Origin of the sequence: Streptomyces sp. NPDC018019 (assembly GCF_044327805.1) — a bacterium.
GTDB lineage: Bacteria > Actinomycetota > Actinomycetes > Streptomycetales > Streptomycetaceae > Streptomyces.
Map to the genome: position 1 here is coordinate 57672 of NZ_JBIRGD010000008.1, position 230686 is coordinate 288357.

The 230686-nt window shown below is 72.7% G+C and carries 198 protein-coding genes, 1 tRNA gene, 1 pseudogene and 1 riboswitch (2 of these 201 only partly in view); of the genes and pseudogenes, 115 read left to right on the forward strand and 85 right to left on the reverse strand.

Annotation, left to right across the window (positions count from 1 at the left end; translation table 11 throughout):
* Both ACH4FX_RS15625 and ACH4FX_RS15630 read left to right on the forward strand, forming a co-directional pair.
* Positions 1 to 2428: the 3' portion of a right-handed parallel beta-helix repeat-containing protein gene (locus ACH4FX_RS15625; protein ID WP_398479096.1), read on the forward strand. It extends 389 nt beyond the left edge of the window; only the last 2428 of its 2817 coding nucleotides appear in the window; its start codon lies off the left edge, out of view; its stop codon occupies positions 2426 to 2428.
* 36 nt (positions 2429 to 2464) lie between these two features.
* On the forward strand, positions 2465 to 3442 hold the full coding sequence (locus ACH4FX_RS15630) for a hypothetical protein (protein WP_398479098.1): 978 nt from the start codon (positions 2465 to 2467) through the stop codon (positions 3440 to 3442).
* Positions 3443 to 3457: 15 nt separating this feature from the next.
* Here ACH4FX_RS15630 and ACH4FX_RS15635 read toward each other — a convergent pair whose 3' ends face one another.
* Positions 3458 to 4381: a hypothetical protein gene (locus tag ACH4FX_RS15635; protein ID WP_398479100.1), complete on the reverse strand. Its 924-nt coding sequence runs from the start codon at positions 4379 to 4381 to the stop codon at positions 3458 to 3460.
* A 265-nt stretch (positions 4382 to 4646) separates the two neighbouring features.
* On the opposite strand from ACH4FX_RS15635, the gene ACH4FX_RS15640 reads away from it, so the two are divergent.
* The 4 genes from ACH4FX_RS15640 to ACH4FX_RS15655 all read left to right on the forward strand — a co-directional run bounded on the left by ACH4FX_RS15640 (position 4647) and on the right by ACH4FX_RS15655 (position 8005).
* The gene (locus ACH4FX_RS15640) at positions 4647 to 5456 is read left to right on the forward strand and encodes a S1 family peptidase (protein ID WP_398479101.1); all 810 of its coding nucleotides are present in this window, start codon (positions 4647 to 4649) and stop codon (positions 5454 to 5456) included.
* A 214-nt stretch (positions 5457 to 5670) separates the two neighbouring features.
* Positions 5671 to 5994 (forward strand): hypothetical protein, encoded by a 324-nt coding sequence (locus tag ACH4FX_RS15645; RefSeq protein WP_398479103.1) that lies wholly within the window; start codon positions 5671 to 5673, stop codon positions 5992 to 5994.
* Between the two features lie 113 nt (positions 5995 to 6107).
* Positions 6108 to 6806: a response regulator gene (locus ACH4FX_RS15650; RefSeq protein ID WP_398479480.1), complete on the forward strand. Its 699-nt coding sequence runs from the start codon at positions 6108 to 6110 to the stop codon at positions 6804 to 6806.
* A gap of 5 nt (positions 6807 to 6811) precedes the next feature.
* A complete protein-coding gene (locus ACH4FX_RS15655) occupies positions 6812 to 8005 on the forward strand; it encodes a sensor histidine kinase (RefSeq protein WP_398479105.1) in 1194 nt (397 codons plus the stop codon).
* A 68-nt stretch (positions 8006 to 8073) separates the two neighbouring features.
* Here ACH4FX_RS15655 and ACH4FX_RS15660 read toward each other — a convergent pair whose 3' ends face one another.
* Both ACH4FX_RS15660 and ACH4FX_RS15665 read right to left on the reverse strand, forming a co-directional pair.
* Positions 8074 to 8856 (reverse strand): polysaccharide deacetylase family protein, encoded by a 783-nt coding sequence (locus tag ACH4FX_RS15660; protein WP_398479107.1) that lies wholly within the window; start codon positions 8854 to 8856, stop codon positions 8074 to 8076.
* A gap of 183 nt (positions 8857 to 9039) precedes the next feature.
* Entirely contained in the window at positions 9040 to 10335 is a 1296-nt protein-coding gene (locus tag ACH4FX_RS15665) for a glycosyltransferase (RefSeq protein ID WP_398479109.1), read from the reverse strand.
* A gap of 287 nt (positions 10336 to 10622) precedes the next feature.
* Between ACH4FX_RS15665 and ACH4FX_RS15670 the strand changes: the two genes are divergently transcribed.
* From ACH4FX_RS15670 to ACH4FX_RS15680, 3 genes are all read left to right on the forward strand, one after another.
* Positions 10623 to 11840 (forward strand): sensor histidine kinase, encoded by a 1218-nt coding sequence (locus ACH4FX_RS15670; RefSeq protein WP_398479111.1) that lies wholly within the window; start codon positions 10623 to 10625, stop codon positions 11838 to 11840.
* On the forward strand, positions 11837 to 12535 hold the full coding sequence (locus ACH4FX_RS15675) for a response regulator (RefSeq protein WP_398479113.1): 699 nt from the start codon (positions 11837 to 11839) through the stop codon (positions 12533 to 12535). Before ACH4FX_RS15670 ends, ACH4FX_RS15675 begins: the two co-directional genes overlap by 4 nt.
* Before the next feature lie 221 nt (positions 12536 to 12756).
* Positions 12757 to 15939 (forward strand): endo-alpha-N-acetylgalactosaminidase family protein, encoded by a 3183-nt coding sequence (locus ACH4FX_RS15680; protein WP_398479115.1) that lies wholly within the window; start codon positions 12757 to 12759, stop codon positions 15937 to 15939.
* Positions 15940 to 15983: 44 nt separating this feature from the next.
* Here ACH4FX_RS15680 and ACH4FX_RS15685 read toward each other — a convergent pair whose 3' ends face one another.
* The gene (locus ACH4FX_RS15685) at positions 15984 to 17762 is read right to left on the reverse strand and encodes a beta-galactosidase (protein WP_398479117.1); all 1779 of its coding nucleotides are present in this window, start codon (positions 17760 to 17762) and stop codon (positions 15984 to 15986) included.
* A gap of 251 nt (positions 17763 to 18013) precedes the next feature.
* On the opposite strand from ACH4FX_RS15685, the gene ACH4FX_RS15690 reads away from it, so the two are divergent.
* The 4 genes from ACH4FX_RS15690 to ACH4FX_RS15705 all read left to right on the forward strand — a co-directional run bounded on the left by ACH4FX_RS15690 (position 18014) and on the right by ACH4FX_RS15705 (position 25253).
* Complete coding sequence (locus tag ACH4FX_RS15690) at positions 18014 to 18889, forward strand: helix-turn-helix domain-containing protein (protein ID WP_398479119.1); 876 nt, start codon at positions 18014 to 18016, stop codon at positions 18887 to 18889.
* 118 nt (positions 18890 to 19007) lie between these two features.
* The gene (pepN, locus tag ACH4FX_RS15695) at positions 19008 to 21620 is read left to right on the forward strand and encodes an aminopeptidase N (protein ID WP_398479121.1); all 2613 of its coding nucleotides are present in this window, start codon (positions 19008 to 19010) and stop codon (positions 21618 to 21620) included.
* A 604-nt stretch (positions 21621 to 22224) separates the two neighbouring features.
* Positions 22225 to 23742: a pyridoxal phosphate-dependent decarboxylase family protein gene (locus ACH4FX_RS15700; protein ID WP_398479123.1), complete on the forward strand. Its 1518-nt coding sequence runs from the start codon at positions 22225 to 22227 to the stop codon at positions 23740 to 23742.
* The gene (locus tag ACH4FX_RS15705) at positions 23739 to 25253 is read left to right on the forward strand and encodes a lysine N(6)-hydroxylase/L-ornithine N(5)-oxygenase family protein (RefSeq protein ID WP_398479125.1); all 1515 of its coding nucleotides are present in this window, start codon (positions 23739 to 23741) and stop codon (positions 25251 to 25253) included. The genes ACH4FX_RS15700 and ACH4FX_RS15705 overlap by 4 nt, the downstream gene beginning before the upstream one ends.
* Positions 25254 to 25305: 52 nt before the next feature.
* Here the strand turns inward: ACH4FX_RS15705 and ACH4FX_RS15710 are convergent, their stop codons facing one another.
* A complete protein-coding gene (locus ACH4FX_RS15710) occupies positions 25306 to 27108 on the reverse strand; it encodes a bifunctional metallophosphatase/5'-nucleotidase (protein WP_398479126.1) in 1803 nt (600 codons plus the stop codon).
* A 231-nt stretch (positions 27109 to 27339) separates the two neighbouring features.
* Between ACH4FX_RS15710 and ACH4FX_RS15715 the strand changes: the two genes are divergently transcribed.
* Both ACH4FX_RS15715 and pyk read left to right on the forward strand, forming a co-directional pair.
* Complete coding sequence (locus ACH4FX_RS15715; RefSeq protein WP_398479128.1) at positions 27340 to 28044, forward strand: SIMPL domain-containing protein; 705 nt, start codon at positions 27340 to 27342, stop codon at positions 28042 to 28044.
* Positions 28045 to 28207: 163 nt separating this feature from the next.
* Positions 28208 to 29638, forward strand: coding sequence for a pyruvate kinase (pyk, locus tag ACH4FX_RS15720; RefSeq protein ID WP_398479130.1), 1431 nt, complete (start codon positions 28208 to 28210; stop codon positions 29636 to 29638).
* A 133-nt stretch (positions 29639 to 29771) separates the two neighbouring features.
* Here pyk and ACH4FX_RS15725 read toward each other — a convergent pair whose 3' ends face one another.
* Positions 29772 to 30560 carry a helix-turn-helix domain-containing protein gene (locus ACH4FX_RS15725; RefSeq protein WP_398479132.1) on the reverse strand — a complete coding sequence of 263 codons (789 nt, stop codon included), beginning with the start codon at positions 30558 to 30560 and terminating at the stop codon, positions 29772 to 29774.
* 86 nt (positions 30561 to 30646) lie between these two features.
* A tRNA-Leu gene (locus ACH4FX_RS15730) sits at positions 30647 to 30729 on the reverse strand.
* A gap of 92 nt (positions 30730 to 30821) precedes the next feature.
* Between ACH4FX_RS15730 and ACH4FX_RS15735 the strand changes: the two genes are divergently transcribed.
* Positions 30822 to 31487 (forward strand): ANTAR domain-containing response regulator, encoded by a 666-nt coding sequence (locus tag ACH4FX_RS15735; RefSeq protein ID WP_398479134.1) that lies wholly within the window; start codon positions 30822 to 30824, stop codon positions 31485 to 31487.
* A 103-nt stretch (positions 31488 to 31590) separates the two neighbouring features.
* Here the strand turns inward: ACH4FX_RS15735 and ACH4FX_RS15740 are convergent, their stop codons facing one another.
* The 7 genes from ACH4FX_RS15740 to ACH4FX_RS15770 all read right to left on the reverse strand — a co-directional run bounded on the left by ACH4FX_RS15740 (position 31591) and on the right by ACH4FX_RS15770 (position 41052).
* Positions 31591 to 32313: an ABC transporter ATP-binding protein gene (locus ACH4FX_RS15740; RefSeq protein WP_398479136.1), complete on the reverse strand. Its 723-nt coding sequence runs from the start codon at positions 32311 to 32313 to the stop codon at positions 31591 to 31593.
* Positions 32310 to 33410 carry an ATP-binding cassette domain-containing protein gene (locus tag ACH4FX_RS15745; RefSeq protein WP_398479138.1) on the reverse strand — a complete coding sequence of 367 codons (1101 nt, stop codon included), beginning with the start codon at positions 33408 to 33410 and terminating at the stop codon, positions 32310 to 32312. Before ACH4FX_RS15745 ends, ACH4FX_RS15740 begins: the two co-directional genes overlap by 4 nt.
* A 7-nt stretch (positions 33411 to 33417) precedes the next feature.
* On the reverse strand, positions 33418 to 35244 hold the full coding sequence (locus ACH4FX_RS15750; protein ID WP_398479140.1) for a branched-chain amino acid ABC transporter permease: 1827 nt from the start codon (positions 35242 to 35244) through the stop codon (positions 33418 to 33420).
* Between the two features lie 5 nt (positions 35245 to 35249).
* Positions 35250 to 36179 (reverse strand): branched-chain amino acid ABC transporter permease, encoded by a 930-nt coding sequence (locus ACH4FX_RS15755; protein ID WP_398479142.1) that lies wholly within the window; start codon positions 36177 to 36179, stop codon positions 35250 to 35252.
* Positions 36180 to 36377: 198 nt separating this feature from the next.
* On the reverse strand, positions 36378 to 37610 hold the full coding sequence (locus ACH4FX_RS15760; RefSeq protein WP_398479482.1) for a branched-chain amino acid ABC transporter substrate-binding protein: 1233 nt from the start codon (positions 37608 to 37610) through the stop codon (positions 36378 to 36380).
* Between the two features lie 519 nt (positions 37611 to 38129).
* On the reverse strand, positions 38130 to 38603 hold the full coding sequence (locus ACH4FX_RS15765) for a PaaI family thioesterase (protein WP_398479144.1): 474 nt from the start codon (positions 38601 to 38603) through the stop codon (positions 38130 to 38132).
* Between the two features lie 160 nt (positions 38604 to 38763).
* On the reverse strand, positions 38764 to 41052 hold the full coding sequence (locus tag ACH4FX_RS15770) for an FdhF/YdeP family oxidoreductase (protein WP_398479146.1): 2289 nt from the start codon (positions 41050 to 41052) through the stop codon (positions 38764 to 38766).
* Positions 41053 to 41283: 231 nt separating this feature from the next.
* Here ACH4FX_RS15770 and polA point away from each other — a divergent pair, with 231 nt between their 5' ends.
* Positions 41284 to 43944: a DNA polymerase I gene (gene polA, locus ACH4FX_RS15775; protein WP_398479484.1), complete on the forward strand. Its 2661-nt coding sequence runs from the start codon at positions 41284 to 41286 to the stop codon at positions 43942 to 43944.
* A gap of 19 nt (positions 43945 to 43963) precedes the next feature.
* On the opposite strand, the gene ACH4FX_RS15780 is transcribed toward polA, so the two are convergent.
* Positions 43964 to 44827 (reverse strand): DUF4184 family protein, encoded by an 864-nt coding sequence (locus tag ACH4FX_RS15780; protein ID WP_398479148.1) that lies wholly within the window; start codon positions 44825 to 44827, stop codon positions 43964 to 43966.
* Positions 44828 to 44982: 155 nt separating this feature from the next.
* Between ACH4FX_RS15780 and ACH4FX_RS15785 the strand changes: the two genes are divergently transcribed.
* From ACH4FX_RS15785 to ACH4FX_RS15795, 3 genes are all read left to right on the forward strand, one after another.
* Positions 44983 to 46788, forward strand: a complete 1806-nt coding sequence (locus tag ACH4FX_RS15785; protein ID WP_398479150.1) for a lytic transglycosylase — start codon at positions 44983 to 44985, stop codon at positions 46786 to 46788.
* Between the two features lie 222 nt (positions 46789 to 47010).
* Positions 47011 to 47145, forward strand: a complete 135-nt coding sequence (locus ACH4FX_RS15790; protein WP_398479152.1) for an SPW_0924 family protein — start codon at positions 47011 to 47013, stop codon at positions 47143 to 47145.
* Positions 47146 to 47163: 18 nt separating this feature from the next.
* A complete protein-coding gene (locus tag ACH4FX_RS15795; RefSeq protein ID WP_398479154.1) occupies positions 47164 to 48156 on the forward strand; it encodes a DUF3068 domain-containing protein in 993 nt (330 codons plus the stop codon).
* Here the strand turns inward: ACH4FX_RS15795 and hrpB are convergent.
* Both hrpB and ACH4FX_RS15805 read right to left on the reverse strand, forming a co-directional pair.
* Entirely contained in the window at positions 48143 to 50785 is a 2643-nt protein-coding gene (hrpB, locus tag ACH4FX_RS15800) for an ATP-dependent helicase HrpB (protein ID WP_398479156.1), read from the reverse strand. The genes ACH4FX_RS15795 and hrpB overlap by 14 nt on opposite strands.
* Before the next feature lie 75 nt (positions 50786 to 50860).
* On the reverse strand, positions 50861 to 51703 hold the full coding sequence (locus ACH4FX_RS15805) for a class I SAM-dependent methyltransferase (RefSeq protein ID WP_398479158.1): 843 nt from the start codon (positions 51701 to 51703) through the stop codon (positions 50861 to 50863).
* Between the two features lie 372 nt (positions 51704 to 52075).
* On the opposite strand from ACH4FX_RS15805, the gene rpsA reads away from it, so the two are divergent.
* Positions 52076 to 53587, forward strand: a complete 1512-nt coding sequence (gene rpsA, locus ACH4FX_RS15810) for a 30S ribosomal protein S1 (protein WP_003983922.1) — start codon at positions 52076 to 52078, stop codon at positions 53585 to 53587.
* Between the two features lie 219 nt (positions 53588 to 53806).
* On the opposite strand, the gene ACH4FX_RS15815 is transcribed toward rpsA, so the two are convergent.
* Entirely contained in the window at positions 53807 to 54811 is a 1005-nt protein-coding gene (locus ACH4FX_RS15815) for a nitrous oxide reductase family maturation protein NosD (RefSeq protein ID WP_398479160.1), read from the reverse strand.
* 289 nt (positions 54812 to 55100) lie between these two features.
* Here ACH4FX_RS15815 and ACH4FX_RS15820 point away from each other — a divergent pair, with 289 nt between their 5' ends.
* The 5 genes from ACH4FX_RS15820 (at position 55101) to ACH4FX_RS15840 (ending at position 59761) form a co-directional block, all read left to right on the forward strand.
* A complete protein-coding gene (locus ACH4FX_RS15820) occupies positions 55101 to 56651 on the forward strand; it encodes a flavin monoamine oxidase family protein (protein WP_398479486.1) in 1551 nt (516 codons plus the stop codon).
* A gap of 159 nt (positions 56652 to 56810) precedes the next feature.
* Complete coding sequence (locus ACH4FX_RS15825) at positions 56811 to 57758, forward strand: proteasome assembly chaperone family protein (RefSeq protein WP_398479162.1); 948 nt, start codon at positions 56811 to 56813, stop codon at positions 57756 to 57758.
* Between the two features lie 105 nt (positions 57759 to 57863).
* Positions 57864 to 58466 (forward strand): dephospho-CoA kinase, encoded by a 603-nt coding sequence (gene coaE / locus ACH4FX_RS15830; RefSeq protein WP_398479164.1) that lies wholly within the window; start codon positions 57864 to 57866, stop codon positions 58464 to 58466.
* 188 nt (positions 58467 to 58654) lie between these two features.
* Positions 58655 to 59080, forward strand: a complete 426-nt coding sequence (locus ACH4FX_RS15835; protein WP_398479166.1) for a cupin domain-containing protein — start codon at positions 58655 to 58657, stop codon at positions 59078 to 59080.
* Positions 59081 to 59347: 267 nt separating this feature from the next.
* Positions 59348 to 59761 (forward strand): tetratricopeptide repeat protein, encoded by a 414-nt coding sequence (locus ACH4FX_RS15840; RefSeq protein ID WP_398479168.1) that lies wholly within the window; start codon positions 59348 to 59350, stop codon positions 59759 to 59761.
* Between the two features lie 190 nt (positions 59762 to 59951).
* Here ACH4FX_RS15840 and ACH4FX_RS15845 read toward each other — a convergent pair whose 3' ends face one another.
* Both ACH4FX_RS15845 and ACH4FX_RS15850 read right to left on the reverse strand, forming a co-directional pair.
* Positions 59952 to 60359: a DUF6343 family protein gene (locus tag ACH4FX_RS15845; protein WP_398479170.1), complete on the reverse strand. Its 408-nt coding sequence runs from the start codon at positions 60357 to 60359 to the stop codon at positions 59952 to 59954.
* A 225-nt stretch (positions 60360 to 60584) separates the two neighbouring features.
* Positions 60585 to 62192, reverse strand: a complete 1608-nt coding sequence (locus ACH4FX_RS15850; protein WP_398479172.1) for a UvrD-helicase domain-containing protein — start codon at positions 62190 to 62192, stop codon at positions 60585 to 60587.
* Positions 62193 to 62638: 446 nt separating this feature from the next.
* Here ACH4FX_RS15850 and ACH4FX_RS15855 point away from each other — a divergent pair, with 446 nt between their 5' ends.
* The 5 genes from ACH4FX_RS15855 to ACH4FX_RS15875 all read left to right on the forward strand — a co-directional run bounded on the left by ACH4FX_RS15855 (position 62639) and on the right by ACH4FX_RS15875 (position 72355).
* Positions 62639 to 65668, forward strand: a complete 3030-nt coding sequence (locus ACH4FX_RS15855; RefSeq protein ID WP_398479488.1) for an SNF2-related protein — start codon at positions 62639 to 62641, stop codon at positions 65666 to 65668.
* On the forward strand, positions 65665 to 67395 hold the full coding sequence (locus ACH4FX_RS15860) for an SWIM zinc finger family protein (protein WP_398479173.1): 1731 nt from the start codon (positions 65665 to 65667) through the stop codon (positions 67393 to 67395). Before ACH4FX_RS15855 ends, ACH4FX_RS15860 begins: the two co-directional genes overlap by 4 nt.
* Before the next feature lie 15 nt (positions 67396 to 67410).
* Entirely contained in the window at positions 67411 to 69264 is a 1854-nt protein-coding gene (locus ACH4FX_RS15865; RefSeq protein WP_398479175.1) for a helicase-associated domain-containing protein, read from the forward strand.
* A gap of 288 nt (positions 69265 to 69552) precedes the next feature.
* Positions 69553 to 70011 (forward strand): hypothetical protein, encoded by a 459-nt coding sequence (locus tag ACH4FX_RS15870; RefSeq protein WP_398479176.1) that lies wholly within the window; start codon positions 69553 to 69555, stop codon positions 70009 to 70011.
* Positions 70004 to 72355 (forward strand): tetratricopeptide repeat protein, encoded by a 2352-nt coding sequence (locus ACH4FX_RS15875; protein ID WP_398479177.1) that lies wholly within the window; start codon positions 70004 to 70006, stop codon positions 72353 to 72355. The genes ACH4FX_RS15870 and ACH4FX_RS15875 overlap by 8 nt, the downstream gene beginning before the upstream one ends.
* On the opposite strand, the gene ACH4FX_RS15880 is transcribed toward ACH4FX_RS15875, so the two are convergent.
* Positions 72339 to 73625, reverse strand: coding sequence for a hypothetical protein (locus ACH4FX_RS15880; protein WP_398479179.1), 1287 nt, complete (start codon positions 73623 to 73625; stop codon positions 72339 to 72341). The two genes, ACH4FX_RS15875 and ACH4FX_RS15880, sit on opposite strands and share 17 nt — an antisense overlap.
* Positions 73626 to 73710: 85 nt before the next feature.
* Positions 73711 to 74238: a hypothetical protein gene (locus ACH4FX_RS15885; RefSeq protein ID WP_398479181.1), complete on the reverse strand. Its 528-nt coding sequence runs from the start codon at positions 74236 to 74238 to the stop codon at positions 73711 to 73713.
* A 121-nt stretch (positions 74239 to 74359) separates the two neighbouring features.
* Between ACH4FX_RS15885 and ACH4FX_RS15890 the strand changes: the two genes are divergently transcribed.
* Together ACH4FX_RS15890 and ACH4FX_RS15895 are read left to right on the forward strand one after the other, a co-directional pair.
* Positions 74360 to 74998 (forward strand): uridine kinase, encoded by a 639-nt coding sequence (locus ACH4FX_RS15890; RefSeq protein ID WP_398479183.1) that lies wholly within the window; start codon positions 74360 to 74362, stop codon positions 74996 to 74998.
* 433 nt (positions 74999 to 75431) lie between these two features.
* A complete protein-coding gene (locus tag ACH4FX_RS15895) occupies positions 75432 to 76028 on the forward strand; it encodes a DUF1349 domain-containing protein (RefSeq protein ID WP_398479490.1) in 597 nt (198 codons plus the stop codon).
* A 30-nt stretch (positions 76029 to 76058) separates the two neighbouring features.
* Here ACH4FX_RS15895 and ACH4FX_RS15900 read toward each other — a convergent pair whose 3' ends face one another.
* From ACH4FX_RS15900 to ACH4FX_RS15910, 3 genes are all read right to left on the reverse strand, one after another.
* Entirely contained in the window at positions 76059 to 76601 is a 543-nt protein-coding gene (locus ACH4FX_RS15900; RefSeq protein ID WP_398479185.1) for a DUF1697 domain-containing protein, read from the reverse strand.
* Positions 76602 to 76668: 67 nt separating this feature from the next.
* Entirely contained in the window at positions 76669 to 77301 is a 633-nt protein-coding gene (locus ACH4FX_RS15905) for a methylated-DNA--[protein]-cysteine S-methyltransferase (RefSeq protein WP_398479187.1), read from the reverse strand.
* 150 nt (positions 77302 to 77451) lie between these two features.
* Complete coding sequence (locus tag ACH4FX_RS15910) at positions 77452 to 78336, reverse strand: glycerophosphodiester phosphodiesterase family protein (protein ID WP_398479189.1); 885 nt, start codon at positions 78334 to 78336, stop codon at positions 77452 to 77454.
* A gap of 519 nt (positions 78337 to 78855) precedes the next feature.
* Here ACH4FX_RS15910 and uvrB point away from each other — a divergent pair.
* The 4 genes from uvrB (at position 78856) to ACH4FX_RS15930 (ending at position 85523) form a co-directional block, all read left to right on the forward strand.
* Entirely contained in the window at positions 78856 to 80988 is a 2133-nt protein-coding gene (uvrB, locus tag ACH4FX_RS15915; protein ID WP_398479191.1) for an excinuclease ABC subunit UvrB, read from the forward strand.
* A 494-nt stretch (positions 80989 to 81482) separates the two neighbouring features.
* Positions 81483 to 82061 (forward strand): TerD family protein, encoded by a 579-nt coding sequence (locus ACH4FX_RS15920; protein ID WP_398479192.1) that lies wholly within the window; start codon positions 81483 to 81485, stop codon positions 82059 to 82061.
* A gap of 56 nt (positions 82062 to 82117) precedes the next feature.
* Positions 82118 to 84196: a TerD family protein gene (locus ACH4FX_RS15925; protein ID WP_398479194.1), complete on the forward strand. Its 2079-nt coding sequence runs from the start codon at positions 82118 to 82120 to the stop codon at positions 84194 to 84196.
* A gap of 322 nt (positions 84197 to 84518) precedes the next feature.
* Positions 84519 to 85523, forward strand: a complete 1005-nt coding sequence (locus ACH4FX_RS15930; RefSeq protein WP_398479196.1) for a TerC family protein — start codon at positions 84519 to 84521, stop codon at positions 85521 to 85523.
* 147 nt (positions 85524 to 85670) lie between these two features.
* Here ACH4FX_RS15930 and ACH4FX_RS15935 read toward each other — a convergent pair whose 3' ends face one another.
* From ACH4FX_RS15935 to ACH4FX_RS15945, 3 genes are all read right to left on the reverse strand, one after another.
* Entirely contained in the window at positions 85671 to 86327 is a 657-nt protein-coding gene (locus tag ACH4FX_RS15935; RefSeq protein ID WP_398479198.1) for an MBL fold metallo-hydrolase, read from the reverse strand.
* A gap of 9 nt (positions 86328 to 86336) precedes the next feature.
* Entirely contained in the window at positions 86337 to 87107 is a 771-nt protein-coding gene (locus tag ACH4FX_RS15940; protein ID WP_398479200.1) for a maleylpyruvate isomerase family mycothiol-dependent enzyme, read from the reverse strand.
* Between the two features lie 132 nt (positions 87108 to 87239).
* Entirely contained in the window at positions 87240 to 88970 is a 1731-nt protein-coding gene (locus tag ACH4FX_RS15945) for an FAD-dependent oxidoreductase (RefSeq protein WP_398479202.1), read from the reverse strand.
* Between the two features lie 47 nt (positions 88971 to 89017).
* On the opposite strand from ACH4FX_RS15945, the gene ACH4FX_RS15950 reads away from it, so the two are divergent.
* Both ACH4FX_RS15950 and uvrA read left to right on the forward strand, forming a co-directional pair.
* A complete protein-coding gene (locus tag ACH4FX_RS15950; RefSeq protein WP_398479204.1) occupies positions 89018 to 89692 on the forward strand; it encodes a TetR/AcrR family transcriptional regulator in 675 nt (224 codons plus the stop codon).
* A 556-nt stretch (positions 89693 to 90248) separates the two neighbouring features.
* Complete coding sequence (uvrA, locus tag ACH4FX_RS15955; protein WP_398479206.1) at positions 90249 to 93338, forward strand: excinuclease ABC subunit UvrA; 3090 nt, start codon at positions 90249 to 90251, stop codon at positions 93336 to 93338.
* 110 nt (positions 93339 to 93448) lie between these two features.
* On the opposite strand, the gene ACH4FX_RS15960 is transcribed toward uvrA, so the two are convergent.
* Both ACH4FX_RS15960 and ACH4FX_RS15965 read right to left on the reverse strand, forming a co-directional pair.
* Positions 93449 to 94396 (reverse strand): carbohydrate kinase, encoded by a 948-nt coding sequence (locus ACH4FX_RS15960; RefSeq protein ID WP_398479208.1) that lies wholly within the window; start codon positions 94394 to 94396, stop codon positions 93449 to 93451.
* A 34-nt stretch (positions 94397 to 94430) separates the two neighbouring features.
* Positions 94431 to 95438 carry a LacI family DNA-binding transcriptional regulator gene (locus ACH4FX_RS15965; RefSeq protein ID WP_398479210.1) on the reverse strand — a complete coding sequence of 336 codons (1008 nt, stop codon included), beginning with the start codon at positions 95436 to 95438 and terminating at the stop codon, positions 94431 to 94433.
* 186 nt (positions 95439 to 95624) lie between these two features.
* Here ACH4FX_RS15965 and ACH4FX_RS15970 point away from each other — a divergent pair, with 186 nt between their 5' ends.
* The 6 genes from ACH4FX_RS15970 (at position 95625) to ACH4FX_RS15995 (ending at position 100940) form a co-directional block, all read left to right on the forward strand.
* Entirely contained in the window at positions 95625 to 96650 is a 1026-nt protein-coding gene (locus ACH4FX_RS15970) for a zinc-dependent alcohol dehydrogenase family protein (RefSeq protein ID WP_398479212.1), read from the forward strand.
* Positions 96651 to 96656: 6 nt separating this feature from the next.
* Complete coding sequence (locus tag ACH4FX_RS15975; protein WP_398479214.1) at positions 96657 to 98105, forward strand: sugar porter family MFS transporter; 1449 nt, start codon at positions 96657 to 96659, stop codon at positions 98103 to 98105.
* Between the two features lie 35 nt (positions 98106 to 98140).
* Positions 98141 to 98551: a Rieske 2Fe-2S domain-containing protein gene (locus ACH4FX_RS15980; protein WP_398479216.1), complete on the forward strand. Its 411-nt coding sequence runs from the start codon at positions 98141 to 98143 to the stop codon at positions 98549 to 98551.
* 267 nt (positions 98552 to 98818) lie between these two features.
* Complete coding sequence (locus ACH4FX_RS15985) at positions 98819 to 99352, forward strand: hypothetical protein (protein ID WP_398479218.1); 534 nt, start codon at positions 98819 to 98821, stop codon at positions 99350 to 99352.
* On the forward strand, positions 99337 to 100494 hold the full coding sequence (locus ACH4FX_RS15990; RefSeq protein ID WP_398479220.1) for an MAB_1171c family putative transporter: 1158 nt from the start codon (positions 99337 to 99339) through the stop codon (positions 100492 to 100494). Before ACH4FX_RS15985 ends, ACH4FX_RS15990 begins: the two co-directional genes overlap by 16 nt.
* A gap of 62 nt (positions 100495 to 100556) precedes the next feature.
* Positions 100557 to 100940, forward strand: a complete 384-nt coding sequence (locus ACH4FX_RS15995) for an MTH1187 family thiamine-binding protein (protein ID WP_398479222.1) — start codon at positions 100557 to 100559, stop codon at positions 100938 to 100940.
* Positions 100941 to 101004: 64 nt separating this feature from the next.
* On the opposite strand, the gene ACH4FX_RS16000 is transcribed toward ACH4FX_RS15995, so the two are convergent.
* Positions 101005 to 101925: a hypothetical protein gene (locus ACH4FX_RS16000; RefSeq protein WP_398479492.1), complete on the reverse strand. Its 921-nt coding sequence runs from the start codon at positions 101923 to 101925 to the stop codon at positions 101005 to 101007.
* 382 nt (positions 101926 to 102307) lie between these two features.
* Between ACH4FX_RS16000 and ACH4FX_RS16005 the strand changes: the two genes are divergently transcribed.
* The 15 genes from ACH4FX_RS16005 to ACH4FX_RS16075 all read left to right on the forward strand — a co-directional run bounded on the left by ACH4FX_RS16005 (position 102308) and on the right by ACH4FX_RS16075 (position 120088).
* Entirely contained in the window at positions 102308 to 102958 is a 651-nt protein-coding gene (locus ACH4FX_RS16005; RefSeq protein ID WP_398479224.1) for a papain-like cysteine protease family protein, read from the forward strand.
* A 4-nt stretch (positions 102959 to 102962) separates the two neighbouring features.
* Complete coding sequence (locus tag ACH4FX_RS16010) at positions 102963 to 103853, forward strand: hypothetical protein (RefSeq protein WP_398479226.1); 891 nt, start codon at positions 102963 to 102965, stop codon at positions 103851 to 103853.
* Positions 103854 to 104030: 177 nt separating this feature from the next.
* Complete coding sequence (gene uvrC, locus ACH4FX_RS16015; protein ID WP_398479228.1) at positions 104031 to 106085, forward strand: excinuclease ABC subunit UvrC; 2055 nt, start codon at positions 104031 to 104033, stop codon at positions 106083 to 106085.
* Between the two features lie 29 nt (positions 106086 to 106114).
* Complete coding sequence (gene rapZ / locus ACH4FX_RS16020; protein WP_398479494.1) at positions 106115 to 107077, forward strand: RNase adapter RapZ; 963 nt, start codon at positions 106115 to 106117, stop codon at positions 107075 to 107077.
* A complete protein-coding gene (yvcK, locus tag ACH4FX_RS16025; RefSeq protein WP_398479230.1) occupies positions 107074 to 108138 on the forward strand; it encodes a uridine diphosphate-N-acetylglucosamine-binding protein YvcK in 1065 nt (354 codons plus the stop codon). Before rapZ ends, yvcK begins: the two co-directional genes overlap by 4 nt.
* Entirely contained in the window at positions 108129 to 109118 is a 990-nt protein-coding gene (gene whiA / locus ACH4FX_RS16030; RefSeq protein ID WP_003987139.1) for a DNA-binding protein WhiA, read from the forward strand. Before yvcK ends, whiA begins: the two co-directional genes overlap by 10 nt.
* A gap of 831 nt (positions 109119 to 109949) precedes the next feature.
* A complete protein-coding gene (locus tag ACH4FX_RS16035) occupies positions 109950 to 110690 on the forward strand; it encodes a GNAT family N-acetyltransferase (RefSeq protein WP_398479232.1) in 741 nt (246 codons plus the stop codon).
* A gap of 122 nt (positions 110691 to 110812) precedes the next feature.
* On the forward strand, positions 110813 to 113770 hold the full coding sequence (locus tag ACH4FX_RS16040; RefSeq protein WP_398479234.1) for a M14 family zinc carboxypeptidase: 2958 nt from the start codon (positions 110813 to 110815) through the stop codon (positions 113768 to 113770).
* 171 nt (positions 113771 to 113941) lie between these two features.
* Positions 113942 to 114946, forward strand: coding sequence for a type I glyceraldehyde-3-phosphate dehydrogenase (gene gap, locus ACH4FX_RS16045; protein WP_398479236.1), 1005 nt, complete (start codon positions 113942 to 113944; stop codon positions 114944 to 114946).
* Positions 114947 to 115060: 114 nt separating this feature from the next.
* A complete protein-coding gene (locus ACH4FX_RS16050; RefSeq protein WP_398479238.1) occupies positions 115061 to 116272 on the forward strand; it encodes a phosphoglycerate kinase in 1212 nt (403 codons plus the stop codon).
* Between the two features lie 6 nt (positions 116273 to 116278).
* On the forward strand, positions 116279 to 117055 hold the full coding sequence (tpiA, locus tag ACH4FX_RS16055; RefSeq protein ID WP_398479240.1) for a triose-phosphate isomerase: 777 nt from the start codon (positions 116279 to 116281) through the stop codon (positions 117053 to 117055).
* Positions 117056 to 117188: 133 nt separating this feature from the next.
* Entirely contained in the window at positions 117189 to 117425 is a 237-nt protein-coding gene (gene secG / locus ACH4FX_RS16060) for a preprotein translocase subunit SecG (RefSeq protein ID WP_398479242.1), read from the forward strand.
* Positions 117426 to 117582: 157 nt separating this feature from the next.
* The gene (locus ACH4FX_RS16065) at positions 117583 to 117918 is read left to right on the forward strand and encodes an RNA polymerase-binding protein RbpA (RefSeq protein WP_003986538.1); all 336 of its coding nucleotides are present in this window, start codon (positions 117583 to 117585) and stop codon (positions 117916 to 117918) included.
* A 254-nt stretch (positions 117919 to 118172) separates the two neighbouring features.
* Complete coding sequence (pgi, locus tag ACH4FX_RS16070) at positions 118173 to 119825, forward strand: glucose-6-phosphate isomerase (protein ID WP_398479496.1); 1653 nt, start codon at positions 118173 to 118175, stop codon at positions 119823 to 119825.
* Positions 119825 to 120088: a hypothetical protein gene (locus ACH4FX_RS16075; protein WP_398479244.1), complete on the forward strand. Its 264-nt coding sequence runs from the start codon at positions 119825 to 119827 to the stop codon at positions 120086 to 120088. Before pgi ends, ACH4FX_RS16075 begins: the two co-directional genes overlap by 1 nt.
* A 333-nt stretch (positions 120089 to 120421) precedes the next feature.
* On the opposite strand, the gene pgl is transcribed toward ACH4FX_RS16075, so the two are convergent.
* From pgl to tkt, 5 genes are read right to left on the reverse strand one after another with little or no spacing between them, the layout of a single operon-like run.
* A complete protein-coding gene (gene pgl, locus ACH4FX_RS16080; protein WP_398479246.1) occupies positions 120422 to 121204 on the reverse strand; it encodes a 6-phosphogluconolactonase in 783 nt (260 codons plus the stop codon).
* Positions 121201 to 122304, reverse strand: a complete 1104-nt coding sequence (gene opcA / locus ACH4FX_RS16085; RefSeq protein WP_398479248.1) for a glucose-6-phosphate dehydrogenase assembly protein OpcA — start codon at positions 122302 to 122304, stop codon at positions 121201 to 121203. The genes pgl and opcA overlap by 4 nt, the downstream gene beginning before the upstream one ends.
* Entirely contained in the window at positions 122301 to 123824 is a 1524-nt protein-coding gene (zwf, locus tag ACH4FX_RS16090; protein ID WP_398479250.1) for a glucose-6-phosphate dehydrogenase, read from the reverse strand. Before zwf ends, opcA begins: the two co-directional genes overlap by 4 nt.
* A gap of 6 nt (positions 123825 to 123830) precedes the next feature.
* On the reverse strand, positions 123831 to 124949 hold the full coding sequence (gene tal, locus ACH4FX_RS16095) for a transaldolase (protein WP_398479252.1): 1119 nt from the start codon (positions 124947 to 124949) through the stop codon (positions 123831 to 123833).
* A 35-nt stretch (positions 124950 to 124984) separates the two neighbouring features.
* Entirely contained in the window at positions 124985 to 127063 is a 2079-nt protein-coding gene (gene tkt / locus ACH4FX_RS16100) for a transketolase (protein WP_398479254.1), read from the reverse strand.
* 551 nt (positions 127064 to 127614) lie between these two features.
* Here tkt and ACH4FX_RS16105 point away from each other — a divergent pair.
* The 3 genes from ACH4FX_RS16105 (at position 127615) to ACH4FX_RS16115 (ending at position 130346) form a co-directional block, all read left to right on the forward strand.
* Entirely contained in the window at positions 127615 to 128598 is a 984-nt protein-coding gene (locus ACH4FX_RS16105; protein WP_398479255.1) for a heme o synthase, read from the forward strand.
* 146 nt (positions 128599 to 128744) lie between these two features.
* Positions 128745 to 129116 carry a hypothetical protein gene (locus ACH4FX_RS16110; RefSeq protein WP_398479257.1) on the forward strand — a complete coding sequence of 124 codons (372 nt, stop codon included), beginning with the start codon at positions 128745 to 128747 and terminating at the stop codon, positions 129114 to 129116.
* A 174-nt stretch (positions 129117 to 129290) separates the two neighbouring features.
* A complete protein-coding gene (locus tag ACH4FX_RS16115; RefSeq protein WP_398479259.1) occupies positions 129291 to 130346 on the forward strand; it encodes an amidohydrolase in 1056 nt (351 codons plus the stop codon).
* Here the strand turns inward: ACH4FX_RS16115 and ACH4FX_RS16120 are convergent.
* The 3 genes from ACH4FX_RS16120 to ACH4FX_RS16130 form a co-directional block, all read right to left on the reverse strand.
* Positions 130310 to 131368, reverse strand: a complete 1059-nt coding sequence (locus ACH4FX_RS16120; RefSeq protein ID WP_398479261.1) for a heme A synthase — start codon at positions 131366 to 131368, stop codon at positions 130310 to 130312. The genes ACH4FX_RS16115 and ACH4FX_RS16120 overlap by 37 nt on opposite strands.
* Before the next feature lie 83 nt (positions 131369 to 131451).
* On the reverse strand, positions 131452 to 132258 hold the full coding sequence (locus tag ACH4FX_RS16125) for an ABC transporter permease (RefSeq protein ID WP_398479262.1): 807 nt from the start codon (positions 132256 to 132258) through the stop codon (positions 131452 to 131454).
* The gene (locus ACH4FX_RS16130; protein WP_398479264.1) at positions 132255 to 133217 is read right to left on the reverse strand and encodes an ABC transporter ATP-binding protein; all 963 of its coding nucleotides are present in this window, start codon (positions 133215 to 133217) and stop codon (positions 132255 to 132257) included. The genes ACH4FX_RS16125 and ACH4FX_RS16130 overlap by 4 nt, the downstream gene beginning before the upstream one ends.
* A gap of 317 nt (positions 133218 to 133534) precedes the next feature.
* Between ACH4FX_RS16130 and ACH4FX_RS16135 the strand changes: the two genes are divergently transcribed.
* The 13 genes from ACH4FX_RS16135 to ACH4FX_RS16195 all read left to right on the forward strand — a co-directional run bounded on the left by ACH4FX_RS16135 (position 133535) and on the right by ACH4FX_RS16195 (position 144113).
* Positions 133535 to 134386: a helix-turn-helix transcriptional regulator gene (locus ACH4FX_RS16135; RefSeq protein WP_398479266.1), complete on the forward strand. Its 852-nt coding sequence runs from the start codon at positions 133535 to 133537 to the stop codon at positions 134384 to 134386.
* On the forward strand, positions 134383 to 135804 hold the full coding sequence (sufB, locus tag ACH4FX_RS16140) for a Fe-S cluster assembly protein SufB (protein ID WP_030670413.1): 1422 nt from the start codon (positions 134383 to 134385) through the stop codon (positions 135802 to 135804). The genes ACH4FX_RS16135 and sufB overlap by 4 nt, the downstream gene beginning before the upstream one ends.
* Before the next feature lie 55 nt (positions 135805 to 135859).
* Positions 135860 to 137044, forward strand: coding sequence for a Fe-S cluster assembly protein SufD (gene sufD / locus ACH4FX_RS16145; RefSeq protein ID WP_398479269.1), 1185 nt, complete (start codon positions 135860 to 135862; stop codon positions 137042 to 137044).
* The gene (locus ACH4FX_RS16150; protein ID WP_398479271.1) at positions 137041 to 137376 is read left to right on the forward strand and encodes a non-heme iron oxygenase ferredoxin subunit; all 336 of its coding nucleotides are present in this window, start codon (positions 137041 to 137043) and stop codon (positions 137374 to 137376) included. The genes sufD and ACH4FX_RS16150 overlap by 4 nt, the downstream gene beginning before the upstream one ends.
* Before the next feature lie 6 nt (positions 137377 to 137382).
* Positions 137383 to 138147 (forward strand): Fe-S cluster assembly ATPase SufC, encoded by a 765-nt coding sequence (gene sufC / locus ACH4FX_RS16155; RefSeq protein WP_398479273.1) that lies wholly within the window; start codon positions 137383 to 137385, stop codon positions 138145 to 138147.
* Positions 138144 to 139400 carry a cysteine desulfurase gene (locus ACH4FX_RS16160; protein WP_398479275.1) on the forward strand — a complete coding sequence of 419 codons (1257 nt, stop codon included), beginning with the start codon at positions 138144 to 138146 and terminating at the stop codon, positions 139398 to 139400. The genes sufC and ACH4FX_RS16160 overlap by 4 nt, the downstream gene beginning before the upstream one ends.
* A 20-nt stretch (positions 139401 to 139420) precedes the next feature.
* The gene (gene sufU / locus ACH4FX_RS16165) at positions 139421 to 139879 is read left to right on the forward strand and encodes a Fe-S cluster assembly sulfur transfer protein SufU (RefSeq protein ID WP_003983960.1); all 459 of its coding nucleotides are present in this window, start codon (positions 139421 to 139423) and stop codon (positions 139877 to 139879) included.
* On the forward strand, positions 139876 to 140211 hold the full coding sequence (locus ACH4FX_RS16170; RefSeq protein ID WP_030021265.1) for a metal-sulfur cluster assembly factor: 336 nt from the start codon (positions 139876 to 139878) through the stop codon (positions 140209 to 140211). The genes sufU and ACH4FX_RS16170 overlap by 4 nt, the downstream gene beginning before the upstream one ends.
* Positions 140212 to 140255: 44 nt before the next feature.
* The gene (locus ACH4FX_RS16175) at positions 140256 to 140621 is read left to right on the forward strand and encodes a VOC family protein (protein ID WP_398479277.1); all 366 of its coding nucleotides are present in this window, start codon (positions 140256 to 140258) and stop codon (positions 140619 to 140621) included.
* Positions 140622 to 140690: 69 nt separating this feature from the next.
* On the forward strand, positions 140691 to 141011 hold the full coding sequence (locus ACH4FX_RS16180) for a DMT family transporter (protein ID WP_398479278.1): 321 nt from the start codon (positions 140691 to 140693) through the stop codon (positions 141009 to 141011).
* Positions 141011 to 141550 carry a TetR/AcrR family transcriptional regulator gene (locus ACH4FX_RS16185; RefSeq protein ID WP_398479280.1) on the forward strand — a complete coding sequence of 180 codons (540 nt, stop codon included), beginning with the start codon at positions 141011 to 141013 and terminating at the stop codon, positions 141548 to 141550. The genes ACH4FX_RS16180 and ACH4FX_RS16185 overlap by 1 nt, the downstream gene beginning before the upstream one ends.
* A gap of 337 nt (positions 141551 to 141887) precedes the next feature.
* Entirely contained in the window at positions 141888 to 142877 is a 990-nt protein-coding gene (gene dapD / locus ACH4FX_RS16190) for a 2,3,4,5-tetrahydropyridine-2,6-dicarboxylate N-succinyltransferase (protein ID WP_398479282.1), read from the forward strand.
* Positions 142878 to 143279: 402 nt separating this feature from the next.
* Positions 143280 to 144113 carry an EI24 domain-containing protein gene (locus ACH4FX_RS16195; protein WP_398479284.1) on the forward strand — a complete coding sequence of 278 codons (834 nt, stop codon included), beginning with the start codon at positions 143280 to 143282 and terminating at the stop codon, positions 144111 to 144113.
* Here the strand turns inward: ACH4FX_RS16195 and dapA are convergent.
* Both dapA and ACH4FX_RS16205 read right to left on the reverse strand, forming a co-directional pair.
* Complete coding sequence (gene dapA / locus ACH4FX_RS16200; protein ID WP_398479286.1) at positions 144070 to 144975, reverse strand: 4-hydroxy-tetrahydrodipicolinate synthase; 906 nt, start codon at positions 144973 to 144975, stop codon at positions 144070 to 144072. The genes ACH4FX_RS16195 and dapA overlap by 44 nt on opposite strands.
* Positions 144976 to 145044: 69 nt before the next feature.
* Positions 145045 to 146910: an endonuclease/exonuclease/phosphatase family protein gene (locus ACH4FX_RS16205; protein ID WP_398479288.1), complete on the reverse strand. Its 1866-nt coding sequence runs from the start codon at positions 146908 to 146910 to the stop codon at positions 145045 to 145047.
* 242 nt (positions 146911 to 147152) lie between these two features.
* Between ACH4FX_RS16205 and ACH4FX_RS16210 the strand changes: the two genes are divergently transcribed.
* Positions 147153 to 148652: a hypothetical protein gene (locus ACH4FX_RS16210; RefSeq protein WP_398479290.1), complete on the forward strand. Its 1500-nt coding sequence runs from the start codon at positions 147153 to 147155 to the stop codon at positions 148650 to 148652.
* Between the two features lie 94 nt (positions 148653 to 148746).
* Here ACH4FX_RS16210 and ACH4FX_RS16215 read toward each other — a convergent pair whose 3' ends face one another.
* Together ACH4FX_RS16215 and ACH4FX_RS16220 are read right to left on the reverse strand one after the other, a co-directional pair.
* The gene (locus ACH4FX_RS16215) at positions 148747 to 149187 is read right to left on the reverse strand and encodes a hypothetical protein (protein WP_398479292.1); all 441 of its coding nucleotides are present in this window, start codon (positions 149185 to 149187) and stop codon (positions 148747 to 148749) included.
* A 26-nt stretch (positions 149188 to 149213) separates the two neighbouring features.
* Positions 149214 to 150380, reverse strand: a complete 1167-nt coding sequence (locus tag ACH4FX_RS16220; protein ID WP_398479294.1) for a hypothetical protein — start codon at positions 150378 to 150380, stop codon at positions 149214 to 149216.
* 472 nt (positions 150381 to 150852) lie between these two features.
* Here ACH4FX_RS16220 and ACH4FX_RS16225 point away from each other — a divergent pair, with 472 nt between their 5' ends.
* From ACH4FX_RS16225 to ACH4FX_RS16245, 5 genes are all read left to right on the forward strand, one after another.
* The gene (locus ACH4FX_RS16225) at positions 150853 to 152304 is read left to right on the forward strand and encodes an alkaline phosphatase PhoX (protein WP_398479296.1); all 1452 of its coding nucleotides are present in this window, start codon (positions 150853 to 150855) and stop codon (positions 152302 to 152304) included.
* 107 nt (positions 152305 to 152411) lie between these two features.
* Positions 152412 to 153530 (forward strand): LLM class flavin-dependent oxidoreductase, encoded by a 1119-nt coding sequence (locus ACH4FX_RS16230; RefSeq protein WP_398479298.1) that lies wholly within the window; start codon positions 152412 to 152414, stop codon positions 153528 to 153530.
* Between the two features lie 107 nt (positions 153531 to 153637).
* Positions 153638 to 154276, forward strand: coding sequence for an HAD family hydrolase (locus ACH4FX_RS16235; RefSeq protein WP_398479300.1), 639 nt, complete (start codon positions 153638 to 153640; stop codon positions 154274 to 154276).
* A gap of 103 nt (positions 154277 to 154379) precedes the next feature.
* On the forward strand, positions 154380 to 155579 hold the full coding sequence (locus ACH4FX_RS16240) for a helix-turn-helix domain-containing protein (protein ID WP_398479302.1): 1200 nt from the start codon (positions 154380 to 154382) through the stop codon (positions 155577 to 155579).
* 210 nt (positions 155580 to 155789) lie between these two features.
* Positions 155790 to 156095, forward strand: coding sequence for a hypothetical protein (locus ACH4FX_RS16245; RefSeq protein ID WP_398479304.1), 306 nt, complete (start codon positions 155790 to 155792; stop codon positions 156093 to 156095).
* 168 nt (positions 156096 to 156263) lie between these two features.
* On the opposite strand, the gene ACH4FX_RS16250 is transcribed toward ACH4FX_RS16245, so the two are convergent.
* The 3 genes from ACH4FX_RS16250 to ACH4FX_RS16260 form a co-directional block, all read right to left on the reverse strand.
* The gene (locus ACH4FX_RS16250; protein ID WP_398479306.1) at positions 156264 to 157532 is read right to left on the reverse strand and encodes a TerD family protein; all 1269 of its coding nucleotides are present in this window, start codon (positions 157530 to 157532) and stop codon (positions 156264 to 156266) included.
* An 82-nt stretch (positions 157533 to 157614) separates the two neighbouring features.
* Positions 157615 to 157887 carry a GlsB/YeaQ/YmgE family stress response membrane protein gene (locus tag ACH4FX_RS16255; RefSeq protein ID WP_398479308.1) on the reverse strand — a complete coding sequence of 91 codons (273 nt, stop codon included), beginning with the start codon at positions 157885 to 157887 and terminating at the stop codon, positions 157615 to 157617.
* A 169-nt stretch (positions 157888 to 158056) separates the two neighbouring features.
* Positions 158057 to 158866: an NAD-dependent epimerase/dehydratase family protein gene (locus ACH4FX_RS16260; protein ID WP_398479310.1), complete on the reverse strand. Its 810-nt coding sequence runs from the start codon at positions 158864 to 158866 to the stop codon at positions 158057 to 158059.
* A gap of 392 nt (positions 158867 to 159258) precedes the next feature.
* On the opposite strand from ACH4FX_RS16260, the gene ACH4FX_RS16265 reads away from it, so the two are divergent.
* The 3 genes from ACH4FX_RS16265 to ACH4FX_RS16275 all read left to right on the forward strand — a co-directional run bounded on the left by ACH4FX_RS16265 (position 159259) and on the right by ACH4FX_RS16275 (position 162928).
* Positions 159259 to 160206 (forward strand): 5-dehydro-4-deoxyglucarate dehydratase, encoded by a 948-nt coding sequence (locus ACH4FX_RS16265; protein ID WP_398479312.1) that lies wholly within the window; start codon positions 159259 to 159261, stop codon positions 160204 to 160206.
* Complete coding sequence (locus tag ACH4FX_RS16270; protein WP_398479314.1) at positions 160206 to 161591, forward strand: hypothetical protein; 1386 nt, start codon at positions 160206 to 160208, stop codon at positions 161589 to 161591. Before ACH4FX_RS16265 ends, ACH4FX_RS16270 begins: the two co-directional genes overlap by 1 nt.
* A gap of 428 nt (positions 161592 to 162019) precedes the next feature.
* Positions 162020 to 162928, forward strand: coding sequence for a hypothetical protein (locus tag ACH4FX_RS16275; RefSeq protein WP_398479316.1), 909 nt, complete (start codon positions 162020 to 162022; stop codon positions 162926 to 162928).
* A 48-nt stretch (positions 162929 to 162976) separates the two neighbouring features.
* Here ACH4FX_RS16275 and ACH4FX_RS16280 read toward each other — a convergent pair whose 3' ends face one another.
* The 6 genes from ACH4FX_RS16280 to ACH4FX_RS16305 all read right to left on the reverse strand — a co-directional run bounded on the left by ACH4FX_RS16280 (position 162977) and on the right by ACH4FX_RS16305 (position 168576).
* Positions 162977 to 163738, reverse strand: a complete 762-nt coding sequence (locus ACH4FX_RS16280; protein ID WP_398479317.1) for a class F sortase — start codon at positions 163736 to 163738, stop codon at positions 162977 to 162979.
* A gap of 244 nt (positions 163739 to 163982) precedes the next feature.
* Complete coding sequence (locus ACH4FX_RS16285; protein WP_398479319.1) at positions 163983 to 164486, reverse strand: hypothetical protein; 504 nt, start codon at positions 164484 to 164486, stop codon at positions 163983 to 163985.
* Between the two features lie 338 nt (positions 164487 to 164824).
* Positions 164825 to 165532: a response regulator gene (locus tag ACH4FX_RS16290; RefSeq protein ID WP_398479321.1), complete on the reverse strand. Its 708-nt coding sequence runs from the start codon at positions 165530 to 165532 to the stop codon at positions 164825 to 164827.
* Positions 165529 to 166761 carry a sensor histidine kinase gene (locus tag ACH4FX_RS16295; protein WP_398479498.1) on the reverse strand — a complete coding sequence of 411 codons (1233 nt, stop codon included), beginning with the start codon at positions 166759 to 166761 and terminating at the stop codon, positions 165529 to 165531. The genes ACH4FX_RS16290 and ACH4FX_RS16295 overlap by 4 nt, the downstream gene beginning before the upstream one ends.
* A gap of 167 nt (positions 166762 to 166928) precedes the next feature.
* Complete coding sequence (locus ACH4FX_RS16300; RefSeq protein ID WP_398479323.1) at positions 166929 to 167264, reverse strand: hypothetical protein; 336 nt, start codon at positions 167262 to 167264, stop codon at positions 166929 to 166931.
* Positions 167265 to 167805: 541 nt separating this feature from the next.
* Positions 167806 to 168576 (reverse strand): IclR family transcriptional regulator, encoded by a 771-nt coding sequence (locus ACH4FX_RS16305; protein WP_398479325.1) that lies wholly within the window; start codon positions 168574 to 168576, stop codon positions 167806 to 167808.
* A gap of 128 nt (positions 168577 to 168704) precedes the next feature.
* Here ACH4FX_RS16305 and ACH4FX_RS16310 point away from each other — a divergent pair, with 128 nt between their 5' ends.
* On the forward strand, positions 168705 to 170267 hold the full coding sequence (locus tag ACH4FX_RS16310; RefSeq protein ID WP_398479327.1) for an aldehyde dehydrogenase (NADP(+)): 1563 nt from the start codon (positions 168705 to 168707) through the stop codon (positions 170265 to 170267).
* Between the two features lie 11 nt (positions 170268 to 170278).
* Positions 170279 to 170716: pseudogene (locus ACH4FX_RS16315) on the forward strand (GNAT family N-acetyltransferase); the annotation flags it as partial.
* Between the two features lie 23 nt (positions 170717 to 170739).
* Here the strand turns inward: ACH4FX_RS16315 and ACH4FX_RS16320 are convergent.
* On the reverse strand, positions 170740 to 171486 hold the full coding sequence (locus tag ACH4FX_RS16320; protein ID WP_398479329.1) for a class I SAM-dependent methyltransferase: 747 nt from the start codon (positions 171484 to 171486) through the stop codon (positions 170740 to 170742).
* A 98-nt stretch (positions 171487 to 171584) separates the two neighbouring features.
* On the opposite strand from ACH4FX_RS16320, the gene ACH4FX_RS16325 reads away from it, so the two are divergent.
* Positions 171585 to 172295: a DsbA family oxidoreductase gene (locus ACH4FX_RS16325; protein ID WP_398479330.1), complete on the forward strand. Its 711-nt coding sequence runs from the start codon at positions 171585 to 171587 to the stop codon at positions 172293 to 172295.
* A 116-nt stretch (positions 172296 to 172411) separates the two neighbouring features.
* Positions 172412 to 173470 carry an aminotransferase class V-fold PLP-dependent enzyme gene (locus tag ACH4FX_RS16330; protein ID WP_398479332.1) on the forward strand — a complete coding sequence of 353 codons (1059 nt, stop codon included), beginning with the start codon at positions 172412 to 172414 and terminating at the stop codon, positions 173468 to 173470.
* A gap of 24 nt (positions 173471 to 173494) precedes the next feature.
* Here ACH4FX_RS16330 and ACH4FX_RS16335 read toward each other — a convergent pair whose 3' ends face one another.
* Positions 173495 to 174808: an alpha/beta fold hydrolase gene (locus ACH4FX_RS16335; protein WP_398479334.1), complete on the reverse strand. Its 1314-nt coding sequence runs from the start codon at positions 174806 to 174808 to the stop codon at positions 173495 to 173497.
* A gap of 154 nt (positions 174809 to 174962) precedes the next feature.
* Between ACH4FX_RS16335 and ACH4FX_RS16340 the strand changes: the two genes are divergently transcribed.
* Both ACH4FX_RS16340 and ACH4FX_RS16345 read left to right on the forward strand, forming a co-directional pair.
* Positions 174963 to 175577: an RNA polymerase sigma factor gene (locus tag ACH4FX_RS16340; protein WP_398479336.1), complete on the forward strand. Its 615-nt coding sequence runs from the start codon at positions 174963 to 174965 to the stop codon at positions 175575 to 175577.
* Positions 175578 to 175688: 111 nt separating this feature from the next.
* The gene (locus tag ACH4FX_RS16345; RefSeq protein ID WP_398479338.1) at positions 175689 to 176921 is read left to right on the forward strand and encodes a hypothetical protein; all 1233 of its coding nucleotides are present in this window, start codon (positions 175689 to 175691) and stop codon (positions 176919 to 176921) included.
* A 42-nt stretch (positions 176922 to 176963) separates the two neighbouring features.
* On the opposite strand, the gene thpD is transcribed toward ACH4FX_RS16345, so the two are convergent.
* The 4 genes from thpD to ectA all read right to left on the reverse strand — a co-directional run bounded on the left by thpD (position 176964) and on the right by ectA (position 180276).
* Positions 176964 to 177863 carry an ectoine hydroxylase gene (thpD, locus tag ACH4FX_RS16350; protein WP_398479340.1) on the reverse strand — a complete coding sequence of 300 codons (900 nt, stop codon included), beginning with the start codon at positions 177861 to 177863 and terminating at the stop codon, positions 176964 to 176966.
* An 86-nt stretch (positions 177864 to 177949) separates the two neighbouring features.
* The gene (locus tag ACH4FX_RS16355; protein ID WP_398479342.1) at positions 177950 to 178372 is read right to left on the reverse strand and encodes an ectoine synthase; all 423 of its coding nucleotides are present in this window, start codon (positions 178370 to 178372) and stop codon (positions 177950 to 177952) included.
* 57 nt (positions 178373 to 178429) lie between these two features.
* Entirely contained in the window at positions 178430 to 179698 is a 1269-nt protein-coding gene (gene ectB / locus ACH4FX_RS16360; RefSeq protein ID WP_398479344.1) for a diaminobutyrate--2-oxoglutarate transaminase, read from the reverse strand.
* Positions 179699 to 179760: 62 nt separating this feature from the next.
* Entirely contained in the window at positions 179761 to 180276 is a 516-nt protein-coding gene (gene ectA / locus ACH4FX_RS16365; protein ID WP_398479346.1) for a diaminobutyrate acetyltransferase, read from the reverse strand.
* Between the two features lie 560 nt (positions 180277 to 180836).
* Between ectA and ACH4FX_RS16370 the strand changes: the two genes are divergently transcribed.
* On the forward strand, positions 180837 to 181928 hold the full coding sequence (locus ACH4FX_RS16370; protein ID WP_398479348.1) for an amidohydrolase family protein: 1092 nt from the start codon (positions 180837 to 180839) through the stop codon (positions 181926 to 181928).
* Between the two features lie 414 nt (positions 181929 to 182342).
* Here ACH4FX_RS16370 and ACH4FX_RS16375 read toward each other — a convergent pair whose 3' ends face one another.
* A complete protein-coding gene (locus ACH4FX_RS16375) occupies positions 182343 to 183332 on the reverse strand; it encodes a bile acid:sodium symporter family protein (protein WP_398479349.1) in 990 nt (329 codons plus the stop codon).
* 81 nt (positions 183333 to 183413) lie between these two features.
* On the reverse strand, positions 183414 to 183779 hold the full coding sequence (locus ACH4FX_RS16380; protein ID WP_398479351.1) for an ArsR/SmtB family transcription factor: 366 nt from the start codon (positions 183777 to 183779) through the stop codon (positions 183414 to 183416).
* Positions 183780 to 183911: 132 nt separating this feature from the next.
* Between ACH4FX_RS16380 and ACH4FX_RS16385 the strand changes: the two genes are divergently transcribed.
* Positions 183912 to 184292: a hypothetical protein gene (locus ACH4FX_RS16385; protein WP_398479353.1), complete on the forward strand. Its 381-nt coding sequence runs from the start codon at positions 183912 to 183914 to the stop codon at positions 184290 to 184292.
* Between the two features lie 31 nt (positions 184293 to 184323).
* Positions 184324 to 185070 carry an SDR family NAD(P)-dependent oxidoreductase gene (locus tag ACH4FX_RS16390; protein WP_398479355.1) on the forward strand — a complete coding sequence of 249 codons (747 nt, stop codon included), beginning with the start codon at positions 184324 to 184326 and terminating at the stop codon, positions 185068 to 185070.
* A gap of 30 nt (positions 185071 to 185100) precedes the next feature.
* Here ACH4FX_RS16390 and cobC read toward each other — a convergent pair whose 3' ends face one another.
* Together cobC and ACH4FX_RS16400 are read right to left on the reverse strand one after the other, a co-directional pair.
* The gene (gene cobC, locus ACH4FX_RS16395; RefSeq protein WP_398479500.1) at positions 185101 to 186171 is read right to left on the reverse strand and encodes an Rv2231c family pyridoxal phosphate-dependent protein CobC; all 1071 of its coding nucleotides are present in this window, start codon (positions 186169 to 186171) and stop codon (positions 185101 to 185103) included.
* A 32-nt stretch (positions 186172 to 186203) separates the two neighbouring features.
* Positions 186204 to 186659 carry a cobalamin biosynthesis protein gene (locus ACH4FX_RS16400; RefSeq protein WP_398479357.1) on the reverse strand — a complete coding sequence of 152 codons (456 nt, stop codon included), beginning with the start codon at positions 186657 to 186659 and terminating at the stop codon, positions 186204 to 186206.
* Between the two features lie 92 nt (positions 186660 to 186751).
* Between ACH4FX_RS16400 and ACH4FX_RS16405 the strand changes: the two genes are divergently transcribed.
* Positions 186752 to 187477, forward strand: coding sequence for a ZIP family metal transporter (locus tag ACH4FX_RS16405; protein WP_398479358.1), 726 nt, complete (start codon positions 186752 to 186754; stop codon positions 187475 to 187477).
* Positions 187478 to 187515: 38 nt separating this feature from the next.
* Here ACH4FX_RS16405 and ACH4FX_RS16410 read toward each other — a convergent pair whose 3' ends face one another.
* The 9 genes from ACH4FX_RS16410 to ACH4FX_RS16450 all read right to left on the reverse strand — a co-directional run bounded on the left by ACH4FX_RS16410 (position 187516) and on the right by ACH4FX_RS16450 (position 198176).
* Positions 187516 to 188160 carry a VOC family protein gene (locus tag ACH4FX_RS16410; protein ID WP_398479360.1) on the reverse strand — a complete coding sequence of 215 codons (645 nt, stop codon included), beginning with the start codon at positions 188158 to 188160 and terminating at the stop codon, positions 187516 to 187518.
* Positions 188153 to 189553: a cobyrinate a,c-diamide synthase gene (locus tag ACH4FX_RS16415; RefSeq protein WP_398479362.1), complete on the reverse strand. Its 1401-nt coding sequence runs from the start codon at positions 189551 to 189553 to the stop codon at positions 188153 to 188155. The genes ACH4FX_RS16410 and ACH4FX_RS16415 overlap by 8 nt, the downstream gene beginning before the upstream one ends.
* 55 nt (positions 189554 to 189608) lie before the next feature.
* A complete protein-coding gene (gene cobO / locus ACH4FX_RS16420) occupies positions 189609 to 190208 on the reverse strand; it encodes a cob(I)yrinic acid a,c-diamide adenosyltransferase (protein WP_398479364.1) in 600 nt (199 codons plus the stop codon).
* Complete coding sequence (locus ACH4FX_RS16425; protein ID WP_398479366.1) at positions 190208 to 192340, reverse strand: putative cobaltochelatase; 2133 nt, start codon at positions 192338 to 192340, stop codon at positions 190208 to 190210. The genes cobO and ACH4FX_RS16425 overlap by 1 nt, the downstream gene beginning before the upstream one ends.
* Positions 192340 to 193959 (reverse strand): cobyric acid synthase, encoded by a 1620-nt coding sequence (locus ACH4FX_RS16430; RefSeq protein ID WP_398479367.1) that lies wholly within the window; start codon positions 193957 to 193959, stop codon positions 192340 to 192342. The genes ACH4FX_RS16425 and ACH4FX_RS16430 overlap by 1 nt, the downstream gene beginning before the upstream one ends.
* Before the next feature lie 31 nt (positions 193960 to 193990).
* Positions 193991 to 194989, reverse strand: a complete 999-nt coding sequence (locus ACH4FX_RS16435) for a cobalamin biosynthesis protein (RefSeq protein WP_398479369.1) — start codon at positions 194987 to 194989, stop codon at positions 193991 to 193993.
* Positions 194990 to 195119: 130 nt separating this feature from the next.
* Positions 195120 to 195267: riboswitch (cobalamin riboswitch) on the reverse strand.
* Between the two features lie 196 nt (positions 195268 to 195463).
* Complete coding sequence (locus ACH4FX_RS16440; protein ID WP_398479371.1) at positions 195464 to 195700, reverse strand: hypothetical protein; 237 nt, start codon at positions 195698 to 195700, stop codon at positions 195464 to 195466.
* A gap of 43 nt (positions 195701 to 195743) precedes the next feature.
* Entirely contained in the window at positions 195744 to 197090 is a 1347-nt protein-coding gene (locus tag ACH4FX_RS16445; RefSeq protein WP_398479372.1) for an anion permease, read from the reverse strand.
* A gap of 276 nt (positions 197091 to 197366) precedes the next feature.
* The gene (locus tag ACH4FX_RS16450; RefSeq protein ID WP_398479502.1) at positions 197367 to 198176 is read right to left on the reverse strand and encodes a lysozyme; all 810 of its coding nucleotides are present in this window, start codon (positions 198174 to 198176) and stop codon (positions 197367 to 197369) included.
* Between the two features lie 269 nt (positions 198177 to 198445).
* Here ACH4FX_RS16450 and ACH4FX_RS16455 point away from each other — a divergent pair, with 269 nt between their 5' ends.
* From ACH4FX_RS16455 to ACH4FX_RS16465, 3 genes are all read left to right on the forward strand, one after another.
* Positions 198446 to 199099: a class II aldolase/adducin family protein gene (locus tag ACH4FX_RS16455; RefSeq protein WP_398479374.1), complete on the forward strand. Its 654-nt coding sequence runs from the start codon at positions 198446 to 198448 to the stop codon at positions 199097 to 199099.
* Positions 199100 to 199540: 441 nt separating this feature from the next.
* Positions 199541 to 200668, forward strand: a complete 1128-nt coding sequence (locus tag ACH4FX_RS16460) for an alpha/beta hydrolase (protein WP_398479376.1) — start codon at positions 199541 to 199543, stop codon at positions 200666 to 200668.
* 687 nt (positions 200669 to 201355) lie between these two features.
* Positions 201356 to 202936 (forward strand): hypothetical protein, encoded by a 1581-nt coding sequence (locus ACH4FX_RS16465; RefSeq protein ID WP_398479378.1) that lies wholly within the window; start codon positions 201356 to 201358, stop codon positions 202934 to 202936.
* 300 nt (positions 202937 to 203236) lie between these two features.
* Here the strand turns inward: ACH4FX_RS16465 and ACH4FX_RS16470 are convergent, their stop codons facing one another.
* Complete coding sequence (locus ACH4FX_RS16470) at positions 203237 to 203659, reverse strand: VOC family protein (RefSeq protein ID WP_398479379.1); 423 nt, start codon at positions 203657 to 203659, stop codon at positions 203237 to 203239.
* 469 nt (positions 203660 to 204128) lie between these two features.
* On the opposite strand from ACH4FX_RS16470, the gene ACH4FX_RS16475 reads away from it, so the two are divergent.
* The 5 genes from ACH4FX_RS16475 (at position 204129) to ACH4FX_RS16495 (ending at position 208946) form a co-directional block, all read left to right on the forward strand.
* Entirely contained in the window at positions 204129 to 204521 is a 393-nt protein-coding gene (locus ACH4FX_RS16475; protein WP_398479380.1) for a nuclear transport factor 2 family protein, read from the forward strand.
* Positions 204518 to 205429, forward strand: coding sequence for a proline iminopeptidase-family hydrolase (locus tag ACH4FX_RS16480; RefSeq protein ID WP_398479382.1), 912 nt, complete (start codon positions 204518 to 204520; stop codon positions 205427 to 205429). The genes ACH4FX_RS16475 and ACH4FX_RS16480 overlap by 4 nt, the downstream gene beginning before the upstream one ends.
* 371 nt (positions 205430 to 205800) lie before the next feature.
* Positions 205801 to 207399: an ABC-F family ATP-binding cassette domain-containing protein gene (locus ACH4FX_RS16485; protein WP_398479384.1), complete on the forward strand. Its 1599-nt coding sequence runs from the start codon at positions 205801 to 205803 to the stop codon at positions 207397 to 207399.
* A 428-nt stretch (positions 207400 to 207827) separates the two neighbouring features.
* Positions 207828 to 208049 carry a helix-turn-helix domain-containing protein gene (locus ACH4FX_RS16490; protein ID WP_030021347.1) on the forward strand — a complete coding sequence of 74 codons (222 nt, stop codon included), beginning with the start codon at positions 207828 to 207830 and terminating at the stop codon, positions 208047 to 208049.
* Between the two features lie 117 nt (positions 208050 to 208166).
* Entirely contained in the window at positions 208167 to 208946 is a 780-nt protein-coding gene (locus ACH4FX_RS16495) for an enoyl-CoA hydratase/isomerase family protein (protein WP_398479386.1), read from the forward strand.
* A 42-nt stretch (positions 208947 to 208988) separates the two neighbouring features.
* Here the strand turns inward: ACH4FX_RS16495 and ACH4FX_RS16500 are convergent, their stop codons facing one another.
* Positions 208989 to 209726: a hypothetical protein gene (locus ACH4FX_RS16500; protein WP_398479388.1), complete on the reverse strand. Its 738-nt coding sequence runs from the start codon at positions 209724 to 209726 to the stop codon at positions 208989 to 208991.
* Positions 209727 to 209918: 192 nt separating this feature from the next.
* Here ACH4FX_RS16500 and ACH4FX_RS16505 point away from each other — a divergent pair, with 192 nt between their 5' ends.
* The 5 genes from ACH4FX_RS16505 (at position 209919) to amaP (ending at position 212406) form a co-directional block, all read left to right on the forward strand.
* Positions 209919 to 210401, forward strand: a complete 483-nt coding sequence (locus ACH4FX_RS16505) for an Asp23/Gls24 family envelope stress response protein (protein ID WP_398479390.1) — start codon at positions 209919 to 209921, stop codon at positions 210399 to 210401.
* 72 nt (positions 210402 to 210473) lie between these two features.
* Positions 210474 to 210671: a hypothetical protein gene (locus ACH4FX_RS16510; protein ID WP_385243768.1), complete on the forward strand. Its 198-nt coding sequence runs from the start codon at positions 210474 to 210476 to the stop codon at positions 210669 to 210671.
* 6 nt (positions 210672 to 210677) lie between these two features.
* The gene (locus tag ACH4FX_RS16515) at positions 210678 to 211082 is read left to right on the forward strand and encodes an Asp23/Gls24 family envelope stress response protein (RefSeq protein ID WP_398479392.1); all 405 of its coding nucleotides are present in this window, start codon (positions 210678 to 210680) and stop codon (positions 211080 to 211082) included.
* A complete protein-coding gene (locus ACH4FX_RS16520) occupies positions 211079 to 211792 on the forward strand; it encodes a DUF6286 domain-containing protein (protein WP_398479394.1) in 714 nt (237 codons plus the stop codon). Before ACH4FX_RS16515 ends, ACH4FX_RS16520 begins: the two co-directional genes overlap by 4 nt.
* Positions 211793 to 211800: 8 nt before the next feature.
* A complete protein-coding gene (gene amaP, locus ACH4FX_RS16525; protein WP_398479396.1) occupies positions 211801 to 212406 on the forward strand; it encodes an alkaline shock response membrane anchor protein AmaP in 606 nt (201 codons plus the stop codon).
* Positions 212407 to 212482: 76 nt separating this feature from the next.
* On the opposite strand, the gene ACH4FX_RS16530 is transcribed toward amaP, so the two are convergent.
* The 5 genes from ACH4FX_RS16530 to ACH4FX_RS16550 all read right to left on the reverse strand — a co-directional run bounded on the left by ACH4FX_RS16530 (position 212483) and on the right by ACH4FX_RS16550 (position 217332).
* Positions 212483 to 213238, reverse strand: a complete 756-nt coding sequence (locus ACH4FX_RS16530; RefSeq protein WP_398479398.1) for an SDR family oxidoreductase — start codon at positions 213236 to 213238, stop codon at positions 212483 to 212485.
* Positions 213239 to 213243: 5 nt separating this feature from the next.
* Entirely contained in the window at positions 213244 to 215028 is a 1785-nt protein-coding gene (locus tag ACH4FX_RS16535) for a glycoside hydrolase family 15 protein (protein WP_398479400.1), read from the reverse strand.
* A 22-nt stretch (positions 215029 to 215050) separates the two neighbouring features.
* Positions 215051 to 215896 carry an SURF1 family protein gene (locus ACH4FX_RS16540; RefSeq protein ID WP_398479402.1) on the reverse strand — a complete coding sequence of 282 codons (846 nt, stop codon included), beginning with the start codon at positions 215894 to 215896 and terminating at the stop codon, positions 215051 to 215053.
* 107 nt (positions 215897 to 216003) lie between these two features.
* The gene (locus ACH4FX_RS16545) at positions 216004 to 216237 is read right to left on the reverse strand and encodes a hypothetical protein (protein WP_003984909.1); all 234 of its coding nucleotides are present in this window, start codon (positions 216235 to 216237) and stop codon (positions 216004 to 216006) included.
* A 63-nt stretch (positions 216238 to 216300) separates the two neighbouring features.
* A complete protein-coding gene (locus tag ACH4FX_RS16550; RefSeq protein ID WP_398479404.1) occupies positions 216301 to 217332 on the reverse strand; it encodes a DEDDh family exonuclease in 1032 nt (343 codons plus the stop codon).
* Between the two features lie 343 nt (positions 217333 to 217675).
* Here ACH4FX_RS16550 and ACH4FX_RS16555 point away from each other — a divergent pair, with 343 nt between their 5' ends.
* The 3 genes from ACH4FX_RS16555 to ACH4FX_RS16565 are packed head-to-tail and all read left to right on the forward strand — an operon-like array spanning position 217676 to position 220437.
* Positions 217676 to 218668, forward strand: coding sequence for a sterol desaturase family protein (locus ACH4FX_RS16555; RefSeq protein WP_398479406.1), 993 nt, complete (start codon positions 217676 to 217678; stop codon positions 218666 to 218668).
* Positions 218665 to 219372: a lysoplasmalogenase family protein gene (locus tag ACH4FX_RS16560; RefSeq protein WP_398479408.1), complete on the forward strand. Its 708-nt coding sequence runs from the start codon at positions 218665 to 218667 to the stop codon at positions 219370 to 219372. The genes ACH4FX_RS16555 and ACH4FX_RS16560 overlap by 4 nt, the downstream gene beginning before the upstream one ends.
* Positions 219373 to 219390: 18 nt before the next feature.
* Entirely contained in the window at positions 219391 to 220437 is a 1047-nt protein-coding gene (locus tag ACH4FX_RS16565; protein ID WP_398479410.1) for a zinc-dependent alcohol dehydrogenase family protein, read from the forward strand.
* A 79-nt stretch (positions 220438 to 220516) separates the two neighbouring features.
* Here the strand turns inward: ACH4FX_RS16565 and ACH4FX_RS16570 are convergent, their stop codons facing one another.
* On the reverse strand, positions 220517 to 222037 hold the full coding sequence (locus tag ACH4FX_RS16570; RefSeq protein ID WP_398479412.1) for a S8 family peptidase: 1521 nt from the start codon (positions 222035 to 222037) through the stop codon (positions 220517 to 220519).
* A gap of 234 nt (positions 222038 to 222271) precedes the next feature.
* On the reverse strand, positions 222272 to 222457 hold the full coding sequence (locus ACH4FX_RS16575; RefSeq protein ID WP_398479414.1) for a hypothetical protein: 186 nt from the start codon (positions 222455 to 222457) through the stop codon (positions 222272 to 222274).
* A gap of 164 nt (positions 222458 to 222621) precedes the next feature.
* On the opposite strand from ACH4FX_RS16575, the gene ACH4FX_RS16580 reads away from it, so the two are divergent.
* From ACH4FX_RS16580 to moaA, 3 genes are all read left to right on the forward strand, one after another.
* Positions 222622 to 222987, forward strand: a complete 366-nt coding sequence (locus ACH4FX_RS16580; RefSeq protein WP_398479416.1) for a DUF485 domain-containing protein — start codon at positions 222622 to 222624, stop codon at positions 222985 to 222987.
* Positions 222984 to 224648 (forward strand): cation acetate symporter, encoded by a 1665-nt coding sequence (locus ACH4FX_RS16585; RefSeq protein ID WP_398479418.1) that lies wholly within the window; start codon positions 222984 to 222986, stop codon positions 224646 to 224648. Before ACH4FX_RS16580 ends, ACH4FX_RS16585 begins: the two co-directional genes overlap by 4 nt.
* A gap of 159 nt (positions 224649 to 224807) precedes the next feature.
* Positions 224808 to 225797 carry a GTP 3',8-cyclase MoaA gene (gene moaA, locus ACH4FX_RS16590; protein ID WP_398479504.1) on the forward strand — a complete coding sequence of 330 codons (990 nt, stop codon included), beginning with the start codon at positions 224808 to 224810 and terminating at the stop codon, positions 225795 to 225797.
* 34 nt (positions 225798 to 225831) lie between these two features.
* Here moaA and ACH4FX_RS16595 read toward each other — a convergent pair whose 3' ends face one another.
* The 3 genes from ACH4FX_RS16595 to ACH4FX_RS16605 form a co-directional block, all read right to left on the reverse strand.
* Positions 225832 to 227037, reverse strand: a complete 1206-nt coding sequence (locus ACH4FX_RS16595) for an erythromycin esterase family protein (RefSeq protein ID WP_398479420.1) — start codon at positions 227035 to 227037, stop codon at positions 225832 to 225834.
* A gap of 260 nt (positions 227038 to 227297) precedes the next feature.
* On the reverse strand, positions 227298 to 227579 hold the full coding sequence (locus tag ACH4FX_RS16600; RefSeq protein WP_398479506.1) for a hypothetical protein: 282 nt from the start codon (positions 227577 to 227579) through the stop codon (positions 227298 to 227300).
* A gap of 282 nt (positions 227580 to 227861) precedes the next feature.
* Positions 227862 to 228224 carry a DUF3099 domain-containing protein gene (locus ACH4FX_RS16605; protein ID WP_398479422.1) on the reverse strand — a complete coding sequence of 121 codons (363 nt, stop codon included), beginning with the start codon at positions 228222 to 228224 and terminating at the stop codon, positions 227862 to 227864.
* Positions 228225 to 228442: 218 nt separating this feature from the next.
* Here ACH4FX_RS16605 and ACH4FX_RS16610 point away from each other — a divergent pair, with 218 nt between their 5' ends.
* Complete coding sequence (locus ACH4FX_RS16610; RefSeq protein WP_398479424.1) at positions 228443 to 228721, forward strand: GlsB/YeaQ/YmgE family stress response membrane protein; 279 nt, start codon at positions 228443 to 228445, stop codon at positions 228719 to 228721.
* A 173-nt stretch (positions 228722 to 228894) separates the two neighbouring features.
* Here ACH4FX_RS16610 and tyrS read toward each other — a convergent pair whose 3' ends face one another.
* Positions 228895 to 230298: a tyrosine--tRNA ligase gene (gene tyrS / locus ACH4FX_RS16615; protein WP_398479425.1), complete on the reverse strand. Its 1404-nt coding sequence runs from the start codon at positions 230296 to 230298 to the stop codon at positions 228895 to 228897.
* 127 nt (positions 230299 to 230425) lie between these two features.
* On the reverse strand, positions 230426 to 230686 hold the 3' portion of the coding sequence (locus tag ACH4FX_RS16620) for a metallopeptidase TldD-related protein (RefSeq protein WP_398479427.1). It continues 1143 nt past the right edge of the window; the window shows 261 of its 1404 coding nt (coding positions 1144-1404); its start codon lies off the right edge, out of view; the stop codon is at positions 230426 to 230428.

Genomic DNA, 230686 nt, shown 5'->3' on the forward strand with positions numbered 1-230686 from the left:
CACCATGACCGGCGCCCGCCTGACGGGCGCGGCCCTGGCCGGCGCGCTGGTCCGCACCACCGGCGCGGTCCGGCTGACGGACTGCGCCCTGGAAGGGGCCCAGGGCACCGGCGTCGTGGTCGGCGGCGACTCCCGGCTGGAGATGACCGGCAGCCGGATCAGGGGCGCCACCGGTTCGGGCGTGCGGGTCCGCGAGGACGCGCACATCGTGCTGCGCGACTGCCTGATCGACGGCGCCGGCCGCAGCGGGCTGCTGTTCGAGGACCGGGCGGCGGCCCTGCTCGTGGACTGCCGGGTACGGGACTGCGGCGGCGAGGCCGTACGGGTGCTGGACTCCTCGCCGGTGCCGCGGGACGGCGACCCGTACGAGGCGGCGGACACCGCGGCGCCCGCGGAGGCCCGCGGCGGACTGCTGCTGTACGGCTGCGAACTGGCCGGCGCGGGCGCCGACGCGCTGCACGTCGCCGGGTCCGGCGACGCCGTGCTGGCCGGCTGCGTCCTGCGGGACGGCGGCGGCTCCGGCGCCACGGCGGGGGAGCGGGCCCGGGTACGGCTGGCCGACACCCGGATCGTACGGACCACCGCGGCGGCCCTGACGGCCCACGGCACCGCCCGGCTGGAGGCGCGCGGCACGACCGTACGCGGCTCGGCCGCCAACGGCCTGCTGGCCACCGGCTCCGCCACCGTCCGGCTCACCGACGGCGAGGTGACCGACTGCCGGTTCAGCGCCGTGCACGCCGGGGGCACCGCCGAGGTGACGCTGACCCGGATGCGCGCCGGCCGCACCCCCGAACACGGGCTGCACGCCGTCGCCGACAGCCGGCTCACCCTGTCCGAGGTGCACCTGACCGACTGCGGCATGTCCGGCCTCGACCTGTCCGGCACGGCGGGCGCCGAGGCCGCCGAACTGTCCGCCGTCCGCTGCCGCAACGGCGTCGTCGCCGGCTCCGGCGGCCCGGTCCGGCTGACCGGGTGCACGGTCACCGACGCCCGACGCGCCGGGTTCAGCTTCGGCCCCGGCGGCGAGGCGGAACTGACCGGCGGCCGGGTGCTGCGCGCGGGCACCGCCGGGCTGGTCGTCCAGGACGGCGCCACCGTGCGGGCCCGGGACGTGGAGATCACCGAGGCGGCCGGGTCCGGGATGGTGGTCGCGGCCGGCGCCGCCCCGCACGCGAGCCGGATCCGTGTCGTCCGGCCCGGCAAGAACGGGCTGATCGTGGACGCCAAGGGCACCGGTGTCTTCGAGGACTGCGAGATCACCGGGCCCGGCTACCCCGCCGTCCACCTGGGTGACGCGGCCACCCCCGTACTGACCCGCATCCGCGTCCAGGACGCCGACGCCGACCTGAGCACCGGGGACGGCGCCGAGCCGGAGGTGCGCGACTGCGTCTCCTGGCAGGTTAAGGACGCCCGGTGGCCCGCGCCGCTCGCACCCGTACCGGCCACCGCGGCCGGCACCGCCGGCGCCACCGGCACGGCGGCGGCCGGCGGCGCCCCGGCCGGAGACACCGCCACGACGGAGCCGGCCACCGAGGAGGACCTGGACGAACTGCTCGGCGAACTGCACCAGTTGATCGGCCTGGAGCGGGTCAAGCAGGACGTGGCCTCGCTCGTGAAGCTGATGCGGATGGTGCAGCGCCGGGAGGCGGCCGGGCTCGCGGCGCCGCCGCTCAGCCGCCACCTGGTCTTCGCGGGCAACCCCGGCACCGGCAAGACCACGGTGGCCCGGCTCTACGGGCGCATCCTGGCCGCCGTCGGCCTGCTGGAGCGCGGCCATCTCGTGGAGGCCGACCGCTCCGCGCTCGTCGGCGAGTACGTCGGCCACACCGGGCCCAAGACCCAGCGGGTCTTCCAGGAGGCGATGGGCGGCGTGCTGTTCATCGACGAGGCGTACTCCCTGGCGCCCGCGCACGGTTCGGGCGGCAACGACTTCGCGCAGGAGGCCATCGCCACCCTCGTGAAGCTGATGGAGGACCACCGCGACGCCGTGGTGGTCATCGTGGCCGGCTACCCGGCGGAGATGGAGCACTTCATCGACTCCAACCCCGGCCTCGCCTCCCGCTTCAACCGCACGCTGCTGTTCGAGGACTACGGCACCGAGGACCTGGTGCGCATCGTGGAACAGCACGCGGCGGTCCACCAGTACGAACTGACCGACGCGGCGCGCGCCACGCTCGCCGGCTACTTCGACCACGTCCCCCGGGACGGCCGGTTCGGCAACGGGCGCTCGGCCCGGCAGACGTTCCAGGCGATGACCGAACGGCAGGCGTACCGCGTCGCGGAGAACGACTCCCCGTCCGAGGCGGACCTGCGGACGCTGTCCGAACTGGACGTACCGGAACTGGACCTGCCGGCGACGGATGCGTCCGGCCCGGGCGGGCCGCAACCGCTCCCGTCCGGCCCCGGCGGGCCCGTCCGCCCGGCCTGACCCGCCTCCCCCGACCACTTCCAGGAGGAACCCCCGTTGTCACAGCCGAACAAGAACACCGGTCCGGACGGCCCGTCCCGGTCCGGTTTCGCGGAGACCTTCGCCAAGGGGGCGCGGACGCCGCTGCGCGGCCTGGCGCCCGGCCGGCGGGTGTGGAAGACCGCGGTCGGCCTGCCCGTGCTGGCCGGGGTCGGCATCGGTGCGGTGGCGCTGGCCACCCTCGGTGCCTCCCAGGTGCGCTTCGGTGACGGCCAGGAGCAGGCCGTCGCCGCCGCGAAGCAGCCGCAGCCGACCAAGACGGGCTCTCCCGCGCCGGCCGTCAAGCCCAGCAAGTCCGGGGCACCGGCATCCCCCACGCCCGGTGCCCCGGCCGCACCGGGTGGCGGGGCGGGCGCGCCCGCCGGCACCCCCAAGGCGCCGGAGAAGAAGAACAGCCCGGAGCCCGAGGCGAAGAAGCCCGACGGTCCGCCGCGTGCCGCCGGCGCCAACGCCAAGGTGACCTACACGGGCCTGGCGGGCCCCGGCTGCCCGACCCCGCCCGGCGGCGGCTACCAGGAGCAGGGCGCCTACAACGACGGGGGCAAGGGCTGGTACGGGCTCACCGGCGGCAGCACCCGCGAGGGCGGCTGCAGCGGCCAGTTCACGTCCGTGCCGATGTCCGGCGACGCGAACAAGGACGCCAAGGGCCGCGTGATGTGGTGGTTCGCGCCGGGCCCGGAGTCCCGCTCCTGCCAGATCTCGGTCTACGTGCCCCAGGGCCCCAGCGATCCCGACGTGGACGGCCAGCCGACCACGTACCACGTGCTGACCGACGCCTTCAACCGGGACTCGAAGTACGGCAGCTTCACCGTGGACCAGGTCGGTCACCGCGGCAGCTGGCAGCCGGGCGGCACCTTCGAGGTCCGCCAGGGCAAGATCGCCGTGAAGCTGCTGGACCGCGGCATCGACCACGGGCCGGGCCGCGAGCGCGCCCACCACGCGGCGGCGCCCATCAAGGTCACCTGCCACGGCTGAGCACCGCCGCGGCCCTTACGTGTCGCAGTCCAGTTCCGTACGGCACAGCGCGCAGCGGGCCCGCAGCCGGCCCCGCACCGGCACGCGGATGCGCTGGTGGCAGGTCGGGCAGGGGAACGACACCCGCAGCGGGGCGCGCCCCTCGAAGGCGTAATCGCCGGCCGGCGCCGGACCACCGGGCCGGCCGGCGCGCCGCGGGTCCTGGGCCGCGCGCCGGTCCCTGGCGTACCGGCGGCGGTCTGACCAGCCGGCCGCGGCCAGCGGCGGCTGCCGCCCGTCCCGGCGGGCCAGCGCCAGCCCCTTCGTGTAGGCGTCGTACGCCTGCGGGCTGGTGAACCACGGCGCCGGGTCCTCGCCGAAGAACAGCGCGCGCTTGGCGAGGACGTAACCGAACTCCTCCGGCGTCAGATAGCCCAGCTTCTGGGAGAACGGGCCGTGTTCGCGGTAGGCGTCCAGCAGCAGCCAGCCCGCGCCCAGATAGGCGGTGGCGGTGTCGGTGAGGATCTCGTTGGCGCGGGTGCCGGGGAAGGACAGGTCGAGGCGGTGCAGGTAGACGTGCATCACCTCGTGGGCGAGCGCGGCGCCGATGTCCCGCCGGTGGGTCTTGAAGCGCGCGTTCAGCTCGACGAAGTACTCGGGGCCCGCGGCCAGTTCGACATTGGCCGCCAGGTTCATGTCGCGGAAGGCGACGATCACCCGTGCGTCCGGCAGCCGCAGGTGCTGCACCATGGCCCGGGCCACCCGCTGCGCGCCCGCGTACAGCTCCTCCTCGTCGTCGAAGGCGACTTCGGCGGGCAGCACGCTGGTGTCGAAGGTGCGCACGGTGTCGTGGGAGAGGCGCTTGTAGAGCGCGGTGACGGCCGCGCGCACCGTGTCCAGGTGCGGATAGCCGTGCTCGATCTCGCCGCCGGAACCGCCCGGACTCCCCGTCGCCGCCACCCGTCCACTGTACGGCTCGCCGGGAACGCCCGGTATGGGGTGTACGCGCCGTGGGTAGAACAGGAGTTGGCCGGATGTACACCCTTGCCACTGTGATCGCCGACTCCACATAATCCAAGGGCGCTTTGCGGGCTCACCCCACTGGGTCCGGACGCCTTGTGGCGTGCTGCCGACTTCCGCGCACGGGCTTTCGGCGGTTCCTTCCGGTTCTCGCGCTTGGCATGGGCCTGACATTGCGTGCAAACCCCCCACGAGAGGAAGCCCGTTGCAGAGCTACCTGAAGCACCTCCGCAGAGCCACCGCGGCCGGCGCCGTCGCCCTCGCCGCCGTCAGCCTCCAGCCCGCGGCCGCCACCGCCGCCACCCCCACGCCCGAGCCCGGCTCCGTCCAGACCAAGATCGTCGGTGGCACCAAGGCGGACCAGGGCGAATTCCCCTTCATGGTCCGGCTGTCGATGGGCTGCGGCGGCGCCCTGTACGCGAAGGACATCGTGCTGACCGCCGCCCACTGCGTGGACGGCAGCGGCCCCAACACCTCCATCACCGCCACCGCCGGCGTGGTCGACCTCCAGGACTCCAAGGCCGTCAGCGTGAAGTCCACCGAGGTCCTCCAGGCCCCCGGCTACAACGGCAAGGGCAAGGACTGGGCGCTGATCAAGCTCGCCAAGCCCATCGACCTGCCGACGCTGAAGATAGCGGAGAACGACAAGCTCACCAGCGGCGAGTTCGACATAGCCGGCTGGGGCGCCGACAAGGAAGGCGGCCAGCAGCAGCGCTACCTGCTCAAGGCCAAGGTGCCCTTCGTCGACGACGCCACCTGCAAGAAGGCCTACGGCGACCAGCTCACCCCCGGCGAGGAGATCTGCGCCGGCAAGCTGGACACCGGCGGCATCGACACCTGCCAGGGCGACTCCGGCGGCCCGCTGTTCCGCAAGGACGAGGCCGGCCAGTGGCTCCAGGTCGGCATCGTCAGCTGGGGCGAGGGCTGCGCCCGGCCCGGCAAGCCCGGCGTCTACACCGAGGTGAGCACCTTCGCCGCGGACATCAAGAAGGCGGCCGACGGCCTGGCCGGCTGACCCGCCCGCAGCAGCGCACCCGCCGCGCCCCGGACGCCGTACGGCACCGGGGCGCGGTCGCGCGGCAGGGACCTCCGCCGGGCGGACGGCGCGGTACCGGGACCTTCGTCCCGGACCGCCGGGACCCCGCTCCTCCTTTCGGCCGGGTGCGCGGTGCCACGGATGACCGTCCGGCCGATGCCCGCCCGTCCGGCCCCTTCCTAGCGTGGGTCCCGTGACCACCGAACCCCGCCGCGCGCCGCGGTCCCCGGCACCCGGCGCCGAGCGCCCCGGCGACCACCGGGCGACCGTCCTCGCCGCCCTGCTCCTCGCCGCCTCCGCCGCGGCCGTCACCTGGCTCCTCCTCGGCGGCCGTGGCCACCCCCTCCAGGCCGTTCCCACCCCGGCCGGCGTCCACCTCACGAGCGACCGGACGACCACCCCCGTCCGTGCCGCGGGCGGCTGCGGCCCCGGGACCCGCGGGTGCGCCGACGGCTGGCGCCCGGCGCTGCCCCCGCGCTGCTGCTGCGGGCCGTGTCACCCCGCCGTCCGCCGGTGACCGGTCCCGGGGCCGCCCAGCGGTTGCGGGGCGCGATCACCGCAGGTCAGATGGAGAGCGGCGGGCGCCCGTGCCCGCTGCCGGACACGGCGCGCGAACAGGGCGAAGGACACATGGCGATCAGCGTGGTCATCGCGGACGACCAGGAGATGGTCCGGATGGGCTTCCGGATGATCCTGGAGAGCCGGCCGGACATCAAGGTCCTCGCCGACGTCGTGGACGGCGCGGCGGCCCTGTCCGCGGTGGAGCGGCTGCGCCCCGACGTACTGCTGCTCGACATCCGCATGCCCAAGGTGGACGGCCTGGAGGTCACCCGCAGGCTCGCCGAGCGCTCCGCCGCCCACCCCGAGTACGAGGGCAGGCCGCGCATCGTCATCGTCACCACCTTCGACCTCGACGCCTACGTGTATGCCGCGCTGCACGGCGGCGCCTCCGGCTTCCTGCTGAAGGACGCCAGCCCCGCCATGCTCGTGGAGGCGGTGCGCGCCGCAGCCGCCGGCGACGCACTGATCTCGCCCGCCATCACCGTACGGCTGCTGCGCGAACTGGCCCCCGCGACGGCCGGCGGCGGCACCCGCACCCCCACCGAACCGCTGACCGACCGCGAACAGGACGTCGTACGGGCCCTGGCCCGCGGCCGGACCAATGCCGAGATCGCCGCCGAACTCTACGTCTCGCTGTCCACCGTCAAGACCCACCTCGCCAACATCCAGGCCAAACTGGACGCCCGCAACCGGGTCGAGATCGCCGCCTGGGCGTGGGAGAGCGGGCTGGTCGCGAGCGGCCCCGCCGGCGGCCCGGCCGGGCCGTGAGCCCGATGTCCGGGTGGGCGCGCGCCCACCCGCGCAAGGCCGTCGCCGCGAAGACCGCCCTGGCCGCGGTGCTGCTCTTCCTCGTCGGCTTCGAGACCGTCGCACTCGCCCGCCAGCCCACCCGCCCGCACGCGACCGTCGTCGCCGCCGCCGTGGTCGTCTGCCTGTGCGCCGTACCCAACGCGCGCACCCCGCTGCGCGTCCGCGCCTGGGCCGCCGCCTGCGTCTCCCTCGCCGCCTCGGTGGTCCTGATCGCCGGACAGCACGCCCTCGTGGTGTGGGGCCTCGGCGAAGGCATCGCCCTGCTGGTGCTGCTCACCGGCGTGGTGCACCGCGCCCCCGGCCGCACCGCCGCGGTCCTCGGGCCCATGCTGGGCCTGGCCTGCGTCCTCGCCCCGATGCGCGACATCCGGCTGGGCCTGTGGACCGTCGTCTACGGCGTGCTCACCGTCGTCGTCAGCGCCTACTCCATGATCCTGCGCTGGCAGGACGCCCAGCGGATGCGGGACCTGGCCGCCGTACGCACCGCCGAACGCCTGGAACTCGCCCGTGAGCTGCACGACGTGGTGGCCCACCACGTCACCGGCATCGTCGTCCAGGCCCGCGCCGCCCGCTTCACCTCGCTCAGCGGCCCGCAGGCGGGCGCCGCCTTCGAACGGATCGAGACCTCCGGCGGCGAGGCGCTGAGCGCGATGCGCCGCCTGGTCCACGTCCTGCGGGAGGGCGCCGCGCGCAACCGGCCGCTCGCCGGGCTGGCCGAAGTCCGCACCCTCACCGACGCCTTCGCCCGCACCGGCCCGCCCGTCGCCCTGCACATCGACAAGGGCCTCGACGAGACGGTCCCCGCCGAGGTCGCCGCCGCCGTCTACCGCATCGTCCGCGAAGCCCTCACCAACGTCCGCAAGCACGCCGCGGACGCCACCGCCGTCCGCATCGGCGTCCGTGCCGTACCGTCCGGCCTCGAACTGCGCGTCGCCGACGACGGCAAGCACCCCGCCCACCTCTCCGAACAGGCCCGCGGCGGCAGCTTCGGCCTGGCCGGGCTGACCGAACGGGCCGAGGCGATGGGCGGCCGGCTGACGGCGGGGCCCGCGCCCGAGGGCGGCTGGGAGGTACGGGCCGTCCTGCCGCTGGGGGCGGGGGACGACGACACGCGCGGGGCCGCGGGCCCGCCCGGCTCCGGCTCCGGCCCGGCATGATCCCCGCGCCGGCGCTCTGCTCCCGCTGGACGCCGGTCAGGACCGCGGTGGCGGTGACGGCGGGGTGTTCACGGGCGGTAGACCGTGCCGGGCTGCGGGCGGGCCGGCGCCATCAGCTGCGGGACCGTGACGAAGGTGTAGCCCCGGTGGCGGAGTTCGGTGATGATGCCGGGCACGGCGGGGATGGTGCCCGCGTACCGCTCGTGCAGCAGGATGATCCCGTCGCGCTCGGTCTGGCCGAGGACCCGCTTCTTGATCAAAGCGGTGTCCGTGGTCCGGTAGTCCTTGGCGGTGACGCTCCACAGGATCTGCGACAGGCCCAGTTTCTCCAGGACCCCGGACACGCGGTCGTCGGTGGCACCGCCCGGCGGGCGCATCAGGGTGGGGGAGTGGCCCGTTATCTTCCTGACGTCCTCCTGGACCGGGGCGATCTCGTCGCGGATCTGGTCGGGGGTGAGCTCGGTGAGGTCTTCGTGCGACCAGGTGTGGTTGGCTATCTCGTGGCCCTCGTCGGCCATCCGGCGCACGGTGTCCGGGTAGGTATCGGTATGGCCCTTCCCCTGGAGGAAGAAGGTGGCCGGCACCTTTTCCCGCTTCAGGATGTCCAGCAGTTTCGGGGTCGGCTCGCTGGGACCGCCGTCGAAGGTGAGCGCAACGCACTTGGCGATGCGGCAGTCGACCGGCCGGCTGTGGCCGGCATCCTGCTTCGCCCCTTCCCGGGCTTCCGCGGGGGAGACGACACCGGTCAAGGTGCTACAGCCGGCAAGGATCATGACGGCGATGGCGGCGAGCAGGGGCGCGCCCGCCCTTCTGGCGAATCGGACAGCGGTGGAATTCCCGGAACAGAACATGGCGGCAACGGTAAAGAACGGAAAGCCGCTGCGACTTCGTCGGAAAGTCGGTAATGAGCGGGTGGCGAAAGGACGAGCCGCGGCAGCGGAATGTACTTCGGTAGGGGAATTCCCCTTGGTGGTGCAAAGCGGTTCGTCGAGCGATAGGCGTCGGTGGTGGGCACCGGGCAGTGGGACGTGACCTCACGGGCGTTGTGTACGGCCGAGCGCGGTGCGGCGCAGCCGGCGCACCGCTCCACGGGCGAGCAGCGCACCGGTGGCCCGGTACAGCGCCGCCGGGCCCAGCACCGGATCGCTTCTGCGGGGCCCCGGCACGCCTGCTGAGGCACGAGCGTCGTGGCGGGCGCGCAAGGCGGTGAGCAGGCCGTCGTAACGGCCGGCGGCTCTCATGGGAGCGAACGCCCGGGCGACGCGTTCGCGGGCGGCTGCTCCCATACGGGTACGCAGCTGCGCGTCGTCCATGAGTCGCAGCAGGGCGGCGCTGTAGGCGCGGACGTCGTCGCGCGGGACCAGCAGGCCGTCGATGCCGTCGCGCAGGATCTCGCGCGGGCCGTGCGGGCAGTCCGTGCTGATCACCGGCAGGCCGCAGCGCATCGCCTCCACGATGGTCATGCCGAAGGACTCCTGCGCCGAGGTGACCGCCGCTATGGAGCCCTTGGCCCACTCCGGGTCCAGCGGGGTCACGGGCCCCATGAGGCGCACCCGGCCGCGCAGGCCGCGGCGTTCGATGTCGGCGGCCAGCCGGCCCTCCTCCGGGCCCTCGCCGTAGATGCGCAGGGACCAGTCGGGGCGCTGGGCGCTGACCCGGGCGAAGGCGTCGATGAGCATGTCGTAGCGCTTGACCCGGGTCAGCCGGCCGGCCGCCACGACGACCTTGGCGGCGCCGTCGGCCGGCGGTGCCGTGGTGGTGGGCACGCTGTTGGGGATGGCTTCGACCATGGCGTGCGGGAGGCGCAGACCGGTGCGGTGGGCCCGGGCGTCGGCCCGGGTCATCGTCACCAGCGCGTCGAGGTGCGGATACCAGAGCCGCAGCTGGCGGCGGAGCCGGTGCGGGTGACTGTCATGCGTGAGGTGCTCCTGGCCGATGCGCAGGACTCCCGGCGGCCCGAAGCGGGCGAGCAGCACATTGAGCCCGGTACGGGCGCTGATCACGGCGTCCGCGTCGGTCCGGGCCAGCCAGTCGATGATCCGCTGCTCGGCCAGCCGGTGGTACTGGCCGGCGCGGCTCTCGCCCGCGGGGAAATGGATGCCGGGCTGCCGGGCGCGTGGATCCGCCATGTCCGCCGCGGACCCGCGACGGTCCACCAGGGCGGTCAGGGGCACGCCCGGCGGCGGCTCCAGCAGCGGCTGCGCCCGGTGCCGGAAGACGGACACCAGGCGCACGTCGTGCAGCTCGGCGAGCGACCCGGCCAGATTGAAGGTCGTACGGGTCGTGCCACCGATGGCATAGGCGTTGTGCAGCAAGAACGCGATGCGCATGACGACGCAATCTCCTGTTTTCTCCGTGGTCGGGCGTTCCGGTGAACGGAAAACGAACGCTTCCGGGGCCGGGGGAAATCGAGCGGCGACAGGAGTCCCGGCACAGCTCACCGAGGAACGCTAAAGCGGAGAAAACGCCGGCGCATCGGCACAAGGTCGGCAAGACCGATGACGAAAGGATGAGTCAAGACAGCGGCCCATACTTAGGTATAGGAATAGCCGCGCAAGCAAACCCGCCGCCGTCTTGAGCGGATGCCGGGCCGGGCAAAGACGTATGCTTTGCTGCTGTGAGCTGGAAAGAAATGGACCCCGCCCGGCGCGCCCGAATCATCGACGCACTGGCCGTCATCGGGGCCGCCGCCCTTTCGGTGGCCGCGGGCTACGCGAATTCCGCGGTCGCGGGCGACCCGAAGGGCGTATGGCTGCACCCGGGGCTCACGTCGTTCGTGCCCCTGTCGGTGGACCACGTCCTTCCGCCGCCGCTCAAGGGCCACGCGGATCTGCTGGTTCCGCTGGTGGGCAGCGTGCTGTTGTGGTGGCGCCGCCGGTGGCCGGTGCCCATCGCCGTGGTGCTGATGTTCCTGTCGATCAGCTGGCCGCTGCTTCCCGCGGCCCTCGTCGCCCTGTTCACCGTCGCCGCCACCCGTTCCTCCCGGACCACCATCGGCGTCACGGCGTTCTCCCTGCTGCCCTTCGCGCTGTACTTCGCCCTGCACCCCTACCTCACCGACGTGAAGCTCTCCATCACGGCGCGCACGGGAGGCGCGCTGGTGGCCGTGCTGGTGGGCGCGGCCGTCGGCTGGGGCCTGTTCCTGCGCGTCCTGCACGAGAGCACCGAGCACGCCCGTACGGAGGCCGTCCTGCGCGCCGACCAGGTCCGCCAGCGCGAACGCGAATCGCTGGCACGCGAAATGCACGACGTGCTCGCGCACCGCCTGTCCCTGCTGAGCGTGCACGCCGGCGCTCTGGAGGTGAACCCCGGCGCGCCCGCCGAGCAGGTCGAGCAGGCTGCGGCCGTCATCCGCTCCAGCGCCCACCAGGCACTGGACGACCTTCAGGAGGTCCTCGGCGTGCTGCGCGCCCCCCTGACCGACGGCACCCGCTCCGAACCGCCCCAGCCGGTGCTCGCCGACCTGGCCCACCTGGTGCAGGAGTCACGTACCGCCGGAATGCGGATCGACCTGGACGAGTCCGTCCCGGACAAGGAGGCGGTCCCCGAGGCGACCGGGCGGACCGCCTACCGGATCGTGCAGGAAGCCCTGACCAACGCCCGCAAACACGCACCCGGCCAGCCCGTGACCATCACGGTGCACGGAACAGCGGGCAGGGGACTGGACCTGGAGGTGAGCAACCCGGTGCCCGAGGACGCCCGGCCCCGCGTACCCGGAAGCGAACTGGGACTCATCGGCCTTCAGGAGCGCGCGGCCCTGGTCGGCGGCGCCCTCACCTACGGCCTGCACGACAGCACCCACCGGATTCAGGCACGGCTGCCGTGGCCCGCGTGATCCGCGTACTGCTCGTCGACGACGACGCCCTCGTCCGCGCGGGGCTGCGCATGATGCTCGCCTCCGCCGCCGACATCGAGGTCGTCGCCGAGGCCGCCGACGGCAGCGAGGTCGAGGCGCTGGCGGACCGGCACGCTCCCGACCTCGTCCTCATGGACATCCGGATGCCCACCGTCGACGGCCTGGACGCCACCCGCCGCCTGCGGGCCCGGCCCGGCGCCCCCGAGGTCGTGGTGCTGACCACCTTCACCACCGACGGGTACGTCCTGCGGGCCCTCCAGGCGGGAGCCGCCGGCTTCCTCCTCAAGCACACCCACCCCGACCGGATCATCGACGCCGTCCGCCGGGCCGCGGCCGGCGAGCCGGTCATGTCACCCGAAGCCCTCCGCCACCTGATCGGCACGGTCACGGCCGGCCCTCCTGAGTCCTCCGCTCCGGCCCAGGCGCCCGCCCCCGCGGCCACACCGGCACCGGGCCCGGACGCCGAGGCCCGGCAGCTGCTCGACCTCCTCGGGGACCGTGAGCTGGAGGTCGCCGTCGCCATCGGCCAAGGCAAGACCAACGCCCAGATCTCGTCCGAGCTCCACATGAGCGTTCCCACCGTCAAGTCCCACGTCTCGCACATCCTGGCCAAACTCGACCTGAACAACCGCGTACAGATCGCCCTGCTGGTCTACCGCTCCGGCAGAGCCTGAGACCGTACGCCTGCCGCTGGGACCGCCATGGGGCCGGTCATCGCCCGCGTGGCACCGGTCATGGCTCCGGGCCGGGGACCGAGCGACGGGCCGTCGTGCCGGCGATTCCCAGGAGCCCTTAGTCCAACACCCGCCGCGTCTTTGTCCATGGTGCCGCCCGCCGCGCACCGAGCACCCTGTCCCGCGACGGACAGTGCCGGGGCGAGGAACGGAGAGCGCACGTGAACGGACGGACAGGCGCGGCGGCACCCACCGGTGCGGGAGAACCGGCCAACGCGGGAGAACCGGCGGACCCGGAGCACGGGCCCAGCCGCAGGAAGGTCGTCGGCACCGCGCTCGCCGGAATCGCCACCGCGCTCCCGCTCGGCGCCGGCAGCGCGCACGCCGACGGGCCGCGCACCGCGCCGGGAGAAGCCGTGCTGCGCTCCGACGCGCTGGAGGTCCGCGTCGACACCGCCTTCCCCCGCATCGTCTCCTACACCGACCGCGGCACCGGAGCCGTCCTGTACGGCCAGTCCGAGCCGGTCATTCAGATCCTCGTGGACGGCACCGCCCGCACTCCACGGGTCACCTCCCGCCCGGCCGCCGGCCGCATCCGCTACACCCTCGCCCTCGACGGCGGCATCGAGATCGACGCCGAGATCACCGTCCGCGGATGGCGCGTCGACTGGCGCGTCACCAGGATCGCCGACACCCCGGCCCTGCGCGTGGGCACCCTCCAGATCCCCGGGCTCGCCCTGCTCAGCGTCCGCAGCGACCAGCCGGACGCCGCCCTCCTCGCCGCCCGTATCGACCTGGACAAGGCCAGGAGCGGCGACACCCTGATCCGGATCACCCCCGCCACCCCCGTGGACGCCGCGCCCGTCGGCTGTGCGTACGCGGTCGTCGCCACCGGCCGGCTCGCCGCCGCCATCGAGACCAACACCGTGTACGACACGCCCACCAAGGCCACCACCTGGGAGAACGGGCGGCTGTGGCGGCAGACCGGTACCAGCGGCGGGCACCGCTCGGCCCGCCTCGGCTGCGGCCAGTGGACCCACCGCGCCGCCACCGCGCCCGTGGACGACACCGAGCCGCTGCCGTACGCCACCGTCATCCTCACCCGCGACCGCAACGGCGACGGCACCGCCGACTGGCAGGACGCCGCCATCGCGCTGCGCGACATCATGGTCAGCCCGCTCGGCGCGGACACCCAGCACCTGCGCGTCGTCGCCCACATCCCCTTCAACTTCGCCAGCCAGGCCACCAACCCCTTCCTGGCCACCCTCGACAACGTCAAACGGATCGCGCTGGCCACCGACGGGCTGCGGCAGTTCACGCTCCTGAAGGGCTACCAGTCCGAGGGCCACGACTCCGCCCACCCCGACTACGGCGGCAACCACAACACCCGCGCCGGCGGGCTCGCCGACCTCAACACCCTGCTGCGCGCCGGGAAGAAGTGGCACAGCGACTTCGCCGTGCACGTCAACACCACCGAGTCCTACCCCGTCGCGCACGCCTTCTCCGAAACGCTCGTCGACAAGAACGACGAGCAGTGGGACTGGCTCGACCAGTCCTACCGGATCGACCCCCGCCGCGACCTCGTCTCCGGCGACATCGTCCGGCGCTTCCGGCAGCTGCGCACGGAGACCGACCCGGCCCTGAACACCCTCTACATCGACGTGTTCCGCGAATCCGGCTGGCACTCCGACCGCCTCCAGCGCCATCTGCGCGAACAGGGCTGGCAGGTGACCACCGAATGGGGCCACGGCCTGGAACGCTCCGCCCTGTGGGCGCACTGGGCCAACGAGACCGACTACGGCGGCGACGGCTCCCGCGGCATCAACTCCCGGCTCATCCGCTTCGTGCGCAACCACCAGAAGGACGTGTTCGCGAACAAGTGGCCGACGCTGCTGGGCGGCGCCCGGATGGGCAACTTCGAGGGCTGGGTCGGCAAGACCGACTGGCACGCCTTCTACCGGATCATCTGGGTGGACGCGCTGCCCGCCAAATACCTCCAGGCGTACCCGATCCGCACCTGGCGCGACCACGAGATCACGTTCGAAGGGCCGACCGCCACCGCCGTCACGGACACCGGCGGCACCCGCCGGATCACCACCGACGGACGGCTCGTGTACGACGGCGGCAGCTACCTGCTGCCCTGGGAACCCCGCCGGGCCACCGACCCCGAGAAGCTCTACCACTACAACCCGGCGGGCGGCACGACCACCTGGACGCTGCCGCGCGGCTGGTCCGGGAGCCGGAGCGTGTACGCGTACCGGCTCACCGACCAGGGCCGGAGCGAGGTGCGGCAGCTGCCCGTACACGGCGGGAAGATCACCGTCACCGCCGCGGCCGGGCAGCCGTATGTGCTCTACCGACGGCCCGCGCCGGCGCAGGGCGGGCCCGGCTGGGGACCGCACAGCGGCCGGGGCGGGCGCCGGGGGCCGGGCTGGGGCGAGGGCACGCCGCTCGCCGACCCCGGCTTCCACTCCGGCACCCTCGACGCCTGGCAGGTCAGCGGGCCCGCCACGGTCGAGCCGAGCCCGCTGGGCGACTACGAACTCGTCATCGGCGCGGGCGGCGCGGCGGCCGTCGCCCAGCGGCTCACCCGCCTCGCGCCCGGCACCTACGCGGCCTCCGTGCAGGTGGAGGTGGGCGCGCGGCCGGGGGAGCGGCGCCGCGCCACGCTGGAGGTACGCACCGGCGACGGCCGCACGGCCGCCAACTGGGCCGAGACCTCCACCGCCGGGAACCACGTCGCCGCCGACCGCAAGCACGGCACCCGCTTCCAGCGGATGTTCACCCGCTTCACCGTCCCCGAGGGCGGCGGCCCGGTCACCCTCACCCTCGGAGCCGCGGCCGGCACCGCGCGCGTCCGCTTCGACAACGTGCGGGTCGTGCCCGCGGTGCCCACGCACCGGCCGGGCACCGTCGTGTACGAGGACTTCGAGCACGTACCGCAGGGCTGGGGCCCCTTCGTCAAGGGCGACGCGGGCCAGGTCACCGACCCGCGGACGCACATCGCGCAGCGGCACGCGCCCTTCACCCAGCGCGGCTGGAACGGCAAGGCCGTCGATGACGTCATCGACGGCGGCCAGTCCCTCAAGTCCCGTGGCGAGAACCAGGGCCTGGTGTACCGCACGGTGCCGCACACCGTGCGCTTCGTCCCCGGGCACCGCTACCGGGTCACCTTCCGGTACGAGAACGAGAAGGCCGGGCAGTACGCCTGGATCACGGCCGCCGACACACCGGGCACCCGCGAACTGAGCCGCACCCCGCTGCCCGTCGCCACCGCCCCCGCCACCCACACGTACGAGTTCACCGCCCCGGAGAGCGGCGAGGCGTGGGTGGGGCTGCGCAAGACGGGCGGCGACGGGAAGGCGGAGTTCGTGCTGGACGCCTTCGAGGTGCGCGAGGTGTGAGGCACCGGAGCCCGGCCTGCCCGGACGGGCCGGAAGGCCGTGGCTCAGGGCACCAGACCGGGCGCCCCCGCCCCGCCCCCCTCAGGGGCCGGGGCGCCCTCCAGCTCCAGCAGGAGCAGCTCGTTGACGCCCGCGCGCAGCACCGGGCCGGGGACGTACAGGGTGCGCTGCGGGCCCGCCGCCCAGTAGCGCCCCAGGCAGAAACCGTTGATCCAGGCGAAGCCGCGGGCCCAGCCGGGCAGTTCGAGGGCGGCGTCACCGGGGGAGGGCACGGACAGCGTGGCCCGGTAGAGGCCCGGCTGCCCACCCAGAAGGGACCCTTCGACGCACCTGAAGGGCACCCGCCCCACCGCCGCCGCGTCCTCCAGCGCGTCCAGCCGCAGCCCGCGCGCCCGTACCCCGTGCAGATACTGCCGCTCATGCAGCACCCCGCCCGTGATGCCCTTCGGCTCCCCGAGCCGCGGCCCGTAGTTGACCCGCCCCAGCGACTCCACCCACAGCTCCACGGTGGCGGGGCCGGACACCGCCGCACCGGTCTCCGCCTCCTCCTCAGCCAGGGTCGGCCCGCGCACCCCGTCCACGTACGTCACCGCCAGGTCGCGCAAACCCGTCACCCGCAGCGGGAACGGGCCGCGCGGGCCGGGCACCTCGAAGCGGTAGCGCACCACACCCCGGTCCACGTCCAGCTCCTCGAACGTCGGAGGGACACCCGATGCGACCTCCGGGCCGCCCAGCACCTCCAGGACGTCCGCCGGCGGCGCCCAGCCGTCGAACACAGCCTTCACGGGCGCGGCGAGCACCGGCGGCGGTTCGGGAACCTCCGGCAGCGGCCCCGGCGCGTAGGCCGCCAGCACCTCGCGGAAGAGCCGGAACTTCTCCGTGGGGCGCCCGCGTTCATCGATGGGCGCGTCGTAGTCGTACGACGTCACGGTCGGCTCCAGCGCACCGCCGTGCAGCTCGCCGGAACGGTTCGCCCCCGCCCAGCCGCCGAAGTTCGTCCCACCGTGCGCCATGTAGACGTTGACCGACGCACCGCACTCCAGGATCTCCCGCAGTGCGTCCGCCGCCTCCTCCGGAGGGCGCGCCACCGGCGCGTCACCCCAGTGCGAGAACCAGCCGCACCAGAACTCCATACACACCAGCGGGCCGCGCGGCTGGTGGCGGCGCAGCGCCGCGAACGCCTCCCGCGCCCCGGAACCGAAGTTGGCGGTGGCCAGGACGCCGGACACGGAACCACCGGTGAGCATGTGGTCCTCGGGACCGTCCGACGTGAACAGCGGCACGGTCACGCCGAGGCCGCGCAACAGGCCCACCAGGTGCGCCAGATACTCCCCGTCGCTGCCGTACGACCCGTACTCGTTCTCCGCCTGCACCATCACCACCGGCCCGCCGCGGTCGTACTGCCGCGCCACCACCTGCGGCAGCAGCTGTCCGAACCACGCGTCCACAGCCCGCAGGAACGCCGGGTCACGGGTCCGCACGCGCCGTCCCAGCGCGCCGGTCAGCCAGTGCGGCAGCCCGCCGTTCTCCCACTCCGCGCAGATGTACGGGCCGGGCCGGACCAGCGCCAGCAGACCCGCCGCCGACGCCGCGTCCAGGAAGCGGCCCAGCGCCTCCGGATCGCGGTAGCCGCCCGGCCGCGGCTCGTGCAGGTTCCAGGGCACGTACGTCTCCACACAGTTCAGGCCCATGGCCCGCAGCATCGCCAGCCGGTGGCCCCACTGCGCCTCGTGCACCCGGAAGTAGTGCAGGGCGCCCGACAGCAGCCGCACCGGCCGCCCGTCCCGCTCGAAGTCCCGCTCACCCACCACGAACCCGCCCACGGTGTCCGTCCCTCCGTCCGCCTGGTCCTCCGCCCACCCTCACCTCTGGCGGCACGGGGGTCCATGGACAAAGATCGGCGTTGATTGGACGGAACCGGACCTCACCGGACAGGAAACGGCAGCAACCGGTCGGGTACGGGCGCTGCGGCCCGCCCGCGTACGGACCGGCGATCCGCCGCGGACACACCCGGCGCCGCCCGTCCGGACACGGCCCGCCGCGATCCGCTACGAGGAGACGGGAGGACGCCCGCATGTACCACACCTGGATGCGGTACTTCACACCGAGCCCGGTCCACCACCGGCTCGGCCTGGTGTGCCTCGGCGTCGGACTCCAGCACGGCACCCTGCCGCCCGTCGGACCACGCGTCCTCGACCACCACGTCGCCGTCGTCATCGGCGCCGGCCGCGGCTGGTTCACCGGCCCCGACGGCACCCGCGCACCCGTCACCGCCCCCGCCCTGCTGTGGCTCGTCCCCGGCGTCCCCCACCACTACGGCGCCGACCCGCACACCGGCTGGGACGAGAGCTTCGTCGACTTCACCGGCCCCGCCACCGCCACCTACACCGAACTCGGCTACATCGAACCCGACCGCCCCCTGGTCCCGCTCGCCGACACCGCCGCCGCCCGCGCCGCCGTTGGCCGCATCACCCGCGCCGCCCGCCGCGGCAACCCCCTCCTGGAGGTGGAGACCGCGGCCGCCGTCCACGAACTCCTCGTCGCGCTGCGCCGCGCCCGCGCCGACACCGACGCGGACGGCGACCCCGTACTCCAGGCCCTCGCCCGCGACGCGTTCCTGCCGCTGACCGTCGCCGAACACGCCGCCCGCCACGGCATGACCCCGGCCGCCCTGCGCACCGCCGTACGCCGCGGCGCCGGGTGCAGCCCCAAGGACTACCTCCTGGCCATCCGCCTCGGCCGCGCCAAGGAACTGCTCGCCGCCACCGAACTCCCCGTCGCCGCCGTCGCCCGCCGCGTCGGCTACACCGACCCGGCCTACTTCAGCCGCCTGTTCACCCGCCGCGTCGGCACCGCACCCGTCCGCTTCCGCGCCCGCCAGGGCCACAGCGTCCCCGGCGGCTGGTCCACCCGCGTACCCGACCCCGACGACCCGCCGCGGATCGGCTGAACCGGCCCCCTGCTCCGGCCGCGGGCGGCGGGGCGTGCGGCGCACGCGCGGGGCGCGCCCGGCCCGGAAAATCACCGGGCGAGTGCGCGGTGTCAGTGCCGTACGGCAGCATGTGGACATGCCCGCACTGACGCGCGACGAGGCGCAGACCCGAGCCCGACTCCTCGACGTCCACCGCTACGCGATCGACCTCGACCTGACCCACGGCCCCGACCACTTCGTGTCCCGCACGGCCGTCCGCTTCAGTGCGCGCATACCGGGCGACACCCACATCGACGTCAAACCCACCGAGCTGCGCTCCGTCACCCTGGACGGCCGCCCCGTCGACCCGGCCACCCTCGACGGCAACCGCCTGCCGCTCACCGGCCTCACCCCGGGCGAGCACGAACTGCGCCTCGAAGCCACCATGTCCTACTCCCGCACCGGCGAGGGCATGCACCGCTTCACCGACCCCGCCGACGGCGAGACCTACGTCTACAGCCAGATGTTCATGGAAGACGTCCAGCGCGTCTTCGCCGCCTTCGACCAGCCCGACCTGAAGGCCGTCTTCGAGCTGACCGTCACCGCGCCGCCCGGCTGGACCGTCCTCGGCAACAGCACCGCCGCCCACCAGGACCCCACCGCCAACCGCTGGACGCTCGCCCCCACCCCGCCCATCAGCACCTACCTCGTCGCCGTCGCCGCCGGCCCCTGGCACTCCGTGCGCACCGAACACGCCGGCCTGCCCTTCGGCATCCACTGCCGCCGCTCCCTGGCCCCGTACCTGAACGCGGACGCCGAGGAGATCCTCGACATCACCCGCCGCTGCTTCGACCGCTACCACACCCTCTTCGACGAGCCCTACCCCTTCGACTCCTACGACCAGGCCTTCGTCCCCGAGTTCAACCTCGGTGCCATGGAGAACCCGGGCCTGGTCACCCTCCGCGACGAATTCGTGCACCGCTCCGCCGTCACCGACACCGAGCGCCAGAGCCGCGGCATGGTCATCGCCCACGAAATGGCCCACATGTGGTTCGGCGACCTGGTCACCCTCCGGTGGTGGGACGACATCTGGCTCAACGAGTCCTTCGCCGAGTACATGGGCTACCAGGTGCTGTCCGAAGCCACCCGCTTCACCGACACCTGGACCGACTTCGGCATCACCCGCAAGGGCTGGGGCTACGACGCCGACCAGCGCCCCTCCACCCACCCCGTCGCCCCCCTCCCCGAGGAGGTGCCCGACACCGACTCCGCCCAGCTCAACTTCGACGGCATCTCCTACGCCAAGGGCGCCTCCGCGCTGCGCCAGCTCGTCGCCTGGCTGGGCGAGAAGGACTTCCTCAGCGGCATCAACGACCACATCCGCCGCCACCGCTTCGGCAACGCCACCCTCGCCGACTTCATCGACTCCCTCGCCCGCGCCACCGACCGGGACGTGCCCGCCTGGGCCGAAAGCTGGCTGCGCACCACCGGCGTCGACACCCTCACCCCCGTCGTCGGCACGGCCCCCGACGGCGGCTGGACGCTCCGCGTCGACCGGGACGGCAGCCGCCCGCACCACCTCACCGCCGGGCTGTACGACCGCGACCCCACCGACCCGGCCCGCCTCGTCGCCCGCGACCGGCTCGCCTGGGACCTCCCCGCACCGGCCGCGGGGGGCGCCACCGCGCCGGACCACGCGGGGCAGGGCACGCCACCGGCCGCCCGGACCGGCCGTACCGGCACCGGCGGCACCGCCCCGCGGCGCCTGCACACCGCGCCGGGCCCGCGCCCTGCCCTGATCCTCCTGAACGACGGCGACCTCACCTACGCCAAGGTCCGCCTCGACCCGGCCTCCTGGGACACCGTCCGCGCGGCGCTCTCCGGCCTGCCCGCCCCCCTCAGCCGCGCCGTCGTCTGGAACGCCGCCCGCGACATGGTCCGCGACGGCGAACTCGCGCCCACCGCCTACCTGGACGCCGCCCGCGCCCACCTCCCGTACGAGACCGACATCGCCATCGTCTCCGGCACCCTCGCCTTCGCCCGCACCCAGATCGCCGACCGCTACCTCCCCGCCGACGGCCGGCCCGCCGCCCTGAACACCCTCAGCACCATCGCCCGCGACATACTGCGCCGCACCGAGGGCTCCGAGAACGGCGACGGCCAGGGCCTGCGCCTGGCCGCCGTCCGCACCTTCATCGACAGCGCCACCACCCCCGACGGCATACAGGACTGGCTCTCCGGCGGCAGCGTCCCCGGCGGCCCCGTCCTCGACCCCGAACTGCGCTGGCGCATCCTCGGCCGGCTCGCCGTCCTCGGCGCCACCACCCCCGCCGCCATCGAGGAGGAACTGGCCCGCGACCCCAGCGCCACCGGCCGCCAGGGCGCCGCGACCTGCCGGGCCGCCCTCCCCGACCCGGCCGCCAAGGAGGCCGCCTGGGAAGCCCTGTTCGCCACCGACGAGCGCACCGACCTGTCCAACTACCTCTTCAACGCCACCGCCGCCGGCTTCTGGGCGCCCGAACAGCTCGACCTGGTCCGCCCGTACGCCGCCCGCTACTTCCCCGCCGCGGTGGCCCTCGCCGCCCGCCGCGGCCCGGCCCTCGCCGACTCCGCGGGCCGCTACGCCTTCCCCACACCGCTCGTCGACACCACCACCCTCCGCCTCGGCGAGGAGTGCCTGCGCACCGCCGACCCGTCCCCGGCCCTGCGCCGCAAACTCATCGACCAGCTCGACGACCTCCGCAGGGCGTTGCGGGTGAGGGAGGCGTAACGAGAAGCGGGGGCGGCCCGGCGGGGAGCTGGGGCTGTTCGGGTGCGTGCGGGCGTGCGGGGTTCGGTTGGGTGTGCGAAGCGCGCGGGCGGACTCGGGCGGGCTGAGGCTTGGGTTTGAGTGCGCGGGTGCGGGGCGGCGCTGGCCCGCGTCTCGCGCGCGGGCTTGACCTCGGGCTTCGTCCCCTGACATTGATCTCGGGCCCCGCCCCGCGCCCTCGAAGCCCACCCGTACTCGCCCCTGTTCCGGCGCGCCGCACGCCCCACAGCCCCGCAGCCCTGCGTGCCGAAGCCGGACTCCAGGCGGAGCCCGGCTGGCGCACGCTGCGAGGCGAAAGGTTCCGCCACCGCTCGCGCGCCACTGCTCGCGCGCTGCCGCCCGCCACCGGCCCTCGCCCGTACTCCCCGTACGCCCCGGCCCCCACGCCGCACCCCCGGCCCCGCCCGCGCCAAGCCCCCCGCATACCAGGCGGGCCGATCACAACCGCCCCGCCCTCCGCACCGGTACCCCTTTCGGGTTGAGCTCGTCCACCTCGGCAGGTACGCCACCCGGCCCCGGCCAGTCTGTGGTGTGCCCGCTGTCGTGCACCCGAAGGACCCGCCCCATGAACACCCCGCCCCTCGCCGGCGGAGCCGCAGGCCCCGACGCCCTGCGCCCGCTCCTCGGCACCGTTCTCGACGCGTTGCGCGACGGCGCGGCCGCCCGGGGCGGGCCGCTGCCCGCGGGCGGCCCCGGGCGCGTCGCCGCGCGGCTGCGGGAGGCCGCCGGCCCGGTCCTCCCGGAGACCGGCAGCGGGCCCCACGAAGCGCTGCGCGCCCTGGTGTACGCCCTGGCCGAAGGCGCGGCCGACCCCGCCGACCCGCACTGCGCCGCCCACCTGCACTGCCCGCCGCTGGCCCTCGCCGCCGCGGCCGACCTGGCCGCCGCCGCCCTGAACCCGTCGATGGACTCCTGGGACCAGGCCCCCGCCGCCTCCGCCCTCGAAGCCCGTACGGCCCGCGAACTGGCCGCCCTGGTCTACCCGTACGCCCCCGGTCGTACGTACGCCCCCCACGCGTTCCCGCCCCCCGGCCCTCCGTACGAGGCCGGCACCCCCGCCCACCGGCACGGCACCGCCCCACCCCCAGCCGCCGCCCGCCCGCAGGAGGACGACCGGCCGGACGCCCTCGTCACCACCGGTGGCACCGAGTCCAACCAGCTCGGCCTGCTCCTCGCCCGCGAGCACGCCCGCGCCCGGCACACCGAGCCGCTCCGCGTCGTCTGCGGCGCCAACGCGCACCACAGCATCCACCGCGCCGCCTGGCTCCTCGGCCTCCCCGAACCCCTCACCCTCCCCACCCCCAACGGCACCCTCGCCCCCCACACCCTCCACACCGCCCTCACCGACCTCTGCACCCCCGGCCCGCCGGTCCTCGTCTGCGCCACCGCCGGCACCACCGACACCGGCGCCATCGACCCGCTGCCCGCCCTCGCCGACCTCGCGGACACCCACGGCGCCCGCCTCCACATCGACGCCGCCTACGGCGGGCCCCTCCTCTTCAGCGCCACCCACCGCCCGCTCCTCACCGGCCTGCACCGCGCCCACACCGTCACCCTCGACCTGCACAAACTCGGCTGGCAGCCGGTCGCGGCGGGCCTGCTCGCCGTCCCGGCCACGGCCCACCTCGCCCCGCTCGCCCACCGCGCCGCCTACCTCAACGCCGACGACGACACCGAAGCCGGCCTCCCCGATCTGCTCGGCCGCTCCCTGCGCACCACCCGCCGCCCCGACATCCTCAAGATGGCCGTCACCCTCAAGGCCCTCGGCCGTACCGGACTCGCCGACCTCGTCGACCGGACCCTCGCCGCCGCCCGCACCCTCGCCGACCTCATCGACGCCCACCCCGCCCACGAACTCCACTCCCACCCCACCCTGAGCACCGTCCTCTTCCGCCCCGCCGGCGCCGACGACAACACCGTCGCCACCATCCGCCGCCGCCTCCTGCACCGCGGCCGCGCCGTCCTCGGCCGCGCCGCCACCCCCACCGGGCTCTGGCTCAAGGCCACCCTCCTCAACCCCCACACCACCACCGACGACCTCACCTCCCTCCTGAAACTCGTGGAAGGCCACACCCCCCGATGAGCACCCCCCACCCCGACGCCGCCACCGTCCAACTGCCCTCGCCCCACCCGGGTTCCGACACCCCCGCCCGGACCCGCACCGCCGGTACCGAGCCCGAACCCGCCGGCGCCGGGTCCGCCGGCACCCCGGACGCACCGCTGGACCTCGTCGGCATCGGCATCGGCCCCTTCAACCTCTCCCTCGCCGCCCTCGCCCAGCCCCTCACCCACCTGCGCACCGCCTTCTACGACCAGCGCCCCGCCTTCCACTGGCACCCGGGCCTCCTCATCGAGGACGCCACCCTCCAGGTCCCCTTCCTCGCCGACCTGGTCACCCTCGCCGACCCCACCAGCCCCTGGAGCTTCCTGAACTACCTCAAGTACCGGGAACGCCTCTTCCCCTTCTACTTCGCCGAGCGCTTCCACATCCACCGCGCCGAGTACGACGCCTACTGCCGCTGGGTCAGCGACAGCCTCCCCGCCCTGCACTTCCGCCACCAGGTCGACGCCGTCCGCTGGAACGCCGACCGCGCCGCCTTCGAGGTCGACTACACCCAGCTCGGCGAGGACGGCGAAGCCGAGGCCCTCGGCCGCGCCTACGCCCGCAACCTCGCCCTCGGCATCGGCAGCGCCCCGCACGTACCCGAAGCCCTCAGGCCGCTCGTCGACGCCCCCGCCGTCCCCGTCATCCACGCCGCCGACTACCTCGGCCACCGCGAACGCCTGCTGGCCGCCGAGCACATCACCGTCATCGGCGCCGGCCAGTCCGGCGCCGAGGTCTTCCTCGACCTGCTGCGCGCCCGCCCGGCCGGCCGCGAAGGGCTGCACTGGCTCGCCCGTACCGCCGCGTTCGCGCCCATGGAGTACAGCAAACTCGGCCTCGAACACTTCACCCCCGACTACACCCGCTACTTCCACGCCCTCCCCGAGCCCGTCCGCGACGAACTGCTGCCCGGCCAGTGGCAGCTCCACAAGGGCATCGACCACGGCACCCTCGCCGCCATCCACGACGAGCTGTACCGGCGCACCCTCCACGGCGGCTGGCCCGACGCCACCCTCACCCCCGGCGTCACCGTCCGCACCGCCGGGCGCGTCGGCACCACCAAGGTCGAACTCCACCTCGAACACTCCCACCAGGCCGTCCGCAGCCGCCTGACCACCGACGCCGTCGTCCTCGCCACCGGCTACCGGACCTCCCGCACCGACACCCTCCTCGCCGCCCTCGACCCCTACATGCGCCGCGACGCCGCCGTCCGCCCCCGCATCGACACCGACCAGCGGCTCGTCCTCGACCCCTGCGTCACCGGCTCCGTCTTCGTCCAGAACGCCGAACACCACACCCACGGCGTCGGCACCCCCGACCTCGGCCTCGCCGCCTGGCGCAGCGCCACCATCCTCAACACCCTCACCGACGGCCCCGCCTACCCCCTGCCGTCCCGCACCGCCTTCACCACCTTCGGCCTGCGCCCTTCCCCGCCCCGCTCCGCCGCCGACCTGCCCCGCCCCAACTCCACCCTCATCGACAACCCCTGACCCGCCCGGCCCAGGCTCCACGCGGACACCTGGGCCGTACGTGCACCGGACCTCAGAACACCGGCACCCCGTCGCGCGTCAGCCGCCAGTCCACCGAAGCGAACCGCGCGCCGTCGATCTCACCGGTCTCCTTCACCCAGTTGATGATCACGTTGCGGATCTCCTCCGACGTCGACCACACCTGCGGCGCCTTCGCCACGTGCGGGAAATTCCCGCCACCGCTCGCCCGGTAGTTGTTCACCGCCAGCACGAACCGCGCGTCGTCCGCCACCGGCTTCCCCTCGAACGTCAGCTTCCCGATCCGCCGCCCCGGCTCCCGCGCGATATCGATCTCGTACGAAACGCCGCTCACCGCGTCGTAGTTGTAATCGGGAACACCGTCCGCGTTGGTGAGCTTCGCCGGATCGACCGGACCGCCCGCCGGCGTCCGCACGTAATACCGCGCGGAGAACTCCAGATAATCCCGCAGCTGCTTGCCGGTGATGATCCGCGCCTCCAGCGTGTTGTCGAACGGGTACAGCGCGGCCATCGACCGGATCGTCACCGCACCCGCCGGCACCGCCGCCGTACGCGAGAAACACGACGCCTGCGACAGCACCGGCAACGCCGCGTGCTCGCCACCCGCCAGTGCCTTCCGCACCGCCTCCGCCTGCACGTACGCGATGAAATCCAGCACCGGAGTGTCCTTGTACGGCGCTTCCGCCGCGGTCATCTCCGCCTTCGACCGGCCGATGACCTGATTGACGTACGCCACCACCTTCCGCTGCTCCGTACGCAGCAGACGCGTGATCCGCGGATCCTCCGGCGCCGTATTGGAATTCAGCACCTTCGCCGACACCGACTCCACGGACCAGCGCTCCCGCGCACGCACCAGCTGGAAATCGAAGAGCGTCAGCCGCTGGCCCCACTTGAGCGGCTCCGACAGCACCACCTCACGCCCCGTGGCCCGGTTCACCACCCGCCGCTCCGGCACCTCCACATGCGCGTGCCCCACCAGGATCGCGTCGATCCCCGGCACCTGCTCCGCCACCAGCGCCGCCGCGTTCTCCACGTACGGCAGCTGATCCCCGTACGACGACGTGCCGCTCGCCCCCGAATGCGCCGACACGATCACCACGTCCGCGCCCATCGAGCGGAGTTTCGGCACCCATTTCGCGGCCTGTTCCTCCAGCCCCGGAAACGCCAGCTTCCCCTGCACATGCGCCTTGTCCCAGATAGCGATACCGGGATTCGTCAGCCCCAGCACGGCCACCTTCACGTCCCGGCCGCACGGCGTACGCAGCCGCTTCATCCAGTACGGCGGAAACGCCGGCCGCAGCGACTTCGCGTCCACCGCGTTCGCCCCCAGCAGCGGGAAATCGCAGCTCTCCTGGAATTTCCGCAGCACCGGCAACCCGTAATTGAACTCATGGTTGCCGAGCGCCGCCGCGTCGTACCCGATGGCGTTCATCGCCTTCGCCATCGGATGGACCGGACCGTTCGGGCCGGTGATCGGCTCGACCTTCGCGTAGTAATACGCCAGCTGTGTGCCCTGAATCGTGTCACCCGCGTCGATCAGCAGCGTGTTGTGCGCGCCCTTCTCCGCCCGGACCCGCCGCACCAGCGTCGAGATCTTCGCCAGCCCCACATCGTTGTGGTCCTTGTCGTCGAACTCCGCATCCGTGGCGTAATCCCAGTTGAAGACATTGCCGTGCAGATCCGTGGTCCCCATGACCGTGAACGCGTAACGCCGCGCGGGCCGCCCCCCGCCGCCGGACACCGGCACGGCCGCCGTCGGCCCCGCCGTACCGATGAGCGCGGCCCCCGCGCCCGTGGCGACCGAACTCCCCAGGAACTTCCTACGGCCGAGCGGCATGAACATCTCCTTTGACGTATGACGGAAAACGCCGGAAAACGGCGGCGGGCTGTGGCGCTACAGGTACGCCGGATACGAGCGCGTACGACGAAGAGCCGCAACATCCATGGACAACGCGCGTAGATTCTGGCTCAGCAACCTCATCCGCAACACCCCTCACAGGTTGCGATCAGATGACCGCGCCGCCGGACGCCGCCTGACAAACCCCTCACCCCGTGCCAGGCTGCCCCCATGACCGACCCCGACACCCGGCCCGACGGCCTCCCGTACGGCACCCCCGACGCCCCCCGGCTCGCCGTCCGCGGCGAAGCCCGCATCGAGGCCGACCCCGAGATCGCCCGTATCGACATCACCGTCCAGGCCCGCGGCACCGACCGCAACGCCACCCTCAAGGACCTCACCCGCCGCAACGACCAGGCCCTCGCCCTCGTCAAGAGCTACGGTGACGCGGTGGAAAAGGTCGACACCGGCGCCTTCTCCGTCAGCCCCGAAGTCTCCGCCAAGGGCCGCCACGAACGGGTACGCGCCTACCACGGACGCGTCCGCATCACCGCAACGCTCACCGACTTCACCGCACTCGGCGAACTCACCACCCGCCTCGCCGACCTCGACCTCACCCGTGTCGAAGGCCCCTGGTGGGCCCTGCGCCCCGACTCGCCCGCACACCGCGAAGCCCGCCGGCAGGCCGTACAGGAAGCCGTCCAGCGCGCCCGCGAATACGCCGAAGCGCTCGGCGCCCGGCTCGACGCCGTCCTTGAAATCGCCGACACCGGAGCGGAGAACGCCACACCGATGCCCGTCCCCGGCGGCGCGTTCCGCTCCGTCGCCTACGGGGGCGCGGCAGAGAGCGCACCCGCCCTCGACCTGGAGCCCGCACGCCAAGAGGTGTACGCACAGGTCAACGCCCGCTTCACCATGACGCGCCCCGTTCTGTGACCCCCTCCACCCCTCGGGCCACCGCTCCCGTGGGCCCGTTCATCCGCTCATAGGAGCGTGACTGCGCGCATTCAACTACTTGTCAAGAGCCTTTCACGCAAAGGCCGTTGGGCAGTCGCTTTCCCACAGTTCCCTACCTATGAGTAGGTCGTAGGGTCGGACCATGCGCCGAGCAAAGATCGTCTGCACACTGGGACCCGCCACCGACTCGTACGAGCAGATCAAGGCACTCGTCGAAGCCGGTATGGACGTGGCCCGCTTCAACCTCAGCCACGGCACCTACGCCGACCACGAGGCGCGGTACGAGCGGGTACGCAAGGCATCCGAGGAGACCGGCCGCAGCGTCGGCGTCCTCGCCGATCTTCAAGGTCCGAAGATCCGGCTCGGCCGGTTCCGCGAAGGCCCGGTACTTCTCGAACGCGACGACACCTTCACCATCACCGTCCGGCCCGGCGTCGAAGGCGACCGCCACAGCTGCGGCACCACCTACGAAGGGCTCGCCGACGACGTCACCCCCGGCGAACGCGTCCTCGTCGACGACGGCAAGGTGACCCTCCAGGTGACCGGCGTCCGCGGCACCGAGGTGCACACCAAGGTCGTCGAAGGCGGCATGGTCTCCGACCACAAGGGTCTCAACCTGCCCGGCGTGGCCGTCTCCGTCCCCGCCCTCTCCGAGAAGGACTGCGAGGACCTCCGCTGGGCCCTGCGCATCGGCGCCGACATCATCGCCCTCTCCTTCGTCCGCAGCGGCGCCGACATCGACGACGTGCACCGCATCATGCGCGAGGAGAACCGCTTCCGGCCCGTGATCGCCAAGGTCGAGAAGCCGCAGGCCGTCGAGGCGATCGCCGACATCGTGGCCGCCTTCGACGGCATCATGGTCGCCCGCGGCGACCTCGGCGTCGAAATGCCGCTGGAAACGGTCCCGGTCGTACAGAAGCGCGCCATCAAACTGGCCAAACGCAATGCCAAGCCGGTCATCGTCGCCACCCAGATGCTCGACTCGATGATCGAGAACTCCCGGCCCACCCGCGCCGAAGCCTCCGACGTGGCCAACGCCGTCATCGACGGCACCGACGCCGTGATGCTCTCCGGCGAGACCAGCGTCGGCAAGTACGCCACCGAGACCGTACGCACCATGGCCCGCATCGTCGCGGCGGCCGAGGAGGACCTCCTCACCAAGGGCCTGCCTCCGCTGACCGACCGCAACAAGCCCCGCACCCAGGGCGGCGCCGTCGCCCGGGCCGCCGCCGAGATGGGCGACTTCCTCGGCGCCAAATTCCTCGTCGCCTTCACCCAGTCCGGCGACACGGTCCGCCGCCTGTCCCGCTACCGCTCGCCCATCCCCCTCCTCGCCTTCACCCCCGAACCGGCCACCCGCTCCCAGCTCAACCTCACCTGGGGCGTGGAGACCTTCCTCGGCCCGAAGGTCGACTCCACCGACGAAATGGTCGCCCAGGTCGACGAGGAACTCCTGCGCATCGGCCGCTGCGAACCCGGCGACGTCGTCATCATCACCGCCGGCTCACCCCCCGGCATCGCCGGCACCACCAACCTCGTCCGCGTCCACCACATCGGCGAAGCCCCCAAGTAACGCGCCCCCCGCCCACTTCCTCAATACTTGGGCCCGACGTGCACATCCATCAACACAACGGAAGCCCGCCGGGCCACGGAAACGTTCAGCGCGCGACGGGTGTGGCGGGCCGTGCCGACGGACTTTCGGGCGGTCAGTACTTCGGGCCGACGTGGGTATCCATTAGAGCCACGGAGGCCCGTTTCGCCACGGAGATGTTGAACGGGTCGCTGCCGCGCGCGAGTGTCGTCCATTCGACGCCCACCTTGGTGAGTGTGTCCGTATACAGCTTGCGGATGTCGTCGGACTTGTTGGTGAAGAAGTAGCGCGGATATGCGTAGCGCTTCTTCTGGCCGCCGACTGTGCGTGTCGTCCAGTTCGTGATGCGGCAGCCGTCGGAGTGGACCAATCCCCTGATGAACGGCCAGGGGTGGGCGTCCAGGATGCGCTGCTGCCACGGCTCCAGGACGATCGGCCGGTCGTGCTTCTTGCCGGCGCCGTGCTGGGGGAAGAGGCACCAGAGGTGCTTGGAGTACACCTTTACGTTGTGGCAGCCGGTCCGGCGGACGCGGCATACGGAGTTGTCCGGGAGGACCGCGCGCATCGCGGCTTCGCACTCGTCCATGAGGCCGGGCCAGACGTCACCGCACGCGATCATGAGGCTGGGCACGCGGTGCTGGGAGCACTGGATGATGTGGCCGTCGCCCAGGTAGAGGGCCAGAAGATAGGAGTAGGCGGCCTCGTCGAGCGGGCGCCCGTCGCACCGGGGGCACCGCGGATCGTGGGAGCCCGGACACGCTCCGCGTTTGGCGCGGTCCATATGCAGCCAGTAGCTGATGGTGCCGAGAGGCACGTTCAGCGCACGGGCGACTTCCGCGTTCTTCCGGCCGGAGTGGAGCAGCGAAAGGGCTTTGATGCGTACGGCAGAGCTGTGTGCGCGCATACGGTAACTCTGCGTGACCATCGAATGATGCGCGGGATAACGTGAGAATTTCACGAGAACGTGCGCGTCCGCTTCACGCGGCAGAGTGCCGGGTGCGGGATTCGAACCCGCAAGCCCTTTCGGGCAGATGTGTTTGAGACATCCGTGTATGCCATTCCACCAACCCGGCCGGGTGGGTCCGCCAGCAGCATACCGTGTACGTGTCAGAGGTCGCCGCTAGGTAGGCTTCAATGGCACCACCTGCCTGGAACGAGGAGACCCGTGAGCGCCGCCGAGCCCGAGCAGCCCGTCGCCGACGATGACCAGTCGCATGTCCCGCCGCAGACGACCCGTGTGGTCATCGCCGAGGACGAGGCCCTCATCCGTCTCGATCTCAAGGAGATGCTGGAGGAAGAGGGCTACACCGTCGTCGGTGAGGCCGGGGACGGTGAGAAAGCCGTGGAGCTGGCGCGGGAGCACCGGCCGGACCTGGTGATCCTGGATGTGAAGATGCCGATCCTCGACGGGATCTCCGCCGCGGAGCGGATCGCCGAGGAGAGCATCGCCCCGGTCCTGATGCTCACCGCGTTCTCGCAGCGCGAACTGGTGGAGCGGGCGCGGGACGCGGGCGCCATGGCGTACCTCGTCAAGCCGTTCAGCAAGAGCGACGTGGTGCCGGCCATCGAGATGGCCGTGAGCCGCTTCACGGAGCTGAAGACGCTGGAGAAGGAGGTCGCCGACCTCACCCAGCGCCTGGAGACCCGCAAGCTGGTGGACCGCGCGAAGAGCATCCTGCAGACCCAGTACGGGCTGACCGAGCCCGCCGCGTTCCGCTGGATCCAGAAGACGTCGATGGACCGCCGGCTGTCCATGCAGCAGGTCGCCGAGGCGGTCATCGAGGACGCCGCTGAGAAGAAGCAGAAGAAGGAGAGCGAGGGGAAGGAGTAGGAGCAGGGACTCCCGCCCTCCGCTTTCAGGGGCTGTGCCGGTCGGCTGACCGGCACAGCCCCTTTGCGTGTGGCGGGCGAGGCGGGGCCCACGTACGGCCCGCTCAGTCCTCGCCCAGATACGCCTTCCGTACGGACTCGTCGTGCAGGAGTTCCTGACCGGTGCCGGACAGGACGACGGTGCCGGTCTCCATGACGTGGCCGTGGTCGGCGAGGGAGAGGGCGGCCTGGGCGTTCTGTTCGACCAGGAGGATGGTGGTGCCCCGGTCGCGCAGTTCGCGGATGGTGTCCATGATCTTCTGCATCATGATGGGGGACAGGCCCATGGAAGGCTCGTCCAGCATGAGCAGTTTGGGGCGGGACATCAGGGCGCGGCCCATGGCGAGCATCTGCTGTTCGCCGCCGGAGAGGGTGCCGGAGGCCTGGCGGCTGCGTTCGCCGAGGATGGGGAAGAGGTCGTAGACGCGCCGGATGTCGGCCTCGATGCCGGCCTGGTCCTTGCGCAGGAACGCGCCGAGCTTGAGGTTCTCGGCGATGGTCAGGCGGGGGAAGAGGCGGCGGCCTTCGGGGGAGTGGGCGAGACCGCGTTCGACGATCTTGTGGGCGGGCACCCCGGTGAGCGGCGCGCCGTCGAAGGTGATCTTCCCGCTGAGAGGTTTGAGCAGGCCGGAGAGGGTGCGCAGGGTGGTGGTCTTGCCGGCGCCGTTGGTGCCGATGAGGGTGACGACCTGGCCGGCCGGGACGGAGAACGAGATGCCCTTGACGGCTTCGATCTTGCCGTAGGCGACGCGCAGGTCCTCGACCTGGAGGAGCGGGGGCGGGGTCATCGGGCGTCTCCTTCGGGGCCGGGGTTCCCGGGAGCGGAGTCGCCCGGCGGGCGGGCTTCGGGCGGGGAAGTCGTGGGTCCTCCCTCGGGCGGGGAAGCCGTGTGTCCTTCCTCAGGTGGGGAGTCCGCGCGCCGGTCCCCGGGTGGGGAGTCCGTGCGTCGTCCCCCGGGTGCGGAGTCTGCGCGTCTTCCCTCAGATGGCGAATCCGTGCGCGAGGCCTCCCCCCGGGCGCCGTGGCCGGCGACGCGGGCCTGTTCCTCCGCGGCCCGTACCTCCGCCGCCTCCTCGGCGCCGGGCGCGTCCTCGAAGGGCGTGCCGAGGTAGGCGGCGATGACGCGTTCGTCGGCCTGGACGACCTCGGAGGTGCCCTCGACGAGTTTCTCGCCCTGGACGAGGACGGCGACGCGGTCGCAGAGGTTGAAGATGAAGCGCATGTCGTGCTCGATCACGAGGACCGCGGTGCCCTGGTCGCGGATGGCGAGGACGAGGTCCCGGGTGGCGCGGGTCTCCTGGGGATTCATGCCGGCGGTGGGTTCGTCGAGCAGGAGCAGGCCGGGGTCGCTGGCGAGGGCGCGGGCGATCTCCAGTTTGCGCTGTTCGCCGTACGGGAGGTTGCGGGCGAGGTGGTCGCGCTTGGCGGCGAGGCCGGTGAACTCCAGGAGCTGCATGGCGAGTTCCTCGGAGGAGCGTTCCGCTTTGCGGAATCCGGGGCCGCGCAGGAGGGCGGACCAGAGCCCTTCCTTGGTGCGGGTGTGGCGTCCGACGAGGGTGTTTTCGAGGACGGTCATGTTGGCGAAGAGGCGGATGTTCTGGAAGGTGCGGGCGATGCCGGCCTTGGTGACGAGGTGGGGTTTGCGGGAGAGGCGGGTGCCCCGGTAGCTGACGGTGCCTTCGGTGGGGGTGTAGAGGCCGGTGAGGCAGTTGAAGAAGGTGGTCTTCCCGGCGCCGTTGGGGCCGATGAGGCCGACGATCTCGCCGGTCCGTACGGTGAGGTCCACGCCGCGTACGGCGGTCAGGCCGCCGAAGCGCATGGTGACGCCGGCGGCTTCGAGGACGGTGTCCGTGGTGGGGCCGGCGGTGCTGGTGGATGTGGTCATGATCGCGTCACGCCTTCGCCTGGGTGCCGCCGATGGACTGGTCCCCGTCGGGCAGGCGGGTATCGGGGACGTCGAGCTGCCCGGTCTCGTGGAATTCGAGCTGCTTCCTGCGGTCCGGGATCAGGCCCTCGGGCCGGAAGCGCATGAGCAGGACGAGGGCGAGGCCGAACAGGAACAGCTGGTAGTCCTGGAGGAAGTCGAGTTTGGCGGGGATGAGGAAGAGCAGGGCCGCGCCGACCAGGGGGCCGCTGAGGGTGCCCATGCCGCCGAGGATGACGGCGGCGAGCAGGAAGGCGGAGTTGGGCGGGGTGGGGCCGGCGAACTGGAACTGTTCGGGGGTGGCGGTGGTGACGATGTGGGCGTGGACGGTGCCGGCGAGCCCGGCGAGTGCGGCGCCGAGGGCGAAGGCGAGCAGGCGCAGCCGGAAGCTGTTGATGCCCATGGCGACGGCGGCGGTCTCGTCCTCGCGGATGGCGATCCAGGCGCGGCCGATGCGGGAGGCGGCGGCGCGGCGGAAGACCAGGACGACGAAGGCGGTGACGAGGATCATCAGGAGGTAGTAGTTGCCGTAGGTGGCGATGGGGAGGCCGAGGATGTCGTGCGGCTCGCCGAAGTTGAAGCCGAAGATCTCCAGGTTGGGGATGTTGGGGATGCCCATGGCGCCGTTGGTGACGTCGGGGCCGGTGGTGCCGTTGAGGTTGAGCATGGCGATACGGAAGATCTCGCCGAAGCCGAGGGTGACGATGGCGAGGTAGTCGCCGCGCAGCCGCAGGGTGGGGGCGCCGATCAGGACGCCGAAGACGAGCGAGGCGGCGGCGCCGGTGAGCAGCGCGGCCCAGAACGGGAAGTGCAGGCCGAGGGCGGATTCGGGGCTGCCGGAGACCAGGGCGGCGGCGTAGGCGCCGACGCCGAGGAAGGCCACGTACCCGAGGTCGAGGAGCCCGGCGAGGCCGACCACGACGTTCAGGCCGAGGGCGACGGTGGCGAAGACGAGGATGTTGGCGCCGATGATCGTGTACTGGTCGGTGTCCTGGGTGAAGGGGAAGCAGGCGGCGGCGACGAAGGCGGCGGCCAGCGCGACGCCGCGGTGCCGGGCGGTGATCCCGGTGAGGCGGCCGGTGAGCCCGGCGCGCTGCAGGGCGGGGACGGCGAGCGCGACGAAGATCAGGTAGCCGACGAAAGGCGGTCCGTCGTCCGCGTCGATGCCGTACGTGAAGACGTACAGCCCGGCACCGAACGCGGCGGCGATCACGAGGATCTCGGCCCAGGAGGGCAGCGGCCGGGCGGGTGTGCGCGGCGGTACGGGGGCGAGGGCGCCGGTGAAGCGCTGCCAGGCGCCGGGTGCCGGGCCGGTCTCGCGGTCCGCGGGGACGGTGCGGTCGGCGGGCAGGCCGAGGGCGCCGAGGAGCGCGGCGAGGGCGGCGGCGCCCGCGACGAACCCGCCGGGTTCGAGGTTGACCAGGCCGCCGAGCTCGACGGCGATGGCGCCGAGGGTGAACCAGGTGGCGGCGAAGGTGGCGACGGCGGCGAGCAGGACGGGGGCGTGGCGGCCGGCGGGGGTGAGCCGTCCGAGGCCGCGGACGCCGAGGCCGGCGAGGGCGAACAGCAGGGTGAGGACGCCGCCGGCGAGGGTGATCAGCTGGAGGCCGGCGGGGGAGCCGTAGTAGGTGAGGTCGCCGGGGAACGCGCTGCTCCAGGTCCAGGCGAGGCCGGTGGAGGCGACGGTGGCGAGGGCGGCGGCCGCGGTGGTGCGGAGGGCGCCGCGGGCGGGCAGGGGCAGGACGCCGGGGCGGTGCTGCGGCGTGGCGCCGGTGGTGGTGGGTGGGGTGGTCATCGCTATCACGCCCGATCCGCGACGCGTTCGCCGAGCAGGCCCTGTGGCCTCAGCAGGAGTACGAGGATGAGGAGGACGAAGGCCCAGACGTCCTTCCAGGCGCCGCCGCCGAACTGCTGCATGCCGGGTATCTCCTCGACGTAGCCGGTGGCGAGCGCTTCGGCGACGCCGAGGACGACGCCGCCGAGCATGGCGCCGTAGATGTTGCCGATGCCGCCGAGCACGGCCGCGGTGAACGCCTTGAGGCCGAGGATGAAGCCCATGCGGAACTGCACCTCGCCGGTGCGCAGGCCGTACGCGACGGCCGCGACGCCCGCGAAGGCGGCGCCGATGGCGAAGGCCAGCACGATGATCCGGTCGGTGTTGATGCCCATGAGCCGGGCGGTGTCCGGGTCCTGGGCGGTGGCCTGCATGGCGCGTCCGCTGCGGGTGCGGGAGACGAAGAAGCCGAGGGCGATCATGCAGGCGGGGGCGGCGACGAGGACGAAGAGGTCGCCGCGCTGGACGGTGGCGCCCAGGATGTCGATGGCGTCGCCCTTGAACTGGGGGAAGACGCGGGCCTTGTTGCCCTCGGGGTACCACTTCCAGACGGCTTGCTGGAGGGCGATGGACAGGCCGATGGCGGTGATGAGGGGGGCGAGGCGGGGCGCGCCGCGCAGCGGCCGGTAGGCGAAACGTTCCGCTGCCACGCCGACGAGGACGGCGACGAGCACGGCCCCGATCAGCATCAGCGGCAGCGCGTAGAGGAGGGAGACGCCGGAGGGCAGCGCGAGGAAGACGGTCAGCGCGCCGAAGCCGCCGACCATGAAGATCTCGCCGTGGGCGAAGTTGATGAGCTGGACGATGCCGTAGACCATCGTGTAGCCGATCGCGATGAGTCCGTACATCGCGCCGAGGATGAGTCCGTTGGCCAGCTGTTGCGGCAGTTCGTTCACCGCAGGGCCTCCGTGGGGTGGGAAGACGGTACGGGCGGTGGCGGCAGCCCGTGTGCCGCGGGCGGCGCCGGGGGGCGTTCGTGGCGTCCTGGCGCGGGCCGGGGGCACTGGCCGGTGGGGTGGTGCGGCGGCCCGGCGGGCCCGGTGCCGCGTGTCGGTCCGGGCCCGCCGGCCTCGGCGGGCGGTCAGCTCAGGGGCTCAGCCCTTGCCGGCCTTGTCGAACTTCTTGAACTCGGCGCTGAAGCGGGCGACCCACTTGCCCTGGTCCACCTGGTACGCGGTGATCATGGTGTTGGTGGTGTCGCCGTACTTGTCGAAGGAGACATGGCCGGTGACGCCCTCGAAGGAGACCTTGTTCAGCGCGTCGACGACCTTCTTGCGGGCGTCGCCGGGCAGCTTGCCGCCGTTGTCCGCGGCGACCTGCTTGACGGCCTGGATGACGGCCCAGGTGGCGTCGTAGGCGGAGCCGCCGTACGCCTCGTAGCGGTCCTTGTAGCCGGCGGCCTTGTAGTCGGCGATGAACTTCTTGGCGGATTCCAGCTGTTCGACGGGCTTGCCGACGGAGGAGGCGTAGTCGCCCTGCGCCTTCTTGTTGAGCTTGATGTAGTCGGCGCTGTACATGCCGTCCCCGCCCATCAGGGGTACGGTGACGCCGCCGTCCTTGAGCTGCTGGCTCAGCGGCCCGGACGCGGGGTACTCGCCGCCGTAGAAGACGACGTCCGGCTTGGCCGCCTTGACCTTGGCGACGACGGCCTTGAAGTCGCGGTCCTCCGGGTTGACGTGCTCGGAGCCGACGACCTTGCCGCCCAGCTTGGTGAACTGGGCCTTGAAGGAGGCGGCGAGGCCCGCGCCGTAGGTCTTCTGGTCGTCGATGACGTAGGCGTTCTTGAACTTGGCCTTCTCCCAGGCGAACTGGCCGTCGAAGGCGCCCTGCACCTCGTCGGTGGTGGCGGTGCGGAAGTAGGTGGAGAACTGCCGTACGCGCTTGTTCTGCTTCCAGTCCTTGCCCTGGGTGAGGTCGGGCGTGGTGTTGGCCGGGGAGATCAGAGCCACCCCGTTCTGCTGGGCGACCTGCTGCATGGACTGGGCGACGCTGGAGTTCAGCGGGCCGACGATGCCCAGGACGTCCTTGTCGCCGGCGAGTTTGGTGGCGTTCTGCTGGCCGACGTTGGCCTGGGCCTTGTCGTCGAGCGCTTCGAGCTTGAAGGTGACGCCCTTGACCTCGCCGGCCTTGTTGGCGTTGTCGACGGCGAGCTGGGCGGAGTTGCGGATGCCCAGGCCCAGGGCGGAGAGCTCGCCGGTGATCGGGGCGTTGAGCCCGATGGTCACGGACGTCTTCGAGCTCTCGCCGCCCTTCGAGCCGTCGCCGCGGGAGCCGCATGCGGAGAGGGTGAGGGCGCCTGCGGTGACCGCGGTGGTGAGTATGAGCAAGGAACGGTGATGCACGATCAGTCCTTTCCCTGGCGCGGCCGATGCGCGTCGCACGACCGGTTCGCGCGCCGGGCCGTGCGGGGATGGTGGCGGTTCCGTGCTGGGGTGCGCCCGGCGGCGCGGTGACTGGCGGTGACTCTAGAGCGGTGCCGCGTGCCCTGACAGCGCCGCTGACCAGGATGTGACGCTCTTGTTATGACCGTCGATGAGCGTTTTGCCCTCATGCTCCTTACATCCGGCGCGGACGCCGGGCGGAGCGTGAACTCGCACTTTGCGCTGGGGATTTGGAGATGATCACGGTGCGGGCGTCCGCATAGCGGATGTGACGTGCGGGGCGGGTGCGCAACCGGTGGAGAAGGGGAGCCCGGCGGCGGGCGTGCCGGCGGCGCGGACTACGGAGCGTTATGGCGGGCGAAGGCGTACGGGGCGGGGTGCGCGCCGGGTGACCACGGCGGCGGCCCCGCTCCCTGGTACGGGAACGGGGCCGCCGTGTGGTGCCGGGTGGTGTGCGGGGCGGGCTCAGCCGCGGTACGCCGACGCGTCCACGTCGCGCAGCATGCAGGTCAGCCGGGCGCTGCACACCCGCTTGCCGTTCTCGTCGGTGATGGCGATCTCGTACGTGGCGGCGGTGCGCCCGCGGTGCACGGGGGTGGCGACACCGGTGACCAGGCCGGAGCGGGCGGCGCGGTGGTGGGTGCAGTTCAGGTCGACGCCGACCGCCTGCTTGGCGGGGCCGCCGTGCAGCATCGCGCCGACCGATCCGAGGGTCTCGGCGAGCACCGCGGAGGCGCCGCCGTGCAGCAGCCCGTACGGCTGGGTGTTGCCCTCGACGGGCATGGTGCCGACCACCCGCTCCGGCGACGCCTCCAGGACCTGCACACTCATGCGCGTACCGAGGTGACCGGCGGAGAACAGCGTGCCGAGGTCCAGGCCGGGCTCGGCCCACTGGTCGATGATCTCCTGCGGAAACTTGGTCGCGCTCTGCTCGCCCATGTCCTGCGGCTCCGTTCGTGTGCCCGTGGTGTCGGTGCGGCGTACCGGTGCGACCGGCACCCGGTGCCGGTCGTTGAGTCCTGCACGTTCTTATCAGGCCCGGGGACGGCCGTCCGGCCCGGGGCCGTGCTTCCGGGCCGGGCGGCCGTGCGCGCCGGGGTCAGGTCCCGGACGCCGTCGGCTCCAGGCGGACCACCAGCGACTTGGAGGCGGGGGTGTTGCTGGTGTCGGCGGTGTGGTCGAGCGGCACCAGGACGTTGGTCTCCGGGTAGTACGCCGCCGCGCAGCCGCGCGCGGTCGGGTAGTGGACGACGCGGAAGCCGGGGGCGCGCCGCTCCGTGCCGTCGGTCCACTCGCTGACCAGGTCCGTGTACGTGCCGTCGGCGAGGCCCAGCGCGCGGGCGTCCTCGGGGTTGACCAGGACGACGCGGCGCCCGTTCTTGATGCCGCGGTAGCGGTCGTCGAGGCCATAGATGGTGGTGTTGTACTGGTCGTGCGAGCGCAGCGTCTGGAGGAGCAGCCGGCCCTCGGGCAGATGCGGGTACTCGACGGGCGCGGCCGTGAAGTTGGCCTTGCCGGTGGCCGTGGGGAAGCTGCGCCGGTCGCGCGGGGCGTGCGGCAGGGCGAAGCCGCCGGGCCGGGCGACCTTGGCGTTGAAGTCCTCGAAGCCGGGGATGACGCGGGCGATCCGGTCGCGGACCGTGCCGTAGTCCTTCTCGAACTCCTCCCAGGGCGTGCGGCTGTCCGGGCCGAGGACGCGGCGCGCGAGGCGGGCCACGATGGCCGGCTCGGAGAGCAGGTGCGGACTCGCGGGCGCCAGCCGTCCGCGCGAGGCGTGCACCATGCCCATGGAGTCCTCGACGGTCACGAACTGCTCGCCGCCCGCCTGCACGTCGCGCTCCGTACGGCCCAGGGTGGGCAGGATCAGGGCGCGGGCGCCGGTGACCACGTGCGAGCGGTTGAGCTTGGTGGAGACGTGCACGGTCAGCCGGGCGCGGCGGACGGCGGCCTCGGTGACGTCGGTGTCGGGGGTGGCGGAGACGAAGTTGCCGCCCATCGCGAAGAAGACCTTGGCGTCGCCGTCGCGCAGGGCGCGGATGGCCCGTACGACGTCCAGGCCGTGCTCGCGGGGCGGCGCGAAGCCGAACTCCTTCTCCAGGGCGTCCAGGAAGGCGGGCGCGGGGCGCTCGAAGATGCCCATCGTACGGTCGCCCTGCACGTTGCTGTGGCCGCGTACGGGGCAGACGCCGGCGCCGGGGCGGCCGATGTTGCCGCGCAGCAGGAGGAAGTTGACGACTTCCTGGATGGTGGGGACGGAGTGCTTGTGCTGGGTCAGGCCCATGGCCCAGCAGACGATCGTGCGACGCGACTTCAGCACCATGTCCAGCGCGCGCTCGATCTCCTCGCGGGTCAGGCCCGTGGCGGCGAGCGTCGCGTCCCAGTCGGTGTCCGCGCGGGCCGCCGCGGCGAACTCCTCGAAGCCGTGGGTGTGCTTATCGATGAACTCGGTGTCGACGGCGCCCTCGGTCTCCAGGAGGAGCCGGTTCAGCGTACGGAAGAGGGCCTGGTCGCCGCCGATGCGCACCTGGAGGAAGAGGTCGGTCAGCGCGGTGCCGCGTCCGGCCAGGCCGCGCGGGGTCTGCGGGTTCTTGAAGCGCTCCAGGCCCGCCTCGGGAAGCGGGTTGATCGAGATGATCTTCGCGCCGCCGGCCTTGGCCTGCTCCAGCGCGGAGAGCATCCGGGGGTGGTTGGTGCCCGGGTTCTGCCCGGCGACGATGATCAGGTCGGCCTTGTACAGGTCCTCCAGCAGGACACTGCCCTTGCCGATGCCGATGGTCTCCGTGAGCGCGGAGCCGGAGGACTCGTGGCACATGTTGGAGCAGTCGGGCAGGTTGTTGGTGCCGAATTCGCGGGCGAAGAGCTGGTAGAGGAAGGCGGCCTCGTTGCTCGTCCGGCCGGAGGTGTAGAAGACGGCCTCGTCGGGGGAGTCGAGGGTGGTCAGCTCCTCGGCGATGATGTCGAAGGCCCGCTCCCAGGACACCGGCTCGTACCGGTCGGCGCCCTCGGGAAGGTGGACGGGGTGGGTGAGCCGGCCCTGCTGGCCGAGCCAGTAGCCGCTGCGCCCGGCGAGGTCGGAGACCGGGTGGGCGGCGAAGAACTCCGGGGTGACGCGGCGCAGGGTGGCCTCCTCGGCCACCGCCTTGGCGCCGTTCTCGCAGAACTCGGCCGCGTGCCGGTGCTCGGGCTCGGGCCAGGCGCAGCCGGGACAGTCGAAGCCGTCCTTCTGGTTGACCCGGAGCAGTGTGAGGGCGGTGCGGCGCACGCCCATCTGCTGCTGGGACACGCGCAGCGCGTGGCCGATGGCCGGCAGGCCGACGGCGTAGTGCTCGGGTGCGGTGACCTCGGGCGAGTCCTGGATCGGGTCCGAAGCGGGCGGCTTGCCTGCCATGGCGCTCTCCCTTGAGCCGAGTGCTGTGCGGTTGGGGTACGGCGCCGCGCGGCGATCGGTGCCGTATACAGAATCCTGTCACGGACGGCTGACGGTGGCGCCGCCGCGGTCGTCGCGGCGGGGATTGTCAGTGGGGCGTGGCAGGATCGGGGTGTGGCAGCAAAGGCAGCGAAGAAGAGCGAAGCGACCGGCACCGAAGCGGTGGAGGGCGGCCGTCCCCGGCTGCTCCTGATGGACGGGCATTCCATGGCATACCGGGCGTTCTTCGCCCTGCCCGTGGAGAACTTCACCACCGCCACCGGGCAACCGACCAATGCGATCTACGGCTTCGCGTCGATGCTCGCGAACACCCTGCGTGACGAGGCCCCCACGCACTTCGCGGTGGCCTTCGACGTCTCGCGCAAGACCTGGCGCTCGGCGGAGTTCCCCGACTACAAGGCGAACCGCTCCAAGACCCCCGACGAGTTCAAGGGCCAGGTCGAGCTGATCGGCGAGATGCTGGACGCGATGAACGTCAAGCGCTTCGCCGTGGAGGGCTACGAGGCCGACGACGTCATCGCCACGCTCGCCACCCAGGCCGCCGCCCAGGGCTTCGAGGTCTCCGTCGTCACCGGCGACCGCGACTCCTTCCAGCTGATCACCGACGACGTCACGGTCCTGTACCCGACCAAGGGCGTCTCCGAGCTGACCCGGTTCACCCCGGAGAAGGTCCAGGAGAAGTACGGCCTGACCCCGGCCCAGTACCCGGACTTCGCGGCGCTGCGCGGCGACCCGTCCGACAACCTGCCCGGCATCCCCGGCGTCGGCGAGAAGACCGCCGCGAAGTGGATCAACCAGTTCGGCTCGTTCGCGGAGCTGGTGGAGCGCGCCGAGGAGGTCAAGGGCAAGGCCGGACAGAATTTCCGCGATCACCTGGAGGCGGTCAAGCTCAACCGCGTCCTGACCGAGATGGTGCGCGACGTGGAGCTGCCCTGCGGCCCCGCCGAGCTGGTGCGCGAGGCGTACGACCGCAAGGCGCTGACCGTCTTCCTGGAGGCGCTGGAGATCCGTAACCAGGGGCTGCGCGAGCGGCTGCTGGCCGCCGACCCGGGTGCGGCCGAGGCCGAGGACGCCGGGCCCGCGCCCGCCGAGGTCGAGATCGACGGCACGGTCGCCGGTGCCGGCGAGCTGGCCCCGTGGCTGGCCGAGCACGGCCGCAAGCTGCTCGGCGTCTCCACGGTCGACACCTGGACGGTGGGCAGCGGCCGCGTCGCCGAGGTGGCCCTGGCCACCGCCGAGGGCCCGGCCGTCTGGTTCGACCCCACCGAGCTGGACGAGGCCGACGAGCGGGCCTTCGCCGCCTGGAGCGCCGACCCGGCGAGCCACAAGGTCATGCACAACGTCAAGGGCCTCATGCGGGTCTTCGGCGAGCACGGCTGGAGCATCGACGGCGTCACGATGGACACCGCCCTCGCCGCCTACCTGGTCAAGCCCGGCCGCCGCTCGTTCGCCCTGGACGCCCTGTCCGTCGAGTACCTGGGCCGCGACCTGGCCCCGGCCGCCGAGGGCAACGGGCAGCTGGCCTTCGGCGCCGACGACCGGGCCCAGGCGGACGCCCTGATGAACCAGGCCCGTACGGTCCTGGACCTGGGCGCCGCCATGACCACCAAGCTCGACGAGGTCGGCGCGGCCGGGCTGCTGCGCGACCTGGAGCTGCCCACCAGTGTGCTGCTGGCCCGGATGGAGCGGGCCGGTATCGCGGCCGACCGCGGCTGGCTGGAGCGCATCGAGCAGCAGTTCGCCGCCGCCGTCCAGCAGGCCGTGCAGGAGGCGCACGCCGCGGCGGGCCACGAGTTCAACCTCGGTTCGCCCAAGCAGCTCCAGGAGGTCCTCTTCGGCGAGCTGGGCCTGCCCAGGACGAAGAAGACCAAGACCGGTTACACGACCGACGCCGACGCCCTGGCCTGGCTGGCCGCGCAGACCGAGAACGAGCTCCCGGTGATCATGCTGCGCCACCGGGAGCAGTCCAAACTGCGCACCACGGTCGAGGGCCTGATCAAGACGATCGCGGCGGACGGCCGGATCCACACCACCTTCAACCAGACCGTCGCCGCCACCGGCCGGCTCTCCTCCACCGAGCCGAACCTGCAGAACATCCCGGTCCGCACGGACGAGGGCCGCGCGATCCGCCGCGGCTTCGTGGTCGGCGAGGGGTACGAGTCCCTGCTCACCGCCGACTACAGCCAGATCGAGCTGCGCGTGATGGCGCACCTCTCCGAGGACGAGGGCCTGATCGAGGCGTTCACCTCCGGCGAGGACCTGCACACCACCGTCGCCTCCCAGGTCTTCTCGGTCGCCAAGTCCGAGGTCGACCCGGAGATGCGCCGCAAGATCAAGGCGATGTCCTACGGCCTGGCGTACGGCCTGTCCGCCTTCGGCCTCTCCCAGCAGCTCGGCATCCAGCCCGACGAGGCCCGCCGCCTGATGGACACCTTCTTCGAGCGGTTCGGGGGGGTGCGCGACTACCTCCAGGACGTCGTCGACAAGGCCCGCGCCACCGGCTACACCGAGACGATCATGGGTCGCCGCCGCTACCTCCCCGACCTGAACAGCGACAACCGCCAGCGCCGCGAGATGGCCGAGCGGATGGCGCTGAACGCCCCGATCCAGGGCACCGCCGCCGACATCGTCAAGGTGGCGATGCTGCGGGTGGACGAGGCGCTGCGGGCGGCGGACCTCAGCTCCCGGATGCTGCTCCAGGTGCACGACGAGATCGTGGTGGAGGTGGCGCCCGGCGAGCGGGGGCAGGTCGACGAGCTGGTGCGCCGCGAGATGGCGGGCGCCGTCCAGCTGCGTGCCCCGCTGGACGTGTCGGTCGGCTACGGCGGCGACTGGGAGTCGGCGGCACACTGACCCGGGCGCGTACGACCGCTCACGGCTGCGCGCCGGAGCGGTCGTACGCGGCCGTGCGGTCGGCCCGGGGTGAGCTGCCGCGGCGGTGCAGCAGCCGCGCCGCCACCGCGTACACCGGCAGCCCGAGGGCGAGCCCCGCTCCCGCGCCGAAGAGCACGGTCGGTACGTAGTCGAACCAGGTCACCGCCATGTCCCCGTACGCGGCGCGGGCCCGCAGCGTACGGTGCACGGCGCCGGCCGTCAGGCAGAGCGCGAGCAGGGCCACGGCGAGCAGCCGCCGCCCGCCGGCCGGCGCGGGCAGCCCGGCCGGCGCCATCGGTTCCGGTGCCCGTCGCCACGCCGTCCACAGGAACCAGCCGATCACCCCGAGGGCCAGCGCCGACGTCCCGTACTGGACATACGTACACAGCGGGAAGCCCCCGACGACCTCGTTCAGCACGGGGATCAGCCGGGTGCCCCAGCGGCCCGGATGTGTGAAGGCGTCCCACACGGTGTGCGTGAGGGCGCCCAGCACCGCGGAGACGTAGAACCAGGCGAGGTACGCCGCGAGCGGCTTGCCGCCCGTGCCGGGACGGCCGCGCACCACCGCGTACACCCGGCCGCGCCAGGCCGTCGGCAGCAGGCCCACCAGCGGCTCGCGCAGCAGCAGCCAGCCGCCGACGAGGGCGGCGGTGATCAGCACGTCCACGGTGTGCACGCCCGGTATCCCGTGCGTGAAGTCGCCGAAGAGCATGGCACCGGGCAGCACGGTGTCCGCGAAGTACGTGACGTCCGGGGCGAACGACCCGGCGACGAGAGCCGAGGCGACCAGCGGCCCGCGCGCCGTCCCGCTCCGGCGCACCACCGGCAGTACCGCGGCCGCATGGCTGAGTGTGAACGGCATGACTCTCTCCCTGATCGTTTAGGATCAGTATGTCTGGCGTTGGGAGCAGTAGATGCCCGCCAGAAGTTGTCGTAGTGTCACGTGAGTTGGGAGCGCCGGGGAGCGCGCTACGGCGCCGTGCGCGCGGTGGATCAACGCTGAGGGGACGGGCACAGATGGCAGCCACATTCGGGCGGCGGCTTCGCAAGGGAGCGGCCTCGACGGCGGTGGCGGCGCTCGCGCTGGCCGCCCTGACCGCTTCCCAGGCCCCGGGAGCGGCCGAGAGCAGGACCGGCGGCGACGCCGGGGACCCCGCACCGGCCGGCAACACCCCCATCGACGGCGGCTCGCCGTACTACACCGACCTGCCGCCCCTCAACAGCCCGGTGCCGCCCGGCGGTTCGCACGGCACCGGCGGCGGCCCGGTCGCCACCGGCCCGGCCGAGGCGGGCATACCCGCCACCGTCCTGGACGCGTACAAGAAGGCCGAGGCCCGGGTCGCCCGGACACAGCCCGGATGCCGGCTGCCCTGGCAACTGCTCGCCGCCATCGGCAAGGTGGAATCCGGCCACGCCCGCGGCGGAGCCGTGGACGCCGAGGGCACCACCCTCCAGCGGATCACCGGCCCCCAGCTCAACGGCAAGGGCTTCGCGATGATCGCCGACACCGACGGCGGCGCCTTCGACGGCGACACCACGCACGACCGCGCGGTCGGCCCGATGCAGTTCATCCCCTCGACCTGGTCCAAGGGCGGCCCCGATGGCAAGGGCTGGGGCGCCGACGGCAACGGCGACGGCATCAAGGACCCCAACAACATCTACGACGCGGCCCTCGGCGCCGGGCGCTACCTGTGCGCCAACGGCCGCGATCTCGGCACCCAGAGCGATCTGGACAAGGCCGTCCTCGGCTACAACCCCTCGCAGACGTACCTGAACACGGTGCTGTCCTGGCTCGCGTTCTACCGCAAGGGCACCCACGAGGTCCCCGACGGCAAGGGGCCGCTGCCGGTCCACCGCGGCGGCGTGAGCACCGGGCAGGGCACCAAGCCCACCCCGGGCGCCGGGTCCACGTCAGGTCGTACGACCGGTCCGGGCACGGGACACGGTGGCGGCAGGACCACCGAGCCCGGCGGCAACTCCGGGCACAAGCCGGGCAGCGGCAAGCCGTCGCCCAAGCCCACGACCCCGCCCACCGGCCCCGGCACCCCCGCGCCCGAGCCCACCCACCCGACCCAGCCGCCCACCACACCGCCCACCAAGCCCCCGGCCAAGCCCGCGCCCGCCACCGCGCTGGAGCGGGTCGGCGCCGAGGAGCTGACGGCCACCGTCGGCGAGGACTTCGGGCAGATCGTGCGCGTCCGGGCGAAGGACGCCGCGAGCAAGCCGGTCGCCGGCGTCCCCGTCGATTTCCGCATCGTCGGCGAGACCGGCGCCCGCTTCCCGGGCAAGGCCGAGCACGTCACGGTACGGACCGGCGCCGACGGCATCGCCACGGCGCCCCGGCTCAACGCGGGCGACCGTCCGGGCACCTTCACCGTCCGGGCGACCGCGGTGGACCGCCACCTGCCCGCGACCGAGGTCGGCGCCACCGTCAAGGCCAGGCCCGCGCCCGCGCCCCAGGCCGACGCGCTGGCCCGTACGTCCGACGCCGAGCTGACCGCCAAGGCCGGCACCGCCTTCGCCGAGGGCGCCGTCGAGGTCAAGGCCACCTACCGGGGCAAGCTCGCGGCGGGCGTCGCGGTGACCGCGACGATGGTCACCGACGACCCGAAGAAGCCCGTCGAGAACGACAAGGGCCCCTACTTCGCGGGCACCGGCGCGGACCGGGACAAGCAGCTCCGCAGCCTGACGTTCAAGACCGGGGCGGACGGCCTGCTCAAGCTGCCGGAGATCCGCACCGACCAGCACGCGGGCACCTTCCTGCTGCGCCTGACCACCGCCGACGGCGCCGTTCTGACCGTCGAGCTGACCGTCACGCCGTAGCCGCCGCGCACCGCGCCACCGCCCACCGCCGTCCCGCTCCCGCCCGAGCCGGACGGCGGTGCGGTGTCCCGCCGGTGCAACGTGTTCTCATCTGCGCCGCCCGTTGCTACGGTGCCCCCGCACCCGACGCCCCAGCAGCTCACCGGAGCCCGCGGCACGGCACCCGGCACGGCCCGCGCCCGCCCCGGGCGTCCCGTACCGCGGCTCCCCGGGAGGCCGAGCATGCGCGCACTGACAGCCGCCGCGATCGGACTGGCCGCGGCCTTCGCCCTCGTCCTCGCCGTCACCGCGGCCGGCGCGCCCAGCGGCGGGACCTCCCCCGAACCGCTGCGCACCACCGTCCCCGCGCACCCCTGAGGGAGGGACGCCGCCGCCATGCGACGCAAAGCCAGTCTGGTCCTGCTCGCGTTCGCCGTCTTCTTCGCCGCGCTGTCCCCGCTGCTGCGCTGGTACGCCTTCCCGCGGCTCGCCAAGGTCCCGGCGAACCAGTACCAGGACATGGTGCTGGAGGCGAAGCCCGCCACCCTCCTCGACTACGGCACGATGCGGGCCCGGCAGGTCCCGAAGGTCTCCATCGTCCAGACGCTCAAAGGCAACGTCGAGGAGTCCGAACGCATCGAGCGGACCGCCGGCCGCGACGTCGTGGTCTGGGACGCGCTCTCCCACGTCGCCGGCCCCGACGGCAAGATGGTCTCCCAGATCCCCGAGCGCTACATCTTCGACGCCCACACCCAGGAGCCCGTGCACGCCACCGGCGAAATGGTCGACGGCGATCCCGTACGGCGCACCGGCATCGAGTACAAATGGCCGTTCCTCACGGAGCGGCGGGACTACGACTACTTCGACGCGCAGACCCGCACCAGCGCCCCCATCCACTACAAGGGGACCCGCACCTTCCGCGGCCTGGACGTCTACTACTTCGAGCAGACCATCCCCTGGACGAAGGTGCCCTTCCCGAAGAAGCTGCCGGTCCAGGGCATCACCGCGGAGACCGTCGCGAAATCCGGCACCACCCGCTGGTACAGCACCAAGCGGATGTTCTGGGTCGAGCCGGTCACCGGCGCGCCCGTCAACGGGGAGGAGATCCACCGGGAGGAGCTGCGCGGCGGCAGCCTCGTCCCCGGCGGCGGCAAGGTCACCGCCTTCTCCGGGCACGTGAAGATGCGGCCGGACTACGTGGCCGCCACGGTCGACCTCGTGACGTCCCAGCGCCGGCTCGTCCTGCTCCTGACCAGCCACCTCCCGTGGGGCTTTCTCGCGCTCGGGGCCGCGCTCCTCACCCTCGGCCTGGTCCTGGAGGCCCGCGGGCGCCGCCCGGAGGGGAACCGCCCGGAGCCGGAGCGCCCCGCGCGGGTCAGCTCCGCCTGAGGCGCGCGGTCGTGTGCCGGGTCGGCTGCGCGCCGGCCGGGTCCTCCGGCCAGGGGTGCTTGGGGTAACGGCCGCGCAGCTCGGCCCGTACGGACCGGTAACCGTCCCGCCAGAAGGACGCCAGGTCGGCGGTGACGGCGGCCGGCCGCCCGGCAGGCGACAGCAGGTGGACGAGCACGGGCACCCGCCCGTCCGCCACCCGGGGGGACTCCTGCCAGCCGAACAGCTCCTGGAGCTTGACGGCCAGCACGGGCTGCTCGCCGCTGTAGTCCACCCGCACCCGTGACCCGCTCGGCACCTCGATGCGCTCCGGCGCCAGCTCGTCGAACCGGACCGCCGCCCCGCTCGCCCACGGCAGCAGCCGGGCCAGCGCCTGGCCCGCGTCGGCCCGCTCCAGGTCGGCGCGCCGCCGCGCCCGGCCCAGCTCCACGCCCAGCCAGGTGTCGAGCCGGTCCAGCAGTGCCGCGTCCGACACGTCGGGCCACTCGCCGCCCAACTCCCGGTGCAGAAAAGCCATCCGGTCCCGCAGCGCCCGTGCGCCGTCGGACCAGCGCAGCAGTCCGAGGCCCGCCCGGCGCAGCCCGTCCGCCAGCGCCTCCTGGACGAGGCCGGGGTCGGGGGAGCGCAGCGGGCGGGCGACCAGTTCGATCGCGCCGAGCCGTTCCACGGAGCGGGCCACCACGTCCCCGTCCGCCCAGCGGACCTCCTCGCCCGCCGCGTACAGGGCCCCGGCCGCCGTACGCGCGGTGTCCTCGTCGATCTCCGCCGCCAGCCGCACCCGCGCGGACGCCGCCGCCACGGGCCGGTCGGCGACCGCCACCGCCAGCCACGGCGCGCTGCGCAGCCGCGACCCGTCCCCCAGCTCGGCGCCGGTCCCGGACGCCATCAGGAACGCACCCGCGCCCCGGGCCCGCGCCACCCGCTCGGGGAACGCCAGGGCGGCCACCAGACCGGCTGCCGCGTCGTCCGAGCCGTGCGCCGCCCCGGCCGCGGGCTCCGTCCCCGTGCCGTCGGCCGCTTCCCGGGCCCCCGCCACCGCCGACGTGAGCCGGCGGGCCTCCCGGCGCCAACGGGAGCCGTACGCGTCCTGCCCGCGCCGGGCCGTACGCCAGGCGGCGGCCAGATCGTCCCCGTACTCCCGCGGCGGCTCCTCGCTCAGCAGCGCGACCACCTCGGCGGCGCGGCGGTCACCGATCCGGCGCGCGCCGTCCAGCAGGGCGCGCGCCAGGCGCGGGTGCAGGCCGAGCCGCGACATCCGTACGCCGCGGTCGGTGACCCGGCCGTCCGCGCCGACCGCGCCGATCGCGGCCAGCACCTCGCGCGCGGCGGCCAGCGCGCCCGCGGGCGGCGCGTCGAGCAGGGCCAGGCCCGCGGCGTCCGGATCACCCCAGCAGGCCGCCTGCAACGCGAACGCCGTGAGGTCCGCGACTTTGATCTCGGGCGCCGGGAAGCGCGGCAGGCGCGCGTCCTCGCCCTGCGACCAGCAGCGGTACACCGTCCCCGGCGCCTCGCGCCCGGCCCGCCCCGCGCGCTGCCGCGCCGACGCCTGGGAGGCCCGTACGGTCGTCAGCGCGCTCAGCCCGCGCGCGTGATCGGTACGGGGCTCCCGCGCCAGCCCGCAGTCCACGACCACCCGCACACCCGGCACCGTCAGACTCGACTCGGCCACCGAGGTCGCCAGCACCACCCGCCGCCGGCCGGAGCCACCGGACAGCACCGCGTCCTGTACGGCGGCCGGCGCCCGACCGTGCACCTGCAACACCTCGGTGCCGTCGGCCGCGACATCGTCCAACTGTCCGGCCACCCGCGCGATCTCCCCCACACCGGGCAGGAAACAGAGCACATCGCCCGACCGCTCGCGCAGCGCGCGCCGTACCGTCGCTGCGACGTGCCCCAGCAGCACCGGATCGACCCGCATACCGTGCGGGGGCATGGGGGCCCCTCCCGCTCGAGCGAAGCCGAGAGTGGGGGACGAACGCTCCGGCGGCGCCCAGACGACCTCCACCGGGTGGGAGACCCCCGCGGCCTCCACGACTGGCGCAGCGCTGCTGTCCGCCCCGTGGTCCGCGCCCCCGCCCAGCAGCCGGGCCCAGCCCTCGGCGTCCGTCGTCGCCGACGCCGCGAGCAGCCGCAGTTCCGGCCGCAGCGTCGCGCGGACGTCGAGCAGGAAGGCGGCGGCGGTGTCGGCGTCCAGATGCCGCTCGTGGCACTCGTCCAGCACGACGGCATCGACACCCGCCAGCTCAGGGTCACGCTGCAACCGTTGCAGCAGCACACCGGTCGTCACCACCTCGACGGCCGTACGGGGGCCGGCCCGGCGCTCGCCGCGCACGGTGAAGCCCACCCGGTCGCCCACCTGCTCACCCAGCAGCCAGGCCATCCGCCGCGCGGCGGCACGGGCCGCGATCCGGCGCGGCTCGGCGACGATCACCCGGCGCGGAGAGGGGCCGGACCGCCCCGCCGGGCCTTCCGGGCCGGTCAGACCGGCCAGGGCCAGCGGCACCAGCGTCGTCTTGCCGGTGCCCGGAGGCGCGCAGAGCACCGCGGCGCCGTGCCGGTCCAGCGCTTCCTCCAGCGCGGGCAGGACGGTCCGTACGGGCAGCTGGGCGAGGGCGTCGTGGCGGATCACGCCACCAGTTTCCCGGACGGGCCGGAGCACGGGCCGGGGCGGGCCCGCGGACGCCGCCCCGCGCCGGCCGTCCGGTCAGTCCGCCACGCAGACGAAGATCGCCGTACCGGGGATGAGGTTCCCGCGCAGCGGCGACCAGCCACCCCACTCCTGGTAGTTCCACTCCGGCCACTCCGGCTCGACCAGGTCCACCAGCCGGAAGCCCGCCGCGGCCACGTCCCGCACCCGGTCGCCCAGCGTCCGGTGGTGCTCCACGTACACCGCGCGGCCCGCCCCGTCCTGCTCCACGTAGGGCGTGCGGTCGAAATACGACGAGCCCACACTCAGGCCCTCCGGGCCCGGCTCGTCGGGGAAGGCCCAGCGGATGGGGTGGGTCACCGAGAACACCCAGCGCCCGCCCGGCCGCAGCACCCGCCGCACCTCCCGCATCACGCGTACCGGGTCGGCGACGAAGGGCACCGCCCCGTACGCGGAGCACGCGAGGTCGAAGGAGGCGTCGCGGAAGGGAAGGGCCCCGGCGTCCGCCTCGACCAGTTCGACCTGCGCCGACACGCCCGGCACCGGTCCGCCGGGCTCCGCACCCGTACCGATCCGCAGGGCGTGCTGGAGCTGGCGGTGCGAGAGGTCGAGCGCCACCGGACGGGCGCCCTGCGCCGCCAGCCAGCGCGAGCACTGCGCCGCGCCCGCCCCGATCTCCAGGACCCGCCGCCCCTTCAGCTCCGCCGCCGGCCCGAGCAGCCCGGCCTCCGCCTCGTCCAGCCCCTCGGGACCCCACACGAAACGGTCGTCCCCCAGGAACGCGCCGTGCTCGTTCTGGTACTCGTCCGCGTTTCGGTCCCACCAGCCACGGCTGGCCCGGCTGCTTTCCGTGTCCGAGGCGGCACGCCGTGTCGCCTCCGGCTCGTACTCTTGGATCATCGCGCCCGTCGTCGTACTCTTCGCTGAGCTTGTGGCTGCCGGTCGCCGCAGGGCCCCGTTGGCCTCGCGGAACATGGCGTGTGCCGGTTATGGGGCGTTCCGCCCCGGGTGTGCGCCTTCGCGCATTGACCGTGTCCGGCTGCCCCCGTATGCTACAAGTTGCGCTGCGGGCCTGCGCACCTCAGACGGAGCAGGTCGCGCTCGCATCTGTATGTATGTCCCCTCGGTTTTCGGGGCGCTGCCGGGGCTTCGGTTGGTTCGGAGTTCCTGTTCACGCGTCTCTGACGCTGTCCGGTCTTATGCAGAAGCGATACAGGCTCCCGGCGTAGCAGTACCTACGACTTCAATGTCCGTACCGGAGCCCTTTCCCACATGACGAGCAGCACCGAGACCACCGCCACCACCCCGCAGGTTGCGGTCAACGACATCGGTAACGAGGAAGCCTTCCTCGCCGCGATCGACGAGACGATCAAGTACTTCAACGACGGCGACATCGTCGACGGCGTCATCGTGAAGGTCGACCGGGACGAGGTCCTGCTCGACATCGGTTACAAGACCGAAGGCGTTATCCCGAGCCGCGAGCTCTCGATCAAGCACGACGTCGACCCCAACGAGGTCGTCGCCGTCGGTGACGAGATCGAGGCCCTGGTCCTCCAGAAGGAGGACAAGGAAGGCCGCCTGATCCTCTCGAAGAAGCGCGCCCAGTACGAGCGTGCCTGGGGCACCATCGAGAAGATCAAGGAAGAGGACGGGATCGTCACCGGTACCGTCATCGAGGTCGTCAAGGGTGGTCTCATCCTCGACATCGGCCTCCGTGGCTTCCTGCCGGCCTCCCTGGTCGAGATGCGCCGCGTGCGCGACCTGCAGCCCTACGTGGGCAAGGAGCTCGAGGCCAAGATCATCGAGCTGGACAAGAACCGCAACAACGTGGTCCTGTCCCGCCGTGCCTGGCTGGAGCAGACCCAGAGCGAGGTCCGCCAGACCTTCCTCACCACCCTCCAGAAGGGCCAGGTGCGCTCCGGCGTCGTCTCCTCCATCGTCAACTTCGGTGCCTTCGTGGACCTGGGTGGCGTCGACGGCCTGGTGCACGTCTCCGAGCTGTCCTGGAAGCACATCGACCACCCGTCCGAGGTCGTCGAGGTCGGCCAGGAGGTCACGGTCGAGGTCCTGGACGTCGACATGGACCGCGAGCGCGTGTCCCTGTCGCTCAAGGCGACCCAGGAAGACCCGTGGCAGCAGTTCGCCCGGACCCACCAGATCGGTCAGGTCGTCCCGGGCAAGGTCACCAAGCTGGTGCCGTTCGGTGCGTTCGTCCGCGTGGACGAGGGCATCGAGGGCCTGGTCCACATCTCCGAGCTGGCCGAGCGCCACGTGGAGATCCCGGAGCAGGTCGTCCAGGTCAACGACGAGATCTTCGTCAAGGTCATCGACATCGACCTGGAGCGTCGCCGGATCTCGCTGTCGCTGAAGCAGGCCAACGAGTCCTTCGGCGCCGACCCGACGGCGGTCGAGTTCGACCCGACCCTGTACGGCATGGCCGCGTCCTACGACGACCAGGGCAACTACATCTACCCCGAGGGCTTCGACCCGGAGACCAACGACTGGCTGCCGGGCTACGAGGCCCAGCGCGAGGCGTGGGAGACCCAGTACGCCGAGGCGCAGCAGCGCTTCGAGCAGCACCAGGCCCAGGTCATCAAGTCCCGCGAGGCCGACGAGCAGGCTGCGGCCGAGGGCGCGGCGGCCCCGGCGGCCGGCGGCAACGCCGGTGGCGGCAACGTCTCCGGTGGCTCGTACTCCTCGGAGTCGACGGACAACTCCGGCGCCCTGGCGTCGGACGAGGCCCTGGCCGCGCTGCGCGAGAAGCTGGCCGGCGGCCAGAGCTGAACGCGTCGCCGGTAGGCGCCCACCGGTAGCCCGGTAAGCGCCCCGGCGTACCAGCCGGTAGGACAAGGAAGGCCCGCTCCCCTCGGGGGGCGGGCCTTCGTCGTGTGCGGGGGTGGGGACGGACTGGGGATGGGGAGGAGGGCCGGGGCGGCCGGCTGGCCGGGACGCTCGGAGTGGCTGTGGCTGTGGCTGGGGCTGTGGCTGGGGTGGCTGGCGTGGCTATCCGACCGGGACGCCCGGGGTGGCGATGCCGCGGCCGCCGGTGACCTTGTTGTCGCCGGTGATCGTCACCGGGCAGTCGGCCGCCTGGTAATTGGTGATGTGGAAGCCGTACCGGTTCGGACCGTTCGCGCCACTGAGGTCGGACCGATTGTCGCGGAAGACCGTGCCGCAGCCCCAGCCCGGCTGCTGGCTGTGCGTCTCGTAACCGTTGTTGCGGGTGTGCTTGCCGGTGTTGCCCTCCACCAGGACCTTGTTGCCCTTGATGTCGGCCCATGAGTCGTCGTAGTGGGCGCCGGTCAGCCCGCTGCCGTCGAAGGTGTTGCCGATGATCTTCGCGCCGGTGGTGCCCTCCTTGATGTCGATGTTCTCGCCGCCGACGCCGGGCCCGATCGTATTGCGCAGGATCTGTACGTTGTCGCTCCTGTCCCCGGTGCCGCCCGCGCTGCCCACGTACACCCCCTCGCCCATGCCCCGGCCGTCCCGCCCGGTGTCGTAGATCCTCGAATTCTCGATGACGCCGTCCTTGCTGGATTTCCGGAAGTGCACGCCCTCCATGTCCAGGCCGTGCACGGTGACGGTGTCGAGGACGACGCCCCGCGCCGCGTCCGTCACGATGCCCTTCTGGCCGCCGGTGACGGTGAGGCCCCGGACCGTCCAGTACGAGGCGCCGTCCAGGTGGAGCCCGTAGCCGCCGCTCGCCTTCAGGACGGCTCTGGCGGAGCCGGTGAGGGTGATCCGCGAGGACGCGCCGGCCGCGGTGGCGGCCCGGAAGTTGCCCTGGTACGTGCCGTCCGCGAGCCGGATGGTGTCGCCCGGCTCGGCGGCCGACAGAGCGCTCTTGAGCTGGGCCGCGGTGGAGACATCGATGGTGCGGGCGACGGCCGGGGCGGATATGGGGACGGAACCGGGAGTGCTTCCGTGTGCCGTGACGGAGGTGGCGAGCAGGGCGCCGACGCCCAGCAGGGCCGCGGCGGACACTGGCAGCAGGGATCGCGTACGCATCCGTATCCTTCCTGTACGTGAACGGAGGACGTCGACATGAACAGGGAATGGAGGTGAAGGTAGCACCTGCCGCGAGGTGGTCAACCTCCCGAGATGCACGGGCCGTTGGAGTCCCGGGGCGCCGGAGTGACGGGCCGCCGAAGGCATCCCGCGGCCGGAGATTCGCGTCTTATCGGGTGACAAGGTCGCAAGATGCACGAACGTTCATTCACACGGGGGTGTGACCATGTCGGATTTCAATCGACGGGATTTCCTGCGCGCCGTCGGCGTCACCGGCGGCGCCGGCGCGATGTTCGCCACGATGGGCGCGCTGGGACTGGCGCCCACCGCCGAGGCCGCGGCGGCCGAACCGGCCTTCACCGCGCCGCGGGCGAGCGACTTCACACTGACCGGGAAGGCCGCCGCCAAGGTCGTGGTCGTCGGCGGCGGCATCGCGGGCCTCACGGCGGCGTACGAACTGGGCAAGGCCGGATACGACTGCACCGTCCTGGAGGCCGCGGACCGGACCGGCGGCCGCAACCTGACCGTACGGGGCGGGGACACGGTCGTCGACACGCACGGCGTCAGGCAGACCGCGCGGTTCTCGGACGGCCACTACATGAACACGGGCCCGGCCCGTATCCCACAGTGGATGATCACGCTCGACTACTGCCGTGAACTCGGCGTACCGCTGGAGGCGTTCACCAACGTGAACGCGAGTGCCTATGTGCACACCTCGCGCACGGCATCGGACGGTCCGGTCCGCTTCCGTACCGCCAAGGCCGACGTGTACGGCTATGTCTCCGAACTCCTGGCCAAGGCGACCGACAAGGGCGCCCTGGACAAGGAACTGACCGCCGCCGACCGCGAGCGACTGCTGGAATTCCTGCGAGGCTTCGGCGACATCGGCGGACGGGTGGCCGGCGACCCGGCCAAGAGCTGGCGCTACACGGGCAGCACCCGGCGCGGCTACCGCCGGGACCCCGGCGCCGCCGGCACGCCCGGCACGGTCCTCGGCCCGGTGCCGTCCGTGTCCGACGTCCTCGCCAGCGGCGTCGGCCGCGCCTTCGCCTTCGAATTCGGCTACGACCAGGCGATGATGATGTACCAGCCGGTCGGCGGCATGGACCGCATCCCGCGGGCGCTCACGCGGGCGGTGGGCGAGCGGCGGGTCCGTACGGGCGCGGTGGTCACCCGTATCACCGACAAGGCCGACCGGGTCACCGTCACCTACACCCACCAGGGCAGCACCCGAACGCTCGACGCGGACTACTGCATCGCCGCGCTGCCGCCCAACATCCTCGCCCGCGTCCCGCACAACCTGGGCGGCGCGGTGCAGAGCGCGCTGGAGGCGTGCGCGCCCGATTCGGCGGCGAAGCTCGGCCTCGAATACCGGAGCCGGTGGTGGGAGGACGACCACCGGATCTACGGCGGCATCACCAACACCGACCTGGACGTCGGCGTCATCTGGTACCCGTCGTACGCCTTCCACGCGGACCGCGGCGTCGTCATCGGCTACTACAACTTCGGCCGGGACGCCGACGCCTACGGGAAGCTCGCACCGAAGGAGCGCGAACGGCGCGCCGTCGCCCAGGGTGTCAAGATCCACGGGGCCAAGTACCGCACCGAACTGAGCTCCTCCTTCTCCCAGCACTGGCGCCTGATGCCGCACGTCGAAGCCGCCTGGCACAGCCTGGAGGGCGGCCCGGACGCCGCCCGCTACGCCGCACTCAACCAGGCCGCCGGCCGGGTGTACTTCGCCGGCGACTACCTCAGCCACACGATCGCCTGGCAGCACGGGGCGTTCTCGTCGGCGCGGAAGGTGGTGGGGGAGGTGCATCGGAGGGTTTTGCGGGGGTGAGGCGGGGGTCCAGGACGGGGGGCGGGGGCCGATGGTGGGAATGGTGGGGGAGCGGTCCGGTGGTGGGAAGGGTGGGAGCGGGGGAGCGATGGCCGGTGAGGGAATGCCGGCGGCACGTAGGACGTTCTGGGGGACGGACATCGAGGAGGAGCGGACACTGTGTTGGATCCCCAGGGTTTGTACGAATGGGAGCCGAGCGGGCTCGCGGCGGTGGAGGCGATCACCGCACGGGACTCCGCGGGGTTGGTGCTGCTGTACCACTTCGACGGCTACATCGATGCCGGTGAGACCGGCGACCAGATCGTGGACCGGCTGCTGAGCGGCCTCTCCCACCGGGTCGTCGCCCGCTTCGACCACGACCGGCTCGTCGACTACCGCGCCCGCAGGCCACTGCTCACCTTCCAGCGCCACCGCTGGACCGCGTACGAGACCCCGAGCATCGAACTGCGGCTCGTCGAGGACGCCACCGGCGCGCCGTTCCTGCTGCTGTCCGGCCCGGAGCCGGACGTGGAGTGGGAGCGCTTCGCCGCCGCGGTGCGGCAGATGGTGGAGCGGCTCGGCGTACGGCTGGCGGTGAACTTCCACGGTATTCCGATGGGCGTCCCCCACACTCGCCCCGTGGGCCTCACGCCGCACGGCAACCGCATCGACCTCATGCCCGGCCACAGCAGCGTCTTCGACGAGGCCCAGGTGCCCGGCAGCGCGGAGTCGCTGATCGAGTTCCGGCTCGCCGAGGCCGGACACGACGTGCTGGGCGTGGCCGCGCACGTACCGCACTACGTGGCCCGCTCCCCGTACCCGGACGCGGCGCTGACGGCCCTGGAAGCGGTCACTGCGGCCACCGGGCTGGTCCTGCCGACTGCGGCACACGCGCTGCGCACGGAGGCGCTGCGTACCCAGGAGGAGATCGAGCGGCAGATCTCCGAGGGGGACGAGGAACTGGTCGCGCTGGTGAACGGCCTTGAGCACCAGTACGACGCCGTGGCGGGCGCGGAAAGCCGCGGGAACCTGGTGGCCGAGCCGATGGAACTGCCCTCGGCCGACGAGATCGGCCGCGAACTGGAACGCTTCCTGGCGGAGCGCGAGGGGGAGCAGGGCCTGGGCTGAGACGCCCCGGGGCCTGGCTGATGTGGCCCGAGGCTTGGTCGAGGCGCCCTTTCCGGGCGCCTCGACCGTCCCGGGCGTCGTCTGCCGCGATGTAGCGTGGGCCCCATGGTGAAGGTGGGGCTTACGGGCGGTATCGGCGCAGGTAAGAGCGAGGTGTCGCGGCTGCTGGCGTCGTACGGCGCGGTGATCGTGGACGCCGACAAGATCGCGCGCGAGGTGGTCGAGCCGGGTACGCCCGGGCTCGCCGCCGTGGTCGAGGAGTTCGGGTCGGAGGTGCTGTCCGAGGACGGCACTCTCGACCGGCCCAAGCTGGGCGCGATCGTCTTCAACGACCCGCAGAGACTCCAGGCGCTGAACGCGATCGTGCACCCGCTGGTGGGAGCGCGGTCTGCCGAACTGGAAGCCGCGGCGGGACCGGACGCGGTGGTCGTCCACGACGTACCGCTGCTCACGGAGAACGGCCTGGCCCCTCTCTACGACCTGGTCGTCGTGGTCGACGCCCCGCCCCGCACCCAACTCGACCGCCTGGTACGGCTGCGCGGCATGGCCGAGAGCGAGGCCAAGGCCCGCATGGAAGCCCAGGCGACCCGCGAACAGCGCCTCGCCGTCGCGGACCTGGTCATCGACAACGACGGGCCGTTGGAGGCCCTGGAACCCCAGGTACGCACGGTATGGGAGCGGTTGCGGGGGTGGGGGCGGGAAAGGTGAGGGCAGGGGCAGGGCCAAGGGCGGGTACCTCCGGGACGGGGCACGCCTCGGGCGGGCAGGGCGCAGCGTCTGAGTTCTTGACGCGTGCTGACCGCTCGTGGGGGCGAGGCCCGCGTGGGAAGGTCACCGTACTCGTCGCTCCGGCACGCGGCGGGGCGCGTCTTGACACTCCAGCTATCGTCGCGGCCATGAACCAGTCTGTTGATCATGTCCCCACCCCGCCCTCCCAGCCTGTTCCCGTTCCTCCTTCCGCCGGCTCCGCCACCGGTTCCTTCGTCGTCAACATCGCCGGCGTACCCGACGCCGACCTGGAGCCCGAGCCGCTGGACGCCGCGCAGATCGTCTCGGGCGATCCCATGGTGACCGGCAAGGTCCTGTGGGAATCCCCGGACGGCAAGCAGATACGGGGAATCTGGCAGATCACCCCGGGTGTCGTCACGGACACCGAGGCGAACGAACTGTTCGTGGTCGCCAGCGGCCGGGCAACCATCGAGGTCGAGAACGGCCCCGTTCTGGAAGTGGGCCCGGGCGACGCCTGCATTCTGCGCGAAGGCGACCGTACGCGATGGACTGTGCACGAAACGTTGCGCAAGGCGTACCACATCACTCTGTGAAGATGACCGCATCGCCCTGTGAAGGTAACCGGCGGCGAAAAGCCATGGCGTCCGGATCCACGGCGGTCCGGTGGGCCCGCACCCGCCCGTGAACCGTCTGAGCCCTCAACGTCATGATTGTGGGACGAGCCGAGTGGGGAATGCGACGGGTGACGGGCTTGTTGAGCCGCACGTAGCGCCCGCGCACCGGGCGACGCACGCGCTTGCCCACACCGAGCCGGCGAGCGGCATGCGACTGGTGGCCCGTAGTACGGGAGAGGAGACGCCGTGGCCGAACGCAGCCCCGAGACGAACGTCATCGACTTCCGGGCCGCCGAGCAGTTGCTGGCGGCCCGCGACCCGCGCGGCGCCGTGCAGCTCCTGGACGCGGTCATCGCGGCCCACCCTGAGAACACCGCGGCCCGCCTGCTGCGCGCCCGCGCCTTCTTCCTCGCCGCCCAACTCCGCCCGGCCGAACTCGAATTCCAGATCGTCCTGGAACGCGAGCCGGACAATGCCTTCGCCCACTTCGCCCTGGCCCGCACCCTTCAGCGCGCCAACCGCCCCGACGAGGCCCAGCGCCACTTCCGCCTCGCCGCAGCCCTGGACCCCCGTCCGGACTTCCTGGAAGCCGCCCGCTTCGAGCCCCCCAACGGGTCCGGCCGACCCAGCCGACCCAGCCGATCCAGCCGGTCCGGCTGATCCGACCGATGGTCCGACCGGTCCGCCCGGTCCGGCCGATTCGACCGGTCCCGGAAGCGCGTAACCCGGTCGGCGGGGGCCCTGGGTGGTCGGAGCCCTGGGCGGGTTGAGCTCTGAGGCCCCTGGGCGGGTTGAGTTCTGGGGGTGTCCCCTGGGCGGGTGAGCGTGCGTCCAGTGCCGACTTGCGGCCTCATCTCTCCTCTCCGCGGCCCTCCTCTCGTCCGTCCGCTCCAGGCGTGTCTGGTCCCGACCCCCGTATCTCGCCATTCGGGCCATGGCCGCCCGGTCCACCACCGTCCCGGCCCAGGTCGGCTGGGCGGCGGGGCGGCGACCCTCGGGCCGAGCCGTGGCCCGGCTCGTACGGTGGTATGTCCTTGCCCGGCTGGTAGTGCGGGCCTTGGTGGATGTGCCGCACCACTATGGCCAGGTCCGTAGCGGCGAGTACCGCCACCACGGCACAGGCCGCTGCCCACCCCGGCCGACCGGCCACCACGAAGGCGACCGTGCCCATCGCGGCCCAGAGCATCCCCCACAGCGCCAGCCCACAGCGCATCTTCAGCGGACTGCGTGCCTGAAGAGGTTCATTACCGGTTCGCATCACCACTCACCACTCACCACTCACACTCGCCGCTTGCCACTCACCGCACATGGCCCGGCCTGCATTGCTGACTGCCCGCTCGCATCTTGCTGAGCTTCATCGCCGTGGTCCTGCGCCTCGCATGCAGTTCGCAACCGGTCGAAGGCCGTCCTAGCCAAGACCGCTCACCCGGCTCGTCCGCGTCACCTTCCCCCTCTCCCAGGGTCCTCCCATTCCGTGGGGGCGTCATGTGGCCCGACAAACACCCGCGCCCCGCAAACCGTCATCTGATGAGCCACTCCCGCCACCACCCGGTGCGGCGCGGGACGATGCGCCGCACGGTGATCCCCGAGCCCGCTCCGGTCGGGGATCACCGGCGGGGTGGGAGTTGATCCAGTTCAGGCCGCCGATGTCGAGCTGTGTCCGGGCCCGGGTCACGGCCACGTAGGCCAGGCGCGCTTCCGCGAGATCGATCGGCCCGGGGACCGGTTCCCCGTCCGCGTCCAGTTCGTCCAGGTCATCCGGGGCGGTGAAGTCGTCCGCGATCCGGACCGCCGGCCACTCCCGCCCCTTCGCCCGGTGCGCCGTCGAAACCGTGACCTCGGCCGCGTCCTCCGGTGTGAGCCGGGCCAGGGCTTGGAGGACGGCCTCCGTACCGTGTTCGTCGACCAGCTCGACCAGGGGCAGGAGATCCCGGCCGGACGGGTCGCACTCCGCGTACTCCCGCAGCTCTTCCCAGGACGCGAAGAGCATCAGTTCAGGGTGCGACGGCCGGCGCCCCGATCTGAGATCGTGCGCGGACCGTGCCAGCGCGGCCAGCGTTCCCCCGCCACCGGCCAAGGCGACTCTGCGGCCTTGTTCGAGCTGCCGTATCACCTCCACCATCGCGCCCACATTGGTCCGGCACAGGACCGCGTCCGGTCTCGCGATCTTCGTCAGCTCCGTGGCCGGCGACGGCGATCCGTCGAGCCGGATCGGCGCGTCGACGATGGCCAGCCAGCGGTTGGCCTCCTCGGCCAGCGCGGGACCGAAGCGGAAGGACCGCGAAAGGGACAGCTGTCTGCCGTCGAAGGTGCTCATCACGTCGCGTGCTCCGCGCCAGCCGTAGATGGCCTGCGCGGAATCCCCGACCATGACCAGCTGCGCATGTCCGCGCTGGGCGGTGAAGACCTGCTCGACCACGGGGTTGGTGTCCTGCGCCTCGTCCAGCAGAAGGAAGTCCGCCGCGATCTTCGGCTCGCTCAGAGCCCACATCTTCAGATAGTGGTCGTGCTCGAAACGGACGGTGCCCTGCTCGGGATGCTGGATATCCGCCCACGCCTTGCGGGCGAAAGGAAGGACGATCTCCGAGAGCTGCTCATGCGCTGCGTCTGCCTCGGCCCCGCGCAACCGTGGCACGTGCTGAGCTGTGAGGCGGGGGTCAGCGGACCGGCAGAACTGGGTCACGGTGCGCAGCGCCGAGTAGGACAGTGCCTTGTTGCTGATCCGGCGGGCACCGATGCGTACGCTCATCCCGGCGTCGATGCCCAGGGCCGCGCCGATCCGCCAGCCTGCCTGACGCGGGGCGTTCAGCCGGGTCTGATAGTTCTTGCCGACCGAGGCGTAGGCGAGTGCGTGTGCGGTGCTGCACGTGACGTGCTCGGGGAATCGGCGGGTGGCGTCCCGCGCGATCGCCTTGTTGAACGCGATATAGCGGCCTTGCCGGCAGGGCGGCCGTCCGCGCGGGGGTGCGCAACGGGCGAGCATGGCGAGCGTCGTGGTCTTGCCGGTGCCTGCTCCGGCCTGGATCACGAGGTGATCTCCGGCGCGGAAGGCGTCCGCGGCGGCGGTCTGCTCGGTTGTCGGACTGTTCATGGTGGCTCCTCGCATCGGAATCGGCTTCGTCACTGTCCGTGACGATGTAATGACGGTAGCCCATCGCGAGCCGGCCGTGGGATTTCTTTCCGGGCCTGTGGATAACTTCGGCCGGGACGGGCGTCGGCAGGTGCGTTGTCAGTGCCGTCTGCTTCCATCGATCTCACGCGGTCGAAGCGATATCGGCTTCGCGCGCTGTGCCGATGGCCGGGGCCGACTCCGGTGCGTCACCGGCACCGGTGGGCAGCAGAAGGGAGGGGAGCGGCGTGGACGACCGTAAACTCGCAGGTCGGGGTGAGGGACAGGCGAGGGGTGCGCACCGGGTGGCAGTGTCCGGGACCGGGCAGTCGCAAAGGGGCCACAGGGCACCAGAGGCAGCAGAGGGGCGAGGGGCGCAGGGAAAGGGCAATGGCATGGCGGAGAACAGGGAGGCGGCGAGCCGGTCGATGCCCGCCGCCGGACCGTCTGCCGCTGCGAGCGCTGCGTTCCGCACCCGCGGTGGTCGGGGAGAGAGGGAAGAGAGAGGGAGGGAGGACGATGCCGTGTTCGCCCGCTGCGCCGCGGTCTTCCTGCCTGCCGAGCCGCCCCGGGCCGGCGGATTCGCCTTCTGGCGGCCGGACGGTGGTCCTCTCCCGATCGTTTCCCCAGCTGTAGGTGTTGGGGGAGGGGCTGTAGGTGTTGGGGGCGGGGAACCGGGCGATGGACTGGCGGCGCCGGGATTCCCCGGTGCGGCGGAGACTGCCGAGCTGACGGTTGCACGTCGGCACGGCAACGGCGCCCGCCGCCGTACGGTCCCCGCCGTGCTGCTGCCACTTGCCGATGCCGTGCCGCTGTTGGCCGGTGCCCGGCACGACCCGGCCGCTCACCCTGCCGCGGCATGCTGGGGCGCGGCCGTCCTGCACGCACTCAACCTCGCCGCCCGCGGCAGACTCCTTCCCGGGCTGACCACCCAGGACACCGATGCGTGGCGCGCCGGCCCGCTGGACCCCGAGGACGTGGCGCACCTCCGGGCCGTCGCCGCAGCCATGCCGCCCGAGGCGTACGCCGTGCCGCTTCCCGGCAGCGGTCCCTTGCAGGTCCACGACCCGGAGCTGCTGGTGAGGGCCCTCGTGGACGCGGTGATGGACGCCCTGCCCCGTACGCCCGCGGCAGCTCACATGATCGGTGCCCCGTTCGCGGCGTCGGCGCCGCAGTACCTGCCCGGCGCGCGTGACTGGGCCGCCGAAGTGGCAGCGGGCGTGGATGCCGGGGTACGGCTGTCGCTGCGGCTCGACCTGGCCGCCCATGGACTTTTCGACCTGCGGGACGAGCCTGGGGCCGGCCTGGGTGGCGCTTCCGAAACGCCTGCCGAGGCCGACTCCGCACCGGCCCATGCCGCTGAAGAGCGCAGTGCCGCGGCCGCCATCCTTCAGGTGCACAGCCTCACGGATCCCACCCTTGTCACCGACGCCGTGCAACTGTGGGAAGGAGAGGGATCCGACCACTTCGGTCCGCGTGCCCGGGTGGACACTCTGCTCGCGCTACGCCGGGCGGCCCGTGTCTGGCCCCCGCTGGCCCGCTTCCTGGAGCGGCCGGTTCCCGACGTCCTCCCCCTGGCCGAGGAGGAGTTGTACGAACTGCTGGGTGAAGCGGCGCCCCGCCTGACGGCCGCCGGGGTCGCCGTGCACTGGCCGAAGGAGCTGGTCCGCGGGCTGACGGCAGCCGCCGTCATCCGCCCGGCACCCGGCTCCGCGGCCGACGGTTTCGGCTTCTTCGACACCGAGAAGCTGTTGCAGTTCCGCTGGCAGGTGGCCCTCGACGGCCTGCCGCTCTCCGAAGCGGAGATGGACACCCTCGCAGAGGCCCACCGGCCCGTGGTGCGGCTGCGTGACCAGTGGGTACTGGTCGATCCGGCGCTCGTCCGCAAGGCGCGCAAACGGGAACTGGGCTACCTGGACCCGGTCGACGCCCTCGCGGTGACGCTGAACGGCACGGCCGAGGTGGACGGCGAAGAGGTCGAGGTGGTGCCGGAGGGCGCCCTCTCCGCCCTGCGCTCCCGCCTGAGTCAGGACGCGCCGGTCCCGCCGCAGCCGGCCGGTCTGCGCGCGACCCTGCGCGACTACCAGCTCCGCGGCCTGGCCTGGCTGGACCGGATGACCTCCCTCGGGCTCGGTGGTTGCCTCGCCGACGACATGGGCCTCGGCAAGACCATCACGGTCATCGCCCTCCATCTCCACCAACGCCCCGCCGACCCGGTCCTCGTGGTCTGCCCGGCCTCCCTCCTCGGCAACTGGCAGCGGGAGATCGAGCGCTTCGCGCCCGGCGTTCCCGTACGCCGCTTCCACGGCACCGGGCGCAGCCTCGAAGATGTCGAGGGCGGTTTCGTCCTGACCACGTACGGCACGATGCGGTCGAGCGCCACCGCACTGGCCGCCCGCGCCTGGGCCTGGGTCGTCGCGGACGAGGCACAGCACGTGAAGAATCCGCGCTCCTCCACGGGCAAGGCCCTGCGCGGGATCAAGGCCCCGTCCCGTATCGCCCTCACCGGAACGCCCGTCGAGAACAACCTGTCCGAGCTGTGGGCCCTCCTCGACTGGACCACGCCCGGCCTGCTCGGCTCCCTGAAATCCTTCCGCGCCCTGTACGCACGCGAGGTCGAGGGCGGTGAGGACCCGGAGGCCGCCGCGCGCCTCGCCAGACTGGTCCGGCCGTTCATCCTCCGCCGCAAGAAGTCCGACCCCGGCATCGCTCCCGAACTGCCGCCCAAGACCGAGACGGACCACCCGGTGGCACTGGGCCGCGAGCAGGCCGCGCTGTACGAGGCCGTCGTCCGCGAAACGCTGGCCAGGATCGAAGCGGCCGAGGGCATCGCCCGGCGCGGCCTGGTGATGAAACTGCTGACGGCCCTCAAACAGATCTGCAACCACCCCGCGCAGTACCTGAAGGAAGCGGCGCCCGGCCTGACGGCCCGCTCCGGCAAACTCGAACTGCTCGACGAACTGCTCGACACGATCCTCGCCGAGGGCGGCGCCACACTGATCTTCACCCAGTACGTCGAAATGGCGCGGCTGCTCGAAAAGCACCTCACCGCCCGCGGCATCGGCAACCAGCTCCTGCACGGCGGCACCCCCGTCAAGCAGCGCGAGGAGATGGTCGACCGCTTCCAGTCGGGCCATACCCCGGTCTTCCTGCTCTCCCTGAAGGCCGCCGGCACCGGACTCAACCTCACCCGGGCCGGCCACGTGATCCACTACGACCGGTGGTGGAACCCGGCCGTCGAGGAACAGGCCACCGACCGGGCGTACCGCATCGGCCAGACCCAGCCGGTCCAGGTCCACCGGCTCATCGCCGAAGGCACGGTCGAGGACAACATCGCCGAACTGCTCACCGCCAAACGGGCCCTTGCGGACGCGGTCCTCTCCGGCGGCGAGACCGCCCTCACCGAACTGACCGACGCCCAGCTCGCCGATCTCGTCTCCCTGAGGAGGGCCGCATGAGCCGCCGCCCCCGCCCCCTTCCCGGAGACGGTGCCGACCGCTTCGCCCACGGCCGTGCCCCGGCTTCCGGCGCGCACACGCCCCTGTCCGCCCGTCCGGGCCGCGGCGCCGCACCGGACCGCCCGGCGCGCATGGACCGCTCCGACCGCTCGCGTACGTTCCCGCCCCTCCCGCGGCACTCCGGCGCCCGAGGACAGTTCGCCGCATCGTGGTGGGGGAGCGCCTGGCTGGACGCACTGGAGGCCACGGCCCTGGACAGCGCTCGCCTCGCCCGCGGCCGTACGTACGCGAGCGACGGCAACGTCGACACGATCAACATCACCCCCGGACGCATCGCCGCCACCGTACGGGGCAGCAGGCCGCGCCCGTACAACGTGGTGATCCGCCTACAGGAACTTTCCGCCGGTGAGTGGGCCGATCTGCTGGACACCATCGCCGCCGAACCGGCCCAGCTCACCGCGCTTCTGGCCAAGGAACTGCCACGCGCCGCAGCCGAGGCGGGCGTACGCCTGCTGCCCGGTCCGGACGACCTCGTACCGCGCTGCTCCTGCCCTGATTACGGCAACCCCTGCAAGCACGCTGCCGCCGTCTGCTTCCAGGTGGCGCGGCTGCTGGACGCCGACCCGTTCGTCCTCCTCCTCATGCGCGGCCGCGGCGAACGCGAACTTCTCGACGAACTGTCCCGCCGCAACGCGACGCTCACGGCGCGCGAATCCCGCAGCGCCCGGCCGGTGTCGCCGCAGGCTACCGAGCCGCTGTCCGGGGCCCGGGCCGACGCACGCGCGGCGGCTGCCGCCGCGGCCAATGCCGCGAGGGGCGCGATTGCTCCGGAGGACGGTGAGAAGGCCCAGTTCAGGGCCGGTTCGGAAGCCGTTACGGACACCACGTACCGTGAGGCTTCGGCGCCGGTGGCTGCGGCTGAGGGGGCGCGTCCGTCGCGCGGCGTGCTCGCCCGTGCTGCTCTGGCCGACCGGCTGCTGCCGCCCCTTCCGCCGCCCTTGCCCCTTCCGTCACATCCTGGACAGGTTCATGCCCTTCCGGATGCCGACGGCCTTCCGCTGGACGCGGCAGCCCTGGAATTCCTGGCCACCGATGCCACGGCCCGCGCACACGCCTACCTGACCGCCCTACAGGCCGACGTTCCGACAGCGCCGGACGGTGCCACGGCCCCCAGGCCCACGCTTGCGGCCGGAACGGCACCTGCGGCCAGATCGGCACCTGCGGCCAGGCCGATACCTGCGGCCGGACCGGATCTTCCACCGGCGACCGGCCTGACCGGACCGTCCCCCTTCCCTGCCCTCACGCCCTGGCAGGACGGCATCCGGCTGGCCGCCACCGCCCACCCCACCGCCGGCCTGACCTCGGCCACCCGGGCGCTCTACCGTGACCTCGCCGCCGCCACCGGCCGCACCGTGACGGACGTGGCGCGCGCCGTAGCCGCCTGGCGCCAGGGCGGCCTCGAAGGACTGGCCCTGCTCGACACCACCTGGAATCCGCCGGCCGGTGACTTCGACCGTGCCCGCAGTGCCCTGACAGCCGCCGACCTTCCAGCCCTCCGCCCCCGGCACAACCACCTCACCGACCCCGTCCGCGGCATCCAGCTCCGCTTCGGCCACGACAACCGCTGGTATCCCTATGAATCCGACCCCGGTACCGAGGACTGGTGGCCCACCGGCCGCGCCGACGCCGACCCCGTAGGGGCCCTCACCGCGCTGCTCGGCCAGTGACCTAACCTCGGGGCCGTGGAAGGTCTCGACACACTCACCCGCTCCCTCGCACAGCGCACCCCCGGAGAGCTGGCCGCCCTGCTCACCTGCCACGCGGAACCCCTGTCCCGCCGGCCCGCGCCCACCCGGCTCCGGGAACTGGCCACCGCCCTGTGGTCGTACGAAACCCTCCACCACACCGTCCTCCACCTCGACCATCCCCGTCTCCAGCTCCTCGCCGCCACCGCCCGCATCAGCCAGGACCTGGCCCGGCGCGCCGCCCCCGTGCCCGCGGCCCCCACCGCCGGAGCCGACTACCAGTCGCTGATGGCCCACCGGCTGTCGTTCCCGGACCTCGCCGCCGAACCGGTCCCGGCGGACGAGGTGTACCGGGCCCTCGGCGCCACCGTTCCCGGCCCGGCCCGCGACGCCGTGACCGTCGCCCTGGATCTCCTCTACGAGGACGGACTCGCCGCCCCCACCGAAGACGGCGCGATCGTGGTCCCGCCCCGCATCCCGCAGCTCCTGGCCGCCCACGACCTGGGCCCTTTCGCCCCCGTCGCTCCGGAACCGCCCGCCGCTGAGGCCGCCTCCCGGCAGACCGGTGCCGTCACCGCCTCCGTCCAGGCCGAAACCCAGGCCGCCGCCTCCGCCCTCGCCGCCACTCTGGACCGCCTGCTCGCCTCACTCGCCACCCAGCCCGCGGCCCTCCGCAAGACCGGCGGACTGGCGCTGCGAGAGATCAAACGCCTGGCCAAGGCGGCCGGTACAACCGAAGCCCGGGCCCGTCTCCTGCTCGACCTCGTCCTCGCCGCCGATCTCATCGCGCTGACCCGCACCCCCGCCGGCATCACGGCGGTGCCTACAGACGCGTACGACGACTGGCTGGCGATGTCCCCTGGTGAGCGACTCGCTCCGGTTCTGACCGCTTGGACGACGCTCTGGTCCATTCCGACGTACACCCCCTTCGGCGAAACGCCCACGGCCCTGGTGCGCGGCGAAGACCGGCACGCCCCGGCTCTGCGCCATGCCCTCCTCGCAGCGCTGTCCACCGCACCGGCCGACACCCCGGGCCACCAGCCGGACCTGTCCGCTCTCCTCGATGCCGCGGCCTGGCACCGCCCGCTGGCCGTCAGCGACGAACCACTGGCCGAGGACCGCGCCACCCACATCCTCGACGAGGCCGCCTTCCTCGCCCTCACCGCACACGGCGCGCTCACTCCCCTGGGACACGCCCTCCTCGCGACATCCCCCGGAGAACCAGAACCCCTTGACGACGCCCTCCGCAACCTCCTGCCGCCACCCCTCCAGCAGGCCCACTTCCAGGCGGACTTGACCGCTGTCGTGCCGGGCCCGCCGTCCGCGGCGCTCGCCGGGCTGCTGAACTCGGCCGCCGACCGGGAATCCGAAGGGCACGCCGTGACCTGGAGATTCACCCCCGCTTCCGTACGCCGCGCCCTCGACTCGGGCCACGAGGCCACGGCCCTCCTCGACGCCCTCAGCGAGGCGTCGGCCGCCGGTCCCCTGCCGCAGCCCCTGACCTACCTCGTCCAGGACGCCGCTCGCGCCCACGGCCGGATGCGGGTGCTGCCGGCGGGCTGCTGCATCCGCTCCGACGACGAAGCACTGCTCCGCGAACTCGCCGCCCACCGCGCCCTTCAGGCCCTCGACCTGCGCGCCATCGCCCCCACCGTCCTCGTCAGCGCACAACCACCTGCCGCGACCCTCGGAGCGCTCCGCGGCGCCGGTTACGCCCCCGCACTCGAATCCGAAACCGGCACGGCATCCGTCGAACGCGTCCCCCGCCAGCGCGCCGCCCGCGCCGGTGTCGGCTCGTCCGGCCAGGTCAGCAAGCACCTCGCACTTGCCCGGCGACTTCTGGCGGGGTGACCGACGGTGCGGGAACCGTCGACTGTCAGTGGGGTCAAGTAGCTTTGGTGAGCAGGAAGTCGAAGAGGGGAAGAAGACGAGAACGAGGAAGCGACGGGCGCCGTGCGGACGCGATCGGTACGGGGCTGCTGTGTGAGGCGCCTGGAATGAGCCGGCAAGGGCGGTGAAGGCTTCACCACCGCTCGACCACGGCCCGGTCTGGGCAAAAAGCGGAACTTCTCCTTACCGTCTTACCGTGGCAACGACGCACGACCGTACGTCTCGTACGGCTGAAACAAGGGGGGGCCGATGGACGCGGAGTTGACAGCACTCGCCACGGCGGGGGCGACAGCGCTGGTGCAGCAGATGGTGACGGAGGGATGGACGCAGGCCCGGCAGCGCATGGCGGCGTTCTTCTCGCGGCGCCGGGACGGCGGCGAGGAAGAAGCTCTCGAAGGGGAGCTGGAGGTGTCGCGCTCGGAGCTGGTGGCGGCGCAGCGCAGCGGTGACGAGGAAGGCGCGGCCGACGTGGCGGCCGAGTGGCGGGTGCGGCTGCGGCGCGCGTTGCGGGACGACCCGGCCGCGGCCGAGGAACTACGGCGGCTGCTGGCCGAGCTGCGGCCCGACGCGGGTCCCCGGGCCGAGGTGGGAGAGGTGCACAACATCATGAGTGGCGTGGTGACGCACGGGACGGTCATCCAGGCCGGGGTGATCTCCGAACTCGACCAGCGGAACGTCGGGACCACGGAGAGGCCCGCTCGTGGCTGACACGGGGCCCGGCGGCCCGCCCGCGCCCGGCCCCATGGCGAGGGCCCGGGAGGCCGTCAGTACGCGCAACGACATCAGCGGGACGGTGTACGGAGCCGCCGTACAGGCGCACAGCATCGGCATGCTGACGATCCAGGAGGCCGCGCCGGCGATCGTGCCGGGCGCCCCGGTGCCCCGGACACTGCCCCCGGGCACCCGCCACTTCGTCGACCGGGACTCCGTACTGGCCGAGGTGGCGGGGTTATTGGACGAGGCGCTGCCCGCCGGCGGAACCGAAGCCACGGAGGGCGGCGGTGCGCCTCTCGTCGTCGTCCTCTGGGGCCCGGGCGGCGTGGGCAAGACGGCCACCGCACTGCGCCTGGCCGCCGCGCTGCGGAGCCGCTTCGAGGAAGGCCAGTTGTACGCCAATCTGCGCGGCGCCTCCGCGGCCACGGCGGTCACGCCGTCCGAAGTGCTGCTGCGCTTCCTGCGCGACCTCGGCGTGCACCCGGAATACGTACCGGCGGACCAGGACGCACAAGAGAGCGTCTTCCGCACCGTCACGGCGGAACGACGCCTGCTCACCGTGCTGGACGACGCCCATTCGGCCGCCCAGGTAAGGCCGTTGCTGGCTGCCTCCCCGTCCTCCCTGGCCATCGTGACCAGCCGTACGGACCTCGGCCGCTTGGTCGTCGAGTACGGCGCTCATGTCATACGGCTCGGACCGCTCGGCACGCCCGACGCGGTGGGACTGCTCGCCCGCCTGGGCGGTACGGGCCCCGGAGTCGAGGCGGTCGCGCGACGGTGCGGCGGGATGCCCCTCGCGCTGTGCGCGATCGGGGCGCGGGCCGCCGGAGCGCCACAACCGGACTGGGAGCTGCTGGAGCGCGAGATGGCTATGAGTGGAGGAGCCGACGACACACGCGGAGGCGAGTCGTCCATGCGTGACAGGGCCGGTGAGCAGGAGGCGTCGGCTGACGCGGCGGACGAGCCGATGCGCGGCGCGATGGACGTCTCGTACGGGAACCTGTCGCAGGCCGCGGCCAAGCTGTTCCGGCTGGCGAGCCTGCGGCCGTGGCGGCATGTGACACCCGGCGCCGCCGCAGCCGCCGCCGGCATCTCCCAGGACGAAGCGAGCACCCTGCTCGCCGAACTGGCCGCTGCCCGGCTGCTGGAGGAAATCCCTGGCCAGGCGCACTACCGGTGCCACGACCTGTGGCGGCAGTACGCGGAACGGCACGCGCTGGCGGAGGACGGAATAGCCGGCGCGGCGGCAGCGGTCCGCCGGACGCTGCTCTGGTACCTGCGCTCCGCAGCGGCAGCCGACGCGTGTGTACTGCCCGGCCGCTGGCATCTCTCACCGGCTTACGCGCGGCTGGTGGGACGGCCCGCCGCGTACGAGAACGGCCGCAGCGCCCTGGCCTGGCTGCGGGACGAGCGGGAGAACCTCGCGGAAGCGGTGCGGGCCGCGGCCGACCACGGGCTCGACGAACTGACGTGGCAACTGTGCGAGGCCATGTGGGGGCTGCACCTGCGGCTCGGCTTCCACCAGCAATGGATCTCCACCCACCGGCTCGGTGTGCAGGCCGCGGCGCGCTGTGCGGAGGAATGCCCCGAAGCCGAAGGACGGATGCGCACCCAGCTCGGCTTCGCCTACCTGGGCCTCGCGGAGTACGGGCAGGCACAGGTTCAGTTCGAGGAGGCTGCCGCCGCCGACCGGTGTGCCGGGCACATACGGGGCGAGGCCACCGCGGTCGAATCGCTGGGGCTGCTGCATCTCAAGCAGGAGCGGTGGGCCGACGCCGCCGAGTGCTTCCGGACGGCCCGCGGGCTGGCCCGGCAGGTCGGAGACCCACGGGCGCTGGCCCTGCTCGAACACCATCTGGGGCGGTCACTTCAGGGCATGGGCCGCCACGAAGAGGCGATCGGGCAGCTGGGCCATGCCCTGGAGCTGATGCGTGCGCTGCCCGATCCGTACAACGAGGCGCGTGTGCTGATGAGCCTCGGGCGGACGCTGATCGACGCCGGGCGTGCGGAGGCGGCCGACGAGCCGCTCGGCCGGGCCGCGACGGTCATGGCGTCGGAAGGCTCGGTGGTCCAGCAGGCCGACCTCGCGGAGCTGCGCGCCGACCGGGCCCACCGGACCGGGGACACCGAGGCGGAGATCCGGTGCCTGGAGGAGGCGCTGGCCCTCCATGAGAGGACGGGAGCGCCCAGGACCGGTGCCGTACGGGCCCGGCTGGAGGGGTTGGAGCGGTTGGAGCGGAGAGAAGCTGCCGGGAAGGAAACCGGCCGGAGGGAAGCCGGTGGGCTCGGCCAGGAGAGGGCTGAGGAGGTGCCGGAAGAGGTCAGCGGGGAGGAGTGATCGTCACCTGGAGGTGATGGAGGGCGTCGCCCGTCACCACGGTCAAGCCGTCGAGGAGGTCTTCGAGGGGCCTGCCTCGCTCGTACCAGGCGTAGAGGGCCGAGGCGTACACGGCCGGATCGCACCGGTCGTGGTGCCCGTCCGGGCCGGGTGCCGCCGTGAGCGTCACGAGGCGGCCATCCGGTATCCGTACGAGACAGGTGTCCGGTGCGGTGACGCACGCGGCCATCGCGCAGTGCCGGTTGCGGTGCATGGCGTCCTGTGTCCATGCCGCGGGCTCGGGCTGGGAGTCGTGGAGCACCAGGTCGGCCAGGGACAGCCGGGTGGCGTCCGGCACGTCTTCGTGGACGGCTGTATGGGATGCGACCGGGTGTGCGGGCTGGGGCGCGGTCTGTCCGGCGAACAGGGGCCCGGGCGCCGCCGCGGACGGTTCCGGGTGCGCGTGCGGGCCAGGGCCGTCCGCGTAACGGGTGACCGTTACCTCGGGCGGGGCGGTAGGACGGCGGTCGTACACGCGGGTCAGGACCCGGAGGGGAGTGAGGAGTGGTGTGGCGGGTGGGACAACGGTGGGCCCGTCCCCGTAGGCAGGGGCGGGGAGACGCGGCAAGTAGGCGGGAGGGCTGGGTTCGGGCAGGCCCATGAGGCCGTAGAAGGTACGGCGGAGCAGGGCGGCCGAGGCGCCGGGGGAGGAACTGGCCAGGGCGGCGAGCTGGGCGTACCGGTCCGGGTGGTGTTCCTTGAGCAACTCGTCGAGCTGGGGGAGCAGCGGCTCGTACGGGCGTAGCCGAGGGGCCGTGCGGCCCAGTTCGGCGACGGGCGAGGCCGGGTCGAGGTCCTGCTCCGGGAACGCGCCGAGAAGGACGGGCGTGCCGATGGCGGCCGCGTAGTACGTCACGCTGCCGTGGTCGCCGATGACGGCGTCGGCCGCGGCCAGGGCCTGCCGCCAGGGGCCCAGCGGAGGTACGACGGTCAGCCCGGCGTGCTCGGCGTGCCGCAGCCAGGCACGTACCTGGCCGGGGCCGTGTCCGTGCCAGATATTCGGATGCAGGACGGCGCAGCGGCGGTAGCCGTCGACGGGCAGTTCGCGGGCGAGGCCGTCCAGGAGCCAGGGGAGGATGTCGTTGGCGTCACCGAACAGGGAGCGCGGCCCCCAGGTGGAGTTGATGACGACGAGGCGCTGACCTGCGGCCACGCCGAGTGCGCGGCGGAAGGTGTCGCGGTGGGGGAGTGCGGCCAGCAGGCGGTCGAAGCACGGGTCGCCGGCGAGCACGGCGGTACGGGCAGCAGGCGGACAGGCGCGGCGGAGGCGGGTGAGCTGCTCGGGGTGGGAGAGGACGGTCGCCGTCGCGAGGGGCTCACCGTCCCGCAGCAGCCACTCCGGCGAGAGCCCAAAGACCGGCGCCTGCCCAGAAACCGGGTCCGGTGTCCGGTGTCCGGTGTCCGGTGTCCGGTGTCCGGTGTCCGGTGTCCGGTGTCCGGTGTCCGGTGTCCGGTGTCGAAAGTCTCTTATTGTAGCCAATGCCGTGTGAGAGGATGGCCAACTTCCCCTGAATCTTGTGGAGTTCGCCACCGTAACTGGCGCTGATCGCCAGTGCAACCGGAGTTTCGGCAGCCTGATCCCACGGCAGGACGGGCAGCCCGGCATCCGCCAGCAGTTCCGGTACGCCATGCAGATAGGGCGACGAACCCGTACAGGTGGCCAGGCATTGAACGCGTGGATCGGCGTCGAACAGGGGGAGGACGTCCAGCAGGCGAGTGGCGGACGTGACGTTGTGGACCACGAACAGGACCCGTGCCGCATCGGCCCGGGTAGACCACTTCGGCCCTTCCGGACCGACCGGCACCCGCAGCCACCGCTGCCCGTCCGCTACCGCTTCCCCCACGCGCCTCACCCTTCAGCCCTGGCTCGACCGGCCACCCTAGTTCCTTGTCGACAGCCCAGGTCCAGCCGGTCGGCTCTGACCGGTGTGCTCGTCCGGCCGGCCTGCCCGGCAGAATGAAGGAGTGCGGCTCGAAGCAATCACCTGGGACCGGCTGACCGACGCGCTGGCCGAGCGCATCGGATCGACGGCGGCGGCGGACGGCGGGCCCTGGCTGCGCGTCGCGATCGACGGGCCGCCGGCCGCCCGGACGGCGGAGGCCACCGAGCGGCTGGCGGAAGCACTACGGCTGCGCGGCAGACCCGTACACGTCGTCGCGGCCGATGGCTTCCTGCGCCCCGCCTCCCTGCGCCTGGAGTACGGGAAGGAGGACCCCGACGCTTATTACGACGAGTGGTTCGACCGGCAGGCGCTCTGGCGGGAGGTGTTCACCCCGCTCGACCCGGGCGGTACGGGCCGGGTGCTGCCGGACCTGTGGGACCCGCGGACGGACCGGGCCACCCGCAGCCCGTACACCGAGCTGCCGCCGGGCGGTGTGCTGTTGTTGCACGGTCCGCTGCTGTTCGGCCACTGGTTCCCCTTCGACCTGTCGGTCCACCTGAAGCTGTCGGCCGCCGCGCTGGCCCGCCGCACGCCGAAGGAGCAGCGGTGGACGCTGCCGGCCTTTGCGCGGTACGAGGACGAGGTGCGGCCCGAGGAGGCCGCCGACATCGTCGTGAAGGCGGATGATCCGAACCGGCCGGCGTGGAACGGGAACGGATGAGCGGGCGGCTACGGACGGCTACGGGTGACTACGGGCGGCCGCGGTCGGCTCTGTTGCCGTCGAGAAGTGCTGTTCTACTGGAGGGCTGCTGTTGAGTGGTGTCCCTCCAGGACAGCATCTGATGGTCCCCCTTTCTGAAGACCCTACGGCCTGGCACTGACAACTGGATGCGGCAGCCGCCTGTCGGCAGACAGCAGACAGCAGACAGCAGACGGCAGACAGCAGACAGCAGACGGCAGACGGCAGACAGCAGACGGCAGACGGCAGGCCGCGGGCGGCGGGGGCGGGCGGCGGGCTTTGGTCCGGCCGGGGCATGGTGGTCGTCGGGTATGAGGGGTGATTGGGGAAGTGGGCGCGGGGGTGGGGAGCGGGGGCTAGCGTGATTCCGGACGTTCCGTGTGGGAAGCCGGGAGGGGCGCTGCGCGTGGAGGACATCGGCTGGGACGCGGGCGTGGCGGAGTGGCTGAATCCGCCGCCGGAAGTGCTGCGGGAGGGCGGGCCGTCCGGTGGTGGGCCACTGGTCGTCACGGCCGCCGAGGGGAGCGACTTCTGGCGGCGGACCGGTTACGGCTTCGTCCGGGACACCGGCCATGCCCTGCTGAGGCCGTTCCCCGTGGACTCGGCCGTCGAGGTGTCCTTCATCGCCGCTTTCGACGAGCTGTACGACCAGGCCGGGGCGATGGTGCGGGTGGACGCCCGCACCTGGGTCAAGGCCGGGGTGGAAATGAGCGACGGCGCCGCGCAGTTGGGCGCGGTGGTCACCCGCGAGTGGTCGGACTGGTCGCCGGCGCCCGTACCGGCGTGGGCGGGGCGCGAGGTCACGGTGCGCGTCAGCCGAAGCGGCGACGCGCTGACCGTACGGGCGCGGCGCGAGCAGGAGCCGTGGCGCCTGGTGCGGCTGGCGCCGCTCGCCCCGGACGCCCGGGCGTCCGCCGGGCCGTTCTGCTGCTCGCCGCAGCGGGCGGGCCTGACCGTGCGGTTCACGCGCTTCGCCGCGGGACCGGCCGACGCGTCACTGCACTACCCGTAAGGGCCAGGGGCGCGCGGGGCCGTGGCCGCGTCAGGCATCCGCCAGGGCGAGCAGCTTCGTCACCGTGTTCCAGTTGCGGGCCGTGGCCGTCACGCCGAGCCGGGCGCGGGAGACGGCGTCCGCGAGCTTGGAGCGTCCCATGCCGTCCGGGCACCACAGGTACAGCTCGCGGCCGATCAGCCGGAGCCGGTCCGGGGCGTACGCGCCGGAGTCCAGCGCTTCCAGCGGGGACGGGTCGGCGGGGGCATCGGACAGGAACGTCACGTGGAGGGTCTTGGGTTCCGCCACGGCCTGCGGGAAGGGGTTGGCCGCGACGGCGGCGGCCAGCTCGTCGCGCGTCCGGACCACCGCGGGGACCGGGAATCCCAACTCTTCGGCGATCCGGGTCTCGATACGGCGGGCGGTCTCCTCGGGCGGAGTGCCGGGGTCGGCGAAGACGATGTTGCCGGTCTGGAGGAGGACCGTCACGTCCCGGTGGCCCAGGGACGCGAACAGCTCGCGCTGCTGCGCCATGGGGAACCTGTTGTGACCTCCGACGTTGATGCCGCGGAGGAGGGCGATCTGGCGGGACATGACGGGCGGGCGCCTTTCGTGCGGAGGGACGGGCGGAGGGCGGGGCCGGTGAGGAGGCCGCCCGCCTTCAGAAGAGGGGCTGCGGAAGGACGCCTTCCAGGGCCAGCAGCCGGCGTTTGGTCTCCAGGCCGCCGCCGAAACCGCCGATGCCGCCGTCGCTCGCCACCACCCGGTGACAGGGCACGACGACCGGCAGCGGATTGGAGCCCATGGCCGCGCCCACCGCGCGGGCGGCGCCCGGCTCCCCGACCCGGTCGGCCAGGTCCTGGTAGCCGACCACCGCGCCGTACGGGACGTGGGCGGCCAGCTCGCGCAGCACCCGCTCGTTGAAGCCGCCGGACAGCGACCAGTCCAGGGGGACGGTGAAAGACCGCAGGCCGCCGCCGAAATACCGGGTCAGCTCGTCGGCCGCGGTGGTCAAGTGGGGTATCTCCGGCAGCGGTTCACGGCCGAACGCCTGCCGCAGGCGGCTCAGTGACCGGCGGACGACCCGCTCGTCGGAGTGGAAGGCGACCAGCGCCAGCCCGGTGCGGGTCGCCGCGAGCAGCAGCGGGCCGATGGGGGTGTCCAGCACGCGCCAGGCCCAGTCGCGCGGCTCCCGCTCCCCGCGCGGCGCTTCCTGTTCGGGCAGCTCCGCGGGGCCCGGGCCCTCCTGCTGCCCGGCCCGGCCACCCTGCCGATCCCGCTCTGTGTTCGTCACGGAATCAGCCTATGGCCCGCCACTGACAACGCCCCCGGAACCGGCTCCCGGGGGCACTGTCAGCGGCGGCCATGGGCCGTAGGGCCATAGTCAGGGGCCGGTCAAGGGGGCGGGGGGGGCTCCCCGCGCCGCGCCGCGGGGAGCGCCGCACTACCGGCGGGCGGTCTTCTCCAGGGCGTCGCGGACGACGTCCGGCTTGTTGCTGATGATGCCGTTCACGCCGTTCGCGGCGGCCTTGACCGCGTTGGCGGCGTCGTCGACGGTCCAGGTGAAGACCTCCAGCGGGCGGCCGTGCGGGCCCTTCACCTTGTGCACGGACGCGACGTACCGGGCGTCGATCGACTTGTACTGCGGGTTGATCTGGTCGGCGAACGCCGCGTACTTGGGCAGTTCGGCGACGGCGGGTGTGCCGAGGAAGCCCGTCTTGACGTCGGGACGCAGACTGTGCACCTTCTTCACCGAGTCGGCGCTGAAGCTCTGCACGATCAGCCGGTGCTTGACGTGATGGCGGTCCAGCCAGCCGTCCTCGCGCAGCTCCTTGAGGATCTGCCGCTCGATGCCGGGGTACAGCTCGGGTGCCTTGATCTCCAGCAGGAGGTTCTGGTCATTGTCCTCGACCGTCTCCATGTAGTCCTCCAGCGTCGGAATGCGCTCGCCGGAGAACTTCGGGCCGAACCAGCTGCCGGCGTCCAGCTTCTCGATCTCGTCGAGGGTGAAGTCGGCGACGCTCCAGGGGGCACGGTCCGGGAAGACCTGCTCGACATCGGTGGTCCGGGCGAGCGAGGTGTCGTGGAGGATGACCAGTTCGCCGTCCTTGGTGCGCTGGACGTCGTTCTCCACCCACGCGAAACCGAGGTCGGCCGCCGCGTCGACGGCGGCAAGCGTGTTCTCGGGCGCGTAGGCGGAAGCACCCCGGTGGGCAACGGTCACCACTCTGCGGTGACCGTCCGCGGTCTGGGCGCCCGCGGCGGGAAGCAGGGACACGGTCAGGCCCACGAGCACACCGGCGACAGTGGCGACGGAGCGGAAACGCATGCGGACTCCTTGTGACGACGGGGAGGCGGGCGCGTACGGGCCGGGCCCGGCATGGGCCCGCACCGGAGCGAGGAGGAGCCGCGGCCCCGGCCGGAGCGGGCCGGGAACGGAGCCGGGACCCCCACGGTGAACGAGGTGGATTCGGGGTGGGACGCGCAGAGGGTCGCAGTCGGGACGTACCGGAAGACAGGCGCCGGATGGACAGAAACTGAACGAGAAGTGTCCTGTGACCCGTGTTTGAACGCCTGGATCGCGTGATCTCCTCAAAAAGCACGCAACATACGCACGCGCCGGACCCGTCCCAGGGCGTGGAGCCCCGGCCTCCGCGCCCACCGGCCGGGATATCGGCCCGCCCGGCCCCGTCGGCCGGTTCTGGTCTTGCGCCCGCCGCGCCACGGCCCCCGGCCACCCCCGCGCGGGCCCGCCGCCGGCCGCCGCACCCCGCCGTTCCCGCCGGCGGAACCGCTGGTCGGAGCGTTTTCCGGCCGGTTGTCAGTGGGGAGTCGTACGGTTGATGACATGCGGCCCGTTTCCAAGATCGAACGCACGGTGGCGCCCTTCGAGGTCGTCAGCCCCTATCAGCCCAGCGGCGACCAGCCGGCGGCCATCGCCGAGCTCGCGCAGCGCGTCAGCGGTGGTGAGAAGGACGTCGTCCTGCTCGGCGCGACCGGTACCGGCAAGTCGGCGACCACCGCGTGGATGATCGAGAAGCTGCAGCGCCCCACCCTCGTCATGGCGCCCAACAAGACCCTCGCGGCGCAGCTCGCCAACGAGTTCCGCGAGCTGCTGCCCAACAACGCCGTCGAGTACTTCGTCTCCTACTACGACTACTACCAGCCCGAGGCGTACGTCCCGCAGTCGGACACCTACATCGAGAAGGACTCCTCGATCAACGAGGAGGTCGAGCGGCTGCGCCACTCCGCGACGAACTCCCTGCTCACACGGCGGGACGTGGTCGTGGTCGCCTCGGTGTCCTGCATCTACGGCCTGGGCACGCCCCAGGAGTACGTGGACCGCATGGTGCCGCTCAAGGTCGGCGACGAGATCGACCGCGACCAGCTGCTGCGCCGCTTCGTCGACATCCAGTACACCCGCAACGACCTGGCCTTCACCCGCGGCACGTTCCGCGTCCGCGGCGACACCATCGAGATCTTCCCGGTCTACGAGGAGCTGGCCGTCCGCATCGAGATGTTCGGCGACGAGATCGAGGCGCTGTCCACCCTCCACCCGCTCACCGGCGAGGTGATCAGCGAGGACCAGCAGCTGTACGTCTTCCCGGCCAGCCACTACGTCGCCGGACCCGAGCGCATGGAGAAGGCCATCGCCGGGATCGAGGCGGAGCTGGCCGAGACCCTGGCCACGATGGAGAAGCAGGGCAAGCACCTGGAGGCCCAGCGGCTGCGCATGCGCACGACCTACGACATCGAGATGATGCGCCAGGTCGGCTCCTGCTCCGGCATCGAGAACTACTCGATGCACATGGACGACCGGGCGCCCGGCACCGCCCCCAACACCCTCCTGGACTACTTCCCCGACGACTTCCTCCTGGTCATCGACGAGTCGCACGTCACCGTCCCGCAGATCGGCGCGATGTACGAGGGTGACGCCTCCCGCAAGCGCACCCTGGTCGAGCACGGCTTCCGGCTGCCGTCCGCCCTCGACAACCGGCCGCTGAAGTGGGAGGAGTTCCTGGAGCGCGTCGGCCAGACCGTCTACCTTTCGGCGACGCCCGGCTCGTACGAGCTCGCGCGCTCCGACGGCTATGTCGAACAGATCATCCGTCCGACCGGCCTGGTCGACCCCGAGGTGATCGTCAAGTCCACCGAGGGCCAGATCGACGACCTGGTCCACGAGATCCGTACGCGCACGGAGAAGGACGAACGCGTCCTGGTCACCACCCTCACCAAGAAGATGGCCGAGGACCTGACCGACTACTTCGTCGAGCTGGGCATCCAGGTCCGCTACCTGCACAGCGACGTGGACACCCTGCGCCGCGTCGAGCTGCTGCGGGAGCTGCGGGCCGGTGAGTACGACGTCCTGGTGGGCATCAACCTGCTGCGGGAGGGCCTCGACCTGCCCGAGGTGTCGCTGGTGGCGATCCTGGACGCCGACAAGGAGGGCTTCCTGCGCTCGGGCACGTCCCTGATCCAGACCATCGGCCGGGCCGCCCGTAACGTCTCCGGCCAGGTCCACATGTACGCGGACAAGATCACCCCGGCGATGCGCAAGGCCATCGACGAGACCAACCGCCGCCGGGAGAAGCAGCTCGCGTACAACAAGGAGAACGGCATCGACCCGCAGCCGCTCCGGAAGAAGATCGGCGACATCGTCGCGACCCTCGCGCGCGAGGAGATCGACACCCAGGAGCTGCTGGGCACGGGCTACCGCAAGACGGCCGACGCCAAGGACGCCAAGGGCAAGGCGCCGGTGCCCGCCCTGGGCGGGAAGGCGGCCAAGGGCAAGGCCGCGAAGGGCGGCGCCGCGCCCACCGACCGGCCCGCCGCCGAACTGGCCGAGCTGATCGAGGAGATGACCAACCGGATGCGGGCCGCCGCGGCGGAGTTGCAGTTCGAGGTGGCCGCCCGGCTGCGCGACGAGGTCGGCGAACTGAAGAAGGAACTGCGGCAGATGAAGGAGGCAGGGTTGCGCTGAGGGGGCGCGGGGGACGGGGGACGGGACAGACGAAGGGCGCCGAGGCGTACGGCGACGGGGCGCCGAGGTGAGGGAAGCCGCCTCGGCGGACCGGGGTGAGGCGCTGCGCTTGGGTCTCGCCTCGGCGTACTGCGGCGAGAAAAGCCGTCTCGGCATACCGCACCGAGGCGACTTCCTGCTCCTCGGTGCGGCAGGTCCTGCTGCTCAGCGAGGTCGAGGGGCTCAAGAGAGACGGGAGGATCAAGAGGTCGAGGGACTCAAGAGGCCGAGGGGGCAGGAAGTCGGCCGGTGCGGTCGTCTGCGACCTGCTCCTCGGCGAGGCGCTGCCCCGTATCGCGTGCCGTACCGCCTGCCGTATCGCGTCGGGCGTGGCTGTGTTGCAGGAACGCCACAAAGCGTGGGGTAGGTGCGTGCCGGAGGCGGGCCGTGCGTAGGGTCGGGGCAGGCCGTCGGGGAGGCGGCAACGGGGAGCACGGAACGAGAGGGGACAGCACGTGTCGGTCAACTTGTCCAAGGGACAGGGCATCAGTCTGGCGAAGTCGGACGGGGGGACGCTGACCGCGGTGCGGATGGGGCTGGGCTGGCGTTCGGCGCCCCGTCGCGGCCTGTTCGGGTCGCGCACCCGGGAGATCGACCTCGACGCCTCGGCCGTGCTGTTCGCCGACAAGCAGCCGCTGGACGTCGTCTTCTTCCAGCACCTGATCAGCGACGACGGATCGGTGCGGCACACCGGCGACAACGTGGTCGGTGGCGCGGGGCAGGGCGGTGACGACGAGGCGATCCTCGTGGACCTGGCGCGGGTGCCGGTGCACATCGACCAGATCGTGTTCACGGTGAACTCCTTCACCGGCCAGACCTTCGCCCAGGTGCAGGACGCTTTCTGCCGTCTGGTCGACGAGACCACCGGCCAGGAACTGGCCCGCTACACCCTCACCGGCGGCGGTGACTACACCGCGCAGATCATGAGCAAGGTGCACCGCTCCGGCAACGGCTGGCAGATGACCGCGATCGGCGAACCGGCCCACGGCCGTACGTTCAAGGACGTCGTCCCGGCGATACTGCCGTACCTGTAAGCACGCACCAGGCCCCGCCGGCGGGCGGGCGCACGGAACAACACGGGGGAACGACGATGACGGCCGAGCTTGTCCGCGGGCAGAACCACCCACTGGACCGGTCCCGTTTGGAGATCAGGATCGCGGCGGGCGGGCCCGTCGTCGCGGGCGTGACGCTCGCCGGCGGACAGGGCACGCTCGCGGGCGCCGAGGCGGTCGCCCACCCGGGCGCGCCGCGGCGTACCGGCATCGAAGTTCCCCGGCAGGCCGCCGCCGAGCACCGGATAGCGGTGGATCTCGACGCGCTGCCCGCCGAGGTGCACCGGGTCAGCGTGCTGCTCGCGCTGCCCGTCGGCATCGGCGGCCCGGTGGCCTTCGGAGCCGCGGCGGCGCCGTTCGTCGCCGTCACGGGCCTCGACGGAGCGGGCATCGTCAGTTACACCCTCACCGGCCTCGGTGCCGAATCGGCCGTCGTCGCGCTGGAGTTGTACCGCAGGCAGGGTGCCTGGAAGGTGCGGGCCGTGGGGCAGGGGTACGCGGGCGGGCTCGCGGCGTTGCTCCAGGACCAGGGGCTGCCGCAGGCCGCCGAACTGGCCGCGGAGATCCATGAAGCGGTACGCGACGGCCAAGCGCGCTCGGTACCGGCACCCACCACAGCCCGGAACGCCGACCGCCCCGACGCCTCCCACGCGGACGCCACCCACCTGGACGCCACCCACCCGGACGTCAACCGCCCCGACGCCCCCCACTCGGACACCGTCGGCCCCGACACCGATCCCGACACCCGTACCACCTCCAGCACCGGCCCCATCGACTACCGGCACCCCAAGCGCCGTTCCACGCACCCGCAGCCGCACCAGGACGCCCCCGCGACGCCTGCATCCGCCCCCGTACCCGCCGTGTCCGCACCCGGCGAGGCGCGGCCCGCCTCCGCCCCCGCTCCCATCGCCGGTGACGCCCCCGGGCGGACCGCCGACGAGCGGCTCTACAACCAGATCTGGGGCATGTTCGAGGATCTGGCGCGGACGGTCGCCGCCTACCGCAGCGCCATGGACTTCGCCCAGTCCCGCCTCGCGAAGGAACTCGACGCCGTCAACGCCGACCCGCGCAACCGTGTCGGGCCCGCCGCCGACGCCGCGCGGGCCGCCGCGCACGACAAGCACGCCCGCCTCGCCGCCCAGGCCCGCGAGGTGCTCGACCGGGACGTGGCCCAGCTCACCGCCGAGGCCGAGGTCGTCGAGCCCGCGCTGCCGCCCGCCCTCGCCTCCTGGGGCAGCCCCGCCTGGCACGGCTACCAGGTGCCGGGCGAGTACCCGGCCGCGGTCCGGCTCGGCGACCTGCGCCTGCCGGAGTGCCCGGACCTGCGCATCCCCATGCTCGTACGGCTGCCGATGAACCGCGGCCTGTGGATCGACAGCGGACAGCCGGAGACGTTCCGGCACGCGGGCGCGTCCGACGACGCGTTCGCGGGTTTCGCGCCGGACGACTTCGGCGACGCCCCGGAGAGCGGCGAGCCGCTGGACGCGGCGGAGGTACGGCGCCGGGCGATGGACACCGCCGTCACGCTCGCCGCCCGGCTGCTGGCCGCCCACCCGGCCGGTGAACTCACCCTCCAGGTCATCGACCCGGCCGGCGCGGCGGCGCCCGCGCTGGCACCGCTGGTGGCGACGGGCGCGCTCCGTGAGCCCCCGGCCACCGGCGCGCAGGGCGTGGCCGCGGTGCTCGGTGAACTGACCCGGCGCGTGGACCTCGTACAGATGGCGGTCCGCAACCAGGCCGCCGAGTCGCTGCCGCCGGACCTGGACACGGCGGAACAGCTGGTGATCATCCACGACTTCCCGCACGGCTTCGACGACCGCGCGGTCAACCAGCTCCGCTACCTGGCGGACGAGGGCCCGTCGGTCGGCGTGCACCTGATGATGGTCGCCGACCGGACGGAGGCACGGGAGTACGGGCCGGTGCTGGACCCGCTGTGGCGTTCTCTGCTGCGCATCACGCCGGTGCCGGACACCCACCTCGCCGACCCCTGGGTCGGGCACGCCTGGACGTACGAGCCGTCGCGCGTACCGGAGGGCAGCCAGGTGCTGCGGCGGGTCCTGGGCGATCTGGCCGATGCCCGGCGGGCGCGCGGCCACACCCGTACGCGGGAGCGCTGACTGCCCGGGGTCCGCGGGGCGTGCCTCGCCGCCGGGCCACGCTCCGGCCCGCTCCACCCCCGACCCGCCCCCGCTTCCTCCCGCCCTTACCTCGCCCTGACCAGCTCATTTACCCAAACCTTTACTATCCCTTGCCTTTCCTTTACCCTTCAAGTGCGGAGGGGAGTATTCCTGCGCGACGTTCCCGTCATCACGGATCGGACCACTGACAAGATCCCGGGGCGTCGGCCCGATCTCGGGGAGCGCCACCAACGCTCCCGGGTGGAAGAGACCTCCGGCAGCGACGACGCTGTGAGTGCCGTACGACTCTGCCGGAGGAGAAGTGACCGTTTCCCTGACCCTGTGGGTGCTGACCATTGTCGGTCTGTGCGCCCTGATCACCGCCGACTTCTTCATCGGCGGCCGCAAACCGCACGAGGTCTCCATCAAGGAGGCCGGTGTCTGGACGGCCGTCTGGATCACCCTCGCCGCGCTCTTCGGGCTCGGACTGCTCGTCTTCGGCGGCGGGCAGCCGGCCGGTGAGTTCTTCGCCGGCTTCATCACCGAGAAATCGCTGAGCGTCGACAACCTCTTCGTCTTCGTCCTGATCATGGCGAAGTTCGCGGTGCCGACGATCTACCAGCAGCGGGTGCTGATGATCGGTGTGCTGATAGCGCTCGTGCTGCGCGCCGGATTCATCGGCGCGGGCGCCGCGATCATCGCCAACTTCTCGTGGGTCTTCTACATCTTCGGCGCGTTCCTCATCTGGACGGCCTGGAAGCTCATCCAGGAGGCCCGCGCCGAGGAGCAGGACGAGGACTACGAGGAGAACCGCTTCCTGAAGATGGTCGAGAAGCGGTTCCCGTCGACCGACCGGTACCACGGCACCAAGCTGTTCATCACCGAGAACGGCAAGCGCCTGATGACGCCGATGCTGATCGTCATGCTGGCGATCGGCACCACCGACGTGCTGTTCGCGCTGGACTCGATCCCCGCGATCTTCGGCCTCACCCAGGACCCGTACATCGTCTTCACCGCCAACGCCTTCGCCCTGATGGGGCTGCGGCAGCTGTACTTCCTCATCGGCGGCCTGCTGAAGAAGCTGGTGCACCTCTCGTACGGCCTGTCGATCATCCTCGGGTTCATCGGCGTGAAGCTGGTGCTGCACGCCCTGCACGAGTCGGGCGTGAGCGTTCCGGAGATCAGCATTCCGGTCTCGCTCGGTGTCATCTGCGCCGTCCTCGTCGTCACGACGATCACGAGCCTGCGGGCCTCGAAGAAGCAGGCACGCGCGGAGGCGGCGGCTGCCGGAGCCGAGGAAGACACCAAGGACGCCATAGACGCCTGACCGCCGGCCGCCTGACCGGACCCCGGCGGCTGCACCATCGCCAGCGCGTACACACGCACACACAGAAAGGCCCCGCGGACTCGCCGCGGGGCCTTTTCCGTCGGGTGGGGGAGGCACCGGCCGGACCCGGCCCGGCCGCCCCGCAGGTCACCAGCCGCGTTCGCGCCATTCCGCGAGGTGCGGGCGCTCCGCGCCGAGCGTGGTGTCCGCGCCGTGGCCCGGGTAGACCCAGGTCTCGTCGGGCAGCCGGTCGAAGAGCTTGGCCGAGACGTCGTCGAGGAGGCTCCGGAACTGCTCCGGGTCGCCCCACGTGTTGCCGACGCCGCCCGGGAAGAGGCAGTCGCCGGTGAAGACGTGCGGGTGCCCGTGCGGGTCGTCGTAGATCAGGGCGATGCTGCCCGGGGTGTGGCCGACGAGGTGGCGGGCGGTCAGCCGGACCTGTCCGACGGTGATGGTGTCACCGTCCTCGACGGGTACGTCGGTCGGTACGGGAATGCCCTCGGCGTCGTACCGGCCCGCGTACGTACGGGCGCCCGTCGCGTCCACGACCTCGCGCAGCGCGCCCCAGTGGTCACCGTGCTGATGGGTGGTCACCACGGAGGCGATGCCGCCGTCCCCGATCAGGCCGAGGAGGGTGTGCGGCTCGGCGGCCGCGTCGATCAGCAGCTGCTCGTCGGTCGCGCGGCAGCGCAGCAGATAGGCGTTGTTGTCCATCGGGCCGACCGCGACCTTGGAGATCATCAGGTCGGCCAACTCGTGCACGTCGGCCGGTCCGCCGACCTTCACTGCTCCCGTGTAGCTCATGCGCCCACCCTAAAGCGGAGGGAGGGCCGGCAGGGGGCCGCCCCGGGTGTCGAGTCCAATGCCTTTGGCCCGTCCGGTGAGCCAGCCGACCAGGTCGGCGGGCGGCCCGGACACCACCAGGTACGGGACGTCTCCGAGGTCCTCGGTGACCGCGCCGGTGTGCTCCGTACGGCCGGTGCGCCACCGCCGCCCGTCGGGGGCGCGCAGTTCCACGGCCGGTACGTCGACGTGGCCGGCGAACTTCACCCCCGTCAGGAACGCCAGCTCGGCATCGAGGAAAGCGGCCGGCAGCTGCTCGATGCCGTAGCCGACGCCGAGGTCGATACGGTGCAGCTCGACCTCGGCCAGGCGGCGGAACGGCAGCCGGGCGGCACGTTCGATGACGCCGTTGCGCATCTCCAGCTCGTACTGGTGGCGGGCGGGCGGCAGCGCCGCGGCTGCCGCGTCGAAGCGGTCGGCGCTGGAGCGCAAGTCGTCCAAGTGCACGGCGAGCGGCCGGTCGGCGCCGGCGGCGATGTCGGCGTCGCGGGCCTCGGCACTGGCGTACATCGGGGTACGGACGCCGGTCCGCGCCCAGGTCAGCAGGTTGACCAGGGCATCGGCGTTGCGTGCCACGTGGGCGAGCAGGTGGCCGCGGGTCCAGTCGGGCAGCAGTGACGGTTCGCCGATCGCCGCGTCGTCCAACTTGCCCGCGGAGACGAGCAGTCGGTCGGTCGCTTCGCGGACGGCGGCGGTGTCCCGCGCGAAACCCGGCGTGGTGGCGGGCGCGTTGTCGGTCATGGTCCGAAGCTAGCGCCGCGGTGGCGTCTGCGGGAGTCGGTCCGCACGGATCCGGGAGTACGCGGGTGGCGCGGGCGGCGCGGGAGGGCCCCGGCCGGCCCGTGCGCAGCGGACCGGCCGGAACCGCGGCCGTTACGCGGCCGTCCTGCCGGGAGCGCCGAACCACCGGCGCAACGCGTCGTCGAGAGCGGCCGGTTCGTCCGCCGTGCGGGGGGTGGGTACGGGAGCTGCCGTACGGGTGGCGGGTACGGGAGCTGCCGTACGGGTGGCGGTCGCCTCCGCCCCGTCCGCCTCTTCTGTCCCGTCCACCCTGTCTGTCCCCTCCGTCCCGGCGGCCCACGCCACGATGCCGTCCGGGCGCACCAGCAGCCCGGTCAGTCCGGGGCGGTCCGGGCAGCGGGCGGCCACCACGCGCAGCCGGTCCTCGTACCCGGCGGCGTGCTCCGCGGCCCGTCCGGCCGCCTCCGGGTCCCCGGACAGGACGAGCAGCAGCCCCCGCCCGTCCTCCAGGTGGGCGGCGAGCCGGGTACCGTCCGTGAACTCCAGGTCGGGGGCGCTGCGGCCGGTCAGCGGGTGGTCGCCGGGCAGGTCGTAGCGCTGCCACACACCGGAGATCTTCTTGGCGAAGAACGTCGTGCCGGTGACCGTGCCGGTCAGCTCGGTGATCACCTTGCGCAGTGCGCGGGAGTGCCGCTCCGGCCGCATCAGTGCGATCTGGGCACGGGTCCACTCCAGCACCCACGCGCCGATCGGGTGCCGCTCGGCGGTGTAGGTGTCCAGCAGCCCGTCCGGGGCGTGGCCGTGCACCGTCGCGGCCAGCTTCCAGCCCAGGTTCACCGCGTCCCCGATGCCCAGGTTGAGCCCCTGGCCGCCGAACGGCGAGTGCACGTGCGCCGCGTCACCGGCCAGCAGGACGCGCCCGGAGCGGTAGCCGGGGACCTGGCGGGCGTTGTCGGTGAATCGGGTGGCGGTGTGCACCTCGGTGATCGTGACGTCGGCCCCCGAGACCCTGCGCAGGCTGGCTTGGAGTTCGTCCAGGGTGACGGGGGCGTCGCGGTCCGCGGGCGGGCCGTCGAACTCGACGGTGAGGATGCGGCCGGGCAGCGGGCCGTGGGTGTAGATCCCGTTCTCCGTCTCGTTCCAGCCCATGCCGAGCTTCTCGGCACCGGTCATCTCGACCAGCGCCTGGCGGCCGGTGATCTCCGGTGCGGTGCCGGGGAAGGGGAACCCGGCGAGCCTGCGGACCGTGCTGCGTCCGCCGTCGCAGCCCACCAGCCAGCCGGCCCGCAGCGTCTCCCCGGCCGCGGCACCGGTCCCCGCGACCTCGCGGAGGTGCACCGTCACCCCGTCCGCCGCCGCGTCGAAACCGGTCAGCTCCACGCCGCGGCGCAGCACGACGCCCAGCTCGGCGGCGCGCTCGGCGAGCAGCCGTTCCAGCGCCTGCTGCGACACGAACCCGACCTCACCGGCCGGCCCGGCGTGCCGGAAGTCGGGATCGGACGCGTCCAGGGCCTCGCCGCGCAGCATGATGCCCGCGAAGTGCCCGGCGAACTTCGGTGCCGGGCGTATCGCGGTCGCCCCGGCCGCCTGCCGCTGCCGCATGAAGGAGTGGAACCGGTCGAACGCCTCCTTCTGTATGCCGGCGAGCACGGGCAGCAGGCCGCGGCGGTAGAACGCCTCCGAACTGGGCGTGTTGATGCCGCCCGCCTTGATCGTCTCGTCCACTTCGGTCAGCCGCTCCAGTACGACGACCCGTACCCCGCGCAGGGCGAGTTCGCAGGCGAGCATCAGCCCCACGGGTCCGGCGCCCGCGATCACGACGTCCGTCCGGGGAGGGGTGCTCCCGGTGTTCTCCATGTCCATGCACTGATTGTAGTCACTAAAAATTTGTTTCCGCTAAAATTCGGGCCATGGCTGATGGTGTGGACGGGGCGGGGCGGAACGGCGGTGGCCGGACGCCCGCGGACGGCGACGGGCTCTCCCTGCGCGAGCTGAAGAAGATCCGCACCCGTGAGCGGATCTCCGGCGAGGCCACCCGTCTCTTCGTCGCGCGCGGCTTCGAGCAGGTCACCGTCGCCGAGATCGCCCGCGCCGCCGAGGTCTCGACGATGACGGTCTTCAACTACTTCCCGCGCAAGGAGGACCTGTTCCTCGACCGCGTTCCCGAGGCCGTGGAGCTGGCCACGCGGGCCGTACGGGAGCGGGGCGAAGGCGTCGCGCCGCTGGAGGCGCTGCACCGCCTCGCGCTCGACCTGCTGGAACAGGGGCACCCGCTGGCCGGGGTGGGGTCGTGGGACGGCCACTGGTGGCGGGTGCTGGTGGAGTCGCCGGCGCTGCTGGCCCGCGGGCGCGAGGCCCTGCAGGAGTTCGAGGCCACACTCGCCGGGCTGTTCGCGGAGGCCGGGGGCGCCGGGCCCGACGAGCACGGGCCGAGACTCGCCGCGGCGCTGACCGTGGCCGCGTACCGCTCCGTGTACGCGACGGTCATCCGGCGGCAGCTCGCGGGCGACCCCGTCGAGGAGATCGCCGCGGAGGAGGGGGCGCTGCTGCGGCACACGTACGACGTGCTGTCGCGGGTGGTGTAGGCGGCGGTACGCGGGGGATGGGCGGTGCGGATCGGTGGGCGGGCCGAGGGCGGGCGTGCGGGTCGGCGGTCGGGGAGGTGGCGTGCGGGCCGGACGGTCCGGGGTGCGGCGTGGGTGCCGGGCGGCGGTCCCGAAATCGAACAGCGGCTGCCCCGGCCGTGACTTCGGACACCTTCGCCCCGGGGCCGGTTCCCGCCCCGGCGGCCCCGTGCCGGAGGGAACCGGGCCGGTACGAGGGGCGTGGGTGAAGGCAGGGGCGGCCTGTCGGTGATCGGCAGGAAGAGGGACGGGCCGCCGGGTGTTGTGCAGGAGCGGCCACACGTTCGGGTGAACCGCTTCGCCGGACACCGTAATTCGAATGCGCGTGCTATAGGCTCGTGTGTGGCATCAGTAAGACATCGCCGCGGCGGCCCCCATACCCTGGGGCGGGGGCTGAGCCCAGCTACCGTGCCCACCGGCCCGGCGACCGGACGACCGGGTCGCCCGGCCGCCGTCGTCAGGGCCGTACGAGCTGGGCCGCGGCCTCCCGCCCCTCTCCAGAAAGGTGCCGACCGGCGTGGCCGACCGTCTCATCGTCCGTGGCGCTCGCGAGCACAACCTGCGCAACGTCTCGCTCGACCTCCCCCGGGACTCCCTCATCGTCTTCACGGGGCTCTCCGGGTCGGGCAAGTCCTCGCTCGCCTTCGACACGATCTTCGCCGAGGGGCAGCGCCGCTATGTCGAGTCGCTCTCCTCGTACGCCCGGCAGTTCCTCGGGCAGATGGACAAGCCCGATGTGGACTTCATCGAGGGCCTGTCCCCCGCGGTCTCGATCGACCAGAAGTCGACCTCGCGCAACCCGCGCTCGACGGTCGGCACGATCACCGAGGTCTACGACTACCTCCGTCTGCTCTTCGCCCGCATCGGCAAGCCGCACTGCCCCGAGTGCGGCGACCCGATCGCCCGGCAGTCGCCGCAGGCCATCGTGGACAAGGTCCTGGAGCTGCCGGAGGGCAGCCGCTTCCAGGTGCTGGCCCCGCTGGCGCGCGAGCGCAAGGGCGAGTTCGTGGACCTGTTCTCCGACCTCCAGACCAAGGGCTACAGCCGCGCCCGCGTCGACGGCGCCACGATCCAGCTCTCCGACCCGCCCAAGCTCAAGAAGCAGGAGAAGCACACGATCGAGGTGGTCGTGGACCGCCTGACCGTCAAGGACAGCGCCAAGCGCCGGCTGACGGACTCCGTCGAGACCGCGCTCGGCCTGTCGGGCGGCATGGTCATCCTCGACTTCGTCGACCTCGACGAGGACGACCCGCAGCGCGAGCGGATGTATTCGGAGCACCTGTACTGCCCGCGCGACGACCTGTCCTTCGAGGAGCTGGAGCCCCGCTCCTTCTCCTTCAACTCGCCCTTCGGCGCCTGCCCCGACTGCACCGGCATCGGTACGCGCATGGAGGTCGACCCCGAGCTGATCATCCCGGACGAGGACAAGTCCCTGGACGAGGGCGCCGTCCACCCCTGGTCGCACGGCCACACCAAGGAGTACTTCGGCCGCCTGATCGGCGCCCTGGCCGACGCCCTCGGATTCCGTACGGACATCCCCTGGGCCGGGCTGCCGCAGCGCGCCAAGAAGGCCATCCTCAACGGCCACCGCACCCAGATCGACGTGCGCTACCGCAACCGCTACGGCCGCGAGCGCTCGTACACCACCGCGTTCGAGGGCGCCGTGCCGTTCGTCAAGCGGCGTCATCAGGAGGCGGAGAGCGACAGCAGCCGCGAGCGCTTCGAGGGCTACATGCGCGAGGTGCCCTGCCCGACCTGTGAGGGCACGCGCCTGAAGCCGATCGTCCTCGCGGTCACGGTCAAGGGCCGCTCGATCGCCGAGGTCTCGGCCATGTCGATCAGCGACTGCGCCGACTTCCTGCGCGAGATGAAGCTCGACGCCCGCGAGAAGAAGATCGCCGAGCGGGTCCTCAAGGAGGTCAACGAGCGGCTGAAGTTCCTGGTCGACGTCGGCCTGGACTACCTCTCGCTGAACCGCGCCGCGGGCACCCTCTCCGGCGGCGAGGCGCAGCGCATCCGGCTCGCCACCCAGATCGGCTCCGGCCTGGTCGGCGTGCTCTACGTCCTGGACGAGCCGTCCATCGGCCTGCACCAGCGCGACAACCACCGCCTCATCGAGACCCTGGTGCGGCTGCGCGACATGGGCAACACGCTCATCGTCGTGGAGCACGACGAGGACACGATCAAGGTCGCCGACTGGGTCGTGGACATCGGCCCGGGCGCCGGCGAGCACGGCGGCAAGGTCGTGCACAGCGGCCCGATGAAGGAGCTGCTGGCCAACAAGGACTCGGTCACCGGGCAGTACCTGTCCGGCCGCAAGGCCATCGTGACGCCCGAGGTGCGGCGGCCCGCCGACCCGGCGCGGCAGCTGACGGTGCACGGCGCGAAGGAGAACAACCTCCGCGACATCACCGTCTCCTTCCCGCTCGGTGTGCTCACCGCGGTCACCGGCGTCTCCGGCTCCGGCAAGTCCACCCTCGTCAACGACATCCTCTACACCCACCTGGCCCGCGAGCTGAACGGCGCCAAGTCGGTGCCCGGCCGCCATGTGCGCGTCTCCGGCGACGACCAGGTGGACAAGGTCGTGCACGTCGACCAGTCGCCCATCGGCCGGACGCCGCGCTCCAACCCCGCGACGTACACCGGCGTCTTCGACAACATCCGCAAGCTGTTCGCGGAGACGATGGAGGCCAAGGTCCGCGGTTACCTGCCCGGGCGCTTCTCCTTCAACGTCAAGGGCGGCCGCTGCGAGAACTGCGCGGGCGACGGCACGATCAAGATCGAGATGAACTTCCTGCCGGACGTGTACGTGCCGTGCGAGGTCTGCCACGGCGCGCGCTACAACCGGGAGACCCTGGAGGTCCACTACAAGGGCAAGTCCATCGCCGAGGTGCTGGACATGCCGATCGAGGAGGCGCTGAGCTTCTTCGAGGCCGTACCGAGCATCGCCCGGCATCTGAAGACGCTCACCGAGGTCGGGCTGGGCTACGTCCGGCTCGGGCAGTCCGCGCCGACCCTCTCCGGCGGTGAGGCCCAGCGCGTCAAGCTCGCCTCCGAGCTGCAGAAGCGTTCCACCGGCCGGACGGTCTACGTCCTGGACGAGCCGACCACCGGTCTGCACTTCGACGACATCAGCAAGCTGATCAAGGTGCTGTCCGGCCTGGTCGACAAGGGCAACTCGGTCATCGTCATCGAGCACAACCTCGACGTGATCAAGACCGCCGACTGGATCGTGGACATGGGCCCCGAGGGTGGCAACGGCGGCGGCCTGGTCGTCGCCGAGGGCACGCCGGAGCAGGTCGCGGCGGTCCCCGCCAGCCACACGGGCAAGTTCCTGCGCGACATCCTGGGCGACCGGGTCAGCGACGCGGAGCCGGCCGCGGCGGGCGGGGCGAAGAAGCGCGCGGCGAAGAAGACCGTCGCCGCGACGAAGGCCCCGGCCAAGAAGACCGTCTCGGCGAAGACGGGCGCCAAGACGGCCGCTTCGAAGACGACGGCCACGAAGGCGACCGCGAAGAAGGCGACGGCGAAGAAGGCCGCCACCACGACGGCGACGGCCGCGAAGTCTTCGACCGCCAAGAAGGCGACCCGGGCCCGCCGGGCCTGATCGCCGCCGGACGGCCGACGGGCCGCCGCCCCACCCGTACGAGGGAGGGACGGCGGCCCGTCGCCGTACCGGGACCCGGCCGCGCCGGGCGGCCTCTCAGGGCGCCACCGTCACTCCGGCCCCACCAGCTCCGTCACATACGGCGGCTGCGCGCCCGGCCGGGAGCAGGTCACCGCCGCGGCGCGGGCCGCGAAGCCCAGGATGTCGCGCCAGGCGTCGGGGGAGAGGGCGGCGAGCGCGGCGGGGGACAGGGCACCGTGGGCGTCGAGACGGTGCAGCAGCGCCGCGTTGACCGTGTCGCCCGCGCCGATCGTGTCGGCGACCTCGATCCGCTCGCCCGGCACCGTGATCTCGGCGCCGCCCGGCGTCCGCACGGTCATCCCCTCGCCGCCGCGCGTGAGCACGACCGCCGCCGGACCGGCCGTCAGCCAGTCCTCGACCGCCGGGCCCACGCCCCGGTGCCCGGCCAGCCAGCCCGCGTCCTCCTCGGAGAGCTTGAGCAGCGTGACGTGCGGCAGCCAGGAGCGGAAGCGGGCGCGGTAGGCGTCCGGGTCCGCGATCAGCCCGGCGCGGATGTTGGGGTCGAGCGCCGTGAAGATCTCGCGCCGCGCCGAGCGGCGCAGCAGCTCCTCGTACGCGCTCGCGCCCGGCTCCAGTACCAGCGAGCAGGTGCCGAACGACACCGCCCGGGTCGCTTCGGGCAGTTCGGCCGGGAGGGTGAACAGCCGGTCGGCGGTCCCGTCGGCGTAGAAGCCGTAACCCGCCGAACCGTCCGGGCTGATGTCCGCGACGGCCAGCGTGGTGGGCTCGGCGCCGCGCTGGACGAGCGAGGTGTCCACGCCGTCCGCCCGCAGCCCGCGCAGCAGTTCCTCGCCGAAGGTGTCGGTGGACACCCGCGAACAGAACGCGGCGGGCGAGCCGAGCCGCCCCAGTGCGAGAGCGGTGTTGTACGGGCCGCCGCCGCGGCGCGGCAGCAGCGCGGGCAACGGCCCGTCCCCGGAGGGCGGTTGCGAGCTGGGCACGAGGTCGATCAGGGCCTCGCCGGCGACGACGATCACGACAGTCCTGGCCTTTCTGGGGGGAGGGGGCGGGTCAGTGGCCGGCACCGGTGCAGCCGCAGGATTCGCGGTGCACGTACGTACAGGGCAGCCGGAGGGTGCGCGGCGGGCGGTCCGGGTCCTCCAGCCGCTCCAGGAGCAGCCGGACCGCGGCGGCCCCGATCTCCTTGCTGGGCTGGGAGATCGCCGTCAGGCGCGGGGCGAACAGATCGGCCCACGAGAAGTCGTCGAAGCAGGCCAGGGCGATGTCGCGGGGCACGTCGAGACCGAGGTCGCGCAGCGCGCGCAGGGTGCCGATCGTCATCGCGTTGTTGGCGGTGATGATCGCGGTGGGCGGTTCGGGGGCGGCGAGCAGATGCCGGGTGGCGTCCTGGGCGCCCTCGGCCTCGGAGTTGCCGCCCGCCAGCAGTTCGGGGGCGAAGGGCAGGCCGCGGGCGCGCAGGCCCTCGCGGTAGCCCTGGACGCGCTCGGTGGTGGTGCTCAGGCCGGGCAGACCGGCCACCAGCCCGATGCGGGTGTGGCCCAGGCCGGCGAGGTGTTCGACGAGCTGCCGTACGGGGGCGGTGTTCTCCGCGCACACCTGGTCGTACGCGTCGCCGACCAGCCGGTCCAGGAAGACGGCCGGGACCTTGCGCCGGGTGAGGTAGTCGGCCATGCCGGCGGGCTCGGCGGACGGCGCGACGATCATGCCGTCCACCCGGCGCTCGTGCAGCAGCCGGACGACCTTCTGCTCGTGCCGCGGGTCGTCGTGCGGGTCGGCGATCAGCAGGCTGTAACCGGCCTCCAGGGCGCCGGCCTCGACGCCCTGGAGAATCTCGGTGAAGTACGGGTTGCTGATCGCGGAGACCGCGAGGCCGATGGAGCGGGTGCGCGCGGTGACCAGCGAACGGGCCAGCGTGTTGTGGGTGTAGCCCAGCTCGTCGATGGCCGCCAGGACGGCGGCGCGGGTGTCGGGGCGTACCGGCCGGGTCTCGTTGAGCACATGCGAGACCGTGGCCACGGAGACCCCCGCCCGCCGCGCCACGTCGACCATCGTCGTCATCCGGTCCGTCTCCCCGAGTCCGTCGCCCCAATGTCGCCGGCAGGTGGTCCCGCTGCCGGTACGTAGTCCATCACAGCCTAGACGTAAACGCTTGCGCAAACGTTTACCACCGGGTTACGTTCACGCCGCCCCACCCCGCAACACCCGCAACCCCCGCAACACCGCACGAAGACGTGAGGAGGCGCCATGCGCGCTGTCGTGGTCACCGAGCCGGGCCGTACCGCCCTGACCGAAGTCCCCGATCCCCGGCCGGCGCCCGCGGAGGTCGTCGTGCGCGTCTCCTCCTGCGGGCTGTGCGGGACCGACATGCACATCCTCGGCGGGGAGCTGCCCGCCGTGACCTACCCGCTGATCCCCGGGCACGAGCTGACCGGCGAAGTGGTGGCCGTGGGCGAGGGGGTGACGAGCCCCGCCGTCGGCGACCGCGTCGCGGTCGACCCGAACATGCCGTGCGGCGCCTGCCACTACTGCCGCATCGGCCGCGGCAACCTGTGCGAGGACTACCGGGCCATCGGCGTCACCCAGGCGGGCGGCTTCGCCGAACTGGTCGCGGTGCCCGCGCGCTGCTGCCACCTCGTACCGGAGTCCTTCTCCGAAGCCGCCGCGGGCCTGATCGAGCCGCTGTCCTGCGCGGTGCACGGCCTGAACCGGCTGCCCCGCCGCCCCGGCGAGCACTACCTCATCTACGGCGCCGGCACGATGGGCCTGATGATGGCCGCGCTGGTGCGTACCGCCGGCGCCGCCTCGGTGTCCGTGGTGGACCTCAACGAGGACCGGCTGGCCTTCGCCGAGAGCTTCGGCCTGGACGCGGCCGTCACCAGCGCCGACCGGCTCGGCCGGAAGCCCGGTTTCGAGGTGGTCATCGACGCGACCGGCGCCGTCCCGGCCATCGAGGACGGTCTGGGCCGGGTCCGCAAGGGCGGTACCTTCCTCCAGTTCGGCGTCACCGACCCGGCCCGCACCGCGAAGTTCTCGCCGTACCTCGTCTACCACCACGAGATCGACATCATCGGCTCCATGGCCGTGCACAACAGCTTCCAGCCCGCCATCGACGTGCTGGCGGCGGGACTCGACCTCGACCCGCTGGTCAGCGACGTCTTCGGCCTGGAGGACTTCGACGAGGCGGTGGCCCGCTTCCGGGCCGGCACCGGCCGCAAGATCCACATCGCGCCGCGGCGGCCCACCGGCCCGCAGTCCGCGCGGAAGGGGTGACGAGCCGTGCCCGCACGCATGAAGAACGCCCTGATCTGGGTCTTCGGCGCCCTCGGCGGCATCCTCTGGGGCTATGACACCGGCGTCATCTCGGGCGCCATGCTCTTCATCAAGAACGACATCGCGCTGACGCCCCTCCTGGAGGGCATGGTCGTCTCGGGTCTGCTGGTCGGCGCGATGCTCGGCGCGGGCCTGTCGGGACGGCTGTCCGACTCCTGGGGGCGCCGCCGGCTGATCCTCGCCGCCTCCGCCGTCTTCATCCTCGGCACCCTCGGCGCCTCCCTGGCCACCGGCCCCTGGACGCTGATCGCCTTCCGCTTCGTGCTCGGCACCGGCGTGGGCATCGCCTCCGTCGTCGTACCGCTGTACCTGACGGAGCTGGCTCCCAAGCACCTGCGCGGCGGGCTGACCTCGCTGATGCAGCTGCTGGTCACGGTCGGCATCTTCCTCGCGTACGTCACCGACTACCTGCTCGCCGACGCCGAGGCGTGGCGCTGGATGATCGGCCTCGGCGTGGTGCCGGCCGCGATCCTCGCGCTCGGCATCGTCACCCAGCCCGAAAGCCCCCGCTGGCTGGTCGGCAAGGGCCGCGCCGACGAGGCCCGGCGGGTGCTGGCGCGGCTGCGCGGGCCGGGCGACGCGGCCGACGCCGAACTGGCCGAGATCGAGGAGACCGAGCGCATCGAGCGGGCCGGGAGCCGGCCGCTGACCCTCAAGGACCTCGCCTCGCCCCGGCTGCGGCCGGTCCTCCTGGTCGGGATGCTGCTGGTCTTCTTCCAGAACTTCGTCGGCATCAACACGATCATCTACTACGCGCCGACGCTGCTCACCGACATCGGCTTCGGCTCCGACGGCGCGATCCTGGCCAATGTCGGCATAGGGCTGCTCAACATGCTGATGACGCTGCCCGCCATGCGGCTGATCGACCGCAAGGGCCGCAAGCCGCTGCTCCTGTATGGCGCGCTCGGCATGTGCGCGGCCATGCTCGTCCTGGCCGTCACCAACCTGTCCGGCCTCGGGTACGGCGCGCCGCTGTCCGCCCTCACCCTCTTCGGCATCGCGCTGTACATCGCGTCCTTCGCGGTCTCCTGGGGCCCGGTGCAGTGGGTGATGCTGCCGGAGCTGTTCCCGATGCGGATCCGGGCCGCCGCGGTGAGCCTGTGCGTCATGGGCAACTGGCTGTTCAACATGGTCGTCTCGCTGGTCTTCCCGACCCTGCTGCGCGCCTGGGGAGCGGGCGTCAACTTCCTGTTCTTCGCCGTGACGACGTTCGCCGCGTTCGTCTTCGTACGGAAGCTGCTGCCGGAGACCAAGGGCCGCAGCCTGGAGGAGATCGAACGGGACCTGCTCAAGGGCCGTCCGGGCCCTCCGGACGACCGGGCCGCGGGCCGGTCGGGGCAGCCCGAAGCGGACGGATCGGTACCGGTATCGTCGGGAGCCGACGCCGCACCGTGACGCCGCGTCCCGCACCGAGTACCTGGGAGTACGACATGAGCCAGCCCCCCGCCCGCCGGACCGTGCTGCGAGGGGCCGCGCTCGTGGGCGCCGCGGGCTTCGGCGTGGCGGCCTGCTCCTCCGGCGGCTCGGACGGCGCGTCCGCGACGCCCGCCGAGCCCGTCACGCTGGGCGCCGCCGCCGAGGTGCCGGTCGGCGGCGCCAAGCTGTACCGCGAGAGCCGGCTGCTGGTCTCGCAGCCCGTCAAGGGCGAGTTCAAGTGCTTCAGCGCCAAGTGCACCCACGCGGGCTGCGTCCTGGACAAGATCGAGCGCAATCAGGGCAACTGCCCCTGCCACGGCAGCCGCTTCGACGTGACGACCGGCAAGGTCGTCCAGGGGCCGGCCTCGAAGCCGCTGCCGGAGGTGCCGGTCAAGGCCGAGGGCGGCAAGCTGATCGCCGGCTGACGCGCGGGGGCGCGGTGGGTGCCGCGGGGCGCGGCCGGGGCCGGTGACACTGCGCGACTGGCCGGAAACGGACTGCTCGGAGGCGGGGGCCTGACAGCGGGCCGGGTGAAGATCTACGATCGCACGACGCGTCGCGCCGATGACGCGTGAGGGGGGTCTCGTCGTGCCGGATTCCTCGGGCCGCGGCTCCGCGGGGGCGGCATGACCGAGCGACGCTACCGGGTCATGTGCCCCCCTGTACCCACAAGGCATGGAGTACCGCCCGCGATGCACTGGAGGCGACTGCGCCGCCGCTGCCGGCGCGTGATCGACGGGATACCGCTGCCCGAGCCGTTCTCCGCGCAGGAGCTGTGCGCCCGGCTCGCCGCCGACCGGGACCGCCCGCTGCGGCTGCTGACCCTGCCCACCCCGACCGGGCTGGGCATGCCGACCGGCATGTGGCTGGCCACCGAGGAGGGCGACTACGTCTTCTACGACGACCGGACCAGCCCGCTCCACCAGGAGCACATCATCCTCCACGAGATCGGCCACCTGGTGTGCGACCACCGCACGGCCGTCGAGGACCAGCGGCTGTTCCGGCACATCGACATCGAGGACCCCCGGTCCATCCGGCAGGCGCTGGGCCGCACCCGCTACTCCGACCGGCAGGAGCAGGAGGCGGAGATGATCGCCAGCCTGATCCTGGAGGGCGCCGGCCGGGTGCCCGCGCCGACGCTGCTGTCCGGCACGCTCGGCGGTCTGGCGTCCGGCATGGGCCTGCGGGACGCCCGGCACCCGGGAGCGCCGTGTTCACCTGGCTGACCGGTCTCGCCTGGCTGGAGAACGCCGGCATCGTCGCCCTGTGGGCCGTGGTGCTCGCCCGTGCCCCGCGCGGCCTGACGGACCGGGCGCAGCGGCCCCTGTGGTTCGCCATCGTGATGATCGCGCTGGCCATGTCGATGCACCTGGAGCCGGTCACCGCCGTCCTGGCGCGGCTGGTGCCCGGCGCGCACTGGGTCGATCTGAGCACCCACCTGTTCAGCATCGTCGACGCCGCCGCCGTGCTGTGGTTCATCTTCCAGGCCGCGGGGCGGCAGCGCCGTACCGCCCTGGTGTTCGGCGTCGCCCTCGCGGTCATGGCGGCGCTCGTCGTCCTGGATGTGACCGGGCCGCCGCACGCGCGCAACCAGATCACCCCGTCACCGGACATCCCCAGCGTGCCGGACGCCTACTGGTGGGTCTTCTTCGCCTTCCACCTGACGGCCGACACCACCTGCGGCTTCGTCTGCTGGACCCAGGGCCGTACCGGCGCGCCCCGGCTGCTGCGGTACGGGCTGCGGCTGTTCGGCACCGGCATCCTGCTGGCGTCCCTGCTGTGGGTGCTCAAGCTCGGCTACCTGTTCACCCGTTCGCCGGTCTTCAGCCCGCTGTTCTCGCCGGTCACCGGTGTGGAGGCGCTGTTCATCGCGGCGGGCGTGGCGCTGCCGCTGGTGGCCGGGGCCCGGCAGCTGTGGCAGGACCGTACGTCCTACCGGGGGCTGGCCGTGCTGTGGCGGGAGCTGACGGCGGTGACGCCGGACGTGGTGCTCGGGCCGGGCGGCCGGCTGCGCAACGCCGTGCTGCCGTTGCAACTGCGCCTGTACCGGCGGGTCATCGAGATCCGCGACGCGATGATCGTGCTGCGCGACTACGTCGGCCCGGCCACCCTCGACGGGGTCCGCCGGCACGTGGCCGAGCAGGCCGTCCCCGCGCACCTGGCCGACGCGCACGTCACCGCCTGCTGGCTGGCCGCCGCCCTGCACGCCCGGCGCAACGGGGCGGCGCCGCGGGCCCAGACGGTCAACCTCGCGGGCCCCGGCGCGGGTGATCTCGGCGCGGAGGTCCGGCATCTGCTGCGGATCGCGGATGCCTACGGGTCTCCCGTGGTACGCGCCTACCGGACAGCACACGTCGGCACCGGGTGACGGTGCCGCGCCGCGGCCCGCCGCCGACGGGCCGCCGGTTCCCGTACGAGGAGAGGAAGACCGTGCTCATCGCCTTCGCCCTGACGCCCATGGGCGTGGAGGAGAACGGCGCGGCGTACGTCGCCGACGCCATCAAGATCATCCGGGAGTCCGGGCTGCCGAACCGCTCGGACTCCATGTACACGATGATCGAGGGGGACTGGGACGAGGTCATGGACGTCGTCAAGCGCGCGACCGAGGCCGTCGCCGCCCGGGTGCCGCGCGTCCAGGTCAGCATCAAGGCCGACGTGTGGCCGGGGATGGACCGCCCGCTCGACGGGAAGATCGCCATGCTGGAACGGCGCGTCGCGGACAACGCGGCGGCGGCGGACGCCCTGGACGGCGGCACGGCCGCAGCGGACGCCGCGTCGGGCGTCCCGGCCACCGGGGCGGGGCCCACCGGCTAGCGGGCGGGCCCACCGGCTGACGGCGCGGGGCCCACCGGCCGGGGCCCCGTACGGCGGCCCCGGCTCACCCCCAGTCCCAGCCGATCCCCACGATCCCGGGCCGTACGCCCTGCTCCACCAGGTGTACGGCCCGGTGCTGCCCGCTCAGCGTCAGTTCCTGCTGTCCCGCGCGCGGCGCGCCCGCCCTGGTCCGGGTGAAGCGGCGGCAGCGCACCGGCAGCGCCGCCTCGTCGAAGCACACCTGGAGGACGTACTGGCCGCCGGCGAAGCGGAAGCCGCGTACGTACTCCGCGCTCTGGCCGCCGCTGCCGTCCTCGAAGGCGTAACCGAAGACGTGGGTGTCGCCGGTGCGCAGCCGCACGTCGAAGAGCAGCTCGGCGACGACCATCGCGTGCGCCGCGTTCCAGCGCACCCGCCCCAGCCGGCAGTTCTCCCCGGCCGTGACGACCACCCGCGACGGGTCGCAGCCCGCGTCGCCCTGGTGTATGGCGATGTACCGGTCCACGCCGTCCCGGTGGGCGCGCACCACCTGGAGGGAGTGGCGGCCGCTCAGCTCGCGGCCGGCTCCGATGTGCACCCATTCGTGGTGGCCGACCGTGTGCAGCCCGCCGTCCATGGGGGCCTCCAGCTCGGCGAGGAGCTGGTGCAGGGCGTCGGACGGGTCGAAGAGCGAACGGTAGGAGCGGGCGGCGGGGCGCTCCGCGGTCTCGGCCCGCGGGCCGCCCTCGGGGACCAGCAGCCGGTGCAGGGAGTGCGCGGGCAGGTCGAGGACTTCTTCCAAGGCCCGTACGGCCCGCAGCGACTCGGGGCGCTGCGGGCGCCGCGCCCCCTGCTGCCAGTAACTCAGGCTCGTCACCCCGACCTTGATCCCGCGCTGGGCCAGCTTGTGCTGGACCCGGTGCAGGGCCAGTCCCCGGGCGGCCAGGGCGGCCCGGAGCGCCAGGTGGAACGGACCGGTCCGGAGGATCTGGGCGAGTTCGGTCAGTTGCGGCGAAACCGGGACGGGTTCCGGACGGGCCCGGGATGCCGGATACGCGGTTTTTCCATGCGCCGTCTGGTGTTCACGAGCTGTGTCACGAGGCGTATCACGAGGTGTGTGAGGTGCCTGTTGTGTTGTGTGCTGTGTCATCGCCCAACCCTCCGGCGCGCGTGGTGAACGTTCACAACCCGTCTTCACGCCGCGCGCTGCCCCTGCCTGTCCGCTGCAGTACGCCGGGCACGGGCTGTTCACACCCGGCACCGGACGTCCACACCCCCATGTCATCCCGCATTGAAGCGTGTTGACCTGCTCCGGACAACACCCGATGCTCCTGACCAGCATCCGGATGCGCTCCTCCGCACCAACCCCCTCGTTCGGGAGGAACGCCATGACCCGCGCAGCACACAGACGCGGCTCGCGCCGCAGATGGCTGTCGGCCGCGGCCCTGTCGGCCGCCGCACTGACCGCCGTACCCGCCGCCCCGGCCACCGCCGCGCCCGCCCCCACCGGCACGGCGACCCACGCGGCGGCCACCGCGTCCGCCCCACGCGGCGTGCTGGCCGCCAACCGGCTCGACATCACCATGCAGGCCCAGGAGAAGAGCAACTGGTGCTGGGCCGCGTCCGGCAACACCATCGCCACCTTCTACGGCAAGCGCTACAGCCAGAACCAGTTCTGCAACGCGGCCTTCAACCGCCAGCAGGGCACCACCTGCCCCAACAACCAGGCCACGCTCGGCAACGTGCAGAACGCGTTCGACTGGATGGGCATCAACCCGGGCTCGTACGTCACGGGCTACCTGCGCTACGGCACCGTGCAGAACGAGATCAACGCGGGGCGCCCGGTCGAGACCCGCATCCAGTGGTCCTCGGGCGGCGGGCACATGCACGTGATCTACGGTTTCGACACCGCGAAGAACTGGGTGTACTGGGGAGACCCGTGGGGCTCCAACAGCCGCTACAACTGGGGCGACTACAACTACTACGTCAACGGCAACTCCTTCTCCTGGACCCACTCCCTCTACCGGATCGGAGCCTGAGGCCATGACCGAGCACAGAGCTCCGGCCGCATCCGCCGCCGGGCGGGGCACGCCGGCCCGCCGCACCGCCATACGGGCCGCCGCCACCGGGACACTCGCCGCCGCCCTCCTCGGCCTCGCGCCGCAGAGCGCGCTGGCCGCCGCCCCCGCACCGCCGCCCGCACCCGCCGCCTCGGCCGTCACCGCGGCACGCGCGGCGGCCACCGCGCCGGACACCCTCGCGACGCTCTCCCGGTTCTTCGCCCGCGACGGTGCGGTCGCCGCGGCGAAGGCGCAGCCGCGGATCGAGGGCCGGACGGTGCCGGTGTACGTGCTCTCGCCCGACTTCGTACGGGGCAAGGCCGGGGCGCCGGTCTCCCGGCTGGAGTTCCTGGCCAGCACGGCGGTCTCCGCCGACGGGCGGAAGGCGTCCGTGTGGACCGCGCCGACCGGTGGTGCCTGGAAGGTCGTCAACATCGCGACCGGCGACGACGAGGCCCGTTTCAGCGCGGCGGGGGACGGCGGCACGGTCTTCCAGGAGCCGCAGATCAACGCCTGGTACGAGCAGCGCGGCGACCGCGTCCGGCCGCTGGACGCCGAGGCGCGCAAGGCCGTCGGCGCGGGCGGCACCACCGTCGCCGCCTACCAGAAGCGCGTCGCGAAGGCGTACGGCGACAAGCTGCCCGGCTCCGCGTACGACCGGCGCGGCGAAGCCGGCGGATACGGCCCGGAGGCGGCCGGCGCGGGCGACGTGGCCGCCCGGGCGGCCACGGACGGGCAGCCCGTCGCGGCCGGTGCCACGACGGGGGACAGCAGCGGCCCGGTGACCGCCGCCTCGGCCGTGGCGGGCACCGCCGCGCTGCTCGCCCTCGGCCTGTCCGGAGCCGCGGCGCTGCGCCGGCGCCACAGCCGCTGAGACCCGCCCCGGGAGCCCGCCGGGCCCCGGGACCGCACCGGCCCCGACGGGCCCGCCCGTCCGGGCCGGTGCCCCGTGTCCGCGCCGCGCACCCGGCGGCGCGGACACCCGCGCCGCGCCACGGGCGCACGCGCCCGCCGCCGCCCGCTGTCACCGCCCCCAAGTAGGGTGGGCAGCATGGCAGACCCCAGCAGTTACCGACCCAAGCCGGGACAGATCCCCGACTCGCCCGGGGTCTACAGGTTCCGTGACGAGCACCGCCGCGTCATCTACGTCGGCAAGGCCAAGAGCCTGCGCCAGCGCCTGTCCAGCTACTTCCAGGACCTGGCCAACCTCCACCCGCGTACGCGCACGATGGTCACCACCGCGGCCTCCGTCGAGTGGACCGTCGTCAGCACCGAGGTTGAGGCCCTCCAGCTCGAATACACCTGGATCAAGGAGTACGACCCGCGGTTCAACGTCAAGTACCGCGACGACAAGAGCTATCCGTACCTGGCCGTCACCCTCAACGAGGAGTATCCGAGGGTCCGGGTCATGCGCGGCGCCAAGAAGAAGGGCGTGCGCTACTTCGGCCCGTACGGCCAGGCGTGGGCCATCCGCGAGACCGTCGACCTGATGCTGCGCGTCTTTCCCGTACGGACCTGCTCCGCCGGGGTCTTCAAGCGCTCCGCGCAGATCGGCCGCCCCTGCCTGCTCGGCTACATCGGCAAGTGCTCGGCCCCCTGCGTCGGCCGCGTCACCCCCGAGGAGCACCGCGAACTGGCCGAGGAGTTCTGCGACTTCATGGCCGGCCGCACCGGCGCCTATCTCCGCCGCCTGGAGAAGTCCATGCAGGAGGCGGCCGAGGAGATGGAGTACGAGCGGGCCGCCCGGCTGCGCGACGACATAGACGCGCTGCGGCGGGCGATGGAGAAGAGCGCCGTGGTGCTCGCCGACGCCACCGACGCCGACCTGATCGCGCTCGCCGAGGACGAGCTGGAAGCGGCCGTGCAGATCTTCCACGTCCGCGGCGGCCGGATCCGCGGCCAGCGCGGCTGGGTCACCGACAAGGTCGAGAACGTGGACAGCGCCGCCCTCGTCGAGCACGCCCTCCAGCAGCTCTACGGCGAGGAGAGCGGCGACGCCGTACCGAAGGAAGTCCTGGTCCCGGCGCTGCCCGACCCCGTCGAACCGGTCCAGCAGTGGCTCACGGAGCGCCGCGGCTCCGGCGTCTCGCTGCGCATCCCGCAGCGCGGCGACAAGAAGGACCTGATGGCCACCGTCCAGCGCAACGCCCAGCAGGCGCTGGCCCTGCACAAGACCAAGCGCGCCTCCGACCTGACCACCCGCTCCCGCGCCCTGGAGGAGATCGCCCAGGCCCTCGGCCTGGACTCGGTGCCGCTGCGCATCGAGTGCTTCGACATCTCCCACCTCCAGGGCGACGACGTGGTGGCCTCCATGGTCGTCTTCGAGGACGGCCTGGCCCGCAAGAGCGAGTACCGCCGCTTCCAGATCAAGTCCTTCGAGGGCCAGGACGACGTCCGCGCCATGCACGAGGTCATCGGGCGCCGCTTCCGGCGCTACCTCCAGGAGAAGCAGCAGACGGGGGAGTGGGAGGAGGAGACGCCCGCCGGGGGCGGGGGCCCGGCGTCCGACGGGGAGGACGCGCCCGTGGCCACCGGCCCCACCGACGAGGACGGCCGGCCCAAGCGCTTCGCCTACCCGCCCCAGCTGGTGGTCGTGGACGGCGGGCAGCCGCAGGTCGCCGCCGCCCGGCGGGCCCTGTCCGAGCTGGGCGTCGACGACGTGGCCGTATGCGGCCTGGCCAAGCGCCTGGAAGAGGTCTGGCTGCCGGACGAGGACGACCCGGTCGTGCTGCCCCGCAGCAGCGAGGGCCTCTACCTGCTCCAGCGCGTCCGTGACGAGGCCCACCGCTTCGCCATCGCCTACCAGCGCAACAAACGGGGCAAGCGCCTCAGGACCGGGCCCCTGGACAGCATCCCCGGGCTCGGCGAGAGTCGCCGCCAGGCACTGCTGAAGCACTTCGGATCGGTCAAGCGGCTGCGGGCCGCCCGGGTCGAGGACATCTGCGAGGTGCCGGGCATCGGCCGCAAGACGGCCGAGACCATCGCGGCGGCGCTGGCCGGAGCGGCCCCGGCCGCCCCGGCGGTGAACACCGCCACGGGAGAGATCATTGAGGATGACGGGGCCGCACCGGCCGCGTTGTCATCGGAACGGGGGCTGGAACGATGAGCGGCAGCACAGAGCAGCACAGGCACGACATGCGGGACGCACAGGACACGCGGCACCCCCGCACGACCGAGGAAGACGGTGCACAGGTGAGTACGGGCACGATGCGCGAGGCCGCCCAGGGCGAGAGCGCGGCCATCCCCGAGCTGGTGATCATCTCGGGCATGTCCGGAGCCGGCCGGAGCACGGCCGCCAAGTGCCTGGAGGACCTCGGCTGGTTCGTCGTCGACAACATCCCGCCCGAGCTGATCCCGCCCATGGTCGAGCTGGGCGCCCGCTCGCAGGGCAACGTCGCACGCATCGCCGTCGTCGTGGACGTCCGCGGCCGGCGCTTCTTCGACAACCTCAAGGAGTCCCTGGCCACGCTCGACGCGCAGAACGTCAAGCGCCGCATCGTCTTCCTGGAGTCCTCCGACGAGGCCCTGGTGCGCCGCTTCGAGTCGGTGCGCCGCCCGCACCCCCTCCAGGGCGACGGCCGCATCGTGGACGGCATCGCCGCCGAGCGCGACCTGCTGCGCGAGCTGCGCGGCGACGCCGACCTGGTCATCGACACCTCCAGCCTGAACGTCCACGAGCTGCGCGCCAAGATGGACGCCCAGTTCGCCGGCGAGGAGGTGCCCGAGCTGCGGGCCACGGTCATGTCCTTCGGCTTCAAGTACGGCCTGCCGGTCGACGCCGACATGGTCATCGACTGCCGCTTCATCCCCAACCCGCACTGGGTCCCGGAGCTTCGCCCGTACACCGGCCTGAACGACGAGGTCTCCGGCTACGTCTTCGGCCAGCCCGGCGCCAAGGAGTTCCTGGACGGCTACGCGGAGCTGCTGCGCATCGTCGCCGAGGGCTACCGCCGCGAGGGCAAGCGGTACGTGACCATCGCGGTCGGCTGTACGGGCGGCAAGCACCGCAGCGTCGCCATGTCCGAGAAGCTCGCCCACCGCCTGGTCTCCGAAGGCGTCGAGACCGTCGTCGTCCACCGGGACATGGGGCGCGAATGACCGCCCGTCCCCTGCGGCTGCGCCGGGTCCGCAAGCTGGTCCCGGGCAGCCGCTCCGGCAGGGGCGCCACGCCCAAGGTCGTGGCGCTCGGCGGCGGCATGGGCCTGTCCGCCTCGCTGGCCGCGCTGCGCCGTATCACCGGCGACCTGACCGCCGTCGTCACGGTCGCCGACGACGGCGGCTCCAGCGGGCGGCTGCGCGACGAGCTGGGCGTACTGCCGCCCGGCGACCTGCGCAAGGCGCTGGCCGCGCTGTGCGGGGACGACGACTGGGGCCAGACCTGGTCCCGGGTGATCCAGCACCGCTTCACCAGCGAGGGCGAACTGCACGACCACGCGGTCGGCAACCTGCTCATCGTCGCCCTGTGGGAACAGCTCGGCGACCACGTCCAGGCCCTGGACCTGGTCGGCAAGCTGCTCGGCGCGCACGGCCGGGTGCTGCCCATGTCCGCCGTACCGCTGGAGCTCCAGGCCCTGGTCAAGGGGCACCACGAGGACCGGCCGGAGGAGATCAGCACGGTCCGCGGCCAGGCCACGGTCGCGCTCACCCGCGGCGAGGTGCAGTCCGTGCACGTCGTCCCCGAGGACCCGCCGGCCGTGCCCGAGGCCGTCGCCGCGGTGCGCGACGCCGACTGGGTGGTGCTCGGCCCCGGCTCCTGGTTCTCCTCCGTCATCCCGCACCTGCTCGTGCCCGAGCTGCGCGAGGCGCTGGAGGAGACCCAGGCCCGGAAGGTCCTCTCGCTGAACCTGGCGCCGCAGCCGGGCGAAACCGATGGCTTTTCCCCGCAGCGTCATTTGGAGGTTTTGGCCCGACACGCCCCTAAACTCGCCTTCGACGTGGTGCTGGCCGACCGGGCCGCCGTGCCCGACATCGAGAGCCTGACCGTCGCTGCCAAGCAGCTCGTCGGCAGCGAGGTCGAGCTGGCGGCGGTCGCCGCGCCCGGCAGCCCCTGCGGCACGGCGGAGACCCACAAGGGTGCCGCCCGGCACGACCCGGAGCTGCTGGCCGCCGCGTACGACCGTATTTTTCGGATGCATGGAAGGATCGGCCCATGGCGATGACGGCAGCGGTGAAGGATGAAATCTCCCGGCTCCCCGTCACCCGGACCTGCTGCCGGAAGTCGGAGGTCTCGTCGATCCTGCGGTTCGCGGGCGGTCTGCACCTGGTCAGCGGGCGCATCGTGATCGAGGCGGAGCTGGACACGGGCATCGCCGCCCGGCGGCTGCGCAAGGACATCCTGGAGATCTTCGGCCACTCCTCCGACCTGGTGGTGATGGCCCCCGGCGGCCTGCGGCGCGGCAGCCGCTACGTCGTACGGGTCGTCGCCGGCGGCGACCAGCTCGCCCGCCAGACCGGCCTGGTCGACGGCCGCGGCCGGCCCATCCGCGGCCTGCCCCCGCAGGTCGTCTCCGGGGCCACCTGCGACGCCGAGGCGGCCTGGCGCGGGGCCTTCCTCGCGCACGGCTCGCTCACCGAACCCGGCCGCTCGTCCTCCCTGGAGGTCACCTGCCCGGGGCCCGAGGCGGCCCTCGCGCTGGTCGGCGCGGCCCGTCGGCTCGGTATCGGGGCCAAGGCCCGCGAGGTGCGCGGCGTGGACCGGGTCGTCGTCCGTGACGGTGATGCGATTGGCGCGCTGTTGACGCGCCTCGGGGCGCACGAGTCCGTACTGGCCTGGGAGGAACGGCGGATGCGGCGCGAGGTCCGGGCCACCGCCAACCGCCTCGCCAACTTCGACGACGCCAACCTGCGCCGGTCGGCGCGCGCCGCGGTCGCCGCGGGGGCACGGGTCCAGCGGGCCCTGGAGATCCTCGGCGAGGAGGTCCCCGAGCACCTCGCCGCGGCCGGCCGCCTGCGCATGGACCACAAGCAGGCGTCCCTGGAGGAACTGGGCGCCCTCGCCGACCCGCCCCTGACGAAGGACGCGGTCGCCGGCCGCATCCGCCGCCTCCTGGCCATGGCCGACAAGCGCGCCCAGGACCTGGGCATCCCCGGCACGGAGTCGAACCTGTCGGAGGAGATGGCCGACGGCATGGTCGGCTGAAAGCGCTTGAGCGCGCGCCTGAGCCGATGACTGCCACCTCCCCGCAGCCGGGGTACGGGCCCGGCCCTCCGGACTTCGTCCTACGGTCCGCCCCCTCCCGCCGTAGGGCGACGGACGGCCGGTGGGGGCAGGCGTCCCCCCACCCACGCCGCGGCAGACTGACACGTACGGGAGGGCTCGGGACCGGAGGACGGAGTCTGTAGGGCCCGGGACCGTCCCCCTGTCGGCAGCCGCCTCCCCGCACCCGGGTACGGGACCGGCCCTCCAGACTCCGTCCTGCGGTCCGCCCCCTCCCGCCGTAGGGCGACGGACGGCCGGTGGGGGCAGGTGTCCCCCCACCCACGTACGTGTCAGCCTGCCGCGTACAGGAGGGCTCGGGACCGGAGGACGGAGTCTGTAGGGCCCGGGACCGTACCCCTGCCGGTAGCCGCCGATCCGCGCCCGCGTACGGGACCGGACCTCCAGACTCCGTCCTACGGTCCGCCCCCTCCCGCCGTAGGGCGACCGACGGCCGGTGGGGGCAGGCGTCCCCCCACCCACGCCGCAGCAGACTGACACGTACGGGAGGGCTCGGGACCGGAGGACGAAGTCTGTAGGGCCCGGGCCCGCGCCAAAGACGTCGACGCGCCGCCACGGGCGGAAAACCGTAGGCGGTCCACTCCGGCCAGCCCCTAGCCTGCGACAAATGAACACATTACGGATTGCACCGATGCGTGCGGACGATCTCGCGTCGGCGGAGCGAGCCTCGACGCGGACCGGGTCACCCGCAGAGCCCGCGACCCGGAGCCCGAGCTGCGGCCCGCCGCTGCCGCTCGGCGGTGGAGCGACCGGATGCGCTACTACCTGGACATCGACCCGGGCGGCTGCTGGATCGCCGTGGACCCGGACGCCGATACGGACGCCGACGCCAACGGCGTCATCGGCTTCGCCGTCTCCCGGAACCGCGACAACCTCTGGTACCTCGCCACCTATGGCGTCCTGCCCGGCCACCAGGGCCGGGGCATCGGCAAGCGCCTGCTGGACGCCGCCCTCGCGCACGCCGACGGGCGCCCCGGCCTCTTTTCCTCCAGCACCCACCCCGGCGCCACCCGCCGGTACCGCCTCGCCGGTTTCTCGCTCCACCCGCAGATGCAGATGGTCGGGACAGTCGACCGGTCCGCCCCGCCCGCGGTGGACGGCCTCCGGGACGGCGGTCCGGACGACTTCGCGTGGATGGACCGGCTGGACCGCGATCTGCGGGGCGCCGGACACGGCCTCGACCTCGGCCACCTGCTGGCCGCCCACCGGCTGGTCGTCTCCCGTCACCGGTCCCGGCCGGGGTACGTCTACGTGGACGACCGGGGGCGGGCCGTGCTGCTGGCCGCCGCGCGTGCCGACACCGCGCAGCGGCTGCTGTGGGAGGCCCTGGCCGCGTCGTCCGGGGACACCCTCGTCAACTGCATCACCACCCCCAACGAATGGGCGATCGACGTCGGCCTCGCCGCCGGGCTCGCCATCGGCCAGGAGGGGTACATCGCCGTTCGCGGGATGCCCGTCCCGGCGCCGTACCTGGCGGACGGCCACTTCCTGTAGGCCGTACGGGCACCGTCCCGTACGGCCCCCCGCTTTCGGCCACGGGCCGTATTGACATGATCATGCAGCGTCACCAGTCTGGCGAGCGCCCATCACGAGGTGGACGACGGCAAGGGGGGCTCATGAGACGCAAGGCGAGATCCTTACTCGCGGCAGCGGCGTTGCTGCTGGGCGGGGTGGCGGGGGTGCCGGCCGCGCAGGCGCAGGCGAGGGACGGTGGGGGAGGAGACCGGGACGCCATCGCGACCTGGACCGGCGAGGTCACCGCGGCGCAGGTGCCGCTGCTGCTGAAGGCCGGCGTGGACGGCCACGAGCTGGGCGCGCAGGTGCCGAGGACCGGTAAGGGGCAGGTGGAGGTGCAGCTCTCCGCCGCCCAGGCGGCCGCGCTGCGCCGGCAGGGTGTCGAGCTGACCCGCAGGATCGTTTCCCCGGAGACGCAGCGCAAGCTCAGGGCCCAGGGCGACCGGGTCTTCCGGCCGTACACGGGCAGCAACGGCCTGATGAAGGAGATGATCGACACCGCCCGGTTCCACCGGAACCTCGCGAAGGTCGTCAGCATCGGCAAGACCGTCAAGGGCCGCGACATCCTGGCCCTGAAGCTCACCGGGAACGCCGGCACGACCGAGGACGGCGCCAAGCCCGCCGTGCTGTACCTGTCCAACCAGCACGCCCGGGAGTGGATCACCCCCGAGATGACCCGCCGGCTGATGCAGTACTACCTGGCCGGGTACGGCAAGGACCCGCGGCTGACGAAGATCCTCGACACCACCGAGCTGTGGTTCGTGCTCTCCGCCAATCCCGACGGCTACGACTACACCTTCGAGAGCCCGCAGAACCGGCTGTGGCGCAAGAACCTGCGGGACAACAACGGCGACGGGAAGATCACCCCCGGCGACGGCGTCGACCTCAACCGCAACTTCTCCTACAAGTGGGGCTACGACAACGAGGGTTCGTCCCCCAAGCCGGCCAGTGAGACCTACCGCGGCCCGGCCGCCGCCTCCGAGCCGGAGACCCGGGCGCTGGACGCCTTCGAGAAGCGCATCGGTTTCCGATACGCCGTCAACTACCACTCCGCCGCCGAGCTGATCCTCTACGGCGTCGGCTGGCAGGTGGCCACGCCCACCCCGGACGACGTCCTGTACCGGGCCCTGGCCGGCACCCCCGAGAAGCCCGCGATCCCCGGCTACCGCCCGCAGGTCTCCTCCGAGCTCTACACCACCAACGGCGAGGCCGACGGCCACGCCGCCAACGTCAACGGCATCCCCATGTTCACCCCGGAGATGTCGACCTGTCAGACCGCGTCGAACGCCGACCCCGACGACGAATGGGAGGCCGCCGACTGCCGGTCCGTCTTCACCTTCCCCGACTCCGAGAAGCTGATCCAGGCGGAGTTCGAGAAGAACATCCCCTTCGCCCTCTCCGTCGCCGAGAGCGCCCGGCGCCCGGACCGGCCCGTCTCGTCGGTGGGCATGACCGCGCCCGACTTCACCCCGCACGCCTTCACCACGTCCTACGCCCGCGGCGAGGACCAGCAGGTCGCCGTCACGGCGCGCAAGTCCGTGCGCGACAAGGAACTCGTCTACCGCGTCAACGGCGGGCAGCGGCACACCGAGGAGCTCGAAGCCTGGGAGGGCGGCGAGACCTACGGCGGCGAGGACAACCTCCACTTCGACCAGTACCGGGCCTCCGTCGAGGGTGCCGATCCGGGCGACCGGGTCGAGGTGTGGTTCACGGGCCGTACCCGCGAAGGCAAGCCGACCAGGAGTGAGTCCTTCACCTACACCGTCGCCGAGCGGCCGCGCGCCGACACGCTGGTCATCGCCGAGGAGGGCGGCACCGCCCCCGCGCGGCACACCGCCGCGTACACCGAGGCCCTCGCCGCCAACGGCCACCGTGCGGCCGTGTGGGACGTCGCCCGGCGCGGCACCCCGGACGCGCTCGGCGTGCTGAGCCACTTCGAGAAGGTCGTCTGGTACACCGGCGCGGGGCGCCCGGGCGGCGCCACTCTGCTGGCCGTACGCGACTACCTCAACGAGGGCGGCAGGCTGCTCACCGCCGGTGAGCAGGCGGGCGGCAGCGCCGTGGTCGGCCGGGCGGTGAGCGACGACTTCAGCCAGTACTACCTGGGCGCCGGCAGCCGGGTCGCCGTGAAGTCGCCGCCCGCCTTCCAGGGCGCCGGCAAGCTGGCCGGGACCGAGGTGAAGCTCGGTGACGCGCCCGGCAACCCGCTGGACGCCGCGGGCACCCACTCGGTGATCTCCGACGAGCTGCCACCGGCCACGTTCCCGCAGTTCGCGAGCGCCGCGGCCGGTACCTACCCGGGCGTACGGACGCCGTTCCAGCCGTACGAGGGCGACTGGTACGCCGCCGCCCCGCACCGCGACGCCTCCTGGATGCGGCTGGCCAGGACCGTGGACCTGACGGACGTGGCCGCGAGCGCCCGGCCCACTCTTCGGTTCATGCTCAGCCACGACACCGAGACGGGCTACGACAACGCCGTCGTGGAGGCACACACGGTCGGCAAGGACGACTGGACGACGCTGCGTGACGCGAACGGCGGTACCGGCACCGACGTGCCCGCCCAGTGCGGCCAGGGCTACTACCTGGATGCCCACCCCTTCCTCCGGCACTACCTGACCCGGACCGGCACGCAGTGCCGCAACACCGGCACCACCGGCGCGTGGCACCGCTTCACGGGGGGCTCGGACGGCTGGCGGCCGGTCTCCGTGGACCTGTCCGGCTACGCCGGGCAGCGGGTCGAGCTGGCGGTCTCCTACGTCACCGACCCCAGCACCGGCGGCCGCGGCGTCTTCGCCGACAACACGCGGCTCACCACCGGCACCGGCGGCGAGCCCCTGGAGGGCTTCGAGACCTCCCTCGGCCCCTGGACGGTCCCCGGCCCGCCCGCCGGCAGCCCGGCCGCCACGGGCGACTGGATCCGCTCCAAGGAGCTGTTCCGCGCGGCCGGCGCGATCACCACGCGTAACACCGTCCTGCTGGGCTTCGGCCTGGAACACGTACAGACCGCCGCGGAACGGGCCGAACTGACCGGCGCGGCGTTCGAGGCGCTCGACGACTGACCGCGCTCCTACTCTCTCGGCGAACAGGGCGGCCCAGGGCCCCAGAGTGGGCCCGGGCCGCCCCTGTCAATGTCACGTACGTCTCGTATTGGGGGTAGGGTCGGAGGCGGTCGGGGACATCCCATACAGCTCGCCGGTGGTGAACCGGCGCACCAACGAGGAGATCGGTTCGTGACGATCCGCGTAGGCATCAACGGATTCGGCCGCATTGGTCGCAACTACTTCCGCGCGCTCCTGGAGCAGGGTGCGGACATCGAGATCGTCGGTGTCAACGACCTGACCGACAACGCCACCCTGGTTCACCTGCTGAAGTACGACTCCATCCTGGGTCGCCTCAAGCAGGACGTCAGCCACACCGACGACACCATCACGGTCGGCAACCAGACCTTCAAGACGATGGCCGAGCGTGACCCGGCGAACCTCCCCTGGGGTGAGCTGGGCGCCGACATCGTCATCGAGTCGACCGGCATCTTCACCAAGAAGGCCGACGCCGAGAAGCACATCAAGGCCGGCGCCAAGAAGGTCCTGATCTCCGCGCCCGCCAAGGACGAGGACATCACGATCGTGATGGGCGTCAACCAGGACAAGTACGACGCGGCCAAGCACCACGTCATCTCCAACGCCTCCTGCACCACCAACTGCGTGGCGCCGATGGCCAAGGTTCTCGACGAGAACTTCGGCATCGTCAAGGGCCTGATGACCACGGTGCACGCGTACACCAACGACCAGCGCATCCTGGACTTCCCGCACAAGGACCTGCGCCGCGCCCGCGCCGCCGCGGAGAACATCATTCCGACCACGACCGGTGCCGCCAAGGCCACCGCGCTGGTCCTCCCGCAGCTGGAAGGCAAGCTGGACGGCATCGCCATGCGCGTCCCGGTCCCCACCGGCTCCGTGACCGACCTGGTCGTCGAGCTGGACCGCGAGGTCACCAAGGACGAGATCAACGCCGCCTTCCAGAAGGCCGCCGAGGGCCAGCTCAAGGGCATCCTGGAGTACACCGAGGACCAGATCGTCTCCTCGGACATCGTCAACTGGCCGGCGTCCTGCACCTTCGACTCCTCCCTGACCATGGCGCAGGGCAAGAGCGTCAAGATCATCGGCTGGTACGACAATGAGTGGGGCTACTCCAACCGCCTGGTGGACCTGACCACCTTCGTCGGCGGTCAGCTCTGACATCCGCCTGATCCAGGCCAGGGCACGTAGCTGTGCGGACGGGGCTCGTAGGGCGCACGGAAGCGCCGTACGGGCCCCGTCCCATGACCGACCTACGCAACGGAGTCACTTCGCATGAAGACGATCGACGATCTCGCCCAGGAAGGGCTGTCCGGCAAGCGGGTCTTCGTCCGCGCCGACCTGAACGTGCCGCTGGACGGCACCACCATCACCGACGACGGCCGCATCCGCGCCGTCCAGCCGACGATCGCCAAGCTGGCCCAGCTCGGCGCCAAGGTGATCGTCGCCTCCCACCTGGGCCGTCCCAAGGGCGCCCCGGACCCGGCCTTCTCGCTGCGCCCCGCCGCCGAGCGGCTCGGTGAACTGATCGGCCGGGACGTCGCCTTCGCCACCGACACGGTCGGCGAGTCCGCCCGCTCGGTGGTCGCCGGGCTCGGCGAGGGCGAGGTCGCCGTCCTGGAGAACCTGCGCTTCAACCCGGGCGAGACCAGCAAGGACGACGCCGAGCGCGGCGCCTTCGCCGATCAGCTCGCCCAGCTGGCGGATGTGTACGTCGGCGACGGCTTCGGCGCCGTGCACCGCAAGCACGCCTCCGTCTACGACCTGCCGGCCCGCCTGCCGCACGCCGCGGGCGACCTGATCGCCGCCGAGGTCACCGTCCTGAAGAAGCTCACCGAGGACGTCAAGCGCCCGTACGTGGTCGTGCTCGGCGGCGCCAAGGTCTCCGACAAGCTGGCCGTCATCGACCAGCTGCTCGGCAAGGCCGACCGGCTGCTGATCGGCGGCGGCATGGCGTACACCTTCCTCAAGGCCAAGGGCTACGAGGTCGGCATCTCCCTCCTCCAGGAGGACCAGATCCCGGCCGTCACCGAGTACATGGAGCGCGCCGAGAAGAACGGCGTCGAGCTGGTCCTGCCGGTCGACATCCTGGCCTCGGCGGACTTCCCCGACCTGAAGACCAAGGCCCCGGCCGACTACGTCACGGTCGACGCCGACCGGATCCCCTCCGACAAGGAGGGCCTGGACATCGGCCCGAAGACCCGCGAACTGTTCGCCTCGAAGATCGCCGACGCGGAGACCGTCTTCTGGAACGGCCCCGTCGGCGTCGCCGAGCACCCGGACTACGCCGGCGGCACCACCGCCATCGCGCAGGCCCTGCTGGACAGCAAGGGCTTCACCGTCGTCGGCGGCGGCGACTCGGCCGCGGCCGTGCGCGCGCTCGGCTTCGACGAGAATGCTTTCGGCCACATTTCGACCGGTGGCGGCGCCAGCCTCGAATACCTCGAAGGCAAGACGCTCCCCGGCCTCGCCGCTCTGGAGGACTGAAGAACCGTGAGTGACCGTACCCCGCTGATGGCGGGCAACTGGAAGATGAACCTCAACCACCTCGAGGCCATCGCGCACGTCCAGAAGCTCGCCTTCGCACTCGCCGACAAGGACTACGAGGCCACCGAGGTCGCGGTCCTGCCGCCGTTCACCGACCTGCGCTCGGTGCAGACGCTGGTCGACGGCGACAAGCTCAAGATCAAGTACGGCGCCCAGGACATCTCGGCGCACGAGTCCGGCGCGTACACCGGTGAGATCTCGGGCGGCATGCTCGCCAAGCTCAAGTGCAGCTATGTGGCCGTCGGCCACAGCGAGCGCCGCCAGTACCACGGCGAGACCGAGGAGATCTGCAACGCCAAGGTCAAGGCGGCCTTCGCGAACGGCCTGACCCCGATCCTGTGCGTCGGCGAGGGCCTGGACGTCCGCAAGGCCGGCAACCAGGTCGAGTACACCCTCGCCCAGTTGGACGGCGGCCTCAAGGACGTCCCGGCCGAGCAGGCCGGGACCATCGTCATCGCCTACGAGCCGGTGTGGGCCATCGGCACCGGCGAGGTCGCCACGCCCGAGGACGCGCAGGAGGTCTGCGGCGCGATCCGCCGCCGCCTCGCCGAGCTGTACGGCCAGGAGGTGGCCGACCGGGTCCGCATCCAGTACGGCGGCTCGGTCAAGTCGGGCAACGTCGCCGCGATCATGGCGCAGCCGGACGTGGACGGCGCCCTGGTCGGCGGCGCGGCGCTGGACGTGGACGAGTTCGTCAAGATCGTCCGCTTCCGCGACCAGTAGCGGCTATGACGACGGGCCCGGCCCGTCGTACCCTGTCGGGGCCGGGCCCGGTGCCGTGTGCGCCGCCCGGCCCCGTACCATTCGATCTTCTTCGGTACGTTCCGTCCGCCAGTCCTAGAGAGTTGGTCCAGCCGTGGTCATCGGGTTCTCGGTAGCCCTCATCGTCTTCAGCCTGCTGCTGATGATGCTGGTGCTCATGCACAAGGGGAAGGGCGGCGGCCTGTCCGACATGTTCGGCGGCGGCATGCAGTCCTCGGTCGGCGGCTCCTCCGTCGCGGAGCGGAACCTGGACCGCATCACCATCGTCATCGGCCTGCTCTGGTTCGCCTGCATCGTCGCGCTCGGCGTCCTGATGAAGCTGGACAGCTGACACGGCGTCGGGGACGCGGCCTATCATGAGGGCGGCGTCCTCGGTGGGGGTGTAACTCCTGTCACTGGACGCGCGTTGGGCCTTACGTAGACTGGGGCGCTCGCAGCGCGACTGCTGTTCGATGCTTCGCAGCACCATTACGCAGGGAGTTACAACCGTGGCAAGTGGCAACGCGATCCGAGGAAGTCGGGTCGGGGCGGGGCCGATGGGGGAGGCGGAGCGGGGCGAGTCCGCACCGCGCATCCGCATCTCCTTCTGGTGCTCGAACGGGCACGAGACTCAGCCCAGCTTCGCCGGTGACGCGCAGATTCCGGACACCTGGGACTGCCCGCGCTGCGGCTTCCCGGCAGGCAAGGACCGGGACAACCCGCCGGACCCGCCGCGCACCGAACCGTACAAGACGCACCTCGCGTACGTCCGGGAGCGCCGGAGCGACGCCGACGGCGAGGCGATTCTCGCGGAGGCGCTCGCCAAGCTCCGCGGGGAGATCTGACGGACAGCACACACCACGACCGGCCCGGCCGGAGGGGAACGCCCTCCCGGCCGGGCCGTCCGCGTATCCGGGCTGCGGCCGGGTACCGGCGTACCGGGCTGTGGCCGGGCCGACGGGGGACCGGGCGCCGGACCGTGGTGCCGAAACGGTTCTGCGGGGCAGCCGACAGCGGGGGGACACCTCATCCCGCACCCTGATCAATTAGGTTGGGAGACGGCGGGGCCGGTACGAGAAGAAGAAGGCTGATGTCCGAGATGAACGCAGAAGGCCGCAGCAGGCTCGACCAGACGCCTGAGTGGACCGCGCTGAACAAGCACCGGGAGCAGCTCGGGGAGGTGCGGCTGCGCGACCTGTTCGACCAGGACCCGGACCGCGCCGGACGCTACACCCTCCAGGTCGGCGACCTGCACCTGGACTACTCCAAGCACCTGGTCACCGACGAGACGCTGCGCCTGCTGCGCGAGCTGGCCGCGGCCCGGGGCGTGGCGGAGCTGCGGGACGCGATGTTCCGCGGTGAGAAGATCAACGTCACCGAGGACCGGGCCGTGCTGCACACCGCGCTGCGCGCCCCCGAGTCCGCGTCGGTCAAGGTCGACGGCGAGAACGTCATGCAGGGCGTGCACCAGGTGCTGCGCAAGATGCAGATCTTCGTGGACCGGGTGCGCGGGGGCGAGTGGAAGGGCCACACCGGCAAGCCGATCAAGACGGTCGTCAACATCGGCATCGGCGGCTCGGACCTGGGCCCGGCGATGGTGTACGAGGCGCTGCGCGCGTACACCGTCCGGGGGATGCAGTTCCGCTTCGTCTCCAACGTGGACGGCGCCGACCTGCACGAGGCGGTCCGCGACCTGGACCCCGCCGAGACGCTCTTCATCGTCGCCTCGAAGACCTTCACCACCATCGAGACGATCACCAACGCCACCTCCGCCCGCAACTGGCTGCTCACCGGCCTGCGGGCCGGCGAGGAGGCGGTGGCCAAGCACTTCGTCGCGCTGTCGACCAATGCCGAGAAGGTCGCGGACTTCGGCATCGACACCGACAACATGTTCGAGTTCTGGGACTGGGTCGGCGGACGCTACTCCTTCGACTCGGCGATCGGCCTGTCCCTCATGCTGGCGATCGGCCCGGAGCGGTTCCGCGAGATGCTGGCCGGCTTCCACCTCGTCGACGAGCACTTCCGCTGCGCCCCCGCCGAGGAGAACGTCCCGCTCCTCCTCGGTCTGCTCGGCGTCTGGTACGGCAACTTCTGGGACGCCCAGTCCCACGCCGTCCTGCCCTACAGCCACTACCTCTCCAAGTTCACCGCGTACCTCCAGCAGCTGGACATGGAGTCCAACGGCAAGTCCGTCGACCGTGACGGCAACCCGGTGCACTGGCAGACCGGTCCGGTCGTGTGGGGCACGCCCGGCACGAACGGTCAGCACGCGTACTACCAGCTGCTCCACCAGGGCACGAAGCTGATCCCCGCGGACCTCATCGGATTCGCCAACCCGGTGGCGGACCTCCACCCGGGCCTGGTGGACCAGCACGACCTGCTGATGGCCAACCTCTTCGCCCAGGGCCAGGCGCTGGCCTTCGGCAAGACGCCGGACGAGGTGCGGGCCGAGGGCGTGCCCGAGGAACTGGTCCCGCACAAGACCTTCAAGGGCAACCGCCCCACCACGACCATCCTGGCCAAGGAACTCACGCCGTCCGTACTGGGCCAGCTGATCGCGCTGTACGAGCACAAGGTGTTCGTCCAGGGCGCCATCTGGAACATCGACTCCTTCGACCAGTGGGGCGTCGAACTGGGCAAGGTCCTGGCGAAGCGGGTCGAGCCCGCGCTGACCGAGGGGGCGGAGGTCGAGGGTCTGGACGCCTCGACGAAGTCCCTGGTGGCCGCGTACCGCGCGATGCGGGGCCGCTGATGGCGGCGGAGGAAGAGGTTCTGGCGGACTTCCTGGACCTCCTCACCCCGGAGAACCGCGACTGGCTCCGGACCCGCCCGGAGACCGAGCAGCGGGAGGTGGCGATCCGTCACCTCCAGGCCGTACAGGGCGACAAGGAGCATGGCCTGGGCCCCTACGACACCCATGACACTGACGTGTCGGGTGTGGCGGTGGGGGATCTGCAGGACCCTGCGCACGTCGCCAACGCGATGGTGCGCCAGGAGCGGGAGCGACGGCCCTAATCGGCTGGGGTCCGGTCGCGGTCGGCGCGGGCCCGGCCCCTCCGGACTCCGTCCTACGGTGCCGGGCCCTTCCGTAGGTGTCAGTCTGGCGCGTACGTGGGTGGGGGGGGGGACGCCTGCCCCCACCGGCCGTCGGTCGCCGTACGGCGGGAGGGGGCGGGCCGTAGGACGGAGTCTGGAGGGCCGGTCCCGTGCCCCGGGTACGGCGGGCGCCCCGGTACGGGCAGTGAGTCGGCCACGGTGCCTGGTCTGCCACCGGGCGGCGAAACCCGGTCGGTACGACGAACGGCCCCGCTCCCCACCGGGAACGGGGCCGTTGTCGATGCGGCGGCGTCAGGCCGACGCCGGCGGGTACAAGCCTCGCGGCAGCTGCGACGCAGCCGCCTCGTCCAGGAGCCACAGCGTGCGGCTGCGGCCGTACGCGCCCGCGGCCGGAGCCTGTATTTCCCCGGCGCCGGAGAGCGCCATCGCCGCGGCCTTCGCCTTGTCCTCGCCCGCCGCGAGCAGCCAGACCTCCCGTGCCGCGCGGATCGCGGGCAGGGTGAGGGAGAGGCGGGTGGGCGGGGGCTTGGGGGCGCCGTGTACGGCGACCACCGGGCGCTCCGTCTCGCGGACGGCGGGCAGTTCGGGGAAGAGCGACGCGACGTGCGTGTCCGGGCCGACGCCCAGGAGGAGGACGTCGAAGGACGGCACCGGGCCGTGGTCCTCGGGGCCCGCCGCCGCGGCCAGTTCGACCGCGTACGCCTCGGCCGCGGCGTCCGCGTCGTTGCCGTACGGGCCGTTGGACGGGGCCATCACGTGCACCCGCGCCGGGTCGACCGGAACGCTGTCCAGCAGGGCCTCGCGGGCCTGCGTGTAGTTGCGCTCCGGGTCGCCGTCCGGCAGGAACCGCTCGTCGCCCCACCACAGGTCCAGGCGCGACCAGTCCACCGCGTCCCGCGCGGGCGCCTCGGCGAGGGCCGCGAGCAGCCCGTTGCCGTTGCGGCCGCCCGTCAGGACGACGGAGGCCGCGCCGCGGGCGGCCTGCGCGTCCACGATCTTCGTGATCAGCCGGGCTGCCGCGGCCTTGGCCATCAGCTCCTTGTCGCGGTGGACGACGACCTGTGGCGCGCTCACTCGGAGGCCGCCTTGGAGGCTGCCTTCTTGGAGGCGGACTTCTTGGCGGGGGCCTTGCCCTTGGTCTCGGCTTCCGCCGCGGCAGGGGCATCCGTCGCCTCGGCCGCAGGCGCGGCCACCGGCTCGTCGGCGGACTCGGCCGCCTTCGCGGCCAACGGCGTCTGGGCCCGCTGCGGCTCGCCGAGCCGGTCCACGCCGTACTTCAGGGCGGAGGCGTACGTGTCGTCCGGGTCGAGCCGGCGCAGCTCCTCCGCCAGGAGTTCGGCGGTCTCGCGCCGCTTGAGCGCCACGTTGCGGTCCGGCTGGCCCTGCATCGCGAGGGTGGCCAGCGAGCCGTCCGCGCGGTCCAGTGCGACCGGGCCGCAGTCGGTCTCCATCCGGACGGCCGTCAGGCCGGGGCCGGCCGAGAGGAGCCGCCGGACCGGTACGTTCAGCCGGTCGGCGAGCCACATGGCGAGCAGTTCGACGCTCGGGTTGAACTCCTCGCCCTCGACCTCGACCTCGGCCACCTTGCACGGCAGCTGGTCGAGCGCCGCCGCGAGCATCGAGCGCCACGGCGTGATGCGGGTCCAGGACAGGTCCGTGTCGCCGGGGGAGTACGCCTCCGCGCGCTCGGCCAGCTCCCGGAGCGGGTTCTCGGCGGTGTACATGTCGGTCACGCGCCGCTGCGCGAGCGCGCCGAGCGGGTCGCGGGCCGCGTCCACCGGCGCGTTGACCGGCCACCAGACGACGACCGGCGCGTCCGGCAGCAGCAGCGGCAGCACCACGGACTGGGCGTGGTTGATGGCCTCGCCGTACAGCCGCAGCACGACCGTCTCGCCGGTGCCGGCGTCCGCGCCGACCCGGACCTCGGCGTCCAGGCGCGCCTTGGCGCGGTCGCGGGGCGACCGGCTGACGCGCTTGATGACGACGAGCGTGCGCGAGGGGTGCTCGCGGGACGCCTCGTTGGCGGCCTTCAGGGCGTCGTAGGCGTTCTCCTCGTCGGTGACGATGACGAGGGTGAGCACCATGCCGATGGCGGGGGTGCCGATGGTACGACGGCCCTGGACCAGCGCCTTGTTGACCTTGCTGGCCGTGGTTTCCGTCAGATCGATCTTCATGGCCGACGCCAGCTCCGTCCGTCTCGTGCGAGCATTTCGTCCGCCTCGTCCGGTCCCCACGTCCCGGCCGGGTACTGCGCGGGCTTGCCGTGCCGGTCCCAGTACTCCTCGATCGGGTCGAGGATGCGCCAGGACTGCTCGACCTCCTCGACGCGCGGGAAGAGGTTCGCGTCGCCGAGCAGCACGTCCAGGATCAGGCGCTCGTACGCCTCCGGGCTGGACTCGGTGAAGGACTCGCCGTACGCGAAGTCCATCGAGACGTCCCGTACCTCCATGGAGGTGCCGGGCACCTTCGACCCGAAGCGCATGGTGACGCCCTCGTCCGGCTGGACGCGGATGACCAGGGCGTTCTGGCCCAGCTCCTCGGTGGCGGTGTGGTCGAAGGGGGAGTGCGGCGCGCGCTGGAAGACGACCGCGATCTCCGTGACGCGGCGGCCCAGGCGCTTGCCGGTGCGCAGGTAGAAGGGGACGCCCGCCCAGCGGCGGTTGTCCACCTCCAGCTTGACCGCGGCGTAGGTGTCGGTGCGGGAGTTGGGGTCGATGCCCTCTTCCTCCAGGTAGCCGACGACCTTCTCGCCGCCCTGCCAGCCGGCCGTGTACTGGGCGCGCACCGTCTCCTTGCCCAGGTCGGCGGGGAGCCGTACGGCGCCCAGGACCTTGGTCTTCTCGGCGACCAGCGCGTCCGCGTCGAAGGAGGCGGGCTCCTCCATGGCGGTCAGCGCGAGCAGCTGGAGCAGGTGGTTCTGGATGACGTCGCGGGCGGCGCCGATGCCGTCGTAGTAGCCGGCCCGGCCGCCGATGCCGATGTCCTCGGCCATGGTGATCTGGACGTGGTCGACGTAGGACCGGTTCCAGAGCGGCTCGAACAGGGTGTTGGCGAAGCGGAGCGCCAGGATGTTCTGGACGGTCTCCTTGCCGAGGTAGTGGTCGATCCGGAAGACCGACTCGGGCGGGAAGACCTCGTGGACGATCCGGTTCAGTTCCTTGGCGCTGGCCAGGTCGTGGCCGAAGGGCTTCTCGATGACGGCGCGGCGCCAGCAGTCGCCCTGCTGGTCGGCCAGGCCGTGCTTCTTGAGCTGCTGGACGACGGTGGGGAAGAACTTGGGCGGGACGGACAGGTAGAAGGCGAAGTTGCCGCCGGTGCCCTGGGCCTTGTCGAGTTCCTCGATGGTGTCCTTGAGGGTCTCGAAGGCCTCGTCGTCGTCGAAGTTGCCCTGGACGAACCGGCAGCCCTGGACGAGCTGCTGCCAGACCTCCTCGCGGAACGGCGTACGGGAGTGCTGCTTGACGGCCTCGTACACCTCCTGCGCGAAGTCCTGGTGCTCCCATTCGCGGCGGGCGAAGCCGATGAGGGAGAAGCCCGGCGGCAGCAGCCCGCGGTTGGCCAGGTCGTAGACGGCAGGCATCAGCTTTTTACGGGACAAATCGCCCGTGACACCGAAGATGACCAGGCCCGACGGCCCCGCGATACGCGGGAGCCGTCGGTCTGCAGCGTCACGCAGCGGATTGCTGCTGGACAAAGTGGGTCAGCCCTCCGAAGGAGCGAGGCGCTTGAGCTCCGCCTCAGTGGACTTGAGCAGGTCGTTCCAGGACGCCTCGAACTTCTCGACGCCCTCGTCCTCCAGCACCTGCACGACGTCGTCGTACGAGATGCCGAGCTTCGCCAGCGCGTCGAGGTCGGCGCGGGCCTGCTCGTAGGTGCCGCGCACCTTGTCACCGGAGATCTCGCCGTGGTCGGCGGTGGCCTCCAGGGTGGCCTCGGGCATGGTGTTGACCGTGTTCGGCGCCACCAGCTCCTCGACGTACATGGTGTCCTTGAGCGACGGGTCCTTCACGCCGGTCGAGGCCCACAGCGGACGCTGCTTGTTGGCGTGCGCCTTCTCCAGCGCGGCCCAGCGGTCCGAGGCGAAGACCTCCTCGTACGCCTGGTAGGCCAGCCGCGCGTTGGCGACGGCGGCCTTGCCCTTGAGGGCCTTGGCCTCGTCGGTGCCGATGGCGTCCAGGCGCTTGTCGGTCTCGGTGTCCACGCGGGACACGAAGAAGGACGCCACGGAGTGGATCTTCGACAGGTCCAGGCCGGCGGCCTTGGCCTTCTCCAGACCCTCCAGGTACGCCGCCATCACCTCGCGGTAGCGCTCCAGGGAGAAGATCAGCGTGACGTTGACACTGATGCCCCGGGCGATCGTCTCGGTGATCGCCGGCAGGCCCGCCTTGGTGGCCGGGATCTTGATGAGCGCGTTCGGCCGGTCCACCAGCCAGGCCAGCTGCTTGGCCTCGGCGACGGTGGCGCGGGTGTTGTGCGCCAGGCGCGGGTCGACCTCGATGGAGACCCGGCCGTCCTGGCCGTCGGTGGCGTCGAAGACCGGGCGCAGGATGTCGGCGGCGTCCCGGACGTCCGCCGTCGTGATCATCCGGATGGCTTCCTCGACGGTGACCTTGCGGGCCGCCAGGTCGGTGAGCTGGGTGTCGTACCCGTCGCCCTGCGAGATGGCCTTCTGGAAGATCGACGGGTTGGTGGTGACACCGACGACGTGCTGCTGGTCGATCAGCTCGGCCAGGTTGCCGGACGTGATCCGCTTGCGGGACAGGTCGTCCAGCCAGATCGCGACGCCTTCGTCGGAGAGGCGCTTGAGTGCGTCTGTCATGGGGTTTGCATCTCCTACTTGTTCGTGTACGGGCGTCAGCGCGTGGCCGCTGCGAGCGATTCCCGGGCCGCCGTGGCGACCGCGTCGGCGGTGAAGCCGAACTCGTGGAAGAGGACCTTGGCGTCCGCCGAGGCACCGAAGTGCTCCAGCGAGACGATGCGGCCCTGGGCGCCCACGTAGCGGTGCCAGGTCAGACCGATGCCGGCCTCGACCGCGACCCGGGCCTTGACCGTCGGCAGCAGCACGCTGTCGCGGTACCCCTGGTCCTGCTCCTCGAACCACTCGACGGACGGCATCGAGACGACGCGCGTCGGGATGCCCTCGGCCTGCAGCGCCTCGCGCGCCTCGACGGCCAGCTGCACCTCGGAGCCGGTGCCGATCAGGATGACCTGCGGCTCGCCGCCCTCGGCCTCGACCAGCACGTAGCCGCCCTTGGCCGCCGCCGGGTTCGCCTCGTACGTCGGTACGCCCTGACGGGTGAGCGCGAGGGCGTGCGGCGCCGGCTTGGACTGGTGGCGGCGCAGGATCTCGGCCCAGGCGGTGGCGGTCTCGTTGGCGTCGGCCGGACGGACGATGTTCAGGCCCGGGATGGCGCGCAGCGCGGCCAGGTGCTCGACCGGCTGGTGGGTCGGGCCGTCCTCGCCCAGGCCGATGGAGTCGTGCGTCCACACGTACGTCACCGGCAGCTGCATGAGCGCGGCGAGCCGGACGGCGGGGCGCATGTAGTCGGAGAACACCAGGAAGGTGCCGCCGTAGATGCGGGTGTTGCCGTGCAGCGCGATGCCGTTCATGGTCGAGCCCATGGCGTGCTCGCGGATGCCGTAGTGCACCGTGCGGCCGTACGGGCTGGCCTCGGGCAGCGGGTTGCCCTCCGGCAGGAACGAGGAGTTCTTGTCGATGGTGGTGTTGTTCGAGCCGGCGAGGTCGGCGGAGCCGCCCCACAGCTCGGGCACGACCGCGCCCAGCGCCTGGAGGACCTTGCCGGAGGCGGCGCGGGTGGCGATGCCCTTGCCGGTCTCGAAGGCGGGCAGCGCCTTCTCCCAGCCGTCCGGCAGCTCGCCCGCCTGGATGCGGTCGAACTGGGCGGCACGCTCCGGGTTGGCCGCGCGCCAGGCGGCCATGGCCTTGTCCCACTCGGCGTGCGCCTCGCTGCCGCGCTTCCAGGCGGCGCGGGTGTGCTCGATGACCTCGTCGGAGACCTCGAAGGTCTTCTCCGGGTCGAAGCCCAGCACCTTCTTGGTGGCCGCGACCTCTTCGGCGCCCAGCGCGGAGCCGTGCGCGGCCTCGGTGTTCTGGGCGTTCGGGGCGGGCCAGGCGATGATCGAGCGGGCGGCGATGAAGGAGGGACGCTCGGTCTCCTCCTGGGCCGCCTTCAGGGCCTTGGCCAGTCCGACCGGGTCGAGGTCGCCGCTGGGCAGCTGCTCGACACGCTGGACGTGCCAGCCGTAGGACTCGTAGCGCTTGAGGGTGTCCTCGGAGACCGCGGTCTCGGTGTCGCCCTCGATGGAGATGTGGTTGTCGTCCCACAGCAGTACGAGGTTGCCGAGCTTCTGGTGGCCCGCGAGCGAGGACGCCTCGGCCGACACGCCCTCCTGGAGGCAGCCGTCACCGGCGATGACCCAGATGGTGTGGTCGAAGGGCGAGGTTCCGGGCGCCGCGTCCGGGTCGAACAGGCCGCGCTCGTAGCGGGCGGCCATGGCCATGCCCACGGCGTTGGCGACACCCTGGCCGAGCGGGCCGGTGGTGGTCTCCACGCCGACGGTGTGGCCGTACTCCGGGTGGCCCGGGGTCTTGGAGCCCCAGGTGCGGAAGGCCTTCAGGTCGTCCAGCTCCAGGCCGTAGCCGGCCAGGTAGAGCTGGATGTAGAGGGTCAGGCTGGAGTGGCCGGCGGACAGGACGAACCGGTCGCGGCCGGTCCACTTCGCGTCGGCCGGGTCGTGCCGCATCAGCTTCTGGAAGAGGACGTAGGCGGCCGGCGCGAGGCTCATGGCGGTACCCGGATGGCCGTTACCGACCTTCTGCACGGAATCCATGGCCAGGACGCGAACGGTATCGACGGCCCGCTGGTCCAGATCGGTCCACTCGAAATCTGTGGTGGTCGGCTTGGTGCTCACCCTGAGTCAGGGCTCCTCTCCACATGTCGAATGCCGGCGGCGGTTTGTCCGCCGGGCGTTGTCGAGCCTACCCCTGCATGTACGCGCGTCTTTTCGACGGAGCGTCGACGGCTCGTCATGATGAAACTCGACGCCTTAGGCAACCAAATCCGCGCGCCGAACATTCCCGCCCCGGTGGAGCGGCCACGTCTCCAGACTGCCGGGCGGTGCCGGGCTTCGCCTCTCGAACGGTGTGAACGGTGGCGGAACGGACGGCACAGGGCGCCGCCGACAGGGGGCGCGACGCGCGGTGGGGCGGCGGAAACGGGGGGCCGCGGCACACGGCGGAGCGGCGGTGCACGGCGCGCGACGCGCGCGACGGCCGGTGGGCGATGCGGCCCGAGCGGCCCCGGCACCCGCCCCAACACGACCCCACCCCCGCGAAGGCCGTCGTATCGCCAACGTCTAAAGTGGCGTGGTACGCGCAAGCTTTACCGGGTCTTCACGGCCGGGGAGGCTTGCTGGCCTTATCTTCGCGGCGCAAGCCGCTGATGTTACTTCCAGGGGTGTGCGTGACGGCCGTCGAATCCCGTCCTGCGGAGGGGGGCACCGCCCATGCCGTCAAGGCTATGGGGGCGCTCGGTCCGGACCCGCAGGGTCCAGATCACCGTCCGTTCGGGGCCCGTGTCAAGGCGTTCGTGGCGCTGACCAAGCCGCGCGTCATCGAACTGCTGCTGATGACGACGATCCCGGTGATGTTCCTGGCGGCCGGCGGCGTCCCCGACCTCTGGCTGGTGCTGGCCACCTGCATCGGCGGTTACCTCTCCGCGGGCGGCGCCGCCGCCTTCAACATGTACATCGACCGCGACATCGACGCCCTGATGGCCCGCACCTCGCAGCGGCCGCTGGTGACCGGCATGGTCTCGCCCCGCGAGTGCCTGGTCTTCGCGACCGCGCTGGCCGTCGGCTCCACCGCGTGGTTCTGGTTCCTGGTCAACCCGCTCTCGGCGATGCTCTCGCTCGGCGCGCTGCTCTTCTACGTCGTCGTCTACACGATGATCCTCAAGCGGCGCACCGCCCAGAACATCGTCTGGGGCGGCATCGCGGGCTGCATGCCGGTCTTCATCGGCTGGTCCGCGGTCACCAACACCGTCTCCTGGGCCTCGGCCGTGCTCTTCCTCGTCATCTTCTTCTGGACGCCGCCGCACTACTGGCCGCTGTCCATGAAGGCCAAGGACGACTACGAGCGGGTCGGCGTGCCGATGCTCCCGGTCGTCGCCGGGAACAAGGTGGTGGCGCGGCAGATCGTCGCGTACAGCTGGGTGATGGTGCTGGTCTCGCTGCTGCTCCAGCCGCTGGGCTACACGGGCTGGTTCTACACCGCGGTGGCCGTGCTGTGCGGCGGCTTCTGGCTCATCGAGGCGCACGGCCTCCAGGCCCGCGCCAAGGCCGGGATCACCGGGGCGAAGCTGAAGGAGATGCGGCTGTTCCACTGGTCGATCACCTATGTGTCGCTGCTGTTCGTCGCCCTCGCCGTGGACCCGTTCCTGAGGTAGGCGCGCGTACGCCGAGACGTCCGCCGGGCCCGTCACGATCCGTTCGTGGCGGGCCCTCGGCGTACGTACGGAGCGCGCCCGGCGGCCCCGTCCGGCCCGCCGGGCAGCTCTTCCCCCGCTGATTACCGGCGGGTAGCATCCTGTCCATGGCAGACACCGAACAGGCTGACGAGCAGCTCGACGACCAGGTGGCCGGGGGCCGGTCCAAGCGGGACGAGCGGCGCACGGCCGCGCTGGCCAAGGCCGTCCGCGCCTTCGCCGCCGCGCACGGCGGCAGCGCCGGGGCCCAGCTCGCCCACATCGGCCGCGGCCGGGTCCGGATCGCGCTGGTCGGCGCCGACGGCCAGTGGGGCAACCTGGTCGCCGACTCCCAGGACATCGCCCGGTCCGCGGCCGAGCGGGCGGGCGCCGAGCTCCATGAGAACTTCGACGGCGACCTGGCGGCCAGGGTGCGCACCGGGCCGTACGAGTGGTCGCGGATGGCGGGCATCCAGGTGGGCGGTCCGGCCAACACCTGAGCCCGGCCCGGGCCCGCCGCCACCCGCCGCGGACCGCACCGACGGCCCCGCGGCCCGGACGGCCCGCTACCTGACGACCGCGTCGTCCGTTGAGTCCACCAGGGGCGGCGTCCGTGCCGCGCCGGGTGGGCTTTCGGCGCCGCGGGCGCCTTCGGCTTCGGCGAGGAGGGGCGGATGGACCGACTGCCACCGCTCGTGGACCAGTACAGCCACGGCGCGCTCCACGGGGACCTGGGCCTGGGCGCCTTCGAGGCGCACCTGGCCGCCGCCTCCGGCGGCCACGGCCCGGCGCCGGCCGGCACCACCTTCTTCGACAGCTGGACCGGCCTCGGCGTACGCCGCTGGTGCCCGCCGCTGCTCGGCCTGGAGCCGCACTGCCCGCCCGCCCGCTACCTCGCCCGCAGACGGGAGCTGGGCGCCTTCCGCGCGAGCCGGCTGCTGCTGCGCGGCTCCGGCATCGGCACGTTCCTGCTGGCGGCCGGCGTCCCCAGCGAGCTGACGTCGGCCGCCGAACTGGCCGCCGCCGCCGAGGCCGGGGCGCACGAGGTGATACGGCTCGAACCGCTCGCCGAACAGATCGCCGACACCTCCGGCAGCGTCGACTCCTTCATCGGCTACACGGCGGAAGCGGTCTACGCGGCCACCCAGGACGCCACCGCCTTCGCCTCCGCCGCCCCCTTCTGCGAGGGCCGCGCCCCGGAGGCGGGCGAGGTGCGGCGCGCGGCCGACCGGTGGCTGCGCGACCGCAGGCCGGGGGAGCGGCTCGCCGACCCGACGCTCCTGCGGCACCTGCTGTGGAGCGCGGTGGCCACCGGCGTCCCCGTCCAGCTGCACTGCCCCGACCCGCAGCCGCTGGCGGGCTTCCTGCGGGCCACCGCCGGCCTCGGCACGGACCTGGTGCTGCTGCCCCGGCCGCCGCACCACGGACGGGCGGCACAGCTGGCCGCGGTCCACCCGCACGTCTACGCGGACGCCGGGCCGCGCCCCGAGGAAACGCTCACCCTGGCCCCGTTCGGCAAGCTGCTGTTCTCCACCGGGGCGCGGTCGCTGCCCGAGCTGTACGTGACGGGCGCGCGGTTCTTCGTACGGGCCGTGCGGCGGGTCGTACGGGAGTGGACGGCGGAGGGCATGTGCGCGCCGGTGGACGCGCGGCGGATCACCGCGATGATCGCGTCCGGGACGGCGCGCCGCGTCTACCGGCTGGAGGCGGAGGTGCCGGCGGCGGGCTGAGGCGCGGCGGCCGGGGCCTTCGCGGCGGGAGTTTCCGGGGCTTCCGTGGCGGGTGCGGGCACCTCGGCCTCGGACGTGGCGGTCCCGCCTTCCACGGCGGGCACCGGCCCCCGGTCGCGCAGCGCCAGGTGGATGCGCAGCACGCAGATCCACACCAGCGTCGAGACCAGCATGTGCAGGCCGACGACGATCTCCGGCAGACCCGCGAAGTACTGGACGTAGCCGATGACGCCCTGGAGGGCGATGCAGCCGAACAGCTCCAGGACCATCCGGCGCGGCGCGGCCGGGGCCTTGACGGCGCGCAGTGTGAACCACAGGGCCACGGACAGGCCGACGACGATGTAGACGAAGTCGACGTGCAGCTGGGTGATCTCGCGCCAGTCCACCGGGATGCGGTGGACCTTCTTGGCGTCGCCCGCGTGCGGTCCGGCGCCGGTGACGACCGTGCCGATGACGGTGAGTGCGCCGGTCGCCAGGACCAGCAGCCCGGACAGCTGGCGCACCGGCCGGGAGACCAGGTCGCGCGGCTCCTCGTCGCCCTCCGCGGCCCGCCGCCAGGCCAGCACGGAGACCGTGAGCAGGGCGGTGGTCAGCAGGAAGTGCGCGGCGACCAGGTACGGGTTCAGGCCGGTCAGGACGACGATGCCGCCCCAGACCGCGTTGCCCATGACGATCCAGAACTGCGCCCAGCCGAGCCGGGTGAGCGAGCGGCGGCGGGGCGCCCGGGCGCGGGCCGCGATGATGAAGAGGCCGATGAACGCGCACAGCACGTACGTCAGCAGCCGGTTGCCGAACTCGATCAGGCCGTTGATGCCCATCGCGGCGGTGGGCGTGAGGCTGTCCGGGGTGCACTTGGGCCAGGTCGAGCAGCCCAGACCGGACTGGGTGAGCCGGACGGCGCCGCCGGTGACGACGATGACGACGGACATCACGACGGTGGCGAGCGCGGCCCGCCGTACGAAGGCGGCGCTCGGCTGCCAGCGGCGCGCGATCAGCTCAAAGGGGTTCCACGTGTTCGGCACGGAGCCATCGTAGGCCGCGGCTTGTGCAAAGTTTCACGAGGGGTGGGCAACGCGCCGGAACGGTGCTCACGCCCCGGCCGCGACTACTCCCAGCGGAAGAACCGGGCCGCCGCGCCCAGCCCGAGGACCGCCCAGACGGCGAGGATGCCGAGGTCGCCCCAGGGCAGACCCGCACCGTGCTGGAGGACGTCCCGCAGGCCGTCCGAGAGCGCGGAGATCGGCAGCAGCCCGAGGACCGACTGCGCCGCGTCCGGGAACTTGTCCAGCGGCACGATCACCCCGCCGCCCACCAGCAGCAGCAGGAAGACGAGGTTGGCCGCCGCCAGGGTCGCCTCCGCCTTGAGGGTGCCCGCCATGAGCAGACCGAGGCCCGAGAACGCCGCCGTACCGAGGATCAGCAGCAGCACCACCGACAGCGGGTTGCCGTGCGGGGACCAGCCCAGCGCGAAGGCGATCACCGTCAGCAGTACGACCTGGAGGATCTCGGTCACCAGCACGGAGCAGGTCTTGGCCGTCATCAGCGCCCAGCGGGGCAGCGGCGAGGCGGCCAGCCGCTTGAGGACCCCGTACCGGCGCTCGAAGCCGGTGGCGATGGCCTGCCCGGTGAAGGCGGTGGACAGCACGGCCAGGGCCAGGATGCCCGGCGCGAGGAAGTCGACCGCCTTGCCCGCGCCCGTGTCCACGATGTCCACCGCGGAGAACAGCACCAGCAGCAGCGTCGGGATGACGACGGTCAGCAGCAGCTGCTCGCCGTTGCGCAGCAGCATCTTCGTTTCGAGGAGGGCCTGGGCGCGGATCATCCGGGGCAGCGGCGCCGCGCCGGGCCGGGGGGCGAAGGTGCCCGGGGCGCCGGCCGCGCCGCCCCGGTCCGTCGTGCCGGTGGCGGTCATGAACGCAGCTCCTTGCCGGTCAGTTCGAGGAAGACGTCCTCCAGGGTGTGCCGCTCGACGGCTATGGCGTCGGGCAGCACACCGTGCTGTGCGCACCAGGAGGCCACGGTCGCCAGCAGCTGCGGATCGACCTTTCCGGTCACCCGGTACGTACCCGGCGTCAGCTCGGCCGCGGCACTGTCCGCGGGCAGCGCCTTGAGCAGCGTCCCCAGGTCGAGGCCGGGCCGGCCGGTGAAGCGCAGGGTGTTCTCCGCGCCGCCCTTGCACAGCTCCTCCGGGCTGCCCTGGGCGATCACCCGGCCGCCGTCGATGATTGCCACGTCGTCGGCGAGCTGCTCGGCCTCGTCCATGAAGTGCGTGGTCAGTACGGTGCTCACGCCGTCGGCGCGCAGCTCCCGTACGAGATCCCAGGTGGCGTGCCGGGCCTGCGGGTCCAGGCCGGCCGTCGGCTCGTCGAGGAAGACCAGCTCGGGGCGGCCGACGACGGCCATGGCCAGCGCGAGCCGCTGCTGCTGCCCGCCGGACAGCCGCCGGTAGCCCGTTCGGCCGCAGCCGCCCAGGCCCAGCCGGTCCATGAGCAGGTCCACGTCGACGGGGTGGGCGTGCAGGCTGGCGGTGTGCCGCAGCATCTCCTCCGCCCGGGCGCCCGCGTAGACGCCGCCGGACTGGAGCATCACGCCGATACGGGGGCGGAGCGCCGCGGCGTCGGCGACCGGGTCCAGGCCCAGGACGCGGACGGTGCCCGCGTCGGGGCGCCGGTAGCCCTCGCAGATCTCGACGGTGGTGGTCTTCCCGGCGCCGTTGGGTCCGAGGACGGCGGTCACCGAGCCCGCCTCGACCCTGAGGTCGAGGCCGTCCACCGCGGTCTTGGTCCCGTACCGCTTGACCAAACCGGTGACCTCGACGGCAGGCGGACGGCCGGGGGTTCGGGGGGTGTCCCCGGAGGAGGCGCTGCGCATGACCGGCAGTCTACGAAGCGCGGGGGTGCGCGCAGGAGCGGGGGCGAAAAGGCGCGGGCCCGCCCCGGGCGGGGGAGCGGTGCGGCGCGGGGTGTCCCTGTGCGGGGCGTAGATCACCGGGGCCCGGGCCGGGTGGTGCGACGCGGCCGGGCGGAGCCGGGCCGTGGCGGTGAATCCGCAGGTCAGGCGCGGTGCTGCCGGGTCCGTACGGGACCCTGGCGCGCCCGGCGATTAGGTGACCCTTAGTGATCGAGGCCACCTGTCCGTGATCCGGTCGAGGGTTGTCTCGGCCTGAGGAATTACGCAACAATGGCGTTGTGAAATACGCGAGCGAGGACCAGGAAGGTACCGCGGCCCGTCCGGCCGGCGGACCGGACCGCCCCGCGCCCGCGCGGGCCGCGCGCTCCGCCGCCTCCGGCGCCGCGCCGTCCCACGACGAACAGCGGGGCACGCGCAACCGCGTCGCGCGCTCCATCCTCGACCACGGTCCGTCCACCGCGGCCGAGCTGGCCCTCCGGCTGGAGCTGACCCAGGCGGCCGTCCGCCGCCACCTCGACGCCCTCGTCGCGGAGAACGTGGTCGAGCCCCGCGAGAAGCGCGTCTACGGCGCGCGCACCCGCGGTCGCCCCGCCAAGGTCTTCGCGCTCACCGACTGCGGCCGGGATGCCTTCGACCAGTCCTACGACCAGCTCGCGGCCGACGCGCTGCGCTGGATCGCGGAGAGCGCGGGCGGCGGCGAGCTGGGCGAGGCCGCCGTCGCGGCGTTCGCCCGCGCCCGCTTCGCCTCGCTGGCCGAGGGCTACCGCCGGGCCGTCGAGGCCGCGCCCCCCGAAGCCCGCACCCGGGCACTTGCCGAGGCGTTGACCGCGGACGGGTACGCTGCTACGGCACGCAGCGCGCCCAGTCATCAGCTAGGTGAGCAGCTCTGCCAGCACCACTGCCCGGTCGCCCACGTCGCCGAGCAGTTCCCGCAGCTGTGCGAGGCGGAGACCGAGGTCTTCTCCCGCCTGCTGGGGACCCACGTGCAACGTCTTGCCACCATCGCCCACGGTGACGGTGTCTGCACGACCTTCGTCCCGAAGGGCCGCGAGGCCGCCGGCAAGACCGCCCACCGCACCACCAAGACCACCACAGCTTCTGCAAGCACGGCCGGGAGGAACCCCGCATGACTCTCCCCACGGAGACTGCTCACCCCGAGCTCGAGGGCCTGGGCACGTACGAGTACGGCTGGGCCGACTCCGACGTGGCCGGCGCCTCTGCCAAGCGCGGCCTGTCCGAGGATGTCGTCCGCGACATCTCGGCGAAGAAGAACGAGCCGGAGTGGATGCTCAAGCTCCGCCTCAAGGGCCTCAAGCTCTTCGGCAAGAAGCCCATGCCGAACTGGGGCTCGGACCTGTCGGGCATCGACTTCGACAACATCAAGTACTTCGTGCGCTCCACGGAGCAGCAGGCCGCCTCCTGGGAGGACCTGCCCGAGGACATCAAGAACACCTACGACAAGCTGGGCATCCCCGAGGCGGAGAAGCAGCGGCTGGTCGCCGGTGTCGCGGCGCAGTACGAGTCCGAGGTCGTCTACCACCAGATCCGCGAGGACCTGGAGCAGCAGGGCGTCATCTTCCTGGACACCGACACGGCGCTCAAGGAGCACCCGGAGCTGTTCAAGGAGTACTTCGGCACGGTGATCCCGGCCGGCGACAACAAGTTCGCCTCGCTGAACACCGCGGTCTGGTCGGGCGGCTCGTTCATCTACGTCCCCAAGGGCGTGCACGTGGACATCCCGCTCCAGGCGTACTTCCGCATCAACACCGAGAACATGGGTCAGTTCGAGCGGACGCTGATCATCGTCGACGAGGACGCCTACGTCCACTACGTCGAGGGCTGCACCGCCCCGATCTACAAGTCCGACTCGCTGCACTCCGCGGTCGTCGAGATCATCGTGAAGAAGGGCGGCCGCTGCCGCTACACGACGATCCAGAACTGGTCGAACAACGTCTACAACCTGGTCACCAAGCGCGCCGTCGCCTACGAGGGCGCGACCATGGAGTGGGTCGACGGCAACATCGGCTCCAAGGTGACGATGAAGTACCCGGCCGTCTACCTGATGGGCGAGCACGCCAAGGGCGAGACCCTGTCCATCGCCTTCGCGGGCGAGGGCCAGCACCAGGACGCGGGCGCCAAGATGGTCCACATGGCCCCGCACACCTCGTCCAACATCGTCTCGAAGTCGGTGGCGCGCGGCGGTGGCCGCACCTCCTACCGCGGTCTGATCGAGATCGGCGAGGGCGCGGAGGGCTCGAAGTCCAACGTGCTGTGCGACGCCCTGCTCGTGGACACCGTCTCCCGCTCGGACACCTACCCGTACGTGGACGTCCGCGAGGACGACGTGACCATGGGCCACGAGGCGACCGTCTCCAAGGTCAGCGACGACCAGCTCTTCTACCTGATGGCGCGCGGCCTGTCCGAGGACGAGGCGATGGCGATGATCGTGCGCGGCTTCGTCGAGCCGATCGCCCGCGAGCTGCCCATGGAGTACGCGCTGGAGCTGAACCGGCTGATCGAGCTGCAGATGGAAGGCGCGGTCGGCTGACGGCCGCAGCGAGCAGCGACTGATTCTCAACGAGGAAGAGAGCACGACGACAGCCATGGCTGAGGCTCAGACAATCCCGGCTGGTTCCACGACCACGGGTTCGATCGCGGTGGCCGCCGAGTCCACCGTCGCCACCCGGATGAGCGCCCCGCCGTCCTACGACGTGGCGGACTTCCCGGTGCCGCACGGCCGCGAGGAGGAGTGGCGCTTCACCCCCCTCGCGCGCCTGAAGGGCCTGCACGACGGCACCGCCGTCGCCTCCGGCGCCGACCTGAAGGTGGACATCACGGCGCCCGAGGGCGTCACCCACGAACTGGTCGAGCGCGACGACCCGCGCGTCGGCAAGGCCGGCAAGCCCGTCGACCGGGTCGCCGCCCAGGCGTACAGCTCCTTCGAGAAGGCGTCGGTCGTCACGGTGCCCAAGGAGACGGTGCTCACCGAGCCGATCCGCATCGCCGTGCACGGCGAGGGCGGTACCGCCTTCGGCCACCAGGTCATCGAGCTGGGCGCGTTCGCCGAGGCCGTCGTCGTGATCGACCACACCGGCGACGCCACGCTCGCCGCCAACGTCGACTACCTCATCGGCGACGGCGCCAAGCTGACCGTCGTCTCGGTGCAGGACTGGGACGACACCGCCGTCCACGTCGGCCAGCACAACGCGCTGGTCGGCCGGGACGCCGGCTTCAAGTCCGTGGTCGTCACCTTCGGCGGCGACCTGGTCCGGCTGCACCCGCGCGTGACGTACGCGGGCCCCGGCGGCGAGGCCGAGTTCTACGGCCTGTACTTCACCGACAACGGCCAGCACCAGGAGCACCGCCTCTTCGTCGACCACGAGGCGCAGAACTGCCGCTCCAACGTCGTCTACAAGGGCGCCCTCCAGGGCCAGGACGCGCACGCGGTCTGGATCGGCGACGTGCTGATCCGCGCCGCCGCCACCGGCACGGACACCTACGAGCTCAACCGCAACCTGGTGCTGACCGACGGCGCCCGGGTGGACTCGGTGCCCAACCTGGAGATCGAGACCGGCGAGATCGTCGGCGCCGGCCACGCGAGCGCCACCGGCCGCTTCGACGACGAGCAGCTGTTCTACCTGATGGCCCGCGGCATCCCGGCCGACGAGGCCCGCCGCCTGGTCGTCCGCGGCTTCTTCGCCGAACTCGTCCAGCAGATCGGTCTGCCGGACGTGGAGGAGCGCCTGATCGCCAAGATCGAGGCCGAGCTGGAAGCGTCCGTGGCATGAGCCCGGCCTTTGTACGCGTCTGCGGGCTGTCCGAGCTGGCGGAGGACAGCCCCAAGCGGGTCGAGATCGACGGCGTGCCCGTCTCCCTCGTCCGTACCGAGGGCGAGGTGTTCGCGATCAACGACATCTGCTCGCACGCGAACGTCTCGCTGTCCGAGGGCGAGGTGGACGACTGTGCGATCGAGTGCTGGCTGCACGGCTCCAGCTTCGACCTGCGCACCGGCAAGCCGTCCGGCCTCCCCGCGACGCAGCCCGTCCCCGTATACCCCGTAAAGATCGAAGGAGAGGGCGCGGACGCTTCCGTGCTCGTCTCCGTCACCCAGGAGTCCTGAGTCCCCATGGCAACGCTTGAGATCCACGACCTGCACGTCTCCGTCGAGGCCGAAGGCGGCCCGCGCGAGATCCTGAAGGGCGTCGACCTGACCGTGAAGCAGGGCGAGACGCACGCCATCATGGGCCCCAACGGCTCCGGCAAGTCCACCCTCGCCTACTCGCTGGCGGGTCACCCCAAGTACACGATCACCGGCGGCACCGTCACCCTCGACGGCGAGGACGTCCTGGAGATGTCCGTCGACGAGCGCGCCCGCGCCGGCGTCTTCCTCGCCATGCAGTACCCGGTCGAGGTGCCCGGCGTCTCGGTCTCCAACTTCCTGCGTACCTCGGCCACCGCCATCCGCGGCGAGGCCCCCAAGCTGCGTACGTGGGTCAAGGAGGTCAAGGAGGCCATGGAGCGCCTCAACATGGACCCGGCCTTCGCCGAGCGCAACGTCAACGAGGGCTTCTCCGGCGGTGAGAAGAAGCGCCACGAGATCCTCCAGCTGGAGCTGCTCAAGCCGAAGATCGCGATCCTCGACGAGACCGACTCCGGCCTGGACGTCGACGCGCTGCGGATCGTCTCCGAGGGCGTCAACCGCGTCCGCGAGTCCGGTGACGTGGGCACCCTGCTGATCACCCACTACACCCGGATCCTCCGGTACATCAAGCCCGACCACGTGCATGTCTTCGCCAACGGCCGGATCGCCGAGTCCGGCGGCCCGGAGCTGGCGGACAAGCTGGAGGCCGAGGGCTACGAGGCGTACGTGAAGGGTGGCGCAACCGCGTGACAAAGCTGCCGGGCCTCCTCGACACAGAGGCGATCCGCAAGGACTTCCCCATCCTGGACCGCCGGATCCACGACGGGAAGAAGGTCGTGTATCTGGACAACGCGGCCACCTCCCAGAAGCCCCGCCAGGTGCTCGACGCGCTGAACGGGTACTACGAGCGCTACAACGCCAACGTCCACCGCGGTGTGCACGTGCTCGCCGAGGAGGCCACGGCGCTGTACGAGGGTGCGCGCGACAAGGTCGCCGCCTTCATCAACGCGCCGAGCCGCGACGAGGTGATCTTCACCAAGAACGCCTCCGAGTCGCTCAACCTGGTGGCGAACATGCTCGGCTGGGCGGACGAGCCGTACCGGGTCGACCACGACACCGAGATCGTCATCACCGAGATGGAGCACCACTCCAACATCGTCCCGTGGCAGCTGCTGTCGCAGCGCACCGGCGCGAAGCTGAAGTGGTTTGGGCTGACCGACGACGGCCGGCTCGACCTGGAGACGATCGACGAGGTCATCACCGACCGCACGAAGATCGTCTCGTTCACCCTGGTCTCCAACCTGATGGGCACCGTCAACCCGGTCGAGGCGATCATCCGCCGCGCCCAGGAGGTCGGCGCGCTGGTCTGCATCGACGCCTCGCAGGCCGCCCCGCACATGCCGCTGGACGTACAGGCGCTCCAGGCGGACTTCGTGGCCTTCACCGGCCACAAGATGTGCGGCCCGACCGGCATCGGCGTCCTGTGGGGCCGCCAGGAACTGCTGGAGGACCTCCCGCCGTTCCTCGGCGGCGGCGAGATGATCGAGACCGTCTCGATGCACTCCTCCACCTACGCCCCCGCGCCCCACAAGTTCGAGGCCGGTACGCCCCCGATCGCGCAGGCCGTCGGCCTCGGCGCGGCCGTGGACTACCTCACCTCGATCGGCATGGAGAACATCGCCGCGCACGAGCACGCGATGACCGAGTACGCCGTCAAGCGGCTGCTGGAGGTCCCCGACCTGCGCATCATCGGCCCCGCCACGGCCGAGGACCGCGGTGCGACGATCTCCTTCACGCTCGGTGACATCCACCCGCACGACGTGGGCCAGGTGCTGGACGAGCAGGGCATCGCGGTCCGGGTCGGCCACCACTGCGCGCGGCCGGTCTGCCTGCGCTACGGAATTCCCGCGACCACGCGAGCGTCTTTCTACCTGTACTCCACTCCGGCCGAGGTCGATGCCCTCGTCGAGGGGCTGGAGCACGTCCGCAACTTCTTCGGATGAGGACGAGGACTGACTGAGCCGTGAAGCTGGATTCGATGTACCAGGACGTCATCCTGGACCACTACAAGCACCCCCATGGGCGCGGTCTTCGGGACGGCGACGCCGAGGTGCACCACGTCAACCCGACCTGCGGTGACGAGATCACCCTGCGCGTACGGCTCAACGGTGCGACCGTGGAAGACGTGTCGTACGAGGGCCAGGGCTGCTCCATCAGCCAGGCCAGCGCGTCCGTGCTCAACGACCTGCTGGTCGGCAAGGAGCTGGGCGAGGCGCAGAAGATCCAGGAGACCTTCCTGGAGCTGATGCAGTCCCGCGGCCAGCTGGAGCCGGACGACGCGATGGAGGAGGTGCTGGAGGACGCGGTGGCGTTCGCCGGCGTCTCGAAGTACCCGGCGCGCGTCAAGTGCGCGCTGCTGAGCTGGATGGCCTGGAAGGACGCCACGGCCAAGGCCCTGTCCGAGGAGGCGAAGACCGCATGACCGACAACGCAGTGACCACGAAGCCGGCCTCGGAGGAAGAGGTCCGCGAGGCCCTGTACGACGTCGTCGACCCCGAGCTGGGCATCGACGTCGTCAACCTGGGCCTGATCTACGGCATCCACGTCGACGACGCCAACATCGCCACCATCGACATGACGCTCACCTCGGCGGCCTGCCCGCTGACCGACGTCATCGAGGACCAGGCGAAGTCCGCCACGGACGGCATCGTCAACGAGCTGAAGATCAACTGGGTCTGGATGCCCCCGTGGGGCCCGGACAAGATCACCGACGACGGCCGCGAGCAGCTGCGGGCGCTCGGGTTCAACGTCTGACCGACCCCCTGACACGGCCATGCCCGCCAGGCACACTGGCGGGCATGGCCGTTTCGCTGTACCAGCTCGCCGTGGACGCGCACGATCCGAAGGGGCTCGCCACCTTCTGGGCCCGCGTCCTGGACTGGCGCATCGTCTACGAGGACCCGGAAGAGGTGATCATCGCCGCCGGCGAGAACGCCCTGCCCGGCATCGTCTTCCTGGCGGTTCCTGAGGCGAAGGCCGGCAAGAACCGGCTGCACATCGACCTCACCCCGGACGACCAGGCGGCCGAGGTCGCGCGGATCACCGGGCTCGGCGCGCGCCGGGCGGACGTGGGGCAGGGGGACGACGTGTCGTGGGCGGTGCTGGCGGACCCGGAGGGGAACGAGTTCTGCGTGCTCACGCCCAAGAAGTCGTTGCTGGACTGAGGCGGCGGGGCGGATCGCGGTCCTCCGCTTTATGTACGGCCGTACGCATCGTTGTGTACGCTCGTACGTATGGTGTACGTGACGCTTGCCGGGGCGATCCTCTCCGAGATCCTCGCGACGACCGCGATGAAGTACAGCGACGGCTTCAGCAAGCTCTGGCCCTCGCTGGGCACCGGGCTGGGGTACGTCGTCGCGTTCCTGCTGCTCGCGAAGACGCTGAAGACCATGGACGTCGGTACGGCGTACGCGATCTGGTCCGGGGCCGGGACGGCCGTCGTCGCGGCGATCGGCATGGTGTTCCTGGGCGAGGCGGCGACCGCGGCGCGGATCATCGGGGTGCTGCTGGTGATCGCCGGCGTCGTCGTACTGAATCTGGGCGGAGCGCACTGATGCCGCGCCGCTACGACCCCGACCGGCGGCAGCGGATCGTCGAGGCGGCGATCCGGGTGGTGGGCGAACGGGGGATCGCCGGGCTCAGCCACCGGGCGGTGGCCGCCGAGGCGGACGTGCCGCTCGGCTCGACCACGTACCACTTCGCCTCGCTGGACGATCTGCTGATGGCGGCGTTGCGGCAGGTCAACGGGGAGTGGCTGGCCGGGATCGAGGCGTGGGCGCGCGGCGTGGACCCCGCGGCCCCGCTCGCCGACGAGCTGACCCGGCTGGTCGAGGAATCGCTGGCCGGGGACCGGGCACAGGTGGAGCTGGAGTACGAGCTGTACCTCGCGGCGCTGCGCCACGAGGCGGTACGGCCGCTCGCGGCCGAGTGCCTCGACACGATGGCCGAACTGCTGCAACGGCGGACCGGCGACCCGGGGATCGCGCGGGCGCTGGTGGGGCTGATCGACGGGCTGATGCTGCAACATCTGCTGACCGGGCGGAAGTTCGACCGGGCGGAGACGCGGGACGCGGTGGCGCGGGTACTGGGCTGACCCGTCCGGCCGCTGGTGCGCCCTGGCCGTCCCGTCCTCCGGGAAGCCGGTCCGCTCGAAGCTCGCGGCCGGGTTTTGTCATCGGGCCCCGGGTCCGGGTTCCGCAATCCGGTCCGGGGTCCGGGCCCCGCATCCCGCAATCCGGTTCGGGGGCCGGACCCTGCATCCCGCGACCCGGTCCGGGGCCCGCGCCCCACGCCCCCGTCCGGGGCACGCACCCCGCGACCCAGCGGAGCCCGGCCCGGCATCCGGCGACCCGGCCCGACCTCGGCCCCTCCGCGTCCCGTCCCCCGGGACCGGTTCGCCTCGGCGGGCCCCGTCCGGTTAGGTTTTCGACATGACCGATGCTGCTACCTCCCGTACCACCGGCGCCGTCGCCGCCGGGCTCGCCACTGTCGCCTCCGACGGCACCGTCCTCGACACCTGGTTCCCCGCGCCGGAACTGGTGGCCGCCCCCGGCCCGGCCGGGACCGAGCGGCTGACCGCCGAGCGCGCCGCGGAGCTGCTCGGCGAGGCCGCGCCGAAGGCGGTCGGTCCCGACCCGCGCCGTGGTGTCGAGGTCGTGGCCGTCCGTACGGTCATCTCCTCGCTCGACGACAAGCCGCTGGACGCGCACGACGTGTACCTGCGTCTGCACCTGCTCAGCCACCGGCTGGTCAAGCCGCACGGGCAGAGCCTGGAGGGCATGTTCGGCCTGCTGGCGAACGTCGCCTGGACCTCGCTGGGCCCGGTGGCCGTCGACCAGCTGGAGACCGCGCGCCTGAACGCCCGCGCCGAGGGCCTGCACCTCCAGGTCACCAGCGTGGACAAGTTCCCGCGGATGACGGACTACGTCATGCCGGCGGGCGTGCGGATCGCCGACGCGGACCGGGTGCGCCTGGGCGCCCACCTCGCCGCCGGCACCACCGTGATGCACGAGGGCTTCGTCAACTTCAACGCCGGCACGCTCGGCACCTCGATGGTCGAGGGCCGCATCTCCGCGGGTGTCATCATCGGCGACGGTTCGGACATCGGCGGCGGCGCCTCCACCATGGGCACCCTGTCCGGCGGCGGCAAGCAGATCATCTCGATCGGCGAGCGCTGCCTGCTCGGCGCCGAGTCCGGCATCGGCATCGCGCTGGGCGACGAGTGCGTGGTCGAGGCCGGCCTGTACGTGACCGCGGGCACCCGTGTCACCATGCCCGACGGCCAGATCGTCAAGGCCGCCGAACTCTCGGGCGCCGACAACATCCTCTTCCGCCGCAACTCCACCACCGGCGCCGTAGAGGCCCGCCCGAACAAGGCGAACTGGGGCGGCCTGAACGACGTTCTGCACAGCCACAACTGAGCTCTGGTGCCGCATCCGGCACCGGCGCCGCACCCGGCACGCACCGCGGCCCGGCGGGGATCCCCTCCCGCCGGGCCGCGGTCGTGTGCGGCGGACGCTGTGGCCGGTATCGGCCGGTGCCCGGCGGGGGCCGGATGGGCCACCACGGCGGGACGGTGGCCAACGGACCGGCCGTACCGTGAGGCGTCATGAGGCTGGGCAAAGCGCTCGCTGTCGGCGTCGCGGAGAATGTGGAGCTCGCGGAGGACGTGGAGCACGCGGAGGGCGCGGCCGGGGCGGGCCGGGGTGGGCTGGAGCAGGGCGGGGTGTCGTGCGCGTTCGCGGACGCAGGGCGACGTTTCGTAACCGTATCCGTACCGCATGGGGACGGACGCCTGCCACCGGCCAGCTACGCTGACCGGCATGCGCGATCTTGTGGCGGGAACGGGGTACCTGGGGAAGGGGCAGCGCTGGGTTGCCCGGCACGGCCGGTGGTGGGGGTTCGGGATGATTCCCGCCCTCATCGCGCTCGTGCTGTACGCGGGGGCGCTGGTCGCACTGGCCTTTTTCGCGGGTGACCTCGCGGCCTGGGCGACGCCCTTCGCCGACGGCTGGGGTTCGCCCTGGCAGGGGATGCTGCGCGGACTGTTCGTCGCGCTGCTCTTCGCGGGCGGGCTGCTGCTGTCCGTGCTGACCTTCACCGCCGTGACGCTGCTGATCGGCGACCCCTTCTACGAGGCGCTGTCCGAGCGGGTCGAGGAGTCCGAGGGCGGTGGCCCGTCCGGGCCGGACCTGCCGCTGTGGCGGGAGCTGTGGATCTCGCTCAAGGACAGTGTGCACGTCCTGGTGCGCGCCGCCGCTTTCGGTGTGCTCTTCTTCGTGCTGGGTTTCCTGCCGGTGGTCGGGCAGACGGTGGTGCCCGCGATCGGCTTCTGCGTCTCCGGCTTCTTCCTCACGGTGGAGCTGACCTCGGTGGCGATGCAGCGGCGCGGCATCCCCGTACGGGAGCGGCTGCGGATGCTGCGGGGCCGCAAGGGGCTCGCCGTCGGGTTCGGTACGCCGTTGGTGCTGCTGTTCCTCGTCCCGTTCGTGGCCGTGTTCCTGATGCCCGGCGCGGTGGCCGGCGCGACGCTGCTCGTCCGGGACCTGACCCAGGAGGACGAGGGAGACCAGGAAGCCGAAGTGGCGGAGGGTACTCAAGAAGCGGGCGGGACTACTGCCGGGCTGCCTTCAGGGCCGCCAGCAGCCCGGTGGTGACTTCCGGCCCCGCCGCCAGCAGTGGCGCGCGGACCGGGCCCGCGGGCAGACCGAGCGCGTTCAGCAGCGCCTTCGCGGTGACCGCGCCGGGGTGCTCGGTGTCCATCATGGCCTCGATGAGCGGGACCAGGGCCAGGTGGCGGCGGGTGGCTGCGGCCGGATCACCCGCGTCGTAGGCGTCGAGGACCGCCCGTATCTCCCACGGCGCGGCGTTGGCGACGGTGCTGACGCAGCCCGCGGCCCCGGCGGCCCGCAGCGGCAGGATCTGCTCGTCGCACCCCGCGTAGTACGCGAGACCGGTCGCGGCCAGCACCTTCGCCGTCTTCATCAGGTCGTACGCGCAATCTTTGACGCCCCTGACGCGCGGGTGTTCCGCGAGGCGCAGCAGGGTGCCGGCGGCCAGCGCGGTGCCCGTGCGCCCGGGGATGTCGTAGAGCATCACGGGCAGGCCGGTGGCGTCCGCGACCGTGCGCAGGTGGTGCGCGGCGGCCTCCTGGCCCGGGCGCGAATAGGGCGGGGGGAGTACGAGCAGGCCGTGGGCGCCCGCCCGCTCGGCGGTACGGGCCAGGCCGACGCCGTGCCGGGTGTCGCCGGTGCCGACCCCGGCGGTGATCCGCGCCCGGTCGCCGACGGCTTCGACGACGGCCCGCAGCAGGGCCTCCTTCTCGGTGTCGGTGGTGGTCGATGACTCGCCGGTGGTGCCGCTGAGGATGATGCCGTCGCAGCCCTCCTCGACCAGATGGACGGCCAGCCGCTGGGCGCCGTCGAGGTCCGGCGCGCCGTCGGCACGGAACGGAGTGATCATGGCGACGGCGGTACGGCCGAAGGGCGGCGGCGACGCGGCGCTGCTCGGTGTGGTCATGGAGCGGAGTCTGTCCCCACCGCCGACTTCAGGTCTACTTAGATGTGCTGGCAGGAAGCTTAAGAACTGCTACCGCTTCAGACGGAGGATCTGCGGGTCGTGGTCGCTCGACTGGTCGGCGTACTCGGCGTTGATGTGGACGATGTCGTAGTCCACGCGGCGCAGGTGGCGGCTGGTGAGCATGTGGTCCAGCACCTGGGAGTTGCCCTGGTGGACGTAGCCGTAGCGCTCACCGTGCGGCAGCCGGCCGACCAGGTCGGTGAGGACTCCGTTCCTGGTCAGGGCCTTGAGCGCGGGCGAGAACTGGTAGTCGTTGAGGTCGCCGGCCACCACCACGTCGGCCTTCGGGTCCACGGCGAGGATGTCCTCGACGAAGCCGCGCACCGCCTCGGCCTGCTGGATCCGCTGGGTCTCCGAGGTGCGGGCCGGGGGCTGGAAGCGGCTGTCGAGGCCCTGGTCGCCGCCCTTGGAGTTGAAGTGGTTGGCGACGACGAAGACCGGGCGGCCCCGGAAGCAGAACTGGCCGACGAGCGGCTTGCGGCTGTTCGCCCAGGCCGCGTTGCCGGGGTCGATACGGCCCGGCGAGGCGGACAGGCGGGGCTTGCCGGCCGGGCCGGTCACCTTGACGGGGGTGGTGGCGTCGCCCCCGGCGACATCGGTGAAGGAGACCCGGTCGGGGTTGTACAGGAACGCGGTCCGGATGTTGCCGCCGGGCTGGCCGCCGTCCTGGTTGTTCACCGGGTCGATCTGCCGCCAGGCGTAGGACGGGCCGCCGGCCGCCCGCACCGCGTCGGTGAGCCGCTTGAGGGTGGCGTCCGCGGAAACGGTTCCGTCGTCCGTGGTCCCGTTGTCGTCCTGCACCTCCTCCAGCGCCACGATGTCCGGCGACGCGAGGTTCTTCACCAGCGCCTCGGCCAGCCGCGCGAACTTGGCGGGCGGCGTCCTGGGGGAGAGATTCTCGACGTTGTACGTGGCCACCGCCAGCTCGTCGGCGCGCTGCCGGCGCGTGGTCTCCCGGGCCGGACCGCGGTCGGTGAGCGTGCCCAGCTCGGTGGCGGCGATCCCGTACCCGCCGAAGTCGTCGTAGTCCAGCGGGCCCGCGGTGGTGCCGGACAGCAGGTCGCCGGTGTCGGCGACCGGGAAGGGCCGCTGCGCGAACGGGATCAGCGAGGTGATCTTGATGCGGCCCGGGTTGGGGTCCTGGTACGAGCCGTAGAGCGCGCCGCCGCGCACGGTGCGGTTGTGCCGGGGCTCGGCGGTCGCCCACAGCTCGTGGTGGGTGTTCGTCGGCCCGACGACGGACGCGTTCGCGAGCGAGACCCGCATGCCCTCCAGCGACTCGTAGCGGTCCAGGGCGTACGAGCGGGGGCGCAGCGGCAGGCCCTCGATGCTCTTGCCGCCCGCGGACGGGGCGTAACGGTCCGGCACGGTCGAGGGGTTGAGCGGGAAGGCGGCCGGGAGCGGGTTGCCGGAGGAGGCGACGGTCCAGGTGGCGCCGGTGATCTCGGTGACGGACTGGAGCCCGGCCCGCTCGCCGCCCGGGTAGTACTCGCTGACCGTGCCGGAGACCCGTACGGAGTCACCGACGGCGACCTCCGGCGTCTGCTTGCCGGTGAAGACGAAGACCGCCTCGCTGGTGGCCGGGTCGCGGTCCGGCCGCGGGTCCTGCACCCAGAAGCCGCGGGCCGAGCCGAAGGCCCGTACCGCCGTGACCGTACCGGGCACGTCGGCGACCTGCTTGCCCGCGAGCGGCGACAGGCGGGTCGTGCCCTGGACGTCGTGGATGCGCAGGGCCGCGGCCGACGCGGACTGCGGGACCGCGAGCAGCCCGCCGGTCAGCGCGGCGGCGACCACCGCGGGCAGCGTCGCGGACCTGCGCAGGGCGCGGCGGCGGGGCGTACGGGTCGGATCGTGCGGCGGTATCTGCGCGGACACGGCGGGCCTCCGGAAGGCGGGCGAGGGGGAACGGAAAGGAGCGCGAGAAGACGGAGAAGCGGCGGAGCGGAAACGGTCCGGCCGTCTCTACGCGCGTCAATCTCTTGTGCGCTCGCGGCAGTTGTCAAGGTTCGCCGGGTGTACGGGCGCGGAAGCCAAGGTGAACCGCCCGAGATGCACGGAATTCCGTCTACGCTGGGGCTTCGCACGAGCCGTAGTCCGCACGAGGAGCTGAACCCGAGATGTCCGCAGACCGCCCCACCCTGCCGCCGGTGCGGCTGCACTCCGACGCGGAGCTGGCGCGGGACGCGCTGAGCGCGCCGCTGTTCGCCCGGGCCGCGCAGCTGGCCCGCTGGGCCGAGCCCGGCGTCCCCGTCGGCGTCGGCGGCGAACTCCTCCAGGAGCAGCTGGCCGCCGCCGTCGACCACCTCGGCCTGAGCGCGGACGAGGACGGCGCCGGGTACGCCGCCGAGGCCTGGCGGCTGGCGGTCGACACCGGCCTGGTGGAGATCGAGGAGACCGCGGAGGCCGACGGGGAGGGCGACACGCTGCCCGACGACGCCGCGGCCGGCACCGCCGCCCCCGGCGAGGAACTGCCGCTGCTGACCTCCGGCAGCCCGCAGGACATCCTGGACATCTGGCTCGGCGGCATGGAGACCGTGCTCGCCGACGCGGTGGCGCCCGACCTCTCCGACATCGCCGACCAGCTCGCCGAGGGCGGCGAGCTGGATCTGGACGCGATCGACTGGAACCCGGAGGAGGAGGCCGAGCTGCTGGACGGCATCCTCGGCAACCTCTACCTGCTCACCGCGCTGAACGAGGACCCCGAGCAGGCCGTGCCGCTGCCCGCCCTCGCCGCCTCCATGATCGTGCCGGACGACATGGACGAGCCGACCGACGACATCCTCGAAGAGGTGTCGGAGGCGATGATGCGGCTCGACGACCAGTTCCGGGTCCTGGAGCCGATCGGCCTGGTCGCGTACCAGCCGGTGGACGAGGCGCTCATCGAGGAGCTGGACGAGGACGGCGCGACCACCCGGGTCCCGGAGCCGCTGGAGGACGAGGACGTCTCCCGGTACGGGATGGTCCGCCTCACCCCGCTGGGCGTCTACGCCGTACGGGCCCGGATGCTGGACGCGGGCGTGGACGCCCCGGCCGTCGGCGACCTCACCGACAAGGGCGCCGACGTGCTGCTGGACGCCCTGCCCGGCTACCCGGAGCCGCTGGCGCAGGCCGAGTCCGAGCAGTGGCTCGCGGCCCGCAAGCCCCTGGACGCGGCCCGCGACCTGCTCGCCGCCGCCCACGGCGACGACGAGAACGGGCCGCTGCGCCGGCTGGCCTGCCAGCAGACGCTGTCGCTGGCCGGGCCGGAGGCCGAGCCCGCGCTGCGCGAGGTGCTGGACGACAAGCAGCTGGGCGGCCTGGCCCGGGTGTGGCTCGCCGAGCACGGCGCCACGGACGTCCCCGAGCCGTCCCAGGACATGATCTTCTGGCTGACGGTGGACACCATCGCGGCGCAGCTCGGCGCGGCCGACGCCGTCGAGGAGAGCGCTGCCGAGCTGCGTGCCCTGGTCGAGGGCCTGGTCGGCCAGCACAGCGGCTTCTTCGAGGCGGCCTGGCGGGTGGACCACCCGGCGACCGCCGACGTACTGGAGGCCATGGGCCGCCTCCACCCGGACAAGAAGACCGCCAAGGAGGCCCGTAAGGCCGCCTTCAAGGCGCGCTCGCGTCAGGGGAGTTGAGCCTCCGGCTCGCCCGGGCGGCCGTGACCGGCGGGCGGCCGGGGCACTCCGGTGCTCCCGCCGCCCGCCGGCGTCCTCCGGCGGCGGCGCGCCGTCAGCACACGAGCTGCGTCGTGTGGTTGAACGAGGTGGACTGCCCGTTGAAGCCGTAGGTGCCGCGGTAGGACAGCGGTACCTGGAACTGGCCGATGATGGTGACCGTCGCGGCGCAGTTGCCGCCGCTGCCCGGCCGCTTGGCGTCGATCCGCAGCGAGCTGCCGATCGAGCCGCCGGTGATGTCCCACGGGGCGCCGCAGATGCCGGTGGTGATCCGGCCGCCCGTGATGACGTTGGTGTTCGGGTTGTAGTTGATCTCCATGTCGAAGGTGAGCCCCTGGTTGTGGAGCGCCATCTTCTGGGTGACCTGGAGGGCCTCGGCCGAGACGTCGCGCTGCAGGGCGAACGCTTCGTCACGGGTCTTGACCTCGGAGCCCTGGGCGTTGACGAACTGCTGCTCGCGGCCCGTCCCCTTCCTCTTGTGCGCTGCGCTTGTCATGACTCTCCCTCGGACTCGGCGGTGGGTCAGGCCAGCTGCTCGGCGACCTCGACGCGCAGCAGCGTGCGGACGGTCTCGATGTGGTTGACGACGGTGACCGTCGACGAGCCCGCGAAGAGCAGACCGACCGCGACGTCGTCGAGCGAGGTGACCAGCGAACCGGAGTCGCCGCCCGCCGAGATGTTCGTGGTCATGATCTGGTCCTTGAAGCGCGCCGTGCCGGCCGTGCCGTAGTTGACGTCGACCGTGGCGTCGGTGGAGACGATCCGCCCGAAGCTGATGTTGGTGGTCCGGCCGGTCTTCTTGACCAGGTCGCCCACCGCCACCGCCGACTTGCGGCGCCACGCGCGCGGCGCGCCGCTGAAGTACTGCTGCCGGGTGGCGTCCTCGAACTCGATCTTCGCCAGCGCCGCGTCCACCACGTTGTTGTGCTGCGTCAGCGGGATCTGCGGGGCGAACTGGATCGAGATGAAGCGGTCCAGCGTCCCGATCCGGTCCGCGGGGTCCGTACCGCCGTCGAACTTGCCCGGCTGCAGTACGGCGCTGCCCAGCGGCGCCCGGTTGGAGTCCGCCAGGACGTGGTTGTTGCTCAGGATGTAGAACGTGCCCGGTACGCCGAGGCCGGGCGCCGGCGGGTTGGTCGCGGCGCCGGGCAGGAAGTCGTACACCACGCTGCCCAGCGTGCCGGCGGTGACCTGCACGTTGCCGACGGAGAAGCCGGCCGGGCAGGGGCGCATCCGGCGCTTGAGCAGCTGTGGCTCCAGGGCGCTGCCGAGCCGGCTCAGCTCTTCGAGCAGCGGCTGGGCGAGCGAGCCCATCCGGCCGCCGTTGCCCATGCGGCTGCCCTGCTCCTCGGCGAGCGACCGGCCCTGCTGCCCGCCCGGTACGCGCTGCTGCTGCGGCTGGGCGGAGATGTGGCCGACGGCCAGGACGTCGGTCGGGGTGCCGTCGTCCATCTCGCGCGGGATCACGTCCCGCTCGGGCAGCATCGACTCCGGGACCTTCTGCGTGACGAAGACCAGGACGGCTTCCTCCCCGGTGGGCTCACCGTTGGTCCACTTCACGCCGTGGCCGAAGCCGACGACGTTCGCGGTCGGGTTCTGCGGGTGCATGAAGTCGGACAGTGCCTGTTGGCGGGAGGTGTCGCTGACCTGACCTCCGGTGGGACCGCGCATCATCTCGGGCTGGTTCACACCAGACCACCTCTTCCCCGGGTGGGCGTCCCGCGCGGCTCTCAGCCGTGTGTCGGTGGTACGCGTGCGGACTCCTGCGCACGGGCGGCTACGGCTGCGGGGCGGGACCGCGTTCGCTTCACGAGCCCGGGCCGGGTACGGCGGCGGGCTCTCAGGGGAGGACGGGAACCCGGCACGGACCGCTCCCCGGGCAACTCCGTGCAGCCGCGGGTGCGCCGCCCTCCCTACGGGTGATGCAGGTAGGGACTGTCTATTGCCGGGCCGGTCGGCGGTCAAGGAGGTACGCGATAAATCTTGCGCTTGCTGCGCAGATGCCGCTGATGACCTTGTTTACCATGGTTTTCCGGGTCGGGAGGAAACGCTTTCCGACATCGCGGTGTGGTGCGGGGTTCAACCGGTGTTCGCCGCGGCGCGCAAGGGTGTGCGGCGCACGGACAGGACACCCACCGGAACCGGCCGTCCAGGAGATGACATGCCGCTCACCCGCAGAGACTTCGCCAAGCGCTCCGCCGTCGCCGGTGCCGGCGTCGCGCTGACCGGCAGCGTGGGCGTCCTGGCCACCGCGCCCGGCGCCATCGGGCAGGAGGTCCCGGAAGCGGACGCGCCCGCACCGGCCGCCGGCGCACGAGGGCGCGCGCCCGGGTACGGGCCGCTGCTCGACGACCCGGCGGGCGTCCTCGCCCTGCCCGCCGGATTCACATACAAGATCATTACCCGGGCCGGTGTCACCAGACTGGAGAGCGGCGAGCCCACCCCCTCGAACCACGACGGCACCGCCGCCTTCGAGGGCCCGCGCGGCACCACCCTGCTCGTCAACAACCACGAGCTGAAGGGGCCGCGCGCCAAGTGGCCGCACCCGGTACCGCTCGCCGAGGGCCTGGTCTACGACCCGGCGGCGGCCGGCGGCTGCACCGTAGTGGAGATCTCCCGGGACGGCTCGCACGTCGCCGAACGGGTCGGCATCGCCGGCACCTCGACCAACTGCGCGGGCGGACGCACCCCCTGGGGCACCTGGCTGACCTGCGAGGAAACCGAGGACAAGGCCGGCCAGAACGGCATGACCAAGGACCACGGCTACGTCTTCGAGGTCGATCCCCACGACCCTCGCGCCGCCCGCGACCCCCGGCCCATCAAGGCCCTGGGCCGCTACGCCCACGAAGCGGTCGTCGTCGATCCCCGACGCGGCCACCTCTCCCTCACCGAGGACGCCGACCGCCCCAACGGCCTCTTCTACCGCTGGACCCCGCCGCACGGCTTCCGGCACGGCCGCGGACGGCTGCGCAGGCTGGCCGACGACGCGGGCGTGCTGGCCGCGCCCCGCTGCTACGACTCGGGCGGCCGGTTCGTCGACGACCTCTCGCGCGCGACGAGGACCGGCACGGTGTACGGCGTCGACTGGATCGAGGTGCCCGACCGCGACGCCCGCCGCACCCCCGTACGCAAGCAGTTCGCCGACGGGCTGGTCACCCGCGCCCGCAAGCTGGAGGGCATGTGGTGGGCGGACGGCGGCGCGTACATCGTCGCCTCGTACGCCCGTGAGGAGAGCCCGGTCCGCCACGACGGCCAGGTCTGGTTCTACGACCCGCGCCGCCGCACCCTGACCCTGAAGGTGCTGCTCGGCGTCAACCCCGCCCCCGCCGAGGACGGCGCCTTCGACGGACCCGACAACATCACCGTCTCCCCGTACGGCGGCCTGATCATCGCCGAGGACGGCGCGGGCGTTCAGCACCTGTTCGGGGCCACGGACGATGGCCGTATGTACCCGATCGCCCGCAACGACCTCGACACCGGCACCCCCGAGAAGCCCGAGTACAGCGAATTCACCGGCCCGGTCTTCTCACCCGACGGCCGCACCCTGTTCGCCAACATCCAGGAACCGGGGATCATGCTGGCGATCAGGGGGCCGTGGCGACGGCAGGGGTGACGGGGCGGGGCATGCGGCGGGTCCTCGGGCCCGGCCCCCCGGGGAGCCCCAAGCCGGGAGCCCCGCCCCGGGGAATCGTGGCCGGTCCCGTGCACGTTGCACCAGGTGTGAGCACGCGGAGCAGTACGACGAGCCAGACGCCCGGACAGCCGGCCGGGGAAACGGCGGGCACGGCGGCCGAGCGGCCGACCGGGCAGCCGTCCCCCCGCCTCCGCACCCCGTTCTCCCTCCTCGACCGCTCCCGCACCCGCCAAGGGCATCCGGAAGCGGCGGCCCTCCGCGACACGGTCGACCTCGCCCGGCACGCCGAAGCGCTCGGCTACCACCGGTTCTGGGTATCCGAGCACCACAGCGTCCCGGGCGTCGCCGGCTCGGCACCGACCGTGCTGGCCGCCGCGGTGGCCTCCGCGACCTCCCGCATCCGGGTCGGCACGGGCGGCGTCATGCTGCCCAACCACCGCCCGCTGGTCGTCGCCGAACAGTTCGGCGTCCTCGCCTCCCTCTTCCCCGGCCGTATCGACATGGGCCTCGGCCGGTCCGTCGGCTTCACCGACGGCATCCGCCGCGCCCTCGGCACCGACAAGGCCGCCGCCGACTCCTTCGCCGCCCAACTCGCCGAGCTGACCGCGTACTTCACCGACGGCCCGCGCCCCCACCCCCAGGTGCACGCCCGCCCGGCGGAGGGCCTGCGCGTTCCCGCGTTCGTCCTGGCCACCGGCGCGGGCGCGGACATCGCCGCCCGCGCCGGCCTGGCCCTGGTGATCGGCGACCTGCGCGGCCGGGAAACGATGCAGGAGGCCATCGACCGCTACCGCGCCGCCTTCGAGCCCTCACCGCTCTGGCCCCACCCGTACGTCATCGTCTCGGGCACCGTGGCCGTCGCCGAAACCCCCGAAGCGGCCCACCGCCTCCTGCTCCCCGAAGCCTGGTCGATGGCCTACTCCCGCACCCACGGCGTCTTCCCGCCCCTGGAACCCGCCGAGTCGATCACCGCCCGTGAGCCGGACCTCTCCCCGAAACAACGCGCCTTCTACGAATCCGCCCTGACCGGCCACATCCACGGCACAGAGCCAGAGGTAGCCGCCCAACTGGACACACTCCTCACCGAGACCGAAGCCGACGAGTTCCTGGTGACGACGAGCACGTACGACCGCGCGGGACTGCTGGAGTCGTATGAGCGGTTGGCGAGGGTGGTGGGGGCGACGGGGGCGGCCCGGGCGGCCTAGGCAGCGCGCCGACCACGCAGCCCGGAACCGTCCGAGGGCGTCCGGGCCGTACCGTACGCCGGTGGGCGCACGTGCTGGTCGGGCCGCACCGCCCCTAGGCTGCGGGAATGATCGAAGCAGTGGTGTTCGACGTGGGAGAGACGCTGGTCAGTGACGACCGATACTGGCACGACTGGGCGGACTGGCTGGATGTCCCTTGGCACACTCTCTCCGCTTTGGTGGGAGCGGTGGTCGCGCAGGGCCGGGACAATGCGGACGCCGTCCGTCTGTTGCGTCCCGGGATCGACCTCGCTGCCGAATACGAGGCGTGCGAAGCAGCCGGGCGGGGCGAGTATCTCGATGAGACGGACCTGTATCCGGATGTGCGGCCCGCATTGACATCACTGCGTGCGGCCGGGGCCAGAGTCCTGATCGCAGGGAATCAGACTGCCTCTGCCGGTGCACTGCTCCGCGGCCTGGAGCTGCCGGCCGATGCCATCGCGACATCAGGGGAGTGGGGAGTCGCCAAGCCGCGGCCCGAGTTCTTCGACAAGGTCATCGATCTCGCCGGTGTCGCCCCGGAATGCATTCTGTACGTCGGTGATCACCCTGCCAACGACATCATCCCCGCGCACGCGGCCGGCCTGCGGACCGCACACGTGCGTCGTGGCCCGTACGGAATCCTGTGGGCGTCGAGTCCGGAAGCGAACCTGGCCGACCGGCGGATCAACGGCTTGGACGAGTTGGTGGACATCATCACGAGCTGATGGGGCGTCAACGGCTGGTATTCCACTCGTAAGGGCGACTTGCCCGCGTCGTGGCAAAGGGCGCGCGTTACCGTGCGGAAGGCGGCCCGAACGGAGTGCGAATATGTATGCCGACGCCTCTACCGGTACGGGAAAGCGGATCGCATACCAGCGTCGGCTGGCCCGTCGCACACAGCAGGAACTCGCCTGTGCGGCAGGCATCGCACTGGGAACCGTGCGCAAGACCGAGCGGGGGGAGCGGGGCGTCGGCGAAGCCGTCCTGGACGCCATCGCGGCGGCGCTCGGCGTCGATGTGACGTGCTTGCTGCCTCGGCGTGACCGCGCTGAAGACCGGGTGCACCGGGCCATGCCCGAACTGTCTGCGGTCATCGCCACCTACGACATGCCCGGGGATGGAAGGACACGTTCCCTCGATGAGTTGCGGGAAGCGGTCGCCGAGGTCGTCAGGTGGCGGCTCGCGGCTCAGTACGGGCTCAGTACGTGCGTATTTCCCGTCGGGCTCCGGACCTTCTCGCCGAACTCGGACGTGCCTTCCACGACGGGCCCGCGAAGTGCCGGACGGAAATCACCCGAATTGCTCGTCGCCGCGTACCGGTCCGCCGATGCCGTCGCGTACAAGTACGGTGCGCATGACCTGTCCGCCCGTCTCATCGGCATCATGGGGTGGGCTGCGGTGCAGGCGGAGAATCCACTGCTCGAAGCCATGGTTGCCTATACGCGGACGGAGACGTATTTCGCCGCTCAAGCTCATGCGGCGGGTCTGCGGGCCCTGGAAGACGTGCTGGACGCCGTCCCGCAGCGCCCGGCCGGTCCGGTGGCCGTCGCCGTACGGGAAGCCCTGCACACGCGGGCCGCTGTCATCGCCGGTCGTGCCGGGAAAACGGATGTTGCTGCCGCTCACCTTTCCGACGCGCGTTCCCTCGCCGCGCACATTCCAGAAGTCACTTACCAGGGGACCGTATTCGGCCCGGAAACCGTGCGCATCCACGAACTGTCCGTCGCCGTCAGCCTGGGCGAGGATTTCGCACAGCAGGCTCTCGATAGGGTCGGTTCCTGGGCTCCGTCAGTTGCCCTCACTGCGGAACGCCGATCAGGTTTTTGCATCGAATTGGCCCGGGCCCAGCTCTGGTCGGGCCGGCCGGACCAGGCTCTTGTGTCTCTTCAGACAGCACGGCAGATTGCTCCGCAGCACACCCGCGAACATCTGTGGGTGCGCGAGGACGCCGCGACCCTGCGCCGTCTGAAGCGTGGCGATGCCGAGAGTCTGTCGAAGTTCGCCGAATGGTGCGGCGCGGGCCGGTGACCGGGCTACCCCGCGCAGGGGTACTTGTGCCCCTCGCGGCAGGTCAGCATCTCCTCGTCCGAGCGACAGGAGACCGCAGTGATCACGTACCGTACGTCGTCCAGCGCAGTTCACGTACCTCCCTCGGTGGGCACTCCATGCCTGCCTCCCTCCACCCCTCCCGCCTGGGTCCCCCGCGGAGCCGGCCTGCGCGTCGTACGCGATGCGGCCGTGCTCGGCGTGGACGTGGTGTGGCTGCCACTGTCTGCGGGGGAGAGGGTGCTCCGGGAACTGGGAGCGAAGTCCGGGGCGGTCATCGAAGATCACCGGCGTCCGGCCGGGGTGTGCTGGATGGTGCCTGCCGGTACGGGAGGTGGGGCGCGACTTCCCCTGTGGGAGGGGGCTGCCCTGTACGTGCCGGGGCTGGAGATGCGGAACGAGCGGCTGCGGTGGCGGGTGCGGCCGGAGCGTGGGGCACTGGTGACGAGTGCGGTGGCCTCGCGGGCGGCGGTCCTTGCGGTGGAGACCGTACGGTGATCGGCTGCGCGGACTGCGGCAGGGTGCGGAACGTGACCGTGATCGGGACCGTGCACGCGGCCAGTGGGGGCGGGGCCGGTATCGGGCTGTGTGCGGAGTGCGAGGGGAAGCGGGAGAGACGGTGGCGCGGGGGCGGCACCCGTCTGCGCAGTGCCGCCCCCAGTGGGATCAGAGCGCCGCGCCCCCCGGCTTCACCATCCCCCGGACCGTGCGGGCGTCGATGAATTCGCCGAGGGCGGTCATTTCCCATTCGCCGGAGAACTGGCGGATGAGTTTGGCCATCATGACGCCGGTGCGGGGCTCGGACTGGGTGAGGTCGAAGCGGACCAGTTCTTCGCCGGTTTGGGCGTCCAGCAGGCGGCAGTAGGCCTTGGCGACGTCGGAGAATTTCTGGCCGGAGAAGGAGTTGACGGTGAAGACCAGGCCGGTGACCTGCGGGGGGATGCCACCGAGGTGGACGGTGATGGATTCGTCGTCGCCCGCGCCCTCGCCGGTGAGGTTGTCGCCGGAGTGCTGGATCGCGCCGTTCAGGATCTGGAGTTTGCCGAAGAAGCAGTTGTCGACCTTTTTGCGGTCCGGACCGTAGGCGATCACGGAGGCGTCCAGGTCGATGTCCTTGCCGCGGTAGGCGGGCTCCCAGCCGAGGCCCATGCGGACCGAGGACAGCAGCGGCCGGCCGCCCTTGACCAGGGAGACGGTCTGGTTCTTCTGGAGGCTGACGCGGCCCTTGTCGAGGTTGATCTTGCCGGTGCCCGGCGCGGGGGCGGGAGCGGGGGCCGGAGCGGCTGCCGCGGGCGGCGGGGCCATGGGCGCCGGGGCGCCGGTGGGCGGCCCCCACTGCGCGGCGGGCTGGGCCGGGGAGGCGGGCGGCGCCGGAGGTGCCTGCGGGGCCGGAGCAGCAGGAGCGGGCGCGGCCTGCGGGGCCGGGGCGGCCGGGGCGGCGGGCTCCTCGACGGAGACGCCGAAGTCGGTGGCGATGCCGGCCAGGCCGTTCGCGTAGCCCTGGCCGACCGCGCGGACCTTCCACGCGCCGTTGCGCCGGTAGATCTCGACGACCACCAGGGCGGTCTCCGGGCCGAGCTGCGGCGGGGTGAAGGAGGCGATGACGCTGCCGTCGTCGGCGTTGCGGACCGTGCCGGTCGGTTCGGTGCCGGCGAAGGTGGCGCCGGGCGCGTCCAGGCTGGCGGTCACGACGATCTTCTCGATGCCGGCCGGCACCGCGGCGGTGTCCACCGTGATCGTGTCGCCGGCGCCGCCCGCACCGGACGTGTGGGTCACGCCCGGGCCGGCCGGCTGGTTGTAGAAGACGAAGTCGTCGTCGGAGCGCACCTTGCCGTCGGCGGTGAGCAGCAGGCCCGACACATCGAGCCGCACGGGCGCGGTGACGTCCACCGCCACCCGCGAGGCGGTGAGCGGGAGGTTCGAGCCAGGAGTCATAGCGGTCATGCCGGGGATAACGAGTGGCCTTCCTTTGCGGTTCCATTACCGGGGGCCGGACGGGGTGCCGCCCGGCCGGCGGTCAGCGGCGTTCGCGGCTGTTGCCGAACAGCAGGCGGTAGGCGATCAGGAGGACCAGGGAGCCGGCGATGGCGGCGATCCACATCGACGGGTCGTAGAAGTCCTTCGGTATCGGCTTGTCCAGGATCTTCGTGGAGAGCCAGCCGCCGATGAAGGAGCCGACGATGCCGATGAGGGTGGTGCCGACGAGCCCGCCCGGGTCCCGTCCGGGCAGCAGGACCTTGGCGATGACGCCTGCGATCAGTCCCAGTACGAGCCAGCTGACGATGCCCATGGTGCGTTCCTCGTTCCTACAGGGTGCTCCGGCCCGGTGACACGGTCTTCCTGCACGGTGTGGCGGATGTTTGGTACGTGCACAAGGACGCTGTGCGGGCGTGGTGGGTTGCGCGGACCCTTCCGGCGTGGCATGGGCCACGTCGGCGGCCGACGGGCCGGACGGGGCTTCAGTACGGCCAGATGGGCGGATCGACGCAGAAGGCGCCGCCGAGGTGGGCGTGTTCGGGGTTGGCGGGGTCGAGTTCGCCGTGTGCCGCGATGAGTTCGGCGGCGTACTGCTCGGAGTCGTCCTGGGGTGTGTAGCCGAGGGCGCGGGCCGTGGTCAGATCCCACCACAGGCGGGTGTTGGCGGAGGACCCGTAGACGACGGTGTGGCCCACGCCTTCGGCGGTGAGCGCCGCGTGCAGCAGGCGCGCGCAGTCGGCCGGGCTCAGCCAGATCGAGAGCATGCGGACGGTGGTGGGGCGCGGGAAGCAGGAGCCGATGCGGACGGAGACCGTCTCGATGCCGTGCAGGTCCCAGTAGAGGGAGGCGAGGTCCTCGCCGAAGCCCTTGGAGAGGCCGTAGAACGTGTCGGGGCGGCGCGGGGTGTCCACCGGGATCGCGCCGGAGCCGTCGGCGGGGCGCGGGGTGAAGCCGACGGCGTGGTTGGAGGAGGCGAACACGACGCGGCGCACGCCTGCCTCGCGCGCCGCCTCGTAAAGGTTGTAGGTGCCTTCGATGTTGGCGCGCAGGATCTTCTCGAAGGGGGCTTCGAGGGAGATGCCGGCCAGGTGGACGATCGCGTCCACGCCGCGTACCGCCTCGCGCAGGGCTTCCTTGTCGGCCAGGTCGGCGGTGATGGCGTCCGGCGCGTCCTCGATGGTCCGCTGGTCGAGCAGCCGGAGCCGGTAGCCGTACGGGGGCAGCAGCCCGCGCATCAGGGTGCCGAGGCCGCCGGCGGCGCCGGTGAGCAGGACGGTGCGGGGTGCGGGCATGGTGCGGACTCCTCCGGCCGGGCCATCGGCGGTGCGGTCGGCCGCCGGCCGAAGTGGAGCGGAGGGGCGCCGGGCCCCGCACCGGTCGGGTGCGGCTCCATCCGCGGATGGCGTTCAGGTGGGTGGACGATCGCAGCCACCGTAGAAAGACCGGGGGGTGGGGTCAAGACACGTGGCGGGGCGGGCGGGCGGTTACGTGGCGGGACACGCGAATCCGCCTGTGGGGCGGGCGGTTCGGCGCCTTGACCGGCCGGGAGCGCTGCCCTAGCGTGAGCGCGTTCAGAAATATGGACATGGGTCAGCGACTTGCACTGGGATGGCGTCGCAGCGACGACGTGCCCGTGTCCTGAGCGACGTGCCCGCCTCCTGTACGAGCATGCCAGGGAGAGCCCGTGACCCCAGCCCCGCCGCTCGCCGAGCGCCTCGACGGACTGCTGTTCTTCCCCGTGACCGCGTACGGACCCGACGGCGCCCTGGACCCGGCCGCCTTCCGCGCCCACGTGCGCCGGGGCATCGACGCGGGCGCGGCCGCCGTCTTCGCCTGCTGCGGCACCGGCGAGTTCCACGCGCTGACGCCGGAGGAGTTCGGGGACTGCGTGGCCGCCGCGGTCCAGGAGGCGGCCGGGCGGGTCCCGGTGCTGGCCGGCGCCGGCTACGGCACCGCGCTCGCGCTGCGCTTCGCCCGCCTGGCCGAGGACGCGGGCGCCGACGGGCTGCTGGCCATGCCGCCGTACCTCGTCACCGCCGACCAGGCGGGCCTGCTGCGGCACTACACGGAACTCGCCGCCGCCACCGCGCTGCCCGTCATCGTCTACCAGCGCGACAACGCCGTCTTCACCCCCGACACCGTCGTCGCCCTCGCCCGCACCCCCGGCGTCATCGGCCTCAAGGACGGCCTGGGCGACCTCGACCTGCTCCAGCGCATCATCAGCGCCGTACGGACCGCGGCGGAGGGGCGGGAGTTCCTGTACTTCAACGGGCTGCCGACCGCCGAACTCACCGCGCCTGCCTACCGCGGCCTCGGCGTCCGCCGGTACTCGTCGGCCGTCTTCGCCTTCGCCCCGGAGATCGCCACCGCCTTCCACCGCGCCCTCGCCGACGGCGACGACGCGACCGTCACCCGGCTGCTGGACGGCTTCTACCGGCCACTGGTCGAGCTGCGCAACCAGGGCCGGGGCTATGCGGTCTCGCTGGTCAAGGCCGGGGTCCGGCTGCGCGGGACGGACGTCGGTGGGGTACGGGCGCCGCTGAGCGATCCGGCCCCCGAGCACATCGAGGCGCTGGCCGCGCTGATCGAACGGGGCCTGGCGCTGGCCGGAGGGCCGGCGGGCGGCCGGTGATGCGCGCCGCCGCGTTCCTGTACCCGTGGGACGTGGTGGGCGACCCGGACGCCGCCCGCCGCGTCGCGGACCTCGGCGTCCAGCAGGTCACCCTGGCCGCCGCCTACCACTCCACCCGCGCGCTGACGCCGCGTCACCCCCGCCGCCGTGTCGTCACCGCCCGGCACGCGGCCGTCCTGTACCCGCCCGACACCGGACGCTGGGCGGGCCGCGCCCTGCGCCCGTACCCGCAGGACTGGGCGGCGGGCCCCGACCCCTTTGGCGAGGCGGCGCGGGCGCTGACGGACGCGGGCCTGGAGGTGCACAGCTGGGTGGTGCTGGCCCACAACGGGCGCCTGGGCGCCGAGCACCCCGCCATCGCCGTACGCAACGCCTACGGCGACCGCTATCCATGGGCGCCCTGCATCGCCCGCCCCGAGGTCCGCGCCTATCTTCGCGACCTGGCCGCGGAGGCGGCGGTACGCCCCGGCGCGCGCGGCACCGAGCTGGAGTCCTGCGGCTGGTACGGGCTGACACACCTGCACGCGCACGACAAGACCGCCGGCGTGCCGCTCTCCGGCGCCGCCCAGTACCTGATGTCGCTGTGCTTCTGCGAGGTCTGCGCGGCCGGGTACACCGGGCTGGGCGTAGCGGCGGAGGAGGTGCGGGGCGCGGTCGTACGGGCGCTGGAACCGGTGTGGGCGGGCGGGGACGGCGCAGCGGGGGAGCAGGGCGGCGGCCGGGCGGGGGAGTGGCGCGGGGTCGGGAAGCTGCTCGGCGGCGAGCTGTCGGGGCTCGTGAGCAACTGGCGGGACGGCGCCGCACGCACGCTCCGGCGGGAGGTCGTCGCAGCCGTACGGGAGGCCGCGGGTGTGCGGGGAGCTGTGGATGTACGGGATGCCGCGGGCGTACGGGGCGCTCCGGATGTACGGGATGCCGCGGGCGTGCGGAGTGCCGGCGGCGGCTTCCGGGTCCTGCTGCACGCCGACCCTGCCCCGCACCGCTGCGGCGCGAACGCGGGCGCCGACCCGGCGGACGTCCTCGCGCACACCGACGGGGTGGTGGTGCCGTGCACCGGTGACGAGGCCGCCCGTGCCGACGCGCTGGCACCGTTCGCGGCGGTGCGCACGGCAGCGGCGGCGGGCGACTCCGTACGGCCCGTCCCGGCAGGCCGTACGAACCCGCCCGCCGCTCCCGTCGTCGCCGCCAACCTCACCGTGGTCACCGCCATGGGCGGCAGCCCCGGCACCCTCGCCGCCGACGCCGCGCACGCCGCCGCCCTCGGCGCCGACGAGCTGCGGCTCTACCACGCGGGCCTGGCCGGGGACGGCGATCTGGCGGCCGTACGGCGCGAGCTGGCAACCCTGCGCCGGGTTCCCGACGGCGCGCGCAATTCCGCGCTCTGAAATTCCGGCGAGCGGCGGCGAAAACACGAAAACGCACCGGAAGAAGTGCGAAAACACGCCGGGACAATGGTGGCCGTCGCCGTCGTATTCGGATTCCCTCCCGTGGTCCGGGCGTTGACCGAGCCCGGCAGCAGGGCCGGGGTACCGCGCCGTATTCGGTGGTACCCGACCGTCGGGGGCCCGGCCGGAGAACCATCCGCCACTCTTCACGATTCTCCTTCGGAACGGGAACGAAAACCGCCGCGCCCATTCCGATCGGACCGCACCGCGCGGTGATCTACTACAACGCATTCCGTGTCGCGGCCCCGTGTTCCCTGCGGCACGCCGCGCACCGGAGCACGGCAGCGTGCGGGCCACCGCGGGCGTTCCTGCGCGCTCCGCGCGGACGACGGCGCGCACGACCACGAGAAGACCCTGGAAGGAACGTCATGACACAGCGCATCCTCGACCTCGACCGGGAAGAACTGGCCTCGCTGCGGGGGCGGGAACTGACCGAAGCGGTCGCGGCGGCCGAGGGCCGCACGATGATCGCCGAGGTCTTCGCCGAGCGCGCGGCGCTCTCCCCGCACCCCGGCGGCGGCGCGGGCGTGCACAACATCGAGCTGGTCTCCGCCTTCGGCGCGGACATCGTGCTCCTGAACCTCATCGAACGCGCCTGGGACGGGGAGTGTCTGCGGCTGCCCGGCCTGGGCACGTTCACCAGCTTCGCCGACCTCGCCTCGTACGTGGGCCGCCCGATCGGCGTCAACCTCGAACCCGGCGACGTCCCGGAGATCCGCCGGGCCGGGCCGGAACAGGCCCGGCGGCTGGTCGACATGGGCGCCGCGATGCTCTGTCTGACCGCCAATCCCGGCACCGGCGGCAGCTTCGAGGGCCTGGCCCGCGTCACCGACGGACTGCGCGGCGCCCTCGGCGACGACGTCGCGCTGTGGTCCGGCAAGATGCACCACGCGGGGCACCCCGAGCGGATCACCGCCGGGCGGCTGACCGCGCTGGTGGACGCGGGCGCCGACGGTGTCGTCCTGCCCCTGCCCGGCACCATGCCCGGCATGACCAGGGAGCGGGCGGCCGAGGCGGTCGCCGCCGTCCAGGACGCGGGCGCGGTGGTGATGGGGGCGATCGGTACGAGCCAGGAGGGCGCGCACGCCGACATCGTGCCCCAACTGGCGCTGACGGCCAAGGAGATCGGGGTGGACGCGCACCACTTCGGGGACGCCTTCCTGCCGGGCATGTGCGATCCCGAGCTGCTCTACGACTACTCCGTGGCGGTCCGCGGCCGGCGCCACACCTGGAACCGGATGGCGCTCAACGGGCGCGGCAACCGCATCCCGGCCTGAGGGGCGCGTTCGGGGGGACCGGGGACGGGGGCGAGCGGTGCGGGCGGTTCAGCCGCCGCTGTGGTGCGGGACCGGCTCCCGCTGTGCCGGTTCCCGCTGAGCCGGGTCCGTCTGTGCCGACCCCCGACGGGCGGGGTCCCGCCGTACCGGCTCCCGCTTCGTCCCGGTGAGGTGGGCGAAGACCACCACGTTGCCCAGGTACTCCTGCCGGGCCTTGTTGAAGCCGCCGCCGCAGGTGATCAGCCGTAGTTCGGGGCGGCCGGCCGGGCCGTAGACCTTCTTGTCCGGGAAGTCATCGCCGTCGTAGACCTCGACGGCGTCTACGGAGAAGACCGCGGTCCGGCCGTCCGCGCGGACGATCTCCACCGTGTGGTTCTTCTTCAGCGCGCCGAGGTTGTAGAAGACCGCGGGGCCCGAGCGGTTGTCGACGTGGCCGGCGATGAGGGAGGTGCCGGTGGTGCCGGGGGCATTGCCGTCCTTGTACCAGCCGGCGAGGTTGCGGTCCTCCTCCGGCGGGGTCTCCAGGCCGCCGTTCTCGTCGAGGCCGAGGCGGGTCAGCGGCGCGTCCACCCTGATCGACGGGATGCGGACCCGCAGGGGCCGGGCGGCCGGCATCGGCGGGGGCGGCGGCGCGGGGGTCGCGGACGGCCGGGCCTGCCCGGCGGCGAACCCCTGGTCGGCGGAGGGCTGCGGCGGCGGCGCCTGGGCCTCGGCACCGTGGCCGATCATCCAGATGCCGGTGCACATCGCGCCCGCGGTGAGCAGGGCTATGACGCCTTGGTCGCCGCGGAAACGGCGGGTGGTTCCCATGGCTGTCGGGCCTCCACGGTTGCTGCGGACTGCGGACTGCGGACTGCGGACTGCGGACTGCGGACTGCGGACTGCGGGTCATGGGCCGCGGTTATGGAGTGCGGGTCACGGGATTACGGCTCACGGTGCGCGGCCCCCGGCCTCCCGGGCACCACAGGCGTGTCCGGGAGGAGGGGGCGGCCGGCCGGGCCGGGCGGCGCCGGTGGCGGCCGGCGCTTCCGGGCGTACCGGAACGGACCGCGGATCAGGCCGAGTCGTCCGCGCGCCGGCGGCGCACCATCCACACGCCACCGGCGGCAGCCGCCAGCAGCACGCCCGCACCCGCGACGATCTCCGTGGTGCCGGAGCTCTCGCTGGTGGTACCGATGCCGGTCCTGGTCTTACCGCTCGGGCCGGAGGTGACGCGCACCGTACCGGTGATCTCACGGCCGTTGGAGCACTTGCCGCCGATGCCGTAGTTGCCCGGCTTGGTGCTCGCGGGCACCCGCAGGGAGCCCTGCACGTTTTCGGTGTGCGTCTGGCCCTTCGAGGACAGCGTGACCTTGCCGGCGCCCAGCGTGCTGGCGTCGACGGTGGCCGAGCCGTTCTTGCCGCAGTCACTGCTGTTGAGGTTGACCGAGTTGCCGGCCTTGACCGGGTTGGGCGTCACTTCGATCTTGCCGAAGTCCCCGGCGAACGCGGACGACGCGGACAGGCCGAGGGCGGCGACGGAGAGCGCGGCACCGGTGAGAACGCGAGTGGAACGCATGTCACGAACCTCCACGAAGCGCGGACGCGGCACACGAGCGCGCCGCAAAGGAAGTTGGGGGAGTTCCGCGCTTCCTGAATTCGAGGTAAGCGGCCGGGCGCGTCGGGAGCCTGCTGACGTCTTGTCAGAACTCCCGCCCCGTTTCGGCGTGTCGCGCATGATCGGCTACGTTTCCGCAGGTCAGCGACCGTGTGGCGGTGACGGTCGGTGACCGGGGAAATTGGGATGAACGGGTGACAGATTTTTCCGGCGGAATGTGATAGTGGCACTGCGTAATCGGGTGTTACGCAGGGTGCCCAGGCGGGTGGATGCGGGCCCGGTCCGTACGGCCCGCCGGGTCAGCCCGGCCGCACGAAACCGCTCTCGTACGCGGCGATCACCGCCTGGGTGCGGTCCCGTACGCCCAGTTTGGCCAGCACCCCCGCGACATGCGTCTTGACCGTCGCCGGGCCGACCGCCAGCCGCTCCGCGATCTCCGCGTTGGTCAGGCCCTTGGTCATCAGCCGCAGGACGTCCGCCTCGCGGTCGGACAGCCGCGCCCGCAGGGCCCGCGCGGCTTCCCGTGCGGCCCGCGCGCCCGCGTACCGGGCGGCCAGCTCCCGTACCGCCGCCGGGAACAGCAGCGAGTCGCCGCGTGCCACCAAGCGCACCGCCTGTACGAGCTCCGCCACGCCCGCCCGCTTCAGCAGGAAGCCGTGCGCACCGGCGCGCAGCGCGTCGTACACGTACGCGTCGTTCTCGAAGGTCGTCACCACGAGGATGCGGGGCGGCTCCGCCATGCCGGCCAGCACCTGTTCGGTCGCGCGGATGCCGTCGATCTCCGGCATCCGGACGTCCATCAGCACGACGTCCGGGCGCAGTTCGCGGATCATCGGCACGGCCTCGGCGCCGGTGGACGCCTCGCCGACCACCTCCAGGTCCGGCTCGGCGCCGAGGATCGCGCGTAGCGCCGTACGCACCATCCGCTCGTCGTCCGCGAGCACGATGCGCAGGGGGGCGGTGCCGGCCGGGGAGCCGTCTTCGTGCCGGGCGTCCGTGCCGCTCACCGGGACGCCTCCAGCGGGAGCCGTACGGTCAGCCGCCACACGCCGTCCCGGCCCGCGGCCCGCGCCTCGCCGCCCAGCAGGCGGGCGCGTTCGGCGATGCCGCGCAGGCCGCGCCCGCCGCCGGGGCGGGACATGCCCGCCGCCGGGTCCTTCCGCGCGTCCACCGCCGCGTCCCCCGCCACGATTCCCCCGGCATCCTGCACTGCTTCCCCCATCGGGTTCTCCATCATGATCGTCAATTCGTCCGCGCCGGTGGTGATCCGCAGCCGGACCGGTACGGCACCGGCGTGGCGCAGGGCGTTGCTGAGACCTTCCTGCACGATCCGGTACGCCTCCCGCGAGACCAGCGGCGGCAGCCGTCCGCACCCGTCGTCGAGGTCCGCGGTGATCTGGAGCCCGGCCGCGCGGGTGCGGTCCAACAGCCCGTCCAGGCCGTCCAGCGTCGGTGCGGGCGCGGTGCTCCGGCCGTCGCCGTCCGCGCGCAGCAGGCCCAGTACGGTGTCGAGTTCGGCGACCGCGCCGCGGGTGGTCTCCTCGATGGCGGTGAGCGCCTGGCGGACGAACTCCGGGTCGAGATCCAGCACCCGGCGGGCCGCACCGGCCTGGAGGGTGACCGCGCTGAGCGCGTGCCCCACGGAGTCGTGCAGTTCGCGGGCGAGCCGGTTGCGGGAGGCGAGGTCGGCGGCCCGCCGTTCGGCCGCGGCCAGCCGGTCGGCGGGCGTCGGGCCGAGCAGTGCGGGTGCCCAGCGGGCCAGCAGCCGGCCGGCCGCCCACGAGGTGCCCGCCACCAGGGCGAGCAGCGCCAGTCCGGACAGCGGGCCGAGCACGCCGTCGGCCAGGGCGGGCCAGCCCAGCTCCTCGTGCCGCAGCGGGTCGGCGACCGGCAGCAGGATCAGCATCACGGCGGCGGGCGGCGCCGCCAGCGTCATGCCGCTGACGATGCCGCCGGCCGTCAGGTGCGCCACGAACCACAGGGCCGTACGCCGCCGGGCCGCCCACGAGTCGGCGGGCTCCTCGGCCAGTTCGGCCGCCACCTCGGGCGGCAGGCCGCACAGCGACCGCGCCGCCGTCGACTCCAGCGTGCGCAGCAGCGGGAAGAGCAGCGCACCGAGGGCGGCGAGCGGCAGTGCGACGCCGAACGCGGCGAACTGCCAGGGGAAGTCGGTGAAGGGGTTCGCGCCGGAGAAGAACACCGGCGTGATGACCGTCATCAGGAGGAAGAACGGCATCAGCAGGGCGCCGCCGAGGATCAGATGCACCCAGCGGCGGAGGAACACCCGCGGTCCGCGCGTCACCGTGTCCCCCGTGTCGCCTGCGTGCCCCTTATCCCTCGTGCCCCGTGCGCGCCGCGTGTCCCGTGGTCCCCGTCCGCGCCGCGTACCCCACGCCATGCCTGTCACCCGCATCGCGTACGAGCCGTGGCGCAACACCCGTTCGCCGTACGGGTCTCGGCCGCCGCGCCGTCCCGTTCGGCGAAGAAGTGGGCGCCGGTGACGGCGACGAGCATCCCGACGATCATCTGCACAGCGTAGGTCAGGCTCATCACTGGGGTGGGCAGCTTGGGACCGGCCGCCGTCGCGGTCAGCGTGGTCAGCGTCATCCAGCCACCCCAGCAGGCCGGCGCACCCGGCCCGGTCCAGGCCGCCGCCAGCGGCAGCAGCAGGGGCGTCCGGCCGCCGCGCCGGAAGGCGACCGCGAGCACGCCGACGGCGGTGAGCAGCGCGAACAGCACGTACGCCGCATCGTTGAGACGGGCGTCGAGATCCTGGGCCGCCAGGCGCGGGGCTCAGGCCGGTGTCCCGGCCGGCCGCCCAGAGGCCGTGCGTCACGGCGGGCAGTACGGCCAGCAGGGCGGCGTCCCCCGCGGCCAGCCGCCGCGCGGGCAGCGCCGGGGTGACCGGCAGCGCGCCGGCCGTGCCGCGCCACAGATGGCCCCACCGCTCCCGCGCGTACAGCAGGAACAGGGTGCCCGGCGCCGGCCCCTGCACGATGAATCGGCCGTAGACGACGCCCCACACCCACGTCCGCAGCGCGGCGCGGCCGTGGTGCGGATGGGCGGGCGGTGACCCGGCCGGTGAGGAGGTCATGCCGGCAGTTTTCCGGTGCCGTACGCCGCCGGGCGTCGCCCGTGCCGACGATCTCCCTCCGCCGCGCGGGGGAGGGGCGGCGGACGGCGGGAGGAGTCCCGCCCCGGAACAGCCGGGCGCCTCGAAGACTGAAAGCCCCAGTGTTTCAGCGACCCAGAGCCGTCAGCGCCCCGAGCCGCCGGCGCCTCAGAGGCGGCGCGTCGCCAGCGTCAGGCGGTCCCGGGCGTCGAACAGCGCGTCCTTGATCAGCTGCTCGTGCCCCGGGGTCAGCCGCGCCACCGGCACCGAGCAGCTGACCGCGTCCCGCGCCGGGGTGCGGTACGGGACCGCCACACCGAAGCAGCGCAGGCCCAGGGTGTTCTCCTCGCGGTCCACCGCGTACCCCTGCTCGCGCACCAGGCGCAGCTCCTCGATGAGCTGCTCGCGGTCGGTGATGGTGTGCTCGGTGAGCGCGTCCAGCCGCTCCGGCAGGAGCGCGCGGACCTGCTCGTCGGTGTACGTGGCGAGCAGCGCCTTGCCCAGGGACGTGGAGTGCGCGGGCAGCCGGCGGCCGACCCGGGTGAACGGGCGCAGGTAGTGCTGGGACTGGCGGGTGGCGAGGTAGACGACGTTGGTGCCGTCCAGCCGGGCCAGGTGGATGGTCTCGGTGGTGTCGTCGGCGAGCCGGTCCAGGGTGGGGCGGGCGGCGGCCACCACCTCGTCGCCGTCGATGTACGAGGTGCCGACCAGCAGGGCGCGGACGCCGATGCCGTACCGGGTGCCGGTGGCGTCGGTCTCCACCCAGCCCAGCTCGACGAGGGTGCGCAGCAGCATGTAGAGGCTGGACTTCGGGTAGCCCACGGCCTCCTGGACGGCGGCCAGGCTGTGCATGCCGGGACGGGCGGCGAAGTACTCCAGCAACTCCACCGTGCGCACGGCCGACTTGACCTGCGCTCCGGTGGTCTCGGCAGCGGGCATCGGCCTTGACCCCTCAGTTCGGACAGCCATAGAGTCCCGGCGGACGGTCACATTCACCATCTGGGACGGCGTTCAGCATACCGAACGGCATCTCGGGCGCGGCAACGGTTCGCTGGGAGGAATGCGCGGTGGCAGCAGCACCAGTCTGGAGTGTGGACCCCCGAACCGGGAAGCAGCGCGAGCAGGTTGCGGTGGAGGCCACGGCCGCCGAGGTCGACGCCGTCGTACGGGCCGCGCACGAGGCCCGGGACGCGCTCGCCGACCGTGGGGTACGGGCCGCCCTGCTGCGCCGCGCCGCCGACGTGCTGGACGGGGCCGACGAGCGGATCGTCGCGGCCGCCGATGCCGAGACCGCGCTCGGCACCGGGCGGCTGACCGGCGAACTGGCCCGGACGACCTACCAGTTGCGGGCCTTCGCGGACCTGGTCGAGGAGGGCGCCTTCCTCGACGTACGGATCGACCACGCCGACCCCGCGCTCACTCCGCCCCGCCCCGACCTGCGCCGCTACAAGATCCCGCTGGGAGTCGTCGCGGTCTACGCGGCCAGCAACTTTCCGCTCGCCTTTTCCGTGCCGGGTGGCGACACCGCCAGCGCGCTCGCCGCGGGCTGCCCGGTCGTCGTCAAGGCGCACCCCGACCACCCGGCCACCTCCGAACTGAGCGCCGCCCTGCTGCGCCGCGCCGCCGCCGACGCAGGGGTGCCGGAAGCCGTGGTGGGCCTGGTGCACGGCTTCGACGCGGGGATCGAGCTGGTCCGGCACCCGCTGATCGCGGCGGCCGGCTTCACCGGATCGGTACGCGGCGGACGCGCGCTGTACGACGCAGCGGCCGCCCGCCCCCACCCGATCCCCTTCCACGGCGAACTCGGCAGCCTCAACCCGGTCGTGGTCACCGAGGCCGCCGCCGAGGAGCGCGCCGAGCAGATCGGCACCGGCCTGGCGGGCTCGATGACCCTCGGCACCGGCCAGTTCTGCGTCAAGCCGGGGCTGGTCCTGGCGCCGCGGGGCCCGGCCGGCGACCGGCTGGAGCGGGCTCTGACGGACGCGGTGGGCAGCGCCGGGGCCGGGGTGCTGCTGGACCACCGCATGCGGGACGCCTTCGTCGACGGCGTACGGAACCGCGCCGCGCTGCCCGGCGTCGAGGCGCCCGTGCCGCCCGGCGCGGGCGGTGAGCACACCGTCAGCCCCGGCTTCCTCACGGTGCCCGCGGCCCGGCTCGCCGACGGCGGTGCGCACGACCTGCTCCTGGAGGAGTGTTTCGGCCCGGTCACCGTGCTCGCGCGCTACGCCGACGAGGCCGAGATCGGCGCCGTACTGGCCCGGCTGCCCGGCAACCTCACCGCGACGCTCCAGCTCGGCGCGGCGGAGTGCGCGGGCGAGGACGGGCCGCCGGACGCGTCCGGGAACGGCACGGGGCGCGGCGCGCGGCTGCTGGCCGCGCTCACCCCGCTGGCCGGCCGGGTGCTCGTCAACGGCTGGCCGACCGGCGTCGCGGTGGCCCCCGCCCAGCACCACGGCGGCCCCTACCCGGCCACCACCTCCACCTCGACCTCCGTCGGCGGCACCGCCGTCGAACGCTGGCTGCGCCCGGTCGCCTACCAGGACACCCCGCCCGCCCTGCTCCCGCCCGAACTGCGCGAGGACAACCCGCTCGGCCTGCCGCGCCGCGTCGACGGCCGCTACGAAGGATGACCCACGCACCCATGACCGACGCATCCACGGCCCACGCATCCGCACCGCACACACCGGAAGCCTCCGGCACCACCATCCGCCACGCGACGACCGCCGACCTCGACGCCATAGCCGACCTGCACGCCCGCGCCCGCGCGTCGTACTACCGGGGCCGGGTCCCCGACGCGCAGCTGGACGGCCCGGCCGCGCGCGACCGCTGGCGCGACGGCTGGGGACGCGCGCTCGCCCGTACCGACGCCACCGTGCTGTGCGCGGAACGGGACGGCGCCGTCGTCGGCGCGGCCTCCTACCACCGCGAGGAGGGCGCCCCGGCGGACACCGTCAAGCTGTTCCAGCTCCACGTCGATCCCGACCGCTGGCGCGACGGCATCGGCACCGCGCTGCACCGCGCCTGCGTGGCCGCCTGGCGGTCGGCCGGCGCCGCCACCGCGCACCTGGAGGTGTACTGGCACAACCAGCGGGCCCGCGCCTTCTACGCCCGGCACGGCTGGCAGCCCGACGAGTCCCGCCGCCCGGCCCCGGACGCCACCCACCTCGACCTGGTGCTGCCGATCGGTGCCGGTTCCTCACCCTGTCGCCGTCCGATGAGCTGAAGCCGCTGGACGGTGTGCCCGTCCAGCGTCGGGACCGTGTCCGAGCGCTCGGCCACCACCGTGAAGCCGTGCGCCCGCAGCAGGCCGCGCAGGTGGTCCGGCGCCGAATGCCGGAACACCCCGCCGTCGGGCGTCTCGAACACGCCGTACGTGCCGTACCGGGGCGCGTACTCCTCGTACCGCGCCAGATGGAGCCGGTCGCTCTGCAACGGCACGTCGCTCACGTACAGCACCCCGCCCGGCCGCACCAGCCGCCCCAGCTCCCCGACGATGGCCCGCTGCGCCGCCGCGTCGGGCACGCAGGTCAGCACGGCGAACAGCAGGGCGGCCCCGAAAATTCCGTCCTGGAACGGCAGCGGCAGATCCGGGCAGTGTGTGAGCCGCACGTCCGGATGCTCCCGCCCGCCCCGCTCGACGAGCGCCCGGGACACGTCCACACCCCGCACGTCCGCATACCCCGCCGCCACCAGCTCCGCGGTCAGCCGTCCGTACCCGCACCCGTAATCCAGCACCGGAACGTCACGCGGCAGGTACGCGTCCAGCAGCCCCGGGTCCAGCGGATGCGTGAACGTCTTGCCCGCCCCGGTGCTCTCCCAGAAGCCCTGCGTCTCCCGCGGCATCTCCATGCCCGGACGCTATACCCGCCCCCGGGAATAGCCACCGGCCACGCGCGGTTGTCCGCGACTGTCCCCCTTCGTACGGAACTTTTGAGGAAACCCCTGTCATGCGCGTGGAGATTTGGGCCGATATCGCCTGTCCCTGGTGTTACATCGGGAAAGCCCGGTTCGCAAAGGGCCTGGCCGCGTTCGCCCACCGGGACGAGGTGGAGGTGGTGCACCGGTCGTTCGAGCTCGATCCGCAGGCGCCGGCGGCGGGGGACGTGCCGGTCCTGGAGATGCTCGCGGACAAGTACGGGGTGACCCGCGAGCAGGCCGAGGCCATGGAGGCCCGGGTGGCCGAGGCCGCGGCGGGCGAGGGACTGGGGTACCGGTCCGACCGGATCCACGGGAACACCTTCGACCTGCACCGCCTGCTGCACCTGGCCAAGGAGCGCGGCGTACAGGACGCGCTGCTCGGCGCGCTGTACCGGGCCAACTTCGCCGAGGCCCGCCCGCTGGGGGACACGGAGACGCTGACCGCGGTCGCGGTGGCCGCGGGGCTGGACGCCGACGAGGTGCGCCGGGTGCTGGCGGACCCGGACGCGTACGCGGAGGCGGTGCGCTCCGACGAGCGGGAGGCCGCGGAACTGGGCGCCCGGGGCGTCCCGTTCTTCGTCATCGACCGCCGGTACGGCATCTCCGGCGGCCAGCCAGCGGAGGTGTTCCGGCAGGCGCTGGAGCGGGCCCGGGAGGACCGGGCAGGGGAGGCCCCGGCGGGGACCGGGGATGCGGACGGGTGCGGGGACGGGGTGTGCGTGCCCGGGACGGGGCGCTGATTTCGGCGGCCCCTACGCGGTGGTAAGCTGCTGACCTGCGCGAATAAGGAGCGCTTGCTGCTGCCCCAAAGGGATTCGCGATGGACGGCGGACGGGCGGGCGGTCAGAGTGGGGGCATGCAGCGCATCGATCCACTCGCGGGGGGCGAATTCGCGCCCCTGACGACGTACTTGAACACCGCCTCCAGCGGTCTGCTCCCCGCCCGTTCGGCCGCCGCCCTGCGGGCGGCCGTCGAGGAGTCGGCCTCCTACGGGACCATGGGCCTGGACTACTTCGGCCCGTCCTCGGCCGCCCGGGCCGCCTTCGCCCGGCTGGTGCACGTGGCGCCGGAGCGGGTCGCGATCGGCGGCGCGGTCGCGGTGCACGTGGCGCTGATCGCCGGGTCGCTCCCGGAGGGGGCCGAAGTGCTGGTGCCGGAGGGAGAGTTCAGCTCGCTGGTCAATCCGTTCGCGGTCCGGTCCGGGCTCAAGCTGCGAACGGCGCCGCTGGCGGAACTGGCCGACGCCGTCCGGCCCGGCACGGCGCTCGTCGCCTTCGCCGCGGTGCAGGCGAGGGACGGCCGGATCGCCGACGCGGACGCCGTACGGGCCGCCGCCCGCGCCCACGGGGCGCGCACCCTCGTGGACGCCACCCAGGCCGCGGGGTGGCTGCCGCTGCGGGCCGGCGACTTCGACTACCTGGTGTGCGGGGCGTACAAGTGGCTGCTGTGCCCGCGTGGCACATCCTTCCTGGTGTGCGGCACGGGGACGGCCGATGACGGGCTCAGAGCGCTGCACGCCGGGTGGGTGGCCGCCGCCGACCCGATGGAGGCCAACTACGGGCCGGTCCGGCGCCTCGCATCCGACGCCCGCCGCTACGACGAGCCGCACGCCCACTACTCGTACGTCGGCGCCGCGCACTCCCTCGCCCTGCTGAACGAGATCGGCATCGAGGCCGTGCACGCCCACGACACCGCGCTGGCGGACCGCTACCGCGCCGGCCTCGCCGCACGCGGCCACACCCCGGTGCCCGCGCCCGGCTCGGCGATCGTCTCCGTGCCAGGTCTCGGGGACGCGGCGGACCGGCTGGAGGCGGCGGGCGTACGGGTCGCCGCGCGCGCGGGGAACCTGCGCGCCGCCTTCCACCTGTACAACTCTTCGGACGACGTGGACCGGTTGCTGGAGCTGCTGGAGTGACCGGGCGGGCGGCGGCGCCCGGTATCAGGCCTCCCCGCGCACCATGCGTATCAGCCGGTCCAGTACGGCCCCTTCGCTGACCCGCAGCCCGTCGTGCTCCCACTCGTTGGTCACCCAGGCCCGCAGCCCGCGGATGCGGCGCGCGGTCTCCAGCGAGTGGCCGGCGTCGACGTACATGTCGTCCGCGTAGACGGCGGCGGCCGCGGGCACCTCGTTGGCCGCCAGGCGTCCGGCGTCGTACAGATCGGGCCAGTCGGTGCGCTCGGCCAGCAGCTGCGCGGTCTCCTTCAGCGGGCGCAGCGACGGATCGGTGTCGAACAGCCACGGGAAGACCATCTCGCCGGTGAAGTACAGCGGCCGGTCGCCGTCCAGGGCCGCGTCCACGTCGAACTCGGGGAACTCGGCGCGCACGCGCTCGGCCGCCCACTCGGTGCCCTTCGGGGACACCGACCGCTGCCCGTAGATCGCCTCGTGGAGGACGGCGTACAGCGGGGTCGCCGTGTAGGAGAGGTGGCCCTGGGCGGCCTGGAGGAAGGAGTCGGCCAGTTCGGGGCCCGCGGGGCCGGTCACCCACGCGCCCTCGATCAGGTAGTGCAGGACGTACGAGCCGGTGCCGGTGCCCAGCATCAGGCCCAGCGCCTGGAACGCCTCCGCCGTCAGCCGCCCGCCGCCGGGCAGCCGGACGGTGTGCTCGCGCAGGTGCGCGGCGATGCGGCGGACCCGTTCGACGTCCTGCGGGTAACGCTCGTAGTGCGCGGCGTTCTTGCGCGCCACCCGCGGATAGGCGGCCCGGTACACGTCGTCCGCGCTCGCCGTCAGCCCCGGCAGACCGCCCGTGATCATGACCTCGCGCAGGCTCTCGGGCGCGTACGAGAGGTAAGTGGTGGCGCAGAAGCCGCCGAAGCTCTGCCCCAGGACGCTCCACCGCTCGCCCGGCCCGAGCAGCTCCCGGCGGAACAGCTCGGCGTCCCGCACGATCGCGTCGGCGCGGAAATGCGCCAGATACGCGGCCTGTTCGGCCGGCCCGCCGCGCAGCGCCAGGGTCTGCCGGCCGGCCGGGGCGGAACGGCCGGTGCCCCGCTGGTCCAGCAGCAGCACCCGGTAGTCGTCCAGGGCGCGCACCAGCCAGGAGTCCCGGCCCAGCGGACGCGGCGACGCGCAACCCGGACCGCCCTGGAGATAGACCAGCCAGGGCAGCTTCTCGTCGTGCTCCCGCCCGGGGGCGACGGCCTCGCGCGCGTACACCGTCAGCCGCTCGCCGTCCGGTACGGCGTGATCCAGCGGGACCTCCAGGAAGTGGTCGGTCAGCACGACACCGGGCAGCCGGTCGATGCTCATGTACGCTCCTTGGTCTTCTCGAACCGCGCGCCCCTCGGACGCCCTCCGGATCGTGCGGCACCCGACGGCGCCGCGCAATTCGGCCGGGCGGACGGCTACCGCTCAGCAGGGCGGACGGCTAGGAATGTCACCACACACTCACGAGGTGGTGCCGGTGGACGGGACAACCAGGTACCCGCCGCGCGACCAGGAGTTGCACCGGCGGCTGGTGTACGGGGACGAGACCGCGCTGGGTGAGGCGTACGACGCCTACGGCGCGCTGGTGCGCGCGGTGGCCCGGCGGGTGAGCGGCAGCGCGGTGGTCGCCGACGAGGTGACGCAGCGCGTCTTCATCGAACTGTGGACCTGCCCCTACGCCTTCGCGCCCGGCCACGGCTCGCTGCGCGCCTGGCTGAGCATCCGGGGACACCAGGGCGCGGTGGCCCGGGTGCGGGAGGCGCGGGCGGAACGCGCGGCGTGCGGGACGGCGGAGGAGGCGGAGGAGGCGGAGGCGGCGGAGGAGCCCGCCGAGGAGGCGCGGTCGGCGCTGCACACGGCGCTCGCCGAACTGCCCCTGCCGGAGCGCGAAGCGCTGCACCTGGCGTGCTTCGCCGGGCGGACGTACCGGCAGGTCGCGGTGGAGCTGGGGATCGCGGAGACGGCGGCCACCGCCCGCCTGCGCGCGGCCCTGGGCGAACTGGCCGGCCGGCTCGCCGGGCCGCCGTCGGCCGGTCCGCGCAGCCCGGCCGGACCGGAGAGCCCCGCCGACGAGGCACGCGACGAGTGCTGAGAGCCGGTGCCGGACACCGGTTCCGAATGCCGGACGGCGGGCCGGGGCAGCAAGGGAAGCACACGGCCCGCGCGGGCCGGCCGGGCGGTGCGGAGCGGAGAGGGGCGTGCGATGGCTACGGGAGGCGGGAACGGCCGAGGTGGTACGGGAGGCCCGGGCGGTGCCGGGGGACCGGAGGACCCCGGGCAGCCGGGCGGGACCGAGGGGACCGGCGGGCCGGACTCCGCCCACGAGGAGGTCGGCGCGCTGCTCGCGGCGTGGGCGCTCGGTGCCGGCATGCCGGGCGACGACGCACGGGTACGGAACCATCTGCACGACTGCGCGCCCTGCGCGGCCGAGGCGCGGCGGCTCCGGGAGACCGTACGGCTGCTGGACGAGCCGGCGCCCGGCGGGGCCGGCCGCAAGGCGAACGCCGGGCTGGCGCGCGGCCGGCTGATGGCCGCGGCCCGCGCCGCACGGCCCGGCCTGGGCGCGCCGGCTCCGCACGCCGAGCCGTACGCCGGAGCGGTGGCCTGCCTGGACGCGCTGCTGCGGGAGCTGGACCGGGCACCGGCCCGCTGGGGCACGCCCGTCGTGCACGACTGGGACGTACAGGGCACCGTGGCGCACCTGGTCGCGGCGGACGAGGTGCTGGCCGAACGGCTGGGCCTGGCGCCGGTGACGGAAGCGGGCACGGGCCTGGGGCCGGTGCCCGGGGCGGCGCTGGAAGGGGGCTTCGGCCCGGACGCCCCTACGGACCCGGGCGGGCGGGCCGGTCTGCGGCGGACGGCCGGCGCCGGTGCCCCCTGGGAGCTGCGCTGGGCGGCCCGTACGCACGAGGTGGTGGCCTACGAGCACACCCGTCCGCCCGCCGAGACCCGGGAGGCGTGGCGCACCCAGGCGCACGGGCTGCTCGCGCTGCCGGAGGCGGGCGACGAGCAGCTGGCCGCCATGGCCACGACCCTGATGGGCCTGCGGCTGCCGGTCGCCGACCACTATGTGATCCGGGCGTTCGAGACGTGGGTGCACACCCGGGACATCGGGCGGGCGCTGGGCCGCTCCGTACCGCCGCCCCTGCCGGTGCACCTGCAAAGGTTCCTGGGGCTGGCGGTGCGCATCCTGGACCTGGCGCTGGGCCCGGACGCACGGCCGGTGCTGCTGTCGGTGGAGGGCGAGGCGGGCGGCGACTGGGTGCTCGGCTCGGACGCCGAGCCGATCGCCGCCGAACTGGTCCTGGAGGCCACCGAGTTCCTGCTGCTCATCGGTGGGCGGCAGGACCCGGACGAGATCGCACGGGGCCAGGCCGGCGACGCGGCCGCCGCACAGCGGCTGCTGGAGACGGCCACGTCGCTGGCCTGGCTGTGATGTCCCGCCGTACTGCCCGGCCGGCACCGTACGGCGCGGGCGCTACTTCACGGGAGTGAAGTCACGCGCACCGATGTACTCCGGGCGCCGGACCGGCGCCGCGAAGGGCTCCACCGCGGTGTTCTCCACGCTGTTGAACACGATGAAGACGTTGCTGCGCGGGTACGGCGTGATGTTGTCGCCCGACCCGTGCATGCAGTTGCAGTCGAACCAGGTGGCCGAACCGGGCTTGCCGGTGAACAGCTTGATGCCGTGCGCGTCGGCCATCTTGGTCAGCGCCTCGTCCGAGGGCGTGCCCGCGTCCTGCATCTGCAGCGACTTCTTGTAGTTGTCCCGCGGCGTCTCACCGGCGCAGCCGAGGAAGTGCCGGTGCGAACCCGGCATGATCATCAGGCCGCCGTTGGTGTCGTAGTTCTCGGTCAGCGCGATCGAGACCGACACGGTCCGCATGTTCGGCAGGCCGTCCTCGGCGTGCCAGGTCTCGAAGTCGGAGTGCCAGTAGAACCCGGAGGCCCCGAAACCCGGCTTGACGTTGATCCGGGACTGGTGGACGTAGACGTCCGAACCGAGGATCTGACGGGCGCGCCCCACCACCCGCGGGTCGGAGACCAGCTTGGCGAAGACCTCACTGATCTTGTGCACCTCGAAGACGGACCGGATCTCCTGGGACCGCGGTTCGACGATCGAGCGGTCGTCCGCCCGCATCGCCGGATCGTTGACCAGCCGGTCCAGTTCGGCGCGGTACACCGCGACCTCGTCCGCCGTCAGCAGTTCCCCGATGGCGAAGAAACCGTCGCGTTCGAAGTCGCTCAGCTCGGCCGGCGTGAAGGGCCCCTCCGTACCGGGCTGCGACCACACCACCGGGTCCTGCCGCGGGGTGATCACCTCGGTGGTCCCGCGGGTCGGGTACAGGTCGGCGGTGCGCTCGGGTGCGGTGGTCATGGTGTTGCCTTCCTCTCCTCTCGTACGGTGCGTTCTTCTCGCGCCTTTCTCGACCGCCGGACGGGGCGGCAAGCCGCGCCGGCGGATCAGCCGGCCTGCGCGGCGGGTTCCGGATCGGGCTCGGTGAGCAGCGGGTACACGCCGTTCTCGTCGTGGTCCTCGCGGCCCGTCACCGGCGGGTTGAAGACGCACACGCAGCGGAAGTCCTTCTTGATGCGCATGGTGTGCTTCTCGTGCCCGTCGAGCAGGTACATCGTGCCCGGGGTGATGAGGTGCTTCTCACCGGTCTCGTCGTTGGTGAGCTCGGCCTCGCCCTCCACGCACAGCACGGCCTCGACGTGGTTGGCGTACCACATCGACGTCTCGGTGCCCGCGTACAGGATGGTCTCGTGCAGCGAGAAGCCGACGCGCTCCTTGGCGAGGATGATGCGCTTGCTCTCCCAGGTGCCCGACTTGGCCTTGACGTGGCGGTCGGTGCCTTCGATGTCCTTGAAGGATCGGACGATCACGGTGTTCTCGTACCTTTCTGTGGTGCGGACAAGGAGTGGTGCGGTGGCGCGGTGCGCTCAGGCGCAGTCGCGGACCGCGCGGGCGAGGATGCGGAGCCCCTCGTCCAGCTCCTCGGGGGTGGTCGTCAGCGCCGGCAGCAGCTTGACGACCTCGCTCTCCGGGCCGGAGGTCTCGATGAGCAGACCCAGCTCGAAGGCGCGCTTGGCGATCTTGTTGGCGAGCGGCTTGTCGGAGCACTCCAGGCCCCAGACCATGCCGCGGCCGCGGTACTCGGCGATGGCGCCGGGGTGCTCCTCGACGATGGCGCGCAGGTGCGACTCGATGATCTCGCCGCGGGCCAGCGTCTGCTTCTCCATCTGGCCGTCGGCCCAGTACGTGTCCAGGGCCGCGGCGGCGGTGACGAAGGCCGGGTTGTTGCCGCGGAAGGTGCCGTTGTGCTCGCCCGGCTCCCACACGTCCAGCTCCGGCTTGAACAGGGTCAGGGCGAGCGGCAGCCCGTAGCCGCTGATGGACTTCGAGACGGTCACGATGTCCGGCACGATGCCCGCCTCCTCGAAGGAGAAGAACGCGCCGGTGCGGCCGCAGCCCATCTGGATGTCGTCGACGATCAGCAGCATGTCGCGGCGCTTGCACAGGTCGGCCAGCGCGCGCAGCCACTCGGCGCGGGCGACGTTGATGCCGCCCTCGCCCTGGACCGTCTCGACGATCACGGCGGCCGGGGTGTTCAGGCCGGAGCCGCTGTCCTCCAGCAGACGCTCGAACCAGAGGAAGTCCGGGTAGGTGCCGTCGAGGTAGTTGTCGAACGGCATCGGGGTGCCGTGCACGAGCGGGATGCCGGCACCGGCCCGCTTGAAGGCGTTGCCGGTGACCGCGAGGGCGCCCAGCGACATGCCGTGGAAAGCGTTGGTGAAGGAGACGATCGACTCGCGGCCCTTGACCTTGCGGGCCAGCTTGAGCGCGGCCTCCACGGCGTTGGCGCCCGTCGGGCCGGGGAACATGACCTTGTACGGCAGGTCGCGCGGGCGCAGGATGGTGTTCTGGAACGTCTCCAGGAAGGCGCGCTTGGCCGTGGTGGACATGTCCAGGCCGTGGGTGACGCCGTCGCGCTCGATGTAGTCGAGCAGGGCGCGTTTGAGAACGGGGTTGTTGTGCCCGTAGTTCAGTGACCCGGCGCCGGCGAAGAAGTCGAGGTAGGTGTGGCCGTCCTCGTCGTACATGTGGCTGCCCTGCGCGCGGTCGAAGACGGTGGGCCAACCGCGGCAGTAGCTGCGCACCTCCGACTCCAGGGTCTCGAAGACGCTCAGGTCGGGCTGGGTGATGGTCACAGCATGCTCCTGGGAGATGAGTGGCGTGAGCGGGGGAGAAGTCTGCGGGGGCTGTCGGGGCGTCAGGGCCGGTGCCCGGCAGGGGGACCGAGCGGGCCGATGCGGTGGAGCACCTCGGCGTCGTGCCCCTGCTCGGGGAAGAGCCCGGCGTCGAGGAGGACCTCGCGCGTCAGGGGCGCGCCGTGGCGCTCGGCGAACGAGGCGAACAGCCGGTTGGACGCCGCGTTGTCCGCGGTGATCGTGGTCTCGACGCGGCGTACGTCCTGTTCCTCCGCGGTACGGGTGACCAGGCCGTCCAGGAGGGCGGCGGCCAGTCCGCGGCCGCGGTGTGCCGCGTCGACGGCGATCTGCCAGACGAAGAGCGTCTGCGGGGACTCGGGGCGGAGGTAGCCGGTGACGAAGGCGGCCGGCTCACCCGCGCCGTCGCGGGCGACGGCGGAGGTGGCGGCGAAGTCCCGGCACCACAGCAGGTAGCTGTAGGAGGAGTTCAGGTCCAGTGCCTTGGAGTCGCGGGCGATGCGCCAGATCGCGGCTCCGTCCTCCACGCGTGGGGTGTCGAGCTTGAAGCCCTCCGGCATTTCTCTGATATCGCTTCGGGCACCTGCATGGTCTGCTTGCGCGGCGGTCATGCGAATTCAATTTACCCAGGGAAAAAGGAAAATGCATCGGGGGGAGGGGTTACGCGGGGAGGGGCTTCTGTGTTATCGCGCGGGGGCGCACGAGCGCGCGAGACACCCACACGATGTGCGGGTTTGCCCGGAAAATACGGGGCGAAGTGGACAGCTTGTGTGGTCGGTCACAGGTCCGTAACGTCCTGGAGACCGGGCGGAATTAAGTGATCCGACGCTAGCGAAATCTTGGCGTTTGAGCTGCGAAAAAGCGGGCAGAAGAATACGGGAAGCTGCGCACTTAAGAATAGGGAATTCGCCGGTAAAAGGTGTACCGCAAGAAAAGCCCGAGTGGCAACGGTGTTTACGTGACGCGGATCGGCGGGCGGGTTCCGAGGGGCGCGCGGTGATCGGACGGAACGGCTGCGGACACCGCCCGACGGACGGGTGGGCCGAAAGGCGCCCGCCGCGCGCGGGCCGGCCACCGGTCCCGGTGCCGTCCGGCGTAGCGCGCGTCATACAGTGCGGCCATGAGTGAGAGCGTGGTGCTGCACATCAAGGGGAGGGTCCTGGCCGGGCCGGACGACGTGCGCGACGAACTCTGGGTCGTCGACGGCCGGGTGACCTACCAGCGGCCGGCCGGCGCGCGGGAGGTGACGACCGTACGGGGCTGGGCGCTGCCGGGCCTGGTCGACGCCCACTGCCACGTAGGGCTCGACGCCCACGGCCCGGTCGACGAGGCGACCAGCGAGAAACAGGCGCTGACCGAGCGGGAGGCGGGAACGCTGCTGCTCAGGGACGCCGGTTCGCCGTCCGACACCCGCTGGATCGACGACCGCGAGGACCTGCCGCGGATCATCCGCGCCGGGCGGCACATCGCCCGTACGCGCCGCTACATCCGCAACTACGCCCACGAGATCGAGCCCGAGGACCTGGTCGCGTACGTCGCGCGGGAGGCGCGGCGCGGCGACGGCTGGGTCAAGCTGGTCGGTGACTGGATCGACCGCGAGACCGGTGACCTGGGCGCCTGCTGGCCGCGCGGGGCCGTCGAGGCGGCCATCGCGGAGGCGCACCGGCTCGGGGCCCGGGTGACCGCCCACTGCTTCGCCGAGGAGACCCTCGCCCCGCTGGTCGAGGCGGGCATCGACTGCGTCGAACACGCCACCGGCCTGACGGAGGAGACGATTCCGCTCTTCGCCGAGCGGGGTGTGGCGATCGTCCCGACGCTGGTGAACATCGCCACGTTCCCGACCCTGGCGGCGGGCGGTGAGAAGAAGTTCCCCGCCTGGGCGCGCCACATGAGGAGCCTGCACGAGCGCCGCTACGACACCGTACGCGCGGCGTACGACGCGGGGGTGCCCATCTTCGCGGGCACCGACGCGGGGGGCTCGCTCGCGCACGGCCTGATCGCGCAGGAGGTCGCCGAGCTGACCAAGGCGGGCATCCCCGCGGTGGACGCGCTCGCCGCGACGACGTGGGGGGCGCGGGAGTGGCTGGGGCGGCCGGGGCTGGAGGAAGGGGCCCCGGCGGACCTGGTCGTGTACGACGGCGACCCACGCGCGGACATCCGCGTACTTGCCGCTCCGCGGCGGGTGGTGTTGCGGGGGCGGGTGGTGGGCTGACAATTTCCGCCCGTGGCGGCTAGTCGACGTCGGTGGCGCGGACCCGTCCCCTCCAGACTCCGTCCTCCGGTGCCGGGCCCTCCCGTACGCGTCAGTCTGCCGCGGCGTGGGTGGGGGGACGTCTGGCCCCCACCGGCCGTTGGTCGCTGCACGGCGGGAGGGGGCGGACCGGAGGACGGAGTCCGGAGGGCCGGTCCCGTGGCCGGGTGCGGATCGGCGGCTGCCGACAGGGGGACGGTCCCGGGCCCTACAGACTTCGTCCTCCGGTCCCGAGCCCTCCCGTACGCGGCAGGCTGACACGTACGTGGTGGGGGACGCCTGCCCCCACCGGCCGTTCGCCGCTGTACGGCGGGAGGGGGCGGACCGGAGGACGGAGTCCGGAGGGCCGGGCCCGTGGCCGGGTGCGGGTGGCGTTTACCGGGCTTCGCGCGCATCGCGCGCACCGCGTGCCATCCAAGCGGCCACCGCCGCCCCCGAGATGTTGTGCCATACGGAGAACACGGCGGCCGGGAGTGCCGCTGTGGGGCTGAAGTGGGCGGTGGCCAGGGATGCCGCGAGGCCGGAGTTCTGCATGCCGACCTCGAAGGCCATCGCCCGTCCGGCCGGTTTGCCCAGGCGGGCCAGTCGGCCTGCTCCGTAACCGAGTGCCAGGCCCAGTCCGTTGTGGAGGACGACCGCGAGTATGACCAGTGCCGCCGCGTCCTTGATGCGTGCGGCGCTGCCGGCCACCACGACCAGCACGATGACCGCGATCGTCAGTGCGGACAGCCAGGGGAGCGCGCGCAGGGCCCGGTCGATCCAGCGGGCCAGCAGGAGGCGGAACAGCAGGCCGCCGAGCACCGGCAGGAGCACCGTCTTGAGGATGTCGGTCACCATGACCCCGGCGTCCACGTCCAGGAACTGCCCGGCGAGCAGCAGCGTCAGCGGTGGCGTGATCAGCGGGGCGAGGACCGTGGAGACGGTCGCCACCGAGACGGACAGTGCCACGTCGCCGCGCGCGAGGTAGGTGACGACGTTGGAGGCGGTGCCGCTGGGCGCGCAGCCGACCAGGATCACGCCGGCCGCGAGCTGCGGCGGCAGGTCCAGGACGGTCGCGATCAGCCAGCCCAGCCCCGGCATGATCACGTAGTGGGCGACCAGGCCCAGGCCCACCGCCCAGGGGCGCCTGGCGACCGCCGTGAAGTCCGGTGGCGTCAGTGTCAGGCCCATCGAGAACATCACCACGCCGAGCAGCCACGGCACCGCGGGCGCCCAGCCCGTGAACGGCGCGGGCCACAGCAGCCCGAGCGCGCCGGCCGCGATCACCAGCAGCGGGAAGACGGTGACGGCCCGCAGCGCCGCGCGGTCGGAGGCGGGCAGGTCGCCGGTGGGGGCGGGGCGCTGGCTCAGCTGTTCGGTGGGCACGGCGGCACCTTAGCGCCGGGCTGCGTGTACAGGACAACGGGTTCCGGATGGTGGACGGGGCCGGAGGGGGGATATCCGCCGTCAGCCGGCGGCCTCCGTCTCGGCCGCCTTGAGCAGCGCGGCCAGCAGTCCCGGGAACCGCGCCTCCAGGTCGTCCCGGCGCAGCGAGATGTAGCGCTCGCGGCCGATCCGGCGGGTGTGCGTCCAGCCCGCCTGCCGCAGGACGCGGAAGTGGTACGAGCCGGTGGCCCGGGTGACGGGCAGGTCGATGTCGCCGCACCCCGCCTCGCCGTCCGCCGCGAGCCGCCGCACGATGTGCTGCCGCAGCGGGTCGCCGAACGCCTGGAGCAGCGGGCCGAGGCGGATCGCGGAGGCGTCCGGCTGGTCGGGGTCGGCCGGGGGAGCGGCGGTGGGCGGCGTGCTGCGGGCGGTCTCCGTGGGAGCCATGGTTAGAGAGCCTTCTAAGTGAGTGGTACGGTCCGGATCGTCGATGACGCTTCGACGATCCTCTAACTGTCTGCGGGAGGCAAGTCGCCGCACGCCACCCCCTCCCGCGCCGTCCCGAGACGAGGTCCCGCCATGTCCACCGCCGCACCGGACACCCCCGGCGCCCCGCTGCGCACCCTCTTCTGCATCGGCGTCACCCAGGAGTTCTTCAACGCCGGTGACGAGGAACGCGCCGCCGTGGCCGCCGCCCTCCCGGCGGCCTTCGGCCGGCTCGCCGACCGCTTCGGCGTCCGCGTCCTCGGCACCCTGGACGACGACCGGCTCATGGTCGGCGCGTCCGCCGTCTGGCCCTGGACCTCGTACATCCTCGCCGACGTGCCCGACGTGGACACCGTGTCCCGGATCTGCGGCATCGTGCGCGACACGGAGGTGGGCGACGGGGGCGTACGGCTGTGGCGCTATCTGCGCGTCGAGGCCCGGGCGGGCCGCCCGCTGTTCTTCGGCACCGAGTGACCCACGCCCGTATCCCGGAAAGGAGGACCCCGTGCTGGACACCGGCCTCGCCGGCCGCACCGTACTGATCACCGGCAGCGCGCAGGGCCTCGGCGCCGCCCTCGTGCGCGCCTTCCACGCCGAAGGCGCGTACGTGGCGGCCCTCGATCTCGACGACACGGCCAACCGCGCGCTGGCCACCGCCCTCGCCCCGGACGGGGAACACGTCCTGCCGGTCCACGCCGACCTGCGCGACCTCGCCGCCACCGAGGCCGCATACCGCGCGGTCCGCGCCTGGCGCCCCGTGGACGTGCTGGTCAACAACGCGGCCCGGCCGCTCGCCAGGTCCCTGTGGGAGATCACCCCCGAGGAGTGGGACGAGGTGTTCGCGGTCAACCTGCGCGCCGTCTTCTTCCTCACCAGGGCCGTCGCCGGAGACATGCGCGAGCGCGGCTTCGGGCGCATCGTGAACATGGCCTCGATCGCGGGGCAGACACCCCGCCCCACCGGCGCCGCGTACGGGACCTCCAAGGCGGGGCTGATCGCGCTGGGCCGGGTGTTCGCCGCCGAGCTGGCCGGCGACGGCATCACCGTCAACACCGTCGCCCCCGCGATGATCGACACGCCGATGGTCCGGTCCGTCGGGCCCGAGGCGCTGGCCGGGCTGACCGCGCAGGTGCCGCTGGGCCGGATCGCCACCCCGGAGGAGGTCGCCCGCGTCGCCGTCTTCCTGGCCTCGGCGGAGACCTTCGTCACCGGCGCCACGTACGACGTCAACGGCGGCGCGCTGATGCGCTGAGAAGCCCGGCCGGGGCGCGGGCACCGGCCGTCAGCCCGTCAGCGCCTTCGCCAGCGCCTCGGCGAACCGGTCCGTGGTCGCCCGGTCCCGTACCGCCAGCCGCAGCCACTCCGGGCCCAGCCCCGGAAACGTGTCGCCGCGCCGCACCGCGAAGCCGAGCGCGCGCAGCCGGGCCCGGACGGCGGTGGCGTCCGGCAGCCGGATCAGGACGAAGGGGCCCTCGGCCGGGCCCACGACCCGTACCTCCCGGCCGTCGGGGCCGCGCAGTTCGGCCAGCCGGGCCAGCAGGTGGGCCCGGTCCGCCGCGACCTGCCGGGCCGCCGCCTCCGCCTCGGCCAGCGCCGCGGGCTCGCAGCACGCCTCGGCCGCGGCCAGCGCGGGCCCGGACACCGGCCACAGCGGCTGCGCCCGCTCCAGGTCCGCGATGATCTCCGGCGCGGCCAGGACGTAGCCGATGCGCAGGCCCGCCAGGCCCCAGGTCTTGGTCAGGCTGCGCAGGACGACGAGTCCCGGTACGTCCGTCCGGGACGCCAGCGACGCGTGCTCGCCGGGGACCGCGTCCATGAACGCCTCGTCCACGACCAGGGTGCGGCCGGGCCGGGCCAGCCGGGCCACCTCCGCGGCGGGGTGCAGGACGGAGGTGGGGTTGGTCGGGTTGCCGACGACGACGAGGTCGGCCTCGTCGGGGACGGCGCCCGCGGCCAGGCGGAAGCCGTCCCGCTCGGTCAGCAGCACCCGTTCCACCGGGTGCCCGGCGTCCCGCAGCGCCGCCTCCGGCTCGGTGAACTGCGGGTGCACGACGACCGGCCGCCGGGCCCGTACGGCCCGCGCGATCAGCACGAACGCCTCCGCGGCGCCCGCCGTCAGCAGCACCCGTTCCGGCGGGAGGCCGTGCCGCGCCGCCACCGCCCGGCGCGCCGGGCCGCCGTCCGGGTAGGCGGCCAGACCGTCCAGCGAGGCGGCGATGCGCGCCTTGAGCCAGGCCGGCGGCGTACCGGCGCGTACGTTGACCGCCAGGTCGGTCAGTCCGGGGTCCGCGCCGCGCACCTCGGCGTCCCCGTGGTGGCGCAGGTCCGGCTCGTACGGGCGGGAACCGGGTATGCCGGCGGGCGCGGCGGCGGACGGCGGGGTGGTCACGGTCTCTCCTCGGTGCGGTGGGGTGTGGTGCGGGCCCTGGCCACGGCGCAGGTGGCGCGCGCCCCGGGCAGCGACGTGCGCTTGCCGACGACGAGTTCGGCCGCGCCCGTGCGGGGGCCGCCGTCCGGGCCGGGGCCGCCGCCCGCCGCAGTCAGCGCGGCGGCCTCCGCGACGCTCGGCGTGCCGGCCGCGGCCAGCGCCGCCGGGGACGGATGTGGTACGGATACCGCGGCCAGGGCCGCGGCCGGATACGTCAGCAGCGGTACGCCGAGCCGCCGCGCCGCCGCGGTCAGCCCGGGCTCCGCCGCTTTGGCGTCCACGGTCGCCAGCGCGGTGACCGCGTCCGGTGCCAGGCCGCCCAGGGCTAGGCTGCCGGCGATCAGCGCCAGCACTTCGGCGGCGGGGACGCCCCGGCGGGCACCCACGCCGACGACGACCGGAGCCGCGCTCACCGCCGCCGTCCCGGGCGCCGGACATGCGGTACGCGCGGCCGGTCGGTAAGCAGGAGTGAGGGGTGCCGGAACCCCGGGGAAGGGGTGAGACCGTGCCGGTGGCCATCGCGCTGGGCGCGTTCTTGATGACACTGGTCGGCGGCTGGGTCGCGCACCGCGTCACCGACCGGCGGCATCTGGTCCTGGGCCTGGCCGGCGGCCTGATGCTGGGCGTGGTCGGCCTGGACCTGCTGCCCGAGGCGCTGGAGGCGGCGGGCGAGGAGGTGCACGGCGTCCCGGCCGCGCTGCTCTGCTTCGTGCTGGGCTTCCTCGCCACGCACGCGGTGGAGCGGCTGCTGGCGGTCCGCAAGGCGGCCCACGGCATGGACCCGGAGGAACGGGTGCCGCAGGTCGGTCTGACGGCCGCCGCCGCCATGGTGGTGCACAGCCTCATGGACGGCTTCGCGATCGGTCTGGCGTACCAGGTCGGCCGGGAGATGGCCGTCGCGGTGGCGCTCGCCGTCATCGCCCACGACTTCGCGGACGGCTTCAACACGTACACGATCACCAGCCTGTACGGGAACGCCCGCAACCGGGCGCTGCTCATGCTCGGCGCGGACGCGCTCGCCCCGCTGGCCGGCGCCGCCGCCACGCTGCTGTTCACCCTTCCGGAGCACTGGCTCGGGATTTACCTGGGCTTCTTCGGCGGCGTCCTGCTGTACCTGGCGACCTCGGACATCCTCCCGGAGGCGCACCACGACCACCCCGCGCTGTCCACCCTGCTGTGCACGGTGGCGGGCGTGGCGTTCATCTGGCTGGTGGTCGGCGTCGCGGGCTGAACCGGTGCGCCGGGCGTGCACGGCACCGGGAACGGCGGTCACGGCGCGCCGGCTCCCACACCGACGGAGACCGGCCCGTTGCGCCCCTCCAGCACGGCCGTCAGCCCCGGCTCGTCGCCCGCCTCGACGCTGAGCGCGGCGCCCAGCGCGGCCAGTTCGGCGCGGATCGTCGCCGGGTCGGGGTGGGTGCCGGAGAACAGCCGCAGCGGTACGACCGGCAGGGCCGGTCCGGCGGCCGGGTGCGGGGCGTCGCCCCAGTCCAGCAGGAACGGCACCAGCCCGCCGCCGGTACGCGGTGGCGTCAGCGTCCACGAGAGGGTGCCGCCGTCCGGCGTGCGGCGGGACATCGCCACCGGCTCGCCCGGGTCGTAGCCCAGGGCGCGGGCCCGTGCGACGTGCCCGGCGATGCCGCGTACCCGGACCGCCCAGTGGGCCAGCCGCGGGCCGCGCAGCGCGTCGATGCCGAACCAGCGCGGCGCCTCGGGCGCCGGCTGCGCCGGGTCCGGGCCGATGATCTCCAGGTACGCGCCGCCGCCGAGGCCCAGCAGGGCGTTGCGGGTACCCCGCCCCGGGTGGCCGCCGCCCGGCACCGGCCGGACGCCGGTCAGCGCGGCGACCTCGGCGGCGGTGCCCTCCAGATCGGGCGTGGCGAGAACCAGGTGGTCCAGTACGACATCAGCCACAAGGGGCCTCCAGCGGCGGGCGGGCGGCGGCGCCCGCGGCCAGCCGGTGGGCCAGCGACGGCTCGGCCGCCCAGTGGACGTGCAGGTACGAGGCGTGCACCCCGTCCTGGACGTGGCCCTCCACCCGGCGCGCGGGGTGGGTCATGCCCCAGGCGGGGGACGTGCCCGCGCCCGGTTCCAGCACCGTACGGTGGAATTCGTGGCCGCGCACCCGCGTACCCGCCGCGGCCAGCGCGTTGTCGCTCAGCGCCACCGCCTCCCGGTAGCCCAGGGTGAGCCGCTCCGACATCCGCGCGTCGGCGGGCAGCACCCCGCACATCGGTGCGCCGTCCAGGGAACGCGACAGGTAGAGCAGCCCGGCGCACTCGGCGACGACCGGCGCGCCGGAGGCCGCCAGCTCCACCACGGCCCGGCGCAGCGGCTCGTTCGCCGACAGCTCGGCCGCGTACATCTCGGGGAAGCCGCCGCCGATCACCAGCGCCCGGGTGCCGGCCGGCAGCCGCTCGTCGCGCAGCGGGTCGAACACGGCCACCTCCGCGCCGGCGGCCGTCAGCAGCTCGGTGTGCTCGGCGTAGGCGAACGTGAACGCGGCGCCGCCCGCGACGGCCACCACGGGCCTGCCGGCCACCGGGCCGGCGTTCTCCGGAGCGCCGCGGGCCACGGCGAGCGCCGGGTCCCAGGCCGTGCCCGGCAGCTCCGGCGCGCTGTGCGCCAGCGCCAGCAGCGCCTTGAGGTCGCAGCCCTCCCGCACCTGCGCGGCCTGCACCCGTACCGACTCCACCGCCTCGGCCTGCCGCTCGGCGACCGGGACCAGACCCAGGTGCCGGGACGGCGTGCGCACCTGCGGCGCCCGGCGCAGCGCGCCCAGGACCGGCACGCCCGCCTCGTCCAGCGCCCCGCGCAGCAGCTCCTCGTGCCGGTCCGAGCCGACCTTGTTCAGGATCACCCCGGCCAGCCGTACCCCGGGGTCCCAGGACGCGAAGCCGTGCACCAGCGCCGCCACCGACCGGGACTGCGCCGAGGCGTCCACCACCAGCACCACCGGCGCCCGCAGCAGCTTGGCGACCTGCGCGGTGGAGGCCAGTTCGCCGAGCCCGGAGGCGCCGTCGTACAGCCCCATCACGCCCTCGACGACCGCCAGGTCGGCGCCGGCCGAGCCGTGCAGGAACAGCGGCGCCACCTGGTCCGGGCCGCAGAGGTACGCGTCCAGGTTGCGGCCCGGACGGCCGGTCGCCAGGGCGTGGTAGCCCGGGTCGATGTAGTCCGGCCCGACCTTGTGGGCGGAGACCGTGAGCCCGGCCTCGGTGAAGGCCGCCATCAGGCCGGTGGCGACGGTCGTCTTGCCGCTGCCCGAGGCGGGTGCGGCGATGACGAGCCGGGGGATGGTGCTCACGGTCCGGTTGCTCCTGGTCCTGCTGTTCGCATCGCTGTCGTGCCCGCCGGCACCGTCACCACTCGATGCCCCGCTGGCCCTTCTGGCCCGCGTCCATCGGGTGCTTGACCTTGGTCATCTCGGTCACCAGGTCCGCGAAGTCGCACAGCTCCCGCGGCGCGTTGCGGCCCGTGATGACGACGTGCTGGGTGCCCGGCCGGTCCCGCAGGACGGAGACGACCTCGGCGGTGTCCACCCACCCCCAGTGCATCGGGTACGCGAACTCGTCGAGCACGTACAGCTTGTACGTCTCGGCGGCCAGGTCCCGCTTGACCTGCTCCCAGCCCTCGCGGGCCGCCTCCTCGTTGCTGAACTGCGCGTCGCGCTGGACCCACGACCAGCCCTCACCCATCTTGTGCCAGGCGACCGCGCCGCCCTCGCCGGTGTCGCCGAGTACCCGCAGCGCGCGCTCCTCACCCACCTTCCACTTCGCCGACTTCACGAACTGGAACACCCCGACCGGCCAGCCCTGGTTCCAGGCCCGCAGCGCCAGCCCGAAGGCGGCGGTGGACTTGCCCTTGCCGGGGCCGGTGTGGACGAGGACCAGCGGGCGGTTGCGGCGCTGGCGTGTGGTGAGCCCGTCGTCCGGAACGACGGACGGCTGTCCCTGAGGCATTACGCGGCCCTCCGGTTGATGTGGTTGGTGCCCTGTCCGCGGACGTCGCGGACCAGCGCGGTGACGCGGTCCGCGCGCAGTTCGTCGAGGGTGACGGCGGTGCCCTGGAGGTCCCGGGCCAGCTCGCCCGCCAGCCCCAGCCGTACCGGCCCCGCCTCGCAGTCCACGACCACCGAGGCGACGCCCTCCGCGCCCAGCAGCCGCGCCGCGCGGGAGGTGCGCACCAGCGGCTCGGGCCCGCCGGTGGACCGCCCGTCGGTGACGACCACCAGCAGCGGCCGGCGCGAGGCGTCCCGCAGCCGTTCCACGCGCAGCACCTCGTGGGCCTTGAGCAGGCCCGCGGACAGCGGTGTCCGGCCGCCGGTGGGCAGCGACTCCAGCCGGGCCGCGCCCGCCTCGACCGAGGAGGTGGGCGGCAGCGCCAGCGCCGCCTCCGACCCGCGGAAGGTGATCATGCCGATCTTGTCGCGCCGCTGGTACGCGTCGAGCAGCAGCGACAGCACCGCGCCCTTGACCGCGCTCATCCGCTTGCGCGCCGCCATCGAGCCGGACGCGTCCACGACGAAGAGCACGAGGTTGCCCTCGCGGCCTTCGCGGACCGCCTCCCGCAGGTCGTCACGGCGCACCAGCAGCCCCGGGCCGCGGCGCCCGCGCGCCACCTGGTGCGGCGCGGCGGCCTGCACGGTCGCGGCGAGGTGCAGCTTGGTCAGGGTGCCCTGCGGGCGGCGGGCGCCGGTGGTCCGGCCGTGCGCCGTACGGGCCCGCGAACGGCGGCCGTCCGCGCCCTCGCCGAGGCCCGGCACGTCCAGCCGCCGGGTACGGAACGGCTCGCCCGCGGCGACGGCGGCCTTCTCGCCGCCCTCGCCGGGAGCCTCCTCCCGCGCGCCTTCGGACTGTGCCTTCGGGTCGGCGGGGGCCGGGTCCGGGGCCGGTGACTGCTCGGGCAGCTGTGGCCGGTCGTGCGGGGTCTGGTCGTGCGGAGCCTGCGCGTCCTCGCCCTGCGGCCCGTCCGTGCCGCCGTCGCCGTCCTGCGGCGGCTGCCCGCCGCCAGGCCCGTCGGGGCCGTCCTCCGGGCCGCCGTCCGGGTCGGGGTCGGGTTCCGGGTCGTCGTCCTCGTCCGCGCCGAACTCCTCCAGCACCTGGTCGAGTTTGTCCTCGTCCAGGCCGGGGGCGTCGAACGGGTTGCGGCGGCGACGGTGGGGGAGCGCCAGCAGGGCGGCCTGCCGTACGTCCTCCTCGCGGACCGCCGTACGGCCCGCCCAGGCCGCCAGCGCGCTGGCGGTGCGCGCCATCACGATGTCCGCGCGCATGCCGTCCACCTCGAAGGCGGCGCACACGGCGGCGATCTGCCGCAGCACCGCGTCGCCGAGGACCACGTCCGGCAGCAGCGCCCGCGCGGCGGCGATCCGCTCCCGCAGTTCGCCCTCCTCGGCGGCCCAGCGCGCTGCGAAGCCTGCCGGGTCGGTGTCGTAGGCCAGACGGCGCCGGACGACCTCCACCCGCTGGTCCGGCTCGCGGGACGCGGCGACCTCCACGGTCAGCCCGAAGCGGTCCAGCAGCTGCGGGCGCAGTTCGCCCTCTTCCGGGTTCATGGTGCCGACGAGCAGGAAGCGCGCGGCGTGCCGTACGGAGACGCCCTCGCGCTCCACGTACGAGGCGCCCATGGCGGCGGCGTCCAACAACAAGTCCACGAGGTGGTCGTGGAGCAAGTTGACCTCGTCCACGTACAGGATGCCGCGGTGCGCGTCCGCCAGCAGGCCCGGCTCGAACGCCTTCACGCCCTCCGACAGCGCGCGCTCGATGTCCAGCGCGCCGACCAGACGGTCCTCGGACGCGCCGACCGGCAGCTCGACCATGCGGGCCGGGCGCTCCTCCGAGCCGTACGTCTCGTGGGGGCCGTCCGGGCACGCCGGGTCCGGCGCGGCGGGATCGCAGGAGAAACGGCAGCCGGTGACGACCGGGACGTCCGGCATCAGCGCCGTCAGACCGCGCACGATCGTCGACTTCGCGGTGCCCTTCTCGCCGCGGACGAGCACCCCGCCGATGGCCGGCGAGATGGCGTTGAGCAGCAGGCTCAGCCGCATGTCGGACATGCCGACGACCGCGGTGAACGGGTAAGGGACCGATGCCATCAGGGAGTACCCCCTTCGAGGGACGTGCGGTGTGCGGGCGCGGTGGTGGCCGCGCCGGGTGCGGCCGGGGTGCGGGACGGCGGCGGTATCGGCGGCGCCCCCGGCGGCACGAACGGCAGCCCGGCCGGCACCCCGTCCTCGATGAGCCGCAGCAGCGCCGCCGTGTCCGCGTGCTCCTCGATCAGGTCGCCCAGCCGGTCGAGCTGCTCCTCGCGCAGCGCGGCGAAGCCGGTGTCCGGCGCCGGGACGAACGCGCGGCCCGCGTCGGCGGCCACCCGCCGCAGGAACGCCCGGCGGAACCCGTCGCTCTCCAGGGAGCCGTGCCAGTGGGTGCCCCAGACCGACCCGGACCGGCAGCCGTCGAGGAAGGGCTCGCCGCCGGAGACCTCGGCCACGCCGTGGTGGATCTCGTACCCCTCGACCGGCTCGCCCAGCGCCTCGCCGGACGGCCGGGCCAGCGTCTTGTCCGCCGCGAACCGGACGCGTACGGGCAGCAGCCCCAGCCCGTCCACGGTCCCGGCCTTCGACTCGACCTCGTCCTCGATGCGTTCGCCCAGCATCTGGAAGCCGCCGCAGATGCCGAGCACCGGGCGGCCCTCCGCGGCCCGCCGCCGCACCGCGTCCGCGATGCCGCGCTCGCGCAGCCACTGGAGCGCGCGGACGGTGCCGCGGGTGCCGGGCAGCACCACCAGGTCGGCGTCGGCCAGCTCCTCGGCGCGGTCGACGAAGCGCACCACGACGCCCGGTTCGGCGGCCAGCGCGTCCACGTCCGTGAAGTTCGACATCAGCGGTACGGCGGCCACCGCGACGCGCAGCACGTCGGCGCCGTGCGGCGGCGCGACGACGCTTTCGCGGACCGCGCCGCGCAGCGAGACACGGAGACCGTCCTCCTCGTCGATGCCCAGGCCGTGCGCGAACGGCAGCACCCCGAGGGTGGGCCGCCCGCTCAGCTCCTTCAGCATCTCCAGGCCCGGCTCCAGCAGCGTCACATCGCCGCGGAACTTGTTGACGAGATAGCCCGCGACCAGCGCCTGGTCCTCCCGGGACAGCAGCGCCGTTGTGCCGAAGAACGAGGCGAACACACCGCCCCGGTCGATGTCGCCGACCACCACGACCGGTATCCGGGCGGCCCGCGCGATGCCCATGTTCACGATGTCGGTACGCCGCAGATTGATCTCCGCGGGGCTGCCGGCGCCCTCGCAGATCACCGCGTCATGCGTACGGCGCAGCTCCTGGAGGCAGTCCGTGACCGTGCCGAGCAACTGCTCCTGGCGTCCCGCGTGGTAGCCGCGCGCGCTCAGCTCGCCCACCGGCTTGCCCATCAGCACGACCTGGCTGCTGCGGTCACTGCCCGGCTTCAGCAGCACCGGATTCATCAGCGCGCTCGGCTCGACGCGCGCCGCCGCCGCCTGCATCGCCTGCGCCCGCCCGATCTCCGCGCCCTCGCGCGTCACGAACGAATTCAGCGACATGTTCTGCGCCTTGAAGGGCGCCACCTTGACGCCCTTGCGGGCCAGCCAGCGGCAGATGCCCGCCGTCACCACGCTCTTGCCCGCGTCGGACGTGGTGCCCGCCACCAGCAGCCCACCGCCGAGCGGCGCCCCACCCGAACCGTTCACCTGGCACTCCTCGCCGTCCGCACGCTGCTGCTCACTGGGCCCTCCCGGCCGTACGGGACCGTCGTACCGTTCCTGGTGTACGGGACCGCCGCAGCGCCCCGGCCGCCAGCCGGCCCGCGACCGTGGCCGCCAGCGCCGCCACGCTCACCCGGCGCGACAGCGTCACGGCCCGCTCGATGTCCGCCACCGCCACGGGGCGCCCGGCGCCGCCGTTGAGCACCGGCCGGTGCTCGACCCGGCCGCCGTACGCCAGGGTGCCGCCCAGCCGTACGCCCAGCGCCCCCGCGAACGCGGCCTCCACCGGGCCCGCGTTGGGGCTCGGGTGGGACGCGCCGTCCTGCTGCCAGGCGCGCCACGCGCCCCGCCGGTCCGGGCCGGACAGGACCGCCAGCGCGGCGGTCAGCCGGGAGCCGGGGAAGCCGGCGACGTCGTCGAGGCGGGCCGAGGCCCACCCGAAGCGGCGGTAGCGCGGCGACTTGTGGCCCACCATCGCGTCCAGCGTGTTGACGGCACGGAACGCCAGCAGCCCCGGCACACCGGCGACGCCGCCCCACACCAGGGCGCCGACCACCGCGTCCGAGGTGTTCTCGGCGACGGACTCGACCACCGCGCGCGCCATCTGCTGACCGTCCAGGGCCTGGGGATCGCGCCCGCACAGGTGCGGCAGCCGCTCGCGCGCCACGTCGAGATCGCCCGCGGCGAGCGCCCCGCCGACGGCCCGCGCCTCGCGGCCCAGCGAGGTGCCGCCGAGAACGGCCCAGGTGGCGGCGGCGGTCAGCGCGACGGAGGTGGCGGGGGAGCGGCGTACGGCACGGGTGAGCAGCGCGGCGCCGACGGCGGTCCCGCCGGCGCACAGCGCGGTGTGCAGGGCCCCGCGCCCGCGGTCGTCGCGCCACAGGCGGCGCTCCACGGCTGCCGCGGCCCGCCCGAAGGCGGCCACCGGATGGCCGCGCCGGGGATCGCCCACGACCAGATCGCCGAGGAAGCCGAGGGCCGCGCCGCACGCGTAGCCGGCGTGTTCGGCACGCATCGGATCAGACCGCCGTCGCGCCTCGGAGGGGCGGTACGGGGGTACGTCCAGCAGGTCTCGCACTGCGGCCGGGCATGGCGGTAGGTCCTCACTCAGGGTCCGCGCCCTGGTTCGACGGATACGGCGACGAGAGTCTCCTGGCTCCCGGATCGGCGCGTCCCCCGGCCTTCCAGTCCGTACGGAACCCGTGTCCCGGACGCGGACCGTGGCCCTTGCTGGAGGAGCGCTCCCCGGTGACAGTGGCGGGACCGCGCCGGATTCTCACCGGACTTCCTCATCTGTCGCCGATTGGCTCCGGCAGTCCACCACGCTCCGCGAAGCCCGTCAACTCGCGCTTGACCTGCGGCGCGGACCCGTGGCAGGGCCTGTGGGCAAGGACACAGGCACGCGGTGTCCGGGAGACGGCGAGGGCGCCCGGTGGCCGCGGCAGGTGCCGCGGCCACCGGGCGCCCCGGGGACCGTGCTACGGCCGGGTCAGGCCGCGACGATCAGATAGATCCCGTACGCCACGGCCGCCGCGCACAGCGCGAAGCAGACGTACGCACCGGCCCGCGCCGCCCCGGCGGGACCGTCGGCGGCCACCGCCTCGCCCTCCTGGCGCGGCTTGCGGGACGTACCGACGATGCCGAGGGTGAACAGGCCCACGATGCCGACCGTCACGACCAGCGTGACGCCGAAGACCTGGCCGAGCGCTGCCCAGTCGATGCTCATTGCGTTCTCGTTCCTTCGTGGAAGCCGGGGGCGTGCGGGCGGGTCAGCCGGCGGCCGAGCCGGCCTTGGCGCGCAGCTTGGCCGTGTGTGTCTCGTGCGGGTGGGCGGCCACCGGGGCGGCGATCACCGGGGCGGCGACGCCGACCGGGTCGGCGAGCGGCGCGTCGGCCACCGTGGGCGCCGGGATGGTGGCGACGGCCGGAGCGGGCGCGGTCCCGACCGGGCCGGCGGGCGGCGGAGAGACAGTCTGCAGGGCGGCGGTCACCACACCCGCGGGCTCCACGGCCGGACCCTCGTTGACATTGGTGTGGTCCACCGGCTTGCGCCGGGAGGCCAGCCAGATCGCGCCGCAGACCGCGAGCGCGAGGACCGCGACGGTGGCGATGCCCCAGTCGCCCTGGTCCGCCAGCAGCGCGGCACCCGCCGCGACCAGGCCGGCGGCCGGCAGCGTCAGGCCCCAGGCGATCACCATCCGGCCCGCCGTGGACCAGCGCACCACACCGCCCTTGCGGCCCAGCCCCGAGCCCATGACCGAGCCGGAGCAGACCTGGGTGGTGGAGAGCGCGAAGCCGAGGTGGGAGGAGGCCAGGATGGTGGCCGCGGCGCCGGTCTGGGCGGCGAAGCCCTGCGGCGGCTGGATGTCGGTGATGCCCTTGCCCATCGTGCGGATGATCCGCCAGCCGCCCAGGTACGTGCCGAGCGCGATGGCCAGGCCGGCCGAGGCGATGACCCACAGCGGCGGGTCGGCGTGCGGTGCGACGACACCGCCGGTGATCAGCGCGAGGGTGATCACGCCCATCGTCTTCTGGGCGTCGTTGGTGCCGTGGGCGAGGGAGACCAGCGCGGCGGAGGCGATCTGCCCGGCGCGGTAGCCCTTGGCGGTCTCCGCCTCGTCGCGGTTGCGGGCCAGCCGGTAGGTCAGCCGGGTCGCGGCCATCGAGGCCAGACCGGCCACGATGGGCGCGGCGACGGCCGGGATGAGGACCTTCATGACGACGGCGCCGCCGTGCACGCCGCTCGCGCCGACGGACACCAGGGTCGCGCCGATCAGTCCGCCGAAGAGGGCGTGCGAGGAGCTGGAGGGGAGCCCGGCCAGCCAGGTGACGAGGTTCCAGACGATGGCGCCGACCAGTCCGGCGAAGATCACTTCTGGTCTGATGCCGGCGGTCTCGTCGATGATCCCGCCGGAGATGGTCTTGGCGACCTCCACCGACAGGAACGCGCCGACCAGGTTGAGGACCGCCGACATCGCCACCGCGATCCTGGGCTTGAGTGCCCCGGTGGAAATGGTGGTGGCCATGGCGTTGGCCGTGTCGTGGAAGCCGTTCGTAAAGTCGAACACCAAGGCCGTGACGATCACGATCCCGATGAGAAGCGTGATGTGTTCCATTCACCCAGGCAATCAGTTCGGTGGTCAGTAACGCTCGGGACCGTACGGACGACGGGTGAACGGAAGGTGAACTGGGCCCGGCGGCGCGGTGACGTGCCCGGAGGGGGCGCGCGGAGGCGCCCGACGCGTCACACGGGGCCCGTGCGTATCAGCTCGGGGGCCCCGGTAACCTCAAGGGTCCCATGGGTACCGGTGCCGGGGGCCCGCGTCCCGGCCTCGCGATCCGGCGCTCTGGTCCCGCGCCGCGTCCCGGCGTTCCGGGTCCCGCTCCGCGGCTCAGCCCCGGGCGAAGCGCCGGAGCTGTGCGGCCGTGCCGTTCCACTTGTTCTGGTCGCCCGGCAGTGCGCCGTGGCTCGCATACTGCCAGAAGCTCGGGTACGCCCAGCCGGCCGGCAGCTTCCCGGGCGCGCCGTGCCAGCGGGCCAGCCACAGCGGGTGGGTGGCGGCGAACGCCCGGCTGCCGCCGGTGCAGCCGTTCCACCACCGCGCCGTCGTGTAGATCACCGGCCGTCGCCCGGTCTGCCGCAGCACCTCGTCGCTGAACCCGCGGATCCACCGGACCAGCGCCGCGCCGCTCATCCCGAAGCACGCCCGCTCCCGGTCGTACGGGTTGTGCTCGATGTCGAGGGCGGGCGGCAGCGTCCGGCCGTCCGCCTTCCACCCGCCGCTGTGGCGCAGGAAGTGCCGGGCCTGCGCGGTGCCGGAGGACGCGCTCGGCACGCCGAAGTGGTAGGCGCCGCGCAGCAGGCCGGCCTTGCGTGCGCCGCGGTACTGCCGGGAGAAGTAGGGGTTGCGGTACCAGTTCGACTCGGTGGCCTTGACGTAGACGAACCGGCCGCCCTTCGCCCGTACGCTCCGCCAGTCGACGGCGCCCTGGTGGGAGGAGATGTCGTGGCCGAGCGGTTTGCCGGCGGCCTCGGCGGCGGGCGGCGCGGGCACGGCGGTGTACAGGACGGCGGTGAGCGCGCCGAGGGCGAGGGAGCCGGCGGCGAACCGGCGCCGCCGGGTGCGCGGCGGGCGCTGCGGGGCGCAGGGCCGGTGGGGCGGGCACGGTGCGTCGGGCAGGCGATCGTGATCACGGGCCATGATTCCCCCCGGGAATCCCAGGATGACGATGTACGGCATGGCTACGTGCATGACAAATCCCAGGCAGCGTACCGAGTGATCCGTACAAGGTGGTCGATGCTCGGTCAATTCCCACCGAGGTGCCACCGGTCGGGCATGACGGATACCGGAAGGCGGGGATCCGCCCCATGGCGCCGTGCACGGCCCGTACGGTGTCGGCAGCCACCCGCGCACCACCCCCGCGCACCCCGGCGGGGCCGGCGCCCGCACCGCACACCGGAGGCACACGCATGACGGACCGGGAAGCCCTCGACGACGCCTGGCGCGAGCTGGTCGCCACCGCCCGCCGCACGGTCACCGACGGGCTGGTCGTCGGCACCTCCGGCAACGTCTCCGCGCGCGTCGGCGACCTGGTCCTGGTCACGCCCAGCGGCGTCCCGTACGACCGGCTCGGACCCGGCGACCTCACCGCGGTGGACCTCGACGGCCGCCCCGCCCACGGCACGCTGCGGCCGACCAGCGAGCTCCCCATGCACCTGGCCGTCTACCGTGCCACCGGCGCCCGCGCCGTCGTGCACACCCACGCCGCGCACGCCACCGCCGTCTCCACCCTCGTCACCGAACTCCCGCCGGTGCACTACATGACCGCGGCCCTCGGCGGCCCCGTCCGCGTCGCGCCGTACGCCCTGTACGGCACCGAGGAGTTGGCCGAGAACATGCTCGCCGCACTGCGCGACCGCACCGGCTGCCTCCTGCGGAACCACGGCACCATCGTGTACGGGGACACCCTTGACGAGGCATACGACCGCACGGCCCAGCTGGAGTGGATGTGCCGCGTCTGGCTCGCCGCCAGCGCGCTGCCCGGCCGCGAACCCGCCCTGCTGACGCCGGAACAGCTCACCGAGGCCGGCGACCGCCTGCGAGGCTACGGTCAGCCGCGCTGACCACTGAGGCGCGGTGCTGGGGTGGGACTTCGGGGGTCTGGTGCGTTGGGTGCTGGGCTGGGGTGCGGGGTTTCGGCGTCGGCTGCCGGGCTGGAGCGTTGGGCCCTCAGCGGTGGTTGCCGGGCCGGGGCGTCGGGCCTTCGGTGTCGGTTGCCGGGCCCGGCCGCTGCTCCCCGTCGTCGGCTGTCGCGCCTCGCCCGGCCGTACGCTGCGGGGCTCGCCGTAGCCCGGACACGTACGGCGCCATACGACCTCGCTCGCCGTAGCCCGGCCACGTCCGCTGCCACGCGACCTCGCTCGCCGTGACCCGACCATGCCCGCCGTCATCAGGCCCTGTCCGTCGGCACCCGACCACGCTCACTGAAACCCGGTCACGCCCGCCGTCACCCGGCCGCGCCCGCCCACTGGCCGGGGCGGGCGGCCCCGCCCACACTGGGGAGGATGCGTCTGGGTACTGCGGCGGCAGCGGCCGCCACCACGGTGATCGGTGCCGGCGCGGCCGCGGTGGCGGCCGGCCGGTACGCCAGCGACATGGTCCTCAAACCCGCGCCCGACCGGCCGTTGCCGGGCGACCCCCGGCTCACGGTGCACTCCACCGGCCCCGGGCGGATCACCCTCACCCGCAGCCTCGCCTCGCTGCGGCCCGGCACCTACGGCCTGACCGGCGCGGGCAGCCATGCGATCGTCGGCCCGCTCCTGGACGACGTGCCGCACCCGGCCGACACGGTCGTCCGCCGCCTGGAGCGGGTCACCCACGGCACCCTCCAAGCGGGCGCCCGGATGCGGCTCACCCCCCAGGTGCACATCGGCAACCCGCGCGACGCGCTGGACCTCGACTGCGCCGACGTCGACATTCCCGGCGAACTGGGCGCCCTGCCCGCCTGGTTCGTGCCGGGTGCCCGGGCGACCTGGGTCATCACCGTGCACGGCCTGGGCACCACCCGCGAGCACCCCATGGTCGTCATGCCGTTCCTCAGCGACCACCGGCTGCCCGTGCTGAATCCGGCCTACCGCAACGACGTGGGCGCCCCGCACACCGCCGACGGCATCAGCCACCTCGGCGACTCCGAATGGCGCGACCTGGACGCCGCGATCCGCTACGCGATCCGGTACGGCGCGGAGCGCGTCGTCCTGCACGGCTGGTCCACGGGCGCGTCCATGGCCCTGCGCGCCGCCGCCAACTCCGGGCTGCGCGACCGCATCGCCGGCCTCGTCCTGGACTCGCCGGTCCTGGACTGGCAGGCCACGGTCCGCGCCCTGGCCGCCGCCCGCCGCACGCCGCGTGCGCTGCTGCCACTGGCCGTACGTGCCGCCGAGGGCAGCACCGGCCTGCACGCCGACCGCCTGTCCGACGCCTGGGCCCCGGACCTGCTCAAGGTGCCGACCCTGCTGATCCACGGCCCCGACGACACGCTCGCCCCCTGGTCGTCCTCCCGCGAACTCGCCGCCCGCCGCCCCGACCTGATCACCCTTCACCCGGTACCGCACGCCCCCCACGCGGCCATGTGGAACGCGGACCCGGCCACGTACGAGGAAACGTTGCGCCGGTTTCTTACGCCGCTGATGTGAGGGGCGGGGGTGCTGACGGTGTTGGGGGCGGCCTGGGGAGGGGACCGAGGGGGCGAAGCGAGGGGGGAGCGGACCGGTCCGGGACGTGGTGGTCTGGGCGGGGTTTCCGGACGCGTGTCCGTGCGGCGGGCAGCGGATTGGCGGAGTGCCCGCCCGCCCCGTGGCGCGTACACGTACGACTCGCGTCCCCTATGGCTCCCGGCCCATTCGTACGGTCCGCTGAGCGTGTTCGTAGGGTTTGTGGCGGTCTTGCGCATGGCTGCGGGTGCGGTCGTACCGCCCGCTGCGGTCTTGCGCGCGTGACTTCCGGGCGCGTCCCGTATCGCCTGCGGCAGAGCCGCGACGAGATGGCCCGCAGCGACTCGCCGCCGATGGCACCCGGCGGCCCCGGACGGTCCTCCGACCGTAACGCCCGCGCCGTCGGTCTCCTCCCCGGGGGCCCCTGCGGGGCCGCACCGCGGACCCGCCCGGGCCGGACCGATTTGGGCCGGACCACCCGGGCCGGACCGCTCGGGCCCGGACCCCCGGGCTGGACCATGCAGGCCGGACCGCCCGTGTCACGGGCCCCGGGCCAACCGGCCCTCAAGCCCGTGATGACGGCCTCAAGCGTGCCCCGCGCGACGTCCCGCCGGAACGTACCGACCGTTCCGATTGGGCTTTCGGGCCGTCAGCGGGAAGACTGCACCTGTGACGTCCCGTACTCCGCGCGACTCCCGGCTCCGACTCGTCCCCCGTCAACCGATTGCCGCCGCCCGCCGAGCGGTGAGCACCCGGGCCGCCCGCCCGGCGCCCCGGCCGCCCCAGGGCACGCCGCCGCCCGCGGAACTGGCGCGGCAGGCCCGCGCCGGCCTGGCCGGTGCCGTACGGCTCGCCCGCTGGGCCGACGGCGAACACGGCGATGGCGCCGGACTACGGGCCGGCCCGGACGGCGCGCTGCCCGCGGAGATCGCCGAACAGGCGGCGCAGGACCTGCGGCTGACCCCGGACCAGGTCCGCACGGACTGGGACCTGGCCCGGCTGGCCGGGCTCGTCGAACTGCACGGCGGCGTGGCCCGCCCCGGCTGGCGGCTGCGTGCCTGGGAGCGCGACGACACCGCCGCGCTGCGCGGCTGGGTCGCGCTCTTCGACGCCTGGTCCCTGGCGCGCCCCGCGCCGCCCGGCGCCGGGCCGGCCGCCGTCGCCGAGGTGGTCGAGGCCGTGCCGCAGCTGCTCTCCCTGCTGCACCTGTCGGCCGGCCCGGTCCGGCTCCCGGTCCTGCTGGACATGCTGGAGCAGCGGGTCGCCGAACTCCGCACGGAGCGCTGCGAGGTGCCGTACGGGCCCGACCGGGCCGCGGATACGGGCTCTGCCAGGCCCGCGACCGCACGGCCCGACGCCACGGACCCCGTCGGCACGGGTGCCGCCGCCACGGGACCCACCGCCACGGATTCCTCCGCCACGGATTCCGCCCCCACCGATCCCTCCGCCACGGACCCCTCCGCCACGGACCCCTCCGGGGCGGTGAGTGGCACCGCGGGGGTGTCACTCGCGGTGCTCCTGGACTGGGCGCTGGACGGCCTCGCCGCCGTCGGCGCGCTCGTCGTGCGCGGCGGGGCGAAGACCGGCGTGCCCGCCGAACGCGAAGCGCTGCTCACCCCCCTCGGCAACTGGTCGGTCTGGGTCAAGCTGGAACAGATCTGCGTCGCCGCACAGAGCCCGGCGGGCAATATCGAGCAGTCCGCCGAGGCGATGCTGCGCGGCTGCGCCCGGCTGTCCCCGGGCCCGGCACGGGCCGAATACCGCGCCTGGCTGGCCGCCCGGTCCGTGGGCAGCGCGGTCGAGGAACTCCTCGACGTCGCCCGCGGCGAGGACGCGCTGCTGCGCGGCCTCGCCTTCGAGGCGCTGCGCGCCGTCGGCGCCCCGGCGGAACCGGCCGTGCGCGCCGCCGCCGACGAGCCGGGCCTGCGGCCGTACGCCCTGCTGTGGCTGGTCGAGCACGAGGGCGGCGACCCGGAGACCGCGCCGGACGTGCTCACCCGCGAGGAGTCCACCTGGCTGTGGGTGGACACCGCCGCGGCCGTCGCCGACCACGGCGAGGCACAGCTGCTGGTCCGTCACCTCGATTCGGCCGTCCAGGGCTCGGTCCCACGCCTGCTGGAGGAGGTACGGGCCGTCGGCCACCCGCGCACCGTGCAGGTCCTGGTCGCCCTGGCCGCCGCCCACCCCGACCCGGCCCTCGCCAAGGCCGTCCGCCGCGCCGCCTTCCAGGTCCACACGGGCGGCGCGTAGCCCCCCACCGGCCGACGGCCGGCCAGCGCCCCGACGACGGCCGGCCGATGGCCGGGATGAGGGCTGCTGGGCGACGACGACCGGTCGGAGGCTGCTGGACGACGGCGGCCAGTGTGCGGGCGTCAGCGGCCAGGCGGGCCGGTGGCCGCTGACGGCGACCGGCCAACTGCGACCGGTCGCCGGGCGACAGCGCCGGCCGAGCCGGACGCCGCCGCCCCTCCGCAGGCCCTCCGGCCCGCCCTCGCCCCCGCTCCGCGGACCCGCCCTGTACCCGCGCGCCGCGTCAGCCCACCAGCCGTCTCAGCCCACCCGGTCACCCCCGGCCGGTGCGTACGTGCCGAAGCACCAGAGGTTGCCCTCCAGGTCGCGCGCCGTGTACTCGCGGGAGCCGTACTCCTGGTCCGTGGGCGGCGTGAGTATCTCCACCCCGGCCCGCTCGGCCCGCCGGTGGTGCGCGTCCGGGTCCTCGACGACGGCGTACACGGCGACCGGGCCGCCGTCGCGCAGGGCCTCCTCGAACGCTCCGCCGGCGCCCTTCGAGCCGATCATCACGATGCCGTTGCCGTAGGACAGCTCGGCGTGCAGCACCGCGCCGTCCTCGGTCTCGTGGAACGCGGTCCGCGTGAAGCCGAAGGCTTCCGTCAGCTGCTTGATCGCCGCCTGCGCGTCACGGTAGAGCAGTGTCGGGTAGAACGTGGGTGCCCCTGCTGCCGCATCGGTCATCACGATCACCTTCCCTGTGATCAGGCCCTGCGGACCGCCGCTGCGCGGCCCGCATCTTCGAGACCCACATCACAGTCTTGCACCGGGGTCTGACAACGCCCTCCCCAAACCCTCCGAACCGGCTCCGACCGGCACGGATGCCAGGCGGGCGACAGGGGCGGGCCAGTGCCCCGCTCAGCGGAACGCGTCGCGGCGCGCCATCCCGGGCGGCGGTTGATCCTCGTCGGTGTCGCTGACGATGAGCCCACGTTGCCGAGCTTCTTGTCCGCGAAGGTCTCCCAGCCCCCGGCTGCGCAGCTGGCGCGCCAACCGCTTCCGACCTGCGGGTTCTCGGAAATTCGAATGCAACTGCCGGAGGCGGCACCGCAAGTCAAGACTTACTTCCTCGCGCATTCTTCTCTACGTTGAGCGTGCGGCTGGATTTCACCAGAGGCGCGTTCGGCAAGTACCAGTGAAAGAAGTTCCTGGCATGGAAAGAAATGTCGGCGAGAAGGCGATCCAATGCCTACGGCATCTTGAGGCATGCGATTTCGACGGCGTGCGGAAGATGTGCACCGACACGGCCACCGTATGGCACAACGACGGCAAGGGGGAGCAGTCGATCGACGAAAAGCTGGCGCAGCTCGAACCCCTTGCCTCGTCGGTCGGTTCGCTCCGGTACGAGATCGTCCGCCAGTTCCGGGGGCCGTGCGAGGTCCTTCAGCAGCAGATACTCCATCTGTCGCTGCTCAACGGATCGCACCATGAAGCGCACGCCACGATGTATATGCGCTTCGAAGGGTATCTCATCGACCGTATAGAGGAATACGTCTATACCATTCCGGTCGGCGATGCATTTCCCGTCGAAGGTGGTCGGAAGTGAACTCCACTCGTGTCACGGAAGGTTGGATACCGGTGCCTGGAGGGCAGGTCTGGTACCGCAGAATGGGGCGCGGCGGTGTGCCGCTTCTTCTGGTGCACGGCGGCCCCGGATATCCCAGCGATGTGCTTTTCGAGGCGTTCGAGCCGCTGTCCAGTGAGCGCGAGATCGTCTGGTACGACCAGCTCGGAGTGGGGCGTTCGGACCCGGTCGACGATCCCTCGCTGCTGACGGTGGACCGCTTCCTCGACGAACTCGGAGCGGTGGCCGAAGGGCTCGGGCTGGGCAGGGCGCATGTCTACGGTCACTCCTGGGGCGCCATGCTCGGCCTCCAGTTCGCCGCGCGGCGGGCGCCGGAGTGGACGAGCCTCATCTGCGCCAACGGACCGGCGAGCATCCCCCGGTTCACGAAAGAGGTCCGTGAACTGCTGGCCGGGCTCCCGGGAGACGTACTCGACCGCACCTACGGCCGCGAACTGCGAGGCGAGACGGACGATCCCGACTACTGGACGGCGCAAGAGGAATACCTGCGCGCGTGCGTGGTGCGCACGGCTCCGGTCCGGCTCGATCCGGAGCTGATGAGCCTGATGACGTTCCGGACGCTGATCGGGCAGGCGGACTACCACGTGACCGGCACCCTCGAAGACTGGGACATCTTCGACGAACTCGAAGGAATCCGGGTGCCGGCGCTCGTCCTCGGCGGGGAGTTCGATGAATGCGTCCCCTCGCACCTCGCCGACATCGCCGCACGCATTCCGGACTCCGAGCACATCACGCAGCCCGGAGCGGCCCACATGGGCTATCTGGAAGAGGAACCGCTGCGCAGCGCGTACGTCGGCATCGTCCGGGACTACCTGGCGCGGATCGAGGCCCGGGCTGCCCGCAATCCTCCGCCCCCCTTCGGGGCATGACTCCCTGATGTTCCGGCTGTAGATCGCGATCTTGCCGGTCCGGGTTGGTCCGGGTTGATTCAGGTTGGTCCGGACTGGCAGAGCGCGAGGACGGCCGACGGGCCCGCGGGCGCCCCGGCGCAGCTCGTACGAGGCGGGGGTACGGGGCCCGGCCCGGCGGGGCGCAGGTTCGCCGACGGCCCGGGAAAACTGGTTGCACGTCACCGCTAGACTGGTCCGTATGGCAATTCTCCTCGTGCATTAGACGGCGTCGGCACGCCGCCCAGGCCGCCCGTCCGTACCGGCTCGTGCCGGGTGCGGGCGCGCGTCGCCGCGCGGCTGTGATCATCCCCGTCCCTTCCGCTGTCCTTACCTGCCCTGGAGTCTTCCCCGTGATCACCGCCTCCGGCCTGGAGCTGCGCGCCGGCGCCCGTGTCCTGATCGAGTCCGCTTCCTTCCGCATCGCCAAGGGCGACCGGATCGGCCTGGTGGGCCGCAACGGCGCGGGCAAGACGACCCTCACCAAGGTCCTGGCGGGCGAGGGCATGCCCGCGGCCGGCACGGTCACCCGCTCCGGTGACGTCGGCTACCTGCCGCAGGACCCGCGCACCGGCGACCTGGACGTGCTCGCCCGCGACCGCATCCTCTCCGCCCGCGGCCTGGACACGGTCCTGCGCAAGATGCGCGAGAACGAGGACCGGATGTCCAACGGGAAGGGCGCCACCCGCGAGAAGGCGATGAAGCGGTACGAGCGCTTGGAGACGGAGTTCCTGACCAAGGGCGGGTACGCGGCCGAGGCGGAGGCCGCGACCATCGCGGCCAGCCTGGGCCTGCCGGACCGCATCCTCGGCCAGCCCCTCCACACGCTCTCCGGCGGCCAGCGGCGCCGCGTCGAGCTGGCCCGCATCCTCTTCTCGGACGCCGACACCCTGCTCCTGGACGAGCCGACCAACCACCTCGACGCCGACTCGATCGCCTGGCTGCGCGACTACCTGAAGACCTACCGCGGCGGCTTCATCGTGATCTCCCACGACGTCGACCTGGTCGAGACCGTGGTCAACAAGGTGTTCTATCTGGACGCCAACCGGTCCCAGATCGACATCTACAACATGGGCTGGAAGCTGTACCAGCAGCAGCGCGAGGCCGACGAGAAGCGCCGCAAGCGCGAGCGCGCCAACGCCGAGAAGAAGGCCGCCGCGCTGCATTCGCAGGCCGACAAGATGCGCGCGAAGGCCACCAAGACCGTCGCCGCGCAGAACATGGCCCGGCGCGCGGACAAGCTGCTGGCCGGTCTGGAGGAGGTGCGCGCCTCCGACAAGGTCGCCAAGCTGCGCTTCCCGGACCCCGCGCCGTGCGGCAAGACCCCGCTCATGGCCGAGGGCCTGTCCAAGTCGTACGGCTCGCTGGAGATCTTCACCGATGTCGACCTGGCCATCGACAAGGGCTCCCGGGTCGTCATCCTCGGCCTGAACGGCGCGGGCAAGACGACGCTGCTGCGGCTGCTGGCGGGCGTGGAGAAGCCGGACACCGGCGAGGTGCGCCCCGGGCACGGCCTGAAGCTGGGCTATTACGCGCAGGAGCACGAGACGCTGGACCCGGACCGCACGGTCCTGGAGAACATGCGCTCGGCCGCGCCGGACATGGACCTGGTCGACATCCGCAAGACGCTCGGCTCGTTCCTCTTCTCCGGTGACGACGTCGACAAGCCCGCGGGCGTGCTCTCCGGCGGTGAGAAGACCCGGCTGGCGCTGGCCACCCTGGTCGTCTCCTCCGCCAACGTGCTGCTCCTGGACGAGCCGACGAACAACCTCGACCCGGCCAGCCGCGAGGAGATCCTCGGCGCGCTGCACACCTTCACCGGCGCGGTGGTGCTGGTCTCCCACGACGAGGGCGCGGTGGACGCCCTCCAGCCGGAGCGCATCATCCTGCTCCCGGACGGCGTCGAGGACCTGTGGGGCCAGGACTACGCGGACCTGGTCGCGCTGGCCTGAGACCGGGCCGCCGCGCGGCCGGCCTGAGACCGGGCCGCCGCGCGCCGGTCCCGAGGCCGGTCACCGGGCCGGTCCGGGGCCGGGCCGGTGACCGGGCCCGGAGGGATCAAGGACGTCTGGATCATTCGGCCGACGGGTGATCCATCATCTGAGTGAGAGCGGCTGGTACATCGGCGAGCCTCCCTGTGACGGCCGGGCCCGGTGGGCCCGGCCGTCATCATGTCGTACCAGCCCCCTCTGACCTGCTTGTTCGCCGGAAATTCGGCTGTCCGCCCCTTTCAATTCCGAGCGGAACCCCTAATTCCAAAGGTCAATACGGCGCCTTGCGCGCCAAAGGATGTGCCACGGACCTTGCTGAATGGGTGGCCAGGAAGGCCGCGAGGGGTGATCATGAGAGTCCAGAGCGCACTTCCCACGAGGAGGCACGGGTGGCCGAGACTCTGAAGAAGGGCAGCCGGGTGACCGGCGCCGCGCGCGAGAAGCTCGCGGCAGACCTGAAGAAGAAGTACGACTCCGGAGCGAGCATCCGGGCGCTGGCCGAAGAGACCGGCCGCTCCTACGGGTTCGTGCACCGGATGCTCAGCGAATCCGGTGTGACCCTGCGTGGTCGTGGCGGAGCGACCAGGGGCAAGAAGGCCGCCTCGGCCTGATCGAGGCGGTCCGCTCCGGGAGCGACGGTGCCACCCGGTCGGTCGAGCAGGCGACCGGGTGGTTACTGTTCAGTCACTTAAGCACGCAAGTGCGGTCGGCTGACTCGGAGGCGCCCCATGACTCTGCTCGACAAGGACGGTGTGCGGCTCACCGTGGACGACGTGATCGCCACGGTGACCCTCGCCGGACCGGCCAAGCGCAACGCACAGTCGCCCGCCATGTGGCGGGCGCTGGCCGAGGCCGGATCACTGCTGCCGGGGAACGTCCGGATCGTGGTGCTGCGCGGCGAGGGCAAGTCCTTCTCCGCCGGCCTGGACCGGCAGGCGTTCACCCCCGAAGGCTTCGACGGCGAGCCGTCCTTCCTGGACATGGCGCGCGGTCCGGACAGCGAACTGGACGCCACGATCGCCGAGTACCAGGAAGCGTTCACCTGGTGGCGGCGGACCGACGTGGTGTCGATCGCCGCCGTCCAGGGCCATGCGATCGGCGCGGGCTTCCAGCTCGCGCTCGCCTGTGACCTGCGGGTGTGCGCCGACGACGCGCAGTTCGCCATGCGCGAGACCAGCCTGGGGCTGGTGCCGGATCTGACCGGCACCCACCCCCTGGTCGGTCTGGTCGGCTATGCCCGCGCGCTGGAGATCTGCGCCACGGGCCGTTTCGTGCACGCCGACGAGGCCGAGCGCATCGGCCTGGCCAACCTCGTCGTGCCCGCGGCCGACCTGGAAGGCGCCGTCGCGGACCTGGCGGCGGCCCTCACCGCCGCGCCGCGCGACGCCGTCATCGAGACCAAGGCCCTGCTGGCGGGGGCCGTTTCCCGTACGTACGAGGAGCAGCGTGCCGCCGAGCGGGCCGCGCAGGCCCGCCGGCTGCGGGACCTGGCGGGGCTGGGCGAGTAGCAACCCCGTACCGCATCACCGCGTACCGCAACGCGGCGACGCTCAGGAAGCGGCGGGCGGTTCGAGGGCGGCGACGAGCACCGCGACGGTGGGCCGTCCTCCGCCTTCCCCGTCCGCCGCCTTCTGGGCCGCGGCGCGCGCCGCCCGCGCCACGTCCAGCGTCCGCCGGTCCGGCGCGGCGGCCAGCTGCACCAGTACGTGTCCGTCCTCCCGGCGCACCGGCCGCGACAGCGCGCCCAGCGCAGGGACCAGCCGGACGACCCCCGGGACGCGCAGCACGGCCGTCTCCAGGGGACCGGCATCCTCGGCGGTGGCTCCCCGCGCGCCCGGCGTGCCGGCGGACCCGGCCGTGTCCGGACCGCCGCCGCTCTCCCCGCCTTCGCCCTCGTCGAGCAGGTCGGTGACCCGCAGGTCGACGGCGGACACCTCCAGGCCCAGCCGCTCCGCCGCACAGGCCAGCAGCGCTTCCCGCAACAGGCCGGCGGAGGCCGGGACCGGCCGGCCGGCCGTGGCCGCGAAATCCGCCTCGATCCGCAGCGGCCCCGGCGGCAGCGCGCTCGGCGGCGCCGGAACCGCCGGCTCCGGTGCGGCGCCGGGCTCCGCCAGACACAGCCGCACCGTTGCGACCCGGAGCCCGGGCAGCGCGTCACCGGCCTCCCGCAGCAGGGCGGCGGCGGGCCGTTCGGCGATCCACGCCCCGTCCGCCGGGCCGCCGAGCGGCAGCAGGCGGCCCAGCCCGAGTTGCTGCCGTACCGCCGTCACCAACTGGTCACCGGCCACCGGCCGTCACCTCTTTCCCGAACAGTTCTTCCACCTTGCCGCACACCGGCCCGTGCGGCAGGGCCAGGTACCCGAATGGCGGCAACCGTTGCACCCCTGTGCCGCATCCCTGAAGCGGCCCCGGGGAACCGGACTTACTGTGGGAAACGGAGCGGCTTCGAGCTCCGCCCCTCCGGAAAGGGACGATCGGCGATGACCGAGAGCGCACAAGGTAACCGGCCCGAGCCGCGGACCGGAGACTCGCAGGGCAGAACGCTGGGGGCCAAGCGGGGCGGCGGGGACGCCGCGACCCGCGGGCGCACCACCATCGCGGACGGCGTCGTGGAGAAGATCGCCGGGATGGCCGCCCGGGACGTGATGGGCGTGCATGCCATGGGCAGCGGCTTCGCCCGCACCCTCGGTGCGATGCGCGACCGGGTGCCCGGCGGCGGCAAGTCGGTGACCCGCGGCGTCAAGGCCGAGGTCGGCGAGGTGCAGACCGCGCTGGACCTGGAGATCGTCGTCGAGTACGGCGTCTCCATCGCGGACCTCGCCAAGGCCGTGCGGGAGAACGTCATCTCCGCCGTCGAGCGGATGACGGGCCTGGAGGTCGTCGAGGTCAACATCGCGGTGAGCGACGTGAAACTGCCCGACGACGAGGAGGACGAGGACGACGAGGAGCCGCGGCTCCAGTGACAGGGCGGGGCTTACGGACGAGCCGCGGCTCCTGAGGGCCCGGCCGGGGTGGTAGCGAAGGGAAGCGCGTAGATGAGCATGGCCGTGGTCGGTCTGTTGGCCGGAATGGCGCTGGGCTTCGCCGGATACTTCGGCGGGTTCGGAGCCTTCGTTCTGGTGGCGGCGCTGGGCGCCATCGGATTCATCGTCGGGAGGTTCGTGGACGGCGATCTGGAGCCGGGAGAGTTCTTCCGTACGCGTACGGGCGACCGCGACGACCGGCGGAGGTGACGCCCGGTGGCGACGGTGTCCCCCGCGACCGCGGCACCCGGCGCCGGGCACCCGGCCGTACCGGCCGGGGAACGAGGCGCCACGAGGATCGCGGACCGGGTCGTGGCCAAGATCGCCGCGCAGGCCGCGCGCGAAGCCCTGCGCGACGCGTCCACCGACCGCACCGACGCCCACGCCTCGGTGACCGTACGCCGCCGGGACGGGCGGCAGGACTTCGGTGAGGCCCGGGTGCGGGTGGCCGTGGAACTGGGCTACCCCTCCGACATCGGCGCCCAGTGCGGCGCCGTACGCCGTCAGGTGTCACAGCGGGTGCGGGAGCTGGCCGGCATGTCGGTGCCCGAGGTCGCCGTACAGGTCGAGCGGCTGCACGCGCCCCAGCTGGAGCGGGACGGCCGGGGGAGGGTGCGATGAGCGACGACGACCCCGACCTGCGGCAGACCCGGCGGCTGCCCACCCTCGACAAGTCCGCGGGCGCCACGGCGGACGGGACGGCCGGCACCGCCCCCGACTCCCAGGACGGCACCGGGCGGACCGGCCCGGCGGACGGCGAGCGGCCGGCGTGCGAGGAGACCGGCGGCGGGCGGGCCCGGCGCTTCTGGGCCGCCCGCCGGGTGCCGTCCGCGCTGGTCGCCCTCGTGGTGCTGGGCGCCGCGGGGCTGCTGCTGTACGACGTGGCCGCGGTGCGTGCCGACCGGCCCGCGATGGCCTGGCGCAAGCGCCTCGCCGCGGAGCTGGCGTCCCGTCATCTGGACGATGTGTGGGTCCTCGCGGGCGCTGCCGTCGCCGTGGCCCTCGGCATCTGGCTGCTGGTGCTCGCGCTGACGCCCGGCCTGCGCGCCGTGCTGCCGATGCGGCGTACGGCGCCGGACGTACACAGCGGCCTGGACCGCGCGGCGGCGGCACTGGTGCTGCGCGACCGGGCCATGGAAGTGCCGGGCGTGCAGTCCGTACGGGTCGCCGTCGGCCGCCGCCGGGCCAAGGCGCGTGCGGTCTCGCACTTCCGCGAACTGGACGAGGTACGGGGCGACCTGGACGCGGCGCTCGGCGACGGACTGCGGCAGCTGGGCCTCGCCCGGCGGCTGGCGCTGTCCGTACGGGTGCGCCGGTCGGCGAAGAGGTGAGCACGGCGATGCGCAAGGTCTCGCGAACGGTCAACCGGGTGCTGCTGGGCCTGACGGGCCTGTTCCTGATCGGCGTCGGCGGCACGGTACTGCTCGGCGGTCTGGACCTGCCGGGCAAGTGGGGCTTCGGCATGCCTTCCGGGTGGCGCTGGTCCCGGCCCGAGGACGTGCTGCTGCGCGACGCCGACCGGACCCGCTGGACGGGCCACGGCTGGTGGTGGCCGGTGGTCATCGCGGTGCTGGCGGTGCTCGTCCTGCTGGCGCTGTGGTGGCTGCTGGCCCAGTTCCGGCGGCACCGGCTGGGCGAAATCCTGGTGGACAGCGGGGACGACGAGGGCGCCCACGTGCGCGGCCGGGCGATGGAGAGCGTCCTGACGGCCGAGTCCGAGTCGCTGGAGGGCGTGGAGCGGGCCCGGGTGGTGCTGACCGGGCGCCGTACGGAACCGCGGCTGCGGGCGGGCCTGGCGCTGGCCCCGCACGCGGAGCCCTGCGCGGTGGTCGCGCGCCTGTCATCCGAGACGATCGCGCACGCGCGCACCTCGGCCGGGCTGGAACGGCTGCCGGCCGAGGTACGGCTGCGGGCGGTCAAGCACCGGGCGGAGCGGGTGAGTTAGCGAGGGTGTACGGGGCGGGGACCCGGTGCTGTCTGCTGTGTAAGAGCAGCGTTCACGAGTTCTCACGCCCTCACCCTCAGAATCCCCGCCGCGCCCCACCATCCACCGGCACCATCACCCCGGTGACGTACGACGCGGCCGGCGACAGGAGGAACGCCGTGGTGCGGCCGAACTCCTCCGGTTCGCCGTAGCGGCGCAGGGGGATCGAGGCGCTGTTGCGGGCGCGGGACTCCTCGGGGTTCCCGGACAGCGCGTCCAGCTGGGTCATCCGGTCCGTGGCGATCCGCCCCGGCAGGACGCCGAAGACCCGGATGCCGCGCGGGCCCAGCTCGTCGGCGAGGGACTTGGCGTAGCCCGCCAGGCCCGGCCGCAGACCGTTGGAGATGGCCAGCCCGTCGATCGGCTGGTGGACCGAACCGGACAGCACGAAGCCGATCGCGCCGCCGTCGCCGAGCGCGGCGGACGCCGTGCGGGCGAGCCGGACCGCGCCGAGGAAGACCGACTCGAACGCTGCCTGCCACTGCTCGTCGGTGTTGTCGGTGGGCCGGCCGGGCGGCGGGCCGCCGACGCTGATGAGGATGCCGTCGAGGCGGCCGAAGCGTTCGCGGGCGGTGTCCACCAGGCGCGCGGCGGTGTCCGGGTCGGCGTTGTCGGCGGGGACGCCGTGCGCCCGCTCGCCGAGCGAGGCCGCAGCGGCTCGCGCGCTGTCCGCGTCGCGCCCGCTGAGCAGGACGTTGGCCCCGTCGGCGACCAGTTCCCGCGCGGTGGCGAAGCCCAGGCCGCGGGTGGCGCCGGTGACGATGTAGGTCCGGTCGGTGAGTCCTAGATCCATGGGGGTCAGTCTGCCCCGTCGCACCCGAACATGGTGAAGGCGGTACCGATGAGGCCGACGTGGCTGAACGCCTGCGGGAAGTTGCCCAGCTGGCGGCCGGTGACCGGGTCGTACTCCTCGGCCAGCAGCCCCAGGTCGTTGGGCAGCCGCAGCAGCCGGTCGAACAGCTCGCGGGCCTCGGCCCGCCGCCCGGTCAGGTGCAGCGCCTCGGCGAGCCAGAACGAGCAGACCAGGAAGGTGCCCTCGCTGCCCGGCAGGCCGTCCACGGTGCTGCCGTCGGTGCTGTAACGCCGTATCAGTCCGCCGTACGACAGCTCTTCGCGGACCGCGTCGACGGTGCCGACGACCCGCGGATCGTCTGCGGGCAGGAAGCCGAGGCGCGGGATCAGCAGCGTCGACGCGTCCAGCAGGTCCGAGCCGTAGGACTGGGTGAAGGTGTTGCGCCCGGCGTCGTAGCCCTTGTCGCACACCTCCCGGTGCACCGCGTCGCGCATCGCGCGCCAGCGGTCGACGTCCCCCTCCAGGTCCGGGTGGGCCTCGACCGCCTTGATGGCGCGGTCGGCGGCGACCCACGCCATGATCTTGGAGTGCACGAAGTGCCGGCGGGGCCCGCGCACCTCCCACAGCCCCTCGTCCGGCTCCCGCCAGTGGGACTCCAGGAAGTCCAGCAGCGCGCGCTGGATGTTCCAGGCGTGCGGCTTGGAGGGCAGGCCCGCGACGCGCGCGATGTGGAAGGAGTCCAGCACCCCGCCGTAGACGTCGAGCTGCCGCTGTTCGACGGCGGCGTTGCCGATGCGTACGGGCTTGGAGCCGGCGTAGCCGCCGAGCCAGGGCAGTTCGGTCTCCGGCAGCCGCCGCTCGCCGCCCAGGCCGTACATGATCTGGAGGTCGGCCGGGTTGCCCGCCACCGCGCGCAGCAGCCAGTCCCGCCAGGCCGCGGCCTCTTCGGTGTAACCGGCGGTGACCAGCGAGTTCAGGGTGAGGGTGGAGTCGCGGAGCCAGCAGTAGCGGTAGTCCCAGTTGCGTACCCCGCCCAGCTCCTCGGGCAGCGAGGTGGTGGGCGCGGCGACGATGCCGCCGGTGGGTGCGAAGGTCAGCGCCTTGAGCGTGATCAGCGAGCGCAGCACCTCGGTGCGGTACGGGCCGTCGTAGCGGCACTGCGCCGCCCACGTCCGCCAGTCCTCAAGGGTCTGCTCCAGCGCCTCGTACGGGTCGAGCTCGGCCGGGCGCGGCTCGTGCGAGGGGTGCCAGGTCAGGATGAACGCCACCCGCTCGCCGGCCGCGACGGTGAACTCCGAGCGGGTGCTGAAGCCCTGCCCGTACGTCCTGACCTCCGGCTCGGTGCGCAGCCACGCGGAGTCCGGCCCGGCCACCGCGACACGGCAGCGGCCGACGTGGCGCACCCAGGGGACGACCAGACCGTAGTCGAAGCGCAGCCGCAGCACCCCCTGCATGGCGACGTCGCCGTCCAGGCCCTCCACGATGCGGACGAGGTCGGGCGCGCGGTCGCGCTGCGGCATGAAGTCGGTGACCCGTACCGAGCCGGTGGTGGTGTGCCAGACGGTGTCCAGGACCAGGGAGTCGCCGCGGTAGGCGCGTTCCGGCCGGGCGCCGGGGGCGGCCGGGGCCAGCAGCCAGTGCCCGTTCTCCCGGTCGCCGAGCAGGGCCGCGAAGCAGGCGGCGGAGTCGAAGTGGGGCAGACACAGCCAGTCGACCGAGCCGTCCCGGCCGATCAGGGCGGCGGTCTGCAGGTCACCGATGAGCGCGTGATCCTCGATGGGTGCGTGCACGCGGTGCCCCTTCCGTCAGCGGCTAATCGCTGCTGGCGACTGTACGGCTCGGGGGCGCGGCGGGCGCGGATTCGGCGGTGGCCTCGGCGGCGGCGCCCTCGGCGGCGGCCGCGAGCCGGTCCCGGCGCTCCCTGCGGACCAGGACGAACCAGCCGACGGGCACCGCCGCGGCGAACAGCCACCACTGGACCGCGTAGGCCATGTGCGGGCCGATGCTGTCGTGGTCCGGCGCGGGCACCGGCTCCGGCTTGCCGCCGGGCGGCTTCGGCGCGGTCAGTTCGACGTAGCCGCCGAGGACGGGGCGGTGCAGGGCCTCGGCCTGCTGCTCGCTGTTGATCAGCATGACCTGGCGCTCGGGCAGGCCGCGCTTGTCCTTGATGCCGCTGCCCTCGGTCGTCTCGTCCCGCATCATCCGGCCGGTGACGGTGACCTGGCCCCGGGGCGCGGCGGGCACGTCGGGGAAGCGGGTGAGGTCGTTGCCCGCGGCGATCCAGCCGCGGTTGACCAGGAGGACGGCGCCCTTGCGCGGCCCCTGGCCGAGCACCAGCGGGGTCAGCACGTAGTAGCCGATGGTCTGCTCGTCGGCGGCGGTCCGCTGCCGGACCACGACCTCGTGCGCGGTGTCGTACGTACCGGTGGCGGTGACCCGGCGCCACATGTCGTCGCGGGGCAGCGGCCGGCCGGGGGCGGTCAGGTCGGTGACCGGTACCGGACGGGCCTCCAGGTTGTCCGAGATGAGCTGGTTCTGCGCGACCCGGTGTTCGTGGCGGTGGAACTGCCAGAAGCCCAGCTTGATCATCACTGGGATCAGCACGAGGCCCACGAGGGTGAGGATCACCCATTGCCGGGACAACAGGAAGCGGTACACCCCACGAAGGTACAACCAGGGCATCCGGCGCCCCGGCGGCGGGGTCCGCCTCGGAGCCCGCCGCCGGACGGCGGGCGCCGACCCGGCGAGGCGTCCGGCGTGGACGCTCAGACCCGGTCGACGATGCCCACCTGGCCCTCGGCGCGGGCGCAGTGGGCGCCGCAGAACCACCGGCCGCCGGCCTCCACGCCCTGGCCGATGATCTGGCACCGGCAGTGCTCGCAGATCGGCGCCATGCGGTGGATGGCGCAGGAGAAGCAGTCGAAGACGTGCACCGCGCCCTGCGCGTGCACCTCGAACGTCATGCCGTATTCGTTTCCGCAGACCTCACAACGTGCCATGCGCCACAGGGTGCGGGTGGGGCGGGCGGCGGGGCGAGCCTGCCCCAGGCGTGTTGTGGGGCTTCACCCGGACGCAGGCGCCGGGGCCACGTCCTGGAGGAGCTGCATGAAGGCGGCCTCGTCGATGACCGGGGTGCCGTACGCGGTGGCCTTGGCGGTCTTGGACGTACGCGACCCGGGGTCGTTGGTGACCAGCAGGCTGGTCAGCCGGGAGACGCTGGTGGCCACGTGCAGTCCGGCCTCGGTCGCGCGGTCCTCCAGCAGCTCGCGGTCGACGGAGGTGTCGCCGGAGAACGCCACCCGCATGCCCTGCACCAGCCGGCCGCCGGGCTCGTACCGGCCCGGGTTCGGATACGGGCAGGCGGGCCGCTTGCGCGACGGGCGCCAACTGGTGGGGCGGTACGCGGACGAGGCCGGCCGCTGCCGGGGCGCCGCCGGGCCGTCCGCCCACTCGGTGAGCGGCTGGCAGGCCAGCAGCGGCAGGCGCAGATTGGCCTGCGCGGCCAGCCGCAGGCTGGGGCGGAACGCCTCTGCCAGCACCCGGGCGTCGTCGAGGGCGTGGTGGGCGTGCTCCTGCTTGACGCCGTAGTGCGCGGCGAGGGACTCCAGCTTGTGGTTGGGCAGCGGCAGCCGCAGCTCCTTGGAGAGCGCGATCGTGCACAGCCGCTGCCGCACCGGCGCCTCGGCCCTGGCGCGGGCGTACTCCCGGGCGATCATCGACCAGTCGAACATCGCGTTGTGCGCGACCAGGACGCGCCCCTCCAGCCGCTGGGACAGCTCGGGGACGATCTCCGGGAAGAGCGGGGCGGCGGACAGCATGTCGCTCGTCAGACCGTGGATCCACACCGGGCCCGGGTCCCGCTCCGGGTTGACCAGGGTGTACCAGTGGTCCTCGACCTCGCCGTGGGTGTCCAGCCGGTAGACGGCCGCGGACACTATCCGGTCGTCGCGGGCCAGGCCGGTGGTCTCCACGTCGACGACCGCGTACCCCTTCGGATACGCGGCCGGCCAGGGGGCTTCCGCCTCCGGAGGGAACGGCTGCCGCCCGATCGCCGGGGTGATCGGGCGGGCTGCTGCCATGCGGTCTTCGAGCATGGTCACTGAGGATACGGGCCGCCACTGACAGCGCCACCGCCCTCCCCGGACCGGCCGGCGGCCCGGTGCGGCCCGCGGCCGCACCGTCCGGCGCGGACGTGCGCGAACGGCGCGCAGGCCGCCGCCCGTTGGGCCACGATCGGGGGACGTGGTGACGCGGTGGCGCACGGCCCCCTCCCGTGGCGGACACCGACCGGCCCCCGGATGCGGCATTACGCCACAAAGGTCCGAATCGTGACCGAGGTGGACGCGCCGCATCACGCGCGGCGCTGACACCCCGTCTTACATACTTCTCGGTAACAACCCCTAGCCGGGGCCCTGTCGGCGCCTTTATGGTGCGGGCATGCCGCACCTGCCCGATGTCGTGCTGTGGTCCGTGCCCGCGTTCGTTCTGCTCACCGTCGTGGAGATGGTGAGCTACCGCCTCCATCCCGACGAGGACGCCGCCGGGTACGAGGCCAAGGACGCGGCGACGAGCGTCGGGATGGGGCTGGGCAGCCTGGTCTTCGACGCGCTGTGGAAGATCCCGATCGTGGCGGTCTACTCGGCCGTCTACACGCTGACGCCCCTGCGGGTGCCCGTCCTGTGGTGGACACTGCCGCTGATGCTGCTCGCGCAGGACTTCTTCTACTACTGGTCGCACCGCGGCCACCACGTCATCCGCATCCTGTGGGCGTGCCACGTGGTGCACCACTCCAGCCAGAAGTTCAACTTCACCACCGCGCTCCGCCAGCCGTGGACCACCTGGACCGTCTGGCCGTTCTACGTGCCGATGGTCGCGCTCGGCGTGCACCCGGCCGCGGTCGCGTTCTGCTCGGGGGCCAACCTCGTCTACCAGTTCTGGGTGCACACCGAGCGGGTCGGCAAGCTCCCCAGGCCCTTCGAGTTCGTGCTGAACACGCCCTCGCACCACCGGGTGCACCACGCCTCGCAGGGCGGCTACCTGGACCGCAACTTCGGCGGCATCCTCATCATTTGGGACCGGATGTTCGGCTCGTTCGTACCGGAGACGCAGCGGCCGGTCTACGGGCTCACCAAGAACATCAACACCTTCAACCCGCTGCGGGTCGCCACCCACGAGTACGTGGCCATCGCCCGGGACGTACGGGCGGCGGAGAGCTGGAGCGAGCGGGCGGGGCGGGTGTTCCGCGGGCCCGGGTGGCAGCCGGCGCGGCTCGCCGGGGGCGGGGCGGCCGGGTCCGCCGGGAACACCGCCGGAAACGCGAAGGCAGCAAAAGCGGCGAAGGTGGCAAAGCCGTCGAAAGCAGCGAAACCCGCAGGCGCGGCGACATCCGCCGGCGCCCGGTCCGACGCCGCCGGGGAGCGCGTAGCGTGACGACCGCCGCACGCGCGGCGCGGGTCCTGCTCGGCGCCTTCGCCGCGCTGGCCCTCGTCCACCTCGGCGCCCTGCTCGCCGAGGCGACCACCCTCGCGCACCTGACCAAGCCCGCGCTGATGCCGGTGCTGGCCGCGTACGTGCTGGCCGCCGGCGCGCCCCGGCTGCTCGCCGTGGCGCTGCTCCTCGGCTGCGGCGGCGACACCCTCCTCCAGACCGGCGACGACGGGCTGTTCCTCGCCGGCATGGGCTCCTTCGCCGCCGGGCACCTCTGCTACCTGGTCCTCCTCGTCCGGCGCGGCGCCTTCCCCGGCGGGCTCCGGCTCGCCGGCCCGCTCGCCGCCTGCTACGCCGCCGCCTGGCTCGGTTTCGTCGCGCTGCTGTGGCCGGACCTGACCGCGGACCTGCGGCTGCCGGTCGCCGCGTACAGCCTGCTGCTCACCGCGACGGCCTTCGCGGCCCTGCGGCCGGGCCCGCGGGCAGCTCTTGGCGGGCTGCTCTTCCTGCTCTCCGACGCGCTGCTCGCCACCGGTCTCGCCCACTGGCAGCAGCCGCCCGCCGCCCAGTTCTGGGTCATGCTGACCTACACGGCGGCCCAGTACGCGCTGGCCGACGGCGTCCGGCGGGTGTACGCGGGGCGCGAACGGCCCGGGGCCGCGGGTCCGGCACGGGCGTACGGTGAAGTGCGTAGGACAACCGTCTGAACGCAAGGAACGTACGACATGCGCGCCACCACTCTCCACGCACCCCATGACATCCGCGTCGAGGAGGTGCCGGACGCCGCGGTCCGGGAGCCGGGGGACGCGGTGGTGCGGGTGCTGCGGGCCTGTATATGCGGCAGCGACCTGTGGGCCTACCGGGGCGAGACCCCGCGCGAGCGCGGGCAGCGGATCGGCCACGAGTTCCTCGGCGTGGTCGAGGAGACCGGCTCCGGGGTGGCCGGCGTCCGGCCCGGTGATCTCGTCGTCGCGCCCTTCACCTGGTCCGACGGCGTGTGCGAGTTCTGCGTCGAGGGCCTGACGACCTCCTGCGTGCACGGCGGGTTCTGGGGCGGCACGCCCGGCTCGGACGGCGGCCAGGCCGAGGCGGTCCGCGTTCCGTACGCCGACGGCACCCTGGTGAAGCTGCCCGCCGACGCGGCCGGCGACGACCGGCTGCTGACCGCGCTGCTGACGCTCTCCGACGTGCTGGGCACCGGCCACCACGCGGCCGTCGGCGCGGGCGTGCGGCCCGGTGCGACGGTCGCGGTCGTCGGGGACGGCGCGGTCGGCCTGTGCGGTGTGCTCGCCGCCAAGCGGCTGGGCGCCGAGCGGATCATCGCGCTCGGCCGGCACACCGCCCGTACGGACCTGGCCCGTACCTTCGGCGCCACCGACGTGGTCGCCGAGCGCGGCGACGCGGCCGTGGCGGCGGTGCGCGAGCTGACCGGCGGCCACGGCGCGCACGCCGTCATCGAGGCCGTCGGCACCGAGCAGTCCATGGCCACCGCGGTCGGCATCGCCCGCCCCGGCGGTGCCGTCGGCTGGGTCGGCGTCCCGCACGGCAGCGGCAACGGCCTGGACATGGAGGCGCTGTTCCAGAACAACATCGCGGTACGCGGCGGCATCGCCCCCGTCCGTACCTACATCCCCGAGCTGCTGCCCGACATCCTGGACGGCACGATCGACCCGTCGCCGGTCTTCGACCTGACCGTGGACCTCGACGGCGTCCCGGACGGCTACCGCGCCATGGACCAGCGCACCGCTCTGAAGGTGCTGGTCAAGCCCTGACCTGCGGTGCTCCGACGCCGAGGGGCCGGGCGGCGCGCCGCCCGGCCCCTCCGGGACCGTCACCGGTCCTGGGAACGCGTCAGTCCTTGACCGCGTCCAGCGCGTCCACGATGCCGTAGCCGTAGTGGCCGTTGACGTGCTGCGTACCGGTGCACGTCTTGTCGGCGGCCGGGCAGCCCGGGTTGTCGGCCTGCATCTTCAGGAGCCACTGGATCTCCTGGGGGCTGGACTTGGGGTGGGTGCTCTTCAGCAGCGCCACCACACCGGCCACGTGCGGGCTGGCCATCGAGGTGCCCTGGAGGTAGCCGTAGTCACCGCCGGGCATGGTCGACAGGATGCCGCCGTGCTTGGCGGGCAGCTCCGGGATCTGACGGTTGTCGCCGCCCGGCGCCGCCACGTCGATCACGCCGTTGCCGTAGTTCGAGAAGTACGACTTCAGGCCCTTCACGCCCGTCGAGGCCACCGTGACGGTGCCCGGCAGCTGCGTCGGCACGTCCCAGCACTTCTTCGGGTCGATGGTGCGTGTGACCGGCGTCGAGTCGTTCGGGCTGGCGGTGTCGGTCAGCTGCGCCGCCGCCAGGTCCATGTTGGAGTTGCCGGCCGCGGCGACGTTCACCACGCCCTTGCCCTCGGCGTACTTGGCGGCCCGGCCGACGGCGTCCACGATGGCGCCCTGGTCCAAGTCGTCCTTGCAGTTGAACATCCACGGGTCGACGAAGTAGCTGTTGTTCGTCACCTTGGCGCCGTGGTCGGCCGCGAAGACGAAGGCGCACACCACGCTCTCGGCGTAGAACAGGCTCGTCTTGGGCTCGCTGACCTTGATGGCGGAGAGCTTGACGCCCGGCGCCACGCCGGCCACGCCGACACCGTTGCGCGCGGCGGCGATGGTGCCCGCGACGTGGGTGCCGTGGTAGTCCTCGGCCGGGTCGTACGGACGCCAGGCGCCGGGGGAGGTGTCCGGCACGCCGCCCACGCAGTTCGCCGACTGCTTCGGGGCGAAGTTGGCCTTCAGGTCCGGGTGGGTGTCGTCCACACCGGTGTCGATGACGGCGACGGTGACCTTCTTGCTGCCCTCGTCGATCTTGGCCGCCTGGTCCGCCTTGATCGCGGGGATGTCCCACTGGAGCGGCTCCAGCGGCTCCTTGTCGTCGCCCGCGGCGTTGGCCGCGCGGGCCGCCTTGGCCGCCTTGTCGGCGGTGAGCCGCTCGACCTTCTGGGGCTTGCCGACGTCCGTGGTGGCGGACGCCTTCAGCGGAGCCGTCCGGGTGGCGCCGGCGGACTGCACCCCGGGCGTCTTGCGTATGGCCGCGGCGAACTGCGGGTTGGCCGAGTGGACGACGATCACGCCTATCTTCTCGTGGGCGACGATCACCTTCCCGCCGGCCTGGGCTATCGCCTTCGTGACGCGCTGGACCGAGGCGTGGCCCGGCGTGGCGTTCACGACGTACGAGAGCAGCGGCCCGTCAGCGGTGACGGCCGCGGGGGCCGGGGCCTGCGGGGCGGCGGTGGCCGCGCCCGGCAGGAAGCCGAGGGATGCCGTCAGAGCCAGTCCGAGCGGTACGGCCAGCGCCCGCACACGTCTGGATCGGGGATGCGCCATGGGTACTCCACATCATCCGTGAGACCGCCCGCACACGGGTCGCATGCGGGCGGGTGCATACCGCCGTCCGGGGGAATGGCCCCCGTGTGCGGCAAGTCCCCGTGAAGTTATCCGTGTCGACCACGGAACATCAATGGATCACGGAGAAAACCTGCCACAAGCCGCGGATTGACTCCCCGTCAGGGGCCGGTGCCGCCGGGGCGCCGGCCGCGCGGCCGGGCCGGGAAGGCCGCCTCAGGATTCCCGCCGCAGCGCCGCCAGGCTCAGCGGCGGCAGCGCGGGCCGGGGGCCGTACCAGCGCCCCGGAGCCGTCCGCACGGGCCGCCGCGGCGGCGGTACGGCCGCGACCGGGGCGGCCAGCCGCACGGTTCCGTACGGGCGGCGGCCCGGCCCCGGGGCCCCGGTGTGCGGTGTGGACATCACACCCGGCCCAACGAACGGGCTCTGCCGCGGTGGCGGCCCGCGCCCGTGCTTCCTGCCGAATTCAACCAACCGACCTCTGTCGCATCGCATGCCGCCCCTCTACGATGCGTGATCCGGATCACTTACGCACGCTTTATCACCGGGTTCCGCCGTCCGCCCCTATGCACCCAGGAGATCCCGTGAGCACCGCACCGCCGCCCACCGACCCGGGGCCGCACCGGCCGCCGGACTTCACCGAAGTCCAGGCAAGCCCGGAATTTCGTGAACTGCGCCGTTCCTACCGTTCGTTCGCCTTTCCGCTCACCGTCGCCTTCATCCTCTGGTACCTGCTGTACGTCCTGCTCTCCAGCTACGCGGGCGGCCTCATGGGCACCAAGGTCTTCGGCAACGTCAACGTCGCCTTCGTGCTCGGCGTCGCGCAGTTCGTGACCACCTTCCTCATCGCCTGGTGGTACTCCCGGCACGCCGCCGCCAAGCTGGACCCGAAGGCCGAGTCGATCAAGTCCCGCCTGGAGGGTGGCGCATGAGCCCGGCCGAACGGATCACCACCGGCACCCGGCAGCTCGCCGACGGCACCGGACAGCTCGCCGCGAGCGGCGCGGGCGAACACCGGGCGCTGATCATCACGCTGTTCGCGGTCTTCGTCGCGGCCACGCTCGGCATCACCGTCTGGGCCGGCCGGCAGACCCGGGGCACCGAGGACTTCTACGCGGGCGGCCGGCAGTTCAGCGGCTTCCAGAACGGCCTGGCGATCTCCGGCGACTACATGTCCGCCGCGTCCTTCCTGGGCATCGCCGGCGCCATCGCGCTCTTCGGCTACGACGGCTTCCTGTACTCCATCGGCTTCCTCGTCGCCTGGCTGGTGGCGCTCCTGCTGGTGGCCGAACCGCTGCGCAACTCCGGGCGGTTCACCATGGGCGACGTGCTCGCGTACCGGATGCGCCAGCGCCCGGTGCGCACCGCCGCCGGCACCTCCACGATCATCGTCTCGATCTTCTACCTGCTGGCCCAGATGGCGGGCGCGGGTGCCCTGGTCACCCTGCTGCTCGGCATCACCAGCGAGACCGGCAAGATCCTGGTCGTCGTCCTGGTCGGCATCGTGATGATCCTGTACGTGTCCATCGGCGGCATGAAGGGCACCACCTGGGTCCAGATGGTCAAGGCCGTCCTGCTGATCGCGGGCACCCTGCTCATCACGTTCCTGGTGATGCTCAAGTTCGACTTCAACATCTCCACCCTGCTGGGCCGGGCGGCCGAGGAGAGCGGCAAGGGCGCCGCCTTCCTGGAGCCCGGCCTGAAGTACGGCACCACCGCCACCTCGAAGATCGACTTCATCTCGCTGGGCATCGCGCTGGTCCTGGGCACCGCGGGCCTGCCGCACATCCTCATCCGCTTCTACACCGTGCCCACGGCCAAGGCCGCCCGGAAGTCCGTGAACTGGGCGATCGGCATCATCGGCGTCTTCTACCTGATGACCATCGCGCTGGGCTTCGGCGCCGCCGCCCTGATCAAGCCCGCCACGATCATCGCGTCCAACAAGGCGGGCAACACGGCCGCGCCGCTGCTCGCCCAGGAGATCGGCGGCGGCGCCGACTCCACCGGCGGCGCGATCCTGCTCGCGGTGATCTCCGCGGTGGCCTTCGCGACCATCCTCGCGGTCGTCGCCGGGCTCACCCTCGCCTCGTCCTCGTCCTTCGCGCACGACCTGTACGTCAACGTCATCCGCAAGGGCAGGGCGACCGAGAAGGAGGAGGTGGGCGCGGCGCGCTGGGCCACCGTGGCCATCGGCGCCGTCGCCATCGTCCTCGGCGTCTTCGCCCGCGGCCTGAACGTCGCGGGCCTGGTGGCCCTGGCGTTCGCCGTCGCGGCCTCCGCCAACCTGCCGACGATCCTCTACAGCCTGTTCTGGAAGCGGTTCACCACCCAGGGCGCGCTGTGGTCCATCTACGGCGGCCTGGCCTCGTCCGTCCTGCTCGTACTCTTCTCGCCGGTCGTCTCCGGCAAGCCGACCTCGATGTTCCCCGGCGTGGACTTCCACTTCTTCCCGCTGGAGAACCCGGGCCTGATCTCCATCCCGCTGGGCTTCGTGCTGGGCTGGCTGGGCTCGCTGCTGTCCAAGGAGGAGCCGGACGTGAAGAAGTACGCCGAGCTGGAGGTCCGCTCGCTGACCGGCACCGGAGCGCACTGACCCGGGGCCGCTGTTCCTCCGTACCACCGCCGGGCGGGGTGGCGTCGTAGATCCCTACGACGCCACCCCGCCCGCCTCGTGATGTTCCGCCCGTGCCCGCTGTCAGACCCATCGCGTAGGCTCGAAAGCGAAATGATCGGACTCGGGCAGGGGGCCCCAGTGCTCATCGACACCTACGGCAGGGTGGCCACCGACCTGCGCGTCTCGCTGACCGACCGGTGCAATCTGCGCTGCACGTACTGCATGCCCGAGGAGGGTCTGCAGTGGCTGGCCAAGCCGGACCTGCTCACCGACGACGAGATCGTCCGCCTGGTCCGCATCGCGGTGACGGACCTCGGCATCGAGGAGGTCCGTTTCACCGGCGGGGAGCCCCTGCTGCGCCCCGGGCTGGTCGGCATCGTCGAGCGGGTCGCCGCCCTGGAGCCCCGCCCGCAACTGTCGCTCACCACCAACGGCATCGGCCTGGAGCGCACCGCCACCGCCCTGCGCGCCGCCGGGCTGGACCGCGTCAACGTCTCCCTCGACACGCTGCGCCCGGACGTCTTCCGCGCCCTGACCCGCCGCAAGCGCCACGAGGACGTGCTGCGCGGCCTGGAGGCGGCCCGCGCCGCCGGCCTCACCCCGGTCAAGGTCAACAGCGTCCTGATGCCCGGGCTGAACGACGACGAGGCCCCCGACCTGCTGGCCTGGGCCATCGCCCACGACTACGAGCTGAGGTTCATCGAGCAGATGCCGCTCGACGCCCAGCACGGCTGGAAGCGCGAGGGCATGATCACCGCCGGTGACATCCTCGCCTCGCTGCGCACCCGCTTCACGCTCACCCCCGAGGAGCAGGAGGAGCGGGGCTCGGCGCCCGCCGAGCGCTGGACCGTCGACGGCGGCCCGCACCGCGTCGGCGTCATCGCCTCGGTCACCCGCCCGTTCTGCCGCGCCTGCGACCGTACGCGCCTGACCGCCGACGGCCAGATCCGCACCTGCCTGTTCGCCACCGAGGAAACGGACTTGCGCGCCGCCCTGCGCTCCGCCGCGCCGGACGCGGAGATAGCCCGCATATGGAAGCAGGCGATGTGGGGCAAGAAGGCCGGATCGGGACTGGACGACCCGGCGTTCCTCCAGCCGGACCGGCCGATGTCGGCGATCGGGGGCTAGAGCCTGGCTGGTGGACCAGGCTGCCCCCGTGGCCTCAGTGCCGTACGCCCTCCAGCCAGTGCGCGGCATGGGCCTCGTGGACGTGGACGAGCACGTCGAACGCGGCGGTGAGGGAGGCGACGCTCAGGTAGGCGTCCGCGTCCTGCGCCGGGTCGTACACCCCGCTGATGACCCGCATCTTCGCCGGGCCCGCCCGGCGGCGGTCTGCGGCTTCCCCGCGTTCTCCGTCCCCCTCGCGTTCCCCGCGCAGGTCCAGCCAGTGCGCGGGTGTGTCCGCCCGGCCGAGCTCGGTGTCCAGGAAGTCCGCGGGCGGCTCCGGGACGGTGACGACCCCCAGGTCCCCGTGGTGGAAGCCGATCGCCACCGCGACGTATCCCGCCCCGTAGCGGGCGCGCAGCTCGCTGCCGACGCTGGGCATCAGGGGGCCGTCGGAGACCATCCCGAGGCGGAACGGAGCCGCCGAGGTGTGTGCGATGCCGTCCCAGAAGACCATGCGCAGGCCCGTCCGGCGCTGGTGTCCGGCCAGCACGTCGGCCGCCGCCTCGTCCTCGCCGCCGAAGCCGCCCCGTCCGGCGACGCTCTTTTCATGGAACTCCACGATCAGACGCATCCGCGCGAGCACGGCCTCGTTCCCCTCCGCCGTCGGCAGGGACTTCAGCAGCGCGAGCGCGTCCCGCGCGTGCTCGGCGAACGGGCGCCCCGGGTGGACCCCCTGCGCCCGCTGGACGTGCTCGTCGAGGTCGTGCGCGGTCCTGATCGGCTCCAGGTGCGCGGTCAGCTCCGGCAGCCGGTCCGGGGCGACGGCGCGGACGTGGCCGAGCACGGCGTCGTAGTCCTCGCGCTGCACCTGCGCGGGCTTCGTGCCGACGATGCGGACCTGGTCGTCCGGGTGGTCGTTGTTGAACGCCCGGATCCAGCGGAGCGCCGCGGCCGTCTCCGCAGTGCGCCACGGGCGCCATGAGGCGTCGAGCGCGCTCTCGGCGGAGCCCTCGCCGGTGCGTACGTAGCGGTCCAGGCGGTCGGCGGCCCCGGCGTGCTCCTGCAGTGCTAGGAGGCGGAAGCCGTGCTGGGTGACCAGGCGGCGGAACAACTGGTCCTGGAGGCCGGAGACCTCGCGGGAGAAGCGGGTGGACCCGCCGATGCCGACGATCGTGGCGCCGGCGGCGATCCGGGCGGCGAGCCCGTCGAGGGAGTCGGCGGAGAAGGGGAGCGCGGGAGCGTGGGAGACGTCGTGGTCCATGCCCCGCACTCTCATACGTCAAGTTGAGTTGAGGTCAAGCGTCCGACCGGCCAGGCGGCCAGTCGGACGGCTCCCCCGCGCCGCCGACGCCGGCCCCGGTCGCTCCCACGGCTCCCACCGCTGCCGCGTCGCCGGCCGGTGCCGGGCCCCGGCGGCCTGCTGGTGGGCACGGCACACCGCGCAGTCCCAGCCGGGGCCCCGGGGGCGGTCGCGCTACCGCCAGTGGCCGGACCAATGGCGACGGGCCGGCCGGTGGTGGGTCAGTCGCCCGCCGGCCGGTCGGCGGCGGCCTGCTCCCACTCCGCCAGCGGCACGACGTCCTTCAGGAACCCGCGCAAGTTAAGGAAGTTGGACAGATGCTCGCGGTGCTCGTCGCACGCGAGCCAGGTCTTGCGGCGCTCCGGCGTGTGCAGCTTCGGGTTGTTCCAGGCGAGGACCCACACCGCGGCGGCGCGGCAGCCCTTGGCCGAACAGACCGGCGAGTCCGCGGCGACATCCGGCGTCGAGCCGGCCGGTCCGGGCCTGCCCGGGAAGCCCGGCAGGCCGGGGACCTGCGACGATGCGGAGTTTCCGGCGGAGCCGGGGGTGTCGGGATGCGGGGCGTCAGGGGAGTTCACGGCCTCAACCCTACGTCGCCCGGTGCCGGACATGGCGACGCCGGGCAGCCACGGGGGGAGCCGCCCGGCGTCGGTCCGTCGCTCCGACGGGGGATGCGGAGCGCGTACGCAGTATGTCACGCGGGAGTGGGCCCGGTGCACCGGAACCGCATGATTGATCTGAGCTTTTCTTGAGCTTTGCAGATCACGGAATGCTCAACTCCGCTCCTACCGCGGCCCGTCCGCATCCGGCCGAACCGCTTCCGGGACCGGTTCCGCCGGCCCGGCGGTGCCCCCGGGGCCCAGCATCGGCCGTGTGGGCGCCGGTATGAAGGTGGACGGCAGTGAACGTACGTTCTCCCGTCCCGCGTTGGCGATGACCACCGCGACGTACGGCAGGACGACGCCCAGAACCAGAGTGGCGATGGCCACGTGACGCTCGATGTTCCAGAGCACGGCCGTGAGCACCACGGCCACGGTCCGTACCGACATCGAGATCACGTAGCGGCGCTGCCGGCCCCGCACATCCTCCGTCAGGCCCCGCCGCGCTCCCGTGATCCGGATGGGCTGGGCGCCGGTCTGCTTCCGCATCACGTTCCACCACCTGCTTGTCGTGCCGGATTCTCCCCGGTTCCGCACCGATCCCACGTTACGCCGCGCCTGCGCCGCCTTCGAGACCGGGGCGCGATACGCGCGGGCCGGGTCCGTACCGCCGTCGCGCGTACGGCCCGCTCCGACGTGCGGCGTAGCCCATACGGAGTGAAACTGACGGTGCACGATTGCGTGCGCGCGCCGCTTGAGGAGGCGACATGACTTGGTTGTGGGCAATCATCGTGGGTCTGGTCCTGGGCCTGATCGCCAAGGCGATCCTTCCGGGCAAGCAGGCGATCCCGCTCTGGCTGACCGTGATCTGCGGCATGCTGGGCAGTGTCCTGGGCAACTGGCTCGCCACCGGCATCGGGGTGAACGACACCAAGGGCATCGACTGGACGCGGCACGTGCTGCAGCTGGTCGGCGCGGTCGTGGTCGTGGCGGTCGGCGACCGGCTCTGGGCCGCCGTACGCGGCCATCGAAGAGAGACGACCTGACGGCCCCGGAACACGGGACCTGAGAACCCTCGGAACACGCGAACGGCCGGTGCGCACGCGATGCGCACCGGCCGTTCGCACGCCGGAGCCGGAGCCGGAGCCGGAGCCGGAACACGGGACCTGAGGGCCCCGGAGCCGGGGAAGCGCGCAACCGCAGCCCCCGGCCGTTCCCGTCAGTGTCCTTCGAGCTGGGCCAGCTTGCGGCCGGCCTTCAGGTAGGCCGTACCGGGCACCCCGACCAGCTTCTCGGCCAGCACCTCGCCCAGCGGCCGGATCGCCTCGGCCTCGGCGAGCACCAGCGTCTGCTGCCCGTCCGGGGCCTCCACGACCAGGCGCAGCGCGTTCTGCTTGGCCAGCCGCCGGGCCGCCGAGGCGCTCGGCGTGAACTCCAGCACCTTGGTCAGCACCGTGGCCACCGTCTCCGCGCCGTGCTCGGCGACGTCCACCACCGGCAGCGTGCTCACGTCGGCGAAGGACTTCTTGGAGAACTGCGCGACGAACCCGGCGCGCGCGGCCATCGCCGCCTCCAGGCCGTACAGCGCCGTCACGACCTCGCCCGCCAGGACCTTCTTCAGGTCCATCGGGTGCAGGGTCTTGTCCGCGACCCGGGCCAGGACGACCGCGATCTCCTCGTCGGTCCACTCCGTCCACGCCTTCAGGTACGGCTCCATCAGCCGGTCCGGCACCGACATGATCTTTCCGAAGACGTCGTCGGCGGGCGCGCCGAGCCCGACGTAGTTGCCCTTGGACTTGGACATCTTGGCGCCGGTGCCGTCCGTGCCCTCGATCAGCGGCATGGTGACGACCAGCTGCGGCCGCTGCCCGCGCAGCTCCATGAGCTTGCGGCCCATCTGGAGGTTGAGCAGCTGGTCGGCGCCGCCCAGCTCCACGTCGCACTCCAGCGCCACCGAGTCCAGGCCCTGTGCGATCGGGTACAGCAGCTCCGTCATGGTCAGACCCGAGCCCGCGGCGAGCCGGTTCCTGAAGTCCTCGCGCTGGAGCAGCTGCGAGACCGGCACCTGCGAGAGCAGCCCGAGCAGCTCCGGGAAGGTGTACGGGGCCAGCCACTCGCTGTTCTGCCGGAAGCTGACCTTCTCGAAGTCGAAGAACGGCCGGACCTGGTCGCGGTAGCTGGCCAGGTTGGCGGCGATGTCCTCGTCGGTCAGCGGCGGGCGCTCGGCGGTACGGCCCGACGGGTCGCCGATCTTGGCGGTGAAGTCGCCGATGATCAGCGTCACGTCGTGCCCGAGCCGCTGGAACCGGCTCAGGATGATCAGCGGTACCGCGTGGCCGAGGTGGACGTCGGTGGCCGTCGGGTCGATGCCCAGCTTGATGTGCAGACCCCGGCCCGCCGCCCGGCGCTCCTCGATCCGCTCGGCCAGCTGGTCCACGCCCGGCAGCACCTCGACGGTACGGGAGGCGATCAGCTCGGCCTGCTCCTTGGCGGGCAGGTCCGTCAGGTCCAGATAGCGCCGCGCACCCGTCTCCTTGAGCAGCTCCGCGACGGTGGTGTCGGCGGAGAGGTCTGCGGAGAGCAGCGAGCTGGCGCGGGCGACGGATTCGCCGAGGCGTGTCATGGCGTTCCTGATCGGTCGGTTTTCCCGTACGGGAGGACGAAGGGAGAGTCTATTAGAGCCGGTGACCGGACTCCGGCGGACGCCCTCCCGGACCCGGCCGCCGGTCACCGGCCCCCGGCCGCCCGCGTCACACGCCCGGGCTGACCGAACTCATGTTGAAGTCCGGGATCCGCAGGGGCGGCATCGCGGCGCGGGTGAAGTAGTCGCTCCACTCCCGGGGCAGCGTGCGCTCCGTACGGCCCGCCTCTACGGCCCGTGCCAGCAGGTCCACCGGCGACTCGTTGAAGCGGAAGTTGTTCACCTCGCCGGTCACCTCGCCGTTCTCGACCAGGTAGACGCCGTCCCGGGTGAGCCCGGTGAGCAGCAGCGTCGCCGGGTCCACCTCGCG

Bases quoted from the DNA above. Each gene is read 5' to 3' on its own strand.
- ACH4FX_RS16565 (WP_398479410.1), top strand. From the start codon at position 219,391: ATGCGCGCCACCACTCTCCACGCACCCCATGACATCCGCGTCGAGGAG.
- ACH4FX_RS16580 (WP_398479416.1), top strand. From the start codon at position 222,622: ATGCACCCAGGAGATCCCGTGAGCACCGCACCGCCGCCCACCGACCCG.
- opcA (WP_398479248.1), bottom strand. From the start codon at position 122,304: ATGAAGATCGATCTGACGGAAACCACGGCCAGCAAGGTCAACAAGGCG.
- ACH4FX_RS16445 (WP_398479372.1), bottom strand. From the start codon at position 197,090: ATGGAACACATCACGCTTCTCATCGGGATCGTGATCGTCACGGCCTTG.
- pyk (WP_398479130.1), top strand. From the start codon at position 28,208: ATGCGCCGAGCAAAGATCGTCTGCACACTGGGACCCGCCACCGACTCG.
- ACH4FX_RS16520 (WP_398479394.1), top strand. From the start codon at position 211,079: ATGAGCGACGACGACCCCGACCTGCGGCAGACCCGGCGGCTGCCCACC.
- ACH4FX_RS16210 (WP_398479290.1), top strand. From the start codon at position 147,153: ATGTCCGCAGACCGCCCCACCCTGCCGCCGGTGCGGCTGCACTCCGAC.
- ACH4FX_RS15650 (WP_398479480.1), top strand. From the start codon at position 6,108: ATGGCGATCAGCGTGGTCATCGCGGACGACCAGGAGATGGTCCGGATG.
- ACH4FX_RS16345 (WP_398479338.1), top strand. From the start codon at position 175,689: ATGGCTACGGGAGGCGGGAACGGCCGAGGTGGTACGGGAGGCCCGGGC.
- sufB (WP_030670413.1), top strand. From the start codon at position 134,383: ATGACTCTCCCCACGGAGACTGCTCACCCCGAGCTCGAGGGCCTGGGC.
- ACH4FX_RS15845 (WP_398479170.1), bottom strand. From the start codon at position 60,359: ATGCGAACCGGTAATGAACCTCTTCAGGCACGCAGTCCGCTGAAGATG.
- ACH4FX_RS15795 (WP_398479154.1), top strand. From the start codon at position 47,164: ATGCGACGCAAAGCCAGTCTGGTCCTGCTCGCGTTCGCCGTCTTCTTC.
- coaE (WP_398479164.1), top strand. From the start codon at position 57,864: ATGGTGAAGGTGGGGCTTACGGGCGGTATCGGCGCAGGTAAGAGCGAG.
- ACH4FX_RS15700 (WP_398479123.1), top strand. From the start codon at position 22,225: ATGAACACCCCGCCCCTCGCCGGCGGAGCCGCAGGCCCCGACGCCCTG.
- pgi (WP_398479496.1), top strand. From the start codon at position 118,173: ATGAACGCAGAAGGCCGCAGCAGGCTCGACCAGACGCCTGAGTGGACC.
- ACH4FX_RS15820 (WP_398479486.1), top strand. From the start codon at position 55,101: ATGTTCGCCACGATGGGCGCGCTGGGACTGGCGCCCACCGCCGAGGCC.
- ACH4FX_RS15985 (WP_398479218.1), top strand. From the start codon at position 98,819: ATGCACTGGAGGCGACTGCGCCGCCGCTGCCGGCGCGTGATCGACGGG.
- ACH4FX_RS16255 (WP_398479308.1), bottom strand. From the start codon at position 157,887: ATGGGCATCGTCAGCTGGCTCGTACTGGGACTGATCGCAGGCGTCATC.
- ACH4FX_RS15815 (WP_398479160.1), bottom strand. From the start codon at position 54,811: ATGCGTACGCGATCCCTGCTGCCAGTGTCCGCCGCGGCCCTGCTGGGC.
- ACH4FX_RS15745 (WP_398479138.1), bottom strand. From the start codon at position 33,410: ATGACCACATCCACCAGCACCGCCGGCCCCACCACGGACACCGTCCTC.
- ACH4FX_RS16040 (WP_398479234.1), top strand. From the start codon at position 110,813: ATGAGACGCAAGGCGAGATCCTTACTCGCGGCAGCGGCGTTGCTGCTG.
- ACH4FX_RS16595 (WP_398479420.1), bottom strand. From the start codon at position 227,037: ATGGACCACGACGTCTCCCACGCTCCCGCGCTCCCCTTCTCCGCCGAC.
- ACH4FX_RS15860 (WP_398479173.1), top strand. From the start codon at position 65,665: ATGAGCCGCCGCCCCCGCCCCCTTCCCGGAGACGGTGCCGACCGCTTC.
- ACH4FX_RS16555 (WP_398479406.1), top strand. From the start codon at position 217,676: ATGCCGCACCTGCCCGATGTCGTGCTGTGGTCCGTGCCCGCGTTCGTT.
- ACH4FX_RS16125 (WP_398479262.1), bottom strand. From the start codon at position 132,258: ATGACCGCCACCGGCACGACGGACCGGGGCGGCGCGGCCGGCGCCCCG.
- tal (WP_398479252.1), bottom strand. From the start codon at position 124,949: ATGACAGACGCACTCAAGCGCCTCTCCGACGAAGGCGTCGCGATCTGG.
- ACH4FX_RS16435 (WP_398479369.1), bottom strand. From the start codon at position 194,989: ATGCGTGCCGAACACGCCGGCTACGCGTGCGGCGCGGCCCTCGGCTTC.
- ACH4FX_RS15945 (WP_398479202.1), bottom strand. From the start codon at position 88,970: ATGGACATGGAGAACACCGGGAGCACCCCTCCCCGGACGGACGTCGTG.
- ACH4FX_RS15855 (WP_398479488.1), top strand. From the start codon at position 62,639: ATGCCCGCCGCCGGACCGTCTGCCGCTGCGAGCGCTGCGTTCCGCACC.
- ACH4FX_RS15765 (WP_398479144.1), bottom strand. From the start codon at position 38,603: ATGGGCGAGCAGAGCGCGACCAAGTTTCCGCAGGAGATCATCGACCAG.
- ACH4FX_RS15870 (WP_398479176.1), top strand. From the start codon at position 69,553: ATGGACGCGGAGTTGACAGCACTCGCCACGGCGGGGGCGACAGCGCTG.
- ACH4FX_RS15910 (WP_398479189.1), bottom strand. From the start codon at position 78,336: ATGCGTTTCCGCTCCGTCGCCACTGTCGCCGGTGTGCTCGTGGGCCTG.
- ACH4FX_RS15725 (WP_398479132.1), bottom strand. From the start codon at position 30,560: ATGCGCGCACACAGCTCTGCCGTACGCATCAAAGCCCTTTCGCTGCTC.
- ACH4FX_RS15900 (WP_398479185.1), bottom strand. From the start codon at position 76,601: ATGTCCCGCCAGATCGCCCTCCTCCGCGGCATCAACGTCGGAGGTCAC.
- ACH4FX_RS16505 (WP_398479390.1), top strand. From the start codon at position 209,919: ATGACCGAGAGCGCACAAGGTAACCGGCCCGAGCCGCGGACCGGAGAC.
- ACH4FX_RS16130 (WP_398479264.1), bottom strand. From the start codon at position 133,217: ATGCGCAGCGCCTCCTCCGGGGACACCCCCCGAACCCCCGGCCGTCCG.
- ACH4FX_RS15805 (WP_398479158.1), bottom strand. From the start codon at position 51,703: ATGATCCAAGAGTACGAGCCGGAGGCGACACGGCGTGCCGCCTCGGAC.
- ACH4FX_RS16175 (WP_398479277.1), top strand. From the start codon at position 140,256: ATGGCCGTTTCGCTGTACCAGCTCGCCGTGGACGCGCACGATCCGAAG.
- ACH4FX_RS15835 (WP_398479166.1), top strand. From the start codon at position 58,655: ATGAACCAGTCTGTTGATCATGTCCCCACCCCGCCCTCCCAGCCTGTT.
- sufC (WP_398479273.1), top strand. From the start codon at position 137,383: ATGGCAACGCTTGAGATCCACGACCTGCACGTCTCCGTCGAGGCCGAA.
- ACH4FX_RS16425 (WP_398479366.1), bottom strand. From the start codon at position 192,340: ATGGCATCGGTCCCTTACCCGTTCACCGCGGTCGTCGGCATGTCCGAC.
- ACH4FX_RS16075 (WP_398479244.1), top strand. From the start codon at position 119,825: ATGGCGGCGGAGGAAGAGGTTCTGGCGGACTTCCTGGACCTCCTCACC.
- ACH4FX_RS15980 (WP_398479216.1), top strand. From the start codon at position 98,141: ATGAGCCAGCCCCCCGCCCGCCGGACCGTGCTGCGAGGGGCCGCGCTC.
- uvrC (WP_398479228.1), top strand. From the start codon at position 104,031: ATGGCAGACCCCAGCAGTTACCGACCCAAGCCGGGACAGATCCCCGAC.
- ACH4FX_RS16115 (WP_398479259.1), top strand. From the start codon at position 129,291: ATGGACCGACTGCCACCGCTCGTGGACCAGTACAGCCACGGCGCGCTC.
- ACH4FX_RS16335 (WP_398479334.1), bottom strand. From the start codon at position 174,808: ATGAGCATCGACCGGCTGCCCGGTGTCGTGCTGACCGACCACTTCCTG.
- rpsA (WP_003983922.1), top strand. From the start codon at position 52,076: ATGACGAGCAGCACCGAGACCACCGCCACCACCCCGCAGGTTGCGGTC.
- ACH4FX_RS16260 (WP_398479310.1), bottom strand. From the start codon at position 158,866: ATGCCCGCACCCCGCACCGTCCTGCTCACCGGCGCCGCCGGCGGCCTC.
- ACH4FX_RS16180 (WP_398479278.1), top strand. From the start codon at position 140,691: ATGGTGTACGTGACGCTTGCCGGGGCGATCCTCTCCGAGATCCTCGCG.
- ACH4FX_RS16605 (WP_398479422.1), bottom strand. From the start codon at position 228,224: ATGCGGAAGCAGACCGGCGCCCAGCCCATCCGGATCACGGGAGCGCGG.
- ACH4FX_RS16275 (WP_398479316.1), top strand. From the start codon at position 162,020: ATGACACAGCGCATCCTCGACCTCGACCGGGAAGAACTGGCCTCGCTG.
- ACH4FX_RS16010 (WP_398479226.1), top strand. From the start codon at position 102,963: ATGACCGAGCACAGAGCTCCGGCCGCATCCGCCGCCGGGCGGGGCACG.
- ACH4FX_RS15950 (WP_398479204.1), top strand. From the start codon at position 89,018: ATGGCTGATGGTGTGGACGGGGCGGGGCGGAACGGCGGTGGCCGGACG.
- ACH4FX_RS16510 (WP_385243768.1), top strand. From the start codon at position 210,474: ATGAGCATGGCCGTGGTCGGTCTGTTGGCCGGAATGGCGCTGGGCTTC.
- ACH4FX_RS16295 (WP_398479498.1), bottom strand. From the start codon at position 166,761: ATGCCGTTCTTCCTCCTGATGACGGTCATCACGCCGGTGTTCTTCTCC.
- ACH4FX_RS15940 (WP_398479200.1), bottom strand. From the start codon at position 87,107: ATGACCGACAACGCGCCCGCCACCACGCCGGGTTTCGCGCGGGACACC.
- ACH4FX_RS16440 (WP_398479371.1), bottom strand. From the start codon at position 195,700: ATGAGCATCGACTGGGCAGCGCTCGGCCAGGTCTTCGGCGTCACGCTG.
- ACH4FX_RS16280 (WP_398479317.1), bottom strand. From the start codon at position 163,738: ATGGGAACCACCCGCCGTTTCCGCGGCGACCAAGGCGTCATAGCCCTG.
- cobO (WP_398479364.1), bottom strand. From the start codon at position 190,208: ATGCCTCAGGGACAGCCGTCCGTCGTTCCGGACGACGGGCTCACCACA.
- thpD (WP_398479340.1), bottom strand. From the start codon at position 177,863: ATGACCACCGCACCCGAGCGCACCGCCGACCTGTACCCGACCCGCGGG.
- ACH4FX_RS16570 (WP_398479412.1), bottom strand. From the start codon at position 222,037: ATGGCGCATCCCCGATCCAGACGTGTGCGGGCGCTGGCCGTACCGCTC.
- ACH4FX_RS16110 (WP_398479257.1), top strand. From the start codon at position 128,745: ATGGCAGACACCGAACAGGCTGACGAGCAGCTCGACGACCAGGTGGCC.
- ACH4FX_RS16235 (WP_398479300.1), top strand. From the start codon at position 153,638: ATGATCGAAGCAGTGGTGTTCGACGTGGGAGAGACGCTGGTCAGTGAC.
- ACH4FX_RS16585 (WP_398479418.1), top strand. From the start codon at position 222,984: ATGAGCCCGGCCGAACGGATCACCACCGGCACCCGGCAGCTCGCCGAC.
- ACH4FX_RS16150 (WP_398479271.1), top strand. From the start codon at position 137,041: ATGAGCCCGGCCTTTGTACGCGTCTGCGGGCTGTCCGAGCTGGCGGAG.
- ACH4FX_RS15850 (WP_398479172.1), bottom strand. From the start codon at position 62,192: ATGAACAGTCCGACAACCGAGCAGACCGCCGCCGCGGACGCCTTCCGC.
- ACH4FX_RS15690 (WP_398479119.1), top strand. From the start codon at position 18,014: ATGTACCACACCTGGATGCGGTACTTCACACCGAGCCCGGTCCACCAC.
- uvrB (WP_398479191.1), top strand. From the start codon at position 78,856: ATGCGGCCCGTTTCCAAGATCGAACGCACGGTGGCGCCCTTCGAGGTC.
- ACH4FX_RS15740 (WP_398479136.1), bottom strand. From the start codon at position 32,313: ATGACCCCGCCCCCGCTCCTCCAGGTCGAGGACCTGCGCGTCGCCTAC.
- ACH4FX_RS16330 (WP_398479332.1), top strand. From the start codon at position 172,412: ATGCAGCGCATCGATCCACTCGCGGGGGGCGAATTCGCGCCCCTGACG.
- dapA (WP_398479286.1), bottom strand. From the start codon at position 144,975: ATGACCACACCGAGCAGCGCCGCGTCGCCGCCGCCCTTCGGCCGTACC.
- pepN (WP_398479121.1), top strand. From the start codon at position 19,008: ATGCCCGCACTGACGCGCGACGAGGCGCAGACCCGAGCCCGACTCCTC.
- ACH4FX_RS16450 (WP_398479502.1), bottom strand. From the start codon at position 198,176: ATGGCCCGTGATCACGATCGCCTGCCCGACGCACCGTGCCCGCCCCAC.
- ACH4FX_RS16170 (WP_030021265.1), top strand. From the start codon at position 139,876: ATGACCGACAACGCAGTGACCACGAAGCCGGCCTCGGAGGAAGAGGTC.
- ACH4FX_RS16035 (WP_398479232.1), top strand. From the start codon at position 109,950: ATGCGCTACTACCTGGACATCGACCCGGGCGGCTGCTGGATCGCCGTG.
- ACH4FX_RS16250 (WP_398479306.1), bottom strand. From the start codon at position 157,532: ATGACTCCTGGCTCGAACCTCCCGCTCACCGCCTCGCGGGTGGCGGTG.
- rapZ (WP_398479494.1), top strand. From the start codon at position 106,115: ATGCGGGACGCACAGGACACGCGGCACCCCCGCACGACCGAGGAAGAC.
- dapD (WP_398479282.1), top strand. From the start codon at position 141,888: ATGACCGATGCTGCTACCTCCCGTACCACCGGCGCCGTCGCCGCCGGG.
- ACH4FX_RS16575 (WP_398479414.1), bottom strand. From the start codon at position 222,457: ATGTCCACACCGCACACCGGGGCCCCGGGGCCGGGCCGCCGCCCGTAC.
- ACH4FX_RS15780 (WP_398479148.1), bottom strand. From the start codon at position 44,827: ATGCCGTTCACACTCAGCCATGCGGCCGCGGTACTGCCGGTGGTGCGC.
- ACH4FX_RS16050 (WP_398479238.1), top strand. From the start codon at position 115,061: ATGAAGACGATCGACGATCTCGCCCAGGAAGGGCTGTCCGGCAAGCGG.
- ACH4FX_RS16005 (WP_398479224.1), top strand. From the start codon at position 102,308: ATGACCCGCGCAGCACACAGACGCGGCTCGCGCCGCAGATGGCTGTCG.
- whiA (WP_003987139.1), top strand. From the start codon at position 108,129: ATGGCGATGACGGCAGCGGTGAAGGATGAAATCTCCCGGCTCCCCGTC.
- polA (WP_398479484.1), top strand. From the start codon at position 41,284: ATGGACGGGCATTCCATGGCATACCGGGCGTTCTTCGCCCTGCCCGTG.
- ACH4FX_RS16225 (WP_398479296.1), top strand. From the start codon at position 150,853: ATGCCGCTCACCCGCAGAGACTTCGCCAAGCGCTCCGCCGTCGCCGGT.
- ACH4FX_RS15970 (WP_398479212.1), top strand. From the start codon at position 95,625: ATGCGCGCTGTCGTGGTCACCGAGCCGGGCCGTACCGCCCTGACCGAA.
- ACH4FX_RS15705 (WP_398479125.1), top strand. From the start codon at position 23,739: ATGAGCACCCCCCACCCCGACGCCGCCACCGTCCAACTGCCCTCGCCC.
- tyrS (WP_398479425.1), bottom strand. From the start codon at position 230,298: ATGACACGCCTCGGCGAATCCGTCGCCCGCGCCAGCTCGCTGCTCTCC.
- ACH4FX_RS15925 (WP_398479194.1), top strand. From the start codon at position 82,118: ATGACGGCCGAGCTTGTCCGCGGGCAGAACCACCCACTGGACCGGTCC.
- ACH4FX_RS15715 (WP_398479128.1), top strand. From the start codon at position 27,340: ATGACCGACCCCGACACCCGGCCCGACGGCCTCCCGTACGGCACCCCC.
- ACH4FX_RS16385 (WP_398479353.1), top strand. From the start codon at position 183,912: ATGTCCACCGCCGCACCGGACACCCCCGGCGCCCCGCTGCGCACCCTC.
- ACH4FX_RS16240 (WP_398479302.1), top strand. From the start codon at position 154,380: ATGTATGCCGACGCCTCTACCGGTACGGGAAAGCGGATCGCATACCAG.
- ACH4FX_RS16270 (WP_398479314.1), top strand. From the start codon at position 160,206: ATGCGCGCCGCCGCGTTCCTGTACCCGTGGGACGTGGTGGGCGACCCG.
- ACH4FX_RS16550 (WP_398479404.1), bottom strand. From the start codon at position 217,332: ATGCTCGAAGACCGCATGGCAGCAGCCCGCCCGATCACCCCGGCGATC.
- ACH4FX_RS15790 (WP_398479152.1), top strand. From the start codon at position 47,011: ATGCGCGCACTGACAGCCGCCGCGATCGGACTGGCCGCGGCCTTCGCC.
- ACH4FX_RS16475 (WP_398479380.1), top strand. From the start codon at position 204,129: ATGGAAAGAAATGTCGGCGAGAAGGCGATCCAATGCCTACGGCATCTT.
- ACH4FX_RS16320 (WP_398479329.1), bottom strand. From the start codon at position 171,486: ATGGAGATGCCGCGGGAGACGCAGGGCTTCTGGGAGAGCACCGGGGCG.
- sufD (WP_398479269.1), top strand. From the start codon at position 135,860: ATGGCTGAGGCTCAGACAATCCCGGCTGGTTCCACGACCACGGGTTCG.
- amaP (WP_398479396.1), top strand. From the start codon at position 211,801: ATGCGCAAGGTCTCGCGAACGGTCAACCGGGTGCTGCTGGGCCTGACG.
- ACH4FX_RS15785 (WP_398479150.1), top strand. From the start codon at position 44,983: ATGGCAGCCACATTCGGGCGGCGGCTTCGCAAGGGAGCGGCCTCGACG.
- ACH4FX_RS15935 (WP_398479198.1), bottom strand. From the start codon at position 86,327: ATGAGCTACACGGGAGCAGTGAAGGTCGGCGGACCGGCCGACGTGCAC.
- ACH4FX_RS16455 (WP_398479374.1), top strand. From the start codon at position 198,446: ATGACGGACCGGGAAGCCCTCGACGACGCCTGGCGCGAGCTGGTCGCC.
- ACH4FX_RS15965 (WP_398479210.1), bottom strand. From the start codon at position 95,438: ATGACGACGATGGTCGACGTGGCGCGGCGGGCGGGGGTCTCCGTGGCC.
- yvcK (WP_398479230.1), top strand. From the start codon at position 107,074: ATGACCGCCCGTCCCCTGCGGCTGCGCCGGGTCCGCAAGCTGGTCCCG.
- ACH4FX_RS16460 (WP_398479376.1), top strand. From the start codon at position 199,541: ATGCGTCTGGGTACTGCGGCGGCAGCGGCCGCCACCACGGTGATCGGT.
- ACH4FX_RS15660 (WP_398479107.1), bottom strand. From the start codon at position 8,856: ATGTTCTGTTCCGGGAATTCCACCGCTGTCCGATTCGCCAGAAGGGCG.
- ACH4FX_RS16380 (WP_398479351.1), bottom strand. From the start codon at position 183,779: ATGGCTCCCACGGAGACCGCCCGCAGCACGCCGCCCACCGCCGCTCCC.
- ACH4FX_RS16495 (WP_398479386.1), top strand. From the start codon at position 208,167: ATGACTCTGCTCGACAAGGACGGTGTGCGGCTCACCGTGGACGACGTG.
- ACH4FX_RS16610 (WP_398479424.1), top strand. From the start codon at position 228,443: ATGACTTGGTTGTGGGCAATCATCGTGGGTCTGGTCCTGGGCCTGATC.
- ACH4FX_RS16370 (WP_398479348.1), top strand. From the start codon at position 180,837: ATGAGTGAGAGCGTGGTGCTGCACATCAAGGGGAGGGTCCTGGCCGGG.
- ACH4FX_RS16195 (WP_398479284.1), top strand. From the start codon at position 143,280: ATGCGCGATCTTGTGGCGGGAACGGGGTACCTGGGGAAGGGGCAGCGC.
- ACH4FX_RS16470 (WP_398479379.1), bottom strand. From the start codon at position 203,659: ATGACCGATGCGGCAGCAGGGGCACCCACGTTCTACCCGACACTGCTC.
- ACH4FX_RS15655 (WP_398479105.1), top strand. From the start codon at position 6,812: ATGTCCGGGTGGGCGCGCGCCCACCCGCGCAAGGCCGTCGCCGCGAAG.
- ACH4FX_RS15665 (WP_398479109.1), bottom strand. From the start codon at position 10,335: ATGCGCATCGCGTTCTTGCTGCACAACGCCTATGCCATCGGTGGCACG.
- ACH4FX_RS16285 (WP_398479319.1), bottom strand. From the start codon at position 164,486: ATGCGTTCCACTCGCGTTCTCACCGGTGCCGCGCTCTCCGTCGCCGCC.
- ACH4FX_RS15750 (WP_398479140.1), bottom strand. From the start codon at position 35,244: ATGACCACCCCACCCACCACCACCGGCGCCACGCCGCAGCACCGCCCC.
- ACH4FX_RS15710 (WP_398479126.1), bottom strand. From the start codon at position 27,108: ATGCCGCTCGGCCGTAGGAAGTTCCTGGGGAGTTCGGTCGCCACGGGC.
- ACH4FX_RS16325 (WP_398479330.1), top strand. From the start codon at position 171,585: ATGCGCGTGGAGATTTGGGCCGATATCGCCTGTCCCTGGTGTTACATC.
- ACH4FX_RS16305 (WP_398479325.1), bottom strand. From the start codon at position 168,576: ATGCCCGCTGCCGAGACCACCGGAGCGCAGGTCAAGTCGGCCGTGCGC.
- ACH4FX_RS16185 (WP_398479280.1), top strand. From the start codon at position 141,011: ATGCCGCGCCGCTACGACCCCGACCGGCGGCAGCGGATCGTCGAGGCG.
- ectA (WP_398479346.1), bottom strand. From the start codon at position 180,276: ATGCCGGAGGGCTTCAAGCTCGACACCCCACGCGTGGAGGACGGAGCC.
- ACH4FX_RS16215 (WP_398479292.1), bottom strand. From the start codon at position 149,187: ATGACAAGCGCAGCGCACAAGAGGAAGGGGACGGGCCGCGAGCAGCAG.
- ACH4FX_RS15770 (WP_398479146.1), bottom strand. From the start codon at position 41,052: ATGGCAGGCAAGCCGCCCGCTTCGGACCCGATCCAGGACTCGCCCGAG.
- ACH4FX_RS16545 (WP_003984909.1), bottom strand. From the start codon at position 216,237: ATGGCACGTTGTGAGGTCTGCGGAAACGAATACGGCATGACGTTCGAG.
- ACH4FX_RS16530 (WP_398479398.1), bottom strand. From the start codon at position 213,238: ATGGATCTAGGACTCACCGACCGGACCTACATCGTCACCGGCGCCACC.